Raw genomic sequence first — 223,947 nt, 5'->3', positions numbered from 1 at the left:
CGCCGAATGCATCCGCACCACCGTGTTCCACGACGGCCCCTACCGGACCATCGCAGACGTCGAGTTCGCGACCGCCGGCTGGGTCGACTGGTAAAACACTCGTAGGCTTCACTCGAGCCTCGGCAACGCCACACCCGCCGAGTTCGAGCACACCCACTACGCGACCCTCAACCGAGAGCCGCAACCCGCATAGGAGCGGCCGAAAACCTGGGATGCTTCTATGTCCTGTCAAGCCCGTTCTGCTGGGTGAGGCGTCGGTAGAGCTGGCGGGCGATGTATCGCTTGAGAGAGCGTCGGATCTCTTTGGTTGTGCGTCCTTCCGCGCGTCGTCGTTCGACGTAAGCACGAGTTGGCGGATGGTGGGACATCCGCGTCAATGTGATCGATGACAGCGCCCGATTCAGGCGCCGGTCCCCTCCGCGATTGAGTCGATGCCGGGTGGTGTTCCCGCTCGATGCTGGCACGGGACTCACGCCAGCGAGCGCCGCGAACGCCGCTTCGGAGCGCACCCGCCCGAGGTGCGACCAGGCTGCGATGATCACGGCTGCGTTGATTGCGCCGATGCCTGGCTCGTCGTGCAGGGCGGCACCGTCGCTTGCGGCGACCAGCGCGGTGATCTCGCTGCGGTTGGCGGTGAGGTCTTCGTCGCAGGCAGTCACGCGTTTGGCCAATCGGATCGCTTCACGGCGGGCTGTCGCTGTCGCGAGATCTTCCTGTCGTGTCCGCCAGGCTCCGATCACTGCGAACTGCTTCTTGGTCAGCGAGGTCCGTGTATCAATGCCCAGATCGACCGTCCGTAGCAGCGCCGTCAGTGCGTTGATCGACCGAGTGCGTTCTAGGTTGACGAGGTCGCGGGCACTGATCAGCACTCGCAGTGCGGCGCGGATTCCCGTGTCTTGCCGTGGATCGCGGAGCTGTTCGATGTCGATGCTGAGGACGGATCGGGCGATGAGTTCCGCGTCGATCTCGTCGCTCTTGCCCCGACCGCGCCGTTCCCGGGCCGGTGTCGGGAACGACTCCACGACCCGGTAGCCTGCGTCCTGACAACAGCGTGCGAGCCCGGCACCGTACGATCCGATCCCTTCGATTGCGATGAGCACGTCGGCCAACCCGCTCGTTTGCCGTCCAATCCAGACGACCGCACGAGATAGTCCCGCGGGCGTCGTCGGGAACGCCTGGGTATCAATCCTCGCGCCGGTACGCGCTTCGAGCACGGCGAGCGTGTGTGTTCTTGCATGCGTATCCGCGCCGATGACATACGTGAATGTGTTTGCAACGATGGTCATGTGACTGTGATCCTTTCCACGGGGTTGACGTCACTGCTGGCGTCGACCCGGGGAAGGTCACTTCGAGGCAGGCCTGTAATGGCCGCGACCGCCGCTAACGGTCGGGCAAGCTTCTAATCAAGCCATCGGAGTGGACAGGGTCGGCGCCGGCACCCACCAGCCGGACAGATCCCAGGAAAGGCACTCTGCTCGGGAGCAGAAGGCCAGGCGATTCACGAGTCACGACCAAGCGGAGCACCAGCACCTACCCTGCCAGCCGACACCAGGTCAGCCACTACGAGACTTACAGGCGCGGTGCCACCGAGGGCCGCGCTTGTCGGCGTTCTCGCCGGCGGTGATCAGCAACTGCGCGGCCGTGACAGTGCCCTTGACGTAGGGTGAGTGGCTCGAAAAGCTGCGTAGGCGATCGCACGTCAACTATGCCTTTGGGCTGAGCAGTTCGCCAAACTGGCGCGTCGCGTCATCTTCGGCGCTCCAAGAAAGAGGCCGCCGATAGGAGACGTCGTCCGCGTCCCAACTCCCGCGCGCATAGCGAGCGAGCGTACCCTTTGTATCTTTTCCTTCGGCCGCCTCAGCAGTCCAATCGACGACAACGACGCGCTCCACGATGCGCCACTGGCCGCTCCGCCGCTCCAGTCGATCAACGTAGCGGCCGCCGCTGATATCGACGAGTGCCTCGTTGCGCCGCCACAGCGTGAAGAGAACGTAGGTCTCGGAATGTGCGGTGTCGCCGTCGACGTCTATCGTTGAGTTCGAAAGGAAGTGCGAGTGCAGACGCGTGTGCGTTGCATGCAACTCGTTTGCCCATTCCGCAAGTTCCTCACGGCCGCGGGTGTCGCCGCCGCGATGGTCCGTACTGCCGGGGTGGAAAGCGCTCTCGATAATTTCGACGTCATGCCGGTCGATGCCGCGGGCGTACCGCGTGACGCACTTGAGAATCTCCCGCTCGTCGAGGAGAAGCCGAAGGTCGGATTGGTCAATTGTCATTTAGCCTACTCTGTGGTTGGACTAGATACGCGACGAGCGCTACGGCTCGTCGGCAGGGGGATGCTTCCCCATCCGCCAGCAATAATGATTGTCAGTCTGGCTGAGAATCATAGTCTTGTCAACACAAGCCGAGACGCCCCGGCTGTACCGGCGGCCGTTTCGTGGTCGCATGACACGACTCAGGCAAGCGGCTGACGCACGGTGGATCGCTTGACATTAGTATCAGGGTGACTTACAACCACGCATTGTCAGTCAGGCTGAAGATCCTGACTGACGTCCGCCCGAAGTGACTTCTCGACGACGAACCCAAATCAATGCATCAACGGCAGCTGCCCATGACACTGAGTACGAAGCGGATCGCAGGGCGCTGGTGGTGCGCCGCGTCCCTGACCTGAACCCGAAGCAGGTCGCGCAGCCGACGCTGTTCGACGTCTATCGGCACCACGCGTTCTTCACCAGCACCGCCAAGACGTGATGGACACCGTCGAGGCCGACAAGACTCACCGCGGGCATGCGAACATCGAGCAGGTCCACGCCGACCTCAAGGCAGGGCCGCTCGCGCACCTGCCCTCCGGGGTGTTCGCTGCGAACAGCGCCTGGCTCGTCCTCGCCGTGATCGCGTTCAACCTCACCCGCGCCGCTGGGATCATCGCCGACCACACCGGACGACTCACCACAGCCACGACCTCGACGATCCGCCGCACCCTCGTCAACGTTCCGGCACGGCTGGCGCGCTCCGCGCGCCGGATCACGCTGCACCTGCCCGACGCCTGGCCATGGCAGAACGCGTTTACACGCCTCTTCACGCACACGCACGCACCGCCAGCCGCCGTCGCCTGACTACCGCCGCGACACGGCACGACGCAGTGCTCGCGTACACCGGATTGCGTTGGGGAAAAGCGACGGTGCTACGGGTGCGGAGCGTCAACCGGCCCCGCGGGCGGTTCAACGTCGAGGAGAATGCGGTGCTCGTGGATGGCGGATCTACGTCGGCACGCCCAAGACGCACGAGAAGCGCTCGGTCCCTTACCCCGCGCGTCTCGCGCCACTCATCGGCGCCGCCTGCGCGAGCAAGGGTCCCGACGGTCTGCTGTTCGGCAACGGGCGTGACGCACATGAAGGACGAGGCCGACGATCGCGGCTGGTTTGCCACCCCCGTGCGACGTGCCCAGAAGATCGATCCGCTGATGCCGCGCGTCACCTCCACGATCTGCGCCACACGGCAGCGTCGCTGGCGATCAGCTCCGGCGCGAACGTGAAGGCGGTGGAGAGGATGCTGGGGCACGCCTCGGCCGCGATGACGCTCGACACGTACGCCGATCTCTTCGACGATGAGCTGGATGCGGTGGCGTCGAAACTCAACGAAGCGATTATCGACATCGCATGGCCCGTGAAGCTAACCCCGACCCTTTATCCGAGAGCAGATTGCTCCGGCGACCAAGCGTTAACGCTCGAATCTGCAGGTCTAGGCCTTCGCGGAGCTCAAAAGCAGCCCTCTGGAGGGCATCAAGATTCCCGCTTCTTTAGCCCTACATCAAATTTGGGTGGTCAAAATGTTGGCAAAAACGCCGAGAAGACGACCGGGCTGAGACAAAATCCCTGATCAGCGGGCATAAAAAAGAAGTGCCCCTGGAGGGATTCGAACCCCCAACCGTTTCTTGGAAGCCCAAGCCGCTAAACCGCACCAGTTTGGAGGCTAATATGCCGATTGACCAGCATTTTAAGCACGACGGAACGTTCCGCTCTTGCACCTTGCTGCATATTGAGCCACGTCGATCCACCCCAATTGTGTGAGTAAAGAGTATTTCCAACCGCTGACTCACCGGAGCGCGACTACCTGCTTCAAGTGACCGGGACCCGAGACTGATTTACAGAGCGATTCACTTCATCCCTTCACGTCCTTGGAGTGTAGTCCAGCCCGGAATCTCGGTCTAGAAACGGGAAGTCAGATGCCCTTTAGCCCTCCTCGCCCGCCCCGTCATCTGCGGTTTGCACACTAATACTTCGCGGCACTAGAAGCCGTCCAGCGAGCCTGTGCTGCCGAAGATGTCGAAATCGGCATCGGGACTTGGAGCTAGTTAGTAGCACCGACCGGAAGGAACACCCGTGGCCTGGAGCATGTACTACAACGCTGAGCCTGTGATGGGCGACGTTGATCTCGAAAAGATGGACCGCGTCTCCAACGACGTCCTCGAAATCCTGAGGAGCGGCGAACCGGTCTGGTACGACCTACACGACGGCATTGGCACGCATCGGATCCTGATCACCCCAGGCGTTGCCGTTAGCTTCCACGAAGAGAACCCGCCAGACGAGCACCCCGCGGCACATGGGCTCTCGGCCGGCAGGCTCGATGAGTCGCTAAAGCTGGAGCGACCAGATGCTGGCGGCCGCTCCCGAAACCAACCCCATCCCGACAAGAGCCGTGTCCCAGATTGCGGCATTTCGGTGTTCACGCGGCACGCGAGTGATGTCCTGCCATTTTGCGTCATGGTCGCCGACTGTTCCAACAGCAGTGCCGCGCTCTCGCGTTAGCGCCAGCGTGTCCCTAAGCGCCCGCTGTGACCGGAAGAGTAATCGGCCGAATCCCCAAATCGGAAGCGCCGCTGCGACAACGTACAAAGCGCTGATGACCCATCTCGGCTCCATGCCCGCACTCTATCGGCGGGCCACCGCCCAGCAACAGGGATCAACGACCACGAGTGCGCCTACGGAGCAGAATGCCACTGCTTGATGTTCTCGATCCCGTCCGACACTCCCTCGCTGAGCAGTGCCTGGCCCTGCTCGACAACAATTGCCTTCGCTCCTGCTGGGTTGTCTACCCACTGAGTCGCCAAATCGTCCAAGCGAACCCACTTCGCCCAGCCGACCCGTTCACGGGAGAATGAGCGAAGTTTTGTGGCCCGGCCAGTATCGATGTACCCGGCGTATTCAGCGAGCTCCGGGGTTCCGCTCCAACCGTGCATCTGTCCCAAGGAGCGCAAGTTGCGGTATCGAGCCATTGCGGTTCGCAAGACTGACTCGTCAGAGGATGCGGCAAGCTCATCGGTGATTCGCCCGAGCTCGATGACCTTAGTGGCGAAGTCGACACGGCGCTCGCGAACCGCATCGTTGCCGGCGCGTTTTCCTAGGACGTAGGTGTACCACATCCCGATACCACCGACTAAGGCGGTCGCAGCAATGCCAATGATTAGATCCATGGTCCGAATGCTATCGGCGAGTCAGAGAGGCACCACGGCAGCCGCTGGAAGAGTTGGGCACAACCCCACGGCGGTGACCTCATGCCCAAGACCGAGCCCATCAGCCCCGAACTGCGCCAACGCATCGGCGACGGCATCGCCGTCGGCCACGGCAGCCGCAACGAGACCGCCAAACGCTACGGAGTCTCCCCCGGACTGGTATCCAAGATCGCCAGGGAACGCGGCCTCGGCTTCCGCAACGCATGGATGGTCGGCGACGCCGTACACGCCCGCCAGATCGACCACTGGACAGCCAGGAGCCAGCGGTAAAGCGAGCTCCTCGATCAATACATGGCGCTCCCCACGACCATGAATCGAGACGGCAAACGCACCAAGGCGGAGAAGCGCCTCTCCTCCGCCCTCTACAACGTCAACCGGCACCACAACGGGATGTACCGGTAGCTTCGACCACTTGTCCCACATGGACCACCGATTCGACCGGTCGACGTCGCATTCGCATGCCCGAATCCCCGGAAACACTGGGAAGTAGCCGCCCCCAAAGCACTCGGAAACGTCAACCAGTCACGCGTACGCGCGCACTGTGTACCCGCGTACAGCAATGGGATCCGTTGTGCAACGTTTCATCGCAACGCGCGCAGCGCGTTTACGGCAAGCATTGGACAGGGTCAGAGCTTCGCCCCATCCATCGTCATTTCCTTGCCCGTAGGCCAGTCGTTCACAAATATCGACGAGACTGTTCCCTCACTGATCACAATCCGAAAGGGTCGCAGTTCGGCCACCGTAGTTTCCCCCCGGTGCCAACTGAGGAGTATCCGGCCGGCGAATCCAAACCCCCATGTTCGAATCCGAGTGTCCGTAGAAATGGCACCATAGACCCCGAGCCCGTGGAGCCAGTCGTCGACTGCTCGCTCCCCGGGAAGCAGGCGGCTTGTCAGTTCGGCGAGAGCACGGTTCGCGCGGATCGCTCTCGCCTTGGTTTCTTCGTCTGCCTCAACAACGTGGTTGGCAAGCGATACCTGTGCGTCGACATATTCGACAATCGCAGCACGCCTGCTCTCCAAGTGCGCGGCCCTCTCCGACGATGTCCGGTCCGATCGCCTCAACCACCAGGGCCCGAGTACGGCCGCGATGGCCCCAACCAGCGCGCCGAAGAAGCCCGCGCCTGCTGCAATCAAGGATTGGATCACTGTTTCACTCATGCCCGGCATACTATTGCTCGCCCGACCGAGCCGATCGTGTCAGCGCTGGCTTGATCGGGATGAGGGACAATGAACTTCTTGAAGCGCACTTTGCCGCGGCGCGGTGGTTCTCGCCATTCGATGCGAACCCGGGGGTTCTGCGGCCATTCGGTAGTTCTGCGGTCGACGGGGTCGATACTGCCTTCGTCCAGCGTTATCGCTCCAGTGGAGGCGATCCGCAATCCCGTCTTGAACGATCCACCAGGCTCAACCTTTGTTTCGGGAGTCGGGTGTTCGCGGCCGGGGGTGGCTGCGACTCCAGAGAACGAAGCGGAGACATGGAATGCCGGGCCATCCCGATGTTCGATACCGTGACGATGACGTAGCGCCATGTCGATTCGCCCAGCGAGATCGTGGGTGAGCACTCAGAGTGAATTACGCCGCGGTCCGTGAGGGCTAGTCAGTTATGCGCGGGGCGCAGTAGGGTCAGGCCATGAAGAGGATCCTGGCCATCACCGCGGCAGCCCTCATGCTTGCCGGCTGCTCGAGCCAGGCTGACTCACTCACCGACGAACACTACTTCTCAATGGTCGGAGAGCTGGCGAGCTTCAAGGGAATGCCCGAAGCCAATCTCGCAGACCTCGGGAGCGGTTTCTGCGACGTTCGCGAAACAGCAGAAGACTCCGGATTTTCACAAATGGACGCCGGGCTACAGCATCTCAAAATGGCAACTGATCAAGGCATGAGCGCCGGAGATATTGGAAGCTTCATGGTCTTTGCAACCGCCAGATACTGCCCCCAGTTTCTCGGTGAAGACGGCTTAGCCTCGTTGCTGGACTAGCCCCCTATGGACGAACTGGACACCCCGAATTGCCCGGATTGCCTAACCAGGTGCGAGCCGCACGGTGACGACATTACGGCGTGGTGGTGTCCGTCGTGCGGGATAGTGCTCATCTGACGCGACGCCCGACACGAAGTTTGTGCCGTGCGCGTCCGACGCTTCACATCCCTGCGGACATCTATGCTCATTATTCGAGGGGACCTTCAGCATGAAGAGCAACTCCGGCAATCTTCGAAAGGGGCTAGGTGGACGTATTCCTGAAGAGCCTCGCAGAACTTGAAGTCTGGCAACTTGGGCTTGCGGTCTTGGTCGTCGTCGCGGGATCGAGCGCCACGAGTGCGTGGATTACGAGCTCCTTCCAGGCCAGAACCGCGAGCAAGGCCTTCCGGCGTGAAGTTCGAAGGGAAGCCCTCAAGGCGGTCGGCCGTAGCTATGCGCTCTACCTCCAGTATGGAAGTGCCGCCGCATTGGTGGTCACTGATCCGAAGCGAGATCAAGCATTAGCTGAAGCCGCGGCAAGCATGCATGCGGCCGTCGCGGGCCTCGGGAAGAAGTCCCCTTTGTCCGCGAGCAGGATGTTCGCCCTCATGGGCGAAATGTATGCCGCCCAAAACGAGGACACAAGCATCTCAGAGCTTGATGAAAGCTTCACGAGTCTCATCAGCACCGTATCCAACGGCATCCCCGCGAAGTAGTGCTATGCGAAGGCTTTCGTTGCCGACGTTGTCACCACTGCGATGCCGCCTCTAGTTTGCGCAGAGCGTCGAAGCTTCGCTAGTAGGTCTTCCGAACCACCCACAACATTTATTACCGTCACGCCCTTGCTTCGAAGTGCTCCCACAAATGCGTCGACGAAAGATGGTGCGGCACTCAAAACGGCGCGTGCGTAGATGATCGCCTCATTGTCGTTCGGGCCATCTAGCGCAGCATCATTGACCATCTTCTCGGCGATGCTTCTGGTGCCCACAAGACGGGGCAGAGTGATCGAGTACATAGAGAGCGCCCTTTCCTCCGATGCCTCGAATGCTAGCACGTTTGCATTAACGGGAGCGTAGTGGTATTAGCGAAATCGTCGCCTTGTATCGATTTGGCCGGAGACCAGAGATCCCACTATTCGCCCGGCGAACGGCCGAACCTGGCCATTGGGTACGGCCGGGCTGAAGGTCTGAAAAGCCTCATCGGCAGCAAGGCCCAACTGACCTCCCAGGTTAGTTACGTGCTCACGTATTGCCGCGATCCCGATGCCGCGAGTGGAGTCACCCGTCGAAGACACTCCACGAGTGGCTGCGAGTTCGATCGCGTGATGAGCGGAAGTGGCGCCCGCCGCTTTGAGACTTTCATAGAATCCTTTGCCGCTGTCGCCCAAGGCGAACTCAAACGTACCCATCCCAGGAAAGTACTGAGCCATGAGATATCCATGATCCATTCCGGAGTGGAAGCCAACGTTCTCGCCGGCCTCGCACACAGCGGTGTGAAGCGCCGACGCAATTTCTTGACTGTAAGTTGAGGCGAAGCTGTGCACACTGTCGGCGAGACTCGACACCGAATCAGCATCACTAAAAGGTGCAAGTTCCACGAGCGAATACCCCTGTGCCCGTTCATTTACAGTGCCGAAGTTGTGTCGGGCGCCGATCATATTCAATGTCGCAGGAAGACGAGTTCGGCATAAGTAATTGGAGACATCACTTGATTGCGGTGCAATCACGTAGACGTCGGCGCCGGCGGCAACTAAATGCTCCGCCTTCGTGCAGAGGGCAACGACAGCAGCTGGTCTCGCAAAGGTGATGTACGAAAGATCTAGCGAAACGTCCCCCGAGGACCCGTCGACGCGCGCGAACTCCCACGGCTGTAGCGCTGCCAAACCTACCTCCGGGGTGATGGACGACCTCTGTGAGTCTACCGTCGGCATATGCACAACCTGCGGTGTCCGTCGTTCGAGCGATCACATTCGGTCACGACGTGTCTTGTCCTCATGAGCTGAACCATCGAGGGAACGAGTCGGGCGCCCCAGGTCCGGCATCAGCGACTTCGCAGCCAGGTCTATTGCAGACGCGCTTATAGTCTCCTCGCTATGCTCTGGACATGTCGGATACTCAACTACTGCGAGACATCGTCTCTGAGCTGAAGAAGATCAATAAGAAGCTGGATGACTTGAACACCGCGACGGCTGCTGTGGAGGGTGCCGTTTGGGATACAGCTCCGAGCTGAGGTTTTCGGCGGGTGGGACATCATGTCCCACCCGAGTTCCGGACCGCTCCAAGTACGGCGCCGTCCTCTTCGCGACAGGAGCTGCGGCGGAACGCTCCTACTTGTTGACTACGGAAGAGCCAGGCTGAGTGCCACCGGTAACAGCCCTCCACGCATACGCCAACTCGAGAAGCGCCTTCGGAACATCCGCCTCGTGGAAGTTGTTCTTTACGTTCTCTGCTGACTCCTGAATTGCCGCGTAGAGCGCGTTACCGGACGAATGCACATCTGCCATGGTGAATCCCTTTCTTCCGCTCAACCGACTGCTGAGGCATCCCCAACGGTACCCGCGAGCGCCGACAACCCCGAGGCCTGAGGCGACGCGCGTCTACCGTCATCGGCACCGCCGCAAGGGATAATTGGCGAGGCCAAACAGGCGGTGAACCCATACCCAAGACCCAGCCAATCAGCCCCGAACTGCGCCAACGCATCAGTGACCGGTCAAAGCCCCGTACGCGCATGCGCGCGCCGCGCCTGTAGGCGAACCGGAGATATGGCGAACGTTCGACAAGGGTCATGCGCGCGTGCGCGTCGCGCGTGTAGGCGAATCCCAACGTCGACCAGTCGATGCCCGTCACGCGCGCGCACATGACGCGCGTGTAGGCGAATTGGTGTTCGACACAGGTCGACTGCGGGGACTGCCGCTCAATCAAAGAACCTCAATACCCCACCCGTTCAGCTTCTTGCCGCCCTCGCCATAGTGAAGCGTATTGTTCGGGTTCAGCGCAGAAATCTCTTGGGCGATTGACAACAACGCCGCAACCCCTGCCACCTTGATCCGCTGATCACCGGTCAAGTGCTCCATCTCGCTGATTGACCCAGACGACTTCCCCTCGGCCGCACCGATCGCATCCGCGAGCGCGTCCCACGCCGCCGCATAGTCATTCGACATATCTGCCACACCTCTCACCGCCCCAGCCAGCGCTGAGGATGCCCCCACCGTAGAAGCCAGAAGCTTCATGCTCAAGGACCGGTTACATACGCCCCCGAAACTGGGACGTGCCCTTTTTGGCGAAAGAATGTCACTATCAGCCATGGGTGATGCCGCAGAACAGCGTGACGGGACGATGTCGCGACGAACCATGGTGTCCGGTAGCGCCGGCATAACTGCATTGATGGCCCTCGGACTATCCCTTGCCGACGCACGCGCCGCGATAGGCGCCCCAGCGGGATTCAACTATCCATTCGTCGCTCCTATGCGAGACATTACAAGCTCGTATGGCAACCGTCGCCATCCGGTCACTGGCGTCTGGACCTTCCACGAAGGAACGGACTTCGGCATGTCCAGCAACGATTCGATTCGCTCGATCGGTGCTGGCACGGTGGCGTTCAACGGCTGGTCGAACGGCGGTGGAAACATCCTCCGAATCAACCACGCTGGTGGCGTCCAGAGCACCTACATGCACATGGCCACACCCAGCCCCATCGGAAACGGTAAGGCGGTAGCCGCGGGCCAGCACGTCGGGCCCGTGGGGTCTACAGGTGCCTACACGACGGGCGCCCACCTTCATTTAGAGATTCGTATTAATGGAGCAACTACCGACCCAGCCGCATGGCTGAACGGCTGTCCTTTCGCCGGACAGTCGGCAATCGCAATGCCAGCCGGGCTACTGAATAGGGAAGAGGAAAATATGCTGTTGATCTACTGCGGAGACGGCCAGGGGCGATACGGGCCGATCGGCGCGACGTACTACTCAATCGTGTCGGATACTTGGCGACTGCCTATCCCGACGATGTCTGTTGCGACCGAATTAATTCCTGCTCTCGGACGAAAGAAAGCAGATGGCACCTCTTCCGGCTGGGCATACAACTGCACCTATGCCGAGTGGGAGGCGTTTCTCGGACTGCCAGAGCTCAAGAAACCAGGGACGATTCCGCCACAAACGCCGACCACGTAGCCTCGAAGACAACACGAACGACCTCGGCCGGCTTTCACGAGCCGGCCGACCTTCGCGCACTGGACACGATATTTCGAGGCCGCCGCCAGCCTCGAAGGTGTTCGCCGGGGTCTTAGTTAGCCCCCTCACCACCTCTCGCTCAGCCAACCAAGTGTGGAATCGGAACCGTCGACTGGCACCACCACCGCGTCGGATGACGGAGACGGAGCCCACTTCGTTTCAAGCAGAACGAGGGACGTCGCCCGCTGCGGATGAAATCCCTGGCCTCTGGAGAGTTTGGTCAGTCCAAGGATCCGCACCAGTATTAGGGCCTCCGCTTCGAACTACGCTGTGTACGCGTGTGCTTCAGCACCCGCTAGCCTTCTGTCCTATCGCCATGACTTCACCGCCGATAGAGTGCGGGCATGACGATTCCCGAGTTCGACAATCCGCTCGAAGGTGCACTTGCCGACTTCCAGCAGGCGCTTGACGACGAGAGTTTTCACGATAGGGCTCGGGCGAATCTCGTCAATGGACTCCGGAAACTTGTGGAATACATCCGTGACCTTGAGGCTCGCGTCGAAAGGCTCGAGAGCAATTAGCGAGGTCATGCCATCGTCGCTCGTCGAAAACAAACGATGTCGTCCTTTCACTGATTCCAAATCAGACGCCTTGCCACTTTGTCGACCAGCGGCTTCAAGCATCCAACTATCAAACAGTGCCAACGGGTGTGCACTTGTGAGTGCACAGATCGCGAAAAGCGCTCCCCAACGGGGCGCGAAGAACTTCATCAAGTCGCCAGGATCCGAGGAAGGCCGAGTGCTCCGCAGCTAGAGCGCGACTCGATTCGCGAGGTCCTCCTGCTTCCAAAGCACTGGGTTTCTGGTCTCGCTATGCTTCCACAGCGACCTATCAATGATCTCGACCGTCAAGCGGTCGTGCTGGGGCAACCGGTGCCGCGCACCTTTATAGATCGATGCCAGCGTCAAAACGATGTCGTTGCGCAAGCGGATGTCGATAACTCGATGGACGCGGTCCAACATTGCGCTGTGATGATGATGGATCGGAGCGCTCAGGAATACGACTTCCTCGATCCGGGCTCCCGTATTAGCAGCACGCGCGGCGATCTCTGCGCCGTAGCTGTGGGCAAAGACCGTTTTCAACCCATTAGGTCCACCGACCTCATCCGCCCAGTCCCTGAATCGGTCACCGGCAATTCGTCTCTGCGTATCGCTGAGTGATCCGGACCACCCGAATGCAAGACCACCGCTATACAAGCCTGGGCGGTGCTGGCTCTTGATGAAGTCATGGAAGTCCCCATTGCGATACCACCAGGCTTTCTTCCACCCAATCGTTCCGTGGATGATCGTGGAGATCGTGCCCTTCGCTCTTGCAGGTGGCTCGGATCTGTCGGGTTCGCCGTTGTTGTCAGTGGGCGGCGTGAAGAGGGCGGCCGCGGCGAGTTCACGCGTGACGGCGTCAGGGGAGCGTCGGCCGGCTTCGACCCGCCAGCGAGCCATCAGAGCAACGATCGCCAGTAGTTCGCCCTCCCCTCGAAACGAGGCTTCCTCGAGCCAGAACTGGCTGTATTGCGACCAATGGGAGCCTTCCCACAGGAGCGACTCATTCTCATCCTCCTGCACCTCCGTGGGCAGCGTGCCCACCCAGTCCCACATCCATGGAACTCCGAACCCCAGAAACCAAGGGGAGACCATCCATCTCGACGTGCGCACCCCGAACGGTAAGGGAGCATTGCGATGAATGGATGTGCTGTTCAGTATCGCCACGGCCGCTGTCACGGACTCTCGTTCGAGAGGGCTTACGAGACCACTCGCAAGGAACGCGAGGCGCGCCGAGAGCTCGGCCTGTTCGTTAAGGTCTTCCCACGCACGTCGGCGCAGCGAGTACACAGAGCCCGGCTCGCGAAACACCTGCGAAAGGTAGCGAAGCTCGTCCCCGATCGACTCGGTTCGGTCGGGGAGAGCCAGATCCGCGTTAAATCCGAATCTCTCGAGATTCTCCCGCGGGATTACCCATGCTTTCGGTAGGGACTCAGAGTCAGATCCCAACGTGCCAGCGATAGCGAATCGCGACGAATTGGATCCTTCATACTCAGTTTCTGGAGCCAGAGATTTCTCATCGGCGTGCTCATTGAACTCTTCGAGCTCTTCATCCACTGGGTCCCCCTCCATTTGGCCTCGACGTGGTCGTCACCGTATCACCGAGATTCGGCGTCCTGGCGTCGCAGCGTGTCGATCGGAACCGGTCGCCACATACTCCAACTTCCGACTTCTCCGTGGCATGCACGAAAAGGCGTCCCGCGGGTCGAGTTCGCTCGATCCGGCGGCCGGGAGCTTGTTAAAGCCACAAGCCAAGCGGTCCGGCATCTCGACAGTCGAGACTCAATCCTGGGCGGCGTGCCGCGAGAGCCGCATTGCTGAGCCGCAGGTCAGGGAGCGATCAGGTCACGCTCTCGCAGGAGGATCCCTTTCCTCAGAAAGATCTCCGGTGTGCGGGCACGAATGTATTCGGTGTATTCAACGGATGCTCCACAGTCATCTCCCCACAACCACTCCTGGGACAGCGCCGGCAGCGAGACCATCCAAGGTAGAGGCTCGACTCCGCGTTTCATTAGGGCGAAAGCAAAACTGGTGGCAAGCAGAACGTCGTACTTTCTATCGCCAGTCGTTGTCGGTTCCTCGGTCACTGCTGCTGGGATCTCCCCGTGCGACATTATCAGTCGACTGATCGCCTCCGTGATGACGCGGTCAGCCGACGCGACCCGCCCCGCTGGGAGGGCGTCTGCCACCCAGGATGCTGTAGTTCGTGCAGAGAGGTAGGCCCCCTCAGCCGTTCGAATCACGATGCGGCCTTCCGCGTCCGCTTCTGCCCAGGGTCGGCCAGATTCGATGAGTGCAGCCTCGAGGTTCAGATCTGCGATTCTCGCCTTGATCTGCTCGTCCCAGTTCGCACGAACGGAGGCTTGCTCTTCGTCGGAAAGACCGTCGTAGTAGTGCACCAGGTTCCTTAGGTCTTCAGGGGTGACGGTTCGACCACCCAGCTCGGCACGAATCTGATCTCGAGAGGTCTGCAGCCCTCCGACGGCGATGCAGGCCAGCCTGCAATTTTCCTACCGAACATCAAGTCCCCGCAGGACAACCTCACGCCGCAATGCTCGCATGAGAGACGTGCCTTCCAGCCAAGTCTGCGGGTCGGATGAGACGGGTACCTCCGGAAACTGTTTGCGATAGTTCTCATAGGTCGTCGGGGCGTCATCGACTTGCCAGCTGATGAGTCCGCAGAGGTAGTCGTCTGGCATTTCGGAACGGTCACTAATTCGACGCGGCGTTCGGAAAATGTCCCACCAGATCTCAGCTGGCTCGTGGTGATAAACGCGGCCGTCTAGGGTGCCCGGCGGAAGCGCCTCATCCACTCCGAACGGCAACTCCGTAACACCCGCGCTCTTGAGCTTTGCGTCGAACTCCAGGGCCCTGTTGACCCCCTCCATTATGAGTTCTGGCGAATAGCCCTGATCCAAGGCATGGCCGATCAGATCATCGGCGCTCCCGCCCAACGAATTCACCACTCTTCGGACTTCATCCCACTCCGTCAATGTCCTTACCTCTCTTTCCTCTACGTGCGCTCTCAATTCCCAAGCAAGCGGCCGCCTGGCTCGTCATTCCACAGCGTATCGTAAGTGAATTGTTCTCAGATTGTGAACAATTGTAGTTGTAGCTCGAAATTCATGAACGCTGCGCACCGAGCCCACTCGCAGACCGTGGGCATATTTGCTGACAGGGCAAGCACCTGTTTACCTAATTGCGGCCGTCCAACAGCCTTTACGTGTGCCGGGGCAACGCTGGGGCCCAGTCCTGAGCGAAACCCCTTAGCGATCAGTCGAGCTACCACGCCGTGGCCCGGCCTGGCCTGGCCTGGCCTGGGCGGACCTATCTGATGATCGTCAACTGGTCCACCGCTTGTGCAACCTGCGGGCGGCGACGATGGCCCCCGCACATACACTCCGTCTCACACCATCGTGTGCGCGGGATAGTGAACGGCCGTTAGAGCCGGAGGCGCGCAGTGCCATCGACCCGAAATGGGGGCGTGGTCTTCGCCCGTTTCGCATTCATGTCGTTACCGGTCAGCCAGTATGGAACCTGAGGCACTGCCATCATTTGGTACGGACAGTGTGTCGCTCACCACCGATCGATGCTTTGAGGGGGATCGCATGACTAAGAACGCTGCTGCCACCCTCATCGCCGCAGCCCTCACCGTGAGCCTTGCTGCCTGCTCTACGGAGCAGATGTTCCCGGAGTTATTAGCTGAGCCAGCATCGACCCCGACTCAGGAGCCAGCACCGGACCCGCTGGACCTTGACGGCAACGGTTCCGTTTCCGAGTTCGAGAAGCAGATGGCTGCACAGAACGCACCGCGTGAGTTCATCATGCCGGACGGCTCTGTTGTCATCATCGACCCTCGTGAGCCGATGCCTCCAGCCGTGAAAGAGGTCATAGCCCAGCAAGCGATCCCGGTGGTCGCGCCTGCCAAGTCGAACCGGGACTTCAGCCCCGAATCGGTGGAGGGGCTTATCAGCGAGGTGCGAGACTATGCAACCGCCCAGGCGGAGGCCACCGGAATCTCCATCGTGATCGTGTTTTCGAAGCCGAATGGATCCGGGCAGATGGGGTGGGGAAGCGTCGCATCCAGTAGGCAGTCCACCGGGGTTGTTGGTGGCCTCAATCGCGATGAAGTGGTCAGCAGAGTTCAATCGTGGGCCGACCAGACCGACCACGAACTGATTGTCATCGACTAGGAATCCGAACCATGAACAAGACGAACTTCGCAGCCCTTGCCCTCGCCGCGGCACTCACGGTAGGCCTGGCTGCTTGCACGCCGGCTCCCAAGGAGGTGCTGGACACTGCGACCGAGGTGCCAACCGTGGACCCACTGGACCTCGACGGCAACGGCTCCGTTTCCGAGTTCGAGAAGCAGGTCGGCGCGAAGAACGCTGTTCGTGACTACACGCTGCCTGATGGCACCGTTGTCAAGGTTGACCCGACGCAGCCGTTCCCCGAGGCGGTCCACGCTGCCGTCAAGGCAGAGACGGTCGCCCCGATTGCCGCTACCCGGAGTGGCAACGCCAGGGCTCAGGCTGAGGTTGCGCTCATCGGCGACCTTGATCTCAAGGCTGCTGAGTTAGGCCGTGGCATTGCGGTTGTGTATCAGACGCCGTCATCTGGCGAAGGTCCCATCTGGGTGATTTTGGCCAGCGGTCAGAAGCAGGCTCCGTTCTTCGGTTCGGCTGACAAGGCTTCGGTTGTTGCTCAGGCTGAGGCTTGGACTGCGGCCCGCAACTACGAGCTCATCGTTCACTAGGTGCCACGACCATGACGAAGACGATCCTCGCCAGCCTCACCCTCGCTGCGGTTCTGACCATTGGCCTCGGAGCTTGCGCGCCAACCACTGCAACCGCGCCGGTCGACACGAAGACTGCCGCTCCGGCAGCACCGGACCCGCTTGACCTTGATGGCAACGGTTCCGTCTCCGAGTTCGAGAAGCAGATGGCTGCACAGAACGCGCAGCGTGAGTTCATCATGCCCGACGGCAGCACCGCCAAGCTCGACCCTCGAGAGCCCACACCTGCCGCGGTCATTGAGGTCCTCGCCCAGCAGGCTCAGCCGATCGGCGATCAGTACAAACGAAACACTGACTTCTCCCCTGAGTCGATTGGTGCTCTGCATCAGAAATTGCTTTCCATGGCGGAGTCTCAGGCGGAGGCAATCGGTAGACCGGTTGTGATCTTGTTCTCCAGCCCCGATGGTGCCGGAGGAACGCAGTGGATTGCGATGCCCTCCAGTGGTAAATCAACAGGGATCAGGGCGGAGCCCAATAGAGACTCGATGCTTACCAAGGTTCAGTCCTGGGCCAACAGCAGGGGCTACGAGGTTGTAGTCCTCAACTAGGCCCCCGTCGTTCCTGACCGCCTCCTCCGTTTCTGAAGCGGGCTGCTGTTCGAATCACCCGAATCAGAACTGTTGGTCCGTGAACCGATCATGGTGGACTCACGGCTCAGTCGCAGGGCACCGCGATCATGCCGCCCATGCCGTTGCTGTCCCAGCAGAAACCGATGGGACCACCGCAGCCGGGTCCAACCCGACCGCCTCAGCTTGGAACGCCAGTGGAACCGCGAGGGCCGCTGGAGCTGCCCCCACCGCCAGCGTTCTTGGAGGCTGCTGCACGTTGAGGTTCAACTTCCGCTGCGGCCGCAGCTTCAGCAGCAACACGAGCCGCTTCAGCCTCGGCCGCAATTCGGGCAGCTTCGATCTCAGCGGCGATCCGCGCAGTCTCCTCGGTCTGGAACGCGGCGAAGTCATCGAGCAGCGTCGTGACGTTCGTGTCGAGCGCCCTGGTTGCGGTCTTGACTTCGACAGTGAGGGCGGTGATGGCTGCAGCCTCTTCCCGCTCGGTGCAGGTGGTCGGAAACTCCAGCTTGGTAAGCTCACCGTGGGCAAAGCTGACGCTGGCGATATGCTCGGCACCGCTCGCGCGGGCGGGGACAGCCTCGACAGCGGCAACCGACTCGACACCTTCGGTGGCTTCAACAGCTGAAACCGCTGCTGATGGCTTCAGCGCCGGCACGGGCTGCATACTCTGTGCTCATCCACGCTTCGTCGCCTGGCAGGGTGACGCTCTCGACGGTTTCGAGTGTCTGGTCGGCCGTCGCGATAGCTGCCGTGCTTGCCCGTGCTCCGGTGGTGCTGCCCTTAAGCGCAGCAGCGCACTGGCGCGCCGTCTCCTCCGCAGCGGCGTTCGCTGTGTTTACCGAGAAGACCGTGATGCCGCCGGCGAGCACCAGGACGCCCGCGATCAGGATGGTGACGAGCTTCATGCCCCATTTTCGTGACTTGGTGCGCGGGTCCGTGTTCTCGGCATTGATCTCAGTGCTGGTCTTGTCACTCATTGTCATCATCTGTTTCAGGGGATGGTTGGGCCGGTTGCGTCGCTGTGCGGCGTAGTGCCGATCGGGCCTATCTTTGGCTACGATCGGCCCCTGCAAGAGTTTGGGCAGTTGTTAGGAACCGAATCCGGCGTTATGCACACGGGCGGCCCGCTCCAGATGCTTCAACGTTGTCGGTCATGCCCGGGCGAGAGTTCACACTCTGGTCGTGATTGACCCGAAATGGGGCCAGATCCAACGCCCGCAGAGTGTTCCTGGCACGCCAGTATGGAGACAAGCGTTTACTGACGCCCGGACCATACGGGGCAGGCCCGTCGGCAATTAGCCGCGCGGTGGCTTGACCCATGCGCTCACAATTTACGCGCTGCTCACAGCCCAGCATCATCCGCACCGCTTACAGCTACCCGGAGACCTCATGAAGAACACTCTCACCATCGCCAGCATCATCGGAGTCCTCTCCCTCACACTGGTTGGCTGTTCCGGCGGCGATCAGAGCGAGCCGATCGATGACCCGAAAAAGACGGCGCCTGCGGAGGTCGTCGAAGAGTCAACCGAGCCAGACGGCTCCCGTGCGAAACCATACCTGGCCGGCACGAAATCACTCCTTGCTGAGGGGTCCATCTGGACTGTTGGATTCCAGCCGAGCAACTTGGACTCTGCAGCGATCGTGATGGCTGAGAACCAGTTCAACGAGCTCCTCCCCGGACACTCCGCCGTCATGGCACCTATCACCATCGATGTCCTCGAGTCCGGCGGGCAGGACATCTCCGATGGGGTTGACCCGTTCTATAGCCTCACGTTCGAGTTCGTCTCAGACGCGGGTCGCTCCTACGGTGAAGGGGCAACAAGCTGCGGTGTCATCCCAAGTGACTTCTACGACATCGGGAACCTGTTCTCGGGGGCGACAGCAAGCGCGAACGTATGCGCGCAGGTTCCAGCAGATGAAGTTGAGGGCGGCCTCTGGTCCGTCACGAACATGCAGGGCGACAAGCTCTTCTTCACGCTCACCTAACGCGGGCCAGCCCGGGCAAAGCCTGAGCCGTTACGATGAGTCGACGAACGCGGCATCAAGCGTCAGCTGATAGCGCCAACGAACCTCCTAGCTGGCGGAGGACGCGCGCAGCGATGCTCTGCTCGCGCAGCCTCAGTACGGTGACTTCGCGAGGTTCTTCACGCCTCATGTCCGCATACATTGTGCGAATCTGGTCAAAGGCTTGCTGGGCAGTTTTATGGCCCCGCTCCACGCCACTCTTGAGCGTGAGGTTGAGCTTCGTATGCAATTCAGAGCTCAGGAGAGAACTGTCAAAAGAGGTGACAAGAAGCATCCCGGCGAACCTGAGGGTCTTCGCGTCAATGAGGTCTTGAGGCATGTTGGCTTGCTGGTCAACCCATTCTTTGAGGTGATCGCCATGGAACTTGCTCAACGCGAATACTCCCTCCGCGGCTCTTTGCAGGAGGTGGTCTGATCCAGGTGTTGCATCGCATTGCCAGCCCTCCGATATTGCCTCCTCGAGGTCCGTATAGTGCGCTCCGAGTTCTGACCCGGTTATGAAGGAAAGGAACGAGGTTCGTTTCTGGATCTCGCCAAATGCTGCGTCAGCCTCGGCAAACTTCTTGAACTCAATGATGGTGCGGAATTCACGGACCAAGAGCGCGAGTTCGGACTCCACATGAGAGAAGAGAGCTTCTTCATCGGGAGCAAGGGACACAACGCGAGCGAACTCCGCATAAAGTTCCAAATCTGCTTCTAACGCGGAGGCAGCGAACCGGTATCGAACGGCTTGGAGTTCCTCCATCTGCTGTTTGCGCTCGTGGACATGTTCCGGCTCTCCTAGAACCTCTGCGAGCTCCGATGCCGGTTCGCAGCTTCCGTATGGGTCCATTTGAAATAGTGCGACGCCGGCTTCGGTTGCATACTCGACTGCTTCTTTTGTGTAGCCACCCGTCGAATAGAACAGCGCAAGACGGTACTCATGGGCAGCTCCTCGCAGCCGCTGGATGTCAGGGCGGCCAATGGGGTTTGCATAGAATTTCACCTGCGCAGCAGCCTCGGTGCTCAGCGCGTCAATGCCGCCATCCGTTCCGGGTCCCGTGGCCTGCGCATCGATAAATCTCAGCGTTCTCATGTGGCTTACGGCAGCGGTCTCGGCCGCTTGCCAGTCGAGGAGAAAACCGGGGCTAAGTGCTATTTCGCTCATAGGGGGACCCTATTGCACCGCTGACAGGCCCATGTCATTAGGCCGATTCAGCATCCGCCCGTACAGCCTGGCTCATCGCACCCGCAGGGAACATCCGCTCGAGCGAGTCGCTCGTAGGTGCCTTCCGGGATCTCAGCCCCGGTGCGCAGCCGCCACATTCGCCCCTCATCGAAAGGTTCATCGTTGACGATTCTGGTCGCGCGGGCCGCCCAAGCCGGTACCGTCTTCAGAAAGAATTCGTCACGGTGGACTCCGTATGCCTTGCGGCGGAGCAGCCCCCACCGGATGGCGTCCTCCGCGATTTCGAAGCAGTCTTCCGTGCGTTCCCATGTCGCCCTGCCGGCGCTCAATTCCACCAGGTAGTCGCGGGCGTCCTCCCAGGAACGGGAAGCGTGGAAGAAGAACTCTACGGACTCAGCAGAGAGCGGCTCCGCCATCGGGGCGAGGCAAGTGTCCCGTCCGATGTCCGCATTGCTTGCCGGCATCAGATCGACCGCGTTCTGCCACAAGCCGAACGCTGCTACTTCAGGGAGACGGATGACACCGGTGTCGTCCCGGTACAAATTGAGGAACGGGTCGGCGGTCGGGAGAGTGAAGAGTATGTCGTAGAGGGTCCCGGATACCACGGTTCCGTGATGCTCCGGCAATCGCCTCGCAAACGCACGCATTTCGCTACGGATCTGGTTTTGCATTCGCACCGAATAAAGCGGCGTGGTGAGGCTGACTGTCCAGCGGGCGATCCAATCCTGCGGACCGTACAGATCGGTTGAAGGGAAGTTGTTTGTCGTCATACCTTCACTGTCACCGGGTGCCGGTCGAGAGTGTGTCGCTCGTTTGGAACGGCCGTCAAACAAGAACTCTCACAAGAGCTAGAGGGTCGGAGGCATGTCGGTTTTGCCGGGCAAGGAACAGCAGAACTGAGTTCAATGAACCCATCGTGCGGGGTGCGGAGTCGGCTGCTTGCGTGGAAACCCCGGACCCTGGGTTACGCGCTGTTTTTCACCGGGAGGAAATATGCGGGACAGCCGCATAGCCCAGGAAGCGCGGTCTAACACCTGCATCGTCTTCTATCGGTGAGGGAGGGTGGAGGTGTGTGCGCGCTGCAGGAGCGTTCTGAGTCGTGTCTTTCCCGCGACCCAAGAAAGCTTGAGGATCAGGGCGCCAGTATGGCGTTTTGACTGGGCTCGCACCTCAAGCCACGAGTTCCAGCGGCTGCCGGTTGAGCTTTTTCATCGCGGCACGAATGTTCTTCCGACCTGTGTCGATGGGCTGGCCCTTTGCGTGGAGGTAGAGGACTCCGTGGTCGCCGGCTCGGTTGGTGAGCAGGAGGGACCCGAGCGCTGAAAGCTCACTCTTCGTCACTTGGAGTGTTATCGCCAAAGCATCGTCCCGTCCGATCCGATCGACAGCGCGGCGAAGTCTGGCATCGTGTCCGACTTCTTCGCCGGTCCCTGCGTCCGCGTACATCACTGCTGCGTCCAAGACGCCCAGCACTGCGGTCTCAGCGTCCTCCCGGCTCCATCCGACCGCAATGAGGAGCCCCGTGATGATAGCGGTCATGGTGGGCTCGGCGCCGCCCTGATTTGGTGCGTCGCTGTCCACGGCTCCGGCGTTCATGGCGGTCACTGCGCCCCATGTGTCGGCGCCTTCCACCACCCCCTTCTCTTCGAGTATCCGCCAATCCTCCGGTGCCATGTGGATTACGTTCGCGGCCGGGTCGAGGGGCGTACCCGCCACACGTGCGCGGTCTACGGCCGCGGTTGAGATGCAGAGCTTTCCCGCCACTCTCTCCGCTCGGAGATAGTCTCTGACGCTGATCACGGTGAGCGCCCAGGAGTTGTCTGCGATGGCGAACCTGTCTGGATTCGCCTTCCAGCCACGGTAGGCGTATGAGAGGGCTTCGTCCACGTGTGCGCCTTGATGTCGCGCTACCCGTTGCAGTTCCGTCCTGGCGGCCTTCGCGACATGGAGGAACTCGCGGTCGTTGAATGAGGCGTCATCGGTGGCAACCCTCCTTAGGAAGTCCGCGAGGTTTTCGGGCTGGTGATAGTCGATTCGGGCGTGGTTCATCGTTGCTCGCTCTGCTTGGCTGGGTTGGCCGAGCGCAGGGGCTTCGATGGGAGTTCGCTGCTGAGCAAGCGAAGATGTGGCTAGCGATAAGGTGACCTGGCCCGGGTGGGGGTGTTACCGAGCACCATGCGTAGGAACCGTGGGCGGCCGGCCGTTTCGAAACGGAGCAAACGCAGACGAAAAAGGGGCGGTCGCCGCATTGGCTCCGCCCCTCACAACTTCGTCGCTACTTCCTCCAGGCCCGCCCGAGCACTTCGGGTTCACCGCGCATCGGCACCCCCAGGAACGGCGCCGTGATCACCTCGGACAGGATGCGCATTGCTTCGTCGCCCCGATCGGGAGTCACCTCTACGACCAGCTCGTCATGCAACGCCAGCCACAAGCTGGCGGGTCCGAGCCGCCTCGCGACCTCGACTGCACGTACCGTAATCAGATCGGCGAACTCGGCCTGCGCGCAAGTGTTCAAGGCCCTATAGCCGGCATCCTTCGGGAGAATCGCCAGCGGCCGCCGGAGCGTCTGCGTGTAGAGCTGCGTACCTACTGACCTTTGAAGGCGTGTCCTGTATTCCATGAGCTGCGGGTAGGCGCCCCAGAACGTGTTGAGCAGGTTCCTTGCTTCAGCTGGAGTCCGGCTGAGCTTCCGTGCGAGGGCGCGCACGCCCATCCCGTAGAGCACTCCCAGAGTGAGTGATTTCGCAGCATTGCGCTGGTCGAGGTCGACAGTGGAGATCTGAAAGAGCTGCTTGGCCATGCCCTCATATACGTCCCCGGACTCGAGGTCACGAAGCAGGGCAGGGTCGCCGCTAAGCGCGGCAGCGACGCGCAGTTCTGCTTGAGCTACGTCGATGCTCACCAGGACATGCCCCGGCGACGCGCGCAGCAGATTACGGCGTGGACCGTGGAGACCCTGCAAGTTCCCCTGCCGCATCGAAGTGCGCCCGGTGCTGGCGGAGAAGAGTCGCAGTTCCGAGTGGACGTGACCAAGCGACAAGCCGCGGTCCAGGCCGAAGAGTGTCGCCTGGGTGCTGGTGAGGTGTTTCGTGTCGCGGAATAGCCTCCACCTGTTCCACGCTTCTGTACCGATCGGCGGTTCCGGCACCAGGTTGAAGGCGTCCCGTGATGTTGATGGTTTTCCATCCTCTGTCGGGTGCATATCTGCCTGGGCAAGCCAGCGGATAACTCGCGCCTTCTGCTCGTCACTGCTGGTCGCTGTGAGATCGAAGCCAGCCGCCCGGAATATACGGGACCGCTCGCCCTCAGAGTCATCCAGCGCCTCTTCCAGCCGATCCGAATCGACATTCCATCCATGGACAACTCGGTGCCGCCACGCCTGATCAAGCTCCACAGCAGTGAGGGCCAACCGGCGAAGTGCAGGATCAAGTACGGAGAGCCGGGCGGCCGTCTCTGCTGCGATGAGTGACGCAGCACGCGCGTCGTGGCGGGCAACCCCGACACCGCGTTCCCCGGCCAAACGGTGCTCGGGGTCCGCCCAGATGATCGCTTCTGCGGTAGTCGCGTTGCGGAGGCGGTGAGCGTCGAAGGCCGGGACCAGTTTGAGCAGTCCCCGCGCGGTACGGTGCATCGGCTCCACCGTCCACAGTGCTCGGGCCGACTCGGACAGAAGCTTGACCAGTGAGCGTGCACTCGCGGCGTCCCTGTTACCTGCAGTGGTTGCACGCCAGGTAACACCGGAAGCGAACGCGACGGCGACGTGGCTGCGGTCTACCGCCACACCGATAGGGCTTCGGTCTGCGTCGAGTGCCTGAAGAACTTGAGTGGCGTGCCTGTGCTGGTAGCTGCTCACTGGATTCCTTCCTGCCCTGGCGCTTCCACCTGCTGGTTGGCAGCGATTGGTCCTCCACGCGGGTCGCTGGCAGCACGCAGTGCCTTCAGCGCGTTCGCGTCGTACTCGCCGTTTTGGCGCCCCAGGAGGGTGACCCCGAAGACGTAGTATTTGCCCCTGATCGGCCGTGAGTCGGTCGCGAGCCCGCGCTCGCGCATCGCGGTGACAAAGGTGTTGGTCGTCCACGGACGCGCGTATTCCGCCTCGCAGTGGTTTCGCCACGCGAAAGCGAGATCCGGTCTCGCGACGCGCTCGCTGGGATCGATGAGCAGGTGCTCGTCCGCGAAACGCTTCAGCAGGTCGCCGCCCTCATGCCACTCGGCAGTGGCTTGGTCTACCGAGGCGCACTGCGGCAGGTGGTACTCGCTCGCGTGGATGACTCCGGCGCCACGAATCGCCCAAGCAAGTATCTGGCCTAGCTCTGCAGCGAGCTTCTGCTTGAGCAGCGGATCGATTCGGGCTGGGACGTTGTTGAACGGGACGGCGATTGCCCGGCGCTTCACACCCGCGTCACCGTCGATTGCGGGAAGGTCGTTGACGGTCAGGAACAGTGAATGTGTGGGAACCCAGGATTGCGTGGCCTGGTTCAACTGACGCCCGCTGAGCAAGTTGTGTGAGCAGATTCTCTTGAAGAACCCGCCGTTGATTCGAGCACCCGGAGCCAGCTCCTCCATGATCGCCACCCGTGCCCCTTTGAGGTCGGCGATCTGGTTCTCTGCTCCTCCTTTTCCCACGATCATGGGTGCCGCAGCTGCGACGGCGAGTTCCCGGCCGAGGGCGTCGACCAGAAGGCTCATCAGCGTGCTCTTGCCCGAGTTGGATTTGCCATAGAAGAAGAATGCGAATTCGCGCTGCACCTTCCCGTGGAGGGCCATCCCCCAGGCCTGCTGGACGTATTTGGCCAAGGCTTGGTCACCGTTGGTGACGAACTGAAGAAAACTGTCGAACACCGGGGAAGGGCCAGTCGCCGGGGCGACCGCCGTCATTTTGGTGAGGAGGTCCTCGGGACGACTCAGCCGGGTGGTGCCGGTGAGCAGGTTAGAGGTTGTGCCGTCTGGATGAGCGAGCAGTTCTGGTCGCGCGTCCCATTCGGTGTATGCAGCGGTCAGCTCCGGCTTCTGGGCTTGCGCCATGGTGATGGCAGCGTTGATCGCCTTCAGGCTGGAGGCGTTTCGCGTGTCCTCTTTGTTCCACTTGGCAAGCTGAGCGGCGACAGCGCGGATCTGGAGGGAAGCGTCATCGCGCCAAATACCAGCGCGAGCATCCCAGATTGAGTCATACCGCTTCCAGGGAGTAAACCGGTATGTGTTCTCTAAGTGGAGGTGGTCGGCCAGTCGCTGACCTCGCCCGGCGTCATCGCTGCTGTAGGGGCGGCAGCGGATCTCCTCGGCCTGCGAGGACTTGGTAGTGAGGGCGTCGATAGGGTCGATAGTTCCGATGCGGTGGCCCGGTGTTTCGTCGTCGTTCATTGGCTGTTCCTTGAGCTAGGCCTGCGTTACTGAGGCGTAGAGCAATTGCCCTATATAAGACCTGCCTGGAGGACTTTCCACACTTTTGAAATACAGCCCCTAGTCGACAGAGAATGTCGCTTGCACCACGCATGCACCCTGTTACACCCACCAGGAGGCCGGCGACTCGAGACCGGGTGCAGAGGGGTGTCTGCCGAATGCCTGGTTGCACCCCTTGTTGCACCCTGCCCATCCCAGCGAAGCAGGGGAGGTCCACCTTCGGGGTGCAAGGGGTGTAAGTGATTTGAAGAAGTGAAGTAGAAAGTGCGGAGCAAAGGAAAGCGCGGTATCGGTACTGAAATCTCGCTATTTTCGGGTGTGCAAGCCGTAGTACGAAACCTGTGCACCACTTGCACCCGAGCACGCCGAGACTAGCCCGGCTGGTTAGATCCCGAAAGTGCGGAAAACGCTCCAGGCGTCCGCGGTAGGGGTGCCAACGCCGCCGGCACGATGGGCGCTGCATTTCTCGATTTGAGGGCAAGCCCCCAAGCCAAAGCGGGCAGCTTGGTAGTCAGTATCCGGGTCTCTGCGCATGGCCCGAGCGCGCTCGTGGAGTGTGGTTGCCGTTTCGCCGCTTCTGAACAGCACATCTCGCCATACACCGACATCGCGCCGCCGAATGGTGCTGGCCCAAGAGCCGATCTATGTCTCACACCTGAGGAGAATCAGGGTTTGACCTCTCGCATAGAACGCTACGCAGCTCTCCCGGCGCCACGTCCTCGCTGTCGCCAAGGAAGCTCCAATCAGTCGTTGGAGGCTCTGGCTCCTCGCCTGCTTCAGCCAATCTCAACATAGGCAAAGGGTAGCGAGCATGAACATGCGTCGGCCGAGGTTATCCACAGGCCGTCGAAATTGTGCCCCTCGCCGTTTGGGGCACAGTCATTGGATCAGTCGACGAGCGTGATCCCGAAATGATCCAGCAACGGATCAAGCGAAGTGGCCGGACCTGCAGCGGTGCGCTCACGCACCAATGCTGCGATCTCAATGTCTTCCAAAATCGATTCGAGCCGGTCAGCCTCCATGTTGGTCAGCCTATGCGTGGAGTATCTCGAGTGGTCCGAACGGGCGATGAGGGTCTGAGTCGTCGACTCCGCGCCATAGGGGCGCCGCCCATCTGTCGCGTCAATTGCGCTTGTTTCCCGGAACGTCATCACGGTACTCCCGTCAAGCGACCCGCTTTCGATGCCCGCTAACGCCAGATCTCCAGCGCGCTCGGGTCGCGCATCTCCATTTGCGCAACGCCGTTGTAGAGATAGATTTCGCCGCCCCCGCAGACTGTAGCGCCGGGCTCAATAGGCTCGAGATAGACGTCCCAGAAAATGAACGTAAAACGATCCGCGGACGGGTAGTCCTGGCCGACGTTTACAAAAGTACCGTCGGCGGTATCCCGGGCGCTCATGAGTGGGCCACACACGCGTTGAACCGTCCCCGAATGTTCCCGTGCCTTGTCCCATCCGATGCCACCCTCAGGCCACTCTGGGCCGACGTCGATATTGCTTTCGCCGAAACTGCACCGTCCGTCTTGCTCAAGCAGCGTCACCGATTCGGCCCTGACGCCATAGCCAAGCAGTTCGTCGCAAGAGTCGATGCTGAACGCGCCGTCGGTGGAGTTCGACAGATAGTCGACGGCGATCTCATACTCATCCGAACAGTTGTTACTCAGCGCTTGCATGGTGGAGTCGATGTCGACTGCGCCCGATCGCACGTGGGAAACAGCCGATGCAAGTAGCTGCGAGCAACTGGGCGCCGAGTATGCGGAATTAGAGCCCGAACCGCCAGTGCAGGCTGTCGTCGAAGCGACAAGTACCAACGCGATGACGGAACCGACTACGGTCCATACGGCCTTCATAGTGGCCCCCTCATGGCATCCGTTCGGCGATCCCGCGCAACAACGAGGATCGCCTATGACTGATACTCGCATCTTAGGACGGCCACGGGCACGACCGAAGGGAGGTGACCTTCTTGAAACTCAAGAAGCACTGCTCGCAAAGCGACGTTGGTTGCCGTCGAGTAGAGCGGAATGGACTAGACAGCAAACGCGAAGCGATGAAGGACTGTCTGTTGCTCGGCGGTCAACTTCAACGCTGGGTTGTTTGCGCGAGGAAACACCTCCGCTTCAGACCAGTCAGCATTACGGACACTCGACGCGGTGCCGACCTTTATTCCGCGTTCGACCATCGCCGCATTTAGCCCACGGGCATCAAAGAGGTAGACGGCGTCGATGCGCCAGGGCCGTTCCACCGCCGACGAGGAACCCCGGGTGCTGATTGGCCCACTGAGTACGAGGTAGTAGTCAGGAAGAGCCGAAGGCGTCATGTCGAGGATGCCTTCGCGCTTGAGGTACCACTTCAGATTTACTGTTTGACCGGCAAGGGGACCACTGCGGAATCGCCCATCGATACCTTTGGCGTTGGCTGCCTTCTCCAACTCGATGTCGAACACGCGGGAGGCGACCCACTCTCCGAGGTGACCCGAGGTCATTGGACGACCAATGACACTGGCGATCTGCGCATCGATGGCGTTGCGACGGCTCAACAGCTCGGCCATCGCAGAAAGTTTCTCTTGATCCATCAGATCTTGCCCAAGTTAAGCCAACCACCCATGAGACGCTCCTTCCAGGTTTCGCCCACTAGCGGGCCGCGAGCATATCAGCACGCCACCCGGGATTACTTCTCGTCGTGGCCGTCGCGGACGGACGCCTCCGCCAGCGCGAGAACCGCTGGGGCACTCATACCTGACGCATGGCAGATGCCGACGAACTGCTCCACGTTCATGTGTCTCTCCGCAGTAAGGAGCCGCGTCAACTGCCGGAGAGATATACCCGTCATGTCGGCCAGCATCGCCTTGGTGATTTGTTGCCGAGCCATTCGTTCGCGAATGCTGGCCGCGATCTCAATTGAAAGAGCGGCTGGCTCGGATTTCGGCTTCCCTGACATGGTCACATACTGCCAGACCCCCTGCGGCGCTTCAGGATGCCGGCGCAAACACGAGCCACGGAAGCTGAACGGTAGATCGCATTTTGGACACATCACCCGCAGGCACGTCGTAAAGCCCCGAACGAACCTCTGCATGTCGCCGCGGCGCACCGCTGACTATCACCTTGGAGTTTGGCCAAAGCTCGGCGTACAATTCGAACACATCTTCGAATGTACTTATAGGATTGGAGCTAACCATGACCCGCGTTGCCGAGGCCGCCGTCGCGATCGATCTGACCCGGGCGGGTGTCCCCCGGTCACTCGGATGGCAAGGAAGGTTGTATCTAGTAACAGACACGCCGACCCGATTGGAGATCACAACCGCCGCGCACGATGCACTGACTCACCCGCCAGCACACAGTACGGGATGGAGATTCCAGGGCCGGGATGCTGAAGGCGACACCTTGGTCTTCGACGTCGTACTTGACCGGGATGATCGCTGGGTCCTCCTCGACGCGTATCGCTGACCAACAGAACATGGGCCAAAACAGTCGCTATCCGGGACACGGCATCGACCGGGCGATAGAAGCTGTCACGGTGCGAGCCAAGCCGATCAGCCTCAGCGACGCCGAACTCGACCTGGAACACCATCCACCCCGCCGCGCCGCGCAGCCGATTCCGGTTCGCGCTTGGGTTCGGTTTCCGGAGAACGCGATACAGCCGGATGCTGAGGCGATCGCCTGGACAGACAAGGCGGTGCAGGTTCGGTGGACGGGTCACGCAAACGAGGTGTATACCGCTTGGGTGTGGGCCAGTGCGGTCGAGCGTAGGGAGCCACGAACGAGGTAGCTAAGCTCGCACTTATGCCCTCCAGGTTCATCACCCGCGAAGCGACCCAGCGGTTGACCTGAACTTCTGATCGAATCCTGGCAGACTCGAGCCGGCTCTCCGCGGTGCCTACGCCTCTTCGAGGTCGTCCCGTGTCATTGCTGGTTTGCACGCTCAATCGCTGCGAGCCGTTCCTCTTGGCTAAGCGCTCCGGCGAACGGAGAGTTCTGCCGTAGTTCTCGTCCTTCTGTTGTGTCGGCGAGCATCCCGGCAATAAGGGTTTCGGGTGGACTGTCGATCAGCTCGGCCCAACGGTTCACCCATAACTGGCCGATCGGCGAGGTGAGGCGTTCACGGAGGCGGTCAAGGTTTGCCGGCACGACGTCGAGCACGAATTGCGGGTCCTCGCGGAGCTTTCTCGCGAGCTCACGGTGCAGCTCCATCGTCACCCGGTCCTCGCGGCGGTTGTTTACCACTTCGATGCGGGGGCTTCGTCCCATCACGTTCAGCGCGCGCTGGAGGGTTCCGAGCTGGATACGGCCGTCTCGTTCGGATTGCTCCATGCGGGTGACGGTGCTGGGGGCAACACCTAGAGTCTCTGCGAGCTCGCGCACTGTCCAGCCGACTGCGCGGCGGGTGTCTGCGATCGTGGTCGTCATCTCAGCCTCTCATTTGTTGCATTGTAGTGCAACAGAACGCCATCAAACCGCTGGCGGTGCCTCTTGATCGTTGTGGCGGTCAGCCGTAGCAGCAGCGGCACGAGCGAACACGTCCACAGCGTCGCAACCGAGTGAGCTGCAGATCGCATCGAACTGTTCAACGTCGGCGTGCTTACGTGCGGAAAGGATCGCGGAAAGCTGAGGTGCTGAGATACCAGTCGCCGTGGACACGTCCACCTGCCTGGTCCGGGTCCTGGCTAAACGCTCGCGCAGGATAGCTGCGATCTCAATCGAGAGCGCACCAGGTTCAGACTTCGCTCCCCATGGCATGCTCACATACTTGCAGACTCGACCGACTCTCCACGATGCCAGCGAGGACACCAACCGCGGAGAACGAACGGCCTCTCGCATTTTGGGCAAACCACCCGGCGTACAGTCAGTCCTTGTACTCCGCTGGTGGTCCACCTTGAGCCCTGCCCGAAGGACCCATCTGCCCCTTCCACCCAGCCAGACTCTCCCAAAGTAAAGCTGAACCCTCTCTGCATCTCTGCTCGTCCTGGCCAATCAAACGACGACTCCCCGGAGCCGTCTCCTCGCCATCGACGAGCCATGGGCCTTCGCCACCGGTTGCTGTCATCGGTGATCCGGATGACGGACTCCCCCGCGGTTCGGATTGTGATGATTCCCTGCACGCTCGTGCCGGCGTGGATCTCGACCACAGGTTCCGCAGGGCCGAGGCGGATCTGGAACAGCACGCCGGCATACGCGCTGCGTACTCCGTCGAGACCATCCCGAGCGAGCTCCATCAAGTCGTAACGGTTCAATGAGTCCTCCTGCACCAACCGCAGAGCAATGGTTTCTCACACCGGGCGCAGTGCGTTCTCTTCAGCTCCAGGGACAACACAGTCGATGTCGTAAAAGTGCCAGGGCCGTACAGATACGAACTACGAGTTTCCATGAACGTTGCGGGCTCCCCAACCCGAATCTGCGCCGAGTTCATCATCATCGCCCGTTTGGGGTAATCAAAGTCCGACGGCTCTGAGCCAGGTGCCGGCCAGCGTCGCAGAAGCGGCCGGGGCGCACGCCACCGGTCCAGAGTGAAGCGGAGCACAGTGCCGTCCTCAGTCCGGAGGGTGTACTCACCGGCGCGCCACGTCAGATCTTCGACACGTTCCGGGCGGCCGTGACGGATGGAAGCGAGCGGGTAGGACAGGAGATGCTTAGCCCAGTTGGCCCATCTGCGCAGCGTTCTTCGCAAGTCGTATCGGTAGCGCTGGATCCGGTTCATACCTGGATCATCCCACTTGCCGCCGACCCTGGAAGCGCCTTCTGACCAGCGACTTTGCCGGTGCTATGTTGCAATGCTGCAAGCTTGCAAGCCGGAAATATTGCAACACTGAAAGCCAGACGTATTGCAATACTGCAAGCCATCGCCCCGGCTCCGCCCGGCTCAGAGGCTATCCGGAGACGTCGCTAGGCTCTCCCCATGACTGAGGCCAGCAAGAAAGAGTTTGAGGAGAGTCTGCGACGAACTGCCGCCGCCCTGGCGCCACTCGACAGCGTGACGCTCCAGGAGCTCCAAAATGCACTGGAGAGACCCCCGATCGTGCAGGCTCTCATTCAGACGGAACTCTTCGTCCGGGACATCGACCTCGAGTTCGGTATGCTCACCGCTGAAGAGGCGCCTGATTCGGCCAAGCACGGTTTGGTGCTCGATCGCGCCGGCACAGTCCGATACCCGGGATTTCAGTTCGACGGCAAGGAGATCAAGCCGGTCATCACGCGGCTCATGGAGGTCGCAGAACGCCACGAGGTGGATCACACATCCGTCATCTACTGGCTCTGCGGGCACACCACCTATATTCGGGATCCGAGCATCAGGCCAATTGATCTGGTCGAGACGGATCCGGACGAGGTGCTTCGAATCGCAGACGAAGCGTGGGGAGTCGTGTGGTGACGGGCCGATCATGCCAATGGCGGATCCGAGACACTCACCCCGTCAGCACGAGCAGCACTCAGGAGTGCACGCGTCGGAGTGCGCATGCGGCCAGCTTGGGTGGTGATAGCCGTGAGGGCAGGTCGGGTACTCGCCATCGAGGATGTCTGGCGCGCCTGCGTCTTGCGTCTCCCGGGCGAGCATGCGTGGGGTGCTGTCCCCGAGTTCTCCCATAGCTCCCAGTCACCCGTTGGTGGTGAAGTGCCTCGCAGCGGCAATTGCCCCTCACCGCTCGCAATGCGCGCCACCGTGCGTTGCTGCCACCAGAGTCGGGTAGCGATCCAGTCGAGTACATTTTCGTAAACGGTCGCTCTGTCTCGTTCTATCGGGGGCTGTCGTTGTTGGAACGGCCTCGCTTGTTGCGCTGAGATCCACACGCAGAAGTTAGGGCTTCACAGAAGCGTTCTCAGCCAGCTTCAGGGCGCTGGTGGCCTCTTTGACTAGTCCAGGCAGTTCATCGGTCTTGATCTCCCCAGCGTGCTTCGCAGCATCACGATGGGAGAACCGAGAAAGCACGTTCTTTACGAGTACCGCGTCCCCTAGCTGAACGCGCGCGGTCAGCCGGACGCCATCTCCGGAATTGGCGTAGAACGGTGCGAGCGCCCTAAGCGCGAGAGCTACATCTTCTGCGGTATCCGCCTCGCGGAAATGTCTGCCGGCCTCCCGAAGGAGCAGAGCGCCGAACGCGCCGATGACGACAGCGATCGACGCACGGAGGATTCCACCGCCGACAGAGATGTCGAAGTTCTTGATGATGGCTTCGTTGACGATGTAGAAGCCGACGGCCCCGGCGAAGATGAAGGCTGCCCAAGCGCCGAAGCGGATCCAACGGGCAGCAATGCGCTCACGCTTGGCACGGCCGTACCAGTCGGCAGCGCTGAGGTCGCCGGCAGCGTGCTCGGCAAGCGCCTCACCTGCCTTGGTCGTCGCAGCTAGCGTTGCGATGCTCGCGAGCGCTTGCGTGTCGTGCTCCAGGTCGGTGGCCTCGCGATTTTTGCCCCAGGCTTCAAGCACTTCGTTCCAGGAATCACGCATTTCGGACTCGGCAGACTTGCTGACAGCCGCGATCGCCTCGCGTTCGGTCTGAATCTCTGTATGCAAGGTCCGGACTTCGGTCGAGACCTTCTCTAGCTCGGCAAGTCGCAGTCCCAAGGATTTCTCAGACTCCGAGATCCGCTGCTCCAACTCGCCGAGCCGTTCATTCCGGGCGTTGACTTCCTGATCGAGGAGCTCGACGTAGGACGCTTTCAAATCCCGAGGCGCAGGTAGCGGCAAGGATCGAAGTGCCTGTTCCAGCTGCTTGAACGCATGACCGTCGCGTTGACGGTACTCGATGAACTGCTGAAAGCTTGCGGTATCTACCGGGAGCTCGTTGAGTGCCGCGCTGAGAGCGTCCAGCGTGCTGAGGTAGAGCGCAGGCTGGCGGGCTGCACGCGTCTTGAGTGCCTCGTCGAGCCACTCGACGATGTCTTCGCGCCATTGCTCGGACTCTGCGTTGTCAAACCGGGCCGCGTTGAGTGACTCCCTCTTGAGTCGCAGGGACTCCCAGACTGCGTGCCTGCTGTACCGCTCGTAGCCAGTAACCATCGTCGCAGCCCGCCTACCTGTTGCCTTTGGCACGGTTGTGCGGGACGCAGAGCATCTCCAAATTATTGAGCTCCGTGGACCCACCCTTCGACCAGGCGGTCACATGGTCTGCATCCATCTCGCTGAGGTTGTAGATGCGCGTTTTGTTCGTGTTGTTGCCCACTGCGCACAGCGGACAGTTCGAGAGTCCTTCGGCCTGGGCTTTGTCGGTCTGCTGCCTATACACATGAGCCTTGGTCTTGTCGTCGAATAGGCGCAGGGCGAGCAGTTGGGATTCGGTCTCGCCGCTGAGCACAAATTCGTAAACGCCCTTGCGGTTATGGACGAACGGGTCGCTGAGCAGCTCGTCGAGCCGGGCGTCGATCTTTGAGGCGTCGTATGAGGTCGAGTGGTAAAGCTCGTAAAGCCGACCCCATTCGAGGCCCTGCATGTGCTTGTCCGGCGGACGAGTGAAGACTCCAGCGACCCAGTCGATCACCGAAGTGAAGTAGGTCTTGAGATCGGCAGTGCCGGCTTCGTTGCGGTGCTGCGAAAGGTAGCCGTCGATAGTGTTGCCCTGGGAGGACGCCACCCAATCCAGCGCGATGGCCAGGATCTCCTGGCGTTTCGGATTGCCCTTGACGTAGGCCTGCCACTTTTGCATGTGTGCGTTGTTGGAGTTGCTGTACTCCTTCTTCGCCGCGGTGATGAATGGGCCAGAGTAAATCGCGTTGAGCAGCTCTTGCTTATTTAGCGGAAGGCCGACGATGTTGATCGTCTCGAACCATTGCTTGATCTCATCCTCGGAGCCTTCGCACTCGTAGATGTCGAGCTTCGCACCCATGATCTTCTGCTGCTGGCCCTTGGAGAGCGAGGAGAAGGTCTGCTGATTTTCGTCGACTTTGATGGCGAACTTGCCGGTAACGAACCGACCAATGCTGGTGATGCGCTGCTGCCCATCGAGCACCTCCAGGATGTCATCGTTGACGTTGAAGTAGATCAGCCCGAGCGGGTAGCCCTTTAGCAGTGACTCAATGACCGCGGCGTCGCGTTTGCCATCGCCGTAGATGTAGTGACGCTGGTACTCCGGCTGGATGACGAGCTTTCCTGAAAGGCCGTAGAGCCCCTTGCCCTCGAACTCGTTGAAGACAAAGCCATTGATGACGTCTTCGACGGTGTAGTGCTTGAGCTCGGTCTTCATGAGGCTGCACCCCTCCTACGGATGATGATGCGCTTGAATGGCACACGAGGCTTGGGGCGGTATAGGAATAGCTTCCTTCGCCCCTTGCTATTGCTGGCCGTGCCGCCGGCAGCGTAGTAGTCGTCGACGCGCTTCTGGCCGAGGGGCTCGACTCCAAATTCTTCGGTCTTCTCCATGTCCTCCGCGTTGAAGAGGATCTCGAACTGGTCGGGATTGTACTTGTCAAGGAATGTGATCGGCACGCCCATCATGCCGTCGAAGTCGCTCGGGATCGCATCCGTATACGGCACCTCAATGGCGTCGAAAGTGTCGTACTTCTGGTAATCGGAGCCACGCACATCCGCGTGCTTGCTGAAGCGTTGGTTGTCCGCCATCGTCATGAGTTGAAGCGGCTCGTGGCGGCGGCCGTGGTCGATGTTTGTGAACCAGCGCACGCCCTTGACCCGCACGTACTTCTTGCCGTTCTCGTCGACCCTGGTGCCGACCGCCGTCAGAGGGTAATCGTCGGGGATGCCGAACTCACGGTCTCCGCTGTTGATGCTTGAGCCGTACCACATCTGGTTTGCTTGAACGAGGGGGAAGACCTGGTTGTAGGTGATCGCGTTCATGTTCCCGATCACGGAGAACTTAACGCCTCCGGCGCTGAGCCAACCTATGAACTCGCGGAAGAGGCTGAAAGGCGGGTTGGTGATCACGATGTCCGCCTCGTCGCGCAGAGCCGTCACCTCGGCGCTGCGGAAGTCACCGTCGCCCTCGAGATATTCCCACTGCAGATCGTCGATATTCACCACACCGTCGCCATTGATGTCTTTGGGCTCGAGGACGAACTTCTTACCGTTGGTGTGGGTCTTGGTCTCGTCGAATTGTGGGTCGTTGAGTTCAAACGGCGTCGGCTCGTATGTGAACGCAGCCGGGTTGCTGTCCGGTGCGTAGGAGGTCGAGATTAGCTTCCTGAGGCCGTAATCCACGAAGTGCAGCGCGAAGAACTTGGCGAAGTTAGACCACTCCGGGTCGTCGCACGGCAGCAGGATCACCTTGCCGCGGAAGACGTCGGGGTCGTACTCAAGGTACGCGTTCATCTCGCGCTCGATGTCGGCCCACTGAGTGTAGAACTCGTCGTTCTTGGCGGCCTTCGCCGCATTCAGGTCTGAGGTTCTGCTACCGACCGTCGTCATGCTTGTGTACCCCATTCACCCGGCAATATCGCGCCGCCGGTGTGCGGGGGCGCGTCGTCTGTGGTCATCCTATCGACGGCGTAGGACAGTGCTGGGCACCGTCGCTGGTTCGCGTGCCCCTCGAAATGGGCGCGTGCCATCAAGCGTGAGTCGCCGCTTGGGACTCATGTGCAAAGTCGTGGACGGCTCAGCACCCGCAGGGACACAAAGCCCCGTCGAGGCTCTTTAACTCTTGGCTGAATTAGTAACCGCAAAACGGAACTCGACCACGTCGCCATCCTGCATGACGCGGCACAACCGTGGACTTTGATCCCGCATTCGGATGTCGTCGGTTACTGAAAGGCTGGCTCTTGTCGAAACGAGCCGGCTCTCGGCGGGGGATGCATAGACACAGAGGGACCGGTTCAAACAAGGACCGGGCGGCACGGATGCCGTTGGACAAAACGTAACCGCAGGGCCGCGGTGGAGCACCACACATGACCAACAACAACAACAACGGGATCGCGGAATCCAATCATGGACCGTTCCTCACGCCCGAAGCTTTCGCAGAAATGCTGGACGTTTCAACGAGCACGCTCTCAAGCTGGCGGTACAAAGGCACGGGGCCGGCGTACCTCAAAATCACTGGGGGCCTCGTCCGGTACGACCGCGAAACCGTCCTTGCCTGGGCACGGTCCGCTGAAGTGGCTGCCTGATGGCGCGCCCCGCCCTGGAGATCGGAACCTACGGCAAGATCACGACCAGGATCGATGAAGTCACGGGAAGGCACATCGCACGAGCGAAGTTCTGCGATCAGGACGGCGTAGTTCGGCAGGTCACACGATCTGGCGAATCCAAGGGGGCTGCAGAACGGGCCTTGAAGGGGGCGCTGGTTGCCCGGAAGGACCTCGGCACCACCGGTGAACTCACCCGGGAAGATCGGTTGAGCAAACTACTGACGATGTGGTGGGAGTGGAAGCTCAACCACACGGGCCGCCAGCTCGCATCTTCAACCATCAGCGACTACGAGGACGTCATCACGAAGACTATCCTTCCCGGCATCGGTCAGCTAAAGATCCGAGAGCTCACGGTCGGTCGGCTGGATCAATTCCTGATCGCAACTCGCGAGCGCAGTACCAACGCAGCCGATCTCGCGAAAACAATACTGAAGCAGTCGCTGGACAGGGCTGCGCAGCTGGACGTGATCGAGACCAACCCTGCGGTATCAGTAACCAAACCATGGAAGGCTCCGCCTGACCCGGAAGTGTTGACAACGGAAGAACTCGCGCTGATGAGGAGCGCACTCCGCAACATGCGACAGAAGAACACCTATCTCCCGATGATGTTCGAGCTACAACTAGCCTTCTCACTGCGCATCGGAGAGGCCCTGGCCATCGACTGGGCTGACGTCCACCTAGACTCAGACCCGCCGACAGTGAAAATCCACGCGACTCTAGCGAGAGCTCGCAACACCGTGTTCCGTCAGCCTCATACAAAATCAGGGCCGGACGGCGCCCGCACGCTCATCGCTCCGGCCTGGGTGGTTGAAATGCTCCGTGAGCACAAGTCCAAGTCCTCCGGTGAGGGGCTAGTACTGCGCGCACGTGGCGGCGGGATGGTAATGCCCTCGAACGCACGCGAATCTTGGCGGAACATCCGCGAACGTGTAGGCCTGGGTTGGGTCACACCTCACCACATGCGGAAGACTTCGCTCACAAGAATCGAAGCGGTTTACAGCGACACCGAGGCTGCGTCGTTCGCTGGGCAAAAAGGGACAGCCGTCCTGCACCTGCACTACATCCCGCGGGACCGGGAAGGCCTGCGCCCCGACGTACGCCTCGCCCTCGACGCCCTTGCTCCGCAAGGAACCAGAGGTACTGCCCTCGACGGAGGCGACGCCTTGTCCTGAAGCACCCCAATGATGGAAAATACCCCGGCCCCTCATGAGGAGGCGACGGGGTATTCTCTATCTGAATTCCATGAATCCACGATCGGGCAAAGGGCGCGATTGCGCCAATTGTGTGAGTAAAGGGTATTTAGGCGCTACGAGACGGTCCTCAATTGACATCGATCCCAATGATTACGGTGCCCCTGGAGGGATTCGAACCCCCAACCGTTTCCTTAGGACGGAACTGCTCTTCCGTTGAGCTACAGAGGCTGGTGGGATGAGTTTAGCGGAGAGGGCGGGAGGGTCTCGGCAGGCTCGAGTGGTCTCGACGAGCTCGACCCGCCACACGGCAGTCTCGACGGGCTTGACCCCCTTTACCGGGCTGGGGTCTCGACAAGCTCGACCAGCGGATGGGGGCTAGGCAGCGGCGGGGGTTAGGAACTCTTCCCACTGGGGCTGGGCGCGCTCTACTCCTCGCACCAGCCAGGACGTACCGTGCGGCGGTTGCGGACGGAACAACAACTTCCACCCCATCTCGCCCGGGGTGCGGTTGCCCTTCGCATTGTTGCAGCGCAGGCAGCAGGCGACCAGGTTCTCCCAGCTGTCCACCCCGCCCCGCGACCGCGGCAGCACGTGATCGATCGTGGTCGCGGCCCCACCGCAGTAACCACAGCGCTGGTCGTCGCGCCGCAGCACCCCGCGCCGGCTCACCGGCAACAGTCGCGAATTCGGGATGCGCACGTACCTGGTCAGCAGGATCACCGACGGCCGCTCATACGACGCCGACAAACCCCAGACCGGGTGCTCGGCGTCGTGGGCGAGCACGGTCGCCTTCTGATTCATCACCAGCACCAGTGCTCGCTTGAATGAAACTACGGCCAGGGGCTCAAACCCGGCGTTCAGCACCAGTGTGCGCATACTGTTCCCATCGATTTCGCCCTGGACGGCTTCCAGGGGTCCGATAATTCCTGTGGAACTCCGAGGTGGTCGCGCGCGGCACCGGACATGAAAAAAGGCACTGCCGACATGGCAGTGCCTGGTGTCCGGACGCACAGAACAGTGCGCCGCGACGTCCGCTGGGGCGTATGAGACTGTCGTGCAGCAGCAGCACCGGCTGCCTGCGCACGGCAGGGCGGCGGGCATCCAAGGCGTGGATGGCGCGGCCCTCACTCATGTTTCTCTCCCGACTGGCTGACGAAGAATCACAGGGTTCCACATTAACGCACCCAGCCGAGCGGATGTGACGCAGCCACGCCAGCGTTACGAACCCTTAACGAGGCGTCAGATCCCGACGTAAACGTGCTGCGCCACCTCGATGGGCAGCTCGATGCCCTCGGGGATACCCTCCACCTCGACTCGAAAGGTGCGGCCGGAACCGGTGAAGCTCGCCACCGCACCCGGAACCACCCCGGCCGTTCGCAACTGGTCGAGCAGCTCGGACTCGTACTGCACCGGCTCCCCCAGCCGGCGGATAGTACCGGTGATCGGCCCCACCGCGCCCAGGGTGTAGTTGACGACGTTGACCACGCCATCAGAGAACTTCGAGGTCGTACGGTCGCCGATCTCATCCAGCCCCGGGATCGGGTTGCCGTACGGGGAATGCGTCGGGTGCTCCAGCAGCTCCAGGATGCGCCGCTCCACCTGCTCGCTCATCACATGCTCCCAGCGGCACGCCTCCTCATGGACGAGCGCCCAGTCGAGGCCGATGACATCGGCGAGCAGGCGCTCAGCCAGGCGGTGCTTACGCATCACACCCACGGCTTTCGAACGCCCGGCAGTCGTGAGCGCAAGATGCCGGTCATCCTCAACCCGTACCAGGCCGTCACGTTCCATACGGCCAATGGTCTGCGAAACCGTCGGCCCGGAGTGGCCGAGCCTCTCAGAGATACGTGCCCTCAGCGGGATGATGTTCTCTTCTTCGAGCTCGTAGATCGTGCGGAGATACATCTCTGTGGTGTCAATGAGATCAGCCATCATCGCCCTTCACCGTCTCGAACGTCATAGGCAAGCCTAACCTCTGGCACCCCCATAAGATTTCTCTATGCCGCAGCTCACAATCCCCTCAGCCCTTCTGCCCGCCGACGGACGGTTCGGGTGCGGACCCTCCAAGGTCCGCGCCGAGCAACTCGCGTACCTCTCTACTGCGGGGGCCGAACTGCTCGGCACCTCCCACCGGCAGGCTCCGGTGAAGAACCTGGTGAAGCGGGTTCAGGACGGCCTCGGCCAGCTCTTCAGCATCCCCGACGGCTACGAAGTGGTGCTCGGCAACGGCGGCTCCACCGCGTTCTGGGACGCCGCCGCGTTCTCCCTCATCGAGCAGCGCAGCCAGAACCTGGTGTTCGGCGAGTTCAGCAGCAAGTTCGCGAAGGCGGCGACAACTCCCTGGCTGGATGCGCCATCCGTCATCAGCGCCGACCCGGGATCCCGCAGCGAGCCAGTCATCACCGACGGTGTGGACGTCTACGCCTGGCCGCACAACGAAACCTCGACCGGCGTGATGGCCCCGGTCACCCGGGTTCAGGCGGATGCGCTCACCGTCATCGACGCCACCAGCGCGGCCGGCGGCATCGACTTCGACGCGTCGCAGGCGGATGTCTACTACTTCGCCCCGCAGAAGAACCTCGCCTCCGACGGCGGGCTGTGGCTCGCCCTCTTCTCCCCTCGGGCGATCGAACGGGTCGAACGCATCGCGGCCAGCGGGCGCTACATCCCCGAGTTCCTCAGCCTGAAGAACGCGATCGACAACTCGCGACAGGGCCAGACCCTCAACACCCCGGCTCTCAGCACGCTGCTGCTGCTCGAAAACCAGGTGCAGTGGATCAATGACCAGGGTGGGCTGGCGTGGGCGGATGCCCGCACCCGGGAGTCCTCGACGGCGCTCTATGAGTGGGCGGAGTCGGTGTCGTACGCGACCCCGTTCGTCGCCAACCCGGACCACCGGTCGCAGGTCGTCGTAACAATCGACTTCGATGACCAGATCGACGCCTCCGCCATCGCGAAGACGTTGCGCGCCAACGGGATCCTCGACACCGACCCGTACCGCAAGCTCGGACGCAACCAGCTGCGGGTGGCGACGTTCACCGCGGTCGAGCCCAGCGACATCCGCCAGCTGATCGCGTCGATCGAGTACGTCGTCGAGAACCTCTGACGAATCGGTACCTTTAACCCATGCGGCTGTGGCTGAAAGACTCCGAGCGACGACCCGACCCGGTGCCGCCGAAAACGGATGACCGCAAACCGATCCTCATCGGGATCGGGCTGTGGCTGGTGGCGCTGGTCGCCGTACTACTTCTTGGTCCGCTGCTTGCCCCGGCCGACCGCTGGTGGGTTTGGGCCTGCGTCGCCGGACTCGTCCTGGGCGTCATCGGCCTGATCTACATCCACCGCAGGCGCTGACTCGTCGAAGTCGTCCGACTCGTCGTCGTCATCGTCTTCGTGGTCGTCGTCATGGTCATCGTCGTCTTCGTCGTCGAGTGAATCGATGTCGACCCCGTCGAGGTCACCGCTGTGCAGCAACGCCTCGTCATCGTCGTTGACGTCCTCATCATCAAAGTCATCGTCATCATCGTCGTCGTCGTCGTCGCTGTCGTCGTCGTCCAGCTCCTCCGCCGCCTGCCCGGCCTGGCCGGCCTTGTAGTCGGCGAGGCGATCGGCCCACGGCACCCAGGCCGGGGACAACAACGCCGTCTCCCCCGGGGTCAGCTCGGTCTCGAGAACGGTCGGGTCGCCCCCCTCGATGTGGGCGATGCTGACCGTCCAGCGCCAGCCCTTGTAACCGGGCATGGTGGTGTCGAAGTAGAGGGTGACTACCCCATCGCCCTCATCGATCGAGCCTGCGGGCTCGCCGATGGTGGACGCCGGGGTCATGTCGAGCAGTGCCGCACGAGCCAGCTCGAAGTCGGCGGGCGTTGCCAGGGTCTCAGGCATCCAGTTCGTCCGCGACCTTGCGCAGCATCGCCGCGATCTTGTGGCTGTGGCCGGATTCCGGGTAGCGTCCGCGCTTCAGGTTGGTGCCGATGCCGTCAAGCATCTTCACCAGGTCTTCCACGATGATCGCCATGTCGTCGGCCGGCTTGCGGCTCATCTTCGAGAGGCTGGGCGGAGCATCCAGAATGCGCGCGGACAGCGCCTGCGCGCCCCGCTTGCCGTCGGCGATTCCGAACTCGAGACGGGTACCCGCCTTCACCGCGGTGGTACCGGATGGCAGGGCGGAGGCGTGAAGGAAGACCTCCTGGCCGTCATCAGAGCTGATGAAGCCGAAGCCCTTCTCTTCGTCGTAAAACTTAACCTTGCCGGTAGGCATGGCGTACCTCTTTCTCATGCACGAGTCGTAACTCGTAAGCTTACGGGCACCCGATGGACGTATTGTTGTGGGTGTGACAAATGGCGCTCCCGGTACCGTTAATCGTAGCCAACGGATCATGGCCTACCTGATCGTTGTTCTCGTGCTGGCCTCACTCGCATCCTTCATCGCCGTCATCGTCGGCACCGCCGTGGGTGCGAACACCGAGATCGGATCCGGTCAAGGCGTCTGGCCGATCGTTCTCATGTTGCCGCTTTTCGCCCTGCCTTCGGCCATGCTGCTGACGATCGCGCTCCTGATCATCAGCAACGTCAGCCGCCGAGCCGGGAATAGGACAAGCTAGGAAGGTCGGCACCGACGCCGACCCAGTTGCACACGACAATCGGCGGGGGGACGAATGAACGACATCCTGTCACTCGCCACGCGCCTGCGCTTGATCGACGACACCGCGCTGGTCAGCGCACTGCAGGAACGCACCTTCCCAGCCGGCGGTATCAAGGACTTCTTCGACCTCGCCGAAGCGTTGCTCGAGAGCACCTCGGTGCAGCAGGCGCTCAGCCGGCTCGACCGCGGCACCCTCGCACTGCTGGCGACCGCCGGCGAGCTGGCCACCGCGGAAACCCCGTCGACGATCGCGCAGGTCGCCACCGCTCTCGGCTGGGAGCAGGCGGATGTCACGCGGCGCCTCGAGAGGCCGGCGCGGTTCCTGCTCGCCGAGACCACCGACGATCGCGCCCAGGTCTACGACGTCGTCGTCGAGCAACTGCGGTCCTGGCCGGTCTTCGGACTGCCGTCCCGGGAAGAACTCGCCGCAGACCCGGTGGGGCATCCGCCCGCCCCGGTCGCCGAAACGGAACGTCACGCCATCGACCGCCTCGCCGCGGAGAGGGCGTTCAGCGCCATCACCGTGGTGACCGCGTTGCTGCTCGAGCTGGAGCGGGAGCCGGCACGCGAGCTGGCCAAGGGCGGCATCGCCCTGCCAGACAAGAAACGACTGGCGAACGCCATCGCAACCGATCTGGACTCGGTTGCGGCGTACCTGTCCGTCGCCGACCAGGCCGGCCTCACCACCCGCGAGGCCGGCGCCTGGCTGGTCACCGAACGCGGAAACGACTGGCTGCTGGAGCCCACCCTCGCGCGGTGGCTGGTGCTGGCCGACGGCTGGGTCAGCGGGGTGCTGCCCGAAGTGCGGCGGGTGCTCCGCCGGTACTCGCAGGCGAAATGGGGCGACGGGCTTCGAGCCCATCTGGCCTGGCTCTACCCGGCCGGCGGCGAGTGGATGCAGCAGCGCATCGCGACCTTCACCCAGAGTGCCGAGCTTCTCGGCATCACCGGAGGGGAGGCGCCGAGCAGTCAGGGCGCCCTGCTGCTGGACGGCAAGCCGGCTGAGGCCGAGGAGGCGTTGCGACCCCTCCTCCCCACCGAGGTCGAGAAGGTCTACCTGCAGCACGACCTGTCGGTGGTCGCGCCCGGCCCGCTCACTCCTGCGGTGGATGCGCGGCTGCGGGTGATCGCGGACGCCGAGAACCGCGCACTGGCCGCCACCTACCGGATGTCGGCGTCCAGTGTAAACCGAGCGCTCGCATCCGGTGAGACCGCCAGCACGATCCTCGAATACCTGGAGTCGATCTCACTGACCGGCATCCCGCAGCCCCTGTCCTACCTGATCGCGGAGAGCGCCGCCCGGTACGGCCTGGTTCGCATCGGCGAGCTCACTGGCGGGGTCGACCCGGAGAACGCGGAGTACGGCGCGCGAAGCTATCTGCGCTCCGACGACACCAACCTGCTCGGCACCATCGTCGTCGACCAGAGCCTGAGCGGGCTCGGACTGACCCGCACCGGAACGCACCGGGTGGTGAGCCGGTTCCCGCTCGACCTGGTCTTCTGGACGCTCAGCGACGCGCGCTACCCGGTGGCGGCGGAGAACTCGCAAGGCGAGATCGTCGTGCTGCAGCGCCGCCGTACCGCAAAAGTGGCGCACCACGCGACGAGCGACCCGGCCGCCGAGCTCGTCGCACGACTGCGCGTCGGCGGGGAACCGGACGCCGGCGAGAACGACCACGCCTGGCTGATCAAGCAACTGGATGCGGCCGTTCGCGGCAAACTCGCCCTCACCGTGAGCGTCACCATGCCGAACGGTTCGACCACCGAACTTCAACTGGAGCCGGCGAGCATCGTCGGCGGCCGCCTGCGGGCGCGCGACCGCAACTCCGACATCGAGCGCACCCTGCCGCTGTCGAGTATCGCCGGGGTGTCCCCCGCCCACTGACCTTAAGCGGGACGGGCGTAGACTAGAACGTTATGACTAATGGGCCGCTCATCGTGCAAAGCGACCGCACTGTGCTGCTGGAGGTCGCGCATCCGGATGCCGCGGACGCCCGCCACGACCTCGCCGTCTTCGCCGAGCTGGAGCGTGCCCCCGAGCACATCCACACCTACCGCATCACGCGTCTCGGCCTCTGGAACGCCCGCGCGGCCGGCCACACGGCCGAAGACATGCTGGCCACGCTGGAGAAGTACAGCAAGTTCGCCATCCCCCAGTCGGTCGCGGTCGACATGGTCGAGACCGTGTCCCGCTACGGCCGGCTGGTGATCGAGCGCGACGACGAAGGCGTGCTGACCCTGACGGCGACGGATGCTGCGGTGCTGTCCGAGATCTCCCGCGCCAGGAAGGTGGCTGAGCTGCTCTTCGAGAAGCGCGGGCCGAACACGTTCGTCATGCAGCCGTGGGCCCGCGGGCAGCTCAAGCAGGAGCTGCTGAAACTCGGCTGGCCGGCTGAGGACCTCGCCGGATACACGCCGGGGACCCCGCACGAGATCTCCCTCGACAACGCCAACTGGTCGCTGCGCCCGTACCAGGAGCATGCGATCAGCAACTTCATCGAGCACGGCTCCGGCGTGGTCGTGCTCCCCTGCGGCGCCGGCAAGACCCTGGTCGGCGCCGGGGCGATGGCGACCACCAAGACGAACACGCTCATCCTGGTCACCAACACCGTCTCGGCCCGCCAATGGCGGTCGGAGCTGCTGCGCCGCACCACCCTCACCGAGGAGGAGATCGGCGAATACTCCGGCCAGGTGAAAGAAGTGAAACCGGTGACCATTGCGACGTACCAGATTCTCACGGCCAAGCGGAAAGGCCAGTACGCCCACCTCGAACTGCTCAATGCGCTCGACTGGGGCCTGGTCATCTACGACGAGGTGCACCTGCTGCCGGCACCCGTTTTCAAGCTCACCGCCGAGTTGCAGGCCCGCCGCCGGCTCGGCCTGACCGCGACCCTGGTAAGGGAGGACGGTCGCGAGGGCGACGTGTTCAGCCTCATCGGCCCCAAGCGGTTCGACGCCCCGTGGAAGGAGATCGAGGCCCAGGGCTTCATCTCCCCCGCCTCCTGCTACGAGGTGCGCATCGACCTCCCCCAGGACGAACGGCTCGTGTACGCGGCATCCGCCGACGACGAACGATACCGGCTCGCCGCAACCGCCCCGGCGAAGCTGGAGGTCGTCAAGGACCTCGTCGCCAAGCACGCCGGCGAGCGCATCCTGGTGATCGGCCAGTACCTCGACCAGATCGACGAATTGGCGGATGCGCTGGACGCCCCCAAGCTCACGGGGGCGACGCCGGTCGACGAACGGGAGCGGCTGTACCAGGCGTTCCGTGAAGGCTCGATCACTGTGCTCGTGGTGTCGAAGGTCGCCAACTTCTCGGTCGACCTGCCCGAGGCGACCGTAGCCATCCAGGTGTCCGGGTCGTTCGGTTCCCGTCAGGAAGAGGCCCAGCGGCTGGGACGCCTACTGCGCCCGAAGGAGAGCGGGCTGCCCGCCAACTTCTACACGCTCGTCGCACGGGACACCGTCGACCAGGAGTTCGCGCAGAACCGGCAGCGGTTCCTCGCCGAGCAGGGCTACAGCTACGAGATCCTCGACGCGCACAGCCTGACCGCCGCCTAGGGACTCGCCGGTAAGTGGGTCGAGCTTGTCGAGACCCATCGAGCCTGTCGAGATTCGTTGCAGGGCTTCGACAAGCTCGACCAACCTTCGATCAGAAGCGGGCGGCCAGGTAGTCGCGGATGCGCTCCAGACCTTCGACCAGTGCATCATCATCCAGGGCATAGGAGAACCGCAGGTGCCCGGGAGCCCCGAATGCCTCGCCCGGAACGACCGCGACATCGATCTCCTCCAGTAGAAGTTGCGACAGTTCGAAGCTGGTCGTGACCGGTGACCCGTTCAGCTCGAGCGTTCCGTCCAGGAGCCCTCGAACATCCGGGAACACGTAGAAAGCGCCCAGCGGATTCGCCACCCTGACGTTCTTGAACGTCTGAATCAATTCGTACGCGATGCGCCTGCGCCGATCGAAGACGAGCCGCATCTGCTCCGGAAAGTCCTGCCCGTGACGGATGGCCGCCAGCGCAGCCTGCTGGGAGATGTTGGAAACGTTGCCGGTGGTGTGCGACTGGAAGTTCTTGACGGCATCGATGATCGACGGGGTAGACACGATCCAGCCGAGGCGCCAGCCGGTCAGCACGTGGCTCTTGGCCAGTCCGTTGACGATAATGAGCTGCTCCCTCGGCACGAACCGGGAGATCGAGTTGAACTCGGCGCCGTCGTAGACGAAGTCGTGGTAAATCTCGTCGGAGAGCACCCAGATCCCGTGCTCTGTCACCCACTCACCGATCAGGCGGATCTCGTCCTCGGTGTACACCGAACCGGTCGGGTTCGACGGTGAGGTGAGGATCAGCACCTTGGTGCGATCGGTGCGCGCCCTTTCCAGGTCGGCGACCGTCGTCTTGTACTCGCTGTCGACATCCGTCGCCACCGGCACCGTGATGCCACCGGCGAGCTTGACCTGCTCCGGGTAACTCGTCCAGTAGGGGGCGGGCAGGATGACCTCGTCACCCGGGTTCAGGATCGCCGACAGGGTGTTGTAGATCGCCTGCTTGCCGCCGTTCGCGATGGCCACCTCGCCCGCAGTGAACGGGGTGCCGGTGTAGGCAGTGGTGTACTCGGCCACCGCCTGGCGCAGTTCCGGCAGCCCGGACGGACCGCTGTAATGGTGGTTCTTCGGGTCGTCGATGGCGGCCTTGGCCGCTTCGGTGATGAACGACGGGGTGTCGAAGTCCGGTTCCCCGGCACCGAACGCGATCACCGGGCGACCCTCACTGCGGTACTTCTTGGCGAGGGCGTCGATCGCCTGCGGCGCGGACTCCGTCACCGAGGCGAGGAGACGGGAAACGGTCAGGTCACTCATATTGCGGGATCTCCTGGTTGGACTTTCTTCCGGAATTCGACCACTTCTCCACCTTCACGGCGATGAAGGAGAGCAGCAGGCAGAGTCCGATGTAGATGGACCCCATGACGATGGCGGCCGGGATGATCGGGCTGCCGTACTGGAACTGGGTTCCGTAGAACTTGGCCAGGTAGAGCAGTTCCGGGTAGGTGACCATGAACCCGAGCGCGGTGTCCTTGAGCGCGACCACGAGCTGGGAGATGATCGTCGGCAGCATGTTCCGTATCGCCTGCGGCGCCAGGATCACCCGGAGCACCTGACCCCGGGTCAGCCCGATCGCGTACCCGGCCTCGCTCTGGCCCTTGGGCAGCGACTGGATGCCGGCGCGGAAGATCTCGGCGAAGACGGAGCCGTTGTAGATCATCAGGCCGCCGACGACCGCAACGAACGGCGTCACGAACGTGGCACCGAGCACCGGCAGTCCGTAATACATCAGCATCATCAGGATGAGCAGCGGGATGGCACGGAACGTCTCGGTCAGCCAGCTGAAGGCGACGGTCACCAACTTGATCTGCGACAGCCGGCCGAGGAGCAGCAGCACGCCGAGCACGAGGGCGAACACCGCACCGGCCAGGAACGCGTTCATGGTGGAGACGGTGGTCTTGAGGATCTCCTGCTGCACCATCGGGAAGGTGAACAGCTGCCACTTCTGCGCCTCGAACTGCCCGGAACGGTACAGCTGGAAGGCGATGAAGCCGAGGAAGGCCACCACGACAGCGATGGTGATGAATCCGGCGATGTTGCTCCGCCGGCGCCCCTTCGGTCCCGGGACGTCGAAAAGTTCCTGAGTGGCGTAGCTCATGATTGCGCCCACTTTCGTTCGAGCTTCCGTTGCACAGCGGCCAACCCCATCACCAGGATGAAGAAGAACAGCGCGACCCACAGCAGCGTGACCAGCAGGTTCTCGCCGCGCTCAGACATGTTGGCGGAGATGGCACCGGCCTGCATGACTGAGAAACCGCTCGCGACGGTGGTGTTCTTCAGCGCGGCGATGAAGACGCTCACCAGCGGCGGGACGACGTTGCGGAAGGCCTGTGGCAGCAGCACAACGCGCATGACCTGGCCGAAGGTGAGCCCGAGCGCACGCGCCGCCTCAGTCTGCCCCTTGTCGATCGAGTTGATGCCGGACCGGAAGACCTCAGCGACGTAGCTTGCGGTGTACAGCACGAGGGCGATGATCGCGAGCGTCATGTAGTCGAGGGGCGGCAACCCGAGCTTGGGGTATCCCAGTGCGAAGAACATCATCAGCAACGCGAGAGGCGTGTTCCGCAGGGTGTTCACGTACACGGTGCCGACGGCGCGCATCGGTGCCGACGGCGCGATCCTCAGGATGCCGATGATGCATCCGAGAACCAGGGAGAACACCGCGGAGATCACGAACATGATCACCGTGTTGGTGAACCCGAGCACGAACAGGTCGAGGTTGTCTAAGAGAACCTGCATGGGTGACTTTCCGATCTATGCGCTGTAGTTGAGACCGGGGAGAGGGCCGGAATCGGCCCCCTCCCCAGTTCGCGCGGATTGACTCTTAGTAGTTGTCGACCTCAGCGGTTTGGAACTTGACACCCGAGGAGCCCAGGTTGTCGTCGTAGATCTGCTGCAGGACATCCGACTTTCCGGTGAGCAGTTCGTTCACGAACTTCCGCAGTTCGTCATCGGCCTTGGTCACGCCGATGCCGAAGCCTTCGGTGGTGAACGGCTTTCCGACGACCTTGAGCTCGTCCGGTGCGAGGGTGCTGTACCCGATGAGGAGGGCCTCATCCGTGGTCACGGCGTCGACTTGGCCGCTGGTCAATGCTTCGACGCACTGGGCCATGTTGTCGAACTCGACGGTCTCGACGTCAGGGTGGTTCGCCTTGACGTACTGGATCGGGGTCGAACCGGTGATCGAGCACACCTTGTGCCCGGCCATGTCGGCCTCGCCCTTGATGTCGGTGTTGTCCGCGCGCACCAGAAGACTCTGGCCGTTGGTCATGTACGGTCCCGCGAAGCCGATGAGTTCCTTGCGCTTGTCCGAGATCGTGTACATGCCGATGATCAGGTCCGCGTCACCGTTGGTCAGGGCCTGCTCGCGGCTCTGGCTGGGAATGGTGACGAACTCGATCTTGTCTGCGCCGAAGCCGAGCTCAGCGGCAACCCAGGTGGCCAGGTCGATATCGAAGCCGGAGCGCTCTCCGGTGGCCGAGTCGCGCATGCCGAAGCCGGGCTGGTCCTCCTTGACGCCGAGAACGATCTTGCCGCGCTCCTGCATGGCCTCAAGCGTGGGGCTGCCTTCCAGCTCGACGCTGGAATTGACCGGGAACTTCGCCGCATCAGCGGGAGCATCCGCATCGGTGGCCGGGCCTGCAGTCGCGCAAGCGCTGAGCGCGAGCGTGATCGCTGCCGCAGCAGCGACCGCCAGGGTCATTCTTTTCTTTGACATATTTCTCCTCATTGTGATTGTCAGGTTGGACTTCGGCGGTGAAGTTAACGGGCCAGGATCTTCTGCAGGAAGTCCCGGGCGCGGGTGGTCTTGGGGTTGGCGAAGAACTCGGTCGGTGGTGCCTCTTCGACGACCTGGCCATCGGCCATGAAGATGATCCGGTCGGCGGCCTCGCGGGCGAATCCCATCTCGTGCGTGACGACGACCATGGTCATGCCGGTCTTGGCGAGTGCCAGCATCACGTCCAGCACCTCACTGACCATCTCCGGATCGAGGGCGCTGGTCGGCTCGTCGAAGAGCATGATCTTGGGCTTCATGGCCAGGGCCCGCGCGATCGCCACCCGCTGTTGCTGCCCGCCGGAGAGTTGCGCAGGTAGCTTGCCGGCCTGGTTGGCAACGCCTACCCGGTCCAGGTGTTCCATGGCCAGCTTGTGGGCATCCGCCTTCTTGGCCTTCCGCACCAGCATCGGGCCGAGGGCGACGTTCTCGAGCACCGTCTTGTGGGCGAACAGGTTGAACGACTGGAACACCATACCCACGTCCGCGCGCAGCGTGGCCAGCTCGCGGCCCTCCTCAGGCAGTGCAACTCCGTCGATGTAGATCTCACCGGACGTGATCGTCTCAAGGCGGTTGATCGCCCGGCACAGCGTCGACTTGCCGGCTCCCGACGGGCCGATCAGCGCGACGATCTCCCCACGGTTCACCACCGTGTTGATGTCGCGAAGCACGTGATTGTCGCCGTAGAACTTGTTGACCTGCTTGAGGATCACCAGGGCGTCGTCGGAGGATACCGACGGTATCGAGACTGTGTTGTGAAGATCCATGGAGGCTTCCTGCTCTTGGTTGGGTGCGGGCGAACCGGCACTGGGGCAGCGGACAGCGCAGAGCTGCCCCAGTGCACGCGTCAGCGCGTGGGGTGCGTGGTTACTGGACTCGGGCGATCAGCTCGCGGAGCATCTCGTTCTCGTCACCGGTGAGATCGGTGAGAGGAGCGCGCACACTACCGATCGGGCGTCCCGTCACGTTCAGGCCTGCCTTGACGATGGACACCGCGTAGCCCTGCTTGCGGTCCCGGATTTCCAGGTACGGCAGAACGAAGTCGCGAAGACCGGCGAAGACGAACTCGTGATCCTTGGCGCGGACGGCCGCATAGAAACGAAGAGCAAACTCGGGAACGAAGTTGAACATGGCTGACGAGTATGTTGTCACACCAAGCTCCAAGTACGGCAGCGCATAGGTTTCGGCGGTGGGAAGGCCACCAATGTAGATCAGGCGGTCGCTGAGCTTCGTGTAGATCTTGGTCATCTGGTCGAGGCTGCCGACGCCATCCTTGAACCCGATCAGGTTCGCATTGCGGTCGGCGACCCGGGCAACGGTGTCGGCATCCAGGGCCATGTTGGCGCGGCTGTATACGATGACGCCGAGCGAGGTGGCTTTGCACACTGCCTCGATGTAGGCGGCGAGCCCATCCTGCGATGCCTCGGTCAGGTAGGGCGGGAAGAGGAGGATGCCTGCGGCGCCTGCTGCTTGTGCGATGCCCGCCTGCTCAATGGCGTTGGCAACGGAACCGCCGGCCGGAGCCAGCACGGGGAGCTTGCCGTTGACTTCCTGCACGGCCGCGGAGACGACCCGGGAGATCTCGGGGTTAGTGAGGGAGAAGAACTCACCGGTTCCGCCGGCGGCGAAAAGGCCTGCGACGTCGTAGCTGCTCATGTACGCGAGGTGCTCACGGTAGCGGGCCTCGTCGAAGCTGAGGTCCGCGGCGAATGCCGTCACGGGGAAGGAGAGAAGTCCGCTGCCGACCTTGGTGGCGAGGTCTTGCGGGCTATAAGCATTCACAGTCGATGTTCCTTTGTTCAGGTGGCTTCTCCGCCGAGGGAGGCTGGGCTTCCTCGACGTTCGTCTCAGCGTAGGGACGCTTGAATACCTGATCAACTGCTCTTTTGTATCTATCAATACCTTTCGTGCATGGTTATGCGAGGCCTGCGTTCAACTCCGTCAGCACCGCGTGGGCCGACTTGAACACCGGATTCGAGTTGTCCGACCGCCAGACGGCGTGCAGTTTCACCTTCGGATCCGGATGCTCGGCGATGGGCCGGAAGACGATGCCGGACATCCCGAGTTTGGCCGCCGACTTGGGAACCAGCGCGATGCCCTTGTTGGCGGCGACCAGCGACAGCATGCTGTGCACCTGGGTGATCTCCTGGCTGGGGAGTGTGGGAACTGCCGCGAGCACGGTCTCCACCAGCGCCCGGAAGTAATGCGCCTGGTTCGGTGAATAGGTGAGCACCCGCTCGCCCTCCAGCTCCGCAATCCGAATCGCCCTGCTGGTCACCGCCAGTCGGTGACGGCTGCTGATGGCGGTGATCAGCGGCTCCTGCCGCACCAGCAGTGCTTCCAACTCAGCCGACCGCGGCACCTCTCTCACGAAGCCGATGTCGATTGCCCCGCTCAGGACCGCCGAGATCTGGTCTTGCGACACCATCTCCTGGATGTCCACGGTCAGCTCGGGAGCGTGCTCATCCAGTCGCGCGAGGATCTCCCCCAGCAGTTCCATGATCCCGGTGGCGGTGATTCCGATCTTGATCTCCCCGGCCGCCCCTTCGGCGATCCGCTTCGCCATGCTGCGGGAGGCGTCAGCGATGCTGAGGATCTTCTGCGCCTCCCCGTGGAAGGCGCGGCCGGCTGCGGTGAGGCTCACCGCCCGCTTGGTGCGGTCGAACAGGGCGAACTCGAGTTCCGCCTCGAGTTTCTGGATCTGCCGGCTGAGCGGCGGCTGCGTCATATTCAGTTGTTCAGCGGCTCTGCCGAAATGCAGTTCCTCGGCCAGGACGACGAAGCTCTTGAGTTGGTCGAACGTGAACATCGGCCCTCCCGGCCTCTCAGGTGCGCTGCCCGCAATCAATACCTTAGACGCATCACCGGATGCGTTTCGGGGCTTGGACTGGCATCATGCTCGCAACTTAGGCTTGCCAGCGACGCCCGACACCGACATCCGGCTGTCGCGGCTCGCACAAGCGCAAGAGGACATGATGACGAACCAGACCCCCGCCGAAGCCATCGAGCAGATCGCAACCCGAGCCGCGTTGGCGTCCGACCAGTGGGCGGCCACCAGCACCGACGAGCGGGGTAGCGCCCTCGTCGCCGTCGCGGATGCGCTCGACGCCGCCGCCGACCGCCTGGTCCCGATCGCTATCGCCGAGACCCACCTCGCCGAGGGCCGCCTGCGCGGCGAACTGACCCGCACCACCTTCCAGCTCCGCCTGTTCGCGGAGGTGCTCAGCGACGGCAGCTTCCTGGGCGCCCGCATCGACGAAGCCGACAGCACCTGGCCGATGGGCGTTCCGCGCCCGGACCTCCGGCGCATCCTGACCTCCGTCGGGCCGGTCGTCGTCTTCGCCGCCAGCAACTTCCCGTTCGCCTTCTCCGTGGCCGGCGGCGACACCGCCTCAGCGCTGGCCGCCGGATCCGCCGTGATCCTCAAGGCCCACTCCGGCCACCCCGAGCTGTCACGGGCCACCGCGGCCATCATCGTCGATGCGCTCGCCGCGGCCAGTGCCCCCGACGGCCTGTTCACGCTGATCACCGGAACCGAGGCTGGGCGCCTGGCGCTGCAGCACCCGGAGGTGAAGGCCGGCGCGTTCACCGGATCGATCGGCGGCGGTCGCGCCCTGTTCACCATCGCCCAGTCCCGCCCGGAGCCGATCCCGTTCTACGGCGAGCTCGGCAGCGTCAACCCCGTCTTCGTCAGCCAGGCGGCCGCAACCGTCCGCGGCGCCAGCATCGCGCAGGAGTTCGTCGCATCCTTCACCATGGGAGCCGGCCAGTTCTGCACCAAGCCGGGCGTGCTGTTCGTGCCCAGGTCGTCAACCATGGTCGACGAACTCGTCCAGATCCCGTTGCCGCCGGCCGCGCGACTGCTCAACACGCGCATCCAGCAGGGCTACGTCGATTCACTCACCACCATTCAGGACCGGGCGGATGTTCGCGTGCTGGTCTCCTCGGATGGCGCCCTGGCTGACCCGCCCGCCCCGACCGTCCTGCTCACCGATGTCGAGGCGGTGCTCCGTGACCCGCTCGCCCTCGTGACCGAGGTGTTCGGCCCGACGGCGCTCGTCGTAGAGTACGACGACGAGGCGCAGCTGCTGGACGTCGCCCGGGCGATCGACGGCCAGCTAACCGCCACCATCGTCGGCGAGGACGACGACGAGATCGCCCCGGAGTTGATCCGCCTTCTGTCGAAGCGTGCCGGCCGGGTGCTCTGGAACCAATGGCCCACCGGGGTGTCGGTGACCTACGCCCAGCAGCACGGCGGCCCGTACCCGGCGAGCACCGCGTCGTCATCCACCTCCGTCGGCACCGCGGCGATCGAGCGCTTCCTGCGGCCGGTCGCCTACCAGGGCCTGCCGCAGCACCTGCTCCCGGCCGCCCTGCGCGACGACAACCCGCTGGAAGTGCCGCGGCGCGTGAATGGCGCGACCGTCGCCTAGAAGCGGGGCCCGCCCGTGTACCGCAGCAGCAGGGTTCCGTCGGCTGCGGTCAGCACGTGGGCGAGCTGCATGGCACGAGGGGCGGCCGGATGCCCGTCGGTGATGCGCCGCGCAACGCCGCCCTCCAGCCGCGGGCTCAGGGTGAGGCACAACTCGTCGAGGGTGCCCTCCTCGGTCATGGCGCCGAGCATATGGGGGCCGCCCTCGCTGTGCACCTGGGTGAGGCCGCGTTCGGCCAGCACGCGCAGCATCCGCCTGGTGTCCACCCGATCTTCACCGCAGTCGACCAAGTCCGCCACCCCGGCGAGCGCCGCTCGGCGGTCAGCGGGCGCGTCCGGCACGGTCAGCACCAGCGGTCGCACCGGGTTGTCGGCGAAGATCGCCGGGTCGAGGTCCAGGCTGGCCGACACCACGGCGAACACCGGCTGCGCCGCCAGCCCGCTGCGCAGCCGCCAGTCGGCGGAGGCGTCATCGACGCTCAGTCCCCCGTAGCCTTCGGCGCGTACCGTTCCGGCACCGACGACGATGACGTCGGCGAGACGGCGCAACAGGTCGAACACCCGCCGATCGGCCGGCGACCCGAGCCCGGCGGAGAGCCCATTGTGCGTGGCCGCCCCGTCCAGGCTGGAGACGAAATTCGCCCGCAACCACGTGCGTTCGCGGTCGCCCGCGGCATACAGGTCGAGCAGTTCGTCGTCGCTGAGGGCATCCGCCGCCCCGGCCCGCCGGATCTCGTCAGCCGACATCCGGCTCCCTCACGTTGAACTCCATGGTGTTGTGCTTCAGGTACGCCGGTTCACGCAGCCCCAGGATCGCCTCCGTCATCCGCACCGCCGCCACCGTCTGCGCCACCTCGTGCACCCGCACGATCCGGGCGCCCTGCAGGATGCAGGCGACCGCCGCCGCCAGCGAACCCTCCAGTCGCTCCCGTTTCGGCACGTCGAGCGTCTCCCCGATGAAGTCCTTGTTCGAGAGGGCGACCATGGTCGGCAGTCCCAGCTCGGTGACCACCCGCAGCCGCCTGGTCAACTCCAGCGTGTGCAGCGTGTTCTTGTTCAGGTCGTGGCCGGGGTCGACGATGATCCGCTCCTCCGGAACCCCGAGGCTCACCGCCAGCTCTACCCGGCGACGCAGGAAGTCGGAGACCTCGGCAGCGACATCCGCGTACTGCGGATGCGGGTATTGCGTTCGCGGGGTGGCCAGCGAGTGCACGATCACCAGCGAAGCCTCGCTGTCTGCGACCACCCGCACCAGGTCGTGGTCGCTGAGCCCGGTGGTGTCGTTGACGACGGTCGCACCGGCCTCGATGCTGCGCCGCGCCACCTCCGCGTGGAATGTGTCGACCGAGATGACGACGTCGGATGCCCGGCGCAACTCCGCGATGACCGGCACCACCCGGGCGGCCTCCTCCTCGAGCGGGAGCGGGTCGCCCGGAGAGAACGGAACCCCGCCGATGTCGACCCAGTCGGCGCCGTTCTCCACCGCTTTGAGGGATGCAGCGACCGCCTTGTCCAGCTCGAAGTTGATGCCGGCGTCGTAGAAGGAGTCCGGCGTGCGATTGATGATCGCCATCACCGCCACGCGCCTGGAGAAGTCGAAGGTGCGCTCCCCGATGGTGCGCACCGGCGACGTCAGCGGCGGCAGTGCGAAGGTCATGCGGTCCATCGTCTCATCCGGCCGGGTAAGCGCGCGCGACCCGTCACACCTCGGCGAGCGGCACCGCCGGGTCGGCGAGCTTGGCGGCATCCACCTGCCGGCCCGAACGGATGAGGTCCTGCACCTGGTCGTTGACGTCCCAGATGTTGACGTTCATGCCCGCGACCACGCGGCCGTCGTTCACCCAGAACGCGACGAACTCGCGCCCGGCCTTGTCGCCGCGGATGACGACATCGGCGTCCCGTGTGTACGGCGGGTAGCCGGAGTATTCCATCCCGAGGTCGAATTGGTCGGTGTAGAAGTATGGGATGTCGTCGAGCGCGGCATCCTGGCCGAGCATCGACTTCGCCGCCACCTTGCCACTGGCGATCGCGTTCGCCCAGTGCTCGTTGCGCATCCGCTGTCCCACCACTGGGTGGAAGGAGTTGGCCACGTCGCCGGCCGCGAACACGTCGTCGGCGCTGGCGCGCAGTCCAGCGTCGACCACGATTCCGTTCTCCACCGTCAGCCCGGCCTTCTCGGCCAGCTCGATGTTCGGGATCGCCCCGACCCCCACCACGACGAGGTCGGCCGGCAGGGTCTCCGAGTCGGTGACGACTCCAGTCACCCGGCCGCCGTCCACCGTGAACGAGACCAGGTCCGACGGCAGCCGGAACACGACCCCGTTCGACTCGTGGAGCTCCTGGAACACCGCGCCCAGCTCGTCGCCGAGCGGCCCCTGCAGCGGAATCGTCTCCCGCCCGATCATGGTGACGCTGTTGCCGTAGCCACGGGCAGCGGATGCCACCTCCAGCCCGATCCACCCGGCGCCGACGACCACCATGGTGTGGCCGCCTTCGGCGAGCGCCTTGTGCAGCCGCTCGCTGTCCTCGACCGTGCGGAGGTAGTGGATGCCGTCGGCGTCGGACCCTGGAACGCTCACCGTGCGCGGTGTCGCCCCCGTTGCCAGCAGGAGCTTGTCGTAGGCCAGGCTGCGATCATCCGCCAGCGTCACCTGGTGCAGGGCTGGGTTGATGGAGACGACCTTCGCCCCAGCCTCGACATCGATGTCGTTCTCGGCGTACCAGGCAGCCGGGTGCACGAAGATGCTGTCGCGTTCGGCCTTGCCGGTGAAGTATTCCTTGGACAGCGGCGGCCGGGAGTATGGCAGGTGCCCCTCAGCTCCCAGGATGCGGATGCTCCCGGTGAAGCCCTCGTCGCGCAGAGTTTCCGCTGCTGTTGCGCCGGCCAGGCCACCGCCGACGATCAGGATACTCTCGTTCGTTGCCATGTCTATCTGTCCAATCCGAATTGTGCCCGAAGCGGGCCGGCGTGCTCGAGCTCGCCGCTGAAGGTCGATGTCACGGTGGTCGAGCCCGCCGACTGCACCCCGCGGAGCGACATGCAGAGGTGCTCGGCTTCGAGCACCACCCCGACGCCGCGTGGTGAGAGTTCCCTGGCGAACCAGTCCGCCACCTGCTTGGTCAGCCGCTCCTGCACCTGCAGGTCGCGGCTGAAGTATTCGAGTACCCGGGCGATCTTCGACAGGCCGAGCAGGCGTTCCCCCGGCAGGTAGCCGATGGTGGCCACGCCGCGGAACGGCAGCAGGTGGTGCTCGCAGAGTGAGTGGAACGGGATGTGCCTGACCAGCACGAGGTCGCGGTAGCCTTCCGTGTTCGGGAAGGTTGTCGGGGCGAACTCCTGCGGTGTCAGCAGCTCGAGCATGGAGTCGACAACCCGGCGGGGCGTCTCCTTGAGACCGTCGTCGGTCAGGTCGCGACCGAGCGCGGTGAGCAAGTCGGCTACCGCCGCCTCGGCGCGCGCCCGGTTGCCGTCGCGGCCACCGTCGATGACGGTGAGACGCGGGGCGTGCTCGCGCTCTACCGGAAGGTCAGTCATCTGAGCGCCTGAACGGCAGCTTCGGCGCGTGCACCACCGACAGCCTCCAGAGCGCGAGGGCCCCGACCAGCAGCCCGAAGTCACGCAACGCTACGTCGTAGAAGCCGCCCATTACCAGGAGGTTGACGATGATGCCGGCGAGCCAGACGGCGACCAGCAGCGACCCATAGCGGGGAACAACGAGCACGCAGATTCCGGCGATGATCTCGATGACCCCGACGACGTACATGAACTGCTGGTCGGTGATGGCGAGCGTATCCGTGACCTCGGGCGTGAGGTACACCGGCCAATCGACCAGCAGGTTGAAGAACTTGTCGAGCCCGAAGACGATCGGGGCAATGGTGAACACCGTTCGCAGCAGCGCGAATGCCTGCCATGACGGGTCACGCTTGAGAACGGATGCTTGCGGGCTAGTCGCCACGTCGCGCTTTACCTGGGTCATGTTCTTCCTTCGTTGAAAGGGTGAAGGCTTCCAAAAGCCTGTGGTCTTGACTTTAGAGCCTCCCGAATTCTTTTGTCAAGAAATCCCGTTTTAGAGTTAGGATGAATGCGTGGCAAACGAAGAACAGAATTCGCGACTGACGGCAGTGGCCTCGATCCACGATCCCCTGCGACGCGCGCTCTTCGATTTCATCTCCGCGTCAGGCACTGCGGTCGGGCGGGACGAAGCGGCGGGCGCGCTCGGCATGGCCCGCGGAACGGCGGCGTTCCACCTCGACCGCCTCGTCGACGACGGCGTTCTCACGGTCGAGTTCAAGCGGTTGAGCGGCAAGACCGGGCCAGGATCCGGGCGCCCGGCGAAACTGTACCGGCGCGCAGCCGAGGAGTTGCTCGTCTCCATCCCGGAGCGCCACTACGACCTCGCCGGCAGCGTGCTCGCTTCATCGATTGAAGAGTCCGACCGCACCGGGGAGCCGGCCAGGCAAGCACTTTCGCGGGTGGCAACCGAGCGCGGACGAGAACTCGGCCAGCGCGCCGGCACCCTGCGGAACGCACTCGAGATCGGCGGGTACGAACCCCGGCAGGCCGAGAATGGTGACACGATCCTGGCCAATTGCCCGTTCCACAGCCTGGCTATGAGCCACACCGATGTCGTCTGCGATGCCAACCTCAACCTGCTGCGAGGGGTCGCCGAAGGCGCCGGTGACACCGAGCACAATGTCGTTTTCGATCCGTGTGACGGTCAGTGCTGCGTGCGGATCACCGCGCGTCATGGCGAAACCGACACCACCACCTGACTCCCAGACAACGTTCAGGCAACACGCAGATACTGGCACCATGAGTGGTGGACCCAGAGTACTGATCGTCGATGACGAACCGAACATCCGAGACCTGCTGACAACCAGCCTTCGCTTCGCTGGCTTCGCCGTGCGTGCGGTGGGCAACGGAGCGCAGGCCATCTCGGCGGTGCTGGAAGAAGAGCCAGACCTGATCATCCTCGACGTCATGCTGCCCGACATGAACGGATTCGGCGTGACCAAGCGGCTGCGGGCATCCGGCTACACCGCACCGATCCTCTTCCTGACGGCCAAAGACGACACCGAGGACAAGATCACCGGTCTCACCGTCGGCGGTGACGACTACGTGACCAAGCCGTTCAGCCTGGACGAGATCGTGGCACGCATCAAGGCCATCCTGCGCCGCACCATGCAGGAAGAGGAAGACGCGATCATCCGCGCCGGCGAACTCACCATGGACCAGGACACGCACGAAGTCACCATCGGTGGTGAGCAGATCGAGCTCAGCCCGACCGAGTTCAAACTGCTGCGCTACCTGATGCTCAACCCCAACCGGGTGCTCAGCAAGGCGCAGATCCTCGACCACGTCTGGGAGTACGACTTCAACGGCGATGCCGGAATCGTCGAGTCCTACGTGTCCTACCTGCGGCGCAAGCTCGACCAGTACTCCGAGGAGCCGGTCATCCAGACCAAGCGCGGCTTCGGATACATGCTCAAGGCGACCAAGGCCTGACTTGCGCGCATGCCGGCCCGCACGACGTAGCCTTGAGGCCTGATGCACGAACAACCGACGGACTGGTGGAGCGGGGTCTCCCTCAGGTCCAAGATCACCGGCGTCACGGTGTTCATTGTGACGATGGGACTCCTCGTCGCCGGGGTTGGCACCATGACCGTGCTGCGCACCTACCTGCTCGACAAGCTGGATGACCAGATCCGCGCATCCGCCAGCCTGCTGCCGGCACGTATCGACCTGGATGCGCTGTCGGCCAATCGCGACGGCCTCCCGTCTCCCTTCTACCGGGCGGCCATCGACCACGAGGGCAACCTGCTGAGGGACAACCTCGGCAACGGGCAGGACGAACTGCGACCGGTACTCGACCAACTCACCATCAGGTATGTGTTGAGCAATGAGGGGCCGTTCACGGTGCAGAATGAGGCCCGCACCTCGCAGATGCGGGTGATCGCGTTCCCGGTCGAGGTGCTCGACAGCGGTGAAATCGTCACCCAGGTGGTCGGACTCAGCCTCAACGACACGAACGCCACCATCGCCCGGTACACGGCCATCTTCCTCGGGTTCTCGCTCTCGGTCATCCTGCTCAGTGCTGCCCTCACCCGGGTGCTGGTCACCTCCACTTTCCGTCCGCTGCGAGAGGTGGAGGCGACCGCCGCCGCCATCGCCGACGGTGACTTCAGCCAGCGCCTGCCCGGCGCCACCCCCAACACCGAAGTCGGGCGGCTCAACCGCTCGCTGAACCTGATGCTCGGGCGAATCGACCGCGCGTTCGCCGACCGGGCAAGGACCATCGACCAGATGCGCCACTTCGTCGGTGACGCCAGCCACGAACTGCGCACACCACTGGTATCGGTGCGCGGCTACGCCGAGCTCTACCGTATGGGGGCTCTGCAGAACGAGGAAGACGTCTCCCAGGCGATGGAACGCATCGAGAAAGAGGCGATCCGGATGGGCGAGCTGGTCGAAGACCTCCTCGAGCTGGCCCGCGCCGACGAGGCCAAACCGCTTCGCCTCACTCCCGTCGACCTGCTGCCGATCGCCCAGGATGCCGCCCTCGACGCGATGGCCTCGCAGCCCGAGCGAACGGTGAAAGTCATCGTCGCCGAACCAGAACTCTCCCAGTCCCACAACCTGGACGCCGAACCAGAGCCGACCACCAAGCCACTGACCACGGCAACCGGCCCGATCGCGTTCGCCGGCGCCCAACTGGCCCGCCTCCGCTCGATGCGATCCCGCCAGCTCAAGCAGGAGATCCAGCGGCTGACCGTCAACCCCGAGCCGATAAGGCTGGTGGTCCCCGCCGTGGTGCTCGGCGAGGAGAACAAGCTGCGCCAGGTCGTCACCAACCTGATGGGCAACGCCATGCGGTTCACCCCGCCCGGGAGCCCGATCGAGCTCGGCGTGCGGGTCGACCGTCACCGGCGGGTGGCCATGCTCGACATCATCGACCACGGTGAAGGGGTACCGCCCCAGATCCGGCAGAAGATCTTCCAGCGGTTCTGGCGTGCGGACTCCTCACGCACCAGGGAGACCGGTGGAAGCGGGCTGGGCCTTGCCATCGTCTCGGCGATCGTCGCGCAACACAAGGGGTCGGTCGACGTGCTCGACACCCCCGGCGGCGGCGCAACGTTCCGGATCGTGCTTCCCCTCCTCCCCCAGGACTATGTCGCACCCAGTTCAACAGGATCGAACGGCTGGCAGCAGCAGGACCGGCCCTCCTCCTAGCGTTGGCTGCACCCCAGGCGCCCGGTCTGGGCACATACACGGGAGCAGTCATGACGCGATACCAGGTCGACAGCGAGGCGGTGCTCGGCGCCACCGCCGCGGTGCGAGGCTCGATGAACCGCATCCAGGGAGAGTTCAGCGGGCTGTCCGCCCAATTGGTGAACTTGCAGGGCTCCTGGTCCGGGCAGGCGGCGACATCGTTCCAGTCGGTGTTCGAGGAGTGGAAGGCCACTCAGCAGCGCGTCGAAGAGAACCTGGCCTCGCTGAACCAGGCACTCACCCAGGCCGCCCAGCAGTATGCCGACATCGAGCAGAGCAACGCGCGGCTGTTCGCCCGCTAGCCATTCTGTGGGTTGAATAGTCCGTCTTCTGTGGGTTGAGTAGGCCCTCCAGGGCCGTATCGAAACCCGGACAGGCTAGCGCAGCAGCTCGGTCACTCCGTCCCCGGGAACATGGTCGAATACGAGGTTGGTCTCAGTGTGCGCAATGGCCGGATGCCCGGCCAGGTGTTCGAGCACGAAGTCGCGCAATTCGGCGGCATTGCGGGCGGCCACATGCAGCAGGAAGTCGTCCACGCCGGCCATGTGGAACAGTGCAAGAACTCCCGGCCAGTGCGGGGCCTCCTGGCGGAACCGGTCCACCTCCTCGCGAACGATGGACACCAACCGCACCGAGATCAGCGCCTGAACGGTGACGCCAAGCGTCGTGACATCGATGTCCGCCCGATACCCACGCAGGTATCCCGCCGAGTGCAGGCGTTTCAGCCGAAGCGACACGGTCGACTCCGCAACGCCGGCCGTCGCCGAGAGGGCAGCGCCCGAAACCCGGGCGTTGCTCGCCAGGGCGCGAAGCAGGGCCCGGTCGATCTCGTCGAGTTGTTCTGGCCCGGCCGCACCAGCGTCGTTGCGCCGTTCGATTTTCTTCGATTGAGTCAAGGGTTCCTCCGAGGATTCTGCACGATCTGCGATGAACGAGCCTGCCGTCCCATCATCTTCGGCAGAGCTTGCATTCCGCGACAGATTCTGTTTCTGTCAGACTATGCTGCCATCTGACTCACGACTGGAAACTCGCGCCGTACACGCCGGAATGGGCGGACTCAACGAAGCCGGTGTCCACGTCCCCCCGATCGACCTGTCCACCACCAACCCCCTGCCGAACGTCGAACTCGGCGGCGACTCCTACGAACAGCTTGCCACCGGTGGCCCGCTGCTCGACGGCCAGTCCGCCGTGTACCAGCGGCTGTGGCAGCCGGGCGTTGCCCGCTTCGAAGAGAGCCTCGCCGCCCTGGAGGGCGCCGAGACGGCCGTCGCCTACTCGACGGGTATGGCAGCGCTGTCCGCCTGCCTGCTCGCCGCGGCCAGCGCCGGCAAGCCCCACGTGGTGGCCCTTCGCCCGCTCTACGGCGGCACCGACCACGTTCTGGATGCCGGCCTGCTCGGCACCACGGTGACCTGGGCGGAGGCCGGCAGCGTCGCATCCGCGATTCGTGAGGACACCGGCCTGGTGATCATCGAGTCGCCGGCCAACCCCACCCTCGAACTGGTCGACATCGCGGCCATTGTGCGTGAGGCGGGCAGTGTTCCGGTGCTGGTGGACAACACCTTCGCGACGCCGGTGCTGCAGCGCCCGATCGAGCACGGTGCCACCCTGGTGCTGCACAGCGCCACCAAGTACCTGGGCGGTCACGGCGACGTCATGGGTGGCGTGATCGCCACCACCGAGGGGTGGGCGACTCGCCTGCGCCACATCCGCGCGCTGACCGGCGGCCTGTTGCACCCGTTCGCCGCCTACCTGCTGCACCGGGGGCTGCGCACGCTGCCGATCCGCGTGCGCGCTGCGCAGGAGACCGCCGGCGAACTGGCCACCAGGCTGCAGGGGCACCCCGCGCTTGCCCGGGTCATGTACCCGGCGCTGCCCGGCGGCGACCCCTTGGGGCTCATCGGCACTCAGGCGGATGGCGCCGGCTGCATCGTCTCGGTCGACCTGGCCGGTGGCTACGACTCGGCAGCCCGGTTCATCGAATCGCTGCGGCTCATCACCCACGCGGTCTCGCTCGGCGGTGTCGACTCGCTCGCCCAGCACCCGGCATCCCTCACCCACCGTCCGGTCGCCGCTGCGGCGAAGCCGGGGGGAGGCATCGTGCGGATCTCGATCGGTCTCGAGCACGTCGACGACCTCTGGGCGGACCTCGCCCAGGCGCTCGAAGCGGCGGATGCGAGCACCTCCGCCGCCTAACCCCAAACACGCAACAAGGGCGGCTCCGCGAGGAGCCGCCCTTGTTGTTGTTGTTAGTCAGACCCTGGAAGTTCCGCCGTCAACAGGTTGCTTTCGGCAGCACCCCGCTCAGCCGCGCCGCGCCACCGGCGTGCCGCAAATTCCATCCTGTTGACAGAGGGGCGGATGCCACGGAAGGGGCCTTGGCCCTACGGGATCGGGCCGGGCGGGTGTTGCATGGTCTCGGGTGGGCCGGGCTTCTATGGGCGGAGACCATGCAACACCCGCCCGGACGCCTCACACGACACCAAGCCGAGCACGCAAAAGGGGCGGCTCCCGAAGGAACCGCCCCTGTTTGTAGCTAGACCTAGGGTCTCGATACGATCGGCCGGAAGGGCCGATCACTCGACCTTGATGGCCTCAGACGCTGGCGCGTCTGCGGCTATCAAAAGTCCATTCCGCCTGACGGGTCACCCATCGGAGCCGGGTTCTTCTCCGGCTTCTCAGCGATGACAACCTCGGTGGTGAGGAACAGTCCGGCGATCGACGCGGCGTTGAGCAGCGCGGAACGCGTCACCTTCACCGGGTCGTTGATACCGGCAGCGAGCATGTCAACGTACTCACCAGTTGCGGCGTTGAGGCCGTGACCGGTCGGCAGGTTGCGCACCTTCTCGGCGACAACACCGGGCTCGAGGCCCGCGTTGGCGGCGATCTGCTTGAGCGGCGAGTCGATGGCGACGCGAACGATGTTCGCACCGGTCGCTTCGTCACCCTCGAGACCGGTCAGCGCAGCGCTGGCGAAAGCGACCTCGCCGGCCTGGATGAGTGCAACGCCACCACCGGCGACGATGCCCTCTTCGACGGCAGCCTTCGCGTTGCGGACGGCGTCCTCGATGCGGTGCTTGCGCTCCTTGAGCTCAACCTCGGTTGCCGCTCCGGCCTTGATGACTGCAACGCCACCGGCCAGCTTGGCCAGGCGCTCCTGCAGCTTCTCGCGGTCGTAGTCGGAGTCGGTGTTGGCGATCTCGGAACGGATCTGCGCGACGCGACCGGCGATGGCGTCGGACTCGCCGCCACCCTCAACGATCGTGGTCTCGTCCTTGGTGATGACGACCTTGCGTGCACGACCGAGCAGGTCGAGGGTGGCGTTCTCGAGCTTGAGTCCGACCTCCTCGGAGATGACCTGTCCACCGGTGAGGGTGGCGATGTCCTGCAGCTGCGCCTTGCGGCGGTCGCCGAAGCCCGGAGCCTTGACGGCAACCGACTTGAAGATGCCGCGGATCTTGTTCACGACCAGGGTCGCGAGGGCTTCGCCGTCGACATCCTCGGCAATGATGAGCAGCTGCTTGCCGCTCTGGATGACCTTGTCGACGATCGGCAGGAGGTCCTTGATCTGCGAGATCTTGCCGTTGACAATCAGGATGTACGCGTCTTCGAAGACGGCTTCCTGGCGCTCCGGGTCGGTCACGAAGTATGCCGACAGGTAACCCTTGTCGAAGCGCATACCTTCGGTCAGCTCCAGCTCGGTGCCGAACGTGTTCGACTCCTCGACGGTGACGACGCCTTCCTTGCCGACCTTGTCGATCGCCTCGGCGATCAGTGCGCCGATCTCCGGGTCGCCGGCCGAGATGGAGGCCGTGGCCGCGATCTCTTCCTTCGTCTCGATGGGCTTCGCCTGGTTGACGAGGGCTTCGGTGACGGATGCGACGGCCTTCTCGATTCCGCGCTTCAGGCTGATCGGGTCGGCGCCGGCTGCGACGTTGCGCAGGCCTTCGCGTACCAGTGCCTGGGCGAGGACGGTTGCGGTGGTCGTTCCGTCGCCGGCGACGTCATCCGTCTTCTTGGCGACTTCCTTGACCAGCTCTGCGCCGATCTTCTCGTAGGGGTCGTCGAGTTCGATTTCCTTGGCGATCGACACACCATCGTTTGTGATGGTGGGCGCGCCCCACTTCTTCTCGAGTACGACGTTGCGGCCGCGCGGGCCAAGCGTCACCTTGACTGCGTCTGCCAGGGTGTTCAGTCCACGCTCAAGGCCGCGACGGGCCTCTTCGTTGAAAGCAATGATCTTTGCCATGTGTGTTTCTCGTCCCTCCCGGACGTCGTGAAAGTTGCAACAGCTTTGGCACTCGCAATAAGAGAGTGCTAAATGATTCTGGCACTCTGACCCTGCGAGTGCAAGCTGCGGTCGACCGCGGGAGGAGCATCGGTCCGTTAACAACTGACGCCGCCCGGTGAACCGGGCGGCGCAGTCTGGGATTGTCTGCCAGTGGTGGCGACGAAGCTTCGCTACTCCGCCGGCCGAACCGACTCGGCTTGGGGTCCCTTGTTTCCGGTGCCAACTTCGAAGACGACCTTCTGGCCTTCTTCAAGAACCTTGTATCCACCCATCTCGATGGCGGAGTAGTGGACGAAAACGTCTTGCTCCCCTCCATCGACGGTGATGAAGCCGTAGCCCTTTTCAGCGTTGAACCATTTGACGGTTCCGTTCGCCATTGATAACTCCCTGCTGTGGTTCGAACGGCGAGCCGGATGGTGCATCCGGGTGCGCCGCAACGCGGGGGGTAATCCCGCGTTCCCAGATAGTAACGGGCATCCGCTCGCTTTGGGGAGGGGCAATCTGCCCTTCTTGGGCAAAAGTCATGAATTTTACGCGATTTTATGCGACATCGCCGGGATGGCGGCCGAATCAGCCCGCCGGAAGCACATAATCGCTGCCGATGAGTACCGCCAGCGGGGATGCCGGGTAGGTGTTGGCCAGCACCAGCTCCCCCACTCCCAGCGTCTCGAGCATGGCCCGGGCAGCGGCCTCATTGTCCGGGTTGTTGTAGATCACCTGGGTGATCTCCACATCGGAGGCGGATGCGCTGACGCGGGCGCCGACACCGAATGCCGCACCCTCCCAGCCCTGCGAGACGAGGTAGTCGCCGACCGTGTTGGACAGGCCGGGGGTTCCTGTTCCGTTGAGCACCGTGATGACGATCGCCGGGTCGAGCTTCGGCTCGACCGCTTCGGGACTGTCCGCTGGCGGGGCATCGCCCGGCTCTTCCTCGGCGGCGTTCATGAACGGGAGTCCGAACTGGAAGTCGCTGTTGATCTGGGAGAGCCCCCAGAGCCCACCGATCGAGAGAACGAGGATCGCCCCGACAACCCAGGCGAGGTTCGCCCAGCCCTGGCCCCAATGGGCTTTGGCGCGGTGCGCGCCCACCCGATGGAGGTCATCCGGTACCGCGTCGAACCGGTCACGGACGGGCCGTTGTGTGACGGGCCGTTGTGTGGTTGGGGCAGCCATGGCTCTCTTTCGGTGGCTCTGCGTTCTCAGACGACGTTCTTGATACGACCGTGTGGATACGACCGTGGGTCTAGCGTTCGGCGCCGGCCTGGGTTCGGCCCGCTCTCATGCGCCGCAAGCGGCTCACCAACAAGGGATCGTACCGAGCAGCGGCTGGGGAGTCGATGAGTGCGTTCAGCAATTGATAGTACCGGGCGGCCGAGATTCCGAGCTCCACTCGGATCGCCTGCTCCTTGGTGCCGGGGTTGCGCCACCCCCGGCTCTCGAATGCGAGCAGTCCCGCGTCGCCTTCGGAGAGCTCGGTGTGCTGCTGGCCTGTTGCTGCGTCCACTGCTTCCTCCGCTGCAATCCTAGGGTCGGTCGAGTGCCTCGCCGCGGAGGCTCTGGGCAGGTCGCACAACCCATCCGTACAGCTGATCAGCCAGGCTAGTTAGGATTACCTAAGTATGCCCGTCGCCTCCCTCCCCCGCATCGCCGTCTCGGCGCTGGTTCTGGCAACCCTCCTGGCCGGATGTGCCAGCGGGGTGCCGCAGCCGACCGTCGAGCCGCAGGCATCCGGCCCCCTGGTTCCACTGGCCGAACTGCACCTGCTGGATGACCCGAAGTCGTGGGTGGGCGAGACCACGGCCGTGCTGAGGGAGACCTCGATCACGCCGGTGACGGATGACCCTGCCCAGTCTTTGCCGGCCACGGTGACCTCGCGCGACCTCGCCGGTGACGTGGAGGTGACGGTCACCGACACGTCGCGCATCCTGGGCCTCGACCTGGCGGGCTCGATTTCGGCGACCATCGCCGGGCTGGGTTTCAGTGACAACCTGGTCGGGCGCGACTCGTCCTCCACCTTCCCCGGTGTTGTCGGCCTGCCGGTGGTGACGACCGGTGGGCACACCATCAACACCGAGTCGGTGATCGCCCTGCGCCCGACACTGATCATCACCGACGGCACGATCGGGCCGATCGACGTGATGCTGCAGCTGCGCGATGTCGGCATCCCGATCGTCTTCGTCGACGCCGGCACCGGGTTTGACGGCGTCTACGAGCTGACCGAGCAGGTCGCGCACGCGCTCGGCGCCGACGAGGCCGGCCGGCAACTCTCGGAGCGTCTCCGCACGGAGATCTCGGCCAAGGTCGCGGAGGTCGCGGCAATCGCACCGAGCGAACCGACCGACCGACTGCGGATGCTGTTCCTCTACCTTCGCGGGGACTCCGGCATCTACTACCTGTTCGGCGCGGAGTCCGGCGTCAACGACCTGATCGACGCGGTCGGCGGCGTCGACGTGGCGACCGAGATCGGCTGGACCGGCATGAAGCCGATGACCGACGAGGCGATCATCGCCGCTGCACCCGACCTGATTCTCGTGATGAGTTCCGGGCTTCAGAGCGCCGGCGGCGTGGACGGCCTGCTGCAGACAAAAGCCGCGATCGGGATCACCCCGGCCGGCCAGAACCGGCGCTTCGTCACGATGGCGGATGGCGAGATCCTGAGTTTCGGCCCCCGCACGGCCGACGTCATCGACGCGGTCGCCCGCGCCGTGTACGCGCCGACCGGTTAGCCCTCCGAGTAGCGACGGACCCGGTACCAGACGAGCGCCGCGACGAGCGCGGCAGCTGCTCCGAGCGCGAGCCCGCCGACCAGCCACCAGTTCGTCTCCGCGGGGGCCTCGCATTCGCCGTCGAACGTGAGCTCGATGGTGACCGGGTCGAACGGTTCACCGGCCTGGTAGGTGCCAAATGCCTCAGCGCCGGCATCCGTCAGCGTCGCCGGAACGTCTCTGATGGTCAGTCGATCATCCGTGCGCTCGACGAGTTCGCCCGCATCCAGCGCCAGGGTGACGAATTCGACCATTCGCGCATCGACCTCTGCGCCGTCCTGGGTGGTGCCGTTGACGTCGAAGTAGAGGGCGCCGCTGTCGTCCCGGAATTCGATGACCGGTTTCTCGATGGTGGTGTTCAGGATGCCTCCGTGCCCGGTGAAGGTTACGGCTCCGGGGAACTCGACGCTGCCGACCCCCGCGCTGCGGTCGAGCAGGCCGCTGCCGCCGCCGAACCGGAAGTCGGGGGTCTCGTATTCGGCCCCACCCGACACCGCCCACTGCCCGTTCGCGATGGCACCGCTGATGTAGGAGCGGAATGACTCCTTGAACCCCCAGGTGATGGTCGCGTCGTCGACGGCGCAGGATGCGGCGGTCGGCACAGGGGCGTCAGCGGCGGTTGCGGTGATGGTCGGGCCGAGGACGAGCGCGGGCGCGGCGAGCGCCACGAGCACCAAGCGCCAACCGGATCTCACAGGCACTCCAATGACAGGGGGAACTTAGGTAAACCTTACCGAAATCGGCACCCTCGCCGTTTGCTGACGCGATCGGGATCAGAACCTGTCAGGCAGGGGTTTTAGTATGGGCAGAGATGATCAGCGAAAGGCTGGACTATGACATACCAGATGAACAAGAGCGAACAAGAGTGGCGCGAGGAGCTCGGTACCGAGCGATACTCGGTACTGCGTGAGGCGGCGACCGAACGCCCCTGGACGGGCGAACTGCTCGACGAGAAGCGCTCCGGCGTCTTCACCTGTGCGGCCTGTAACGCCGAACTGTTCAAAAGCGGCACCAAATTCGATTCCGGATGCGGCTGGCCAAGCTTCTACGAGTCGGTGCGCCCAGAGGCGGTCCAGCTCCTGGAGGACAACACCTTGGGCATGACCCGCACGGAGGTGCGCTGCGCCAACTGCGGCTCGCACCTCGGCCACGTCTTCCCCGACGGTTTCGGCACCCCCACCGGCGACCGCTACTGCATGAATTCGCTGTCCCTGGACTTCAAGGCCGGGGAGAACTGATCGCTGACGCTCCCGTGCTGACGGCGGTGGCGCGCCGGCGCTCGGCGCCGAAGGTTGGCGCGGGCGCTCCGACGCACGACCAGCTGGTCCCGCTGGTCCGTGCCGCGGCGAATGTTGCCGACCATGGTGCGCTTCGGCCGTGGCGGCTCATCGAGTTGCGCGAAGGTGCCCGTGATCAGCTGGGGCGGGCAATGGCATCCGCCGCCGGTAAGCATGGAAAAGACGGCGACAAGCCTGCCGCGAAGCCGCTCCGGGCCGACCTGCTGATCGCCGTAGTGGCGTGCAGGAAACCCAGTCACAAGGTGGAGATCTGGGAGCAGGATGCCGCGGCATCCGGTGTCGCGCACATCCTCAGCCTGCTGCTCACCGAGGCCGGCTGGGGCGTCATGTGGCGAACCGGGCCGTTCACCCGTTCAGCGGCGGTGCGGGAAGTGCACCGCCTCGACGACAATGAGCAGCTGCTCGGCTGGCTGTACGTTGGCACCCCGAAAGAGGCCGGGCCTGAACGAAAGTCGAGCTTCGACGTGGAGCAGCACCTGACCCAGCTGTGATCGGATGTCCGCGAACTTCCCGTTAGCATAGGGAGGTCAATTCGCCTCCATAGCTCAGTTGGCCAGAGCACCGCTCTTGTAAAGCGGGGGTCGTCGGTTCGAATCCGACTGGGGGCTCCATCGGTTCATTCCTCTTTTCGCGGCGCGCCGTCCGCACTCCCCGGATGCTTGTAGCAGTCCAGTGATACATAGGTGTATCGTCTGGATGACACAAAGGTGAGGGGCTGTAGCGATGGGTTGGTATTACCTCATGGTGTGGGGGTCCGTTCTCGCGGGCGTCGCCCTCGCCTTGGTGTGGTGGCTGATCTCGGGACGAAAGACTCGCTTTCCGGGCGGCAGCGTGGCCGCATTCTCTCTGGCCGCCGGGCTCCTTCTCGTGCTCGGCGCGATCGCGCCGCGCACACTGGGTTTGCCTTTGCTGCCGCTGGAGCTACCACTCGAGTTCTGGCTCTGGTACACGGACTACCGGTTCATTTTCCCGCTGGTGCTCGCGGTTCTCGGCACGGTGCTCCTCGCCGTCCCGGTTCGAGCCCGAAAGGGGCGGGGTGTTGCAGAGTTGACGCCTCGAACGCCGCTGAGTTTCGCGCGCGGGTGGTGGTTCGTCGTCCCAGCCGTGGTTCTTGCGATCATCCTGGCGCTCACCATCGCAGCCGGCGCGGCCTCACAGCCCGACCCAGAGACCGGCCACTACACGATGTACGTCGTCGACCTCGGCGGCGAGCGAAGCATGGGCACCAGCATTTACGGGTGGTTCAGCTCCGTTCCGGCCCTGATTCTCACCGCGGTCATGATTATGGTCGCCGCCTTCACCCTGTTCCTCATCGCACGACCTCCGCTCGACCATCATCAGGAGCGGGACGTGCACATCCGAACCCTCCGCACCCGCAATGTTGTTGCGGTCGGGACAGGCGCGCTATTGGTGCACCTCGGGACCATCCTCGGTTCACTGGCGGGAACCGCCTCGCTTCGAGGCGCATTCTCCACTTCTGAGGGCAGCATGATGTCCTGGACTGCTTTCGCTGCGCTTGAGCCGACACTCCGGGTCGCATCCTATGTTGCTGCGTCCCTCGGAATCGCATTCTGGGTCGCCGTGGCCCTGTCGGCGATACCGAACCGGCGACGCGCCTCGACCTCGAGCACGTGATGATCATCTCGTTGTCAGGCTCCGCCGCACCGACCGAGCAGATTCGCGATCAGATCCGCGGACTGATCGCCTCCGGTCAGCTCGCAGCGGACGAACGGCTGCCGTCGGTTCGCCAGTTGGCGAATGACCTGGGCGTCGCGCCCGGCACCGTCGCCAAGGCGTACAAGGCGCTCGAGTCCGAGGGCTACCTCACCGCTCGAACCGGAGGCGGAACGCGGGTCAGCCGAAGCGCCGCCACCACACCGCGACCGGTGCTGGAAGCTGCTCGCAAACTCGCCGACACGAGCAGCCGCGCCGGCACTGACCTCGATGACGCCATCCGCATCCTGCGGGCGGTGTGGCCGGCAAAGTAGAGCGGCCTGAGAAGACCGCTATCCCGCAGGAACCGGCGTGGGGGTCGGCGTCGGCGTCTCCATGGTCGACTTCTCGGTGAAGGCGTTCCCGGCCGAGGTGCTGACGAAAGTCGCGAACGACTCAGCGTCGTCGAGGGGCCCGTTGTACTGCACACCGTTGACGATGACCGTCGGTGTGGCGGCAACCCGTTCGACCGTGCTGTTCGGAATCGGCCCGGCGATGGCGCGTGCGGTCGACGCGTTGACCCAGGTCTTGTAGTTCTGGTCGTTCACACACTTCTCGATGAGCTCGGTACTGATGACATCCGCCCTCTTGGCCAGCACGATGATCTGCTCGTTGGTGAGCCCCTCGGTGCCCTCCTCCGGCTGGTTGGCGAACATCAGTGAGTTGAAGTCGAAGAACGCGTCCGGGGAGTAGTTGGCGACACAGGCCGCAGCGTTGGCGGCACGCGTCGAGAACTTGGTGCCCAGCGAGTGGCGGTCGAAGAGTGCGATCGGGTGGAACTCGACGGTCGCCGCCCCGGTCTCGACCCAGGTGGCCAATTGCGCGTGGTTGGTCTCCTCGAAATCTCGGCACCCTGGGCACTGGTAATCGAGGTAGACGCGGATGTCGATGACCTCAGACCCCGCAGTGACCTCCGACGGTACCGGCGCATCACCGGGCTTCAGCCCAGGCGTCGTCTCGGCGACGAAGCCCTCACCGATCTTGATGCCGTCACTGAGCATGTTGACGGGACCGGTGCGCGCGGAAGGGATCTGCGACCAGATGGTCACGGCGACGACGGCGACCACCATGATGGCAGCGAGGATGATGCCACCCTGCAGCAAGCGCCGATTCCGGACATCCTTCTTGCGCTGCTCGATGCGGAGCTCGCGTGCCTTCTGGCGTGCAACGGCGCGTTTTCCGGCCCGCGATTCTGCTCCCGTGGGAGGCCGCGTGCTCGCGCCGTCGTTCGTCATCTACCCTCGCTTTTGCCTCAACTGGTGTCCGTCGGGATCAGCCGAGGCACGCATGCTACCCAACGATGCTAGTCAGCCAATCTGGGAGCCCACCAAACGGTTGCAGAAACAGCCTAGCCAGTGGAATCAGCAGTCGGTTACCCGCAAATGGGGCGCGATGACATAATGGCAGGGATGCCGCCCCGGGTTCGGGACGGCATTCCCATCCATTCACTACGGATCGTCCGGCACGTACCTGCCGGTGAAGGAGAACGTTCGTCATGGCATCAGTCACATTCAAGAAGGCCACCCGCCTCTACCCGGGTTCCACCGTTCCCGCCGTCAGCGATTTCGACCTTGACGTTGCAGACGGCGAATTCCTGGTGCTGGTCGGCCCGTCCGGTAGTGGAAAGTCAACGGCGCTGCGGATGCTCGCCGGCCTTGAAGAGGTCAACGACGGTCACATTTTCATCGGCGATCGCGACGTCACCGACGTTCCGCCGAAGGATCGTGACATTGCCATGGTGTTCCAGAACTATGCGCTCTACCCGCACATGACGGTGGCCGAGAACATGGGCTTCGCCCTGAAGATCGCCGGCGTCAACAAGGAGGAGCGCGCCACCCGCGTCCTCGAGGCCGCCAAGCTGCTCGACCTTGAGCCATACCTGGCGCGCAAGCCGAAGGCCCTCTCCGGTGGCCAGCGGCAGCGTGTTGCAATGGGCCGCGCGATCGTGCGCCAGCCGCAGGTGTTCCTCATGGACGAGCCGCTGTCGAACCTCGATGCCAAGCTGCGCGTGCAGACCCGCACGCAGATCGCATCCCTGCAGCGGCGCCTCGGTGTCACCACCGTCTACGTCACCCACGACCAGACTGAGGCGCTCACCATGGGCGACCGCATCGCCGTGCTGAAAGACGGCGTGCTGCAGCAGGTTGGCACCCCGCGCGACCTGTACGAGCAGCCGGTCAACCTGTTTGTCGCCGGATTCATCGGCTCGCCGGCCATGAACCTGTTCCCGGCAGATGTCGTGGACGGCGGCCTGAGGTTCGGTACCGCCACGGCCGCAGTCGGTCGTGATGTCCTGGGCCAGACCGCGTCGAAGAACGTCACCATCGGGGTTCGCCCGGAAGACGTCGAAGTGTCGACCACCGGCGAGGGCCTCGCAGTCGACGTCGACGTCATCGAAGAACTGGGTGCTGACGGCTACCTGTACGGGCACACCGACATCGACGGTTCGCGTGTCGACATCGTCGCCAGGGTGGACGGGCGCAACCACCCGAACGCCGGCGACAAGGTGTTCATCCTCCCGGAGCCGAACCACATCCACGTGTTCGACAGCGAGTCCGGCCTGCGCCTGAACGCGCCGGTCACCGTCTAACGCAATCGTCGCCGATCGAGCTTGCCGGGGCCTCCTCGTACTGCGAACGAGGTCTCGACAAGCTCGACCAGCGGAACCCGGGTTAGGCACACCATGAGCGGATCCCTCAGCATCATCTCGGCTACCGTCGACTCTGCGCTGCTCGACCTGCCCTGGCACCTGCCGCTTGAGGTGTGGCCGGATGAGACGATCGCGGCCCTGCCGAAGGGCATCTCGCGCCACCTGGTGAGGTTCGCGCACCTGAGCGGCTACGTGGTCGCCATCAAGGAGACCTCTCCGGAACTCGCCAAGGGCGAGTACGAGATGCTGCGCACCCTGCAGCGACTCGACATCCCCTGCGTTGAACCGGTCGCCGTGATCACCAACCGGGCGGATGCCGACGGCGAACCCCTCGACGCCTGCCTGGTCACCCGGCACCTCAAGTTCTCCCTCCCCTACCGGGCGCTGTACTCGCAGACGCTGCGACCGGAGACCGCGACCAGGCTGGTGCACGCGCTCGCCGTGCTGTTGGTGCGCGTGCACATCATTGGCTTCTTCTGGGGCGACGTCTCGCTCTCCAACACGCTCTTCCGGCGCGACGCCGGATCATTCGCGGCCTACCTGGTGGACGCTGAGACCGGCAAGCTCTACAACGGCCTCTCCAACGGGCAGCGTGAGAACGACCTGGAGATCGCCCGGGTGAATATCGCCGGCGAGCTGCTCGACCTGGCGGCCGGCGGCCGGCTCGACGAGAACGTGGACCCGGTGGAGGTCAGCAACGGCATCGTGGCGGCCTACCGCAGCCTGTGGCAGGAGCTGACCGGGGCGGAGTCCTTCGCCTCATCGGAGCGTTGGCGCATCACCGAACGTGTCGAACGCCTGCACGAGCTCGGTTTCGACATTGAAGAGCTGGCCATCAGGACGGATGAGACGGGCACCCAGGTGCGCATCCAGCCGAAGGTGGTGGATGCCGGGCATCACCAGCGCCGGCTGCTGCGCCTGACCGGGCTGGACGCGCAGGAGAACCAGGCACGGCGGCTGCTCAACGACCTGGACTCGTACACCGCCGCGTACGGCACCCGAGACATGGACGAGGAGATGGTCGCCCACGAGTGGCTGGCCACCGTGTTCGAACCGGTGGTGCGGGCGATCCCCCGTGACTTGCGGGGAAAGCTGGAGCCCGCCGAGGTGTTCCACCAGATGCTCGACCACCGCTGGTTCCTGTCCCAGAACGAGCGGAGGGACGTTCCGCTGGCTGAGGCGGTGACCTCCTACATCGACACTGTGCTGCGGCACCGCCGCGACGAGGCAACGGTGATCGCCCCGACGACGGGCGCGGTGACGCTGCCGATCGACGTCATCCGCGACGGCGAGCCCGACTGGCGCGACCGGGTCTAGACGCGCGCCGGCGGCTGGGTGTGGATGGGTTGCGGGGTGCCGAGTTTTGAGCAATTGGGGCGGACACGCTTTTCGTCCGCCCCAATCGCTCAATGTCTGAGCTGAGGAGCAAGCCGTCCATTCCCAGACGCGACCCGGGGCAACTAGATGAGGATGCTCACCGGGTTCTCGATGCGAGCGACGAAGGCTGCCAGCCACTCGGCGGCGAGCGCGCCGTCGAGCACTCGATGATCGGCCGACAGGGTCACCGTCATCACGTTCGCGACCGTGAGCTCGCCATCCGCCCCCACCACCGGGCGCGGCGACGCAGCCCCCACGGCGAGGATCCCGGCTTGCGGTGGGTTGATGATGGCCGAGAACTCCCGCGTTCCGTACATCCCGAGGTTGGAGACCGCGAACGATCCGCCCTCCAGCTCGTGCTGCTTGAGCCTGCCGTCGCGTCCACGTCCGGCCAGGTCGCGGATGCTCGCCGCCAGTTCGGTCAGCGTCAGCCGGTTCACGGCGCGCACCACCGGTGTCACCAGGCCGCCGGGGATGGCGACCGCGATTGCGATATCGACATCCTCGAACCGCCGGATCGCGTCATCCGTCCAGATGGCGTTGGCGTCCGGGACATCCGCGAACGCCGCCGCGGCAGCCTTCACCACGAAGTCGTTCACCGACACCTTGTCGCTGGCCGCGTCGTTGACCCGCTTGCGCAGCTGCAGCAGTTCGTCGACCCGGCAGTCCGCGGTCAGGTAGAAGTGCGGGATGGTGCCCTTACTCTCGGTAAGGCGGCGGGCAATGGCCCGACGCATCCCGGTGTGCGGAACATCGGTGAACCCGCCGGCGCTCACTGGCGCTGCCTTCGGTTCCGGCTTGGTGCCGGCTTCCAGTCCCTCGATATCACGGCGGACAATACGTCCACCAGGGCCGGTGCCTTTCACCGCGCTCAGGTCAAGACCCTGCTCGCGGGCCATTCGGCGCACCAGCGGGCTGGCGAAGAGCCGCTCGCCGTCAGCGCGGGGGGCGGGCACCGCAGCATCCGGTTCGGTCTGAGCCTGCGGCTCGACATCGAGGTTTTCCGGGTCGGTGGAGGCAGTCGTCACCCCATCGACCGCAATCGTCTCCGGTGCAGCCACTTCGGTATCGTCGTCGGGCGCGGCACCGGTGTCGACGGCGGCGAGCGCCTCCTCCGCCGTCTCGCCCGGCCCGGCCAGCACCGCGATGGGGGTGCCGACCGAGACCTGCACGCCGACCTCGATGAGGAGCCCGGCGAGCGTCCCAGCCTGCTCCGCCTCGTATTCGACCGTCGCCTTCTCGGTCTCCACTTCGGCCAGCGGTTGCCCGACGGTGATCTCGTCGCCTGGAGAGACCAGCCAGCTTTGCAGGGCCGCCTCGGTGGCGCCGGTCAGCACCTCCGGCATCCGGATGAGGATGGCCATCACTTGCCTCCCATTCCGGCTCGGATCCGCTCGAGGCCGGCGACGACCTCGTCGGTACGGGCGATCGCCGCACGCTCCAGCACCTTGGAGATGCTGGGGCTTGCCTCACCGCCGGTGACGCGTTCGATGGGCTGGTCCAGCCAGTCGAAGAAGCGGCGCTGGAGCTCGTCGGCGAGCCAGGCGCCATAGGAGGTTCCCCTCGCGCCCTGTTCGACGATCAGCACGCTGTTGGTCTTGCGGATGCTCTCACCGAGAGTGTCCCAGTCGATGGACGCGCGGTCCAGCCAGCGCAGGTCGATGACCTCCGCGTCCATGCCAGCCTGTTCGACGGCTTCCAGGCAGTGCTGAACCATGGACAGGTAGCTGATGACCGTCACGTCGTTGCCTGCGCGGCGGATGCCGGCTTTGCCGAAAGGCAGGAGGTAGTCGAGGTCGCCAGCCGGGACCTCCTGCTTCTGGCCGTAGAGGTCGACATGCTCGATGACGAGCACGGGATCCTGCAATTGCAGGGCGGCATTCATGAGTCCGATGTAGTCAGCGGCGGTCGACGGGGCGACGATGCGCCATCCGGGGCTGGTGGCGAAGATGCCGGCCGGGTCCATCAGGTGCTGGGAACCGTAGCCGGAGCCCATGGCGACCTTGGTGCGGAGCACGAGCGGCACCGGGTTCTCGCCCCCGAACATGTGACGCGCCTTGCCGATCTGGTTGAAGACCTGGTCGGCGGCCACCCACATGAAGTCCGGGTACATGAACTCGACCACCGGGCGGAAGCGTCCGTCCAGCGCCATTCCTCCGCCGAGCCCGGCGAAGGCGTTCTCGCTGATCGGTGTGCCCAGCACGCGGCCGGGGTACGCGGCTGAGAGTCCCTTGGTTGCCCCGTTGGTTCCACCGGCGAGTCGGTGAACGTCCTCTCCGAGCACGATGATGCGCTCGTCCTCGTGCATGCGGCGGCCCATCACTTCGGCGACGGCGTCGACGAATCGCTTCTCCTCGGTGTCACCGGTGTAGTCGAGCGGGTCGAGGGTGCGCGCGTCGGCCAGCTCGCTGGCATCCCCGCGCAACCCGACATCGACGAAGGAGGCGTCTGGCCACAGGGTGGCGATGATGCGACGCTTGCCCGCGGCATCCGGGTCCGCCTCCAGCAGTTCACCTGCCGCGGCGCGCATGGCGGCCTGGGCCTGCTCGCGTACGCCGGCGACGATCTCCTCGGTGATGAGCCCGAGCTTGATCATCTCGCTGGCGACCCGGGTGAGCGGGTCGCGGTAACGCCAGGCAGCCTCTTCTTCCTTGGTGCGGTAGCCGAAGGCACTTCCCGGGTATGGGCCGTTCTGGTGGAAGAACCGGTATACCTCGGCCTCGATGATGGCCGGGCCCCCGCCGGACCGCATCACTTCTTCAGCCTGCTGGGTTGCGAGGTAGACGGCGAGCGGGTCCATCCCGTCCACCTGCCAGGATGGAATGCCGAATCCGAGCCCGCGCGCCGACAGCCGCGGCTCACCGGTTGCCTCGTTGACGTGGGTGGAGACCGCGTACAGGTTGTTCTCGATGAAGAAGCCGAGTGGCAGTTTCCAGGCGGATGTCAGGTTCATCGACTCGAGGACGGAGCCGATGTTCGTGGCGCCGTCACCGAAGTAGCTCATCGTGAAGTCGGTGGTTCCGGCGTTCTTCTGCGCCCAGGCGTGCCCGGCGCCGAGCGGCACTCCCCCGCCGACGATGGCGTTGGTGCCGAGCGCTCCCGCCTCGAACCACTGCAGGTGCATCGACCCGCCTCGGCCACGGCAGAAGCCCTGGGCAAGCCCGAGGATCTCGGCCAGGGTGCGCTGCAGTACCGATTGGAGGTCGCTGGTGACCAGGGCGTCGAGGTCGAGCTTGCCCTGCGAGACGTAGGTGATCGCCTTGGCCAGGAATTGGTGATGGCCGCGGTGCGAGCCGTTGATGGCATCCGTCGCCCGCATGCCGACGATGGAGCCGACGGCGCCGCCCTCCTGGCCGATGCTCGAATGGGCCGGGCCGTGCACCAGGCCTTCGGCAGCGAGCTCGAGAACGGTCTCCTCGAAGGCGCGGATGAGGTGGAGTTCGCCGAGCATGGTGGTCAGCAGTTGCGGGTCGGCTGCTTTCCAGTCATCCGCCGTCGTCGACAGGCGCACCCACGGCTGGGCCGGGTCCAGGCGTTGCACTTCGGGCATGACTACCTCTCTCCGTTGACAGGCCTCCGTTGGCAGGACGTGCGGCCCCAGGGGCGTGCGAGCAGAGTTCCTTCAGGCCAGCATACGTCCGTATTGAATCCAATGGCAAGAGACTTTAGGGAATTGTGCCATGCTTTGCTGCGCAATCGTGCTCCAATGAATACAATCGCAGTATCCGCCATGATTGAGGTGAGCAGAGAGGCTACCGCGATGGGACTACCAGGACTACGGGGAACCGAACATGTGGGCTTCACCGTTCCCGACCTCGACGAGGCCGACGACTTCTTCGTCAACGTCATCGGATGCGAGCGGGTGTACTCGCTCGGCCCCTTCCAATCCGACGACGACTGGATGCTGGAGCACCTGAACGTGCACCCCCGCACCGTCATGAGGCAGCTGAACTTCTACCGGTGCGAGTTCGGCCCCAACTTCGAGGTCTTCCAGTTCGAGGCGGCGGATGCCCAGCGCGAGCAGCCGAGGAACAGTGACCTCGGCGGTCATCACCTCGCCTTCTACGTCGACGACCTCGATGCTGCCGTTGCCCACCTGCGCGCCCACGGCATCCGGATCCTGGGTGAACCGACGGCAAGCAGGAATGCCAGCGAGGGCCAGCGCTGGGTCTACTTCCTGTCGCCGTGGGGCATGCAGTTCGAGTTGGTGAGCTTCCCGAACGGCAAGGCCTACGAGAAGACCGCCCGCGTCAAGCTGTGGAATCCAGCACGATCGGCGGAGTAGCCGTGAGCCTGGTCAAGTCCGAGCACGGCGCATCCGCGCACCGTATCGCCGACGGTCTGCGAGAATCCATCCTCGACGGGGAGATCGGTCCGGGCGAGCGCGTGCGCCAGGAGATGGTCGCGGCCCGGTATGGTGCCAGCCGCGTTCCGGTGCGCGAAGCCCTGAGGATCCTGGAGGCCGAGGGCCTGGTCACCCTGGTCGCCAACACCGGTGCCTGGGTGTCCCGCCTCAGCCTGGCCGAGTGCGAGGAGCTGTACCAGATTCGGGAACGCATCGAGCCGCTGCTGCTTCGATTCAGCGTGCCCAACCTGACCGGGGAGAACGTGGCCGAGCTTCACCGGTTGGCGGATGCGATGGAGAAGGGCGACGACGTCGAGGCGTTCCTGCGCCTGGACCGGGCCTTCCACTGGCTCAGCTACAGCGCCGCAGACACCAATGTGCTGGGCGAGACGGTGCAGCGGCTCTGGAACGCGACCCAGCACTACCGCCGGGCGTTCACCCGGCTGTTCACGGTGGAGGCCGACAAGACGGTACATCACGAGCACCACCTGATCGCCCACGCCATTGAGCGGCGCGACGTGGATGACGCAGAACGGATGCTGTACGGCCACATCAGGCGCACGCGCCTCGAACTGGCCAGGCACCCTGGCCTCTTCGAGCACTCCGGTACCGACTAGGAGCATCGGTACCGGAACGCCGGATCAGGTGACGCGCCAGCCCCGGTCGACGTAGATGCTCGTGCCCGAGATCCCGCGGTTGCGCAAGAGGAACTGCACGGCGTCCACCACATCCGCCATGGTCGCCAGCTGTCCACCTGGCGTTCGCGCCTGGTAACCGTCGAGCACGCCGTCCGGCTTCGTCTTCCAGAACGGGCTGTCCCCGATGATGCCGGGGTGGATGGCGTTGATGCGGATGGGCGCCAACTCGAGGGCGAGCGTCGTGACCATTCCCTCGACACCGCCGTTGATCGTCGACACCGTCGTCGACCCCGGATACGGGAGGTCCTTGGCGCGACCACCGAACAGCACGATCCCGGTGTCGACGGATGCCGCCATCCGGTCGGTGAGGGCGTGGATGGTTTCGGTGTAACCGACCAGCTTGAGCGTCACCAGGCGGATCGCCCGCGCGATGTCGTAGTCGCGGACGGTATTCGCGTCACGCTCGATGGCGGCCAGCACCAGGCCGTTCACCTCCCCGACCTCGGTCAGCCCGGCCGCGATCGACTCCGGCTCGGAGAGGTCGATTGCAACCCCGGTTGCGCCTTCACCGAGGGACGCGGCAATCTCCCTGGCCTTGCCGAGGTCCCGACCGGACAACACAACTTTGTCGCCTCGGGCGAGGGTGTCCCTGGCAAGCTCCAGTCCGATTCCGGACGTACCGCCAATGATGACGATCGTGCGTTTGCTCATTTCTCCTCCTTCAATTGCTCCGCGAGGTAGTTCCAGTCGCGGGCGAAACGGTATGCGTGACGTGGGGGCATCTGAGGGGATTGGGTCTCCAGCCAGCGCACCGGTGCGCCGACCGCCGAAAAGGAGTGAACGCATCCGACGGCGGCCCAGGCGATGTCACCTGGACGAAGCCGGAACTGCTCACCGTCGAAGGTGGCATCCACGTCGCCATCGACGATGAGGTACGCCTCCTCGAGCGGATGATCGTGGGGACCGGCCACCCCGTCCGGTTCGTACTGCACCATGAACATCGTCGAGAGGACGGCGCCGAGGTCGGAGTCGACCATCATTTTCAGCGAGATCCCGCTGTAGACGAGTAATGCGGTGCGCATGCTGGCAGACATCGCCAGGTTCGCCTGCGATTGCCGGCCGGGGTCCATCTGTTCTGGGGTGATCGCACCGAACGACCGGGTGCGCGGGTCCCGGGGGTCTACGCGCACCGGCGCCGCATCCGCGAGTTCGGGCACCCGGAAGGTGTCGTAGCCGTGACGCTCGCGCGGCGCTGGGCTGAACACGTCGGACCAGACGGCTACGGCGTCGCCGGTCGCACGCCAGGCGTGGGGCACGCCGATCGGGATGACGCCGTAGTCGCCGGCCACCAGTTCGACGGTGGCCTCCGGGGTGGCGAGGATGACCGAGCCTTCAAGCAGGTGGAAGCTCTCCTCGAACGAGTGAACGTGTGTGGGGGTGAACCCGCCGGGCGCAAGCCTGCTGATGCCGAAGTCGGTGTGCACTGCCCCCTGGTGCTCCCCCACCGGGTTCCATCGGGTGAGCCCCTCGGCTCCAGGGGCGAGTGCGCCGATCGGCGCATAGTGGGCGTCGTCGCCCCGGCCCACCACGAATCGAGCGGTCATGCGATCCCCTGTTCAGCTGTCAGTCCGTCGCCGACGGCGACTCCTTCGGGTTCGAGTTCCAGTCCGGCGCCGCGGGCCACGGTGAGCAGGAGCGTTGCGAAGTCCAATTCGGTGTTGCCGCTTCCGACCTCCTGCGCGACGATCTGCCTGGTTGCCGAGGCTATCGGCATCGGCACGGCCAGACGGTGTGCAGCGTCGAGGCCCAGGTCGAAGTCCTTCTGCAACAGAACGTTCGTGAAGGTGGGCGTGAAGTCGAGGTTGACCAGCGCCGGGGTCTTGTACCGGGTGAAGACCGAGCCCATCACCGAGTCGTTGAGGAAGGTGAGGAAGTCCGAGCGCTTGACCCCGCCCCTCTCGGCCAGCACGGTGACCTCGGCCAGGGTCTGGGTGACTACGCCGAGCAGGATGTTGTGGGCGATCTTGACCAGTCGCGCCACCTCCCCTTCGCCCACCCAGGTCACCCGCTGGCCGAAATGCTGCAGCACCGGTTCGGCCTCCTCGAAGGCCCGGCGTGGGCCGGACACCGCCACCGTCAGCTTGCCGGCCGCGATGACGGCTGGGTTCCCGCTCACCGGCGTGGCGAGGAAGGCGCTTCCGCGGGCCTCGATCTCGGTGCGCAGAATGGCACTCGTCTCGATCGAGACCGTGGACGAGTCCGCGATGATGCGCGGGATCAGGTCACCGCTCAGCAGCCCGTCGGGCCCGAGCATGACCTGCTCGAGGTCCTTCGAGGCTGCCACCATGCTGAACACCACATCGCGATCGGCCAGGTCGGCCGGCCGGGCCACCAGGGTTGCCCCACGGTCGATCAGGGGTTGCACCTTCGCCTGGGTGCGGTTGTACACCGCGACGTCGTAACCGGCATCGATCAGGCGGGTGGCAAGCTGGACGCCCATCCGCCCGGCCCCGATCCAGCCGATCCTCATGGAAGCGGTCATGTTGTCGCCCTCACAGTCCGAGATGCTTGTGGATCGGCGACGAGTCGACCAGCAGGTCGGCGGATGCTCCCGACCAGCTGAGGCGGCCATGTTCGCCGAGGATGAAGACCCGGTCGCTCAGCGAGAGGGCCAGGTCGACGTTCTGTTCCGCCACCAGCACGGCCAGCCCGGTCTGCCGCAACTCCTGCAGCCGGTCTTCGATGATCCGCAGCACGGCAGGCGCCAGGCCTTCAGACGGTTCGTCCATGATGAGCAGTCGCGGGTTGGTCATCAACGCCCGCCCGATGGCGAGCATCTGCTGCTCGCCGCCGGAAAGCGTTCGCGCCTGGGACCCCGACCGTTCCTTCAACCGGGGAAAGAACTCGTAGACCCGAGTCGTCGTCCAGCTGCCCTCAGCCGGTCGGCGCTTGCCGACGACGGCCAGGTTCTCTTCGACGGAGAGACTGCCGAAAATCCGCCGCCCCTGCGGAACCAGCCCGACGCCCGCCCTGGCAATGCGCTGCGGTGGGGCACCAACCATGTTCTTGCCGTCCAGGCGGATGCTGCCGGAGACGACCGTCGGCGGCGTGAGCCCGCACAAGGCCCGTACCAGGGTGGTCTTGCCCATTCCGTTGCGACCGAGCAGGGCCACCGTCTCGCCCTCGGCGACCGACAGGGAAACGCCGTCGAGCACCTGGGCTGTGGCGTACGAGACCTTGAGGTCGGTGACTTCGAGCACGGTCACTTCCTCCGGCCGAGGTAGACGGACTGGACCGTGTCGTTGGCGCGGATCTCGTCGGGCGTTCCGTAGGCGAGCGTCGTTCCGTTGTCGAGGCACAGCACTCGCTCCACCAATTCGAGCGCGAGCGACATGTCGTGCTCGATCAGCAGGAAGGTCACGTCCTTCGGCAGCTCTTCCAGCATGGCGCGAAGCACCGCCCGCTCCGCTGCGGAAAGTCCGGCGGCCGGCTCATCGAGCAGGATCAGGCGCGGCCGGGTCACGAGCGCCATGGCGATTTCGACCTGGCGCTGCTCACCGTGGGAGAGCAACGAGACGGTCTCCTTCGCGCGGGACTGCAAGCCGACCCGGTCGACAGCCTCAGCCACCCGGTCGGCGAAATCGTCGGACTTCCGCAGCGGGGCCCAGAATCGGCGGCTGGCAGGCGTCCCGACCATGGCGGCGATGCGGATGTTCTGCTCGACGGTGCAAGTGGGAAACAGGTTGGAAACCTGGAAGGTGCGGGACAATCCCCGGCGGGCCCTCGCCCGCTCACTGAGCTGCGACACGTTCTCGCCGAACAGGGTGACGGTTCCGCTGGTCGGTTTCATCTCACCGGCGATGGTGCGGAACAGTGTCGTCTTGCCTGCACCGTTCGGGCCGATGACGGCGAGTCTGCCGCCGGCCGGGAGCACGACGCTCACGTCGTTCACCGCGGTCAGGCCGCCGAACTTCTTGGTGACACCCCTCAGGACCAGCGCCGCGGCATCCGGGTCGACGAGATCGGCTCCTGGCAGCGCGCCGACCGAAAGCACTGCTGGCGACTGTGAGCTCGGCGTCATTGTCGTGCCTTCCGTTTCTGTGCTGCTGCGCCGGTGTTCCGGGAGGCGATTGCCGCCCGGAACACCGGTTCCAGCGGTGGGTGTTACTGGTTGGTGAAGCTCTGGCTGAATGTCGGGTTCGCCAGCCACTCCTCCGGGTCGAAGGTCCAGAACTGGCTGACATCCTCGTAGGTCTTGTCGACCGCGTTCCAGAGTTTCCCGTCGTCGCGCTTCTCAACCGTGTTCACGTAGAGCGGTGCAACGATTCCGTTGTACTCATCGAACGAGACGTCGCCCCAGACCAGGTCGTCGGACTCAGGCGCCGCCGTCTTGATCGCATCGATCAGGTCGGTGCCGGTCAGCTTCTCGCTGCCTGCGTTCGACAGCGCCTTATCGAGCAACTGCGCGGTCAGGTACGCGCCGGAGGCGTAGACGGATGGAACAACGCCGTAAGCCGCCTCGTACGCCTCACGGAACTCCACATTCACCGGTTCGTCGGAGTCCTCGGCGTAGTAGGTGACCGAGTGCACGCCGATGGCGATGTCACCCACCTGCTCCAGCGGCGCGGCACTCGTGGTCGCAGCACCCGTGATGATCGGCGTGCTGTCGAGCACTCCAAAGTCATTGGCCGCCTGAAGGAAGCCGATGGCATCCGTTCCACCGGTTGTACCGGTGAAGATGACGTCGACGTCAGCGCTGGCCAGCTGAGTCATGTAGGTGCTGAGGTCCGCGGTTCCCGGCGGGTACCAGAGACGCTCGGTGATCTCTCCACCGGCGGCCAGGTATGCACTGGAGAATCCGCCACAGTTGTCCCACCCGAATGCGTAGTCCGGGCAGATCGTCGCTGCGGTCTCGTAGCCCTCATCCGCGGCCCACTGTCCGGCTGCGAAGGTGATCTGGCTGCCGGCGAACGCACCCGTGCGCAGGACGTACGGGCTTGACTGACGTTGGGTGAGGTCGTCAGCGGACGTCTGGGTGAGATCCGCCACCTCGGCCTGGTTGGCGTAGTCGGCCACCGCGAGGGAGTTGTTCGCCAGGATCGGCCCGACCAGGAGGTCGACGTTCACCTCTTCAACCAGGCGGGTGGCCTTGTTGAGCGCCGTCTCGGCGTCGCTCGCGTCGTCCTCGTAGATGGACTCGATGGTGAACTCGCCGGAGGTGTTGTCGTGCTGCTCCCAGTACAGGTCCCAGCCCCTCTTCATGTCGGCACCGAATGCCGCGGCGAATCCGGTCTCCGACGCGATCAGGCCGACCTTGACCGCGCCCGCCGTTCCGGTGTCTTCCTCCTCGTTCTCAGCACCGGGGGGCGCGCACGATGCGAGTGCCAGCGTGGTGGCGACCGCCGCCACCACGGCCATGCTTCGGATGGGAATGCGACTGTGCATTTGTCTAACCCTTCACTCTTGCTTACTTGGGAATTTCGCTGCTTCGCGTTCACGGGAACGCTTTTTCTCCATCCGCTCACCGGTCCAGGAGACGAGTGAGTGGAAACCTCCGACCAGGCCCTTGGGCGCCAGGATCACGGATGCGATGAACAGCAGCCCGAGCACGGTTTCCCACCGGTCGAAGTAGCTGCTGAGCACCTGCTGGATGAGGATCACCAGGGCGGCCCCGACCAGAGGGCCGCTCAGCGTTCCGAGGCCACCCAGCACGACCATGATCAGGGCGAGCGCTGAGGCGATGAAGTCGCCGATCGGCGGGCTGACGAACTCCGCCCGCCAGACCAGCAGTACGCCGGCGGTGCCTGCGAACAGCCCGGAGAGCATCATCGCGCCGAACTTGTAGGCGGCGATCGAGTAGCCGATGCTGCGCATGCGACTCTCACTGTCGCGAATACCGCGCAGCACCAGCCCGAATGGCGATCGGGAGATGACCCAGAGGAGCGCCGTGACGACGACGAAGACGGCCAGAACCGCGAAGTAGAAGGTCCAGTAGTCGCTGATGGTTTCCGGGCGGCGGATGCCGGACAGCCCGTTGTCTCCTCCGGTCACCGCCGACCAGCGGTAGGCGATGCCGTAGCAGATCATGCCGGCCGCCAGGGTGACCATGAGGAAGAACACGCCGTGGGTGCGCATTGATACAAGGCCGAACATGGCACTCACCAGCAGGGTCATAGCGAGCGCGATGAGCAATTGCATCCAGATCTCATGGCCCTGCTTTGACGACCACGCCAACCCGTAACCGGCAGCCGCGGCGATGCCGGCATGCCCGAGCGAGACCAGCCCGCCGTCGCCGGCGAGCAGGTTGATGCTTGCCGCGAAGATCGCGGAGGCGAGGATCAGCGATGCCAGGTTCACGTAGTAGCCGGTGACGATGTACGGGAGCGCGACGGCGAACGCCAGCAGCACGCCACTGGCAATCCAACGCGTGGCGCCTCCCCGGCGCGGCCGCTGGTCGATGAACCTCTCGGTGAGCGCGCTCATGAGACCTTCCCAAACAGTCCCTGTGGCCGCAGGACCAGCACGATTGCCATCGGCGCGAAGATGGTGAAGTACGACAGTTCGGGGATGAAGGCTTTTGCGAAGGCGTCGATGAGTCCGATCAGCACTGCGCCGGCGGCCGCCCCTCCGACGCTCCCGAGTCCGCCGATGATGACGACGACCATGGCGTAGAGCAGGATCTCGGTTCCCGAGTACGGGGTGAAACTCACCAGCCCGGAGCCGATCACGCCGGCGGCTCCGGCCAGGAGCGCACCGAAGGCGAACACCCCGGTGAACACCTTGTCGATGCCGATGCCCATGGCAGCGGCCATCTCGCGGTCGTCGACGCCGGCGCGGACGATGGCTCCAAGTCGGGTCTTGCGCTGCAGCACGAACAGCAGGACGCCGATCACCACGGTGACCGCGATGACGAACAGCCGGTACTGCGGGTAGGCGAAGTCCCCGAGGATGAAGGCTCCGGATGGCGCGCCCCCGCTCGACGAGCTCACGGTCTTCGCGTCGCCCCCGAATAAGGCGAGCACCACGTCGGTGAGCACGAACAGCACTCCGACCGTGACCAGAACCTCAGGCATCTCCTTGTTGCGCACCCGGCGGAGCAGGCCGAGCTCAACGATGAGCCCGATGACGGCCGCGACGACGGCACCGCAGAGCAGGGCAAGCCAGAAGTTGTGCGTTGCCGTGACGACGACCATCGCCACGTACGCGCCGATCACATAGAAGGCGCCGTGAGCGAGGTTGGAGATCCGCATGAGACCGAAGATGAGCGTGAACCCGCTCGCGACCAGGAACAGCAGCGCGCCGAAGCTCAGCCCGTTCAGGGCCAGTTGAATCACCAGTACTGCGTCCACGCAACTCCCTCGTCGCGTCGAGCCCGGGTAGGACTCTCCGTTCAGTAGAGATTACCCTATGTTCAGTACAGCTTACCAACGTTCTTTGACGCGGCCCGGGTTTCTGCGGTCGCCAAAGGCGCCACAAGGTGTGGCTCTTGACACCGTTGGGAGGCCTTCCGGCTTGCGACTACTTCCCGGAAGCGCGCTGCCTGGAAATCTCGTACAGGGTGACGCTGGCGGCGATTCCCGCGTTGAGCGACTCCGTCGATGCGCTGATCGGAATCGAGACCACCGCATCGCAGGTCTCGGTCACCAGGCGGGACAAGCCCTTGCCCTCGCTGCCGACGACAACGACAACGGGCTCCTTCGACCAGGTCAGCCCGGGAAGCGACACGTCGCCTCCCCCGTCGAGGCCCAACACGAACACGCCGCGCTCCTTCAACGCCTTGAGCGTCTGGGTCAGGTTGCTGGCCATGGCCACCGGTGTGCGGGCAGCCGCACCGGCCGAGGTCTTCCAAGCCGATGCGGTCACACCGACAGAACGACGCTGCGGCACGATCACGCCCTGCCCGCCGAAAGCTGCAGTCGAGCGGATGATCGCGCCCAGGTTGCGCGGGTCGGTGATGCCGTCGAGGGCGACGAACAGGGGAACCTGCCCGCGGGAGATCACCTTGTCGAGCAACTCGATCGGGTGCGCGTATTGGTACGGCGGAACCTTCAACGCCAGCCCCTGGTGAACCGAGTCGAACCCGGCCAGCCGGTCGAGCTCCGGCCGCATGACCTCCAGGATGGGCAGGCCGCGCTTGGTGGCGATCGACATGACCTCCTTGACGCGGTCGTCGTACTCGATGCGGGTCGCCACATACAGCGCGGTGGCCGGGATCTTCGCGCGGAGTGCCTCGAGCACCGAGTTGCGGCCGGTAACCACCTCGATGTCTTCTGACTGCTTGGGGCGTGACTGGCGCTGGGGCCGCTGGCCGGCATCCGCTGGTTTACGCCCACCGCGTTTCTCGGCCAGGCGATCCTGGGCGACCTTGCGCTTGCCGGCCGGGTGGTACGGGCGGTCCTCCGCCTTCGGGGTGGGCTTCTTGCCTTCGAGCGCCTGGCGTCCCTGCCCGCCGGAGCCGACCTGGGGGCCGCGGCGCGTTTTGCGCACGGCACCCGCCCGGGGCTTGTTTCCGCTGCTCTTCATGATTCTCAATTCCTGATTTGGCTGCTGCAGGCATTCTGCATTGTCAGTCTGTGCCGAGGCTCCAATGGGAACCACCCGGGGTGTCCTCGATCTGGATGCCGGCCGCCGTCAACTCGTCGCGGATGCGATCGGCAGACGCGAAGTCCTTCGCCTTGCGGGCGGCATCGCGGTCTTCGAGCAACTTCTCGACCAGCGCAGACAGTGCACCGGCGGTCGGCTCGTTGGTGGCAGTCTGCCACTCTACGGCCAGTGGGTTGATTCCGAGAACTTCTGCCATGGCGAGCACCTCGCCGGACAATGTGGCGACCGCGCCCAGGTCTTCCGCGTCGAGGGCAGCATTGCCGGCACGGACGTGCTCGTGCAGCACTGCCATCGCCTGTGGAATGGCGAGATCGTCATCCATTGCCTCGGCGAACTCCTCCGGTACCTGCTGCAGGGCCTTGCCGGCGAAACGGGTATCGGCCAGCCTGCGCTCTGCACGGTCCAGGAATACCTCGATGCGCTCGAGGGCGGCCTCCGCCTCCACCAATGCGCCGTCGTGGTAGTCGATCGTCGAGCGGTAGTGCGCCGACCCCAGGTAGTAGCGGACGACCAGCGGGCGGGCCAGCTCGAGGAACTCGGCGGCGTAGATCGAGTTGCCGAGCGACTTGCTCATCTTCTGCCCGCCGATGTTCACCAGCCCGTTGTGAACCCAATAGGTGGCGAACCGGTCGCCGGCCGCAGTCGACTGCGCCAGCTCGTTCTCGTGATGCGGGAAGCGCAGGTCGAGCCCGCCGCCGTGAATGTCGAACCGGTCGCCGAGGTAACGCGCCGCCATAGCGGAGCACTCAATGTGCCAGCCCGGCCGTCCCCTGCCCCACGGCGAAGGCCAGGCGGCGGATGCCGGCTCGGTCGGCTTGTGGCCCTTCCAGAGGGCGAAATCACGCGGGTCCTTCTTGCCACGCGGGTCCGCATCCGCTGCCGGTGCCATGTCGGCCGGCTTCTGCCGGGTGAGCGTGCCGTACTGCGGCCAACTGGCGGTATCGAAGTAAACGTCACCAGAGCCATCCGCTGCCGGGTAGGCGTTGCCGCCATCGATCAGGCGCTGGATCAGCTCCTGCATTTGACCGACGCTCGCGGTCGCGCGCGGCTCATAGGTTGGGGGAAGGATGCCCAGCCGGTTGTACCCGGCGGTGAACTCCAGCTCGTAGCGGTAGGCGAGGGCCCACCACTCCTCACCGTCGTCAGCTGCGTCGAGGATCTTGTCGTCGATGTCGGTCACGTTGCGCACCAGCGTTACGCGGTAGCCGCGATAGCTCAGCCACCGGCGCCACTGGTCGTAGACGAGCGCCGACCGCAGGTGGCCGATGTGCGGCGATGACTGCACCGTGGGACCGCAGACGTAGATTCCAACCTGCCCAGGGACGAGGGGAACCAGGTCGGTCAGCTCCTGGGATTTGGAGTCATAGAGGCGCACGGTCATGCCCTAAGCCTATTTGGTGCGCCCAAGCATCCCGAGACCGCAGTTCCGGCTCGAAAACGCAGGAAGGTTGGGCCGAAACTGCGGTCTCGCGGAAGGAAGAGGAAGGAGGAGGTCAGGGAGTGCGGTTGAGGAGGGCGGTGGCGATCACAAGGATGCCCTCGCTGCGGCCGGTGAAGCCGAGGCCGTCCGCCGTCGTCGCGGCGATGCTGACGGATGCTCCCACCAGGCCGCTGAGGTACGTTTCCAACTCGGTGCGGCGAGACGCGAGCTTCGGCCGGTTGCCCAGCACCTGCACGGCGACGTTGCCGATCGTGAACCCGGAACCGGTGACCAGCCGCACGGTCTCGCTCACGAACACATCGCCGTGGGCACCCTTCACCCGCTCCTCTGTCGTGCCGAAGCGTCCGCCGATGTCACCCAGCCCGGCAGCCGAGAGCAGGGCGTCGCAGATGGCGTGGCAGAGGGCATCGCCGTCGCTGTGCCCGGCCAGTCCGGGCTCATCCGGCCAGTAGAGCCCGCCCAGCCACAGCGGGCGGTCATCGTCGAACGCGTGGATGTCCATGCCGACGCCGGTGCTGACCGATGGCGCACCACCGGTCAGGGTTTCCGCCCGGCGCAGGTCCCACGCCGTGGTGATCTTGAAAGCGAGGGGATCGCCGTCCACGACCGTCACGTCGTGCCCAGCCGCGGAGAACAGGGCGGCGTCGTCGGTGAACTCCTGGTCTGCATCCGCATAGGCGGCGGCGAGTGCTGCGCGGGGAAACCCCTGCGGGGTCTGCACCGCAACCAGGCTGGACCGGTCGAGGGTGCGCTGCACCGTACCGATGGCGTCCTTCTGCTTGATGGTGTCGCTGACCGGGAGGCCGGGAACAACGCCGGCACCAAACTCGCGAACGCGCGCGATCACCGCATTGAACAGCGCGGGAGGGGTGAAAGCGCGAGCGGCGTCGTGGACGAGAACGGTCTCGGCGTCCGGGTGCAGCGCCGCGAGCCCGCTGGCAACCGAGTCCTGCCTGGTTGTCCCGCCGGCGACCGTCGTCAGGTAGACGGCGGCGGGCCCGGCGACGGCCTTGCCGATGCGCCTCGCGTCATCGAGGTGGGATTCCGGCGCGACCACGACCACCTGCACAGGCTCGGCGATCCCGAAAATCGATTCGAGGGCGTGCGCCAGGATGCTGTGGCCGCCCACCGTGACGAACGCTTTCGGTTCCGGGCGCTCCAGTCGGGAGCCCGAGCCGGCAGCGACAACAATGACGGCAACCCGCGGCGCATTACTCATGCGTCGAGGTTAGCGCGACCAATGCTGGTCGAGTTCGTCGAGACCTCGCCTGGAAGAACCTCGATGAGGTCTCGACAAGCTCGACCAGCGTTAGCTAGGAGGCCAGCACCTCGTCGAGAACGCTGGACGCCTTCTCTTCGTCGGTCTTCTCGGCCAGTGCCAGCTCGGAGATCAGGATCTGGCGTGCCTTGGCCAGCATCCGCTTCTCGCCGGCGGAAAGACCGCGGTCCTGGTCGCGGCGCCACAGGTCGCGAACGACCTCGGAGACCTTGATGACGTCGCCGGATGCCAGCTTCTCCAGGTTCGCCTTGTAACGGCGGGACCAGTTGGTGGGTTCCTCGGTGAACGGCGCGCGCAGCACCTCGAACACCTGGTCAAGGCCGTCCTGGCCGATGACATCGCGAACGCCGACCAGGTCGACGTTCTCGGCGGGAACCTCGATGGTCAAGTCACCCTGGGTGACATTGAGCTTCAGGTAGAGTTTTTCCTCGCCCTTGATGGTTCTTTTTTTGACCTCGGTGATTGTTGCGGCACCGTGGTGGGGGTAAACGACGGTTTCGCCGACCTCGAAAAGCATGGGTAAAGCTCCGTTCATTGACTACTAGAATACCACAGCGCCGGGGTCTCCCGCCGGGCCGGACGCCGGTCGCACCGCGACCTGGCCCCCGTTGGCCGGTAAGCTAAACTCTGTTCTGGCTTGCGCGGACAGCTCCGCAGCGGACCACCTGATCCGGTGGCCTGAAAAGCCCGTGACTACCCCCTGGAGGGCACTGTGAGAAGGCGCGCTGTCGCATCCGTTGCCGTGGCGGCCCTGGTGCTGCTCGGAACTTCTGCCTGCAACTTCGTCGCACCGCAGGCGACGCTCGACGTGTACGCGGCGAGCGACGGCACGGCAGCCACCATCGGCGATGTCAAGGTGCTCAACGCGATGCTGTTCACCGAGACCGGGGAAGAAGCGAACCTGGTCGCCAGTGTGGTCAACTCGTCGACCTCGCGGGTGCAGCTGAAACTGCAGTACGAGTCAGGCAGCGAGAAGATCGACAAGAAGTTCACCATCGGGGCGGGCGAAGTGCAGAACCTTGGTGGCAGCGGGCTTGACCTGGTGCTTGAAAACATCGATGCGAAGCCGGGCGACCTGTTCCCGATCTACCTGCAGTACGGCGACGCGGAGGGCAAGCAGCTGCTGGTTCCGGTGCTCGCCGGCGGGATGGACCACTACGCCGACCTGCTTCCGTAGGTTCCTGCTTCCGTAGGTTCGGCGCAGAACTCGCGGGTCAGGCCTCGAAACGGTAGCCGAGCCCTCGCACCGTGACGAGCAGTTGCGGCTCTGACGGCGACTCCTCGATGCGGGAGCGGATGCGCTTGATGTGCACGTCCAGCGTCTTGGTGTCGCCAAAGTAGTTCTCTCCCCAGACGCGGTCGATCAGCTGCCCGCGGGTCAGTACCCGGCCGGCGTTGCGCATGAGCACCTCGAGCAGGTCATATTCCTTCAACGGGATGGCGATGTCCTCGCCGGCGACCGCGACCGTGTGGCGCTCGAGGTCCATCCGCACCGGGCCGATCTCGATGACGGTGTCCCCGTCGTCGTCGCCGTCGTCGACGCGACGCCGCATCACCGCGCGGATGCGTGCCAGCAGTTCCCGGGTCGAGTACGGCTTGGTCACGTAGTCGTCCGCCCCCAGCTCCAGCCCGACCACGATGTCGACCTCGCTGTCTTTGGCGGTCAGCATGATGATCGGAACCTGGGACTGCATCCGCACCCGCCTGCACACCTCGGTGCCGGAGATCCCGGGCAGCATCAGGTCGAGGAGGATGAGGTCGGCGCCGTTCGCCTCGAACTCTGCCACCGCCTTCAACCCGTCGTCGGCCACCACCGTTTCGTAGCCCTCACGTTCCAGCAGGTAGGCCAGCGGTTCGCTGAGGGAACGCTCGTCCTCGACGATCAGGATGCGGGTCAAGAAATCTCCTTAAGCTCAGTTGCCCCGGCGTCGCTCGCCTCGGGAAGTCGGATGGTGAACGTCGATCCGCTGCCCAGCTGCGACCACAGCCGCAGGTCGCCGCCGTGGTTCTGCACCACGTGCTTCACGATGCTGAGGCCCAGTCCGGTGCCGCCGGTGTGCCGGGACCGCGCATCGTCGATGCGGTAGAACCGCTCGAACACGCGGTCGCGTTCCGCCTCGGGGATGCCGGGGCCCTGGTCGGTGACGGCGATCTCCACGACACCGTTCGTCGCGCTCACCCCGACGCCCACCCGCGACCGCTTCTGCGAATACTGCACCGCGTTCGAGATGAGGTTGTCGAGTGCGACCACCAGCAGTGCCTCATCGCCGTACACCTGCGCCCCGGCGTCGCCGCCGCTGGCGATGGTGACGTGGTTCGAGTCGGCGTGGACCCGGTTCTGGTCGATCGCCTGGGCGACCACGTTGTCGATGTCGACGACCGAGGGGGCGCCGAGCGCATCCGCCGCCTGCAGCCTCGACAGCTCGATGATCTCCTGCGTGATCCGGCCCAGCCGCTCCGACTCCTTGGTGAGCCGCTTGGCGAACTTGCGCACCTGCTCCGGGTCGTCGGATGCCGCCTGGAGTGCTTCGGCGAGCAGGCTCACCGCCCCGATCGGGGTCTTCAGCTCGTGGCTGATGTTGGCGATGAAGTCGCGCCGCACCTCCTCGAGCCGGTACGACTCGGTGCGGTCCTGGGCGAGCAGCAACACGTAGCGGGTGCCGAGCCTGGCCGCCCGGATGTGCAGGTGGATGTTCGCCTCACCGAACGGCCCGCGGGCGAGCTCGACGTCGTCGGTCTGCGGCTCGCCGCTGCGCCTCGCCTCGTCGACCAGCGCCACCAGCTCGGGGTGGATCAGGGACTGCCCCCACACGAGGCCGAGCGCGTGCGCCCCCGGGGACGTCTTCACCACGTTGTTCGACGGGTCGAGCACGACGCCGGCCGATTCGAGGGCGTCGAGAACCTGCCCGACACCGTCCGGAACCGCCCCGCTGACCACCTGAACGGCACGGTAACCGCGGCGCGCGGCGAAGTGCATCAGGGCGACCAGCCCGGCACCCACGGCAAGGCCGAAGACCAGCGACAGGGCCACCAGCAGGCTGGGATCCATGAGCACTAGACTAGTTACATCTCCGGCACGCCCACGCCGCCCAGATAGATCGGCACACGATTTCGGCGGTTGTTCACCAGGCAATCACCGAACGTTAACCTCCACCGGGCAGCATGGCGGAGATGGTGCGCGGGAACGTGCCCGCCCCAGAAGACGGCCCCGGGAGGGATCCATGCGCGCAGTATTCCAACAGGAGCTCGAAGAAGTACAGGAGCGCCTCGTCGAGATCGCGACGCTGGTTGCCGTTTCCATAGAGAACGCCACCCGCGCCTTCAACGAGTCGAACGTCACACTGGCCGAGCAGGTCATCGCCGACGACGACAAGATCGACGAGCTCACCGTCAACCTCGACGAGCTGGCCATCAACATCCTGGCCCGCCAGCAGCCGGTCGCCCGCGACCTGCGGATCGTCGTCAGCGCACTGCGCATCTCGGCATCACTCGAGCGGATGGGCGACATGAGCGAGCACATCGCCCAGCTGGCCCGGTACCGCTTCCCCGAGAAGGTCGTTCCGAAAACCCTGCGCGGCACGTTCGCCGAAATGGGGCAGCTCGATGTGACGATGGCCCGCAAGCTCACCGAGCTGCTCCGCACAGAAGACGTCCGCATCGCCGAAGAGATTCGCAACGAAGACGACAAGATCGACGCGCTGCACCTGAGCGTGTTTGACAAGGTGCTGGGCGAATCCTGGAAGGGCGGCGCTGAGGACACCGTTGACGCCACCCTGGCTTCGCGCTACCACGAGCGTTTCGCCGACCATGCGGTGTCGATCGCCAAGAAGGTGCAGTACCTCGCGACCGGCGATTGGGTCGCGGGCGACTACTAGGCACAGTCTCTGCCACTCACGCCTGAACCGCCGCCCGAGCACTGTGGTCACCTACAGTGCGGTCACCTACAGTGCGCGAGTCGGGTCAATGTGCGGGTGCGCGCCGAATGGCACCCACAGAACGACCCGATTCGGCAGCACCTCCGCGGTGCGGACGGGTTACTTCTTGCCCTGCGACGCCACCGCGGCCGCGCCAGCGGCTGCCGCCTCCGGGTCGAGGTACTCTGCCGCCTTCGTGGGGAGGAAGTCGTCACCCAGGTCGTAGACCAGCGGGATGCCGGTCGGGATGTTGAGCCCGACGATCTCGGAGTCCGAGACGTTGTCGAGGTGCTTGACCAGCCCGCGTAGCGAGTTGCCGTGCGCCGTCACCAGCACGGTCTTGCCGGTGGCCAGCTCGGGTTTGATGTCCGACTCCCAGTAGGGCAGCATCCGCTCGATGACGTCTTTGAGGCATTCGGTGCGCGGCAGGTCGTCGCCGAGTCCGGCGTACCGCAGGTCGTGCGCCTGCGAGAACTCGCTGTCGTCGTCGAGCGGTGGCGGCGGGGTGTCGAACGACCGGCGCCAGGCCATGAACTGCTCTTCACCGTACTTCTCGAGGGTCTCCGCCTTGTCGAGGCCCTGGAGGGCGCCGTAGTGACGCTCGTTGAGCCGCCAGCTGCGCTTGACGTCGATCCAGTCGCGATCGGCAGTCTCCAGCGCGAGGTTCGCTGTGTGGATGGCCCGCTTCAGCAGGCTGGTGAACTGGATGTCCGGCAGCAGGCCGGACTCGTCCAGAAGCTCACCGGCACGCCGGCCCTCCTCGCGACCGAGATCGGTCAGCGGAACATCCATCCAGCCGGTGAACTGGTTGCTCTTGTTCCAGGTGGACTGCCCGTGGCGGAGGAGAATGAGCTTGTAGGTCATGCACCAAGGGTAGCGAACCGGGTCTCGACACGCGTCCTCGCTTCGCTCGGGCGCTACTCGACCCGCGGACTATTCGCGGGGTCGACGCACCTGTCCGAGACGAGGGAGCCGGGGCACGTCGGCTGTTGCACCGGCATCCGGCGGGACGATGACCTCCTGGGAGGCGGCGATGCTGGTGCCGTCCGAGACCACCGTGAGCACGGCATCCGGATCGGTGTTGCGCTTGATGACGGCGAGCGCGATCAGTCCGTACTCGTGGTGGCGTGCCGCAGAAGTCACCGCGCCGACCACCTTCTCCCCCAGCTGCACCGGGTCGCCGTGCGCGGGCAGCACCGACTCCGAACCGTCGAGGTGCAGCATCACCAGACGGCGCGGCGGATGCCCGAGGTTGTGCACCTTGGCGACCGTCTCCTGCCCGCGGTAGCAGCCCTTGTTCAGGTGTACGGCCGAGCGCAGCAGGTCCAGTTCGTGCGGGATCGACTTCTCGTCGACCTCGGTGGAGAAGCGCGGGCGCCACGCCGCGATCCTCAGCGCCTCCAGCGCCTGCATGCCGGCCACCGGGAGCGCGGTGACCGCGAGCTGGTCGTCACGGTCGATGATGATCTCGCGGTAGCTGAACTCGGCACCGGGATGGATGCTCGCCGCGTATTGGTGCCCACCGGCCCGAACCACCGGCCAGGAGTCCTCCCACACCAGCGGGACACCGTTCGGGGCGGCGACCGGCAACTCAGGTGTGCCGAGTGTTCCCACGGTCTTGAACTGGTCTGAGCGGTCGGCGACCTCGACCTGCATCATGAACTTCATGCGGTTCAGCCAGGCGACCAGGGCGTCCACCTCCGCCCGCTCGAGAAGGATCCACAGCGCTACGCCGTCGTCGATGAGCCGCAGCACGTGCTCGATGCGGCCGTTCGGGTCGAGGATGAGCGTCTCGCTCGACTCCCCGGGCTTCAGGCCCTTCAGCGCCTGGCTGGAGATCGAGTCGAGCCAGGTGAGCCGGTCCGGCCCGGTCAGCGAGAGGACGGCCCGGTGCGAGAGGTCGACGATGGCATCACCGGATGCCAGCGCCCGCTGCTCGAGGGACGGGTTGCCATAGTGCGCGGGAACCCCCGCATCGAGACCGGTGCCATCAACGGCACCGGGCAGGTTCAGGAAGTTGGTGGTCATCTCACTCGACTTTCGCGAGCCTGGCCGACGCGTGCGAGGTCAGGTTCTGGCCGAGGGCGGCGATGTCCCAGGCCCACAGCAGGTGGTTCTCGACCAGCCCGTAGAGCCTGGTCGAGGCGGAATGCTCCTTCGCGGTCGCGGAGCGCATGATCGCATCAGTCCCCAGGTCGATGCGCGGCCCCTTCACCTGGCCGAGGTACAGCTCGCTGACGCCACCCGGGTGCAGCAGCGCAACCTCGATGTCGAAACCGCCGGTCTCATTGCGAAGCTCCTCGACGGCATCCGCGTTGCCGAAGCGGGTCTCGCCGACACCGGGGAGCATTCCCGGCCCGGGGTCGCTGTCGGTGAGTTCACGGCTCAGCCGCCAGTACCCGGTTTCGGATGCCAGCGGATGGTGGTGCTCGAGTTCTTCCTCGCCGACCCAGGTGTAGGAGTTGTAGTTGAGGTAGGGGAAGCCGTCGTGGCTGAAGCTGATGCGCTGGCCGAACTCCACGTTACGGGTCTCGTCACCGACGGGGTAGTTCACCACCCCGCTGCCTTCCCACACGCCGATCAGCCAGGACAAGGGCACCAGCTCAGGCGGGAGGGACGCGTCGAGTTCGATCATGGCGCTGCCCCAATCAGCGCGGGCGCGCGACTAGCGCTGGCCGCGAAACAAGTTGTAGAGAACTACGACCGAGATGCCGCCGATGGCCAGCGTGGCCAGAACGAGGAGGCCGACGAAGAAGAGTTCCAGGGCGAGCAAGGAGGTCATACGGGCAATTCTACTCCGAGACCGGCTGGCGCCGGCCAACCGGCCCGATTTGAGCTCAGCAGCGCAGCGAGCTTCAGCCGAGCAGCGCGCTCACACCGGTGGCGATCGCCAGCACGACGATGGATCCGCCGAGACTCGCCATGACCCGGTTCACCAGGCCCTCCTTGCGGTCGAGCCCCAGCTGGATGCAGAACGTCAGGATGATCCCGGTCGCCAGCGAGACCGAGAACCAGAGGAGGTGGGCGTCGGCGTGCGCGAACAGGAGGATGAACCCGGCGGCGAGCGCCAGCAGCACCCACACCGGGGTCACGGTGTAGAGCGACAGCTTCTCGATGGGCACGATGCAATCTTGCCCCAGAAACTTGGGGCACGGAGGCCCCGGGCGACGGATGTCTGGATCCCGGTGTCATCATCCCGGCGACTCGGTAGACTGGCGCTCTTCGAAAAGGAGGCCCGTTGGCGCAGCTGCTGGTACTCACGCCCGCGCCCGCCAGCGAGGTGCTGCCAGCACTCGGACTCCTCGGGCACACCGTACGCCAGGTGCCGGCCAGCCCCGAATACCTGGTGAATCCGCCCAGCTGCGACCTGGTGCTCATCGACGCCCGCACCGAACTCTCGAATGCGCGAGCGCTCAGCCGACTGCTGTCATCCACCGGGCTCGACCTCCCCCTGCTGCTGGTCGTCACCGAGGGCGGGCTCGCCGCGGTGAACGCCGAGTGGGGAGTGGACGATGTGGTGCTCGCAAGTGCTGGACCTGGCGAGGTGGATGCTCGCATCCGCTTGGCAACCGGTCGGCACCGATCTGAGGAGACGAGCCACACCATCCGGGCATCCGGCCTCGTCATCGATGAAGGCAGCTACTCGGCGAAAGCCAACGGGCGTGCGCTCGACCTCACCTACAAGGAGTTCGAGTTGCTGCGCTTCCTGGCCGGGCACCGGTCACGGGTCTTCACCAGGGAGCAGTTGCTCAGCGAGGTGTGGGGTTACGACTACTTCGGCGGCACGCGCACGGTCGACGTGCATGTTCGGCGGCTACGGGCGAAGCTGGGAGATCTTGAGGCATTGATCGGCACGGTGCGCAACGTCGGGTACCGCTTCACGCCGAACGACAAGGAGTCTGAAGAAGGGGACGACAACGATGAGTGACTTCCTGCGGGACCTGATTGCAGCTGCCACCGCAGCGGATGGGCAGCCGCCGTTCTCCGACCAGAGCCTCGTCGACCACGCCGCCGGGACGCGACAATTGTTGACGGTGGGCAGTGAGGCGCTCGAGGGCGAAGCGCTGGGTGCCGCGTTGATGGCAGCCGATGACGGTGGCGCGGAGGCAGAACTGGTGGTGCATCCGGATGCTCGCCGCCGGGGGTTCGGTGAGCGCCTGCTGCGCGACGTGATCGACGGAGCCGACGGGACGCTGCTGATCTGGGCACACGGGGACCACCCCGGGGCGCGGGCACTCGCCGCGAAGTACGGCTTCGAGCCGGTGCGGGAGTTGCTGCAGTTGCGGGCCGCGGTGCCGGAGCCGGCCCCGGTCGCGGATGCGCACCGAGGTGTACGTGCATTCCAGCCGGGCGTCGACGACGCCGCGTGGCTCGCCCTGAACGCGCGGGCGTTCGCCGGGCATCCGGAACAGGGCAAGCTCGCGCAACCTGACCTGGACGCGCGGATGGCCGAGCGCTGGTTCGACGCCGACGACTTCCTGCTGCTGTGGGACGGCGAAGAACTGACCGGCTTCTGCTGGCTGAAGGTCGCCGGAGACCTCGGCGAATTCTACGCGGTCGGGGTCTCGCCCGACCGGCAGGGCGAGGGTATCGGCCGCACGCTCGTCGAGGCGGGGCTGAACCGGCTGGCCGAGCGCGGCATCCGCGAATCCAACCTCTACGTCGAGGCGGATAACGAGCCCGCCGTTCGGCTGTACCGCTCGTACGGCTTCACCAACTACACCGTCGACATCCAGTACCGCTCGGAAACCCCCGCGCATTAGTGCCCGTTCCGGAGAGATGTGCCCGGCGAAACGGGTGCATCTCTCCGGAACGGCCACTATCGAGTTCACCGGCGCGTAAGGCGTGAGTGCAATGATGTTGCGATGGACGAGACCTTCCTCGACGACACCGGTCTGGCCACCGACAGCCTGGACGACGACTACGACTCGCCCTGGGTCGACGACGGAACGCTCCCAGCCGACCGCTACCTCGACCGCGAGCTGAGCTGGCTCGCGTTCAATACCCGCGTGCTCGAGTTGGCGGAGGACGACAATGTTCCGCTGCTTGAACGCTGCAACTTCCTCGCCATCTTCGCCAGCAACCTCGACGAGTTCTTCATGGTCCGCGTCGCCGGACTGAAGCGTCGCATCCTCACCGGCCTGGCCGTGCCGACCAACACCGGCCGCGCGCCCCAGGACGTGCTGCAGGACGTGAGCGACAAGGCGCACGAACTGCAGGAACGGCATGCGGCAGTGTTCCGGGACCTGGTGAAACCGGCGCTCGACGATGCCGGTATCCACGTCGAGTCCTGGATCGACCTCGACGACGCCGACCGGCAGCGCATCGACGAGATATTCTCTGCCCAGATCTTCCCGGTGCTGACCCCGCTGGCAGTCGACCCGGCGCATCCGTTCCCGTACATCTCCGGGCTGTCGCTGAATCTGTCGGTGCGCGTGCGCAACCCGAAATCAGGCAAGGTGCAATTCGCCAGAGTGAAGGTGCCGACCAACCTGCCGAGGCTGGTGCAGCTGCCGGATGATGAACGCGGCCTGCTGCGCTTCATCCCTCTCGAAGACCTCATCTCCAACCACCTGGGCGAACTGTTCCCCGGAATGGACATCCTGGAGCATCACGAGTTCCGGGTGACCCGGAACGAAGACGTCGAGATCGAGGAGGACGAGTCGGAGAACCTGGTGCAGAGCCTCGAACGCGAGCTGCTGCGCCGCAAGTTCGGTCCACCGATCAGGCTCGAGATCACCGACGACATGGACGAGGTGACCCTCGGCCTGCTGGTTCGTGAGCTCGGCATCACCGAGCAGGAGGTCTACCGGCTGCCCGCGCCCCTCGACCTCGGCGGACTGTACGAGGTGTTCCGCATCGACCGGCCGGCCCTGAAGTACCCGAAGCACCCCCGCACGACCAACGCCGACCTGCGCAGCGCCGACCCGGCAGTCGCCCCAGACGTGTTCGCATCGATCCTCCGGCAGGACATCCTGCTGCACCACCCCTACGAGTCTTTCAGCACCAGCGTTCAGGCATTCCTCGAGCAGGCGGCAACCGACCCGAACGTGCTCGCCATCAAGCAGACGCTGTACCGCACCTCCGGCGACAGTCCCATCATCGACGCCCTCATCGCCGCAGCGGAGGCGGGCAAGGCGGTGCTTGCGCTGGTGGAGATCAAGGCGCGATTCGATGAGACCGCCAACATCTCCTGGGCGCGCAAGCTGGAGAAGGCGGGAGTGCACGTCGTCTACGGGCTGGTGGGGCTGAAGACGCACTGCAAGCTGGCGCTGGTCGTTCGGCAGGAGAAGGACGGAACGCTCATCCACTACAGCCACATCGGAACCGGCAACTACAACCCGAAGACCAGCCGCGTCTACGAAGACCTGGGGCTGCTGAGCGCCGACCCGGTCGTCGGCAAAGACCTCAGCCGGCTGTTCAACGAGCTGAGCGGCTACGCCGTCGAGAAGAAGTTCAAACGGCTCCTGGTGGCACCGCGGCACCTGCGGAAGGGCCTGCTGAAACGCATCAAGGCGGAGGCGGTCAATGCGGATGCCGGACTGCCGGCCGGCATCCGGATCAAGGTGAACTCGATCGTCGACGAGCAGGTGATCGACGCGCTCTACCGGGCCAGCCAGGCCGGCGTTCCGATCGACCTGGTCGTCCGCGGCATCTGCGGGCTGACGCCTGGCGTCCCGGGTCTCAGCGAGAACATCCGGGTGCGCTCGATTGTCGGCCGCTACCTCGAGCACTCGCGCATCTTCTCCTTCGTTGCCGGCGGCGACACCCAGGTGTACATCGGGAGCGCCGACCTGATGCACCGCAACCTCGACCGCCGCGTCGAGGCGCTCGTGCGACTGGTGGACCCCGCGCACCTCGAACACGTCGAAGCGATTTTCGACCTCTCCATGTCGCCCGAGATCGCCTCGTGGTCACTCGAATCGAACGGCGAGTGGGTCCGCAATTACCGCAATGATGACGGAACCTTGCGGCTGGACCTGCAGAATGTGATCATGCAGCGGATCTCCGACCGACCCGTCACGACCAGGATCCACGCCGGGATGCGCCGGTGAGCCGCGCACCGGTCTTCGCCGCCGGTGCCGTGTGCTGGCGAGTGGTCGATGGCAAGCTCAAGGTGCTTCTCGTGCACCGAGACCGGCACGACGATGTCTCCTTCCCGAAGGGCAAGGTGGACCCGGGCGAGAGCCTGCCGCAGACCGCGGCGAGGGAACTCCACGAGGAGACCGGCCTTCGCCTGCACCTCGGCGCACCGCTCGGCACTACGGAGTATGAGCTGCCCGGCGGCCGCGACAAGGTCGTCTATTACTGGGCCGCGGAGGTCGACGACGACACGCACGCCTCGTCGACGTTCGCGCCCAACGACGAGATCACCAGGCTCGAATGGCTCTCGTTGCGCAAAGCGCGCGAGGCCCTGAGCTACCCACATGACCGCGATGTGCTCGACCGCTTCCAGGCGCGGGTCGACAACGACACCTACCGCACTTTCGCGATCATCGCGCTGCGCCACGGCAAGGCCGTTTCTCCCACCAGCTGGGAGGGAGCGGATGCGACCCGGCCGCTCCAGGAACGCGGCGAGAGGCAGGCGGTGAGTGCGGCATCCGGTATTGCCGCCTACAGCCCTTCGCGGTTGGTCAGCAGCACCGCTGCCAGGTGCCGGGCGACCCTCCAGCCGCTGGCCGACCTGATGCGCCTGGACGTCAAGGAGGACGCCAGAATCAGCCAGGACGCTTGGGAGAACGGCGAAGCGGACGTCGCGGACGTCGTCGCCAAGCGCCTCGCCAAGGGCAAGACCGCCGTGATCTGCAGCCACGGCCCGGTGATTCCTGAACTCATCAGGCAGCTGGCCTACCAGACCAATACGCCGCTCGATGCGCCGCTTCGCAGCTCGGCCGACCTGGCGACCGGCGACTACACAATCGTGCACCTGGCCCGGCAGGGGCCGGAGCGCGGGATCATCGCGGTCGAGACACACGGGCCCGTGCTCTAGATCTCTTCGTTGCCCATTCTTGAGGATTGAGCGTTATATTGATAGGACGCCCTCGTTGGGACAGCGCGACTAGGAAAGGCCGCACATGCCCACCACAAGGGATTCCCACCTTCATGCCCACGTCGCACGAGCTGCCCGTGCGGCAGTCGTCCTCCTGGCAGGGCTCCTGATGGCGGTCGCAACCGTCCTCACGGCGCCACCCGCCTTCGCCGCAACAGTCACCGAGGGCGGGATGACCTTCGTGACGGACGATGCCGCCCGCACCGCGACCGTCACCGACTTCGACGACTCCGTGACCGTCCTGGTCATCCCCGACACCATTACCCACGCGGGATCGGATTACGTCGTCACCGCCATCGGAGACCGCGCGTTCATCCATGCACCCCTCACCTCCGTGACGATCCCCGACTCGGTTTCAACCATCGGAGGCAATGCATTCTCCTACACAGCCCTCACCTCCGTCACGATCGGCAGCTCCGTCACCACCATCGGCCACCACTCGTTCTTCGACACATACCTCAACTCGGTCACGATCCCCGACTCCGTCACCACCATCGGAGACTTCGCGTTCTCCGGCACAGCCCTCACCACCGCCACCATCGGCAACTCCGTCACCACCATCGGCAGGTATGCGTTCGCAAACGCACGGTTCGCCTCCATCGTGATCCCGGACTCCGTCACCTCTGTCGGAGACTTCGCGTTCTCCAACACATCCCTCACCTCGGTCTCCATCCCAGACTCCATCACCACCATCGGAGACTTCGCGTTCTCCGGCACATCCCTCACCACCGTCACCATCCCGAACTCCATCACCACCATCGGCCACTATGTGTTCTCCAACACATCGCTCACCACCGTCACCATCCCGAACTCCATCACCAGCATCGGAGACGGCGCGTTCTCCAGCACACCACTCACCACCGTCACCATCCCGAACTCGGTCACCACCATCGGATACCGTGCGTTCGCGGGTACACGCCTCACCACGGTCACGATCCCAGGTTCCGTAACCTCCATCGGCGCGGAGGCCTTCTACCTGAGCTCGCTGACATCCCCGGTATTTCAGGGAGCGCCGCCGTCAACGCTCACGGCCAACGGGGTGAACGGCTCGCTGGGGACCAACCCGGCGCTGGTCGTGTATTACCCGAGCCGGTTCGCTGCCGGCTACGCACCCGGCGGCGCGATCACCTGGCAGGGTTACACCACCGCCCCCGGGGCGACGCTCGGCTTCGACACGGGCGGACACGGCGACCCGATCGACAGTGTGACAATCGTCCCGGCAACCACTGCTGCGCCGCCAACCGCACCGACCAGAATCGGATACACCTTCACCGGATGGTTCACCACCAGCACCGGAGCCACCCCGTTCGATTTCACCGCCCCTCTCGCCGCCGACGCCACCGCGTTCGCCGGCTGGGCTGCCCTCCCGGCCTCCCCCACCACACCCGCGGCCACCCTGCCTCCGACCGGGGCCGACTTCACACCTGTCGTACTGGCCGGCACCTTGCTCCTCTTGCTCGGAACTCTGCTGATGGTCGGCCGTCGCGCCATCGCGCCCAGGAACGAATCAGAATAGGCCGAGCCACGCTGTTAGCCTGAGTGCGTGAAGTTCCAGCGTGGTGGCCGCCTGACCGTGGCGTGTGTGGCGGCAACCCTGCTGCTGACATCCTGCGCCGTCAACGAACTGAATCTTCCCCCCGGATCAGACCTCAGCGGCACTGTTGTGGGCGGCGGGGCGTCGTCACAACAGGCCGCCCAGGAGGCCTGGGTTGCCGGGTTCCAGTCATTGCACCCGAACGCGACGGTCGAGTACGACCCCGCCGGTTCAGGTGCCGGTCGCGACATGTTCATCGCCGGCGGCGCATCCTTCGCAGGCTCCGACCGGGCCTTCACCGATGAGGAGCTGGCCGAGAAGGAGTTCAGGGCCTGCGCGACCGGAAGCAGCATCATCGAGCTGCCGACCTATATCGCGCCCATCGTCATCGTCTTCCAAATCGACGGGGTCGACGAGTTGAAGCTCGACCCGGAGACGATCGCCAGGATCTTCTCCGGCGACATCGACCGCTGGAACGACGACACCATCGCTGAGCAGAACCGGAACACGGAGCTCCCGGACATGGCGATCACCCCCGTGCACCGCTCCGACGAGTCGGGCACCACGGAGAACTTCACCGACTACCTGGCCGCGGCAGCACCGGATGCCTGGGGCTACGAACCGCACGGAACCTGGCCGTTCGAGGGCGGCGAGGCCGCGCAGGGCACCTCCGGTGTTGTCGACACCGTGCGCAACGGCTCGGGCACTGTCGCCTACGTCGACGCATCACGCGCGGGCGACCTCGGTGTCGTCTCGGTGAAGGTCGGCGGCGAGTACGTTCCATACTCGGCGGAGGCGGCATCCGCCATCGTCGATGCCTCACCGATTTCCGAGGGCCGCGCCCCCGGCGACCTGGCGATCGAGATCGACCGCACCACCACACAGGCCGGCGTCTACCCGATCGTGCTGATCAGCTACCTGATCGGTTGCGCGGAGTACGCCGACCCTACCCAGGCGGAACTGGTCAGCGAGTACTTCACGTACGTCATCAGCGACGACGCGCAGGCCCTGGCGGCCGAGTACGCGGGTTCGGCCCCGATCAGCGCCACCCTGCAGCAGAAAGCCGAAGAGGCCGTAGCCCTCATCAAATAGCAAAGACCCTAGTAACCGTCCTCGACCAGCTAACGCTGCTCGTGGGGGTTTCGACAGGCTCAACCAGCGGAGCTTGAGCGCTTCGCCAGTCGCGAGCCGCGCTGCCTGCCCCTCCGGCAAACCCGAGCCGGCGGCTGGGTGTGGGTGGTTTGCGGGGTGTCGAGTTTTGAACGATTGGGGCGGACACGCTTTTCGTCCGCCCCAATCGTTCAATGTTTGAGCTGAGGAGCAAGCGGCCCATTCCCAGACGCAACACCCGCTGAGGGTTGGCCACTCGTTAACCTGCCGTTCACCCACCGGGTCGAGTGTTGTTAACCGCGGTTCCTACGGTGTCCCCATGGGGCTGCACCAGCCCCATGACCACAATCACATTCCCTCGAAAGGAACCCTGTGAAGATCACCACCAAGCGTTGGGGCGCCATCGCTGCGATTGCCGTTGTCGGCACGCTGGCTCTCTCCTCCTGTGCAGCCAATGAGGGGACCGCCTCGGCGGACGACTCCACCAGCACGCTTTCCGGCACGCTGGTCGGCGGCGGCGCATCGTCGATGGCCACGGCCCAGGAGGCCTGGGTTGCCGCTTTCCAGACCGCGAACCCGGACGTGACCGTCGAGTACGACCCCACCGGCTCCGGCACGGGCCGCGACAACTTCATTGCCGGGGCGAACGTGTTCACCGGCACCGACCGTGCGTTCAACGATGAGGAGCTGGCGGAGGACAACTTCGCCGGTTGCGTTCCGGGCTCACCGATCGTGCAGATCCCGGCCTACATCTCCCCGATCGCGGTCATCTTCAACCTGGAGGGCGTCTCCGAGCTGAACCTGGATGCGGCCACCATCGCCGGAATCTTCAAGGGTGACATCACCACCTGGAGCGACGAGGCGATCGTCGCCCAGAACGAGGCGGTTGAACTGCCGGATGCCGCGATCACCGCTGTTCACCGCGCCGACGAGTCGGGCACCACGGAGAACTTCGTCGAGTACCTGAGCGCCGCGGCCCCCGAAGTCTGGGACGCCGAGGTCAGTGGTGACTGGGCTTACGAGGGTGGGGAGGCCGCTCAGGGCACCTCCGGTGTTGTTGACGCCGTCACCGGTGGAACCGGCACCATCGGCTACGCGGATGCTTCTCGCGCCGGCGACCTCGGAGTCGTCTCCGTGAAGGTCGGCGACGAGTACGTGCCGTACTCGTCAGAGGCCGCTGCGGCAATCGTCGACGCGTCCCCGATGGTCGAGGGACGCGACGCGGTTGACCTCACCATCGAGCTGGACCGCACCTCAGAGGCCGAGGGTGTCTACCCGATCGTCCTGATCAGCTACCTGGTCGCATGCTCCGAGTACGCCGACGCTGAGGCCGCCGAACTGACCAAGGCATACTTCGACTACGTGATCAGCGACGAGGGCCAGGCCACCGCTGCTGACGCAGCTGGTATCGCACCGATCTCCGCCTCGCTGTTCGAGAAGGCGAAGGCTGCGGTCGACAGCATCAAGTAACATCGCTCACGGCCTGCCCGGTGCCCCCTCGTGTTGTGCGTGGGTGTAGCACCGGGCAGACTGGGGTTGTGACAGTGTTCGCAGCCCGCACCCTGAGTTTCTCCGCACCATCCACACCCCAGGGGACCACGAACTGATGACCACGCCGGCCACGGCCCCGCGCATCCGGGCGAAGCAGCGCCTCGGTGACCGGATCTTCTCCAGCACCGCGCTGACTGCCGGCGGGCTGATCCTCGCCATCCTGGCTGCTGTCGCCGCTTTCCTGCTGGTGGAGAGCATCCCGGCCATCACAGCAGACCCGAACGATGTCAACATCCTCGACGGGGAACCGTTCTGGTCGTATGTCGCGCCGCTCGTGTTCGGCACCTTGTGGGCATCCGCCCTCGCCCTGCTGATGGCCGTTCCGGTGTCTATCGGCATTGCCCTGTTCATCTCGCACTACGCACCCAGGCGCCTCGCGCAGGGACTCGGATACATCATCGACCTGCTCGCCGCCGTTCCGTCAGTGGTTTTCGGCCTCTGGGGCGGCAACGTGCTGGCGCCGGCCGTGCAGCCGGCCTACACCTGGCTGACCGAGAACCTGGGCTGGATCCCGTTCTTCGCCCCGCCGGCATCCGGAACCGGCCGCACCATCCTCACCGCCGCCATCGTGCTCGCCGTCATGGTCCTGCCGATCATCACCGCCCTCAGCCGGGAAGTGTTCCTCCAGACGCCGGTGCTGCACGAGGAGGCCGCGCTGGCACTCGGCGCCACGCGCTGGGAGATGATCCGAACTGCCGTACTGCCGTTCGGTCGTCCGGGGATCGTCTCCGCCTCGATGCTGGGCCTCGGCCGTGCGCTCGGGGAGACGATGGCCGTCGCCATGGTGCTCTCCGCATCCGGCGGCATCACCTTCGCTGTGCTCACCTCCTCCAACCCGGGCACCATCGCAGCCAACATCGCCCTGCGCTTCCCAGAGGCGTTCGGGCTGAACATCAACCTGCTGATCGCGACCGGCCTCATCCTGTTCGCCATCACACTCATCGTCAACATGATCGCGCGCTGGATCCTGGCCCGCCGCAAAGAATTCTCGGGAGCCAACTGATGACGAGAATCACGGCAACCGATTCGCCGGAGACCACGGACTTCCCGAACCCGTACTCCGCCGGGCTCCTGGGCAGGCACACACCGCTCTACGTTCTCCTCAGCGCCCTCGCCGTCTCGGCCATCGTCTTTTGGTTGTTCCAGCAGGCGGAAGCTTCCGACTTCAACGTCTTCGGGATGCTGCTGGTGGCGGCCATCCTGTACACGGTCATCATCTACTTCTACTCACTGCTGATCGAAGGCTCACGCAGGGCGAAGGACCGGCTGGTCACCGCCCTGGTCGGCGGCGCGTTCATGCTCGCCCTCCTGCCACTGGTCTCCCTGCTCATCACGGTGGTCACCAACGGTCTCGCCCGTTTCGACCTCGAGTTCTTCACCTACTCGATGCGCAACATCGTCGGCGATGGCGGCGGCATCGTCCACGCAATGGTCGGCACCCTGCTGATGACGCTGACGGCCACCCTCATCTCGGTGCCGATCGGGTTGATGACCGCGATCTACCTGGTCGAGTACGGCCGTGGTCCGCTCGCCCGCTCGATCACCTTCTTCGTCGACGTGATGACCGGCATCCCGTCGATCGTCGCCGGCCTGTTCGCCTACTCGGTGTTCGCGCTGTTCTTCGGGCCGGGGGTCAAGCTGGGAATCGCGGGCGCCATCTCGCTCTCGGTGCTGATGATCCCGATCGTGGTTCGCTCCTGCGAGGACATGCTCAAGCTGGTGCCCAACGAGCTGCGCGAGGCGGCTTACGCGCTGGGCGTCCCGAAGTGGCTGACCGTTCTCAAGGTGGTGCTGCCGACATCCATCGCCGGAATCATGACCGGTGTCACGCTCGCCATCGCCCGCGTCATCGGCGAGACCGCCCCCCTGCTGGTCGCGGCCGGGTTCACCAACAACCTCAACTACAACCTGTTCGAGGGCCGGATGCAGAGCCTGCCCGTCCTGGTCTACAACCAGTACGTCAGCCAGGGCGCCGTGCCGCAGGACTACCTGAACCGAGCCTGGGCGGGCGCGCTCACGCTCATCCTGATCGTCATGGCGCTCAACCTCGCCGCCCGCCTCATCGCCCGGTACTTCTCGCCCAAACTGGGCCGTTAGCTAAGGAAACCCGTGTCAAAACGTATCGAAGTGCGCGACCTCGACGTCTACTACAGCAAGTTCAAGGCGGTCGAAGGCATCACGCTGAACATCGAGCCGCGCAGTGTGACGGCGTTCATCGGGCCGTCCGGTTGCGGCAAGTCGACCTTCATCCGCACCCTGAACCGGATGCACGAAGTCATTCCCGGCGCCTACGTGGACGGCGAAGTTCTCATCGACGGCAGCGACCTGTACGCTCCAGGCGTCGACCCGGTGCTGGTGCGACGTCAGGTCGGCATGGTGTTCCAGCGGCCGAACCCGTTCCCCACCATGTCGATCCGCGAGAACGTGCTGGCCGGCGTGAAGCTCAACAACCGGAAAATCTCCAGGAGCGACGCGGATGACCTGGTCGAGAAATCGCTGCAGGGCGCCAACCTCTGGAACGAGGTCAAGGACCGCCTCGACCGGCCCGGATCGGGGCTGTCCGGCGGGCAGCAGCAGCGTCTCTGCATCGCGCGAGCCATCGCTGTGTCCCCTCAGGTGATTCTGATGGACGAGCCGTGCTCAGCGCTCGACCCGATCTCCACCCTCGCCATCGAGGACCTCATCGAGGAGCTCAAGACCGAGTACACGATCGTCATCGTCACCCACAACATGCAGCAGGCGTCGCGGGTGTCCGACCGAACCGCGTTCTTCAACATCGCGGGTACCGGCAAACCGGGCAAGCTCATCGAGTACGACGACACCAACAAGATCTTCTCGAACCCGTCAGTGCAGGCCACGGAGGATTACGTCTCGGGCAAGTTCGGGTAGTTCCGCCGCCGTCGGCAGCCTCGAGCGACCGCCGCTTGCGCTGATGCGTGGAGTCCGGGGATTGGGAGACGGTTGTGTGCCGGGTCGCGGAACGCCTCTCGGCGCGAGGCCGCTCGTAGCGGCGAATATTGGAGCCCGGGGTTACCGCGACCCGACCTGACCAACCTTAACCTACGCATCCTGAGTCGCGAGCCCGGTTCGCCAGTAGCGCACGGATGCGCGGTCGAGCGTGTCGGGACGGATCAGTCGAGCGAGCCGGCCCGCCAGAGCTTCGCGCAGGCAGCCAGCTCGCCGGCCATATGCGACAGGCGGAGTGCCTTCGTGGTCAGCGCCGTGGCTCGTTCCGGGGACGCGACTTCGACGTCATCGGCGACACTGGTTGCGCCCAGACTGGTCAGTCGGCAGAAGGCGGCGGCTCGTTCCAGAGCCACGGCGAAGTCGCCCTGGAACAGCCCGCGGAGGATCTCGTCGGCCAGCGCGGTGATCTCGGCGGGGCCCGTCGGCGACGTCGCACCGGCAACCACGGCGTCGATGTTGGACACAACCTCGGTGCCCCGCTGGTAGAGGAAGCTCGACTGCTCGGCGTCCTGCCGGGTCAGGGCGCGCAGGAGGTAGATGCTCCACAGTGCGCCCGGCAGGCTGTGCGGGCTCGCCCGCGACCACAGTTCCGCGATCGCATCGATGCCGTTCTCGTCGGTGTACGTCACCAGCCGCTCGACGATTTCGGCGTCGGGCTGCTCCCGCACACGTCCGAGCAACGCACCTGCCGTCTCGTGGGCAATGCGGCTGATGTGTGCGGGGTCTTCGCCGCCGATGATGCTCTCGAACATGGAGCCCGAGAACAGGGTCGGCTTGTGAAACTCGTCAGTCATCCGCTCAAGCCTAAGCCTGGCGCGTGGGGTCAGCGCATCCCGCGGGTTTGCGGGTAGAGATCGGCGATGAATGCTTCGAGCTCATCGAGGCAGTTCTGGATCAGTCCGGTGGCGTAGTGCCGTTCGTCCCAGACCCCGTACAGGGTGATGACCAGCTCGCCGGTCGGCGATGCGATGGGCACCGTGACCAGGTCGAAGCGGGAGTCGTCCGACAGCACGCAGATTCCTCGGCCGGCAGCGGCGAGAGCTTGCGCGAGTGACGGGGACTCGGTCTCGATGGATGCCGTGAAGGTCAGGCCGGCCCGGCTCGCGGCGGCATCGAACATCTGCCGCACCCCATGCGAGCGACTCATCATGATGAGTGGCTGCTCGACGAGTTCGGTGATCGGGATGCTCGCACGGCCGGCCCACGGGTGGTCTGCCCGCACCTGCGCCCAGAGGAAAGCGTGCCCGATCACGCGGCTGCCCAGCTCCGCCGGCGGGATGCGCGTGCCCACCGTGAAGTCAGCCTCACCAGTGTCGATGGTGTCGTAAACCTGTTCGGGGACCCGCTCTACGACGTTGCCGATGATCCCATCGGGACCGACGGATGCGACGAACGGCGAGATAATGTCGGCGACGGTTGTCGGGGCGGATGCGACGGTGAGGGATGCGACGGTGCCCCGAGCGAAGGCGCGGGCTGCCGAGCGGGCTCGGCCGGCACGCGCCAGCAGGTCCTCGGCGACGGGGAGGAATGCGCGGCCGGCTGGTGTGAGGGTGAGTCCGCGCGCCGATCGGTCGAATACCGGGAAGCCGAGGTCCTGCTCGAGCCGACGGATTTGCCTGCTGAGCGATGGTTGTGCGACGTGGACTCGAGCCGCCGTGGCGTGCAGTGAACCGGTCTCTGCGGCCACCTGGAAGTACTGCAGAAGTCGTAAGTCCATGTGATACCTCCGAGGCATCGGTTTAGCCAATATTGGGTATTAGCATGTTATTACCAACCGCGGATAGTCTTGCCGGAATTCGCCGCTCCGGCGACTCATGATGGAGGCAAACATGGCACTGACACAAGCGCGCAGACGTGGCGCTCTGACTTTCACGGGCGCCGCTGTAGCCGGTGTGATCGCTCTATCCGGCTGTACCGCATCCGGACCCGCCGCAACCGACACCTCAGTTCTCACTGTCGCAGCATCGGCTGCCGTGACGACGTGGGATCCGGTTCGCTCATTCTCGACGGAAGCCCTGTACCTGGGCAACGTCTACGAACCGCTGCTCTGGAAGAACGCGGAAGGCTCAGAAGAAGAGTTCACCCCCGGCATCGCCGAATCCTGGTCCGTCAGCGAAGACGGCCTCACCTGGACCTTCGATATCCGTGAAGGCGTCACCTTCCACGATGGCGAGATGGTCGACGCTGAGGCGGTCAAGGCGAGCATCGAAGCAGCCCAGGCCAACGGCGGCGCATCGTTCATCTGGGTGCCGCTGGAGAGCGTTGAGGCTCCTGACGAGACCACTGTCATCATGCACCTGAGCTACGCCGCTCCGGCAGACCTGATCGCATCATCGACCTACGGCGCCTGGATCGTCTCGCCGAAGGCACTCGAGTCCGTCGCTGCAGATGAGAGCTACTTCGAGCAGGGCATCTCCGCCGGCACCGGGCCGTACACGATCAAGTCCTACACCCCGGGCGAGAAGGTCGTGCTCGAGGCATTCGACGACTACTGGAACGAGGATGCCCGGCCCGCCTACGACATCGTCGACGTCGCCATCACGGCCGATGCCGTGACCGCCCAGCAGATGTTCACCGCCGGTGAGGTCGACTTCGCCACGAACATCCCGATCGAGAACGTGACCTCGGTCGCCGACCAGGTGGGCGCGGAGGTGCGGGAGTACAACTCGCCATTCAACTTCGTCGCGCTGTTCAATACCGTGCGGCCACCCCTCGACGACCCAAAGGTTCGGCAGGCGCTGAGTTACGCCGTTCCGTACGAGGACATCATCGACGTCGGCGGCCAGGGCTACGCCAGCCAGTCGTACGCCGGGGTTCCCCGCGGAATCTTCCCGTACTCCGAAGATGTTCCGCAGTACAGCCAGGACCTCGACAAGGCAGCCGAACTGCTCGCTGAAGCCGGGCATCCGGACGGTGGATTCTCGCTCACCCTCACCTACGCATCCGAGAACGCGGCCGAAGCCCGCTTCGTGCCGCTGATCAAGGACGCATTCGCCCAGATCGGCGTCGAGGTCGAGGTTCGCGCCGAGCTGTTCAACCAGCAGTGGGAGAACGCCAAGGCCGACCCGGCCACCGCGCAGGACATGTTCGTGCTGTACTACTGGCCGACCTACTCCGACGCGGGGTCAGACAACCTGTACTCACTGTTCCACTCCAGCGATGCACCGTTCTTCAACCTCAGCTACTGGAACAATGCCGAGTACGACGCATTGATCGACGAGGCAGCGACCTACACGGCGAGCGATCGCGACCGCGCGCAGGAACTCTATGAGGAGGCGATGACGTTGCTGGTCGACCAGGCCCCCGGCGTCTTCCTCTACGACGTGCGCCTGCCATCCGTGGTACCCAGCCATCTGGAGGTGGGAGCGTACAACGAGAATTATCCGTTCACCACGTTCTTCTCGAAGATCTCGCCCGCAGAATAATCGGGTCGGGGCGGGCTGCGAAAAGCCCGCCCCATCCCCCCGAACCAACTACTAGGAGACGCAGTGCTGCGCTTCATCGCCAAGAGGGCCGGGACGGCGGTGCTCGTCATCCTCGTCCTCACGATCATCGTGTTCATCCTGACTCGCGTGATCCCCGGCGACCCCGCCGTCGTGTACGTCGGCCCCAAGGCCCCGCCTGAGGAACTCGCGCGCATCCGCGAGAAGCTCGGCTTCAACGACCCGCTCATCATCCAGTACTTCACCTATCTTCTCGGACTGGTCACCGGAGATTGGGGCAACTCTCTGGCCAGCAAGCGTCCGGTGCTGGATGAGCTGGCGACCCGGCTGCCCGCCACCCTCGAGTTGCTGTTCGTCGCGATGCTCGTCGCGGTCGTGCTGGGCATCGCCCTCGGGGTGCTGGCCGCCCGGCGCCCCGGCAAGGCACTGGATGCGAGCATCCGCTTCCTCTCGATCGGAGGTGTCTCGATCCCGGCGTTCTGGCTCGGCCTGCTGCTGCAAGTGCTGTTCGTCGGCCAGCTCGGGATCCTACCGGCCACCGGGCAGTTCAGCACCGCAATCGCCTACGCGAGCCCCATCGCCGACGTGACCGGCTTCGCCCTGTTCGACAGCCTGATCACCGGCAACTGGGTCGCGTTCCAGGACGGCCTCGCCCACCTCATCCTCCCGGCCGTCACCCTGGCCGCCTACCCGCTCGGTCTCGTCGCCCGGATGACCCGCGCCTCGATGCTCGAAGTGATGGGACAGGACTACGTGTTCACCGCATCCGCCTACGGCATCCGGGACGGGCTCATCCGCTGGAAGTTCGCACTCAAGAACGCGCTGCCGCCGACCATGACCATCATCGGCCTGGCAACCGCCTACTCGCTCACCGGCACCTTCTTCGTCGAGGTCGTCTTCAACTGGCCGGGAATCGGGCAGTTCGCCACCGCAGCGATGGTGGCCGTGGACTATCCGGCAATCATGGCCATCGCCATCCTCGGCGCCACCGGCTACCTCATCGCGAACCTGGCGGTCGACATCGTCCAGGCCCGCCTCGACCCGCGCGTGAGGATCTCATGACTGCCGCAATTACCACCCCCGCAGGCGAGTACACGCCGGCCGGGCAGGGCTTCTTCTCGCGTGCCGTGCGGGTCATGCGCGCCGACCGTCTTGCCATGCTCGGGCTGGCGCTCATCGTGCTGGTCGTCGTGCTCGCCGCGTTCGGCGACTGGATCGCACCATTTCCGGAGCAGGGTCATGGGACAACGAACGTGGATGCCCGCCTGCTGGCGCCCAGTGCGGCACACTGGTTCGGCACCGACCAACTGGGCCGCGACATCCTGAGCCGGGTCATCATCGGTGCCCAACCGGCCTTGGTGGTCTCCATCTTCGTGGTGGCCATCGCCGCGGCGATCGGCATCCCCCTGGGGGCCATCGCCGGTTACCGGGGCGGATGGCTGGACGACCTGCTCATGCGCGTGACTGAAGTGTTCCAGTCGTTCCCACCGCTGCTGCTGGCCATGATCACGGTTGCGATCCTCGGCCCCAGCCTCCTCAACGCCGGCATCGCCCTCGCCATCAGCTGGTGGCCCTGGTACGCACGGCTCGTGCGCGCCGAGGCGCGCTCGCTCCGGGACCGGCCATTCGTCGAGGCGGCGCGGGCCACGGGCGTGCCGACCTTGCTCATCCTGCCCCGTCACATCCTGCGCAACTGCATGACCCCGATCCTGGTGCAGGGCACCGTCGACATCGGCGCGGTCGTGCTCGCGGTCGGCTCACTCGCGTTCCTCGGCCTCGGTGCCCAACCGCCGGACCCGGACTGGGGCCTCATGGTCGCCGAGGGTCGGGGCCAGATCTTCACCGCCTGGTGGATCTCCACCTTCCCCGGCCTCGCGATCTTCTTCGCCGTACTCGGGTTCAACCTCGTGGGCGATGCGCTCCGCGACCTCCTCGACCCCCGGCAGGTGAAGCGATGAACGACCTTCTCGTCATCGACGATCTCGAAGTCGAGTTCGTCGAACGCGGCCGGACCACAAACCGTCCGCTGCGCGGCATCTCGCTCGCGCTCGCACCGGGCGAAGTGCTCGGCATTGTCGGCGAGACCGGCTGCGGCAAGAGCCTCACCGGGCTCGCGGTGCTCGGCCTGCTGCCGAAGGGCGCTGTGCGCACCGGACGGATCATCATCGACGGCACGGAGCAGCACCCGGATCGCCCCGAAGCGGCACGCGGTGACGTCATCTCGATCGTGTTCCAAAATCCCGGAACAGCGTTCAACCCGGTGTTCACCCTCGGTCAGCAGATGGAGGCCGTCGTCGCCCGGCACCGCGCCATGACGGGCAGGAAAGCGCGCGAACACATTCTCGGCTACCTCGAGCAGGTGGGTCTGCCCGATGCCCAGCGCGTGTTCCGCAGCTATCCCCACGAGCTGTCCGGCGGGATGCTGCAGCGGGCGATGATCGCGATGGCGCTGCTCTGCGAACCGCGGCTGCTCATCCTCGACGAGCCGACCACCGCGCTCGACGTGACGGTCGCCAAGCAGATCCTGGAACTCATCCTGTCGCTCCGCAACCGGTTCGGCTTCGGCGTGCTTCTCATCACGCACAACCTCGGGGTCGTCAGCCAAACCTGTGACAGCGTGGCCGTCATGTACGCCGGTCGCATCATCGAGTCCGGGCCGGTCGACTCCGTGCTGAACCACCCCACACACCCGTACACGATCGGTCTGCTCGGCGCCCTGCCCGCCCGGCACCGTCCCGGCAGCCGGCTGGAGGCCATCTCGGGCGTGGTGCCCGGCAACCTGATGGCGGTGAGCGGATGCGCATTCGCCGACCGCTGCCCGCTCGTCATCGACGCCTGCCGCACCATCGATCCACAACTCATGCCGATCGCACCGCTGCATGAGGTGGCGTGCATCAGGGCGGAGGAGGAATCGTGACCGGCATTCTGGAGCTCACCGACATCGTCAAGGTATACCGCTCTCACGGGAGCGAGGTGCGGGCGGTCGACGGCGTCTCGTTCTCGGTCGAGGAGGGAACCACCTTCGGCCTCGTCGGGGAGTCGGGGTCGGGCAAGAGCACCATCGCCCGGTGTGCCCTCCGGCTGATCGAACCGACGTCGGGCACGAGCGTCGTGGACGGTGAGTCGATTCTCGAGCTGCGAGGCTCCCGCCTCCGCCGGCTGCGCGGGCGCACCGGCATGGTGTTCCAGAATCCCGTCGCCGCGCTCAACCCGCGCGTCTCGGTCGCCGACTCGATCGCCGAGCCGCTGCGCACCCACACCGCCCTCCGCGGCCGAGCGCTCCAGGCACGCGTGCACGAACTGTTCGACCAGGTCGGCCTGGGTCGCGCACACGCTGATCGGCTGCCCCACCAGCTCTCCGGCGGCCAGTGCCAGCGCGTCGGCATCGCCCGGGCGATTGCGACGAACCCGCGACTGCTCGTGCTCGATGAGCCGACGAGCGCCCTGGACGTATCGGTGCAGGCACAGGTGCTCAACCTGCTGCAGGAACTGCGGCGCGAGTATCGACTCACCTACCTGCTGATCTCCCACGACCTCGACGTCGTGCGCCACATGAGTGATACCGCCGGGGTGATGCGCTCGGGTCGCCTCGTCGAGATCGGCCCGGCAACCGAGGTGCTCGTCTCGCCCCAGCACGAGTACACGAAACGCCTGCTCGAATCCATGCCGCCCACACCCGGCGCGATCATCCAGGAATTGTCCCTACCATCCCGTCCGAACGAAGAAAGTATTCACTCGTGACCCAGTCCCTCACCCCTCTCACCGACACCGGCTCCCGGGCAACCCTGGGCCTCGAGAACTGGCAGGATGCCCCGCATAACCGCTGGACGTATTCTCGCGTCAGCGAGTTCGTGCCGGCCGCGAGAATTTCCCGCCATCCGCAGGTGGCGACGGATGAGCGAGCCCGGCTCCCGCGGAAGCTGGCGGATGCCCTGCCCGACCTGGACGCCCGCCTCGCCGAGAGCTACACGGACGCGTTCCTCGTGGTCACCGACGGGAAGGTCGTCGATGAGCGGTATGCAGAAGGTTTCCAGCCGCACGACCAGCACCTGCTGATGTCGGTGTCGAAGTCGATCTGCGGGCTGGTCGTCGGCACCCTGGTCGACGAGGGCGCGCTCGACGTGAACGCGCGGGTCGAGCAGTACGTGCCGGAGCTCGCCGGAACCGGCTACGGGGACGCCACGGTGCAGCAGGTGCTCGACATGACCGTGGACGTCGAGTACGACGAGGACTACACCAACCAGAACTCGCACGTGCAGGCCCAGGACCGGGTGGCCGGGTGGCGGCCAAGCCTGCCCGGCGACCCGGCAGATACCTACGAGTTCCTCACCAGTCTCCGTTCCGGAGCTGGTGACCATGGTCGTCGTTTCCTGTACTGCTCAGCCGGCACCGATGTGCTCGCCTGGATCATCGAGAACGTGACCGGTCTGCGGTACGCCGAAGCGGTGTCGCGGCGACTCTGGTCGCGCCTCGATTGCCAGGACGAGGCATCCATCACCGTGGATGCCGGTGGTTTCGCCTTCGCGAACGGCGGCATCAGCTGCACCGCGCGCGACCTCGCCCTGGTGGGCAGGCTCATGCTGGACGGCGGCGTCGCAGGTGATCGACGCGTGGTGTCCGAGGAGTGGGTGCGCAGCAGCTGCACAGGCGGGGACTCGGCGGCGGCAGAGGGATCCGCCTACCAGCAGGTGCATGCGGACGGCGCCTACTCGAACCAGTGGTGGGTGACCAACAACGAGCGCGGCAACTTCTATGCGAGCGGAATCCACGGCCAGTTCATTTGGGCGGATCCGCAGACCAACACCGTGGTCGTGAAGTTCTCATCATGTCCTGAGCCGGTGACCGTCGCGTGGAACAAGCTGCACTCCGAGCTCTTCATGGATGTGTGCCAGGCAGTCGAGGGACTGCGTTAGGCCAGCCGCGCCCGATTCTGCAGACGCTGGAAATCACGCTAGATTTAACGCCGCGGGCCTCTAGCTCAGTTGGTAGAGCATCGGACTTTTAATCCGCGGGTCGCCGGTTCGAGCCCGGCGGGGCCCACCGTGTCGTTGTGTTTTCCTGCTGATCCCGTTAGCGGTACTCGACCGGGCCCCACCCGGCCACCTGCAGTCGAAGCCAGGGGCTGAACGCGAACGGGGCCGCCAGGACGGCGGCCGCCAGCTGGACAGGCTCCACCCAGGCATAGTCGACCACTTCGCTGTCGCGAGGGTTGAGTTCACCGCTGATCTCGGCCCTGTACACCGGGCAGATCTCGTTCTCGACGACCCCGGACGCGTCCACGGCGCGGTAACGAAAATCAGGAAGCACGGGGACAACATCCTGAACTGTGGCACCCAGCTCATACAGCGCCCGACGGGAGATGGCCTCCTCTAACGATTCATCGGGTGCCGGATGCCCGCAGAAACTGTTCGTCCAGACGCCCGGCCAGGTGCGCTTGCTCAATGCGCGTCGAGTGACCAGCACCTCGCCGTTGTCCCTGAACAGATGACAGGAGAACGCCAGGTGCAGCGGCGTGTCAGCCGTGTGAACCTCCGCCTTGGCAGCGGTACCCAGGCGCAGCCCGTCCTCGGAGAGCAGCACGACCAGTTCAGGCTCATCCATAGCAGCCAGTGTGGCGCATCCGGATGACAAAACGCCCCTGAGACTAGCGGAGGACCACCTTCAGCGACTCCTCGAGGATGTCCACGCCGGCATGCAACTCCGCCTCGCTGATGGTGAGCGGTGGCGCGATGCGGAAAATGCCGCCCATGCCAGGCAATTGCACGATGTTCAGGTGGAGGCCCCTCTCGAGGCAGGCCGACGTGACAGCCTGGCCCATCGCATCCGCCGGCTCCTTGCTCACCTTGTCCTTCACCAGTTCGATGCCCTGGAGGAGGCCGCGACCGCGCACATCCCCGATCACCTCGTAACGATCGCGGAGGCCGTGCAGGCGCTCGGTGAGCTCGGCGCCCAGTCGCGCTGCCCGCTCGACAAGCGCCTCGCGTTCGATGACGCGCAGCACGGTGAGGGCGACAGACGCGGCCAGCGGGTCTGAGACGTGCGTCGTGTAGAAGAGGAAACCGCGGTCGTGGCAGGTCTGCTCGATCTCGGCACTCGTGACGACAGCCGCAACCGGCAGTCCGGCCCCCAGCGTCTTCGACAGGGTCAGGATGTCCGGGGTGACGCCGTCGCGCTGGAAGGCGTACATGGTTCCGGTGCGGGCGAGCCCGGTCTGCGCCTCATCGAGGATGAGCAGCATCCCGCGCTGCTCGCACAGCTCCTTGAGCCGGCGGAGGTAGCCGGTCGGCAACTCGATGATTCCGCCGGAGGAGAGGATCGGTTCGATGATGCAGGCGGCCAGGCTGCCGGAGGACTGCTGGTCGACGAGGGCGAAACCGTAGTCGAGCTCCGCCGCCCAGTCGTATGAGCCATCTGCCGTGCGGAACGGCGACCGATAGGCGTTCGGCGTCGGCAGGGCGAGGTTGCCGGGGGCCGGCGGGCCGTACCCGCGCCGGCCGGCCGAGAAGGTGGCGGATGCCGCGCCCTGCGTCATGCCGTGCCACGAGCGGTCGAAGGAGACCACCTCATAGCGGCCGGTGGCCAGCTTGGCCATCTTGATCGCGGCCTCGTTGGCCTCGGCGCCCGTGGTGAGCAGCAGCGTCTTATTCAACGGTGCAGGCACCGTGTCCGAAAGCTTCTCGGCCAGTTCGATCACCGGAGCGCTGAGCATTCCACTGTAGAGGTGGTCGAGCGACGCGATCGCCGACGAGACCGTCGCCACGATCTCCGGATGCGAGTGGCCGAGGATGGCGCTCATCTGCCCCGAGGTGAAGTCGAGGATCGGCCGATCCTGGCTGTCGAAGACGTACGACCCGGCGGCGCGCGTGATGATGCGCGGGCTGAATTCGGCCCCGTAGCGAATCAGGTGAGCCTCCGCCTTGCCCCACAACTCTGCGTCCACTGCCGCCCCTTCCCTCTGGTCCATTCTCGGGTGGACGGAAGCGATGCCACAAGCAAACAAAAGCCAATGACCGTTCGCAATTGCCGTACGGTGGATGGATGCTCAACCCACGGCGCCTCGAGATCCTCCGCGCGGTAGTCGCAGCCGGGTCGATCAACAAGGCGGCGCGAAACCTCAGCTACTCCCCCGCGACGATCAGCCAGCACATGACCGCGCTGGCGAAAGAAACCGGACTGGTGCTGTTCGAGAAGCAGGGCCGCGGCATCGTCGCCACCGACGCAGCCAGGCACCTGGCGGACCAGGCGCACTCGCTGCTCGCCGACTTCGGGCGCCTCGAGCGAGTCGTCGCCGACCTCCGCGGCGGCCAGGAACAGCACCTGGCGATCGCCTGCTTCGCCTCGGCTGCCGAACAGTGGATACCGGGACTGGTCCAGGCGGTCCGGCTGCTCCAGCCGAACCTCACCGTCGAGGTCAGCCTCAACGAACCCGTGGATGGGCGTGGTCGCCGCCAGCCCGACCTGGACATCCGCACCGAACCGGTGGGAAGCATCGAAGTGCAGCTCGACGGTTACCAACGGCATGAGCTGCTGGTCGAAGAACTCGTCGCAGTTCTCCCAGCCACCCACCCGCTCGCACAGGGAAGCGAGATCGCCCTGCTGGATCTCGAGCACGAGCCGTGGGTGGACCACGACATCTACGACAGCCCGATCGGGCAAATCGTGCTGGGCGCCTGCCGGGCGGCCGGATTCACTCCGCGTTATGCCGCCCGGCTGGATGACCACCGGACGGCCCTTCGACTGGTGGCGGCGGGAATCGGAGTCACCGTCCTCCCCCGGCTGGCGTCAGTCGACCTCCCCGCCGGGCTGGTCGCAAAGCCGGTGAGCGGCCCGCGGGTGCTGCGGCGCATCGTCGTACACGCCCGCCAGGGGCAACGCCACAGCGACCTCATCGACTACGCGGTGGCGCAACTCCGCCACCGCGTCATCGTGCCGAGTCAGACGCCGACGGCGCCGAGCGTCAGGCCGAGCAGGTAGGTGACGGCCGCCGCGCCGTAGCCGATCGCGAGCTGGCGCAGCGCCCGGCGGAGCGGCGGTCCACCCGACAGCAGCCCGACCACGGCGCCGGTGGAGAGCAGCGCAACGCCGACAATCAACGCCGAGACGACCACAGCCGCAAGCCCTTGCAGCCCGAACAGGTACGGCAGCACGGGGAGCAGGGCACCGGATGCGAAGAAGCAGAAGCTGGACGCGGCGGCACCCAGGGCAGACCCGATCTCCTCGTGCTGGTTGATCGCCGACAACTCCCCGGTCGGGTCGGCCTGGAGGTTGCCGATGGTCCGCCGGGCCTTGGCCTCGGCATCCGCCTCCGACATCCCGCGAGCGCGGTAGACGAGGGCCAGCTCGTTGGCGTTCACGTCGAGGTTCGGCAGCGCGGCATCCGCTCCCGGGTTCGGGTTCGACGCCTCGAGAAGCTCACGCTGCGAGCGCACCGACACGAACTCCCCCGCCGCCATCGACAGGGCGCCGGCCAACAGGCCGGCAATACCGGTGGCGAGGATGACCGGGGTGGCCACACCGGTCGCCCCGATTCCCATCACCAGGGCGAGGTTCGACACCAGGCCGTCATTGGCGCCGAAGACGGCGGCGCGGAAGGTTCCGGAGAGTCGGGCGCGGCCGCGGGCGGCCAACCCGCGCACCACCTCCTCGTGGATCTGCTCGTCGGCGGCCATCTGCCTGGTGGCGTCCTCATCCGCCTCATACGGCGAGCGGGCCTCGGCGCGCTGCGCGAGCGCGAGCACGAAGACGGAACCGAACCGGCGGGCCAGCCATCCGAGCATCCGGGTGCGGATGTCACCGCGCCTCGGCTTGCCGACCTGGTCACCGAGCAGGGCGATCCAGTGGTCCTCGTGGCGGCGCTCCGCCTCGGCGAGCGCCAACAGGATCTCCCGCTCCTCACCGGTGCGCCGGCTCGCCAGGTCGCGGTACACCGCTGCCTCAGCGCGCTCATCGGCCAGGTACTGGCGCCAGCGCCGTACCTGTTTCGCGTCAGGCACGCCGGCCGCCAGTGCGGATGCCCCACGACAGCGTCCACGTCTCGTCCGGCTCCAGCCAGCGCAGCCCGTCCCCGGAGTTCAACGCGTTCGGCGGCGCGGTCATCGGCTCAATCGCCACCGCCAGGCCCTTGCCTTCTTCGCGCTCGAACGCGGTCGCGGTGAACACCTGTGCATACCCGAAGGCGGCCTCCTGCCAGAGCTCCACCCAGCGTCCGCCAGGCGCGGTCAGTCGGTGCCGTGCCACACCGTCGGTCATGCGCACGTCGCCGAACGCGGTGTCGAGGGTGAGGTCGCCGACGCGTCGCCCACCGCTCAGGTCGTAGTCGGTTCCGGCAACCGGATGCTGTGCGACCGGGTTCTGCCTGGCATCCGTCTCGAACCAGGTAGCAGCCTGCACCGCGATGGTGAGGTCTTCGATCGGGGCGTCGCCGACCCGCAGGAAAGGGTGCGCTCCGACCGCGACCGGAGCCACAGCATCCGACCGGTTGCGGATGCTGTGGGTCACCAGCAGGCCGTCAGCCTGCACCTCGTAGCGCACGCTGGTCTCGAGCAGGAACGGGTAACCGTGCTGCGGGAACACGGTGGCGGCAAGGGTCACGGAGGCGTCGCTGCGCTCGGCGACCCGGTAGGAGGTGTTGCGCAGCAGGCCGTGAATGGCGTTGCCCAGTTTCGGCTCGGTCACGTCGAGCTGCTGTTCTTCCCCGTTCAGCCGCCAGAGGCCGTCGCGCACCCGATTCGGCCACGGAACCAGCACGATGCCGTTGCCGAACGACGGCTTCGCCCTCTCGGGGAACGGCTCGGTCAGGTGCATGCCGTCCACCGTGAGGGTGCGGATGCCCGCGGCCAGCTCGGTGACGATCGCCGTCGTCGTGGTGGCTTCCCAGGTTCCGGCCAGTTGGAACTGCTCCCCGGTTGGCGCATGCATGACCCCAGCTTAAGCGGTCCGGTCGGGCGGTACGGTTAGGTGAGCGCCGACCAGACCTGAAGGACCCATGCCCGCGATAACCAAGCACGTGACGAAACTCGCCGACGGCCGGGATCTCATCTACTTCGACGACGCGGACACCACCCTCCCGCGGGAGCGTGCGGCGGATGCCCGGACGCTCGACGCCCGCCCCGAAACGGCGACCATGCGGCAGGACGTGCTCACCGGCGAGTGGGTCTCGATCGCCTCCGCGAGGCAGAACCGCGCCTTCCTCCCGCCGGCCGACCAGGATCCGCTGGCGCCGGCGACACCCACCAACCCGTCGGAGATACCTGACAACTACGATGTCGCCGTGTTCGAGAATCGGTCCCCCTCCTTCGGGCCGGGGCTCGGCGAAGCGGATGTCTCCGGTATCGGATTCGAGCGCACCGCCCCGGCGAACGGACGCTGCGAGGTGGTCTGCTTCAGCCCGGAACACGAAGGCTCGTTCGGCACCCAGACGCCGTCACGCGCCCGCACGGTGATCGAGGCCTGGGCCGACCGCACCGCCGAACTGTCCGCGATGCCGGGCATCCGCCAGGTGTTCCCGTTCGAGAATCGGGGGGAAGAGATCGGGGTGACGCTCCGGCATCCGCACGGCCAGATCTACGCCTACCCCTATGTGACGCCGCGTACGCAGCGGCTGATCGCGTCGATCGACACCCTCGGCTCGGACCTCTTCCAGCGGATTCTGGACACCGAGCGGGCGTCCGAACGCGTTGTGCTCAGCGGCGAACACTGGACCGCGTTCGTGCCGTTCGCGGCCCGCTGGCCGATCGAAGTGCACATGCTCCCGCACCGGCAGCTGCCCGATTTCGCGGCGACCAGCGACGCCGAGCGCGACGAGCTGGCCACCCTCTACCTGACGCTGCTTCGCGGAATCGACAACATCTACGACACCCCGACGCCGTACATCGCCGCCTGGCACCAGGCGCCGGTGGCCCACCCGTCTACGGCGCCGGCTCGCGACGACATCCGCCTGATGCTGCAGCTGACCTCTCCCCGGCGGGCGGCCAACAAGCTGAAATTCCTGGCCGGGTCGGAGGCGGCCATGGGGGCGTGGATCGGCGACGTGCCACCGGAGCACTCGGCTGAGTTGGTACGAGACGGGATTGCCAGGCTGTGAGAGACATCCGCGACGACGCTCGCGACGGCTTCGCCGACACGTTCGGTCACGCGCCGGCCGGGCTGTGGTCTGCCCCGGGCCGCGTCAACCTGATCGGCGAGCACACCGACTACAACGACGGCTTCGTGCTGCCGTTCGCCATCAACCGCCGCACCGTGGTCGCGTTGGGTGCACGCGACGACCGGATGTTGCGGGTCGCCAGCTCCTACGCCGACGAGGTTGCCGAGATCGACCTGTCCGCCCTTGAGCCGAACGCCCTCGGCGGCTGGTCCGCCTACCCGCTGGGCGTGGCCTGGGCACTCGGCGAGTTCGGCGCCGACCTCGCGGCCGTGCCGGGGCTTGACCTCTTCATAGAGTCTGATGTCCCGGTGGGAGCCGGCCTGTCATCATCCGCCGCCATCGAAAGTGCGGTTGCCCTGGCGCTGAACGACGTCTGGCAGCTCGGCCTGGCCCGCGAGACGCTGGCGCGGGTCGGCCAGCGTGCCGAGAACGTCGCCGTCGGCGCCCCCACCGGCATCATGGACCAGTCGGCGTCGCTGCTCGGCCGTGCGGGTTCGGCGGTGTTCCTCGACTGCCGAAACCTCGACGCGGAACTCGTCGAACTCGGGCTCGACCAGGCCGGCCTGGTCGTGCTCATCATGGACACCGGCGTCAGCCACTCGCACTCCACCGGCGGCTACACGTCACGTCGCGAATCCTGTGAGAAGGGGGCGCGGATGCTCGGGGTCGCGTCGCTCCGGGACGTGTCCGTCGACGACCTGCCGCGCGCGCGAGAACTGCTCGACGATGAGACCTTCCGTCGAGTGCGGCACGTGGTCACCGAGAACCAGCGGGTGCTCGACACCGTGCGGACGCTTCGCCTGGAAGGGCCCGGCGCCATCGGGCGCCTCCTCGACGAGTCGCACCGGTCGATGCGCGACGACTTCGAGATCTCGGTCGCCGAACTGGACCTGGCCGTGGAGGTAGCCCTGGCGAATGGCGCGATCGGCGCGCGGATGACCGGTGGGGGCTTCGGGGGCGCCGCGATCGCGTTGGTGCCACGGGCATTTGTCTCCCTGGTTCAGGTTGCCCTCGACGGTGCGTTCTCGGAGCACGGCTACAGCCCGCCGGACACCTTCGTGGTGACGGCCTCGGACGGTGCGACCCGCGAGCCCTGACCCCCGGTTTTCGGCTGACTTCACAAGGAGAACAGATGGAACTAGTGCGGCACAGCGACGGCAGTGCCGGTGATGCGGACTACGGGGTGATCGCCACCGACTACAGCCGATACCGGCAACCCGACTCCCGATTGGCTCAAGCGATTGAGGATGCCCTCGACGACGCGGTGAGCATCGTGAATATCGGTGCCGGCGCCGGCTCCTACGAGCCGACCGATCGGGCGGTCACTGCTGTCGAGCCGAGCGCATCGATGCGAGCACAGCGATCAGCCAACCTCAGCATTGCTGTGGACGCTGTCGCCGAGAACCTCCCGTTCGCCGATGACCAGTTCGACGGAGCACTTGCCAGCTTCACGGTGCACCAGTGGAGCGACCTTGGCGCTGGGCTGCGTGAGCTGCGACGCGTCACGTCTGGGCCGGTCGTCATCCTCACCTGCGACCCCGCCGCATTGAACAAGTTCTGGCTTGGCGAGTATGCGCCCGAGGTCATCAAGACCGAGGCCGGCCGGTACCCGGCACCGGCCGACTTAGCGCGGATGCTCGGCGGGCAGGTCGAGACACTCCATCTGCCGATCCCACTCGACTGCACTGACGGCTTCGGCGAGGCGTACTACGGGCGGCCGGAGGCGCTTCTCGACCCGGCGGCGCGGCTGGCGAACTCCGCATGGAGCTTCGTCGACAAGGCCGTCTCGCAGCGGTTCGAACGCACGCTCAAGGCCGACCTCGCATCCGGAGCCTGGGACGAGAAGTACGGCCATCTGCGCACCCAGCCCGTCTTCGACGGCTCGCTGCGCATTATCATCGCGCGTCCCTGACCAGTCGCCGATGACGATGACGGCCATTGTCGACGATGACGCCGCTACAAACACCCGCATCGACGATAAAGACCGTCATCGTCGGATGCTGGGAGCGGGCTAGAGGCGCTCGGCGGCCTTCACCACGTTGGCGAGCAGCATGGCGCGGGTCATCGGGCCGACGCCGCGGGGGTTCGGTGAGAGGAACCCGGCAACCTCTGCGCAGGCCGGGTCGACGTCGCCCAGCAGCTGCGCCTTTCCGGTCGCCTCGTTCTCCACACGGGTGATGCCGACATCGAGCACCGCGGCACCCGGCTTCAGCCACTCCGGCTTGACCAGGTGCGGAACGCCGACCGCCGCAACCACGATGTCGGCTCGCTCCACCTCGGAGACCAGGTCCCTGGTGCGGGAGTGCGTCAGCGTGACAGTCGCGTCGAGTCCCTTGCGGGTCAGCAACAGCCCGAGTGGGCGGCCGACAGTCAGACCGCGGCCGATGACGGTCACCCGCTGCCCGGCAATCGGCACCTCGTAGCGCTGGAGCAACTCAACGATGCCGGCCGGCGTGCAGGGCAGCGGGGAGTCGAGCTCGCCCATCACGCCAAGCACCAGCCGCCCGAGGTTCGTCGGGTGCAGCCCGTCGGCGTCCTTCAGCGGGTCGATGAGCTCCAGCATGGCGTTCTCATCGAGGCCGCCCGGCAGCGGCAGCTGCACGATGTAGCCGGTCACCTCTGGGGCCGCATTGAGGTCCGCGATGGCGGCACGAACATCCGCAGCGGATGCTGACGCCGGCAGGTCGACACGGATCGAACGGATGCCCACCTCAGCACAGTCGCGGTGCTTGCCCGCCACGTACGAGCGTGACCCCGGATCGTCGCCGACCAGCAGTGTGCCGAGTCCCGGCGTGACCCCGTTCTCCTTCAACTTCTCGATGCGCGCGGCAAGCTCTCCCTTAACGGCGGATGCCGTGGCGACGCCGTCCAGGGTAATCGCCGTCACGCCTGTCCCCCGCCCGCGAGACCGCACTTGCGGCTGAAACACCGTGCTCGGAAGGGCCGCAACTGCGGTTTCGCAAGAAGATACATGGGTCAGGCCCAGGTTCCCGGGGACGTGAGGCCGGGGTACAGGGGGAACTGGTCGGCGAGCTTCTTCACGCGGGCGCGCAGCGCTTCGACGTCGGGGTTCGGCATCAGCGCCGTCGCGATCACGTCGGAGACCTCGGCGAACTCCTCGTCGCCGAAGCCACGCGTTGCGAGCGCCGGCGTCCCGATCCGCACGCCGGAGGGGGTCAACGGCGGGCGCGGGTCGTTCGGCACCGAGTTGCGGTTTACGGTGATGCCCACCGAGTGCAGGATGTCTTCGGCATCCTTGCCGTGGATCGCGGAGTTGCGCAGGTCGACCAGCACCAGGTGAACATCCGTTCCGCCGGTGAGGAGGTCGATGCCCGCAGCGCGCGCGTCATCCGCCATCAGCCGCTCGGCCAGGATCTTCGCGCCGCTGACGGTGCGCTCCTGGCGGTCCTTGAACTCGTCCTCCGCAGCCAGCTTGAACGCGGTCGCCTTGGCGGCGATGACGTGCATGAGCGGCCCACCCTGCTGCCCGGGAAACACCGCCGAGTTGATCTTCTTGTGCATCTCGAGGTCGTTGGTCAGGATGAAGCCGGAGCGGGGCCCGGCCAGCGTCTTGTGCACGGTGGAGGAGACGACATCCGCGTAGGGAACCGGGTTCGGATGCAGGCCGGTGGCGACGAGTCCGGCGAAGTGGGCCATGTCGACCCAGAGCTTCGCACCGACCTCGTCGGCGATCTCGCGGAAGGCGGCGAAGTCGAGTTGGCGCGGGTAGGCCGACCAGCCGGCGATGAGCACGGTCGGGCGCACAGCGAGTGCCCGTTCGCGCACGATGTTCATGTCGACACGTGCCGTCTCGGGGTCGACCCCGTAGGCGTTCGCGTTGTACAGCTTGCCGGAGAAGTTCAGCTTCATCCCGTGGGTGAGGTGGCCGCCGTGAGCGAGTTCCAGGCCCAGGATGTTGTCACCCGGGTTCGCGAGCGCCATCAGCACCGCGGCATTCGCCTGGGCACCGGAGTGCGGCTGCACGTTCGCGTAGGCGGCGCCGAACAGCGACTTGGCGCGGTCGCGGGCGAGGTCTTCCGCGACGTCGACGTACTCGCATCCGCCGTAGTAGCGGCGACCGGGGTAGCCCTCCGCGTACTTGTTGGTGAGCACGGAGCCCTGCGCCTCGAGCACCGCGCGCGAGACGAAGTTCTCGCTGGCGATCATCTCGAGGGTGTCGCGCTGGCGTCCGAGCTCCTGGGCGAGCACGGCGGCGATCTCAGGGTCGACGCTGGCGAGCGGGTCGGTGAAGGAAGACGGAAGTTTGTCGTTCAAGGCTGGCTCCTTACGGCTGACATACATTCGGACGGGCGACGAGCTAACGGCGGGGCACTCGCGCCTACTGTGTCACCCGGCCCAGGCGTACGGCCGAATCTGGGGACCCAACCGCCGTCCGATACGGTCCGTCAGGATCGGTCGGTCGTACCGGTAGGGATCAGTCGCTCCCCGATGGTTGCCCATCTCAACGCCAGTCGCGACCGGCCAAGTCTATCGGCACTGTTCCCGTTCCGGAGGATAGTGGCCCGCGGAACAGGCACTATCCGCCGGAACGGGCACTTTTAGTGGGTGCTCGAGAGGCGGCGCCGTTCCGGACGAGGACTGGCGGTGGAGGTGTTCTCGTCCGGAACGGGGTCTGGCGCTGGGCGCGGCGGCGATCCGGCTACTTGATCCCGGTGAACGCGAGGCCGTCAATCACGCGCCGCTGGAGCACGATGAACAGGATGAGGATCGGCGCCATGGTCAGCACGCTCGCCGCCATCAGGACCGGATAATTGATCGTCGGCACCCCGGCGAGCGTTGCCAGCCCGACGGCCAGCGGGGCGGCCTCCGCATTGGTGGACACCACCAGTGGCCAGAGCAGTTCGTTCCAGGAGAACAGGACGACCAGGATGGCCAGTGCGCTGACGGCGGGGCCGATGAGCGGCAGCATGATGCTCCAGAATGTCTGGAACGGGTTTGCCCCGTCCAGCCGGGCCGCCTCCTCGAGCTCCTTGGGGATGCTCAGGAAGAACTGCCGCATCAGGAACGTTCCGAACGCACTGAACAGGCCGGGGGCCACGATGCCGAGCACGGTGTCCAGCAGCCCGAAGCTCTGGATCAGCTGGTATTGCGACAACAGGTACACCTGGCCGGGCACCAGCAGGATGGACAGGACGACCGCGAACAGGACGGCCTTGCCCCGGAAGCGCATGCGGGCGAAGGCGTAGCCGGCCAGGGTGCACAGCACGATCTGCACCACCACCCGGATGACGGTGATCCAGATCGATACGCCCAGCTGGTCGAAGAACGGCATGGAGTCGAACACCGCGAGGTAGTTGTCGAACCGCAGTACCTCCGGGAAGAACGTCGGCGGCACGCTGGTCACCTCGCGGTTCGAGGAGAGCGACATGACGAGCTGCCACAGGAACGGCGCGGCCATGATGAACCCGCCGATGCTGAGGATGACGTGGGCGTGCAGGTGCGAGCCCTGGCGCCGCCGGCGCGCCTGCTTGAGCCTGGCCTGGTTGGCCCGGGCCGATATGGCTGCCGCATCACTCATAGTTGACCCACTTCTTCTGAATGCGGAATTGGAGCAGGGTCACCAGGCCGACGATCACCATGATGGCGAGTGCGATGGCGGCCGCGAATCCCTTGTTGTTGTCGATGAATCCGGTCGTATAGAAGTAGAAGACCAGTGATTGGGTCTCCGGCAGCACCGGGTTCCTCGGCCCGAGCATGGCGTAGAGGCTGTCGAAAAGCTGGAAGCTCCCGATGACCGTGACGATGGTCACGAAGAAGATGCTGGGTGACAGCAGCGGGACGGTGACGGAGATGAACTGCCGCCACGGCGAAGCCCCGTCGAGCTCGGCAGCCTCGTACAGGTCCACCGGAATGTTCTTGAGCCCGGCGCCCAGGATGATGATCGCGAAGCCCAGCGATCCCCACAGGCCGAAGATCGCGATGGAGACCAGCGCGAGTCCCTCGGTCGACAGCCAATAGGGCCCATCGATCCCGAGCAGCGACAAGCCGTAGTTGATGATTCCGAAGTCGCCGTTGTACATCGCCTTCCAGATGAGGGAGACCGCAACCGGCAGCGAGATGAAGGGGAGGAAGAAGAGCGCGCGGTAGAGCGAAGCGAAGCGAAGTCCTGGCCGGTTGATGAGGCTGGCCATGTAGATGCCGATCGGGATGCCGAGCACGACGATCGCGGTGTAGATCACGGTGTTCCGGATGGCGAGATAGAACTCGGGATCCTGCACTAGCCGGATGTAATTGTCCAGCCCGGTCCAGGTGGCTCCGCCGAAGACGCCGAACTCGGTGAAGGAGAAGTACAGCGTCTGGAGGATGGGCCAGATGTAGAACATGCCGATGCCGAGGAGCAGCGGCGCGATGAACAACCACGGCCACCACCCATCCGGCCGCTTGATGACGCCGGACCGCCGGCGGTCAGTGGTGCTGACCGCCGGCGAGCCGTGTTGCGCTGTGGTGTGGGGCAAGGTCACTCCGCGTCCAGGAGTTCTTGAACTCGCGTGCCGAGCTCCTCGTTGACCTCCTTGATGGACCGCTTACCAGCGAAGCCATCCATCAAGATCTCGGCTTCGAGAGCTGCCCAGGCCGAAGTGTTCTCGGAGACCGGGTACGGGTAGGAGTAGTCGATCGCGTCGAGGAAGATCTGGAGGTTGTACTCCGGGATCGAGTCAACGAACGCCTGCTGGGTTCCGTTGAAGGCCGGGATCACAGCTCCCAGTTCGCCCTGCTGTCGCTGGGCCTCCTCGCCAGCGAGGTAGACCTGCAGTGCGTGCGCGGCCTGCTTGTTCCCGCTGGTCGCACTCACAACATTGGCCACACCGTGGATTATGGTGGCCTGGCGTTCGCCGGTCGGCATCTCGATCGCGGTCGCGTCTGCCGAGATTTCCGAGTCCACGATCGCGTTGCGCGTCCAGCTTCCGTGCTGGTACAGCGCGACCTTGCCCGAAGTGAACCAGGTCAGTCCGTAGGTGTCGGTGAGCTGCTGCACGTTCGGCGACGAACCTTCCGCGATCAGGTCAGCCCAGTATTGGAGACCCGCTTCGGCCTCCGGAGTGCCGAACCCGGTGGTCTTGCCATCCGCTGAGATGACCTCACCCCCGGCCTGGAGGATGGTGTTGTAGTAGCCGGCCTGGCCTTCGACGGTTGCGGCGGTGCCGTAGATCCCCTCACTGCCCAGGGCCGCGGTGATCGCGGCAGCCTTCTCGTGGAAGTCCTCCCAGGTCCATCCGGGCTGCGGCTCCTCTACTCCTGCCCTCTCGAAGATCGCCTTGTTATACCAGACTCCGATGGTGTCGAAGTCCTTCGGCACCGCATAGTTGACGCCGTCGTAGGTGTAGAGGTCGACGAGCGCCTCCGGATAGTTGGCCGGGTCGATGTGACCGCCCTCGATCACCGAGGTGATCGGGTCGAATAAGCCGCTGGAGGCGTAGAGCTGGAAGTTCGGGCCGTTCATCCAGAACAGGTCGGGCAGGGTCGTGCTCGACCCCTGGGTCTGGAGCTTGGTCCAGTAGTCGCCCCACGGGGTGACGTTGACATTGACCTTGATGTTCGGGTACTCCTCATTGAAGCCTTCGATGTTGGCCTCGATCGCCTCCTTCTGGGTCTCATCCCAGATGCCGTAGGTGATCTCCGCCTCGAAGTCCGCAGCGGGAGGGGTGTACGCCCCGGAGTCGCCCGGTGCGGCGTCGCCGCCACCGGAGCACCCGGCGACCATGGCTGCGACGCTGACGATGGCTGCGCCGATGACGAGCCGTCGTCGGGTCCGAGAGAACTGTGCGAATGGATTGCGTTTCATGGGACTTGCCTTTCTGTGGGGGACGGTGAAGGGGTGGAACTCTGAAGGATTTCGATGAGGCGAGAATCCAATTGAGGTACGTCGAGCGGGATGGACCCGTTGCGGAGGGATTGGGTGGCCAGGTCCCCGGCCGCGACGGCATTGCGTGCGGCGACCAGCGACACCTCGGTGGGAGAGCCCGTTGCCAGGTGGTGGATGAACTCGAAGACGGCAAGCTTGTCGGCGTCCATGTGCCCGCTCGCCACGCCTTCGATCGGATACTCGGCGTCGCCGTTCGGCGCGTACTCATGCCGCCGGTTCCAGACTCTGACGACGCCACCTGCCGTGTCGCCGAAGTTCTCCAGTCGGCCTTCCGTGCCGATCACGGTGTAGTTACGCCAGTAGTCCGGTGTGAAGTGGCATTGCTGGTAGCTCGCCATCACTCCGTTGTCGAGTTCCATTAGCATCATCGAGATGTCTTCCACGTCGACCACCGGATTGAGTCCCCGTTGCGCCAGCGGTGGCCAGTTCTCGAAGGAGAACCAGTCCTGCATCCGCTGTCCGGACCTGTCCATCCGATCCTGGAGGGAACCGTAGAGGGCGAGTTCGCCCATGGCCACGACTCGGCGGGAGTACCCGCCGGCCAGGTAGTGGATGACGTCGATGTCGTGGCTGCCTTTTTGCAGCAGGAGGGAGTTGGTCTTCGACCTGTCCGCGTGCCAATCCTTGAAGTAGTAGTCACCGCCGTTGCCGACGAAATGTCGGACCCAGACCGCTTTCACCTCGCCAATCTCGCCCCGCTCGATGATCGAACGCATGAGCCGGACGACACCGGCATGACGGAAGTTGTGCCCGACATACAGAACGGTGCCGGTGTCTGCGGCCGTGGCGAGAACCTCATCGCATTCGGCGACGGTGAGGGCCAGGGGTTTTTCCAGGTACACGGCGATTCCGGCTCGCAGCAGGTCGATCGCAATCCGTGCATGTGTCGAATCCGGCGTGGTGACGAATGCGCCATCGACACCACCCGCCGCGATGAGTTCAGTGTGCGATTCGTAGAGGGCGATTCCGGGGCCGAAGCGCTCGGCGACGCGGCCCCGGCTCAGGGCCGAGTTATCGGCGACCGCAACGATCCTGGCGGCATCCGTGTCGAAGGCGGCATGGCCCGCGATCTCTGCCCGCTCGCCTGCTCCGATAATCGCCAGGCGCAGCGGGAGCGCTGCCTGCGGGATGGAATGGGAACCAGTCATCAAAGCCAACATCCTTGTTTGCGTGATCTTGAGTGATTATGACACATATCGATCATTATTTGGCAAGAACGATCATATTGCCTGCGCCGATTTCGCTCTATCGTCTGTCCGACACGTGACCAATCTGCAACCTGTACGCCGAATCGACGCACTCCATTACGGGGGACACCCCGCTCAGCGAGGGTCGGCGCTCAAAAGCGGCACGGGACCGCTGGCATGGCCGGGGCCGAGCGGAGGGGTCAGGCGGCGACGATGACGTCGACGCCGGCTTTGTCCATAGCGTCACGCATGGCACCGGTCACGGCAGAATCAGTGACCAGCACGTCAATCTTGTCCAGCGGGCAGATGCGCGCGAAAGTGGTCTTCCCCAGCTTGGATGAATCCGCCACCACCATGACGCGCTTCGCCACGCTCGCCAGCTGCCGGCTCACTTCGGCCTCCCCCTCGTGGACGGTCGTCGCGCCGAACTCGGCGCTGAGACCGTCGACCCCGAGGATCGCCAGGTCGAGCGTCAACTCGTTGATCGTGTCGCCGACCAGGGGGCCGACCAGCTCATAGGACTGCCGGCGGGCGACGCCTCCGGTGACCACGATCTTCACGTGGCGGCGGATCGAGAGTTCGAACGCGATGTTCAGGGCGTTGGTCACGATTGTCACGCCCGCCTCGTCACCCGGGCCGATCAGGTGCTCACTGCGGCCGATGACCCGGGAGACCTCGCTGGTCGTCGTGCCGCCGTTGAGCCCGATGACATCACCGAAGTTGACCTGCTCGGCCACGGCTCTGGCGATCGCGAGCTTGGCATCCGCGTGCCGCGGGATCTTGTACTGCAAGGGCAACTCATAGCCGGAGCCGAGAGCCATCCCGCCACCATGCGTCCTGGTCACCAGGCGTTGGTCCGCGAGGCTGTTGAGGTCGCGCCTGGCGGTCGCCGCGGAGACGTTCAACTCGTCGACGATCTCCTGGATCGACACCGTCCCCCGGCCGATAATGAGCTCCAGCAGAGCGTTCAGTCTGTGTTGCTGAGCCATCACTCCCACCTTCAGCTGGTCCACTGGATCGGGAATGGGCAATCCCCGCATAATCAAAGCACAGCGCGCGTTCTATCCCTCATCTTGATCGAAATTGTTCATTTGGCGTATAATCAATCAAAAGTGTCAGCGATGCTGGCGCCAGCGAAGCGAACAAGGACGAAAGAGACCCATGACGCAGACACATGTCGCAACGGAGATCGCCTCCCAACCAGAAAGCTGGCGCAAGGCCGCTGCCCTGAGCGGCACGTTCGTGGATGCCCTCCCGGCCAAGGGCGAGCGGGTGGCGGTGGTGGGTTGCGGCACATCCTGGTTCATCGCCATGAGCTACGCCGTCCTGCGGGAGCAGGCGGGCCACGGCCTGACGGACGCGTTCGCCGGTTCCGAATTTCCCTCGACCCGGACGTATGACCGGATCATCGCCATCTCCCGGTCGGGCACCACCACCGAGATCATCAGCCTGCTCAAGCAGGTGACCAAGACGCGCACCACCGTGATCACGGCCGTTCCCGGCTCCCCCGCCACGACCCATTCGACCGACGTCATCCCGCTGGCATTCGCCGATGAGAAGTCGGTGGTGCAGACTCGATTCGCCACCTCCGTGCTGGCGCTGCTGCGTGCGCACCTCGACCAGGACATCGAACCGGCCGCCCGGGATGCCGAGATCGCCCTCCAGACTCCGATCGACAGTCTGCTCAAAGCAGACCAGGTGACCTTCGTCGGACAGGGCTGGACCATCGGCCTGGCTCATGAGGCCGCCCTCAAGACCCGGGAAGCCGCACAGTTCTGGGCAGAGGCCTACCCGGCGATGGACTATCGCCACGGTCCGATCTCCATCGCCCAACCCGGCCGCCTGGTCTGGTCCTTCGGCCCCGCACCGGAAGGCCTCCAGCAGGCGGTCGAGGACACCGGGGCCACCATGGTCGAGTTCGACCTCGACCCGCAGGCCGTGCTGGTCATCGCCCAGCGCTTCGCGGTCGCCGTCGCCGAAAGCCGGGGCCTCGACCCCGATCACCCCCGCAACCTCACCCGTTCGGTTATCCTGACCCTCGGATGACCTCCACACTGTCGCTGGGAATTGACGTCGGCGGCACGAGCATCAAGGCCGCGGCGGTCGATGCCGAGGGTCGGCTCCACGCGGAGCAACGGGTGCAAACCCCCTCAGGCGATTCCAGCGGGGACAAGGCCGCCGAGATCATCTCCGGTCTCATCGACCAGTTCTGCGCGAGCCATCGGGTGACATCCGTGGGCGTGGCGGTTCCCGGCATCGTCAACGAGGAATCCGGCGTCGTGGTCAGCGCGGTGAACCTCGGCTGGGAAGGGCTGCCCCTTCGACAGATGATCACCGCGCTCACCCCGCTGCCGCTCTTCTTCGGGCAGGATGTTCGCGCCGGCGCCTACGCCGAGACTGCGCTGGGAGCGGCCCGCGACCGGAACGGCGTCGTGGCGTTCGTCCCGATCGGCACCGGTATCGCGGCAGGCATCATGGTGGACGGCAGTCCGCTCACCGCTGGAGGCTGGGCGGGAGAGATCGGGCAGATGGCGGTGGCAGCAACGGCCCCACGGGCCGGGACCGCGCAGTCACTGGAGTCCGTGGCATCCGCTTCGGCGATCGCCAGGCGGATCGGCAGCGCTGATGCCAAAGCCGCGGTCGAACTGGTCAGCGGTGGTGACGCATCCGCCATCCTGATCTGGAATGACGCAGTCGACGCCCTCGCCGAATCGCTCGCCTGGATGACGGCGATCGTCGGGGCCGAGACCATCATCATCGGTGGCGGTCTGGCCGAGTCCGGTTCCGTGCTCATGGACCCGCTCGAACGTGCCCTCGCGGTGCGGCTGGGCGCGCTTCGACGACCGGCCCTGCTGACCGCGGCTTTCGGAGACCAGGCCGCCATCGTCGGTGCTGGGCTGCTCGCGCATCGGCTCGAGGCCGACCGGACATGATCATCACCATCACCCCCAATCCCGCGCTCGACCTGACCTACACCGTCGACCGGGTCGAGCATGGCGAAAGCCAGCGCGTGAAGGCCGCGGCTGTTCGAGCGGGCGGCAAGGGCCTGAACGTGGCTCGGGTCGCACACCAACTCGGGGCGGACGTCACCGCGATCGCCTCGGTCGGAGGCGACACCGGACATTCGTTCGAAGCCGAACTGACGGCCAGTGGTCTCCCCCATCGGCTGCACGAATCCGACTCCCCGACGCGCAGGACCATCACCATCGTCGATCGGAGCCGCGGAGAAACCACGGTGCTGAACGAGACCGGCAGCCCATTCTCGTCGGTCGAGTGGGCCCATACCGCCGACGCCGTGGTGTCCCTCGGTGCCGAAGCGGAGTGCCTCACCGGATCGGGAAGCCTGCCTCCGGGGAGTCCTGACACCCTTTATGCGGGCCTGGTCGAGCTCGCAACCGGACTGGGGATCCCCAGTGTCATCGACGCCAGCGGACCCGCCCTCCTGAGCGCCGCCCGGGCAGGCGCGACCGTGCTCAAGCCCAACCGTCGTGAACTCGCCGAGTCGCTGGACAGCGCCGACCCGGTCGCCGGAGCCAAACACCTCCTGTCCCTCGGGGCGTGCCTGGTCTTCGTCTCGCTCGGAGAGGACGGCATGATCGCCGTCTCCGCCGATTCGCCCGGAGTGGTGTGGAGTGCCCGCCTGCCCCAGCCGATGCGAGGCAACCCGACCGGAGCCGGCGATGCCGCCGTGGCAGCCATCGCGTTCGCCCTCGCCGACCAACTCAGTGATCCTGCCGACATCCTCCGCCGGGCTGCCGCCTGCGGGGCGGCCGCGGTGCTCATGCCCCAGGCCGGCGAAATCGCGGCCGGGTTTCGCGACCTCGAAGCCCAGCTCATCGTCGAGCGCAACTGATTCCGACCTGTGACAGTGAAGGAGACCTCCTGGTGCCATTGGTAAGAACGGCAGAGGTAATCAGCGAGGCGGTCGCCGAGCACCGCGGGATCGGTGCCTTCAACGTCATCCATCTGGAGACCGCGGAGGCGCTGGCCGATGCGGCCGAACGAGCCGGCCTGCCGGTCATCCTGCAGATCTCCCAGAACTGCGTGCAATTCCACGGAGGCCTCGCCCCGATCGGCCTGGCCGCGCTCGCCATCGCCCGGTCATCGACAGCATCCGTCGCGGTGCACCTCGACCACGCCGAAGACGAGACGCTCGTGCGCGAAGCCATCGACCTCGGCTTCGGCTCCGTCATGTTCGATGGTGCAGCGCTCGACTACGGCGCGAACGTGGCGGCAACAGCCCGCGTGGTCGAGTACGCCCGCGAGCGCGGAGCCTACGTCGAAGCCGAGCTGGGCGAAATCGGCGGAAAGGATGGAGCACACGCCCCCGGGGTGCGGACCGACCCGGACGAGGCGGCCGCCTTCGTCGAGGCCACGGACGTGGACGCCCTGGCCGTGGCGGTCGGTTCCTCCCACGCCATGACCGAGCGAAGCGCCGCACTCGACCTCAAGCTGATCGCGCATCTGTACCGCGCCGTCCCGGTGCCCCTGGTGCTGCATGGCTCATCCGGGGTCTCTGATGAACAGTTGGTCGCGGCGATTCACGCCGGCATGACCAAGATCAATGTGTCGACCCATCTGAACGGCGTCTTCACCGCCGAACTCCGCTCGTTCCTCGCCGCGAATCCCACGGTGGTGGACTCCCGGAAGTACTTCCGCGGCGCCCGCGAGGCTCTTGCCGCGGAGGCGGCTCGGCTCATCCGGTTGTTCGCGCTCACCGGATCATGAGCGCCGCCACCCGAACCGTCATCCACTCTGCCCGGCTGGTCACCGGCGGAGAAGTCGTCACCGACGGCTGGATGGCCTTCGACCGGGACACCATCACGGCGACCGGCGCCGGACCCGTCGACCTCACTCTGATGTCCGGTGCATCGGTGATCGACGCCGGCGGCGCCTGGCTCTCCCCCGGCTTCATCGACATCCACTGCCACGGCGGTGGCGGGTCGTCGTTCGACGACGGGGCGGATGCCATCGGCACAGCCCTGGCCATGCACCGCTCCCACGGGACGACCCGCTCGGTGTTGTCCCTGGTGACAGCATCCCTCGACGACCTGGAACGCCGACTCGGCGACGTGGCCGATCTCGCGGACCAGTATCCGCTCATCCTCGGCGCCCACCTGGAGGGCCCGTTCCTCGATGCTGCCCACAAGGGTGCCCACGATCCGGCCCTCCTCCAGCAGGCGGATGCCGCCACCATCGATCGGCTCCTGGCCGCCGGCCGGGGATGGCTGAGGCAGGTCACCCTCGCACCGGAGCTTCCGCAGGGGATGGATGCCCTGCACCGCTTCGTCGCTGCCGGCGTCGCGGTCGCGGTCGGCCACACCGGTGCCGACTACGCCCAGGCCAGGGCGGCGTTCGATGCCGGTGCGAGCATCCTGACCCACGCCTTCAACGCCATGCCGGGGCTGCACCACCGTGAGCCCGGGCCGGTTGCTGCAGCGATTGGCTCCGCCGGCGTGGTGCTGGAGATCATCAATGACGGCGTCCACGTGCACCCGGACATCGTGCGCCTGGCGTTCGCCGGCGCCCCCGGGCGGCTGGCCATGGTGACGGATGCGATGGCGGCTGCCGGTGCCGGAGACGGCGAATACCGGCTCGGCTCCCAGCAGGTCACGGTCGACGCCGGGGTGGCGAGGCTCGCCCATGGCGACTCGATCGCCGGGTCGACGCTCACCCAGGACGAAGCGCTGCGACAGGCGGTGCGCGTGGTCGGGCTGCCGGTCGAGGCGGCGGTTCAAGCGCTCACCGAGACGCCCGCCAGGGCGATCGGCCGAGCACACGACCTCGGCCGGTTGGCTCAGGGCTACGCCGCGGACGCCGTGCTGATGGACGCCGAGCTCCGCGTCACCGCCGTCTGGGCGGCCGGAGTGCGGCTCCGCTGAAGGTCAGTGCCCCCGCAATAGTGACCGTTCCGGATGATAGTGCCCGTTCCGCGAGGCACTTCTGTCCGGAACGGGCACAATCACGGGGTCAGTGCCCGACGACGCGACGCGGTGGGCGACCGCGGAGGATCGCATCCGTCACCACCACCAGCACGATCGCGAGGGCCAGCAGCCCGAGGTAGATGTTCGGCAGCGATCCGAGCCCGAACCGTTCCAGCGCGAGGGCGCCGACCAGGGCACCTCCGCCGATGCCGATGTTGAAGGCCGTCGTGTAGAAAGCGCTCGAGGTGTCCCGGATGCGCGCGGGCGCCGCATGCAGCACGCGGGTCTGCAGCAGCGGCGGCAGCATACCCATCGACACTCCCCAGAACAGGAAGGCCGTGAGGGCGACGGGCAGCACCGCCGGCCATGCACCGAGGACGGCAACGGATGCTGCAAGCACCACCAGCGCGACCATCAGCCCGGTTCGCGGCCGGGCCCCGAACCACACCGCCACGATCACCAGGGCCAACGTTCCGGCCGCGCCGTAGCCGAACAGCGCCGGGCCGACCGCGAAGCTGGCGATCCCCATCTCCCGGGTGAGGAACGGCTCCACGTAGGTGTAGAAGGTGTACTGCCCGATCATGGTCACCGCCGTGATGATGCAGACGAACACCACGGCAAGAACCGACTGTTCCTTGCGCGGGGCGGCTGAAGCATCCGTCAACGCGACCAGGCTGCCGGTCGCCGTACTCACCGTCGGCACGGATGCTGTCAGGTGGTGCATGCTGACCTTCGGCAGCAGCTTCCAGACGAAGAAGGTGCCGATCAGGGTCAGCGCCGCGAGCACCCCGAAGGCTGCCCGCCATCCGACCGCCTGGCCGAGTGCGGTTCCCAGCGGAACCCCGAGCACGAAGGCCAGCGAGCCGCCGCCGAGCGAGATTGAGACCGCACGGCCGATCTGTTCCTTCGGTACCAGGTAGGCGGAGTATGCGCCGATGACGGTCCAGAAGATCCCGTGGGCGACACCGCCGATGATGCGCGAAATGACCAGGATCGTGTAGTTGGGCGAGAAAGCGGTGAGAACAGTGCTGACCACCAGGATGAGCAGCACGATGATCACCAGGCGGTGGCGGTCGACCCGGCGGGTCAGGTGCGCCAGCGGGGCGCTGGTGAAAACCACGGTGAACGCGAACACGCTCACCGTGAGGCCGATCAGCGACTCGGTCACCCCGAGCTCCGAACTCATGTACGACAGCAGGCCGGTCGGGAGCATTTCGATGGTGACGCTGAGGAAGATGGCCAACGCCACCGTGAACAGGGCGAGGTAGGGAAAAGGTTTGGTGTCGGGCGCGGTCATCGCGACAAGGTCCATCCGGGGTGAGGCGTGACGCCGCCAGCGGGAAGCCGCGGAACGCGCGGCGACTGTGACAGTTTACAGACGAGCTTGGTGGCTGCGAATGTCGGATGCTGTCCCTACGATTGGCATAGTGACCAACCTCCCAACACCACCGGAAACCGGCTCCATTCCCCTTCCGGATGGGCCGATGGAGACGAACCCGCGCCAGTCCAGGTGGCAGCGGCTCGCCGCGGGGGTCGCCGACCCGGTGTTGCGTATCCTCATCGTCTCCGGCCTCGTTCTGACCCTCGGCCGCGGCGTCTTCCTCGCCCTCACCGTGCTCTACTTCACGCTCATCGTCGGGCTGAGCGCGGTGGAGGTCGCCGTGATCCTCACTGTGTCCAGTGCAGCCGGTGCCGTGGCATCCGTCGTCGCCGGCCACCTGGCCGACCGGTTCAGCGCCCGCCGCCTCATGGTCGCGTTCGAGTTCATCGCCGGAAGCGCGCTGATCTTCTACGTGGTCGCCGACACCTTCAGCGTCGCCCTGGCCATCGCGTGCGTGTACAGCGCCTTCCATCAGGCGGCCAGTTCGGTGCGGTCGGCGATCATCGCCCGCGCTTTCGACGGCGCTGGGCGGGTGAACGCGCGCGCGGTGCTGCATACCGTGACCAACATCGGCATCGCGATCGGTAGCGCGGCGGCTGCCGGCGCCCTGCTCGCGGGAACCGCCGAGGCATTCCACGCCACCATGGTCGTCGCCGGTGCGGTGATCGTCGCCAGTGTCATCCCGCTGCTGCGCCTGCCCCAGCGGGTCAACGCCCCGGTGCGCACGGCGCCGGTCGACGGCATCGAAGAAGACCGCGGCATTTCGCCGTACCGCGACCGACGCTACCTCTCGCTGACCGTGCTCACCGGCATCTTCTGCCTCCACTTCGGGCTGGCCGAGATCGGCCTGCCGCTGTGGATCCTGCACTCGACGGATGCGCCGATCGCCATGGTCTCGGTCGTGCTCATCCTGAACACCGTGATCGTGATCGGCTTCCAGATCCCGCTCAGTCGCGGCACCAACGACGTGCGGCACGCCGGCAAGGTCATCGCCCTTTCCGGGATCCTGATGGCGGCGGCCTGCTTCGTGTATGCGGCATCCGGGCTGGTGTCGATCTGGTTCGCGATCGCGTTCCTGGTGATCGCCACCCTCGCCCACACCTTCGCCGAGGTGCTGTCATCGGCGGGGGTCTGGGGGCTCAGCTTCGAGTTGGCCGACCAGCGACGGGCGGGCGCCTACCAGGGCGTCTTCGGCTTGAGCTGGTCGATCTCCGCCATGGTGTCGCCGCTCGTGATCACGCTGGCCGTGACCAACGGAATGCTGGGCTGGGCCGGCCTCGCGGTGGTCTTCCTGCTGTCGGCGTTCGGCGTGTGGTGGATCGCGCTGCGAGCATCCGCCCCCTCTAGCCTGGTCAGGTGACTTTCGAGCATTCGCCCGACCCGGGCCCCACCCACTGGGTGCTGACCCTTGTCTGCGCGGATGCGCCCGGCGTCGTTCACGCGATCACCGGCGCGATCGTGCCGGCGGGAAGGGAGGAGAAATCAGCCATCGTCCGCGAAATCCTCCTCCCTTTCGCGCGGATGTCCGGAAAGGTCCCTCAATTGCGCAAGGGGAAGGGGGCCATCGCTAGGGTTGGCACATGACGACCGTGTTCACTGGCGCCCGCAAGCTCGATGTCGACGGGCCAGTCGACGACTTCTGGATGCTCGTCGATGGCGACACGATCGCGGCGACCGGCGTCGGTGCACCGCCCGAGGCGGACGAGCGGATTGACACCGCCGGAGGCTGGCTGGTCCCCGGGTTCATCGACCTCCATTGCCACGGCGGCGGCGGGCACGCGTTCGATGACGGTGACGACGAGATCACGGCCGCCCTGGCCACCCACCGCGCGCACGGCACGACGCGCGCGGTGATCAGCCTGGTCGCGGGCCCGGTCGCGCAGCTGCGGGAGAGCCTCGAGGTGATCGCTGACCTGGTCGAGGACGACCCGCTCGTGCTCGGCTCGCACCTTGAAGGCCCCTACCTCGCCCAGGAGCGCCGCGGCGCCCACAACCACGAGTACCTGAAGACGCCCGACCTGTACGAGATCGACGGCTTGCTCGCCTCGAGCCGCGGCACCCTCCGCCAGCTCACGATCGCCCCGGAGCTCCCGGGCGCGATGGATGCCGTCGACCACCTCGTGCAGCATGGCGTCGCCGTGGGCGTCGGCCACACTGAGGCCACCATCGACGTCGCTCGCGAGGCGTTCGGCCGTGGCGCGACCATCCTCACCCACGCGTTCAACGCCATGCCGGGCATCCACCACCGCGCCCCGGGCCCGATCATTGCAGCCTTCGAGGACGACCGGGTGACGATCGAGCTGATCCTCGACGGCCTGCACGTGCATCCGCACGTCGCCGGGATGACCTTCCGGGCGGCGCCGGGGCGGATCGCATTGGTGACGGATGCCATGGCCGCAGCCGGATCCGATGACGGCGACTACCGGCTCGGTTCGCTGAACGTGTCGGTGCGCGAAGGCCTCGCCGTACTGCGCGGCACCAACACGATCGCCGGCTCGACGCTGACCCAGGATCGCGCACTGCGTTGCGCGATCACCCAGGCCCGTGTTGCGCCGGCGGATGCGGTGGCCGCGATCACCTCGACTCCCGCGCGGGCCCTCGGATACGGCGACCGGCTCGGCCGGCTCGCACCCGGCTTCGCCGCCGACGCCGTGCTGCTGGACGACGACTGGCAGGTTCTGCGCGTCTGGGGGAACGGCAGCTCTGTGGGTTAGGCCGCATCCGTTCGCGAGTGTCAGATCGGGGTGGGGGTTCCGGCCATGCCGACCAGGGCGGCACCCACGGCAGCGGATGGGTAGTCGCCCGGCGCGAGCCGCACCCGCGACGCGAGCTCGAGGGAGGCGAGGAACGGCGATGCGGCAGACCACTCCTCCAGCACGCCGCCGACCGCGGCACGCAGCTGCTCCCCCAGCGAGCTGATCCCCCCACCGAGCACGACGATGTCAACGTCGATGGTGAGCACGAGAATGCGAACGGCTGCGGCGATGTTGTTCACCAGCCCGTGCTTCACCTCGATCGCGTTGGCATCGCCGCGCCCGGCAGCTTCGAAGAGTCCCTGCACCGGCCGGGCATCCGCCGCCGGCCATTGCCTGGCGACGGCGGAACCGGAGGCCAGCACCTCAATGCACCCTCGTTGCCCACAGGGGCAGGGCGGGCCATTCGGGTCGATCGGGATGTGCCCGATCTCACCGGCCGCACCGCGCGATCCGCGCCAGAGCCGACCGTCGAGCACCAGTCCGGCGGCCAGTCCGGTTCCCAAATTGAGGTAGGCCATGGAGTGGGTCGACTCCCCGGCCAGCAGTTGGTATACGCCGAGCGCGGCGGCATTCACGTCGTTCTCGACCGCCACCAGCAGCCCGAGGCGGGCGCTCAATTCGGTGCCGAACTCGAGGTCTTCGACCGCAAGGTTCACGGCGTGGGTCACGCGGCCGGTCTCCGGCTCGACCTGACCCGGGATGCCGACGCCGATCGACGTGAACTCCCCCGGCTCGATACCGATCCGCTCGGCAAGCTCGGTGACCGCCGCGGCCGCAGTATCGACAACACCACGCGCGCCACGCACCGTCGGCAGTCGCAGCTTCTGCACGATTTCGCCGGTCGGCGTCAGGGCGACCGCCGCCGTCTTCGTGCCGCCGATGTCGACTCCGACCCTCATTCCCGTGCCCCGCCTTCGGTCTTGCCCATCGTGCTTCCTGTCGTCGAACCTGATTCGTCCAGCCATGCCAGTAGTGCTTCACCGACGTGGGCGGATGCCCCGAACGTCGCCACGTCCGCGTAGGCGCGGTCGTCGCCCGGCCAGCCCATGTCGACGACGATGACGCGCGGATGGTCGCGCCTGGCCTGGTCAATCAGCTCGCGCACCCACGCGTGCCGGTGGTTGTCCCGGCCGATGAGCACCAGCTGGCGGTCATCCGGAACCCGGCCGAGCGTCGTCTCCGCGCCGATCCGCCGGTCTGCCCAGGCCGCCCAGGGAGCCAGCCCGACGGCCATGTTCGCGAGGGTCTCGAGCACGACGTGGTGCCGGCTGGGCGCCACGGACACGATGGCGCTCACGTCGAATGCGCTCGCCGTCCGACCGAGCTCGAAGGCGGGAACCGGCACTTCGACCGAGCTCTCCGCTGCCCGGCGGGCGGCGTAGTCAACGGCCAGGGCGCGCGTGCGAGCTGCTGCGTCGGCGAGCCGGTCATCGCCTAGTCGTCCATCCGCGATGGCGGCGATGATCGCGTTCTCGATCTCGGTGAGCTGGGCGTCAGAGTTGTCAGTGCCGATGCACAGGAGGTCGCACCCGGCTGCGATGGCACGCACCGCGGCTTCCGGAATGCCGATGGTGCCGCTCGCGCCGGCCATGTCCAGCGCGTCGGAGACGATGACTCCCTGGTATCCGAGCTCCTGCCGCAGCAGCCCCTGAAGGATCCGCGCGGAGAGGGTGGCCGGGAAGTCGGGGTCGAGCTGCGGCAACAGGATGTGCGAGGTCATGATGCTCGCAGCATCCGCCTCGATGACCGCGCGGAACGGTGTGAGCTCGCGTTCTCTCAGCACGTCGAGCGACACGTCGACGACGGGTAGGGCGAGGTGGGAATCCTGCGCGGTGTCGCCGTGGCCGGGGAAGTGCTTGGCGCTGGCCGCGATACCGGTCGACTGCAGTCCGCGCACCCAGGCGGCACCGTGACGTGCGACCAGACCTGCGTCGGCGCCGAAGCTACGGACCCCGATCACCGGGTTGTCGGGGTTCGAGTTGATGTCGACGTCGGGCGCGAAGGTCATCGTGCACCCGGCCCGGCGAAGCTGCCGCCCGACGTCGAGCGCAACGCGAGCGGTATATGCCGGATCGTCCATACGTCCGAGCACGGCGTTCCCCGGGTACGGGGAACCCACATCGTAGAAGAGCCTGGTGACGTCGCCGCCCTCCTCATCGATGGCGATGACCGCGTGCGGGTTCGCGTCGAGGATGGCCGCGGTGAGGCTCTTCACCTGGGCGAACGACTCGATGTTGTCGCCGAACAGGCAGACGCCGGCGAGGCCGCGGCGCAGGCGATCGGCGACCCAATCGGGCAGCGTCGTCCCGGTGAAGCCCGGCAGGAGCACCCCTGCTGGCAAGGTGCTCATCCCTTCACCGCCCCACTGACGAGACCGGAGGTGAGGCGGCCCTGCACGATGAGGAAGAAGATGATGACCGGCACGGCGACCAGGGTGGATGCCGCCATCACCTGCCCCCAATCGGTCGCCCGGGTGGCGCTGGCCTGTACGAACCCGCGCAACCACAGCGGGAGGGTCTGCGCCGACTCCGCCGGCAGCAGCACGAGCGCCACAGTGAACTCGTTCCAGGCCTGCAGGAACGCATAGACACCGGATGCCACGAGGCCGGGGGCGAGAAGCGGGAACGTGATGCGCAGGAACGCCTGCGTGCGGCTGAGCCCGTCCACCATGGCGGCCTCCTCCAGGTCGGCCGGGATGCCGGCGACGAAACCGCGGAGCATCCAGATGGTGAATGGTACGACCGCGGCGATGTAGATGACGCTCACGCCGACCACCGAGTTGAGCAGCCCGACGCTGGAGATCATCTTGTACTGCGCGATGAAGAGGCCCTCGGCCGGCAGCATCTGCACCAACAGCACCGCGATGATGAAGCTCTTGCGGCCGCGGAAGCGGAACCGGCTGATCGCCACGGCGGCGAGGAACGCGAAGAGCAGGCAGAAAAGTACCGCGATGGCAGTGATGGCCACACTCATGCCGAGCGCGGTATAGAAGTCGCCATCCGCCAGCGCAGCGAAGAAGTTGTCGAATGATCCGCCGAGCGGCAGGAATGTCGGCGTGAAGGATTCCAGCTTCGACGTCGGAAGCATGGACGAGTTCACCATCCAGTAGACCGGGAAGGTCCACACCAGCGCAATGACGACGGCGAGCCCGGCGAGCAGCCCGCGCTTGACTCTGGCGTTCATCAGGCGTCCTCGTCTTTCAGCAGGATCCGGATGTAGAACCAGCTCAGTGCGATCGTCATCGCCAGCACCAGGATGGAGACCGCGGATGCCATGCCGAAGTCCTGCGCGAGCGTCCCCTGCTTGTAGATGTAGGTGCCGAGCAGGTCGAAGTCGCCCGCTTTGGAGCCGGCATCCTGCAGCATCGTGATCTGGGTGAAGACCCTCAGGTCCCAGATCAGCTGCAGCAGGAAGACGATCAGGATGATCGGCTTGATCATCGGCAGGATGATGTCGCGCACCCGTTGCCAGGGGCTCGCCCCGTCGAGTTGGGCGGCCTCCATGATCTCGTCGGACACTTGCGTGAGGCCGGCGTAGGCCGAGAAGGCCACGAACGGGACGGACATCCAGATCACGATGATGCTGGCAACGATGAAGAACGTGGTGGGCGATTCCAGCCAGTTGAAGCGGTTCATCTCCACGCCGGGAAGTGCGTCGAGCAGGTAGTTGACGACCCCGCGGCGGCGGTCGAACAGCCAGATCCAGACGGTCATCGCCGCGACGACGGGCATGGCCCAGGCCAGCAGCATCGCGATCTGGAGGATCAGCCTGGTCACTTTGCCGATGGCGCTCATCAGCAGGGCGAACAGCATCCCGATCACCAGCGTGATCACGGCGGTCACGATGCAGAAGACGATCGAGCGGATGACGACGCCCCACAGGCCGGGATCGGTCGCGAGACGTGCATAGTTGTCGAAGCCGACGAACTCGGCCGGCTGGCCGAACTGCTGGGCGAGGCCGAACTCCTGCAGGGAGGTGACCAGCTGCCAGGCGAGCGGGTAGCCCATGCCGATCAGGAGGATGGCGACCGCCGGGAAGATCAGCCAGCGTGCGGTTCGGGCGTGCGTGCGGTTCATCGGCGGTCACCTCCTTCAGGTGTTGTCTCGTGGGTTGATCAAATTTTGTGGGTTGAGTAGGTCGCTCAGCGACCTACTCAACCCACAGGGGTGGGGCGAACTCAGTTGAGCAGTTCGCTGATCTTGGCGTCGTACTCTTCGGCGAGTGCCTCGATGTCGCCACCGGCGGCCACCTTGCCGAAGAACTCCTCCAGCAGGCCGGAGCCCTCGACCGAGGCCCAGCCGGGTGCGGCCGGGGTCAGCTTCGAGTTGGCTGCGGAGTCGACCAGGGCCTGCGCGAAGATGTCGTCACCGAGAGCGGATGCGTAGTCCAGATTGGCCGGGCCGAGGCCGTTCTGGCCGAGCAGCGTCTGGTACTCCTCCGAGAAGATGATCCTCAGCAGGTCTTTCGACGCTTCCTGGTTCTCGCTTGCCGCTGAGATCGCGATGTTGGAGCCGCCGGCGAAGACCGGAGCAGCACCCCCATCGGCACCCGGGAGCGGGAAGACGCCGAAGACGTCGTCGTTCCAGGTGGCGATCGTCTTGGTGTCATCCGCGGGGTCCGGAGCCAGGTCACCGATCGACCAGTGGGCCCATCCGGGAGCGATGATGGTTGCCGCCTCAGGAGCACCCGTCGCGTCGTTGTTGTTGATGTTCACCCATGGCGTGCTGTCCGCCTCGGTCACCGGGGCGTTCGAGGCGCTCGTGTAGAGCTCCTGAAGCTGCTCGAGTCCCTTGATCGTGTTCGGGTCGGAGAGCGATGACACCCACTTGTCGCCGTCCTTCACCGCGAGTTCACCGTCGTTCGCGAAGATCCACGAGACGCCGTTGCGCCAGTCCTGGCCGCCGAGGTAGAAGCCGGACTGGCCATCCGTCCTCAGCTCTGCCGCGGTCTGGTTGAACTCCTCGAGCGTGGCCGGGACGTCCTTGCCGGCAGCCTCCCAGATGTCCTTCCGGTAGAAGACGTAGCGCGAGCCGAAGTAGTACGGCAGCGCCATCTTGGCTCCGTCGACCTCGCCGACCTCGACGAACGACGGCAGCAGCTTGTCGCCGCCGAGTTCCTCGTAGATGTCGCTGAGGTCGGAGAACGCGCCGACACCGGTGAAGGTGGGCGACCAGGTGTTCCCGATCTCGACGACGTCGGGGGTATTCTCTGAATCAGGCAGCGAGGTGGTCAGCTTTGCCAACGCATCGCCCCACGCCTGCTCCTCGATAGTGAGGGTGCCCCCGGTTGCGTCTGCGTACTCTGTCTTAAGGTAGTCGCGCAGCTCATCCGGGGTGTCACCGCCCATCAGCCACATCGTGATGTCAGTTCCGCCTTCAGCTGCCGGTTCAGTGGTGGAGCATCCGACAAGGATGAGAGCGGCGGCGGTTGCTATGGCAACCGTGCCGAGCTTCTTATTCATTGTGTTGTCCTTCTCTTGGTGCCGGGTGTACGACCGGATGGCCGCACCAGTGGTGGGTCAGGAGACCCCGAGCTGCCCGGAGAGCACCATCACGGCAGCGCCGCGCATGACTATGTCCTCCCCGAGCGTCGTCATCCGTACCGCGAGATCGCCGTGGAACTCTGCCATCGTTCGGTTGCGGAGTGTCTCGATGGTGGCCGTGGTGAGCGCCCCATCAAGCAGTTCGGCCGGTCCGCTCAGCACGACTTCTGCCAGGTTGAGCGCTCCGACCACGGGTGCCAGTGCGAGCCCCAGGTGCAGGCCGGCCTCCCGAAGAATGTGGTGGCGAGCGGATGCGTCCGCCCCATCCAGCTGGGCGTCGAGTCGCGGGGCGGCCAGCCAGGTTTCCAGGCATCCGCTCTTTCCGCACACACAGGGTGTTCCGTCGCCGGTGCCGACCACGACGTGGCCGATCTCGCCTGCGGCGAAGCGGCTCCCGTAGAGGAGGGACCCGCCGAGCAGCAGCGCGCTTCCGACGCCGTGACCAACCTTGATCAGCATCAGGTCCTGGTCTGCTCCGCCGAAGCTGTGCTCGGCCAGTACGGCGGCGTTCGCGTCGTTGGCGACGAGCACCGGGAGGGAGAACCTGTCGTTCAGCGTGGACTGAAGCCGTTCGTCGTTCCAGCCGAGGTTGGGCGCCCGGAGCACGACACCGTCGCGGTCGACGACGCCGGGCGAACCGACGCCAACCCCGAGGATCCGCCCGGTGGCCTGGCCGATCAGGGTCTCGACGAGCGTGACAACCTTGGCCGTGGCATCCGCACCGGTGCTTCCCGCGAGTGGGATGTCGGCCCGACTGAGGATGTTGCCACCGAGGTCGAGCACGGCACCGCGGAACAGCGCGTAGTCGCTGAGGTCGATTCCGATGATCTGGTAAGCCGAGAGGTTCATCGCCAGCAACGTTGACGGTTTGCCTGGGCGGATGTTCGCACTCTGCCCGGTTTCAATGACCAGGCCTTCGCCCATGAGTTCGGCGACCAGGTCGGAGATGGTGACCCGGGTGAGCCCGGTGCCCCGCGCTATGTCGGCCCGGCTCTGCTCGCCAGACCGGTACAACGTCTGCAGGACGAGGGACCGGTTGTGCCCGCGGGCATGCTCGGGAAGGATCTTGGCGCTCGGGCGCAGCACGCGTCCGGGGGAGTATCCCCCGGCCCGGCCTGTCGCCGGAATCGTGCCACGCCTCGTTGCGGTCATGTTTGTTAGTAAACCTTACGAACTAATTAATTGCAAGAGATCTCCGGACCGAATATTCTTGGCGCTCTCCCGATTAGAGTGCTAACATTTTTCTGTAGTTGAGTCGACTTGACTCAACTCTTGTAAACCTCAAATTGCACCGCCCCTCCGGGGCCCGATGTGAAGGAGTTGACTGAAATGGCCATGTACTTCGACCCATTCCGTGAACTGGATCGCCTCGCGGCGAACCTGCTCGACTCGCAGCAGGGACCTCGTTTCATGCCAATCGACCTGCACCGTCAGGGCGATCACTACATCCTGAACGCCGATCTCCCGGGCATCGACCCCGGCTCGGTCGACGTCGATGTGGATGGACAGTTGCTGACCATCCGCGCTGAGCGCACTGCGCGCAGTGACGAGGGTGTGAAGTGGCTGGCACACGAGCGCCCGAGCGGATCGTTCCTCCGCCAGCTCAACCTCGGCGACGGCATCGACACCGAGAACATCAGCGCGCACTACGACAACGGTGTGCTCAGCGTCATGATCCCGGTGAGCGAGAAGGCGAAGCCCCGCAAGGTCGAGATCATGTCGGCCGCGAAGGAACCGCAGTCCGAAGTCACCGCGTAACTCCACGCCTCTCACCGGAATGACGAAGGCCTCCGCCCAAATGGGTGGAGGCCTTCGTAGTTCGTGCAGCGGCTTACGCCATACGCGCCTGGAGGTTGGCGTCCAGCGTCGCGAGGAACTCCTCGGTGGTCTGGTACGCCTGATCCGGCCCGACGAGGAGCGCGAGGTCCTTGGTCATGTGGCCGGCCTCGACCGTCTTGATGACGACATCCTCGAGTGCGAGGCTGAAGTCGATCAGCGCCTGGTTGCCGTCCAGCTTGCCGCGGTGGGCGAGGCCCCGGGTCCACGCGTAGATGGACGCGATCGGGTTGGTCGACGTCGGCTTGCCGGCCTGGTGCTGGCGGTAGTGCCTGGTCACGGTTCCGTGGGCGGCCTCGGCCTCGACGACCTTGCCGTCCGGCGTCGCCAGAACGGAGGTCATGAGCCCGAGCGAACCGAAGCCCTGCGCAACGGTGTCGGACTGCACGTCGCCGTCATAGTTCTTGCAGGCCCAGACGTAGCCGCCCTCCCATTTCATGGCGGATGCCACCATGTCGTCGATCAAGCGGTGCTCGTAGGTGAGTCCGGCAGCTTCGAATTGCTGCTTGAACTCGGACTGGTAGATCTCCTCGAAGATGTCCTTGAAGCGACCGTCGTAGGCCTTGAGGATGGTGTTCTTCGTCGACAGGTACACCGGGTAGTTGCGGCTGAGCCCGTAGTTGAGGGAAGCACGGGCGAAGTCGCGAATCGACGCATCCAGGTTGTACTGCACCTGGGCGATGCCGTCGCCCGGCGACTGGAACACTTCGAACTCCTGCGCGGCCGAGCCGTCTTTCGGGGTGAAGCTGACCTTGAGCGTGCCCTCGCCGGCGAACCGGAAGTCCGTGGCACGGTACTGGTCGCCGAAGGCGTGGCGGCCGATGATGATCGGCTTGTTCCAGCCGGGGACCAGTCGCGGAATGTTCGAGATGATGATCGGCTCGCGGAAGATCACGCCGCCGAGGATGTTGCGGATGGTGCCGTTCGGCGACTTCCACATCTTCTTCAGGCCGAACTCCTCGACCCGCGCCTCATCCGGCGTGATGGTTGCGCACTTGACGCCGACGCCGTGCTTCTGGATGGCGTGGGCCGCGTCGATGGTGATCTGGTCATCCGTCTCGTCACGCTTCTCGATGCCGAGGTCGTAATACTCGAGGTTGATGTCGAGGTACGGGTGGATGAGAGTGTCCTTGATCTTCTGCCAGATGATGCGGGTCATCTCATCGCCGTCGAGCTCGACGACTGTTCCTTCAACCTTGATTTTCGACACCGGTACTCCTCAGTTCGTGGGGGGCCTTGTTAGGGATGGGCGGCCGCGAAACGTGCCGCAAAGTCTGCGCTTTAATTCGCTCAGGACAGCTTACCTGCTCCAACAAGTATCTCGACATCAAGATAGTTCTGCACACGACGCATCCGGGCCCTACCCGGAACCGGTCTTGGACGATAGCCTGAAACCATGGATGAGTTGAGACTGGAAGAGCTGTCTGCCAAAAACGTTGTTGCGGCGAACAGCCTCACCATGAAGCCCGGGCAGGAGCAGTACATCGCTCCTGTGTCGTACGCCATGGCCGGGCCATTCCTCGACCCGAGCACCAGCTGGTCGCGTGTCGTCGTTGACGGCGAAGGCGAGGTGCTCGCATTCATCATGGCCAATTTCGACGCCGACGCTCACGAAGAGGAGTTCCGGAGCTGCATTTGGCGGATGAACGTTTCCGCCGAGGCCCAGGGCAAGGGCGTCGGCAAGTTCGTGGTCAAGGAGACAGCGGACGAGGCGCGCAAGCGCGGGTTCTCGCGGCTCACCGTGATCTGGGAGCCGGGCGAGGACAGCCCGGAAGAGTTCTTCAAGCGAGTCGGCTTCGTTGTGGTGGATGAGACCCAGTACGGCGAAAAGGTCGGCGCCATCGAGTTGTGACCACCGCGTCCGGACCGTCCGCTCCCGCTGACGACTTTTTCGAGCGGGTGCTCGGTGTCGTCGAGTCGATCCCGCCCGGGCAGGTCATGACCTACGGCGACATTGCCGCTGCCATCGGGTCGCGGGCGCCGCGGGCGGTGGGCAAGGTCATGGCTTACGGGGGCAGCGACGTGCCGTGGTGGCGCGTGATCAGGGCCAGCGGGCATCCACCCCAATGCCATGAAGGTCAGGCGCTCGAGTTCTACCGGGCGGAGGCCACTCCCCTGCTCTGGAACGCATCCGGCACCTACCGCATCAACCTGCGCGCGGCCCGGTACGAGCCCTAGCCGCAGTGAGCTGTGTAGTGCCGAACGCGACCCCCGAACTACACCAGCGAGTCGCGCCAGGCGGCGTGCATCTCGGAGAACTTGCCGGTGCCGCTGATCAGCTCGTTCGGGGACCCGTCTTCGATGATGCGTCCGTGCTCCATCACCAGCACCCGGTCGGCGATCGCGACGGTGGACAGGCGATGGGCGATGATGATCGCGGTTCGGTCGGCGAGCAGCGTCTGCAGCCCGTTCTGCACGAGACGCTCGCTCGGAATGTCGAGCGACGCTGTCGCCTCATCGAGAATCAGCACGACCGGGTTCGCGAGGAATGCCCGGGCGAAGGAGACCAGCTGCCGCTGGCCGGCACTGACTCGACCCCCGCGCTTGTTGACGTCCGTGTCGTAGCCGTTCGGCAGGCCCTCGATGAATTCGTGGGCGCCGACCGCCTGGGCGGCCTGCACGATTTCCTCGCGCGACGCATCCGGTTTTCCGAGCGCGATGTTGTCGGCGACCGTGCCGGAGAAGAGGTAGGCCTCCTGCGTGACCATGACGATGGCGCGGCGCAGGTCCTTCGGGTGCAGGCGTTTCAGGTCGACGCCGTCGAGGGTGACCCGGCCGCTGGTCGGGTCGTAGAAGCGCGAGATCAGCTTGGCGAGCGTCGACTTGCCAGCGCCCGTCGAACCAACCAGTGCAACGGTCTGACCGGCCGGCAGGGTGAGGTCGAATTCCGGCAGCACGACGCGGTCGGCCGTGTAGGCGAATTCGGCCTCCTCGAAACTGACCGTGCCCTTCGCCTGCCACAGGTCGATCGGCGTCGTCGGGTCGGGAACACTCGGTTCCTCCTCGAGCACGCCGGAGATCTTCTCCAGGGCGGCGGCCGCCGATTGGTAGGAGTTGTAGAACATCGCCATCTCTTCGGCCGGGCCGAAGAACTGCCGGGTGTACAGCAGTACGGCGAACAGCGCACCGATCGCGAGCTGGCCGTCTGCCACCCGCAGCCCCCCGACCAGGAGGACCGCCCCCAGGGCGAGGTTGCCGATCAGCACGAGCCCAGGGTAGAAGATGCCGAACAGCATGATGACGTTGCTGTTGGCCTGGCGGTACTCCTCGACGTGGTCGCCGAACACGGCCTCGTTCCGCTTCTCCTTACGGAACGCCTTCACCGCGCGGATACCGGTCATCGTCTCGACGAAGTGGACGATGACCTTGGCGGATGCGACGCGCGTGCGACGGAATCCGGCCTGCGAGCGAACCTGGAACCAGCGGAACAGGAATCCGAGCGGGATGAGGAAGCCGAACAGCACGACTCCGCTCACCCAGTCCACCCAGAACATGGCCCCGGCGATGAACACCATGTAGAGGCTGCCCTGCACCAGCTGGTTGATGCCGGAGTCGAGCAGCTCCCTGATGGAGTCCAGGTCGCTGGTCTGGCGTGCGATGATCCGCCCGGAGGTGTAGTTCTCGTGGAATTCGAGGCTCAGCTTCTGGGTGTGCCGGAAGACCCGCTTGCGCAGGTCGATGAGTACGGCCTGGCTGACCCTGGCCACCAGCACGGTGTACCAGGAGATCAGCACAGCGCCGACGATCGCGGCCGTCAGGTACACGGCGACGATGAAGAGGAGCGGGGCCCAGTCGCCGTCCACCAGGGAGGGGAGCCCGCGGTCGATGCCCAGCGCGATGAGCGCCGGGCCGGCAACCTGGGCGACGGTGCTGACCACGACGACGACCATGGTCAGGATGATGCGTCCCCAGAGCGGTCGAACCAGCACACCCAGCAGGCGCACCGAGCGGTCGCGGATGGCGCGGCTCTCGATCCGGGTGAAGTCGTCGCGCTCCTCCCCCTCGACGCCGAACACGCTCATCGCTTCGCCTCCCGGTCGCGCTTGAGTTCGTCTTCCAGGCTCGAGATGACGAACCGGTAGTGCTCGCTGGTCGCGAGCAACTCCGAGTGGGTGCCCACGGCCGTGACCCGGCCGCGCTGCAGCAGGGCGACGCGGTCGGCGAGCATGACCGTCGACGGACGGTGCGCGACGATCAGGGCCGTCGTCGAGGCGAGGACTTCGCGAAGTGCCGCCTCGACGAGCGCCTCGGTGTCCACGTCGAGCGCCGAAAGCGGGTCATCGAGCACCAGCACCGACGGCTTCGCCGCCACCGCCCGGGCGAGGGCGAGTCGCTGCCGCTGCCCTCCGGACAGGCTCATCCCTTCCTCGCCGATCATGGTGTCGAGGCCCTTCGGCAGGTCGTAGACGAACTCGGCCTGCGCGATCGCGAGCGCTTCCTCGAGTTCTTCGTCGGAGCCATCCGGAGCGCCCAGCAGCACGTTGTCCCGCACGGTGGCGGAGAACAGGATGGCGTCTTCGAACGCCATCGCGATGTGCCCGCGAAGTTCGGACAGGGTGAGGTCGCGGATGTCCACACCGTCCAGGCGGATGGTGCCGCCGGTCGCGTCGTAGAGCCTGGTGGTGAGCGCGGTCAGTGTGGACTTGCCTGAGCCGGTCAGCCCGACCAGCGCCATCGTCTCGCCCGGGAGCAGCTCGAGGTCGACGCCGTCGAGAAGGTCCCGCGCGGCATCCGGCGCATCCTGGTACCGGAAATGGAGGTCATCGAACACCAGCCTGCCGACCGGTTCGCCGATCGTCTGGGGCTGGTCGGAGTCGGTGATCGTGTTGACGGAGTCCATTACCTCGAAGTAACGGTCGACCGCGGTGCGGGTGTCGAAGGTCATCGACAGCAGGAAGCCGATCGACTCGACCGGGAACCGCAGCACGGTGGCGGTGGCGAAGAACGCCACCAATTCGCCGACGCTGAGCTCACCGGATGCCGCCAGCCAGACCCCGCCCAGCAGCCCGAGTGCAAAAGTGACGTCGGGAACCAGCAGCAGCCACAACCAGATGCCGGCCACCGCCTTCGCTTTCTCGATCTCGGTGGTACGCAGACCTTCGGCCTGGTTTCCGAAGTTCCTGAGCGCGTCCTTGCCTCGCCCGAACGCTTTCAGGACGCGGATGCCATGCACCGCCTCCTCGACAGACGTCGCCAGGTCACCGGTCTGGTCCTGGCTGCGGCGCGCCACCGTCGAATACTTGCTCTCGAACACGTAGCCATAGATCCACAAGGGTATGGAGCACACCAGGAACAGCACCCCGAGCATCCAGTTGATGCCGACCAGGAAGGCGAACCCGATCGCGATGGTGATGGTGTTGACGATCAGCAGCACCAGGCCGAACGAGATCCAGCGGCGGATCAGGTTCAGGTCGCTCACCGCCCGCGACAGCAGCTGCCCGCTCGGCCAGCGGTCGTGGAAGTTCACCGGCAGGTTCTGCAACTGGCGGTAGAAGCTGTTCCGCATATCGGCCTCGATGTGGGTGCCCGGCTCGAGCACCAGCCACCGTCGGAACCAGATCATCACGGCTTCGAGAATGCCGAGCCCGAGGACCAGGAGCACCGGGCCGAGCAGTTCGCTGCTATCGCCATCCTTCAGCGGCCCGTCGATGATCACCCGCAGCACCTGCGGGATGAGGAGTGCCACCACCCCGGCGATGAGCGCGGCGAGCATGCCCAGGTAGATGCGCGGCATCGCCGGTCGAGCGTACGGATAGATACGGCGGATCGACCGGAAGGTGTCGCCCCTTTTTGGGGCGCGCTGTTCTGGGGATGATGCGTGTGGCAAGGGAGTCCTGTTGTCGTTTCGGCAGCCTTCCAGCCTAGGTGTCGCAAGCCCGGACGACAACTGACACACCGGCGCTACGCGGCGTTAACCCCTCGTAATGGTGCTTAACATGTGCCCGACAGTCTGCGAAAGTGAATCAACGTCGATGGGTCCAGGGGGAGAACTATGAGACAACGCGTGCTGACGGGCATTGCTACTGTCGCGGTCGTGTCACTCGGGTTGAGCGGATGCGCCGGCCTTTTCACCGATCCCGGCACCAGCGGCCTCGACGATGTGACCATCGCCGTGGAGCCCCTGATCGGCTCGGCAGCGGTCTATCTCGGCGTGCAGGAGGGCTTCTTCGCCGACGAGGGCATCGCCCTCACGATCAACTCGTTGCCGCCCGACAGCAAAGCCGTGGTCGAGATGGTTGCCGCCGGGAACGCCCACTTCGGCCTCAGCGACACCCTCACGCTCCTGGTCGAGCACGGGGAGGGCACCCCGATCAAGGTGCTCAGCGGAGCCTACTCATCGACCAGCGACCCCAATTCCGATTTTGCTGCCCTCGTGGTGACGCAGGATTCGCCGATCACGACGATGACCGACATCCAGGGCAAGAACGTTTCAACGGCCGCCCCCCGCAGCCTGGATGAGACCGTTGTCCAGGGCATGATCTCCGATGACGGCGGGAACCCTGCCGGAGTCCACTTCGTCAAGGTGCTTCCGGGCGCAGCCATCGGCGCGCTGGAAAGCGGCGAGACCGATGTCGCCTTCCTGGTCGAGCCGTACCTCAGCTGGGCCGTCGAGGCCGGGCACCGGGTGCTGAGCTACCCGTACGTCGAGTACGTGAACTACCTCAATGTGGCGGCGTTCTTCACCTCCACCGAAACGATGGAGAAGGATCCCGAGCTGGCCGAGCGCTTCAACGCGGCGGTCAAGAAGTCGCTGACATTCGCCCAGAACAACCCGCAGGCCGCGCGTGACATCTTCGCCACCTACACGACGACAGCGGAGGCCACCAGGACCACCCTGATCATGCCGCGCTTCACCCAGACGATCGAGCGTCCTGCCCTGGAGAAGCTCGGGGCCACGGCGATGCAGCACGGCATCATCTTCGCCGAACCCGACCTGGACTCCCTGCTGCCGTAGGCTACCGAACTCGAACCGACAGGCAGGTCACGCAGCCCTCGAGCTTCTCGAACTCACTGATGTCGACCGTGGTGACGTTGTAGCCGAGGTCCTCGATCATCGCCGCGGTCTTCGGGGCGGCGGATGACATCAGCACGCTGTCGTGGTCGAGCACGACCACCGCGGTGCCTTCAGCCTCCGGTACGGCGAGGAACCGTTCGAAGATGCTGGTGTCCTCGAGCAGCGACGGCAAGCCGATGACCGTTCCGTCGGGCAACGCCGTCGCCGCGGTCTTCAGGTGCAATGCCTTCGTCATCGGCACGGCGACCACCGAGTACCCGAGCGGGCCGACGATCGCCCGCAGTTGGCGGATGCCCTCGGCGTTGGTGCGTCCGCCGCGGCCGACGTAGACGGTGCGTCCAACCTTCAGCACGTCGCCGCCGTCCAGTGTTCCGGGGGTCTGGATCCGCTCGATGCGCTGGCCGAGCCGGCGTGCCTCCGCCTCAACGGCCTCGGTCTCACCGATGCGCGACTCGGAGCCCGGACTCCCGACTACCGCGGTCGACCCGAACATGACGATGGTGTCCTCGACGAAGACGGAGTCGGCGTGGGTGTCTGCAGCGGCGACCTCCACGGTCTCCCAGCCGGCAGCATCCAGAGCCTGTACGTAGTTCTCCCACTGCTGGTCGGCCAGCTCGGTGTCGACCGTAGTGCGCTCAATGTGGGTGACCTGGCCTTCGGCAAGGTTGCTGGCCGGCAGCCGCACCAGAGCGATGCGGCGTTCCGATGCGTTGCCGGTGCGGGCGCCGCGGGCGGTCAGCAGGTTCCAGACTCTCCTGCCGAGGGTGGCCGTGATGATGGTGGTGGCGATGATGTAGACGAGGTGCGGGCCGGTGACGCTCTGGAGCAGGAAGGTCCAGGCCTCGGCGTCGAGCGCCGAACCGCTGCCGACCACCACGAGCGCATAGCCGGCAATCGCCGCGACGACCGCGGCGATGAGTCCGACCGCGATCGAGGTGTACCAGAAACGGTAGGCCTCAAGCGAGGCCGCCACGGCCAGCAGGATGAACGCGAGCAGGCTGCTCGGCAGGAAGACGTCGCTGACGCCCTGGAAGATCGCCGGGTCTGAGCCGCCGACAATGAAGAAGACGAGCACTGTCACCAGATGCGCGACGACGACCACCGCGAGAGCGGATGCGAGGGAGGCGGCAATACGGCGCAGCATGGTCAGGGGCGGGTTCTGGGTCATGCAAAGAGCCTATTAGCCGTCAGACGGATGCCCGACCACTGCTCCTGTGGGTCAGTGGAAGAAGTGGCGCTCATCGGTGAAGTACATGGTGACCCCGACCAGCTTCGCGGCGGCGATGACCTCCTCGTCGCGCACCGAACCACCGGGCTGCACGACGGCGCGAACGCCGGCATCGAGCAGCACCTGGAGACCATCGGCGAATGGGAAGAACGCGTCCGATGCCGCAACACTGCCGGCGGCCCGCTCCCCTGCCCGCGTCACCGCAAGGTGGCAGGAGTCGACCCGATTGACCTGACCCATTCCGACGCCGACGGATGCCCCGTCATGGGCGAGCAGGATCGCGTTCGACTTCACGGCGCGCACCGCCCGCCAGGCGAACTCGAGGTCCTCCATGGTGTCTGCATCCGCCGGTGAGCCGGCGGCGAGGGTCCAGCCGGCCGAACTGAACCCGGCGTAACTGTCGACCGACTGCACGAGGAGCCCCCCGGAGATCTGCCTGACCTCGGTTGCCCCGCGCGCAAAGCCCTCCGGAAGTTTCAGCAGGCGGAGGTTCTTCTTCGCGGTCAGCAGGCGGAGCGCATCCGGCTCGAAGTCGGGCGCGACGATGACCTCGGTGAACACGTCCTTGATCGACTCGGCCGCCGCCAGCGTGATCGGCCGGTTGGCCGCGATCACCCCTCCGAACGCCGAAACCGGGTCACAAGCGTGGGCCCGCGCGTGGGCGGATGCGATCGAGTCGCCCGGCCCATGCCCGACGGCGATGCCGCACGGGTTCGCGTGCTTGATGATCGCCACCGCCGGCTCATCGAAGTCGTACGCGGCCCGCAGGGCGGCATCCGCGTCGACGAAGTTGTTGTACGACATGTCCTTGCCGTGGAGTTGGGTGGCCTGGGCGATGCCGCGCCCGTTCTGCTCGACGTACAGGGCGGCCGACTGGTGCGAGTTCTCGCCATAGCGCAGGGCCTGCTTCAGGTTGGCAGTGAGGCTGAACGTGTCGGCCGTCTCGCTCGACCCGCTTTCCTGCGCGACCAGTTCGTCCGGGGACACCACGCGAGCGTCGTGCTCTGCGCGCAAGCCGACGTTGCCGGCGAACCACTCCGCGACGGCGGAGTCATAGGCGGCGGTGTGCGCGAACGCCTCACCGGCCAGCCGCTGGCGCTGGGCAAGTGTGGTGCCACCGAGCGTTGCCGCCTTGATGACCTGCTGGTAGCTGTCCGGCGAGACGACGATCGCGACATTGGCGTGGTTCTTTGCCGCCGACCGCACCATTGCCGGACCACCGATGTCGATGTTCTCGATCACATCGGCCGCGGGGGCACCGGAGGCGACCGTCTGCACGAACGGGTACAGGTTCACGACAATCAGCTCGAACGGGGCGATGCCGAGATTCTCGAGTTGAACCCGGTGCGACTCGCGCCGCAGGTCCGCCAGGATGCCGGCGTGGATCGCCGGGTGCAGCGTCTTCACGCGACCGTCCAGGGACTCGGGGAATCCGGTCACGCTGGCAACCTCGGTGACCGGATGTCCGGCATCCGCTATCGCCTTCGCCGTCGACCCGGTCGAAACCAGCTCGACGCCGGCGCCCGCCAGTGCTGCGGCCAGCTCGAGGAGGCCCGTCTTGTCGCTCACCGAGATCAGCGCCCGGCGGATCGGGATGACTCCGCGCTCGAGCATTTCGGTTTCGTCGTGTGCCGCGCCGCTCATGCGGTCAACTCCTTGAGGTCGATTCTTCCATTGGCGATGTCGAGCACGGCCTGCACCAGCAGCCGGCGCTCGACGATCTTGATGCGGTCGTGCAGGGTGGACTCCGTGTCGTTCGGGTGGATGGCCACCCGCTCCTGGGCGATGACCGGCCCGCTGTCGACACCGTTGTCGACGGCGATGACGCTGGCGCCGGTTTCGGTGACGCCGGCGGCGATCGCATCCCTCACGCCGTGCGCGCCCGGGAACTCGGGCAGGTAGGCCGGATGCGTGTTGATCAGGTTGGGTTCGAGCGCCGCCACCACGGACGGCGGCAGCAGGCGCATCAGGCCGCTCAGCACGACCAGGTCGGGCTCCCATTGCTGGATCTGCTCAAGCAGTGCGGCGCCCCACGACTCGCGGTCGGGGTAGCTGGAGTAGGCGACCGTGAAGGTCGGGATGCCGAAATCCTCGGCGTGCGCGAGGCCGTCAGCGTCACGGTCGGCACCGATCGCGACGACCCTGGCCGGGAACTCCGCGTCTTCGGCGGCTTCAAGCAGAGACCGGAGGTTCGACCCGGCGCCAGAGATCAGGACCACCAGTTTCAGCACCGGTCAAGCTTATCGCCGGACGGCGGGTTCCTCAGTCGCGGTTGCGCACGCTGAGCAGCCCGAGCGCAGCCGCCCCACCCACCTCGAGCGTGGCGAACAACGCCACCAGCCACGGAGACGGACCCACCTCGACCAATCGTCCCGGCCCGGCCGCCCCAGCCGAGAACCAGGCGAGCAGCCCGAGGATGATGCCGGCCACCACGCCGATGCACAGCCCCGCCAGAAGCATCCGCCCGACCGAGACCGGCATGCGGATGCTCCGCACCAGCGTGCTGCGGACCAGCAACCCGGCGAAGAAGCCGGCGAGCACCGGAACCAACAGCCCGAGGAACCCCCAGGCCAGGTCGCCGGTGGGCAATGCGCCCAGGAAGGGGACGGCCGGCACGGGTCCCAGGCTGGTGCCGAGCGGGCCGATCGATGAGCCGGCGCCTATCGCGAAGCCGGGCCCGACAAACCAGGAAACCGCCCAAACGACCAGGTTCGGCAGGAACGCCAATTGGGCGATGGTCAGTGCGACGCCGCCCAGCACCCCGACGTGCCCGCTCTCATACAGGGCGATGACCTCGGCATAGTTGACCAGCAGCAGCAGAGCGACGGCGACTGACGCGGCAGCGACAATGGCGGCAACCGCCGCGACTCCCCCGGTTACGGATGCCCGGATGAGCGCCGCCGTCTCGCCCGGGATATCGGAGATGCGCGTCGCGATGGCGCCGACCGTGGCATCCGTTCTCATCGTTCCCGCGCGCTGAAGCGCGGTCAGGCGGCGGATGGCGATGCCGCCGCCCAGCGCCAGCCCGAGCGCGAAGACCAGCGTGGGAAGCAGCGCCCCCTGCCAGATGGACGGCCGCGCGAACTCGTGGAGCGCAGTCAGCACGACGGTCAGCGACAGCGCCCCGAAGGAAGCGAGGGCGACCGCCAATCCGAGGATGAAATGCGGCGTTTCGGCGATGCGGCGCCCAGCGCGGTATGCGAGCAGCAGGGTGAGGAGCGCGAAACCGAGGGGTGCGATGGTGAGCACGAACGGGGTGGAGGCGTCGGGGAATCCGATGCTGGTCGCCGTCAGCGGGTCGAGAGTCAAGGCGATATCGACACCGTGGCCGAGCATCCAGGTGTCGGCAGCGGCACGCCAGAACACAATCCAGTCGATTTGCAAGCCGTACTGGAAGGCCCACATCACGCTGAGCGGCACGAGCGCGATGCCGATGCCGATGCCGGCAACGAGCAGGGCTTCGAGCGCGGCGAAGACGACGGTGAGGGGACGGTTCATACCGGTTCGACCCTACCGGCGACGATGCCCAACCCCCGTTCGCCTTCCCGCAAAAGGAGGAGGTTGTCGCCTCCAGAGGAAAATACTTCCCTCATTCCGCGTCGAAGTCCGAAAAGCTCTCTCATTTGCGCGGAGGGAAGAGGTTAACCACGAACGGCCCGACCCCGCGAAGGGTCGGGCCGCCAGACGAGGTGCTTACAGGGAGGCGAGAATCTCGCGCATCAGGGTGGCAGCCTCGGACGGCGTCTTGCCGACCTTGACTCCGGCGGCCTCGAGGGCCTCCTTCTTCGCCTGCGCGGTGCCGGCCGAGCCGGACACGATGGCGCCGGCGTGGCCCATGGTCTTGCCCTCCGGAGCGGTGAAGCCTGCGACGTAGCCGACGACCGGCTTGGTCACGTTGGCCTTGATGAAGTCGGCCGCGCGCTCTTCGGCGTCGCCGCCGATCTCACCGATCATGACGATCGCCTTGGTCTCGGGGTCCGCCTCGAACGCGGCCAGCGCGTCGATGTGGGTGGTGCCGATGATCGGGTCGCCGCCGATGCCGATCGCGGTCGAGAAGCCGAGGTCACGCAGTTCGTACATCATCTGGTAGGTCAGGGTGCCCGACTTCGACACGAGGCCGATCGGCCCCTTGCCGGTGATGTTCGCCGGGGTGATTCCGACGAGCGCCTCACCCGGGGTGATGATGCCGGGGCAGTTCGGGCCGATGATGCGGGTCTTGTTGCCCTTCTCCTGGGCGTAGGCCCAGAACTCGGCAGAGTCGCCGACCGGCACGCCCTCGGTGATGATGACCAGCAGCGGGATCTCGGCGTCGATCGCCTCGACGACCGCGTCCTTGGTGAAAGCCGGCGGGACGAAGGCGATCGAAACATCCGCCCCCGTCTTCTCCATGGCCTCGGCGACGGTTGCGTACACGGGCAGCTCGACATCGCCGCCATCCTTGTCGCGGTACAGCACGGTGGTTCCGGCCTTGCGGGCGTTGACGCCGCCGACCACCTGGGTGCCGGCCGCCAGCATCAGGGCGGTGTGCTTGGTGCCCTCGCCGCCGGTGATGCCCTGAACGATGACCTTGGAGTCCTTGTTGAGGAAGATTGACATTTATTGTTCCCTATTCGTTCTAGCGAGCGGCGTTGGCGAGCTCGGCGGCCTTGGCGGCGCCCTCGTCCATGGTGGCTGCCAGGGTGACCAGCGGGTGGTTCGCCTCGGCGAGGATGCGGCGGCCCTCTTCGACCTTGTTGCCGTCCAGGCGCACGACGAGCGGCTTGTTCGCCGCGCTGCCCAGTTCGGCCAGCGCGCCGACGATGCCCTTGGCGACGGCGTCACACGCGGTGATGCCACCGAAGACGTTGACGAAGACGCTCTTGACCTGCGGGTCGTTGAGGATGACGTCGAGGCCCGCTGCCATGATCTCGGCGGATGCTCCGCCACCGATGTCGAGGAAGTTGGCCGGCTTCACGCCGCCGAAGTCCTCGCCAGCGTAGGCGACGACGTCCAGGGTCGACATGACCAGGCCGGCACCGTTTCCGATGACACCGACTTCACCGTCGAGCTTGACGTAGTTGAGGTCGTTCTCCTTGGCCTTCGCCTCGAGCGGGTCGGCGGCGGACGCATCCTCGAACTTGGCGTGCTTCGGGTGGCGGAAGCTGGCGTTCTCGTCGAGCGAGACCTTGCCGTCGAGGGCGATGATCTCGCCGTCTTCGGTCAGCACGAGTGGGTTGACCTCGACGAGCGTCGCGTCCTCACCCTTGTAGACCTCGTACAACTTCACGAAGACGGGGGCCACCTTGGAGACCAGCTCTTCTGGGAAGCCGCCGGCGCGGGCGATCTCCTCTGCCTTGGCCAGGTCGAGTCCGTGGCGGGGGTTGACCTCGATCTTGGCGAGGGCCTCTGGGCGCTCCACCGCGAGTTCTTCGATCTCCATGCCGCCCTCGACGCTGCACAGCGACAGGTAGGAGCGGTTGGCGCGGTCGAGGAGCACCGAGAAGTAGAACTCCTTGTCGATGCGTGCGCCCTGGGCGATCATGACGCGTTTGACGACATGACCCTTGATGTCGAGGCCGAGGATCTGCTCGGCTGCGGTGTAGGCGTCGTCGGCATTGTGCACGACCTTGACGCCGCCGGCCTTGCCGCGACCACCGGTCTTGACCTGGGCCTTAACGACAACGGTGCCACCGATTTTCTCGGCGGCAGCCTTGGCTTCTTCTGGGGTGTCGGCAATCAGGCCGGCAAGTACTGGCACTCCGTAGGACTCAAAAAGGTCCCTGGCCTGGTACTCAAATAGATCCACGCTGCTCATTCCAATCCGCGCGTAATGGGTGTGTGAGAGAGGGCGACCGGCACTGGTGCCGATGTGAATCGACCGTTAAAAGGCGCCTGCCAACGTTAAACTCTACCCGCTCACTTCCGGGGCTTCCCCCCGTGAGCGGCTCGGGGCCCGCGAAAGATCTACGGTTCTTGCCCTGACGGCGGTCCGAACCTCGCCCGTCAGTTGCGGACAGGCTCGTACACGCACCGCATGCGGGCGGGTCCGCAACTGACGGTTCAGCGGATGCTGTCAGCGGCTCCCAGCGGACGGCGCGAGCGCGGCGGCGGGCTTCCAGCGCAGGTGCTGCACGCCGTCCTCCGCTTCGTGCCGCACCAGCTCGAGGCGCGGCCGCACGGCCTCGGTGCGTGACGTCGGTGGCTTGCGGCGACCGGGCTGGAACTGCACCGGCCAGTCGGCCGCCGGGCCAACATAGTCTTGCTCGGCTGCGGCGTGCAGCGTCCACTGCGGGTCGTAGAGGTGCGAGCGGCCGAGCGCGCAGAGGTCGGCCCGACCGGCGAGCAGGATGGCGTTCATGTCGTCGTACGAGGAGATCGCCCCCACCGCGATGACCGCCGCGCCGTGCCTCACCGCCACCTCGTTGCGGATGCGGTCGGCGTACGGCGTCTGGTAGCTGCGCCCGAACGACGGCTTCTCTTCCTTGGTGACCTGCCCGGTGGAGACGTCCACCGCCGCGGCGCCGTGCAGGATGAATGCCTCGGCGATCGCGCAGGCGTCATCGTCGGTCAGCCCGCCGTCGACCCAGTCGGTGGCGGAGATACGCACCGACATCGGCTTGTCGGCTGGCCACACCTCGCGCACGGCGTCGAACACTTCGAGCGGGAAGCGGAGCCGGTTCTCGAGAGACCCGCCGTAGGCATCCGTTCGCCGGTTCGACACCGGCGACAGGAACGACGACAGCAGGTAGCCGTGGGCGGCGTGGAGTTCGAGCAGGTCGAAGCCGGCGTCGGATGCCCGGACGGCCGCACTTACGAAGTCATCGCGAATCTGGTCGAGCTCGCGCATGGTGAGCTCGCGCGGCACCTGGTTGTCCGGTCCGTAGGGGATCGCGGATGGCCCGACCGCCTCCCAGCCGCCGGCCGGCAGCGGCACGTCGAGGCCCTCCCACATCAGCTTGGTCGACCCCTTGCGACCGGAGTGCCCGAGCTGCACGCCGATCTTCGCCGTCGACCGCTCGTGCACGAAGTCGACGACCTGACGCCACTTCTCCGCCTGCGCATGGGTGTACAGGCCGGTGCAGCCCAGGGTGATCCTGGCCTCGGGCGAAGTGCACACCATCTCGGTCATCACCAGGCCGGCGCCGCCCAGCGCCTTCGAGCCCAGGTGCACCAGGTGAAAGTCGTTCGGCATACCATCAGTCGCCGAATACATGTCCATCGAGGAGACCACGACCCGGTTCTTCAGCTGCAGCCCGCCCAGGTTGTACGGCTGGAACATGGCGGGCACGACATCCGCACTCCCCTGCTGCTCGGCGAAGAAGGCGTCCAGGCGTTCGGTGAAGTCCGGGTCGCGCAGTTTCAGGTTGTCGTAGGTGATGCGCCGGCTGCGGGTGAGCAGGTTGAAAGTGAACTGGATCGGGTGCTGGTGCGTGTACTGCCCGAGGTTCTCGAACCATTCCAGGCTCGCCTGCGCGGCGCGCTGGGTTGAGGCGACGACGGGGCGGCGCTCGGTTTCGTACGCTTCGACGGCTTCGTCCAGCGACGGATGTTCGTGCAGGCAGGCCGCGAGCGCGAGGGCATCCTCCATGGCCAGCTTGGTTCCGGAGCCGATCGAGAAGTGGGCGGTGTGGGCGGCGTCGCCGAGCAGCACGACGTTGTCGTGCCGCCAGGAGCCGTTCTTCACGGTGGTGAAGTTCAGCCACTTCGAGTTGTTCGCCAGCACCTGGTAGCCGCCGAGCTCGTCCTGGAAGATCTCCTTGATCCTGGCGATCGCCGACTCGTCGCTGGCGCCGGGCGGGAACGTCATGTCTGCTGTCTGGTCGAAGCCTGCACGCGCCCAGACATCCGGATGCATCTCGACGATGAAGGTGCTGCCCTGGTCGGAGTACGGGTAACCGTGGATCTGCATCACGCCGTGCGGGGTGTCCTTGATCACGAACGTGAACGCCTCGAATACCCGGTCGGTGCCGAGCCACATGAACTTGGAGGCCCGCTGCTCGAGGTGCGGACCGAAGCTGTCGGCGTACCGGTTGCGAATGGCGGAGTTCACCCCGTCTGCCGCCAGCACCAGGTCGTAGTCGCGGCTGAGCTCATCGACATCCGGCGCCATCGTCGAGAAGCGCACGTCGACGCCGAGGTCGATGCAGCGCCGCTGCAGCAGGCGCAGCAACTCTTTGCGGCTCATCGCGGCGAACCCTTGCCCGCCGACCGTGAGCACCTCACCGCCGTAGTGCACGTCGATGTCGTTCCATCGGGCGAATTGCGACGCCATCTGGGAGGCGATCACGGTGTCCGCGTTCTCGATGCCGCCCAGGGTCTCATCGCTGAACACCACGCCGAACCCGAAGGTGTCGTCGGCGGCATTGCGCTCCCACACGGTCACGTCGTGGCCGGAGTGCAGTTGCTTCATCAGCGCAGCGAAGTACAGGCCGCCCGGGCCTCCCCCGACGACGGCAATGCGCATCAGGAGCCGCTCACAGCTGTGGACTGGCCGCTGGGCTGTTCGAGCAGGCGGAACCGCTGCAGCTTGCCGCTCGGGTTGCGCGGCAGCGAGTCGACGAAGGTGACCTCCCGCGGGTACTTGTACGGCGCGATGGTCTGCTTCACGAAGTCCTGCAGTTCCTTGCGCTTCGCGTCGTCGCCGACGACGCCCTCCTTCAGCACTACATACGCGGCAATGATGGTGCCGCGTTCCTTGTCCGGCTTGCCGACGACCGCGCTCTCGACGACGTCGTCGTGCAGGTCGATGGCGCCCTCCACGCTCGGCGCGCCCACGTTGTAGCCGGAGGTGACGATCATGCTGTCCGACCGCGCCTCATACCAGAAGTAGCCGTCGGCATCGCGGTGGAAGGTGTCGCCGGTCAGGTTCCAGCCGTGCGCAACATAGTTGTCCTGGCGGATGCCACGGAAGTAGCGGCATCCGGTCGGCCCGATAACCGCCAGGCGACCGAGAACATCCGGTCCGACCTCGTTGCCGTCGTCGTCGAGGATGGCCGCGCGGTAACCGGGAACGGCCACGCCCGTAGACCCGGGGCGGATGGCGTCGCCGTGCGACGAGATGAACACGTGCAGCATCTCGGTCGAACCGATACCGTCGACCAGCTTCAGTCCGGTCTTCTCATGCACCTCCTCCCACACCGCCGCCGGCAGGTTCTCACCGGCCGACACCCCGACCCGCAGGCTCTTCAGCAGTTCGGCATGCCCGTTCTTCAGGATTGCCCGGTAGGCGGTCGGAGCAGTGAACAGCATGGTGACGTGGTGGTCGGCACAAAGCCGGGCTAGCTCATCGGGGGTCGCTTTCTCGATCAGCAGGGTGGATGCTCCCACGCGCAGCGGGAACACCAGCAGCCCGCCGAGGCCGAACGTGAACGCCAGTGGCGGTGTTCCGGCGAACAGGTCGTCCGGCCGGGGCTGAAGCACGTGCCTGGAGAAGGTGTCGGCGATGGCCAGGATGTCGCGGTGGAAGTGCATGGTGATCTTCGGCATGCCGGTGGTGCCCGAGGTCGGCCCGAGCAGGGCGACATCGTCCGCCGCCGTCTCGACGTTGGTGAAGACCCCGGACTTCGACGCGCAGCGGGCGATCAGGTCACCCGCTCCGTCACCGCCGTAGGAGAGCACGGTCATACGACCGGCGGATGCCTCGTCGAGGTCGGCGAGAAAACGATGGTCGGCGAGCCCGACGACGGGGCTCAGCTCTTCGATCAGTGGGGCGATCTCCCTGGCGCGAAGGGCGTGCATGGTGGTGAGAACCACACCGCCGGCCTTCAGCACCCCCAGCCAGCAGGCCGCGATCCACGGATTGTTGGGACCTCGCAGCAGCACCCGGTTTCCGGGAACCATTCCCAGGTCTTCCACCAGCACCTGCGCAACCTGGTTGGCCCGCTTCAGCAGCTCACCGTAAGTCCAGAGTTCACCGGCCGGCGTCCGCAGGCAGGGAGCGTCGCTTCCGCGCTGCGCCACCTGGTCGTCGATCAGCGCGGTGGCGGCGTTCAGCCGGTCGGGGTACTGCACGTCCGGGATGGTGAACTCGAGCGTCGGCCACTGGTCGGCCGGGGGCAGGTTGTCCCGGGTGAAGGTGTCGACGTGCGCGGATGGGCTGAGCTTCATTGCTGCTCCTTGGGTCCCGCCACCGGCGCCATTGCCGATTCCTGACGGTCGTAACAAAAGCTACATGAGATCGCGACGATTGAAAAGGTCACCGCCCGCTGCGGATCATGCCCTCCTGTGCGACGGTCGCCAAGAGCGTGCCGTCGCGAGTGTAGAACCGGCCGAGGGCGAGGCCTCGACTGCGCTGGCTGGAGACGGCCTCCTGGGCGTACAGCACCCAGTCATCCATGCGTCCGTCCCGATGGAACCAGATCGCGTGGTCGAGGCTCGCGGTGACCAGTCCGGCATCCGCCCACGCCAACGACTGCGACCGGAGCAGCGGCTCGAGGATGGTGTAGTCGCACACGTAGGCCAACGCCATCCGGTGAAGCTCCGGGTCGTCGGGGAGGGCATCGAACGACTTGATCCAGACGGCCTGATGCGGCACGGCGTCGCCGTCGACTTCCAGGTAGACCGGACCTGGGACGTGGCGCATGTCGAAACTGCGCCCGGACGACCAGTACTCGGCCGCCGGCCCGTCGACACCGGAGAGCACGTCGGCTGAGGAGGGCAGGCCCTCGGGTTCTGGAACGCCGCCTGGGGCTGCCATGGCGTATTCCTCGCCATCCTCTTCCGCGTGGAACGACACCAGAGTGACGAAGATCACCTTGCCGTCCTGGTAGCCGCGCACCTGCCGGGTCGAATAACCCCGGCCATCCCGAAGCCGCTCCACCTCGTAGCGCACGGGCTCGCCGATGTTGGCCGGCCGCATGAAGTAGCTGTGCATCGAGTTCATGACCTTGCCGTCGGTCACCGAGCGGATGGCGGCAGCAGCCGCCTGGGCCACCAGGTCTCCGCCGTACGCTTTCGGCCACGGGACGTATTGGGTGACCGCCGTGTAGGCCTCATCGAAGTGCTCGGGAGTCGCCGGCGTGAGTTCAACCGCGGCAAGGAAGGTCTGCGAGGTCGCAGTCATGCCCGCCGGTACCCCTCGAGGGTCGCATCGTCGACTTCGGGCAGGTTGACCACGATGTTCTCAGGGGTGCGGGTGGTCAGCCAGACGAGTTCCTCCGTCGTGCTCATGTTCGCCTCGACGTGCGGCATGAACGGCGGGACGAACACCCAGTCACCCTCTGTCATGTCCAGCCATTCTGAGTAGTTCTCCCCGAAGTAGATGCGGGCCGTGCCAGTGAGCACGTAACCGCCGGTCTCGGCCTCGCCGTGGTGGTGCGGTAGCGAACGGAAGCCCGGCTCGTTGCTGACTTTGCCGAACCAGATGCGGGTGGCCGGCGTGTGCTGGATGCTCACGCCGGAGACACGGTGGGCACCGCCGGACTGCCCGGTGTCCTCGTATTCCTGGCCGGCCTTGGTCACGACCGGCACAACTCTGGTTGCCGCGGCATCGCTCATGGCAGTGTCCTTCCCTCGGTGACTATGCTCGCAAGTTACCACTTTCTCCCGCTATCTGGAATCATTGGCTCATCATCCCGCCATGCGGGAACTATCGGAGGGGCGGATGTGACGCAGACGCTGAAGTCCGTGAGCCAGGCGCTCCGGATCCTCGAGCTGCTCCAGCGGCACGACCAACTCGGCGTCTCCGAGATCGCCACCAGGCTGGGCATCGGGTCGTCCACAACGCATCGCATCCTGGCCACCCTGCAGGAGGCCGGGTTCGCCCGGCAGAGCGAGCGCGGCCGCCGGTATGAGCTGGGGCCACGCATGGAGGCAACGCGGCACGCATCCGTCGTCGACCGCGTGATCGAGTCGAGCACACCCCACATGATCGCCCTGAGGGACGCCACCGGTGAGACGGTGCACCTCGCTGCGCTCGCCGGAACCGACACGAGATTCCTCGCGGCCTACGAGTCGCCGAACATCATGCGGGTCACCAGCCGGGTCGGCACGGTACTGCCGGCGCACACCACGGCGGCGGGCAAAGTGCTGCTCGCGCACCTCCCCGATGACCAGCTCACCAGCCTCTACCCGCCGGGAACCCTCACCCAGGAGACACCGGAGAGCATCACCAGCCTGGATGCACTGCGTGAGGAGTTGCGCATCGTGCGCGAGCGCGGCTACGGCCACAACCTCGCCGAATCCGAACTCGGGGTAGCGGCGCTGGCCGTCCCCTTGACCGACCCCGACCGCCAGCTAACGCTCGCCCTGACCCTCAGTGGCCCGGACTTCCGCTTCAACCCCGAGCGCACGCACGGCCTGTCAACCAGGGAAGAACACCTGCTTGCCTTGCTGCGCGACGCCGTGCACCGCATCCAGAACCACATTCCTGCCCCAATTGAAGGAGAAAGATGACCCGCCAGATCGTCAACCCACCGCATTTGGCTGTACCGATCGGATTCGCGCACGGAGTCAAGGTCGCCCGCACCGTGCACCTGGGCGGGCAGACCGCCATGGACGCCGAGGGGAAGATCGTCCCCGGCGGTGTCGTCGAACAGTTCAAGCGCTCGTTCCAGAACGTGCTCGACACCCTCACTGAGGCCGGCGGCAAGCCGTCGGACCTGGTGTCGGTGACTATCTACCTGACCGATGTCGACGACTACCAGAAGAACGGGCGGGAGATCGGCCGGCTCTGGCGAGAAATGGCAGGCACGGAGTACCCGGCAATGACCGGCGTCGGCGTGACCCGGCTCTGGCAGAAGGAGGCCCTGATCGAGATCTCCGCGATCGCGGAGATCAGCGACTGACGCTGTTGACGAGCGCAGTGGCGTGGTCGTGCGCCAGCGGGCCGAGCAGTGCGTGCAACCGGGCGAACAACTGCTCCGCGACCTGGCCATTCCAGCAGTCGGGCAGCAATTCGAGCGGGATGCCCGGATCGAGGAACGGGAAGTGCCGCCAGCGGGTGAACATCGGGATGTACTGCGCGAACGCCTCCCGCCGGCGGTCATCCGTCACCACAGTCATGGCCTCCAGGTCTCGCGACCACTCGGACAGCATGTCGTCGTGCTGCGCGATGAAGTCGGCGTAAAGCTTCCCCAGCGAGTCGAGGTCCCACCATTCGGCCACCTTCTGGCGAAGCTCGCCGGGCTCGGTATAGGTCGAGCTGAAGAAGGTCACGTAGCCGCGGAGCCCCAGGCGGTGAAGGCTGTGCTCGGCCTGCTCGCGCACCCTGCCGGGAGCGATCCACACACCCGAGGTAACGGAGCCGAAGCCGAGACGCACCAACTCGGTGCGCAGGATGTGCCGCCTGGCCCGCTCGGACTCCGGCACGGAGAAGATGGCGAGCAGCCACGGGTCGTCCAGTCGGGCTCGCGTCGGGTGGTAGATGCGGGCGTCGCCGTCCGCGAAGATCTGCAGGCTCTGCGCCGAAATCGCATAGCGGGCAACGCCGTCCTGCTGCCGGCTCTCCAGCACGCCGCGACTCTTCAGCCTGGACACCGACGAACGCACCCCGGTCTGGTCGATGCCGAGCTCCCCGAGCATCCGCACAATGGCGGCCACCGGCAGGGCGTCGCCGGCCTCGCGCGCGTACAGGCCGAAGATGGTGAGCAGCAACTGCTGGCTGCGTGGCCCGTTCGAAGTTTCCGTCATGGGGCCACTCTGGCAAAGCTCACGGTGCCGCTGGGGATATCCGCCTCGACCAGCTGGGCGCGGATGCGCTCACCCGGCTGGAATCGGCCGGTGCAGCGTGCTGAAACGGCTGGGTTCTCCAACTGGATGACCCCGCCATCCTCCCCGGCGGAGATCACGGTGGCGTCGAACTCCCGGCCCACGTGCTGGCTCAGCACGGCAGCCTCCACCGCGGCGACCGAGCCGTTCTCAAGTCGCGACGCGACCGACCCGGACGCTGCCATGATCGCCGGCAGGGTGGGCAGCGCATCCGTGACCCAGTCAGGCACAGGGGCGTTGTTCGCGAGCGCTTCGCACACGACCAGCGCGAAGCGGTCGACCAGCCTGCGGAGCGGCGCAGTGACGTGCGTGTATGGAGCACCGAGTGCCGACTGGATTGGCACCTCGGCGGCATCGTCGGCGACGACCGTGTACCCCGCCCCGCGGAACAGTTTGGATGCGGCGTAGATCGCCGACAACTGGTTCGGCTCCTTCGGGTCGAGGGTTTTCAGGTACTCCCCGTACTGCATCGACTCTGGCCACGGACACCCGAGGGCCTCAGTCTGCCGCCGATAGGCGGCGATGGTTTCGGCGTCCGGGGCCGGCATGGTGCGGAGGATGCCGAGGCCCCCACCAACCATGAGCTGGGCTGCCGCCATGCCGGTCATCAGGGACAGCTGGGCGTTCCAGTCCTCTACCGGCAGGCCGCTTCGGCGTTCCAGGAGATAGTGGCCGTCGCGCTGCCTGACCTCCTGGCTTGGCCGGTTGAGGCTGGCACCGCCGCGCTCACGCTCCAGCTCGATGCGCTTCAGGCCGAACTCCTTGAGCAGCATCAGCAGCTCGGATGCCGTCCCCGCCTCGATCTCGGCCTGAACCTCTTCGTAGGTCGCCTGGCGCACACTGCGGACTCGGGCTCGCGTCAGACTGACCGACACGACCCGGGCATCGACGTCCAGCCGGAACTCCCAGACGTAGGCGCCACGCAAACCGCCTGGCAGCAGGGAGGCGGCGCCCTCGCTGATCACGCGCGGGTGCAGCGGCACGCGCCTGTCGGGTGCGTACATGGTCTGACCGCGTCGACGGGACTCCGCGTCGATCGCCCCGTCGGCTCGCACGTAGGCGGGAAGATCGGCAATCGCGTATCGCACCAGATAGCCCGCGCTGTCGTCTGGGTTGTAGAGGCGCTGCAGGTGCATGGCCTGGTCCAGGTCGGTTGCACCCTCCGGATCGATGGTGATGAACGGGATGGCGGTGAGGTCTGCGGCGGGAAGCCCGGCATCCGCCACCGCGAGTTGGGCCTCGGCCTCGGCCAGTTCCGGGAACTCCTCGACGAGCCCAAGCTCCTCTCGCAACGCCGCGAATGCGTCGGCCAGCTCGCCCGCGACCGTGGTGCGCAGCTGAACCGGCGGGCGGGTCATAGCTTCTCAATGGGAGCGATCTTGACGAGGAGGCGCTTGCGTCCGGCCGTCTCGAATTGCACCTCGGCGACCGACTTGGGGCCGTTGTCGGTCACCGCGCTGACCCGCCCGTCACCGAAGTCGACGTGACGGATGCGATCGCCGACCGCCAGCTTCAGGTCGCCGTTGTCGCGCACGGTCGCCGTGACCTTGTTCGCCCACTCCGTCTTCGGTTTGTCGGCGTTCCTCGCCGCTCGCGCCAGGGCGGTCGCGCTCGGACCGCGGTCGCTGAACCCGTAGCCGGAGCCCCCGCTGGAAAAGCTCGGCCGCGATCCGCCGCCGGTACCCGAGTCGCGTCTGGCGTTGAGCGCCCGGGGCTGTGTGCCGCCGCGGCTGTTCGCCATGCCGGGAGACTGCCGCCAGTCGATCAGCTCCGGCGGGATCTCCTGCAGGTACCGGCTGGGCATGGCCACGTTGACGTCACCGAACTGTGCGCGGGTCATTGCGAGTGAGAGATACAGCCTCCGGCGAGCGCGGGTGATGCCGACGTAGAACAGCCGCCGTTCCTCGGCCGGACCGCCCGGCTCGCCCGCTGACATCTGGTGCGGAAGGAGCCCCTCCTCTATTCCGGTGAGGAAGACGGCCTCGTACTCCAGCCCCTTCGCGGTGTGGAGAGTCATCAACGAGACGGTTCCGCTCGAGTCGTCCAGTTCATCCGCCGCCGCGACCAGTGTGACCTCGGTGAGGAAGTCGAGCAGCGTGCCCTCAGGGCTGCGGGTGTTGAACTCCTTGGTCTGCGCGACCAGTTCCTCGACGTTCTCGGCGCGGGCCTCATCCTGCGGGTCGCGGCTCGCCCGCAGCGCCTCCACGTACTTGGTGCGCTTCAGGATGGCGATCAGGATGTCTGCAACCTTCGCCGTCTCAACGGATTTGCCTACATCATCCAGGATCTCGGCCAGGTCGAGGATCGCCTTGGTCACCTTCGGGCCGAGCCCCAGTTCATCCGCCTGCCTCAACGAGTCACGAAGTGTCTGCTCGCGGTGGTCTGCGTGGTTCTGCAGGGCGGCCTCCGTGGCCGGGCCGATACCGCGCTTGGGCACGTTCATGATGCGGCGCAGCGCCATCGGGTCTGCCGGGTTGGCGACAGCGGTCAGGTACGCCATCACGTCCTTGATCTCGGCGCGCTCGTAGAACTTGGTGCCGCCGAGCACCCGGTAGGGGATGGCGGAGCGGATGAAGATCTCCTCCAGCGCACGCGTCTGGGCGTTGGTGCGGTAGAAGACGGCAATGTCCTTGTAGTCGAGGCCGGCCTCGTGGAGGGTGCTGATCTCATCCGCTATGAACTGGGCCTCATCGTGCTGGCTGTAGCCGGTGAAGCCGACGATCTTCTCGCCATCGCCAATGGTGGTGAACAACTTCTTGTCCTTGCGGTCGAAGTTGTTGGCGATGACCGAGTTCGCCGCGCTGAGGATGTTCTGGGTTGAGCGGTAGTTCTGCTCGAGCAGGATGACTTTCGAGTTGGGGAAGTCACGTTCGAACTCGACGATGTTGCGGATGTCTGCGCCACGGAAGGCGTAGATGGACTGGTCGGAGTCACCGACCACGGTCAACGAAGCGCCCTCGATGGCGCCGTGGTCGCCACGGTCGTCGTGGATGAGAACGTTGGTGTCGCCAGGTCCGAGCACGCCGGGTGCCGGCGGGCGGGTCAGCTCGCGGATGAGCGAGTACTGCGCGTGGTTGGTGTCCTGGTACTCGTCGACCAGGATGTGCCGGAACCGGCGCTGGTAGATCGACGCCACCTGCGGGAAGGCACGGAACAGGTAGACGGTCTGCCCGATCAGGTCGTCGAAGTCGAAGGCGTTCGCGCGGGCAAGATCGCGAGTGTAGGTGCGGAAGATCTCGGCGAACACACGCTCGGCCGGGTCGTTGAAGTTCGCGTTGCGTGCGTACGTCTCGACATCCTGCAGCTCGTTCTTCAGCTTGGAGATCTTGGCCGTCACGGATGAGACGGTGAACCCGTACGCATCGGCATCCAGTTCCTTGATGATCCGCTTGATCAGGGCACGCGAGTCTGCGGAGTCGTAGATGGTGAAGTTCCTGGTGAAGCCGAAGTGCTCGGCCTCGCGGCGGAGGATGCGCACGCAGGCGGAGTGGAAGGTCGAGATCCACATGCCACGTGCCGCTTCCCCGACGATCGCCTCGACCCGCTCCCGCATCTCGGAGGCCGCCTTGTTGGTGAAGGTGATGGCGAGAATCTGGCTCGGCCATGCCTCCCGGCTCTGCAGCAGACCGGCGACACGACGGGTGAGCACGCTCGTCTTTCCCGAGCCGGCGCCCGCGACGATGAGCAGCGACTGGCCGCGGTACTTCACGGCCTCGAGCTGCTGCGGGTTGAGCCCGTCGAAGAGGGGGTTCGATTCGCTGGCGGCGGCGGGGTCAAGGATGAACGTCATGTCCTCCCAATTCTAGGCTGCGCGGTGGAGCTCAGAGTGGTCGCGCCAGCGACCACGCGACCCCAGCGCCGACTGAGCCTGCGAAGTCGGACTGACTATGCTGTGAGCGGCGGTCACGAGCCGGACTCATCCGGGCTCGGGCTATTGACCCACCGGACGCCTCACAACTGCGGGCACTCGCGATCTTGGAGAGGAAGACCGGAAATGAGCGAACTGCAACGAGTCGAGTTCTCGTACGAGGTCGATTCAGACGTCTGGATTCCGCTTCCGACGCGTTGGCCCGACGCCACCTTCGGCACGAAGCAGGACTGGATCGAGTACGCATCCAGAATCTGCACAGCGCACACCAGCTGGTGGAATCCCATCGGCCGCAAGCAATGGCGCTCAATCGTCAGCACGGCTGTGCGCGACCGGAACGACGACGGCCTGGACATCGATTTCCTCCACGTGCCGGGCAAACGCGGCAGGATTATCGTCGCGACGCTGTCGTTCTCGCGGTCCGACATCGAGGAGTCCGCGGGCAGTCGGGAAGAGCATGCACTGAAAGAGCTGCCAGCGCCGCTCGCCGCCCCTCAGACCACCCCGTTCCTCTCCCCATCGATCGGGGAGGGAATCAAGCTGGTGAGCACGCACCAACACAAGAACAATGGTCGAAATTCCCCCTTGCGAGTGATCAACTACGTGTGGGAATACAACAACGTCTTCGCGCATGTCTATGCAGAACACCACGATCTCGCGCGCCTCGATGAGTTCGAGCCCGACCTCGACGAACTGGCCCGCAGCTTCCGCATCCACAACCCGTAGCCCTGCAGCGCTGCCCAACCCTGAAGCGATACGAGGAGCGACATGGCCGACGAACTGAAGATCGATACCACCGTCTTTCGGGACGCTGCCGCGGCCCTCCGCACGATCCGGGACGAGTTCACGACCGCCGAGAACAACAGCGCCGCCACCGCCGCGGTCGTCGAGCACGCGAAGCTTGGTGAGAAGATCACGGACTTCGCCTCGAACTGGGACTCAAAACGCGTGGAGTACGCCGAGTCGATCGAGATTCTCCTCGCAGATGCCGAAAAGATTGCCGACACATTTGAGACTGCCGAGGAAGACATTCGGGCTCAGGCTCAAAGCCTCGGGGAGGAACGATAGTGACTCTCTCGTTACCCCGTATGCACCAGACGCCAGGAGACAGCCGATGAGCCACCCTTCCGTTCCCGGCATACCGTCAGACATTCGGATGAGAGCTGCCGAGTATCAGGGCGTGGCCGAAGCGATCCATACCGCTGTCAGCCAGCTGACTGCGGTGCGTGAGATGCACTCGCAGACATCGCAGGCAGCGGAAGCCTTCGACGAGAAGGCGGCAGGGCTCGCCGAGAGCATTGCGCTGGCCCAGCCCCGCTACTGGGGAGTGTCGGACGCGCTCTACTATTTCGCCGCAGAACTGGAGGCGGCGCAGACCGAGGCGCGGGCTGCCCAGTCTGCCGTCGATGACGCAGTGGCCGACCGGGATGCTGCCCACCGCGCGTGGACCCGGCATCAGGGACTGGCATACTCCGCCACTGATCCCGGAGCACAATCCGTTCATGAGGCCGCCGCCCAGAACTACCAGGTGGCCTATTGGGACGCCGAGACTCAGGTCACCAGCGCCTCAACGTTCCTGGACGCCGCTATCAGTCGACGAGAGACGGCCGCTCAACAGGCGATCGCGATGATCGACGACTCCCAGGCCGGTGACGGCTTGACAGACACCTGGTGGGACGACTGGGGCGCCGGATTCACCGAGGTGATGGGCTGGATTGCCCTCACCTTGATCGTCATCGCAGCGATCGCTCTCGTTGTGGTGCTCATCATCGGGACTGGCGGGGCAGCCGCCGTGCTCCTGCTGGGGATCGTCAGCGTCATCGGCACGATCGGCACGGCGATCACCGCTCTCAACGTTGTGCTGAAGGGGATCGCCGCCGCTGGTGGGCAGACGAGCTGGGCATCCGTTGGAATAGAGGCACTCGGGCTGATCCCGTTCGGAAAGCTGGCGTCCAAATCGATCTTCCGATCGTTCGAGAAAGCCGGCGCTGCCGGAGGGGGCAGGGTTGGCGCGACGCTGGCCGGAGACCTGGCGACGACATCGCGACGCCCGATCAGCTCCGCAACCGACGACGCCATGGACGCCGCCCAGCAGGCGTTCCTGGCCAACAACATCGACCTCAAGACCGGGTTGGTGCTCGCCGGCGTGGGCAACGCAATTCCGGAACCGACCGTCGCGGGCATCCCGGTCGAGAGCTTTACGGCAGGAAACATCCCCGCCACCGCCGCTGACGGCACGACACCGCTCGGCCAGGCGCGCGAGTTCGACGCCAGCGCGACCCCGCCCCCGCTCGGCCCTGGGGGCGTACAGCAGCCGTTCAGTTTCACCTACGAATACCAGGACGGCACCGTCTCCTATGGTGGCATTCCACCGGTGGCCGCCCGATGAACCTCGATGGCCCGGGGCTGCGGGTGAGCCGCGCGACCTCTGCGACGATTCTCACCGTGTTGATCACCGGCTGGGTGCTTGTACTTGGCGGATGCGTGGTGCCATTCTTCGCGCATCCGCCTCTCACCCCGCAACCCTGGTATTTCGTGGCCTGGGCCGTATTCCTGCTCGGGCACAATGTGCTGGTCTGGTGGGGAACCAACGGCCGATTCAGGCTCTTCGGCACGGCGATCACGATGATGTGCCTGGTCGGCGCGCTGATCGCGTTCCGAACGGACGCCGCGCACCCGCTCTCGCCGACCTGGCCTCACGACGTCACGCCTGTTGCCCTGCCGGGGTTCATCGCCGCCGGGGTTCTCACCTGGGTGATCGTTGCCGTACGGGCACGCCGCACGTCGAAGGAGACGGTCGAGTGACGACGGTCGGCTACCGCCTGCTGCTGCCCGAAGGTTGGGTGCGGCTCACCGTGAGGGACGGCCTCGAGGCGAACCTGGCGCGGGTGGACGGTGCACTCGATAAGGCGGGGGCGGCCGGCCTCGACGACCAGGCACGGGAACTGGTCAGCACGACCATGCGCAGTTGGGTGGCGGAGGCGCTGGCTGCCGCGGCCAGACAGAGCATCGTGCAGCTCTTTGTCCCCATCGCGACCCGCCATGAGGCGATCCTTCCGCTGAGCATCTCCATCGCGACGATTCCGGAGAAGGCAGCGGAACCGTTGGGGCGGGGAGAGTACCCGCAACGGTGGTCCGGGCATCCGTCAGAGTCTCTCGAGGTGGGTTCCGGGTGGGCAACACGGTTCGAGACGGAGGAGCACACAGGCAGCGGTGAACGAGAGCTTCGACTTCGACGCCTCGACTATTTCGTCAGCGTCGGCGACGACGCCAACCCGCGAATACTGATGACCGGCACGGCATCGACAACGCTGGGCGAGGTCACATTTCCCCCGGAAGCCGTCGACGTCTTCCTCGACCTGCTCGACGCGATCATGGCGACGTTCCGCTGGGTGGCGGCCGACCCGCTCGACCTAGAGGCGGGCGCGCGCCTCGACCGCTAGGTCGGGGTGGTCGGCGAAGACACCGTCAATGCCGGATGCCATGATCAGCTGGTACTCCCCCAGCCAGTCCCCGAGGGCGCCCGGCCCGTCGCCGCGCCGCAGGTTCTTGCCGAGAAAGTGGTTCTCGGCGCGCAGCGTCCAGCAGAAGACACTGAGCCCCGCGGCATGCGCGCGGTCGACGATCGTCGTAATGCCGACGGTGTTCCCCTTGTCGGAGTGCAGCAGCAGCCGCTTGTCGATGCTGATGCCGTCGACCCGCTCCGCGAGTTCGGCGAGTCCGGCATCCGTCAGCTGCGATTCGTAGGTGCGCGCGTGCTGCCCGACCAGGTCGGCTGGGGAACCGGATGCCTCAAGCAGGTAGACGAGATCACCGACCACTCCCCTGGCGCGCAACTTGTGCAGCACGCTCTCCTCGAACGCTTCCAGGGTGAGGCGCCCGTTGTCCAGCCATTCGGCCTCGCGCGCCTCGGCCGCGAACAACTCATCCAGGGGAAGGCCGATCGACTCGAAGTATGTGGCGTGCTTGAACTCGGCCACCATGCCGACCGGGCCATCAGCGAGCAGCGCGAACAGGTCGCGCAGGCGCATGATCCCGTCCAAGCCGTCGAAGGTGGTGTTCGACACGCGGATCTTCGGCAGCCGTTCGCGCGAGCGCAGCTGCGCGAGCTCGTGCCAGGTGAAGTCCTCGGTGAACCAGCCGGTGAGTCTCTTGCCGTCGATCGTCTTCGTCGTCTTGCGGTCCGCGAATTCAGCACGGGAGGCGACATCCGTCGTCCCGGAGATCTCGTTCTCATGGCGCAGCACCAGCACGCCGTCTTTGGTGGGCACGATGTCGGGTTCGACGGCATCCGCTCCCATCGCGATCGCCAGCTCGTAGGCCGACCGCGTGTGCTCCGGTCGATAGCCGCTCGCACCTCGGTGGGCAATGACCAGGGGGCGAGTAATGCGGACGGATGTCACGCGACAACGCTACGCGCCCGGCAGGTTCGTTGGTAATCTGCCACCATGCCCACCTGCCTGAGCTGCGGCGCGAACCTCGCCCCGGAGTGGAAGTACTGCATCTATTGCGGTGCGGTCGCGGCGACGGTCTCGCCACGACGGCGCGGAGGGCGCGACGAGTACGGTTTGACGATTCCGCCGGCGATCCGGCCGGAGAGCCTGACCGCGCCGCCCAAAACGAAGCTCGACGTGCCGCTGCTGATCGGCATCGTGCTGGGTCTTGCCGGCACCGTGCTGATCGTCTACATGGCGATCCTGCTGTTCGGTCCGAAGTAGCCGAACTCGCAGTTTTCCGGGGAACATCTTCTATACGATTGTGGTTGATACCTGAAACACGTTTGGGCATCGAAGGAGAAGACCACTCATGGCCAACCCCGCATTCAATTCGGCCTCCTACGCCGGCGCGATCAAGACCGCCCGCCAGAGCCAGCTGAGCGGCTCGGAGCTGAACAAGCTGTACAACAGCCCGACCACCGCCAGCGCATCCGAGCTCGATGAAATGTACAGCCGCCCGTCGGCGACGCCAGTCGAGACCGACCGGATGACCTACGAAGACACCATCGTCAAGACGGTCATCGCGTTCGCAGTGCTGCTCGCAACCGCCGTCGTCGGTTGGTTCGTTCCGCTGCTGATGATTCCCGGTGCTATCGCCGGTTTCGTTCTTGCACTCGTCAACATCTTCAAGAAGAAGCCGTCGCGGGGGCTGATCCTCGCTTATGCCGCCGCGCAGGGGCTGTTCATCGGTGGTATCTCGATGTTCTTCAGCGACATGTGGGAGGGCATCGTCACTCAGGCCGTCTTCGGCACGCTGGGTGTTGTCGGCGTCACACTGGCGCTCTTCCTGAGCGGCAAGGTGCGCGCCACCCCCAAGATGACCAGGATCTTCCTGGTCGCGATGGTCGGGTACGCCGCGTTCTCGCTGGTCAACTTCGGACTGATGGCGTTCGGCGCGACCGACGGCATGTTCGGTGCACGTGAATGGGAGCCGATCCCCGGCGTACCGCTCGGAGCCATTCTCGGCGTCCTCGTGGTGCTGCTCGCGGCCTACTCGCTGGTGATGGACTTCGAGTCCATCAAGGCCGGCGTCGAGGCCGGCGCTCCCCGCGTCTACGGCTGGCAGGGTGCCTTCGGCATCATGGTGACGGTCGTCTGGCTGTACCTGGAGATCCTCCGCCTCCTCGCAATCCTCCGCGAGTAGCCCTCCCCGCGCTGGAAATTGACTCGCCGCTCCAGAAGTTTCTGGGGCGGCGAGTCAATTTCCAGAGCGGCGACACCTCTTCGGCGGGCCGCTTCTCGTTAGTTCAGTGATTGCTGTATAGTCAGTGCATGCTGACCATTGCTACACGCATTGATGTGATGAATCGTCTTGGTCGCGCCATGGCCGATCCGTCCCGCTCCCGACTACTTATGTCACTCCTCGACGGTCCGAGCTACCCTGCAGTGCTGTCGCGAGAGCTCGGCCTCACGCGCTCCAATGTCTCGAACCACCTCACCTGCTTGCGTGACTGCGGCATCGTCGTTGCTGAACCCGAAGGCCGGCAGACTCGCTATGAGATCGCCGATCCGCACCTGACGAGGGCGCTCACTGCCTTGGTCGATGTCACCCTCGCTGTGGACGAGAACGCGCCATGCCTCGACTCGTCATGCACCGTCCCCGGATGCTGCGAATGACCACGGTGCGGACCGTCCCGCCTGAGCGCCGCGCGGTGCTCCATCGCCGGGTGCGCTGGATCGTCGGCTTCACCATCACATACAACGTGGTGGAGGCGGTCGTGGCCATCAGTGCGGGCGCCGTAGCCTCATCCGCCGCCCTGATCGGGTTCGGCCTGGACTCCGTCATCGAGGTGCTGTCTGCCGTCGCCGTCGCCTGGCAGTTCACCCGGGAAGATCCCGAGCGCTGGGAGAAGGTGACCGTGCGAGCGATCGCGATCGCCTTCTTCGCACTCGCGGCCTACGTGACCCTCGACGCGGTGCTGTCGCTTACCGGCGTTCAGGCTGTCGAGCACAGCCCTCTCGGCATCGCCATTGCGGCACTGAGCCTCGTTGTCATGCCGGCCCTTGCCTGGTTCGAGCGGCGCACCGGCGATGAACTCGGCTCCGCCAGCGTGATTGCCGACTCCAGGCAGCTTCTGCTCTGCACCTATTTGTCCGGCTCGGTGCTCGTTGGACTTGTGGCCAACTCCCTGTTCGGCTGGGATTGGGCAGATTCGGTCGCCGCGTTGGTCATTGCGGCCCTTGCCGTCCGTGAAGGAATCGAAGCGTGGAAGGGCGACATCGAGTCTCCCTTAGAACTCCTCTCCGACAACGACGATGGGGAGGTGAACACCAATGCCTGAATGTTGTGACCCTGCGGTCTGCACCCCCGATGGATGCGACCCGAGCTGCACCTGCTGCTGACCTGACGCCGAAGCCCTCATTCCACCCTGTCAAGGCGAGTGAGGCTTCGCCTTCAGCCCCTCGTTAGCCCCAGTGATTCGCGGCAGTACCATCGAGGCACAATGGTGCTTATGGACATCCAAGTGCTCCACATCGACGATTGCCCCAATTGGCAGGAGACCGGGGCGCGCTTGACTGCGGCTCTCAAGTCACTCGGGCGCGACGACGTTGAAGTGAGCTATCAACGTATTGACGACTCGGATGCTGCGGACCGAACTGGGTTCGCGGGTTCACCGACGATCATGGTCAACGGAGCCGACCTCTTTCCTTCCGAAGGTCGCACGAGCGATCTTGCATGCCGGATCTATTTCACTCCGCAGGGCCTGGCCGGAGCCCCCACTCAGGCACAAATCCTTGACTCCCTGGCTGCGGCGCTGTGACAGAAAGCCTGTTTCAGTGCGCCTGCTGCGGTCGTGCCCTCAAGCGACGTAAGTTGCACGCACTGGGCGAAGCCTTCATCTGTCGTCGATGTGGTTGGTACGTGGCACTGCGATGGCGCAAGGATGGCGCTGACGAATGGCCCACGGCATAGAGTGACGAAACTGCGCTGTCTCGATTAGGCAGCGCAGTTCACTTGGTCGTGGATGCAGGATCGGGCGAGGCCACACCAGCGGCGCGTGACACGGGGTGGAAGTAGCGCACCAGCAGCAGGCCGACCGCCCCGCCGATCAGTTCGGCGGCGATGAAGCCGAGCGACGACGATGGTGCGATGCCTGCGAAGCTGTCGCTGAACATCCGCCCGATGGTGATGGCGGGGTTCGCGAAACTGGTCGAGCTGGTGAAGAAGTAGGCAGCGCCGATGTAGGCGCCGACGGCTGCGGGGATGACGGATGCCCGGCCGGTGCGTGCGAGCGCGAAGATCACGAGGACGAGCCCGGCCGTGGCGACGACCTCGGCGAGGAAGGTACCTGCCGTCAGGCGCTCCTTCGTGCTCCAGGAGACGGCCGCGGCGCCGAACATGAGGTTGGCGAGAACAGCCCCACCGATGCAGCCGACGATCTGGGTCGGGATGTATACGGCGGTGTCGCGCCACGATCGCAGGCCGATCGCCGAGTCAACGAGCGACACCACCGGGTTGAAATGGGCGCCACTGATGTGGATGAAGAGGAGGATGAGCACCGGCAGCGCGAGAGCTGTCGCAAGGGCATTCTCCAGAAGCTGAAGGCCGACATCGCTCGGTGAGAGACGCTCCGCAGCAATCCCGGACCCGACCACGACGGCGGCCAGGAGGGCACTGCCGAGGAACTCGGCCACGACCCGGCGAAGGACCGCGGAGTTCAGCAGTCTCACGCGGTGACGAGCAGGCGGGAGATCGAGTCAAGCGCTCCCGGCACCAGCCGGTAGTAGGCCCACGTTCCGCGCTTGGACCGGGTGAGGAATCCCGCATCCATCAGGATCTTGAGGTGGTGCGAGACCGTGGACTGCCCGAGCCCCACCGGCTCAATCAGGTCGCAGACGCAGGCTTCCTGACCTTCGGATGCCGCCACGATCGAGATCAGCCGCAGCCGCGCGGGGTCGGCGAGGGCCTTCAGCGAGCGAGCGAGGTCGTCGGCCTGGTCCGCGGTGAGTGTCTCGCGGGTCAGCGGCGCACAGCACGCTGCTGCTTCCATGACGGGCGTGAGGGTGAGGGTGGTCATGGCAACATCGTAGCGCTATATTGACAACCATCGATGAATGGCTGCATAATCCTTCTATATCGATCATCATCGATGCATCCAGACTCGAAGGGCCCCACCCATGACACTCGCCGACCTGGCCATGCCGACACTGCGCGACTCCCGACTCGACGGCCTGCCCGTCGCCATCATCGGCGCGGGTCCCATCGGCCTGGCCGCCGCAGCGCAGCTTCACGAGCGCGGCATCGACTTCGTCATCTACGAGGCCGGCGGCGTGGCAAGCAGTATGGCGTCGTGGGGCCACATCAAGCTGTTCTCCCCGTGGGAGCTCCTCGTCGATCCGGCCGCCCGGCGCATCCTGGCACCCACCGCCTGGCAGGAGCCGGATGCCGCACGCCTGCCTTCCGGCGCGGAGCTGGTCGAGCAGTATCTGCTGCCCCTTGCAGCATCCGATGCCATCGCCCCCCACATCGTCACCGGGGTGACAGTGGAGGCGGTCAGCCGGCAGGGCATGGACCGCACCCGCTCGAACGGCCGGGAGTCGACCCCGTTCGTGCTGCGGATGCTGCACAGCGGCGGCACCAGGGTCGAGGCCCTCGCGCGCGCCGTCATCGACGCATCCGGAACCTATGCAACCCCGAACAGCCTCGGCTCAAGCGGCCTCGACCCGCTCGGACTCCCTGAGGTGGCCGACCGCATCAGCCACGCCCTCCCCGACGTCCTGGGTTCCGAGCGCGCACGGTTCGCGGGCAGGCACACCACCGTGGTGGGGGCCGGGCACTCGGCCGCCAACACCCTCCTGAACCTGGCCGAACTGGCCCGTCAGGAGCCCGGTACGCAGATCACCTGGGCCATCCGCAACCGCTCCGCCGTCCGGGTACTCGGCTCAGCCGACGACGAACTGCAGGCTCGGGCATCGCTGGGTGCCAGGGTTCAACAGCTGGTCGAATCCGGCGACATCACGGTCATCGACCGGTTCGAGATCACCGAACTGCGGCCGGCGGATGGCGGCATCCGGGTCATCGGCAGGCGCGGCGATGACACCGAGCACTTCGACACCGACCTGATTGTCAACGCCACCGGGTTCCGGCCCAACCTCGACCTGCTCCGGGAAGTCCGACTGGACCTCGATGAGATCGTCGAGGCACCGCGCACCCTCGCCCCGTTGATCGACCCGAACGTCCACAGCTGTGGCACCGTCGAACCTCACGGCTTCGCCGAACTACGGCAACCGGAGCCGAACTTCTTCATCGCCGGAATGAAGAGCTACGGGCGCGCGCCCACCTTCCTGCTGGCCACCGGCTATGAGCAGGTGCGCTCGATCGCCGCTTGGCTGGCTGGCGATGTGGAGTCGGCTCGCGCCGTGCAACTCACCCTGCCGTCCACGGGCGTCTGCTCGACCGGCGACTCCGGCGGATGCTGCTGAGGTGAACATTCGGTGAACGGGCACCGCCCAGGTTGCCTGCCTGGTCGCGTGATTGGATACTGATTACATCGATGCGTGTCGATGCTCCACCTGGAAGAAAGTAGAGCCATGTCAGAGAAGCCGTCCGTCCTCTTCGTCTGCGTGCACAACGCGGGCCGCTCGCAGATGGCCGCCGGTTACCTGGCCGCCCTGGCCGGCGATCGGGTGAGCGTGCTCTCCGCCGGCTCCGAACCGAAGGACGAGATCAATCCGGTCGCGATCCAGGCGATGGCCGAAGAGGGCATCGACATCGCGAACAACACCCCCAAGATCCTGACGACGGATGCCGTGAAGGACTCCGACGTCGTCATCACCATGGGCTGCGGCGACGCCTGCCCGATCTTCCCCGGCAAGCGGTACGAGGACTGGGAGCTCGACGACCCGGCCGGGCAGGGCATCGATGCGGTGCGCCCCATCCGCGATGACATCAAGCGGCGCATCGAGGGGCTCTTGAGCGAGCTCCTCCCGGCGAAGGCCCAGGCACCAAACGACTCATTGACGTGATTCCCGTCGGGGCGTAACCTGCGCAACAAATCAGTCTCACAAGGGATGAGGTAGCACCATGCCAGAGTTCATGGACGTTCACCACAACATGGTCGGGATAACCGCGGACGAGTTGAAGGCCGCGCACGAAGCCGACCTCGCCATTCAGGGCGAGGAGGGTGTGGTCTTCAAGCAGGCCTGGGCCAACCCGGAGGACGGCGTCGTCTACTGCCTGTCCGAGTCCCCGTCCGCCGAGGCGATCCGGCGCATTCACGAGCGCACCGGCCACCCCGCTGACGAGGTCCACGCGGTACCGCTGGCCGTCTAACGCCGGCTTGAGATCCGGAAAATGGGGGTTCCGGATGCTCGGAACAGCCATTCTACGGATCTCAAAGTCTCGACGCTCGTCTCGATACGCGTGCTCCTGCGTCGCGCGCTACTCAACCCACAGCTTCATCGCGCGCGGGGGCCTCGGCAAGCTCGGCAGGTTTCGACAAGCTCAACCCGCTTAACCTCTTGACCCGACCACGGCTGGGGCGGAGGGGTGCCGATCGACGAGCTCTACCAGCCTTATCCCGTCCCCGCGGGCAGAGTGCGGATGCTTCGCGGGGTGCGAGTTTTGAGTTCTGTGGATGGCCACGCTTTTCGGCCGTCCACAGGGCTCAATGTTTGAGTTGAGGAGCGAAGTATTCGCTCCCTGACCCAGTCACTCCCACTCAATCGTCCCCGGCGGCTTCGACGTGACGTCGAGTACGACCCGGTTGACGCCGGCGACCTCGTTGGTGATGCGGTTGGAGATTCGGGCGAGCACGTCGTAGGGCAGGCGGGTCCAGTCGGCGGTCATGGCGTCTTCCGATGACACCGGCCGCAGCACGATCGGGTGCCCGTAGGTGCGGCCGTCGCCCTGCACCCCGACGGAGCGAACATCCGCCAGCAGCACGACCGGGCACTGCCAGATCTCGTTGTCGAGGCCGGCGAGTGTCAGCTCGGCGCGGGCGATGGCATCCGCCTGGCGCAGCAGGTCGAGGCGCTCCTTGGTGACCTCACCCACGATGCGGATGCCGAGGCCCGGTCCAGGGAACGGCTGGCGTCCGACGATGACTTCGGGCAGGCCGAGCTCGCGGCCGATGGCCCGTACCTCGTCCTTGAACAGGGCGCGCAGCGGCTCCACCAGCTCGAACTGCAGGTCTTCTGGCAGGCCGCCGACGTTGTGGTGGCTCTTGATGTTGGCGGTGCCGGTTCCGCCACCGGACTCGACGACATCCGGGTACAGCGTGCCCTGCACCAGGAATCGCACCGGATCGCCTTCGTGCTCGAACTCCTTGACCAGGTCGACCTGCGCCGCCTCGAAGGTGCGGATGAACTCCCGGCCGATGATCTTGCGCTTGGTCTCCGGGTCGCTGACCCCGGCGAGGGCGTCGAGGAACTGCTTCTCCGCGTCGATGGTGATCAGGCGGATGCCGGTGGCGACGACGTAGTCCTCCTCCACCTGGCGGCGCTCATCCTGGCGCAGCAGGCCGTGGTCGACGAAGACGCAGGTGAGCTGGTCGCCGACCGCTTCGTGTACGAGCGCGGCGGCGACGGCGGAATCCACGCCACCAGATAGGCCGCAGATGACCCGGCCGGTGCCGATCTGGGCGCGGATGCGAGCGACCTGCTCGGCGATGACACTGCCCGGGTTCCAGTCGGCCGGGATGCCGGCGGCCCGGTGCAGGAAGTTCTCCAGCACGCGTTGTCCGAACTCGGAGTGCTTGACCTCGGGGTGCCACTGCACGCCGTAGAGCTTGCGCTCATCGCTGCCGAACGCCGCGACCGGGGTGGAGGCGCTGGAAGCGAGCACGTCGAATCCGTCTGGCGCCTTCGACACGGAGTCGCCGTGGCTCATCCAGGTGGTCTGCTGCGGGTTCGACCCGGCGAGCAGTGTTCCCCCGTCACCGGTGAGGGCGACCGGCGTCGAACCGTACTCCCGCTGGCCGGTCTGGGAAACCTCGCCGCCGAGTTGCTTGGCCATCACCTGGAATCCGTAGCAGATACCGAGAACCGGAACACCGAGCTTCAGGATGCCCGTGTCCAGCGACGGGGACCCGGGCTCGTACACGCTCGATGGCCCGCCGCTGAGGACGATCCCCACCGGGTTCATGGCGGCGACCTCATCCGCCGTGATGGTGTGCGGAACGATCTCGGAATAGACGCTCGCCTCGCGCACGCGGCGCGCGATCAGCTGGGCATATTGGGCGCCGAAGTCGACGACGAGTACCGGGCGCTGCTGTGTTTCTTTCAAACGCTCAGTCTCGCTCATGCGCTGACCTCGACCGGCTGTTCGAGCTTCGCCAGCTCGGCCTCGACCGATCGCGGGACGGTGCGCTCGAAGAAGTAGGAGAGCAGCGGGATGATGCCTCCAAGCGCCACGAACAGGAAGCGTCCGAATGACCAGCGCATCAGGCGCCAGAGCACGAAGTCGACCGCGACATAAAGAACGTAGAACCAGCCGTGCACCATGAGCAGGATGGTGGAGAAGTTGATGCCGGTGATGTCTTCCTTGGGCGTAAGGCCGAGGAAGCCGGACGTACCGCCAAGCTCGATGTCGACGCTGAAGCCGTACCGGAAGACCATCATCATGCAGAGCAGGAGCAGGAAGGTTCCGGTGAGAACCGAGGACACCTTATAGACGGCAAGTGCCTTGCGGATGCGTGGAACGTCAGAGAGCTGGGGACCGAGGGGCATGCCCTCAGTTTACTTGCGCTCTCTGGTGTTCTTCCCTCTCCCAGGCGTCCTTCACCAGGCGGTACCAGAGGAACACGGCGAAGCCCGCGAAAATGACCCATTCCGCCGCGTAGAAGATGTTCAGCCAGTTGACCTCGACCTCGGTGGATGGCGCCGGAGAGTAGATCTCCTCCAGCCCGTCCGCCGGTTCATGGGCGACGACGTAGCCCCCGTAGACTCCGGCGTCGTCGACGGTTCCCCACAGGTTCACCAGTGCGGCAGTGGACATCGCACTGAACTCCCCGCTCTCGAAGTCGCCCTGCTGCGGCGCCTCGCTGGGCAGGTAGCGGCCGGTGACAGATGCCGGGAACGGGGCATCCGCTTCGAGGCGCGCCTGCGCATCCTCCGCCTGCTGCTCCGTCTCGGCCCAGCCGAGCGCGACCGCCAGCCCGGCTCCATCGTCGGTGACGAGGTGCCCGATCACCCAGTAGCCCTCGTCGCCGTCGTTGATGCGCTTCTCGATCACCATGAAGTCGCCGGCCAGCAACTCTCCGTCGACGGTGACCAGCTGGCCGGTCGACGCCTCCGTTACCGGCTTCTGCGGTTCGGCAATGGACTCGAGCGGCACGGTCGTCTCGCTGGTGCGGTCGACGGCCTCACCGTTGGCGATGCTGCGCTCGAGTTGCCACTGGCCGAGGGCGGCGAACGCTGCAGCGACGGCAAGCGCGAGGATCAGCGCCGCGATCCAGCGCGGGCGCACGGCGACTCTCCACAGGCTCACGGCTCCAGCCTAACTTCGGCCGGCTGGGCGTCCGACCGCGCGCCTACGAGTGAGGCAGCGCCGCGGTGTCCGGGGCTTCGAGCCGGGCCCGGTCGGCGGACTCGTCGTCCGGCTGCTCCTGGCTGGCCCGCTCGGCTGCCACTCGTCGCAGGTAGTGGTTGACCTCGCTGGTGATGCGCACGTCGTCCCAGCCCAGCACATCCGCCATCAACCGCGCGGCGACCGGCGCGGCCGAGACACCGCGGTCCCAGGCCTCGATCGAGATGCGGGTGCGGCGCGCGAGAACGTCCTCCAGGTGCAGTGCACCCTCGTGGGACGCCGCGTAGACCACCTCGGCCTCGATGTAGTCGTCGGCTCCGGGCAGCGGATTGTTCAGCGACGGCTTGGCACGGATGATGTCGAGGAGTTCATCCGTCATCGTCCCGTAGCGGTTCAGCAGGTGCTCGATGCGGAACTTGTGCACCCCGAAGGCTCGCGCGATCTTGGCGCGCTTGTTCCACGCCGCCTGGTACCCCTCGGCGCCGAGCAGCGAGATGTTCTCGGTCGTTGAGACCGGCACCTTGCCGTCAAGGGCAGCGGATGCCTCGTCGATGGCGTCCTTCGCCATCACCCGGTAGGTCGTCCACTTGCCGCCGGCGACCACGACCAGCCCGGGCACGGTGTGGGCGACGACGTGCTCCCGCGACAGCTTCGACGTCTCATCGGACTCCCCGGCCAGCAACGGTCGCAGTCCGGCGTAGACACCCTCGACGTCTTCGCGCGTCAGCGGGACATTGAGCACCTGGTTGACGTGCTCGAGCAGGTAGTCGATGTCGGCGGCGGTCGCGGCCGGGTGCGCCTTGTCGAGATCCCACTTGGTGTCCGTGGTGCCGATCAGCCAATGGCGGCCCCATGGGATGACGAACAGCACGCTCTTCTCGGTGCGCAGAAGCAGGCCGAGCTTCGACTGGAAACGGTCACGGGGCACGACCAGGTGGATGCCCTTGGATGCCCGAACCTTGAACTGGCCGCGCTCCCCCACCATCGCCTGCGTGTCATCCGTCCACACGCCGGTCGCGTTGACGACCTGTTTGGCGCGGATGTCGAACCGTTCACCGGTCAGCAGGTCGTGCGCCTTCACGCCGACCACCCGCTGCCCGACCTTGAGGAACCCCTCGACCCGAATCCGGCTGGCGACCCTGGCGCCGTAGAACGAGGCCGTCCTGGCCAGGCTGGACACGTAGCGCGCGTCGTCGACCTGCGCGTCGTAGTAGGTGATTCCGCCGATCAGCGCGTCGTCGCGCAGGCTCGGGATGGCGCGCTGCACCTGCCGCTTGGTCAGGTGCCGGTGGTGCGGAACCCCGGGGGGCCGCCCCCCGCTGTAGCTGAAGATGTCGTAGAGCAGCATTCCGGCGCCGATGTACAGTCGCTCGATCAGCCGGGTCTTCAGCGGGTACAGGAACCGAACCGGCTTCACCAGGTGCGGTGCCAAGCGCTGCAGCAGCAGTCCACGCTCGATGAGCGCTTCCCGCACCAGGCGGAAGTCGAGCTGTTCCAGATAGCGGATGCCACCGTGCACCAGCTTCGAGGACCGGCTCGACGTGCCTGAACCCCAGTCCCGAGCCTCCACCATGCCGACGCTCAGGCCGCGGGTGACCGCGTCGAGCGCGCAGCCGGTTCCGACAATGCCTCCGCCGATGACCAGGATGTCGAGTTCTTTCGACTTCAGGCCCTCGATCGCCTCAGCGCGCTCCTCCATTCCCAGCTTCGAAGAGTGGGAGGCGGTTTTGCGCTTGATCATCGGATGCCTGACGTCACCTGGACACGTAGGGGGCGACAACCACATCGACCCGCTGGAACTCTTTCAGGTCGGAGTAGCCGGTGGTCGCCATGGACCGGCGGAGTGCGCCGACCAGGTTCGAGGTGCCGTCCGCGCTGGACGACGGTCCGAACAGGATCTGCTCGAGGGGCGCAACCGACTCCACGGCAACCCGGTTGCCCCGGGGCAGCTCGGGGTGGTGCGCCTCGGCACCCCAGTGGTAGCCGCCGCCAGGAACATCCGTCGCCCGCGCCAGCGTGGAGCCGAGCATGACGGCATCCGCGCCCATCGCGATCGCCTTGACGATGTCGCCGGAGGTGCCCAGACCGCCGTCGGCGATGACGTGCACGTAGCGTCCACCGGACTCGTCCATGTAGTCGCGGCGGGCGCCGGCGACATCCGCCACCGCTGTCGCCATCGGCGCGTGGATGCCCAGGCTCGCCCTGGTGGTGGAGGCCGCGCCTCCGCCGAAACCGACCAGCACGCCGGCCGCACCGGTGCGCATCAGGTGCAGCGCCGGGGTGTAGCCGGCCGCGCCGCCGACGATCACCGGAACGTCGAGCTCGTAGATGAACTTCTTCAGGTTGAGGGGCTCACTCGTCTTCGAGACGTGCTCGGCGCTGACCGTCGTGCCGCGGATGACGAACAGGTCGACACCCGCCTCGACCACCGTCTTGTAGAGCTCCTGGGTGCGGTGCGGCGACAACGCCCCGGCAACGGTGACCCCGCCGGCACGGATCTCCGCGAGGCGCTGGGTGACCAACTCGGGCTTGATGGGCTCGGAGTAGATCGCCTGCATGCGGCGGATCGCCTCCTCTGCCGGGAGGCTGCGGATCTCGGCGAGGAGCGGCTCCGGGTCTTCGTAGCGGGTCCAGACGCCCTCGAGGTCGAGAACGCCGAGGCCACCGAGCTGGCCGATGCGGATGGCTGTGGCCGGCGAGACGACCGAATCCATGGGCGCCGCGATGATCGGCGTTTCGAATTGGAAGGCGTCGATCGACCAGGCGACGGACACGTCCTCAGGGTCGCGGGTGCGACGGTTCGGGACGATGGCGATGTCGTCGAACGCGTAGACGCGACGACCCCGCTTGGCGCGACCGATCTCTTCTTCATTCACGGGGACAAGCCTACCCGCGACCCTCCGGCTTCGCCCCGAGCACCGCCCGCGCTGGCTGCTCATCTCCGTTACGGCAGCGACCGTCTATCCCATCCGTGTATCCGATCCGTCAGCAGGTCCAATTCGGCGGCGCGCCCGTGAGTCCGCGCATCCAACCGCGTGTCGCCGAATTCATCCTGTTGACGGCGCGGTGGTAGGAGTGCCAGCCGCACCGCGATGCCAGACTGGCGGCATGATCGTCAACGCCGATTCCCTCGAGACTCTCCGCACCCGCACCAGCATGAAGTGGGCCGGGTTCCCGACGGATGTCCTCCCCCTCCCGGTCGCCGAGATGGACTTCCCGCTCGCCGAGCCGATCGCATCCGTGCTGGTGGATGCCATCCGCCGCTCCGACACCGGCTACGCGCCGCCCACCTCAGACCTGCCGACCGCGTTCGCCGGGTTCGCCGAGTCGCGCTGGGGCTGGGCTGTCGACCCCGCCCAGGTGTTCACCACGACGGATGTCGGGGTCGCCATCGTCGAGACCCTCCGGCGGGTCACCAGGCCGGGCGACGGCGTCATCGTCAACTCCCCCGTCTACTTCCCGTTCTTCGACCTGCTCGCGGAGGCTGGAGTGGAGGTGGTGGACGTTCCGCTGGCCGGCGGCCTAGACGACGGCTGGTCCCTCGACCTGGACGGCATCGAGCGGGCCTTCCAGTCAGGCGCCACCGCCTACCTGCTCTGCAACCCGCACAACCCGGTCGGCCTGGTGCACTCCGCCGAGCAGCTGCGGTCTGTTGCCGAGCTGGCCCGCAAGTACGGCGCGACGGTGGTCAGCGACGAGATCCACGGTCCGCTGGTTTACCCGGGCGTCGACTACACCCCGTTCCTGAAGGTGTCGGATGATGCCCGCGAGGTTGGCGTGTGCGTCACCGCGGCCAGCAAGGGCTGGAACCTGGCCGGGCTCAAGTGCGCGCTCATGGTGACGGCCGGTGGGCGGGCGGCCCCGATCGTTGCCGGCATGCCCGATGAGGTCTACTGGCGAACGAGCATCCTCGGCATTCATGCCGGCATTGCCGCCTACCGCGACAGCGTCGAGTGGCTTGACGGCGTGATCGCCTCCCTCGACTCGAACCGACGCCTGCTCGGTGAACTCCTGGCCGAACACCTCCCCGAGGTCGGCTACCGGATGCCCGACGCGACGTTCCTCGCCTGGCTGGACTTCAGCCGGCTCGGGTGGGGCGACGATCCGGCGGTGCGCGCGCTGGAGCTCGCGAAGGTGGCGCTCAGCAACGGACCGCCGTTCGGGCCGGCCGGCCGCGGCTTCGCCCGCCTCAACCTGGCCTGCTCGCCGGAGGTGCTGACCGAGGCGGTCACCAGGCTGGCCGCAGCCCGCTGAGCTGCAGGCTGAGCTACAGCAGGTCGCGCCGGCTGACTTCCGCGATGGCCGCCCAGTCGTAACCGGCCAGCTCGGTGTCCGCGAGTGCTCGCTCGAAGACCGCGGTGAGCGCCGGCATGCTCGCCAACCTGACTCCACCGGCATCCGCCACTTCCTCGGCCAGCTTCAGGTCCTTGTGCCCCAGCGCCATCCGGAAGCCCGGCGGTGTGTAGTCACGGCGCACAATCTGGTTGCCGTAGCCGGTGTAGACGACTCCGCCGAAGAGGGTGCTGGTCAACAGGTCGATGAACAGCTCGGGTTCGACCCCCTGCCGCTCGACCATGGCCACCGTCTCGCCGATCGCCTGCAGCGCGTGGATGATGTTGTAGTTGACCGCGATCTTCACGCCGTTCGCCATGCTGGGCCGGGTGCCGAGGTTCCAAACCCTGGAGCCGAGCACCGACAGGTACGGCAGGGCCGCGTCAACGGTGGCGGGGTCACCGGCGGCCAAGATGTTCAGCTTGCCCTCGGCCGCGACGGTGGGTCGACCCAGAACCGGGGCCGCAACATAGCGCGCCCCGGCCGAGGTGAAGTGCGCCTCCAGGCGGTCGGCGGCCGCCTGGCTGATCGAGGCCATGTTGACGTGGATGTTCCCGGCAGCCGCGCTGACCGCGTCGCCGCCCAGCACCGCCTCCGCCGCCTCGTCGTTGGCCAGCATGCTGAACGACACCTCGGCCCTGAGCGCCTCCTCCGGCGTCGCGGCTGCGACGGCCCCGGCCTCCACCAGGGCGGCAACCGGCTCCGGCGAACGGTTCCACACCACGACGGTGTGGCCTGAGTCGATGAGCCGGCGGGCCATCCCCGACCCCATGGAGCCGAGCCCCAGGAAGCCGACGGTCATGCCTCGCCTCGGCCCCACGTCGTGTTCTTGTGGGACTGGGAGTCGCGCTCAAGGTTCAGGGGGCCGTCGATCGTGTAGTAGCGGCGCCCGGCCACGATGAGCTCCTCGGCCGGGAACTTGGTGATGACCTCGCATCCGTCTGCCGTGACGACGACCTCCTCCTCGATGCGCGCGGCGCCCCAGCCGTCGGACGACGGCCAGTACGTCTCGAGGGCGAACACCATGCCCTCCTGCAGTTCTTCCGGATGGTCGAACGAGGTCAGGCGGGAGAAGATGGGTTTCTCCCAGATGGAGAGCCCCACACCGTGGCCGTATTGCAGGGCGAAGGCGGCCTCCTCGTCCGGGAAGCCGAACTCCTCGGCCTTCGGCCACACCGCGACGATGTCGGCCGTCGTCGCGCCGGGCTTCACCAGGGCGATCGCGCGGTCCATGTACTCCCTGGCGCGTGTGTAGGCGTCCCGCTGGGCGGAGCTCGCCGACCCGACAGCGAAGGTGCGGTAGTAGCAGGTGCGGTAGCCGTTGAAGCTGTGCAGGATGTCGAAGAACGCCGGGTCACCGGGGCGGATGAGCCGGTCGGAGAAGACGTGCGGGTGCGGGGAGCAGCGCTCGCCCGAGATCGCGTTGACCCCTTCGACGTACTCCGAGCCGAGGTCGTAGAGCGTCTTGGCTACCAGCCCGACTGCCTCGTTCTCGCGGACGCCCGGGCGCAGGAAGCGGTACAGCTCCTCATAGGCGGCATCGACCATCGACGCGGCCTGGGTGAGCAGGCGGATCTCGTCGCCGGTCTTGATCCGGCGCGCCTCCATGAAGAGCTGCTGGCCGTCGACCACCGTGATGCCCTCCTGCTGCAGTGCGAAGAGGACCGGCAGTTCGATGACGTCGACGCCGAGCGGCTGGTCGGCAACCCCGAACTTCTCGAGTTCGCGCTTGATCTTCCTGGCCAGGCCTTCCGCGATTCCGGCGTCCGGTGGGAATGCTCCGCGAAGCGTTGAGATGCCGGCCCGGGCACCGCTCTCCAGGCGCGGCCGCTTGGCCCCCTCGTGCGGCGCATTCGGGTCGGCATCCATCTCTGCCGTCGTCGTGTCCAGCCAGGGGTTGTAGAGCTTGTGGTGTTTGGCCGCCGAACCGAAGTCCCAGGAGATCGGGTCGGAGCTTCGGGTGAGCAGGCTGAACCTGATGAGCTTGTCTATCGCCCAGGTCCCGATGTGCGTCGCTGTCATGTAGCGGATGTTGCTGAAGTCGAACGCGAGGACGGCTCCCAGTTCCGATCGGTCGAGTTCCGCCTTCAATCGGGCGAGTCGCTCGTTACGCAAGCGTTCGAAATCTACGCGTTCTTCCCAGTCGACGGCGTTGGTGCCTGTCGTCCCTGTGCTCTTCATCGAGTCCTCCTGCATCTGGCCGCCGTGAGTTACGTGTCGGCGCATGTCGTACAGTCCAGCTTAACGCTCAAACAGTGTATTCTCACCTTTAGTAACGTGCCGTTTGTTGATTCCGCGCACCTGAACCCAGAAATTCAGGCGCGGTCACAGTTCGTCAGGAGTGAACATGCCCGCAGACAGTGTCGGCGCCCGTCTGCGTGAAGCCAGGACGAACCACAAGCTGAGCCTGCGCAGCGTCGCCCAGGCCCTCGGCGTTTCTGCGAGTCTCATCTCCCAGGTCGAGACCGGCAAGACCCAGCCATCGGTCTCGACCCTGTTCGCGATGGCCAACCATCTCGGCCTCTCCCTCGATGAGCTTCTCGACGTCACGCCATCCGCCGATCGCTCCGGCCAGGCGACCGGCCAGGCCGAGCCGAACCTGCCGACGGTTCAGCGCGGGTCCGACAACCCGGTGCTCGAGATGGAGAACGGGGTTCGCTGGGAGCGCCTGGCCGCACCGCTCGGCAGCCCGGCCGAAGCGCTGCTGGTGACATACGACCCGGGGGCGAGCAGCTCTATCGAGGGCAAGCTGATGCGCCACTCCGGCATCGAGTACGCCTACATCCTCGAGGGGCACCTGACGCTGCAGCTTGAGTTCGACCTGCACGAACTGGGTCCAGGCGACTCGCTGCAATTCGACTCCGTCCGGCCCCACCTCTACTCGAACCAGGGCAAGACTCCTGCCAGGGGCATCTGGTTCGTGGTCGGTCGTCATCAGCAGAACCAGACCATGCCTTCGGCGCCTGGAGCCCCGTCGCGCCCCCTCGGGTCGCCGCTGTCGTCGGCTGTCGACGTGCTGCGTGCCATGGAAGGCCTGTAGAGCTGAGGCGAACCCCGCTGCTGAACGTCACGCCGCTGAACGTCAGCCTGCGTGCGACGCGGGTCGCGGCTGATCGATCCAGGGGTCGATCAGGGTCTTGATCTGCTTGGCCGTTCCGTCGATCAGCGGTTGCAGGCCTTCGGTGAGCACGCGGTCGAGCGGCAGCACCTCGGAGGCGATGTCCGACCAGTCCGGGCGGGTGCCGAGAAGCCGCACGGCTTCAGGGAGGTCGTCCTTGATGACGTGGGCAACCGTTCCGATGATCGTGTATTCCCGCAGCGTCCATGAGCCGAGCGGCAGCGCTGGTTCACCGCGCTGGATGCCCACCGGCACCAGCGTTGCCCCTGGCTTCGCCGCCTCGAGGATCGATGCCAGCCCGGGGGCCGACCCGCTCACCTCGAACAGCACGTCCGGGTCCATGCCGAGTTCCTCCAGCCGGTCGACGAGCGAGCCCGTGCCCGCTTTCAGCGTGGCGAACGCGCCCAGTGCCGACGCCAGCTCCAGTCGCTCCTCGTTCAGGTCGACGACCAGCACCCGAGCGCCGACAGAGACCGCTGCGTACGTGATGAACGCGCCGATGCCGCCGACACCGACGATGACGGCATCCTGATCCGGCTGCAGTCCGCTTCTCCGCACGGCGTGCACGGCGATCGACATCGGCTGGCTCAGGCCCAGGGTGTCCAGCGAGAGTCCGGTGTCGCTGACGTCGAGGAGGGTTTCCGCGGGCACGCTCACGAAACCAGCCAACCCGCCGTCGTGCTGGAGGCCCACAGTCGTGTAGTTGCGGCAGAGGTTCGTTCGGCCTTGCCTGCAGGGCTTGCACTGGCCGCAGGACACGCCCGCCCCACAGACGACGGTTGCGCCGACGGGTGGGTTGGTGACTCCTGGGCCGACGGCTGCCACCGTGCCCACGAACTCGTGCCCGAGGGTGACCGGCATCACGGTCAGGACCGGTCCGCGTGTGTACTCGGTTGCGTCGCTCCCGCAGACTCCGCAGACCGCGACGCGCACCAGCACCTCGCCGGGGCCGGGTTCCGGTACGTTCTTGTCCTCCACCCGCAGGTCGTTCACCGCGTGCAGGACTGCGGCTCGCATGGTGGTCATGTGAGCACGCCGCCCGTGAGTGGGAGTTGCGCGGCAGAGCGTCCGTCGATCATGCGGCCGAGGTGGCTCTCGTAGACAGCACGGTGGGCGGGAGAGTCCAGGTAGGCGGCGAGCGCATCCGCATCGTCGACGATCGCGGCGACCGCATAGTCGGCCCCCGGGCGCACGCGGAGGTTCTCACCGCACACGTAGGAGCGAAGCTCCGGGATCTTCGCGGCCATGGCGACGAGCGCTTCAGTGAGGGCGGTCACGTCGCCGGGCGTGACATCGGCCTTCCAGGTGAAGGATGCGATATGAAGGATCATGAGTGTCTTCTTCCCAGTCGACGACGTTCAGTGTTGGTTTACAAACAGCGACGCCATGGCCTAAATTAGCAGAACAGCATCCGCTCTTGTACATCTCTGCTGTAATCTCTTCGCCTCGCACAAAGGAGTCGCCATGGTAGACCCACGAATCGCAGTGCTCGGCGCCGGCGCCAACGGCGCGTCCATCGGCGCAGACCTCACCGCTGCGGGCGCCGATGTCGTGCTGATCGAGCAATGGCCGGCCCACGTCGAGCGGATGCGCGCAGACGGCCTGCACATCATCTCACCCGAGGGAACGCTGACCGTGAACCCGCGCACGATGCACCTCTGCGAGGTCGCCACCCTGCGCGAGCGGTTCGACGTGGTGCTCATGCTGATGAAGGCCTACGACTCGCGGTGGGCGGCTCAGCTCATCGCGCCGCACCTGGCGGAGGACGGTTTGATCGCGGGCGTGCAGAACGGAATGACCACCGGCATCATCGCCGAAGTGGTCGGTGCCCATCGGACCATGGGGACCGTCATCGAGGTGTCGTCCACCATGAGCGAGCCGGCAGTCGTGCACCGGCACACCGGGGTCGCCAAGTCGTGGTTCGCCGTCGGCGCCCTGGAGAACGGCCCCCGCGGACGCGAGAACGAGGTCGCATCCTTGCTGCGCCATTCCGGCACGGTGGAAGTGGTCGACACCATCGAGGCGACCAAGTGGATGAAGCTGGTGAGCAATTGCACCCTGCTCGTACCCTCGGCCATCCTCGGCCTTCCCATGCTGGATGCGCTTCACACGCCCGGTATGCGCGAGGTCATGCTGCAGGCCGGGCAGGAGGCTCTCGCGGTCGGCCTGGCCAGCGGGCATCCGGTGCTGCCGATCTTCGGCCTCACGCCAGAGGAGGTCATCGACACCGACCGGGTCGTTGAGATCATGCTCGACAAGCTGTTTGCCGGGTTCGTGGTTCCGGGTGCCACCACCACGGTGCTTCAGGATTGGGACAAGTCGCGCAAGAGCGAAGCGGACGACCTGAACGGCCATGTCGTCGCTGAAGGCGCTCGACTCGGAGTGAGCACCCCGATGAATTCGGCTGTGCTCGAACTCGCCCACCGCATCGAACGCGGTGACCTCGCTCCCCACCCGGACAACATCGCACTGATGACCACTGGGGCCTGAGCATCCGTCGAGGTGAGAGAAGCTGCCCCACCATGCCGGCCGGCGGATGGGGCCACTACTCTCAGCTCAAAGTCACCTGATTCTTCGCTCAGTGCACCGGAGGCGTCGCGGTGTCGCGACGGTACTGGTAGGGATTGGTGAGGATCTCGACTTCAGGAATCTCCGGGTTCATGCCGGTCTTCCAGGTCTCATCGCCGAGGTTGGACCGCAGGTACTCCACGGTGTTCTCCAGCTTGCTGCGCACGCCCGGGAGGTCACCGGCGACCAGCTTGCCGTTGTACTTCACCAGTTCTCCGCCCACCAGCACGGTGTGAACGTCACCGCGACTGGCCTGGTAGACCACGTGGCCGTAGGGGTTGATGATCGGCGTCATGGTCGGCGAGTCGTCGTTCTTGATCAGCACGACGTCTCCGAGCTTGCCTGCCTCGAGGCTGCCGATCTGGTCGAACTTGCCCAGCGCCTTGGCCCCACCGCGGGTCGCCCAGTCGACGACCTCTTCCACCCGCAGTGTCGCGTGGGTGACGGTGTCGCCCTTCTCGTGGGCCTTCATGTGCTCGAACGAGCGGTCCGCACCAATGGTCGCGCGCATGGCCGCGAACATGTCGGCGCTCTGCCAGACGCTGGTGTCCATGGACAGCGACGCCTGGATGCCGTGCTTGCGAACGGCGTGGGCCGGCGGGTAGCCCTGGCCGCAGGTCTGCTCGCTCTCCGTCGCCAGGGAAACCGAGCCACCGGTGGCTGCGATCATCTGGTAGGACTCATCGCTGAGCGTGGCCGCGTGGACGTAGACATAGCCCGGCTGCATCGCCTTGTTCTCGTACATCAGGCGGATGCCATTGTCGTTGGTCGCTCCCCACACTCCAGCGTGGGTGGTCACGCTGATGCCGAGCTCGCGCGCGAACTCGAAGGCGGGAGCCTCCGGGAAGCTCGGGTCGCCGGGAACGTCGAAGGCGAGCTGGGCGCCGAACAGGGCTGAGTCGTCCCTGGCCCGCTCGATCACCTTGCGAACGGCCGGGTCCTGCGACCACTCCCATGGGGCGCCGGCCAGGTTGCCGTATGCCAGCACGAAGCGGCCAGGGGATGTCGCGAGCGCCTCGTAGGCGGCCTCGCCGTGGTCGGGGGTTCGCAGGCCGTGGGACCAGTCGACGCTGGTGGTTACCCCCGATTCGACGGCGTCGAGCGCGGAGATCGCGTTGCCGGCCGCCACATCCTCTGGACGGAATTTCATTCCGTGCTCGAGGTAGTACCAGACGAAGTACTGGGTCAGCGTCCAGTCGGCGCCGTAGGCGCGCATGGCCGACTGCCACATGTGCCGGTGCGTGTCGACCATGCCCGGCATGAGGATGCCGTTCTTCGCGTCGATCTCGAAGGTTCCTTCTGGAGCGTTGATCGACACACCGACTTCGGCGATCTTTCCGTCGATGACCAGGACGTCGCCCTTCGGGAGGACGGTGTGGGCATCATCCATCGTCAGGACGATTCCGTTGCGGAACACGATGGGTTGCCCCACCTGAGGGGCCAGAGTGGTCGTCATTTGCGCTCATCTTCCTTCATCAGCCTCCGGCGCGCTCCATCGCGCACCGTCGCCGGCCAGGGAAGCGAGCACCCGTAGCGAGTCGTGACTTTCCAGACCAGTCAGCTTGATTGTGATTTAAGCATTACTGCACACAGATGTCCAGTGTTGCTTTTGTTTCATCCGAGCAATCAAGTGGCCTAAGCGTCGAGCGGTGTCAGCTTCTTCACCGGCCGGCCCATGATGGCGGATGCGAGTGCCTCCACCGGTTCACGAGCAGCGGTTGGGTTGTCCACGAGCGCGAAATCGACATCGCCGAGCGGCGGGAGCCCGAACGCCGACGGAATCTGCACCAGGTCTGACGGGATCAGCGACTGAGGGAACACGGCGACGCCGATCCCGGCACGGACCGCGGCGAGCACCCCGTTCACCTCCCTCACATTGCAGGTGATCCGCCAGGTGTGTCCGACCTCCTCGAGCGCCCGGATCGCGACGGTGCGACTGAGGCTCGGCGCCTGGTACACGATGAGCGGCAGTGGGGCATCCGGATCCAGTTGCACGCTCTTGTGGCTCACCCAGACCATGCGGTCGCGGCGCACCAGCCGCCCGAGCTGGTCGCCGGACTCCTGCTTGATGAACACCAGGTCGAGCTGACCGGCGGCCAGGCGTCGCAGGAGCGCGCCGCTCTGGTTCACGGTGAGCTCGAGGTTGATCTGAGGATACAGTTGGCGGAAATCGCGCAGCACCTGAGGCAACTGGGTGAGGGCCAGGTCGTCGGCCGAACCGAACCGGAGCCGGCCGCGCATGGCGGATCCGGTGAAGTAGCTGGCGGCGTCGTCATGGGCGGCGAGGATCGTGCGGGCGAAGCCGAGCAGCGCGTCGCCGTTGTCGGTCAGCCGAACGTCGCGGGTGTCTCGCGTGACCAGGTGCCGTGCGGCGACCGTCTCCAACTTGCGGATGTGCTGACTGACGGTGGGCTGGCTCAAACCGAGCTGCTGGGCGGCTCGCGTGAAGCTCAACGTCTCGGCGACCGTGACGAATGTCTTGAGCAGCACCGGGTCGAACATCCGCCTCCATAGGCAACCGTAATGGAACTTATAGGCTCGATAATAGCAATCAATGACCGCCGGCACCCTAGCCTGAATCAGTGGCTACCGAATTTTTCCTCGACGACGCCGCGACAGCGCCCATCCCGGTGCACATGCAGAAGCCCCGATGGCGCGACACCTTCAGTTCGCTCCGGGTGCACAACTACCGTCTCTACGTCATCTCCCAATTCATCTCGAACACTTCCGCCTGGGCGATGCGCATCGCCATCGACTGGCTGGTCTTCGAACTCACCGACAGCATCACCGCCGTCGGCATCACCGTTGCCCTGCAGTTCGGTCCCATGCTCCTGCTCGGCCCGCTCGGCGGCGTCATCACCGACCGGTACCCGAAACGCAGGCTGCTGGTCGGAACGCAGTCGGTCACCGCCGTGCTCTGTGCGGCGCTCGCCGTGCTCACCCTGACCGGCGTCGTGCAGGTGTGGCACGTCTACCTGACCGCGTTGCTGCTCGGATGCGTCGCCGTCGTCGAGTCACCGGCACGAGCCGTCTTCGTCAACGAGATGGTCGGACATGAGCGGCTCGGCAACGCCATCAGCATCAACGCCGCGATCTTCCACCTCGGCGGGCTGCTCGGCCCCGCGGTGAGCGGCGTTCTCATCGCGCTGATCGGTGCCGGCTGGGCAATCGGCGCCAACGCGGTCGCGGCCAGCATCGTGATGGTGACGCTTCTGAGCATGCGGGCAGCCGAGTTGCTCCCATCGCTGGTCGCCCAGCGCTCCAAAGGGCAGATCCGTGAAGGCCTGCGCTACGTGCGCTCCAAGCCGACCATCTTCTGGCCCATCGTCATGCTCGCGTTCGTCGCCACCTTCGGCATGAACCTTCCGGTGCTGCTGGTGTCATTCGCCGACCACGTGTTCGACACCGGCGCCGCGGGTTATGGTCTCTACAGTTCGGCCGCAGCATTCGGTGCCCTGGCCGGGGCGCTGGTCTCGACCAGGCGCAGCCGGTACCGGCTTCGCTCCATCATGCTGGCTGCCGGAATCTTCGGGTTGGCGCTCATCGCATCCGGCCTCTCACCTGTGGCGTTCGTCTTCATGGCCTGCCTCGCCGCCGTCGGCTTCTGCCGCCTGCAATTCGCGATGACGGCGGAGTCCATCGTGCAGATGTCGTCGAACCGCATCATCCGCGGCCGGGTGATGGCCGTTTACGCGATGGTGGTGCTCGGCGGCCAGGCGATCGGCGGGCCGATGATGGGCTGGATCGCCGAGGAGTGGGGAGTGCGCACCGCGATGAGCATCTCCGGTGCCGTGCCTGCGATCGCGGCAATCGTCATCGCGGTGCTGCTGGCCCGCAGCGGACGGCTTTCACTGCGCTTCCGGATGCGCTGGTGGGCTCTCCCGGTCACCATCGAGTCGAGCCGGCAAGCCATCTAAGGCATCCACCGATCGGGGGATGCCGGATTCAGCCGGTACACGGCTACCGGTGACGGCGCCCGAACGGGAACCTTGGTACATGACGTCAACTGACCCCGCCGTGAGCGTTCGCGACCTGCGCAAGAATTACGGCCACTTCACCGCCCTCGATTCAGTGAGCTTCGAGATCCACTACGGCGAGACCTTCGCGCTGCTCGGCCCGAATGGCGCAGGCAAGTCGACCACCATCGAGATTCTTGAGGGTTACCGCAACCGCACCTCCGGTGACGCTCGGGTCTTGGGCCACGACCCGCAGAAGAACAGCCTCGACTGGAAGGCTCGGCTCGGGATCGTGCTGCAGAGCACCGGCGAGTCCGCCCATGTGACAGTGCGCGAACAACTTTCCCACTTCGCCGGCCTCTACCCGAACCCCCGCGGTGTCGATGAGGTGATTGCCGCCGTCGGCCTGGAGGACAAGCAGAAGACACTCATCCGCAAGCTCTCCGGCGGGCAGCGCCGCCGAGTCGACGTCGCGCTCGGGATCATCGGACGGCCGGAGCTGCTGTTCCTGGACGAGCCGACCACCGGGTTCGACCCGGAAGCGCGCCACCAGTTCTGGGACCTCATCCGGCAGTTGAAGGCAGAGGGCACCACCATCCTGCTGACAACCCACTACCTCGATGAGGCGGCGCAGCTCGGCGACCGCGCCGGGATCATCGCCGGCGGACGGCTGGTCGAGGTGGGCCGCATCGACGAAATCGGCGGGGCGGATGCGCGAGTGCCGATCGTGCACTGGGTCGAGGGCGGCGAGCGCCGGTCACAGCGCACACCAGAGCCGGGTGCGTTGGTGGCCACGCTGATTCGCGACGGAGAGCCGGAAGGCCTGGAAGTCATCCGCCCCAGCCTGGAAGACGTGTACCTGCAGCTCGTCTCCCAACATTCGACGACCGCCGATATTGCACCACACCACACCGCAGAACAGGAAGTGACAGCATGAGCACCGCATCCGTCGGTCTCGACAACCCGGTAACGCGAACCCTGCGCCTCGGCTTCTCCCGAATCGGCTACGAGGTGCGTGCGTACTTCCGCCAGGGCGACGCCGTCTTCTTCACCTTCCTGTTCCCGGTGATGATGCTGGCCATCTTCTCGGTCGCGTTCAGCGAGACCAGCTTCGGAACGGATGCGGACGGCAACACCGTGAGCGCCGCCGCCTTCTACCTGCCCGCCATGCTCGCCGCCGGAGTACTGCTCAGCGGGCTGCAGAACATGTCGCTGGATATCGCGGTCGAGAAGAGTGACGGAACCCTGAAGCGGCTGGCCGGCACACCGCTGCCGGTGGTCAGCTACTTCGTCGGCAAGATCGGCCAGGTCTTCGTGACCGGCGTTCTGCAGGCCGCCCTCATCATCGGGGTTGCCGCCCTCGCCTTCGGTGTAGCCCTTCCCCCCTCCCCTGAGCGCTGGTTCACCTTCGCCTGGGTGTTCGTGCTGGGGGTGGCGACATCCGCTGTGCTCGGAATCGCGCTCAGCGGCTTGCCCCGCAGCGGTAAGAGCGCGAGTGCCGTGATCATGCCGATCACGCTCGTGCTGCAGTTCATTTCCGGCGTCTACCTGCCGTTCACCCAGCTGCCGGAGTGGTTGCAGAACGTGGCCAGCGTGTTCCCTCTGAAGTGGATGGCCCAGGGCATGCGCGGAGCCTTCCTGCCTGACACGTTCGAGGCAGTGGAACAGGGCGGCAGCTGGGACCTCGCCGGGGTGGCCTTGTTCACTGCGGTCTGGCTCATCGTCGGGCTGGTCGTCTGCCGCTACACCTTCCGCTGGATCCGCAAAGATAGCTAGATGACGTTCAACCGTTGGTGGCACGCGGCCGCGCTGTTTCTCTCAGTGGTACTGGCCGGCGTGCTACTGATGTCAGAGCTGGCGCCGTGGCGGCTGGCGCTCGGGCTCGGGGCGCTTGCTGCCTTCCTTCTCGCGTGGGCAGTGCTGACCCCGGCGGCCGAGGACGGCAACCGCCCAGCAGTCGCCCTGACCGTGATCGCGATCATCACGGCAGGTGTCGGCACCGCCGCACAACCCAGCTTCGCTACCATCCAGTGCCTCGCGTTCCCGCTGGTCTGGGTGTTGGCGGCCGACGTGCGCCGGGCGCTGGTGGCCAACGTGTCGCTGGCGCTGTCGGTCGGTGTCGGCTTTCTCTTCAGCCGCGGCACCGGGCCGACCGACCTGGTCGAAACCGCCCTGACCGTCCTGGTTTCGCTGCTGATCAGCCTCGCCCTGGGGTTCTGGATCACCAGCATCGTCGACCACAGTCTGGAACGGCAGGCCCTCGTCGATGAGCTTCGGGCGGCCCAGGAGCAGCTTGCTGCCGTCAGTCGCGACGCCGGCGCGACCTCCGAGCGGGAGCGGTTGGCCCGCGAGATCCACGACACCATCGCGCAGGACCTCACCGGCATGGTGATGCTCGCCCAGCGTGCCCGCCAGGAGACGGATGCCACGGCGCGGGCGACCCAGCTGACCCAACTTGAGGAGACGGCCAGGGAGGCGTTGACCGAAACCCGCGCTCTGGTTGCCGACGGCGCACCGGCCTCGCTCGACGCCGGACTCGTCGCGGCGCTCGAACGGCTCACCGCGCGGTTCGCCCAGGAAACCGGCATCGCAGTCAGCCTGACCACCGGCGACGACGGTCTCGACCGAGCGATGGAGGTCGTGGTGCTGCGCTGCACGCAGGAGTCGCTGTCGAACGTGCGCAAGCATTCCGGTGCTACCACTGCCACCGTGACCCTTGACGGCGGGACCTTGACCATCAGCGACAACGGCCACGGCTTCGACCCCGATGCACCCCCAACCGGCTACGGGCTCAGCGGGATGCGCGACCGGCTCGCCCTGGTCGGTGGCAGTCTCGCCGTGATGAGCGGAGCATCCGGAACCACGCTGACGATCGGCCTGGCGCGGGTGACCGCATGATCCGGGTACTGGTCGCCGACGACCACCCGATCGTGCGCGGCGGCATCGTCGCGTTGCTGGAGGCGGCAGCGGATGTCGTGGTCGTCGGGCAGGCCAGCACCGGTGTCGAGGCGGTCGCCCTCGCCCTCGAACTCTCGCCCGACGTCGTGCTGATGGACCTGCGGATGCCCGGCCTCGACGGCGACCAGGCGACGGCACAGATTCTCGGGGAGCGACCGCAGGTCAAGGTCATCATCCTCACCACCTATGAGAGCGACGACAGCATCCTCAGCGCGATCGAGGCCGGGGCCAGCGGCTACCTGCTGAAGGCGGCGCCCGAGGAGGAGATCCTGGCGGGCATCCGCTCGGTGGCGCGTGGTGAGGTGGCCCTGGCGCCGTCCATTGCCGCCCTCCTGGTCAAACGGGTCGCGGCACCGCCGACGCCGACGCTGACCCCGCGCGAGACCGAGGTGCTGACGCTGGTCGCGCAGGGGCTTAGCAACCCGGGCATCGCAACCCGGTTGTTCGTCGGTGAGGCGACCGTGAAAACCCACCTGCTGCACGTGTTCGAGAAGCTCGGCGTCAACGACCGCACCCGGGCGGTCACCCGGGCGATGGAGCTGGGGTTGCTGTGACGCGCGCCACCGTGACGCGGGCTGATCGACGGAACGCGCACGGATCGGAGGTACGCGCTCCCCGGCGCGCATGGATCGGAGCAACGCGCGCGCATATGCGGCAGCTCCGCTCAGATCCATGCGCGCGGGGAGTGTGGAGGGGTGCGGGCGGAGTTGCTGCTTCCTAAAGCTGCACGCCGACCAGCACCGGTTCCGGCTGCAGCAATACGCCGAACCGGTTGAACACCATGCTCTGCACATAGCGCGCCAGCTCGGCAACCTGCTCGGCGGTTGCCCCGCCGGTGTTGACCAGCGCCAGGGTGTGCTTGCTCGAGACGGCGGCGCGCGAACCGGGCAGGGAGAACCCGCGACGGATTCCCGACTGCTCGATCAGCCACGCGGCGCTCAACTTCACCTGCCTCTCACCGGCAGCCCGCGGCTGCAAGGAGTGAGCATCGAAGGAGTCCAGCGGGATCACCGCCGGAGCCGGCTCCGCCTCCAGCGGCCAGCGCGGAGCATCCGCCGGCAACTCACTGGCGAAGCGTGCGCCGACGATCGGGTTGGTGAAGAACGAACCGGAGCTGACGGAGTCAGGGTCGTCCGGCGACAGCACCATCCCCTTCGACGCGCGGAGGCGCAACACCGCATCGCGCACCTGGGCGGTCGGCACGCGGTCACCCAGCTGCACACCGAGGGCGGATGCGAGCTGAGAGTAGGCGATCGGCTCGCTGAGTTCGCCCTGCGCGAGGTCGAGTTCGACGGCGAGCACCAACCCGTGACGGCCCTGCTTGATTGCCGAGGTGCGGTAGCCGAGCTTCAATTCCTGCGCAGGAACCCGCGACACCTCCCCGGTCAGGTAGTCGAGGAAGTCGATGGCGACCAGGCTGTCGGAGAGTTCCTGCCCGTAGGCGCCGATGTTCTGGATCGGTGCAGCGCCAACCGACCCCGGGATGCCGGAGAGTGCCTCCAGCCCGACCAGGCCGCGTTCGATGGTGGTGGCCACGAAGGCATCCCAGGGCTCACCGGCCTGGGTGCGGAGACGCGTCTTCGTTGCCGGCGCTTCTTCGATCCCCTTCGTCACAACCCGGATGACCGTGCCGTCAAACCCGTCGTCCGCGACGACCAGGTTGGATCCGCCGCCGAGAATCAGCCACGGCTCGCCGCTCCCCCACGCCTCGAGCGTCGCATCGACCAGCCGGCCGGCATCCGCGGGCTCGACAAGCCGCAGCGCAGGACCGCCGACGCGCATGGTGGTCAGCTCGGACAGTGCCGTCACAGGGTGACTCTCACCTGCGCCTTGCCCAGCACGGTCTTCTCATCGAAGGTCACCGTGAGGTCGATGCGCGCGACGCCGTCCTCGACGGCGCCGACCATGGCGACCACGTCGATGACTGCGCCATCCGCTGCATCCACCGGAACCGGCCGGGTGAAGCGCACCTGGTAGTCGATGATGCGGCCGGGGTCTCCCGCCCAGTCGACGACCGGCTGCACGGCGACGCCCATGGTCAGCATGCCGTGGGCCAGAATTCCGGGCAGCCCGACGGACTGCGCGACATCATCGCGGTAGTGGATCGGGTTGAAGTCACCGGATGCCCCGGCGTACTTCACCAGGTTGTCGCGGGTGAACAGGTAGCTGGTGGCGGCGATCGTGTCTCCGATGTGCGCACCTTCGGAGAGCTCGGAGGGGGTCGGGGGCGTGTTCACGAGTCTTCCCCCCTCACGACGAGGGTGGACACCGCGGTCACGACGTGGGCTCCGGATGCGTCGGTAATGTTCGACTCGGCCGTCACCATCGAGTTGCCACCGAGCGTTTTCACGTTGGTCACGGTGAGGGTCGCGGTCAACTCGTCGCCGGCCACCACCGGGCGGGTGTAGGTGAAGCGCTGGTCGCCGTGAACGACGCGCGAGAAGTCGATGCCGGCATCCGGTTCGTTCAGGAGCTGGGCGAGCGTCGCCTCCTGCACCACGACCGGGAAGGTCGGCGGGGCGACCACGTCGGAGTAGCCGGCCGCCTGCGCGGCCTCGACGTCGTGGTTGATCGGGCTGGTGGCGAAGACGGCCCGCGAGAACTCGCGCACCTTCTCGCGTCCGACCAGGTAGGGGGCAGTGGGAGGGAAGACGCGTCCCTGCAGTTCGGCGTTCACAGTCACGGCTCAATCCTATGGGCGCGCGTCTCGCGCTCCCCAAAGCCTGCCACGAGCACACTGCTGCGCGCCGTGTCGATAGTGCCCGTTCCGGCGGATTGTGCCTGTTGCGCGGGGCACTATCCGCCGGAAAGGTAACTATTGCGAGAGGCCCGTTCGCTCGGGGCGCCCGCGGAACGCAAGAACCCCGGGGACCGATGTGGTCTCCGGGGTTCGAGGGCGAACCTTGTGTGCGTTTACTGCCTTACTGGCAGCTGTCGCACTGCAGAAGGTCCATCGGGTCGACGGGAACTGCGTAACCGCCAACAGAGTCGTTGTCGTTGTCCATGTTGACCTCCTCAAGTCTCAATAAATCCGGTGTGCGGCGCCATTTGGTTACTCCGGCGCTGCGTGGTTACCCACTATATAACGCGAATCACACGATTGTCATTCCCCATATGTAGTGTTTTCGGCGTGTCGCGCGGATTTTCTTCAAGCGTAGACGGAACCACTGACATTCCGGGACTCGATCCGCCCGCGCGGCCAACAATGACGCCCTTTCTCGTCGATGACGCCGCACCGAACAGGCGCATCGAAGAGAAAGGGCGTCATCGTCGCCGCCCGAACCGCTCGCCGCAGGCTCGCCGGAATAGTGGTTCGATAGTGTTCGGGCGCCCGACGAGGGGCGCCGAGAGGAAATCAACGATGAAAGCTCTCTACAAATCGGCTGCGGGGCCGGGTCTCACCATGACCGAGCTCCCGGAGCCGACACCCGGGCCAGGTGACGTGAAGATCCGCGTCCTCCGTACCGGGATCTGCGGCACCGACCTGCACATCGAAAGCTGGGACGACTGGGCGGCCGGTGCGGTCAACGCGCCCCTGATCCCGGGTCACGAGTTCTCCGGGCACGTGGTCGAGATCGGCGAGAACGTGACTTCGGTCGCGGTTGGCGCGTTCGTCTCCGGCGAGGGCCACATCGTTTGCGGGCACTGCCGCAACTGCCGGGCCGGGCGCCGACACCTGTGCAAGTTCACCTCCAGCGTAGGAGTGAACCGCGATGGGGCGTTCGCCGAGTACGTCGTCATTCCGCAGGGCAATGTGTGGCAGCATCCGGACACCATCGACCCCGACCTGGCCGCCATCTTCGACCCGCTGGGCAACGCCGTGCACACCACCCTCTCGTTCCCGATGGTGGGCGAGGATGTGCTCATCACCGGGGCCGGGCCGATCGGCCTGATGGCCGCGAAAGTGGCCAGGCACATCGGTGCCCGCTTCGTCGTCATCACCGACGTCAATGAGGAGCGGCTGTCCCTCGCCCGGCGCATGGGCGTGGATATCGCCGTCAACGTCGCGAAGGAGCGCGTCGCATCCGCCCAGCGCACCCTCGGCATGACGGAAGGATTCGACATCGGCCTGGAGATGAGCGGCCATGCGACGGCCCTCCCGGAGATGCTCGAGAACATGACCCACGGTGGCCGCATCGCCATGCTCGGCCTGCCGAGCGCGCCCATCTCGATCGACTGGGCGAAGGTGGTCAGCCACATGATCACCATCAAGGGCATCTACGGCCGCGAGATGTTCGAGACCTGGTACGCGATGAATGCGATGGTCCAGACCGGGCTGGACGTGGCGGATGTCATCACCGACCGGCTCCCGGCCGATCGCTGGGAAGAAGCGTTCGCTATCGCCCGCGGAGGCAACGGCGGCAAAGTCGTCATCGACTGGTCATAAGGAGAAGCACATGTACGGAACGGTTCGCGAGCAGCTCACCCAGACTCTCGACGAGATTCGGGAGGCCGGCCTCTACAAGTCGGAGCGCCAGCTGGAGACCGCGCAGTCCTCCCACGTGGAGGCCGGCGGGAAACCGGTGCTGAACTTCTGCGCCAACAACTACCTGGGGCTGGCCAACCACCCGCGCTTGATCGCGGCGGCGAAGTCCGCGCTCGACGAGTGGGGTTTCGGCATGGCGAGCGTGCGCTTCATCTGCGGCACCCAGACCCAGCACGTCGAGCTGGAGGACCGCATCTCCGGCCTGCTCGGCACCGAGGCGACCATCCTGTTCCCGTCCTGCTTCGACGCGAATGGTGGCGTCTTCGAGGTGCTGCTGGGCGCTGAGGATGCCGTCATCTCGGACGAACTCAACCACGCGTCGATCATCGACGGCGTGCGGTTGTCGAAGGCGCAGCGTTACCGCTACAAGAACCGGGACATGGCCGATCTGGAGACCCAGCTGAAGGCGGCCGCGGATGCCCGGCGCAGGCTGATCGTCACCGACGGCGTCTTCTCGATGGACGGCTACCTGGCCCCGCTGGATGAGATCTGCGACCTCGCTGAGAAGTACGACGCCATGGTGATGGTGGACGACTCGCACGCGGTCGGCTTCGTTGGCCCCACCGGCGCTGGCACGCCGGAGCTGTTCGGCGTCACCGACCGGGTCGACGTGGTCTCCGGCACCCTCGGAAAGGCGCTCGGCGGGGCATCCGGCGGCTACATCAGCGGTCACCGGGAGATCGTCGAACTGCTGCGCCAGCGCGCCAGGCCCTACCTGTTCTCCAACGCGGTCGCGCCATCTGTCGTCGCCGGGTCGATCGAGGCACTCAACCTGGTCGCCGAAGGAGCCGAGCTGCGGACGAAGTTGGCTGAGAACGCCGAACTGTTCCGCAAGCGGATGGCCGCGGCCGGGTTCACGCTGCTGCCGGGTGAGCACCCGATCATCCCGGTCATGTTCGCCGACGAGCACGAGGCGGTCGCGATGGCGGATGCCCTGCTCGAGGAGGGCGTCTACGTGATCGCGTTCTCCTACCCGGTGGTGCCGCTCGGCAAGGCGCGCATCCGCGTGCAGCTGTCTGCCGCGCACTCCACGGCCGACATTATCGCCTGCACGGATGCGTTCGTCGCGGCCCGCGAGGCGGTGGCGGCCGGCGCGCTGTCCGACGGCCCGTAGCGCGCGGCAACCGTAGGCTGGAGCCATGCTGACTCTTGATTCCGTTCGCGACGCCGCCCGGCAGCTGGAGGGGGTCGCCCACCGCACCCCGGTGCTCACTTCGCGCACCCTCGACGAGCTGTGCGGAGCATCCGTTTTCCTGAAGGCCGAGAACTTCCAGCGGGTGGGCGCGTTCAAGTTCCGTGGGGCGTACAACGCGATCTCTCGGCTGAGCGAAGAGCAACTGAAGCGTGGCGTGACCGCTTGGTCGTCGGGCAATCACGCGCAGGCCGTCTCGCTGGCCGCCGCGATGATGGGCGGCACCGCGACGATCATCATGCCGTCGGACGCCCCGGAGTCGAAGATCGCCGCCACCCGCGGCTACGGCGCAGCGGTCGAGTTCTACGACCGCTTCACCGGCGACCGCGAGGCGCTCGGCCGTGACCTCGCCGAGAAGCACGGGATGACCATCATTCCGCCGTACGAGCATTACGCCGTGATGGCCGGCCAGGGCACGGCGGCCCTCGAACTGCTCGATGAGGTGGGCGAACTCGACGAGCTGCGGGTGCCGATCGGCGGCGGCGGCCTCATGGCGGGCAGCGCCACGGCGGCGAAGGGCCTGCACCCGGGCATCCGGATGATCGGGGTCGAGCCGGAGGCCGGAGACGACACCAAACGCTCGCTCGAGGCGGGCAAGCGCGTACAGATCGAGGTGCCGAACACCATCGCGGATGGGCAGGGCGCTGAGATCCCGGGAGAGCTCACGTTCGAGGTCAACCGCCGACTGGTCGACGGCGTCGACCTGGTCACCGACGACCAGCTGCGCGAGGCGCTGGCGTTCGCGTTCGACCGGCTGAAGATCGTGCTGGAGCCCTCCGGGGCGACCGGGCTGGCATCGCTCATGTTCGGGACGCGGCCGGCAGCGGATGCTCGGATCGGCGTCATCCTGTCGGGCGGCAATGTCGGCCTGAAGCGGTTCCGCGAGTTGACGGCGGCACTCGGATGACCCTGCGCGTCTCCCTCCTGGGATATGGGGCGATCGGGCAACCGGTCGCGGATGCGCTCAGTGCTGGCGAGGTTGCCGGCGTCGAGCTGGCCGGCGTCATCACGCGCACGCCCGGGCGGGCCGCCGCCCGCGGGCATCGCGAGCTGAGCTTCGACGAAGCACTCGAACTGAGCGACCTGGTCGTGGAGTGCGCTGGAATCGCGGCGGCGACCGAGCACGGCCCGCGGGTGATCGCATCCGGTACCGACCTGTTCATCGTGTCGGTCGGCGTGCTCGCCGACCCCGCAGTGCGCCGAGCACTTCTGCACGATGGCCCAGGACGCAGCTATCTCACCGCCGGAGCGATCGGGGGTCTCGACCTTCTTGCTGCGGTGTCCGCTCGGGGCGGGCTGGCATCCGCCACCCTGACCACGACGAAGACGGCGACGAGCCTGATCCAGCCCTGGATGAACCCGGCGACGGTGGCCCGGCTGAACGAGGGAACGGATGCCGCCACCGTCTTCGAGGGGACGGTTGCCGAGGCCATCGAGCGGTTCCCATCCTCGCTGAACGTCGCCGTCGCGCTGGCGGCCGCCACCGGGCTGTGGAAGCAGACGCGGGTGCGGCTGGTGGCCGATCCGCGGGCGACCATGACCACCCATCGCATCGAGGCGGCGGGCAGTGCGGGCGAGTACGAGTTCACCATTCGCAACCACCCGCTGGAGTCGAACCCTCGAACGAGCGGTGCCGTGCCGGCAGCGGTGCTGCACGGATTGCGGACGCTGACGCGGCCGTCGGGCACCATCCTGTGATCAGCGCTGCCCTATTCGGCGCTGCCCTGTGATCGGCACCTCCCGGTGACACGTATATCGACGTGGCTTCCCGGTGTCGTCGCGGCCGTCGTCGCCGCTCTCGTCTCCTGGGGCATTCACGCGCTCGTCCCCGCAATCCCGCTGCTGACGGCGGCGGTCGTGCTCGGGATCGCCGTCGCGCAGGTTCCGCAGCTGCGCGCTGTTCTCGAAGGCGCGTGGGCGCCCGGCCTCTCCGTCGCAGCAAAGCGCTTCATGCGGCTCGGCATCGTGCTGCTCGGGTTGAAGCTCAGCGTCGTGGACATCGCTGCGCTCGGCTGGCTGACGATCGCATCCGTGGTCGCCATCGTGCTGGTCACCTTCGGCGGCACCTGGTGGATGGGGCGGATGCTCCACCTCCCCGACCATCAGCCGCTGCTGATCGCCACCGGTTTCGCCATCTGCGGCGCATCCGCCATCGGAGCGATGAGTGGCGTGGTGAAGGCGAAGGACCGGGAGACGGCGACCCCGGTCGCGCTGGTGACGCTGTGCGGGACGCTCGCCATCGCGGTATTGCCGGCATTGTGGCATCCGCTCGGACTGTCGGCGCAGGGCTTCGGGCACTGGGTGGGTGCGAGCGTGCACGATGTCGGGCAGGTGGTGGCGACCGCGCAGATCGCGGGGACCACCGCGCTGGCGGTCGCCGTCGTGATCAAGCTCACCCGGGTGCTGATGCTGGCGCCGATGGTGTCGGTCGCGGCGGTGGTGGTGCGACGGCGGGCGGGGGCGGATGCTCGGCTGTCGAAGCGCCCACCTATCCTGCCGCTGTTCGTCGCCGGATTCCTGGCCGCCGTGATCATCCGTACGCTGGTCGACGTGCCGGAGCCGGTGCTGGCATCCGCCGACGTGGTGCAGACGGCGTTGCTCGCGATGGCGCTGTTCGGGCTCGGAACCGCCGTGCGGCTGCGCGAGTTGGTGCAGACCGGCTGGCGTGCGCTGATCGTGGGGCTGCTGTCGTGGTTGCTCATCGCCGTGCTGGCGCTCGGAGCCGTCGCGATCAGCTGAGCGGGGTCACGCGCTCTCGCACACCCGCTTCAGGTCGAGCAGGTCTTTGTGCATTTCCTTCTTGGCGGCGCCGACAAAGAGCGCGCCGATGATTCCGGTCAGACGGGCGCCGAAGGTGAGGGGCACCCCTTCGAACGTCAGGTCGACGCGGGTGCCGCTCCCCTCCGGGGTGAATGTGTACTCGCTGCGATAGTGGTTGCCGCGCGACTCCGCCTCAACCGCGTACGAAACATCCTTCTCGTATGCCACAACCCACATCTCCTCGGTCGCCTCCTGCCCGAACATCTTGCGGGTCTCCCGCCATCTGGTGTCCAGGTTCAACTGGGCTGGTCCCGCCAGCACTTCGAGCTTCGTGATGCCGCCAATGTTGGCCGGGGCATTGTCGAGGTCGCAGAAGATGTTGAACACCCGCGCTCGGTCGGCGTTGATGCTGATGGTGTTCTGGATTTTCATACCTTCTCCTGGATAAGTTCTGGTGAGACTGTGCCCACCGTAGCGGCAACGGAGGATGCCGAGGCGATCGCAGACCCGATCGTCTTAGGCTGGCTCGATGACTGCGAACAACTCCGACAAAGTTGTCCTCTCGCTGCCGTTCACCGGTCTCTGGCTGGCCAGGAACAGTCCGGAGCGGCACCGTCGTTGAGGCTCACGACGGAGAGCCCGATCACGCGGGCAGGCGGTCGCAACTGGCGTTGGTGCCGTACATGCTCGGACAGGGCGGGCGGATACGCGAGGGGGTCAGTGCGATCGCCGGCAACTACGTCACCATCGCGATCGACAGCGGCTTCGTGACGTTGGTGCACCTGAAGGCGGGTTCGCTCAGGGTCACCGTCGGCGATGCGGTGACGACCGGGGAGGCGATCGCGGAGTGCGGCAACTCTGGCAATTCGACTCAACCCCACGTGCACCTTCAGGTTGCCGACAGTCGGGACCTATCCGTCGCGCAGAGCGTGCCGATGGAGTTCCGGGACTTCCGCGAGCGGCGAGCCGGGGCAATGGTCTTCGCGAACCGCACGACCGGCATCCCGGGTGAGGGATCGCTGGTTACTCCGATCGCGGTCCGCTGAAAGCGGCGCTACCCGGACGACTCCGCGTCCGTACCGTGGACCCCATCCGTTGGACCCCAGTCGGGGAGCGCATCGTTCTGCTCGACTTCCGGTTCCTGCTCGGGCTGGCTGCTGACCTGATCCATGGGAGCTTCCCCCGCAGTACCGTCTTCCGGTGTCCGATCTTCTGCTTCGTGTTCTGGATTTTTCATCCCGCCACCGTAGGCATGCACCGCTCGAAACGACAGGGGCGGCGAGTTCATCAGCCGAAGATTATCGACCACGCTTCGACGGAGTATTCGAACGCGCTGGGTACCGCCAGTCCGGACCCGCGAGCCCCCACCAGGTAGATCATCCACGGGAGCAGGAACAGGAGGAGCACATTGAAACCGAGCATGACGCCGTTCAGGCCGAGCGACACGATGGTCGTGCGCTCGACCGCGCCGCGCCGTCGGGAGCGGGCCCAGTCCACGAGGGCCAGCACCAGTCCGATCAGTGGCGAAAGCGCGGCAAAGATGAGCGACACGATCGTGAGGGTGCGCGTGCCACGTTGGGTGTTCGGGGCAGACAGGTCGGACATGGTGCTCCCTTGATGTGCGCGGTTGGGGTTTGGGAGGAATCCTCTCACGTGCCGGGTGCGCCGGCGCCATGGGGATCCACAAGTGGAGCGTCGGTGGACTCCGGCATACTGTTCCCGTGCCGACCCTGGATGACGTGAGCCGTGTTGCTGCCCAGCTACCGGGGAGCGAAGAGCGCACGATGACCGGCGGTCTCGCCTGGTTCGTGCGCAACAAGCTGTACGCCTGGGAGTGCTACCCGTGGCCGAGCGAGAGCCCCGCCCTTCGTGAGCTCATCGCCGCCGAGCCGGTGGTCGGCGTCAAGGTGGCCGATTCGGATGAGCAGCGGGCGTTCCTGCAGGGCTGGCCGGATGCCTTCCGGGCATCCGAAGTCTCCTGGGGTGGGCCCAAGGTGCTGTTCCGGCTCGGGAAGATCGACCCGGACCTGCTCGCCGAAGTCGTGACCGAGGCGTGGCGGAGCCAGGCGCCGAAGTACCTGCGCAGGGAGTTCGACGACCGGTTCGAAAGCAGCAGCTGAGCCGACTTCGCCGGGCCCCGCAGCGCGTATTGCAGGCGGATGCTCGGCACGGTCGCGAGCGGAAGCGCCAGCGACGAGGCCACCCAGTCTGGCCGCGTGCCGCCCAGCAGGTGGCTGCACGCACCCTTCCCACCGCCTGGGAAGGCGTGCGCATCCGGGCCGCCGGGCTCGCCCAGGACCGCCTCCTCATCGGTGCGGCCGAGATCGCCTTCGGCGAGGTGCTTCGCGACCCGCTAGTGTACGCGCCACGTGATCAATAAGACTTGACTTATATAAGCCATGATGCAAGTATGGGCCCATGCACGCACTCGATGTTCTCGGCGATCCGGTCCGCCGGCGCATCCTCGAGCTGCTCGCTGACGGCGAGGAGTCCGCGGGAGACCTCGGCAAAGTAATTCAGCGTGAGTTCGGCATTTCCCAACCTGCGGTCTCGCAGCACCTGAGGGTGCTCCGCAACTCCGGATTCGCCACGGTTCGTTCTCAGGGCACCCGGCGGATATACGCGGTCGACCCCGCTCCACTTGCCCAAGCGGATGCGTGGTTCGACACGTTCCGCGGTTTCTGGCAGCCCAAACTCGACGCGCTGGGTACCGAACTCGCGCGCGAGCGCCTCGCGCAGAAGAAGGCCAGCACGTCGCCGCGCTCGACCGCTTCCACCGACGACGAACCCGACCCCCTTTCAACCTGACCAAACCAAGAAGGAGCACCGACATGGTGAATGTGAATGCCCAGATCGACGCCGTCGAGCGTGGCCTCGAGACCAAGAACGTCGACGGCGTGAGCTCGTACGTGCAGACGCTGAGCCAGACCTACCCGTCCCCCATCGAAGATGTGTGGGACGCAATGACCTCGGTCGAGCGCGTCCCGCGCTGGTTCCTGCCGATAACCGGCGACCTGCGCTTGGGCGGTACATACCAGCTTGAGGGGAACGCGGGCGGCGAGATCCGCAGCTGCGTCCCGCCCAGCGGTGGCTCGGCCGCATACTCGATCACCTGGGGCATGGGCCAGGGCGAGCCGGCTATGGTGCACATCCGGCTGACGGCGGTGGATGCGACATCCACCCGCGTGGAGCTTGAGAACGTCGCGGCCGTCGACAGCCTGCCCGACGGCATGTGGGAGCAGTTCGGACCATCCGCAACTGGGATGGGCTGGGACTCCGGACTACTGGGCCTCGCGCAGTACTACTCCGGTGGAGAGGATGGCGTCACGCCAGAGATGGCAGCGGAGTGGGTTGCCAGCCCAGAGGGCAAGGCGTTCATGCGTGCCTCGGCGGATGCCTGGGCCGCCGTCCATGAGCGTGCCGGAGCCGACCCCGCAGTCGCGAAGGCTGCGGCGGACACCACCTACGGCATGTACACCGGCGAGATCGCACCGCCTGAGATGTAGCCACGCAGCGGCGCCAGTTCAGCAGGACACCGCTAGCGAATGTCTGCCGATTCCAATAGTGTCCGGGCATGAAGACTTCTCAGAAACTGACAGCCGGCATCGGCACGGTGATCCTCGCGGTGGCAGCCACGCTCAGCGTGGGAGCGATTGCGAACCCGGCAGCGCAGGAGCCGAAGTCGGAGTTCACGAACATCCTGTACCCGTTGGACGGAACCGGCGCTGTCTACCTCGGGCCCCCAGAGCAGGTCACGACAGAACCCAAGCCGACTCCATCTCGATGATCCCTATGTTCGGTCTTGGTGTTCATAGGAAGCGGTGACGAATTGCTTGATGCACAAGCCTCGGCGGCGTGGAACCAGACGGTAATCAGAGGACTCGGCGCCGTGATCTTCACCGCAGCGTGGGCTGCAATTCTCTATGCCCAATTCATGGTGAGCGCCCACCCGGCAATGTATGCCGGCGACTGTTCCTTTTCGTTCACCACCACAGCCACGGCGGAGAACGCCAACATGGCGGCGGCAGCAATCGTCATGGCTGGCATCAGTGGGTATCTACTGTGCAACCCGCGAACGACCTGGGGCAAGAGCGCGTGGATCAGTTCGCTCGTGGTGTGCTCCGTCTTCACTGTCCTGGTCGCGCTGTGGTCCTTCCTTTGGGTTCTAATATTGCTCGACCGGCCAGACGCATGGGAGGGCGCGCGGTCTGGCGCACTTACCGGAATCACCCAGGCCCTGACGGTTGTTCCGGGACTGGCCGCAGTCAGCACCCTCGTCGTCTGTTGGGTGCTGCGTCATTCGAATATCAGTCGTGTGGCGGCCACTTTGATCGCCAGCCTTTTGCCAGCCCTGTGGTACGCACTGGCCGTCGGGATATTCGTAGTCGCCGCCGCGATGTTCTGCGCATAGCGGCGCGGACGGCAACTCTAGCGTGCGGCTTTCCTGCCGAACGGCCCGCTTTTCTGGATGGAGAGCGTCACGGCTTATGTGAAAAATGCTTGTAATATCCGCCTCGCGGGTTGAGAATGCAACTCAAAGAGGGAGATGGAATTTCATGAATTCCCTAACGAAGCTTGCCTCTGTCGGGGTGCTTTGTCTGGCGTTGGCCGGAGGATATGCTGCCGCTGCGGGAACCGAATTGCCCACGAACATGTCGGGGCCCTCCGATCAGCAGCTAACTGAGATGTCGGACGGCGAGATCACGTCGGATGAATACCGAGCCGCATTCGAGCGCTTTCGGTCCTGCCTCGCAGACGGAGGCTACGAGGTCCTCATGCAGGGTGAGCACAACGCCACAGTGGACTATTCAATCCCGAGCGCTGCAGTCGATAGCGGCGTAGATGCCGAATGCTACGACCGGGAATTCCAACAGGTCGACACGACGTGGCAGGTCGCGCGCGAAGACACTTCGAGATCCGCGCAGCATATTCGCGACTGCCTGGAAGCCAATGGCATCGCCCCAGATGAAACACTTACAAGAATGGTCAAGCAAGTCCGCGAAGCGGGTATCAGTACGGCTTCGTGCAGCCGGTAACGGTCGGGCAAACGGTAGCTGAGGCGGGATTCGAACCCGCGACCTCACGATTATGAGACGTGTACCCGTTGTAGCCGCTCGCTATGCAAGCCGACACTACTACCCCCGAGTCTGGTGCAGCAGAGGTAATCGCGCGCGGTTGTGTGCGCCCCATCAAGACGTCTACGGGCATCTGGGTGCGCTGTGGTTCGCGCATCAAGAGTCGTTGCGAGTCCTGCGCTGAACTGTATCGGGGTGACTGGGCGGCAATTGCCCGGTCTGGGATCTTTGACGGCCCGGTAGAGAACTATCGGTTCTACCTGCTGACCCTGACAGCACCCTCGTTCGGAGCCGTGCACCGGGTTCCCCGCGCTGCTGGCAAAAGCGTGCCGGTGTGCGGGTGCGGAGTACAGCACTCCGCGAATGATGCCGGGCTACGCGGGGTGCCGCTGGTTCCCTCGAGCTATGACTACGCCGGCCAGGTGGCGTGGAACCGTGACGCGGGCCTGTTGTGGGATCGCACGCGGCGCCGGCTGCGGGATCGGTGGGTCTCGACGGAGTACTTCATCGTGCGGGAGTGGCAAGACCGTGGAGTGCTCCATGTGCACGTCTTGGTGCGTATGGAACGGGCAGAGGCTCCCGCGGCTGAGCTGCTGCGCGACGCTGCGCGCTCAGCTGTCGCCTTCTCGAGGATTGACGGGGCGTTGGTGGAGTGGGGAGCCCAAGCGCGCTGCGATGCGTTCCGCGCTGACGGGGACGGCGCAAAGACGATTTGGTATCTCTCTAAGGCGTTGAACTACGTGATGAAAGACGTGGTTCACCAGGGCGAAACCGTGCACCCTCGCGTCTGGTCGCACCTGCTGACGCTTGAGCGTGCAGCACGGGCAATCCGGTGCGCGCCGGACTGTGACCCAGTGTCCTGTCTGGGGCGAGTGCATGACCGGTATGGCGCACGCTCGCAGGTCGTGAGTGCTGTGCTGTGACGGGACATCGTTGACTGTTGTGGTCAGGACA

Annotated in this window: 230 protein-coding genes, 3 tRNA genes, 2 pseudogenes and 1 riboswitch (1 of these 236 only partly in view); of the genes and pseudogenes, 110 read left to right on the top strand and 125 right to left on the bottom strand. The window is 65.5% G+C overall.

Annotated elements, in window-relative coordinates; all coding sequences use genetic code 11:
- Positions 1-193 (top strand): annotated as a pseudogene (locus tag ACX3PH_RS13360) (IS3 family transposase) (it extends 1,096 nt beyond the left edge of the window).
- Between the two features lie 25 nt (positions 194-218).
- Here the strand turns inward: ACX3PH_RS13360 and ACX3PH_RS13355 are convergent.
- Positions 219-1,286 carry an IS110 family RNA-guided transposase gene (locus tag ACX3PH_RS13355; protein ID WP_459093177.1) on the bottom strand — a complete coding sequence of 356 codons (1,068 nt, stop codon included), beginning with the start codon at positions 1,284-1,286 and terminating at the stop codon, positions 219-221.
- Positions 1,287-1,703: 417 nt separating this feature from the next.
- Positions 1,704-2,273 (bottom strand): nuclear transport factor 2 family protein, encoded by a 570-nt coding sequence (locus ACX3PH_RS13350; protein ID WP_459093176.1) that lies wholly within the window; start codon positions 2,271-2,273, stop codon positions 1,704-1,706.
- Positions 2,274-2,640: 367 nt separating this feature from the next.
- On the opposite strand from ACX3PH_RS13350, the pseudogene ACX3PH_RS13345 reads away from it, so the two are divergent.
- The 3 genes and pseudogenes from ACX3PH_RS13345 to ACX3PH_RS13335 form a co-directional block, all read left to right on the top strand.
- Positions 2,641-3,113, top strand: a pseudogene (locus ACX3PH_RS13345) (transposase); the annotation flags it as partial.
- A 49-nt stretch (positions 3,114-3,162) separates the two neighbouring features.
- The gene (locus ACX3PH_RS13340) at positions 3,163-3,876 is read left to right on the top strand and encodes a tyrosine-type recombinase/integrase (RefSeq protein WP_459093175.1); all 714 of its coding nucleotides are present in this window, start codon (positions 3,163-3,165) and stop codon (positions 3,874-3,876) included.
- 503 nt (positions 3,877-4,379) lie between these two features.
- Positions 4,380-4,805 (top strand): hypothetical protein, encoded by a 426-nt coding sequence (locus tag ACX3PH_RS13335; RefSeq protein ID WP_459093174.1) that lies wholly within the window; start codon positions 4,380-4,382, stop codon positions 4,803-4,805.
- A gap of 173 nt (positions 4,806-4,978) precedes the next feature.
- Here ACX3PH_RS13335 and ACX3PH_RS13330 read toward each other — a convergent pair whose 3' ends face one another.
- Positions 4,979-5,470 carry a hypothetical protein gene (locus ACX3PH_RS13330; RefSeq protein ID WP_459093173.1) on the bottom strand — a complete coding sequence of 164 codons (492 nt, stop codon included), beginning with the start codon at positions 5,468-5,470 and terminating at the stop codon, positions 4,979-4,981.
- An 81-nt stretch (positions 5,471-5,551) separates the two neighbouring features.
- On the opposite strand from ACX3PH_RS13330, the gene ACX3PH_RS13325 reads away from it, so the two are divergent.
- The gene (locus ACX3PH_RS13325; RefSeq protein ID WP_459093172.1) at positions 5,552-5,779 is read left to right on the top strand and encodes a hypothetical protein; all 228 of its coding nucleotides are present in this window, start codon (positions 5,552-5,554) and stop codon (positions 5,777-5,779) included.
- Positions 5,780-6,135: 356 nt separating this feature from the next.
- Here the strand turns inward: ACX3PH_RS13325 and ACX3PH_RS13320 are convergent, their stop codons facing one another.
- Positions 6,136-6,669 carry a hypothetical protein gene (locus tag ACX3PH_RS13320; protein WP_459093171.1) on the bottom strand — a complete coding sequence of 178 codons (534 nt, stop codon included), beginning with the start codon at positions 6,667-6,669 and terminating at the stop codon, positions 6,136-6,138.
- A 472-nt stretch (positions 6,670-7,141) separates the two neighbouring features.
- Between ACX3PH_RS13320 and ACX3PH_RS13315 the strand changes: the two genes are divergently transcribed.
- Positions 7,142-7,489, top strand: a complete 348-nt coding sequence (locus ACX3PH_RS13315) for a lipoprotein (RefSeq protein WP_459093170.1) — start codon at positions 7,142-7,144, stop codon at positions 7,487-7,489.
- Positions 7,490-7,734: 245 nt separating this feature from the next.
- A complete protein-coding gene (locus ACX3PH_RS13310) occupies positions 7,735-8,184 on the top strand; it encodes a hypothetical protein (RefSeq protein WP_459093169.1) in 450 nt (149 codons plus the stop codon).
- Positions 8,185-8,549: 365 nt separating this feature from the next.
- Here ACX3PH_RS13310 and ACX3PH_RS13305 read toward each other — a convergent pair whose 3' ends face one another.
- On the bottom strand, positions 8,550-9,398 hold the full coding sequence (locus tag ACX3PH_RS13305; protein WP_459093168.1) for an ATP-binding protein: 849 nt from the start codon (positions 9,396-9,398) through the stop codon (positions 8,550-8,552).
- A 173-nt stretch (positions 9,399-9,571) separates the two neighbouring features.
- Between ACX3PH_RS13305 and ACX3PH_RS13300 the strand changes: the two genes are divergently transcribed.
- Positions 9,572-9,697, top strand: coding sequence for a hypothetical protein (locus ACX3PH_RS13300; protein WP_459093167.1), 126 nt, complete (start codon positions 9,572-9,574; stop codon positions 9,695-9,697).
- A gap of 688 nt (positions 9,698-10,385) precedes the next feature.
- Here the strand turns inward: ACX3PH_RS13300 and ACX3PH_RS13295 are convergent.
- Complete coding sequence (locus tag ACX3PH_RS13295; RefSeq protein WP_459093166.1) at positions 10,386-10,637, bottom strand: hypothetical protein; 252 nt, start codon at positions 10,635-10,637, stop codon at positions 10,386-10,388.
- Positions 10,638-10,695: 58 nt separating this feature from the next.
- Here ACX3PH_RS13295 and ACX3PH_RS13290 point away from each other — a divergent pair, with 58 nt between their 5' ends.
- Positions 10,696-11,634, top strand: a complete 939-nt coding sequence (locus ACX3PH_RS13290) for a M23 family metallopeptidase (protein WP_459093165.1) — start codon at positions 10,696-10,698, stop codon at positions 11,632-11,634.
- A 368-nt stretch (positions 11,635-12,002) separates the two neighbouring features.
- On the opposite strand, the gene ACX3PH_RS13285 is transcribed toward ACX3PH_RS13290, so the two are convergent.
- The 4 genes from ACX3PH_RS13285 to ACX3PH_RS13270 form a co-directional block, all read right to left on the bottom strand.
- Positions 12,003-12,407, bottom strand: a complete 405-nt coding sequence (locus ACX3PH_RS13285; RefSeq protein ID WP_459093164.1) for a hypothetical protein — start codon at positions 12,405-12,407, stop codon at positions 12,003-12,005.
- Between the two features lie 36 nt (positions 12,408-12,443).
- Complete coding sequence (locus ACX3PH_RS13280; RefSeq protein ID WP_459093163.1) at positions 12,444-13,790, bottom strand: alpha/beta hydrolase; 1,347 nt, start codon at positions 13,788-13,790, stop codon at positions 12,444-12,446.
- 272 nt (positions 13,791-14,062) lie between these two features.
- A complete protein-coding gene (locus tag ACX3PH_RS13275) occupies positions 14,063-14,632 on the bottom strand; it encodes a hypothetical protein (RefSeq protein ID WP_459093162.1) in 570 nt (189 codons plus the stop codon).
- 111 nt (positions 14,633-14,743) lie between these two features.
- Positions 14,744-15,226 carry a hypothetical protein gene (locus tag ACX3PH_RS13270; protein ID WP_459093161.1) on the bottom strand — a complete coding sequence of 161 codons (483 nt, stop codon included), beginning with the start codon at positions 15,224-15,226 and terminating at the stop codon, positions 14,744-14,746.
- Between the two features lie 615 nt (positions 15,227-15,841).
- Here ACX3PH_RS13270 and ACX3PH_RS13265 point away from each other — a divergent pair.
- Genes ACX3PH_RS13265 through ACX3PH_RS13255 form a run of 3 tightly spaced genes read left to right on the top strand, consistent with a single transcriptional unit; the run spans position 15,842 to position 17,576 of the window.
- Positions 15,842-16,426 carry a hypothetical protein gene (locus ACX3PH_RS13265; protein WP_459093160.1) on the top strand — a complete coding sequence of 195 codons (585 nt, stop codon included), beginning with the start codon at positions 15,842-15,844 and terminating at the stop codon, positions 16,424-16,426.
- A gap of 11 nt (positions 16,427-16,437) precedes the next feature.
- Positions 16,438-16,989, top strand: a complete 552-nt coding sequence (locus ACX3PH_RS13260) for a hypothetical protein (RefSeq protein WP_459093159.1) — start codon at positions 16,438-16,440, stop codon at positions 16,987-16,989.
- A gap of 11 nt (positions 16,990-17,000) precedes the next feature.
- A complete protein-coding gene (locus tag ACX3PH_RS13255) occupies positions 17,001-17,576 on the top strand; it encodes a hypothetical protein (protein WP_459093158.1) in 576 nt (191 codons plus the stop codon).
- Between the two features lie 199 nt (positions 17,577-17,775).
- Here the strand turns inward: ACX3PH_RS13255 and ACX3PH_RS13250 are convergent, their stop codons facing one another.
- Both ACX3PH_RS13250 and ACX3PH_RS13245 read right to left on the bottom strand, forming a co-directional pair.
- A complete protein-coding gene (locus tag ACX3PH_RS13250) occupies positions 17,776-18,252 on the bottom strand; it encodes a hypothetical protein (RefSeq protein WP_459093157.1) in 477 nt (158 codons plus the stop codon).
- A complete protein-coding gene (locus tag ACX3PH_RS13245) occupies positions 18,212-18,574 on the bottom strand; it encodes a hypothetical protein (protein ID WP_459093156.1) in 363 nt (120 codons plus the stop codon). The genes ACX3PH_RS13250 and ACX3PH_RS13245 overlap by 41 nt, the downstream gene beginning before the upstream one ends.
- A gap of 412 nt (positions 18,575-18,986) precedes the next feature.
- On the opposite strand from ACX3PH_RS13245, the gene ACX3PH_RS13240 reads away from it, so the two are divergent.
- On the top strand, positions 18,987-19,583 hold the full coding sequence (locus ACX3PH_RS13240) for a hypothetical protein (RefSeq protein WP_459093155.1): 597 nt from the start codon (positions 18,987-18,989) through the stop codon (positions 19,581-19,583).
- Between the two features lie 55 nt (positions 19,584-19,638).
- Here ACX3PH_RS13240 and ACX3PH_RS13235 read toward each other — a convergent pair whose 3' ends face one another.
- The 9 genes from ACX3PH_RS13235 to ACX3PH_RS13195 form a co-directional block, all read right to left on the bottom strand.
- Positions 19,639-20,769, bottom strand: coding sequence for a restriction endonuclease (locus ACX3PH_RS13235; RefSeq protein WP_459093154.1), 1,131 nt, complete (start codon positions 20,767-20,769; stop codon positions 19,639-19,641).
- Positions 20,770-20,816: 47 nt separating this feature from the next.
- Positions 20,817-21,395, bottom strand: a complete 579-nt coding sequence (locus ACX3PH_RS13230; protein WP_459093153.1) for a hypothetical protein — start codon at positions 21,393-21,395, stop codon at positions 20,817-20,819.
- 565 nt (positions 21,396-21,960) lie between these two features.
- Positions 21,961-22,839: a hypothetical protein gene (locus ACX3PH_RS13225; protein ID WP_459093152.1), complete on the bottom strand. Its 879-nt coding sequence runs from the start codon at positions 22,837-22,839 to the stop codon at positions 21,961-21,963.
- Between the two features lie 226 nt (positions 22,840-23,065).
- Positions 23,066-24,643, bottom strand: a complete 1,578-nt coding sequence (locus ACX3PH_RS13220) for a DNA polymerase (protein WP_459093151.1) — start codon at positions 24,641-24,643, stop codon at positions 23,066-23,068.
- Positions 24,640-26,151 (bottom strand): DNA primase family protein, encoded by a 1,512-nt coding sequence (locus ACX3PH_RS13215; protein ID WP_459093150.1) that lies wholly within the window; start codon positions 26,149-26,151, stop codon positions 24,640-24,642. Before ACX3PH_RS13215 ends, ACX3PH_RS13220 begins: the two co-directional genes overlap by 4 nt.
- A gap of 926 nt (positions 26,152-27,077) precedes the next feature.
- On the bottom strand, positions 27,078-27,212 hold the full coding sequence (locus ACX3PH_RS13210; protein ID WP_459093149.1) for a hypothetical protein: 135 nt from the start codon (positions 27,210-27,212) through the stop codon (positions 27,078-27,080).
- 167 nt (positions 27,213-27,379) lie between these two features.
- On the bottom strand, positions 27,380-28,039 hold the full coding sequence (locus ACX3PH_RS13205; RefSeq protein ID WP_459093148.1) for a hypothetical protein: 660 nt from the start codon (positions 28,037-28,039) through the stop codon (positions 27,380-27,382).
- A 176-nt stretch (positions 28,040-28,215) separates the two neighbouring features.
- A complete protein-coding gene (locus tag ACX3PH_RS13200) occupies positions 28,216-28,737 on the bottom strand; it encodes a hypothetical protein (protein WP_459093147.1) in 522 nt (173 codons plus the stop codon).
- A gap of 119 nt (positions 28,738-28,856) precedes the next feature.
- Positions 28,857-29,126: a helix-turn-helix domain-containing protein gene (locus ACX3PH_RS13195; RefSeq protein WP_459093146.1), complete on the bottom strand. Its 270-nt coding sequence runs from the start codon at positions 29,124-29,126 to the stop codon at positions 28,857-28,859.
- Between the two features lie 516 nt (positions 29,127-29,642).
- Here ACX3PH_RS13195 and ACX3PH_RS13190 point away from each other — a divergent pair.
- Positions 29,643-29,954, top strand: a complete 312-nt coding sequence (locus ACX3PH_RS13190; RefSeq protein WP_459093145.1) for a hypothetical protein — start codon at positions 29,643-29,645, stop codon at positions 29,952-29,954.
- A 134-nt stretch (positions 29,955-30,088) separates the two neighbouring features.
- On the opposite strand, the gene ACX3PH_RS13185 is transcribed toward ACX3PH_RS13190, so the two are convergent.
- A complete protein-coding gene (locus ACX3PH_RS13185; protein ID WP_459093144.1) occupies positions 30,089-30,592 on the bottom strand; it encodes a helix-turn-helix domain-containing protein in 504 nt (167 codons plus the stop codon).
- A 1,486-nt stretch (positions 30,593-32,078) separates the two neighbouring features.
- Here ACX3PH_RS13185 and ACX3PH_RS13180 point away from each other — a divergent pair.
- Positions 32,079-32,549, top strand: a complete 471-nt coding sequence (locus ACX3PH_RS13180) for a hypothetical protein (protein WP_459093143.1) — start codon at positions 32,079-32,081, stop codon at positions 32,547-32,549.
- A gap of 423 nt (positions 32,550-32,972) precedes the next feature.
- On the opposite strand, the gene ACX3PH_RS13175 is transcribed toward ACX3PH_RS13180, so the two are convergent.
- Genes ACX3PH_RS13175 through ACX3PH_RS13165 form a run of 3 tightly spaced genes read right to left on the bottom strand, consistent with a single transcriptional unit; the run spans position 32,973 to position 36,530 of the window.
- The gene (locus ACX3PH_RS13175; RefSeq protein ID WP_459093142.1) at positions 32,973-34,175 is read right to left on the bottom strand and encodes an AAA family ATPase; all 1,203 of its coding nucleotides are present in this window, start codon (positions 34,173-34,175) and stop codon (positions 32,973-32,975) included.
- Positions 34,176-34,188: 13 nt separating this feature from the next.
- Positions 34,189-35,355, bottom strand: a complete 1,167-nt coding sequence (locus ACX3PH_RS13170; protein WP_459093141.1) for an HNH endonuclease family protein — start codon at positions 35,353-35,355, stop codon at positions 34,189-34,191.
- Positions 35,352-36,530 (bottom strand): adenine-specific methyltransferase EcoRI family protein, encoded by a 1,179-nt coding sequence (locus ACX3PH_RS13165; RefSeq protein ID WP_459093140.1) that lies wholly within the window; start codon positions 36,528-36,530, stop codon positions 35,352-35,354. The genes ACX3PH_RS13170 and ACX3PH_RS13165 overlap by 4 nt, the downstream gene beginning before the upstream one ends.
- 476 nt (positions 36,531-37,006) lie before the next feature.
- Here ACX3PH_RS13165 and ACX3PH_RS13160 point away from each other — a divergent pair, with 476 nt between their 5' ends.
- A complete protein-coding gene (locus ACX3PH_RS13160; RefSeq protein ID WP_459093139.1) occupies positions 37,007-37,225 on the top strand; it encodes a helix-turn-helix transcriptional regulator in 219 nt (72 codons plus the stop codon).
- Entirely contained in the window at positions 37,225-38,418 is a 1,194-nt protein-coding gene (locus ACX3PH_RS13155) for a tyrosine-type recombinase/integrase (RefSeq protein WP_459093138.1), read from the top strand. Before ACX3PH_RS13160 ends, ACX3PH_RS13155 begins: the two co-directional genes overlap by 1 nt.
- A 177-nt stretch (positions 38,419-38,595) precedes the next feature.
- On the opposite strand, the gene ACX3PH_RS13150 is transcribed toward ACX3PH_RS13155, so the two are convergent.
- The 3 genes from ACX3PH_RS13150 to ACX3PH_RS13140 all read right to left on the bottom strand — a co-directional run bounded on the left by ACX3PH_RS13150 (position 38,596) and on the right by ACX3PH_RS13140 (position 40,371).
- Positions 38,596-38,667 (bottom strand) — tRNA-Arg (locus ACX3PH_RS13150).
- A gap of 147 nt (positions 38,668-38,814) precedes the next feature.
- The gene (locus tag ACX3PH_RS13145; RefSeq protein WP_459093137.1) at positions 38,815-39,315 is read right to left on the bottom strand and encodes an HNH endonuclease; all 501 of its coding nucleotides are present in this window, start codon (positions 39,313-39,315) and stop codon (positions 38,815-38,817) included.
- A 363-nt stretch (positions 39,316-39,678) separates the two neighbouring features.
- Positions 39,679-40,371 carry a metal-dependent transcriptional regulator gene (locus ACX3PH_RS13140; protein WP_459093136.1) on the bottom strand — a complete coding sequence of 231 codons (693 nt, stop codon included), beginning with the start codon at positions 40,369-40,371 and terminating at the stop codon, positions 39,679-39,681.
- A gap of 67 nt (positions 40,372-40,438) precedes the next feature.
- On the opposite strand from ACX3PH_RS13140, the gene serC reads away from it, so the two are divergent.
- Together serC and ACX3PH_RS13130 are read left to right on the top strand one after the other, a co-directional pair.
- Entirely contained in the window at positions 40,439-41,545 is a 1,107-nt protein-coding gene (gene serC, locus ACX3PH_RS13135; RefSeq protein WP_459093135.1) for a phosphoserine transaminase, read from the top strand.
- A 20-nt stretch (positions 41,546-41,565) separates the two neighbouring features.
- Positions 41,566-41,793, top strand: coding sequence for a DUF2530 domain-containing protein (locus ACX3PH_RS13130; protein ID WP_459093134.1), 228 nt, complete (start codon positions 41,566-41,568; stop codon positions 41,791-41,793).
- Here ACX3PH_RS13130 and ACX3PH_RS13125 read toward each other — a convergent pair.
- Together ACX3PH_RS13125 and ACX3PH_RS13120 are read right to left on the bottom strand one after the other, a co-directional pair.
- The gene (locus tag ACX3PH_RS13125; RefSeq protein WP_459093133.1) at positions 41,683-42,324 is read right to left on the bottom strand and encodes a DUF3027 domain-containing protein; all 642 of its coding nucleotides are present in this window, start codon (positions 42,322-42,324) and stop codon (positions 41,683-41,685) included. The two genes, ACX3PH_RS13130 and ACX3PH_RS13125, sit on opposite strands and share 111 nt — an antisense overlap.
- A complete protein-coding gene (locus tag ACX3PH_RS13120) occupies positions 42,317-42,700 on the bottom strand; it encodes a cold-shock protein (protein WP_459093132.1) in 384 nt (127 codons plus the stop codon). Before ACX3PH_RS13120 ends, ACX3PH_RS13125 begins: the two co-directional genes overlap by 8 nt.
- Positions 42,701-42,818: 118 nt before the next feature.
- Between ACX3PH_RS13120 and ACX3PH_RS13115 the strand changes: the two genes are divergently transcribed.
- From ACX3PH_RS13115 to ACX3PH_RS13105, 3 genes are read left to right on the top strand one after another with little or no spacing between them, the layout of a single operon-like run.
- Entirely contained in the window at positions 42,819-43,043 is a 225-nt protein-coding gene (locus ACX3PH_RS13115; RefSeq protein WP_459093131.1) for a hypothetical protein, read from the top strand.
- Positions 43,044-43,097: 54 nt separating this feature from the next.
- Positions 43,098-44,969: a helicase-associated domain-containing protein gene (locus ACX3PH_RS13110; RefSeq protein ID WP_459093130.1), complete on the top strand. Its 1,872-nt coding sequence runs from the start codon at positions 43,098-43,100 to the stop codon at positions 44,967-44,969.
- Positions 44,970-45,001: 32 nt separating this feature from the next.
- Complete coding sequence (locus tag ACX3PH_RS13105; protein WP_459093129.1) at positions 45,002-46,645, top strand: DNA repair helicase XPB; 1,644 nt, start codon at positions 45,002-45,004, stop codon at positions 46,643-46,645.
- Between the two features lie 91 nt (positions 46,646-46,736).
- Here the strand turns inward: ACX3PH_RS13105 and ACX3PH_RS13100 are convergent, their stop codons facing one another.
- From ACX3PH_RS13100 to ACX3PH_RS13070, 7 genes are all read right to left on the bottom strand, one after another.
- Positions 46,737-47,942, bottom strand: a complete 1,206-nt coding sequence (locus ACX3PH_RS13100; protein WP_459093128.1) for a pyridoxal phosphate-dependent aminotransferase — start codon at positions 47,940-47,942, stop codon at positions 46,737-46,739.
- Positions 47,935-48,783, bottom strand: a complete 849-nt coding sequence (locus ACX3PH_RS13095; protein WP_459093127.1) for an amino acid ABC transporter permease — start codon at positions 48,781-48,783, stop codon at positions 47,935-47,937. Before ACX3PH_RS13095 ends, ACX3PH_RS13100 begins: the two co-directional genes overlap by 8 nt.
- Positions 48,780-49,424, bottom strand: coding sequence for an amino acid ABC transporter permease (locus tag ACX3PH_RS13090; protein ID WP_459093126.1), 645 nt, complete (start codon positions 49,422-49,424; stop codon positions 48,780-48,782). Before ACX3PH_RS13090 ends, ACX3PH_RS13095 begins: the two co-directional genes overlap by 4 nt.
- Positions 49,425-49,509: 85 nt before the next feature.
- Entirely contained in the window at positions 49,510-50,403 is an 894-nt protein-coding gene (locus ACX3PH_RS13085; RefSeq protein ID WP_459093125.1) for a glutamate ABC transporter substrate-binding protein, read from the bottom strand.
- 44 nt (positions 50,404-50,447) lie between these two features.
- Positions 50,448-51,227, bottom strand: coding sequence for an amino acid ABC transporter ATP-binding protein (locus tag ACX3PH_RS13080; protein WP_459093124.1), 780 nt, complete (start codon positions 51,225-51,227; stop codon positions 50,448-50,450).
- 100 nt (positions 51,228-51,327) lie between these two features.
- Entirely contained in the window at positions 51,328-52,242 is a 915-nt protein-coding gene (kdgD, locus tag ACX3PH_RS13075) for a 5-dehydro-4-deoxyglucarate dehydratase (RefSeq protein ID WP_459093123.1), read from the bottom strand.
- 133 nt (positions 52,243-52,375) lie between these two features.
- Positions 52,376-53,269, bottom strand: a complete 894-nt coding sequence (locus ACX3PH_RS13070; protein WP_459093122.1) for a LysR family transcriptional regulator — start codon at positions 53,267-53,269, stop codon at positions 52,376-52,378.
- 166 nt (positions 53,270-53,435) lie between these two features.
- Between ACX3PH_RS13070 and ACX3PH_RS13065 the strand changes: the two genes are divergently transcribed.
- The gene (locus ACX3PH_RS13065) at positions 53,436-54,893 is read left to right on the top strand and encodes an aldehyde dehydrogenase (NADP(+)) (RefSeq protein ID WP_459093121.1); all 1,458 of its coding nucleotides are present in this window, start codon (positions 53,436-53,438) and stop codon (positions 54,891-54,893) included.
- On the opposite strand, the gene ACX3PH_RS13060 is transcribed toward ACX3PH_RS13065, so the two are convergent.
- Genes ACX3PH_RS13060 through ACX3PH_RS13040 form a run of 5 tightly spaced genes read right to left on the bottom strand, consistent with a single transcriptional unit; the run spans position 54,890 to position 58,869 of the window.
- The gene (locus ACX3PH_RS13060) at positions 54,890-55,639 is read right to left on the bottom strand and encodes a pyrimidine reductase family protein (RefSeq protein WP_459093120.1); all 750 of its coding nucleotides are present in this window, start codon (positions 55,637-55,639) and stop codon (positions 54,890-54,892) included. The two genes, ACX3PH_RS13065 and ACX3PH_RS13060, sit on opposite strands and share 4 nt — an antisense overlap.
- Positions 55,629-56,549 (bottom strand): dihydropteroate synthase, encoded by a 921-nt coding sequence (gene folP, locus ACX3PH_RS13055; RefSeq protein WP_459093119.1) that lies wholly within the window; start codon positions 56,547-56,549, stop codon positions 55,629-55,631. Before folP ends, ACX3PH_RS13060 begins: the two co-directional genes overlap by 11 nt.
- A gap of 43 nt (positions 56,550-56,592) precedes the next feature.
- Entirely contained in the window at positions 56,593-57,819 is a 1,227-nt protein-coding gene (locus tag ACX3PH_RS13050; RefSeq protein WP_459093118.1) for an NAD(P)/FAD-dependent oxidoreductase, read from the bottom strand.
- A gap of 2 nt (positions 57,820-57,821) precedes the next feature.
- Positions 57,822-58,427 carry a GTP cyclohydrolase I gene (folE, locus tag ACX3PH_RS13045; protein WP_459093117.1) on the bottom strand — a complete coding sequence of 202 codons (606 nt, stop codon included), beginning with the start codon at positions 58,425-58,427 and terminating at the stop codon, positions 57,822-57,824.
- Positions 58,420-58,869 carry a hypothetical protein gene (locus tag ACX3PH_RS13040; RefSeq protein WP_459093116.1) on the bottom strand — a complete coding sequence of 150 codons (450 nt, stop codon included), beginning with the start codon at positions 58,867-58,869 and terminating at the stop codon, positions 58,420-58,422. The genes folE and ACX3PH_RS13040 overlap by 8 nt, the downstream gene beginning before the upstream one ends.
- A gap of 109 nt (positions 58,870-58,978) precedes the next feature.
- On the opposite strand from ACX3PH_RS13040, the gene ACX3PH_RS13035 reads away from it, so the two are divergent.
- The 4 genes from ACX3PH_RS13035 to ACX3PH_RS13020 are packed head-to-tail and all read left to right on the top strand — an operon-like array spanning position 58,979 to position 62,464.
- Positions 58,979-59,665, top strand: coding sequence for a helix-turn-helix transcriptional regulator (locus tag ACX3PH_RS13035; RefSeq protein WP_459093115.1), 687 nt, complete (start codon positions 58,979-58,981; stop codon positions 59,663-59,665).
- A 40-nt stretch (positions 59,666-59,705) separates the two neighbouring features.
- Positions 59,706-60,398, top strand: a complete 693-nt coding sequence (locus ACX3PH_RS13030) for a response regulator transcription factor (RefSeq protein WP_459093114.1) — start codon at positions 59,706-59,708, stop codon at positions 60,396-60,398.
- Positions 60,399-60,440: 42 nt separating this feature from the next.
- Positions 60,441-62,123, top strand: coding sequence for a sensor histidine kinase (locus tag ACX3PH_RS13025; RefSeq protein WP_459093113.1), 1,683 nt, complete (start codon positions 60,441-60,443; stop codon positions 62,121-62,123).
- 50 nt (positions 62,124-62,173) lie between these two features.
- Positions 62,174-62,464, top strand: coding sequence for a WXG100 family type VII secretion target (locus ACX3PH_RS13020; protein WP_459093112.1), 291 nt, complete (start codon positions 62,174-62,176; stop codon positions 62,462-62,464).
- A gap of 75 nt (positions 62,465-62,539) precedes the next feature.
- Here ACX3PH_RS13020 and ACX3PH_RS13015 read toward each other — a convergent pair whose 3' ends face one another.
- Positions 62,540-63,058, bottom strand: a complete 519-nt coding sequence (locus tag ACX3PH_RS13015) for an Lrp/AsnC family transcriptional regulator (RefSeq protein WP_459093111.1) — start codon at positions 63,056-63,058, stop codon at positions 62,540-62,542.
- 103 nt (positions 63,059-63,161) lie between these two features.
- Here ACX3PH_RS13015 and ACX3PH_RS13010 point away from each other — a divergent pair, with 103 nt between their 5' ends.
- The gene (locus tag ACX3PH_RS13010; RefSeq protein WP_459093110.1) at positions 63,162-64,358 is read left to right on the top strand and encodes a trans-sulfuration enzyme family protein; all 1,197 of its coding nucleotides are present in this window, start codon (positions 63,162-63,164) and stop codon (positions 64,356-64,358) included.
- 424 nt (positions 64,359-64,782) lie between these two features.
- Here the strand turns inward: ACX3PH_RS13010 and groL are convergent, their stop codons facing one another.
- From groL to ACX3PH_RS12990, 4 genes are all read right to left on the bottom strand, one after another.
- Positions 64,783-66,411: a chaperonin GroEL gene (gene groL / locus ACX3PH_RS13005; RefSeq protein ID WP_459093109.1), complete on the bottom strand. Its 1,629-nt coding sequence runs from the start codon at positions 66,409-66,411 to the stop codon at positions 64,783-64,785.
- Between the two features lie 212 nt (positions 66,412-66,623).
- Positions 66,624-66,830, bottom strand: coding sequence for a cold-shock protein (locus ACX3PH_RS13000; protein WP_459093108.1), 207 nt, complete (start codon positions 66,828-66,830; stop codon positions 66,624-66,626).
- 193 nt (positions 66,831-67,023) lie between these two features.
- Positions 67,024-67,626, bottom strand: a complete 603-nt coding sequence (locus ACX3PH_RS12995; RefSeq protein ID WP_459093107.1) for a LytR C-terminal domain-containing protein — start codon at positions 67,624-67,626, stop codon at positions 67,024-67,026.
- Positions 67,627-67,696: 70 nt separating this feature from the next.
- On the bottom strand, positions 67,697-67,957 hold the full coding sequence (locus ACX3PH_RS12990) for a DUF3263 domain-containing protein (protein WP_459093106.1): 261 nt from the start codon (positions 67,955-67,957) through the stop codon (positions 67,697-67,699).
- Positions 67,958-68,072: 115 nt separating this feature from the next.
- On the opposite strand from ACX3PH_RS12990, the gene ACX3PH_RS12985 reads away from it, so the two are divergent.
- The gene (locus ACX3PH_RS12985) at positions 68,073-69,179 is read left to right on the top strand and encodes a heme/hemin ABC transporter substrate-binding protein (protein ID WP_459093105.1); all 1,107 of its coding nucleotides are present in this window, start codon (positions 68,073-68,075) and stop codon (positions 69,177-69,179) included.
- Here ACX3PH_RS12985 and ACX3PH_RS12980 read toward each other — a convergent pair.
- Positions 69,176-69,913, bottom strand: a complete 738-nt coding sequence (locus ACX3PH_RS12980; RefSeq protein WP_459093104.1) for an HtaA domain-containing protein — start codon at positions 69,911-69,913, stop codon at positions 69,176-69,178. The genes ACX3PH_RS12985 and ACX3PH_RS12980 overlap by 4 nt on opposite strands.
- Before the next feature lie 138 nt (positions 69,914-70,051).
- On the opposite strand from ACX3PH_RS12980, the gene msrB reads away from it, so the two are divergent.
- The 5 genes from msrB (at position 70,052) to ACX3PH_RS12955 (ending at position 72,504) form a co-directional block, all read left to right on the top strand.
- Positions 70,052-70,456: a peptide-methionine (R)-S-oxide reductase MsrB gene (gene msrB / locus ACX3PH_RS12975; protein WP_459093103.1), complete on the top strand. Its 405-nt coding sequence runs from the start codon at positions 70,052-70,054 to the stop codon at positions 70,454-70,456.
- A 14-nt stretch (positions 70,457-70,470) separates the two neighbouring features.
- Positions 70,471-71,007: a nitroreductase family protein gene (locus ACX3PH_RS12970; RefSeq protein ID WP_459093102.1), complete on the top strand. Its 537-nt coding sequence runs from the start codon at positions 70,471-70,473 to the stop codon at positions 71,005-71,007.
- A 43-nt stretch (positions 71,008-71,050) separates the two neighbouring features.
- Positions 71,051-71,127: transfer RNA gene (locus ACX3PH_RS12965), tRNA-Thr, on the top strand.
- A 112-nt stretch (positions 71,128-71,239) separates the two neighbouring features.
- Positions 71,240-72,151, top strand: coding sequence for a hypothetical protein (locus ACX3PH_RS12960; RefSeq protein ID WP_459093101.1), 912 nt, complete (start codon positions 71,240-71,242; stop codon positions 72,149-72,151).
- Complete coding sequence (locus ACX3PH_RS12955) at positions 72,151-72,504, top strand: GntR family transcriptional regulator (RefSeq protein ID WP_459093100.1); 354 nt, start codon at positions 72,151-72,153, stop codon at positions 72,502-72,504. Before ACX3PH_RS12960 ends, ACX3PH_RS12955 begins: the two co-directional genes overlap by 1 nt.
- A gap of 18 nt (positions 72,505-72,522) precedes the next feature.
- On the opposite strand, the gene ACX3PH_RS12950 is transcribed toward ACX3PH_RS12955, so the two are convergent.
- Positions 72,523-73,464 (bottom strand): DsbA family protein, encoded by a 942-nt coding sequence (locus ACX3PH_RS12950; protein WP_459093099.1) that lies wholly within the window; start codon positions 73,462-73,464, stop codon positions 72,523-72,525.
- Positions 73,465-73,724: 260 nt separating this feature from the next.
- Between ACX3PH_RS12950 and ACX3PH_RS12945 the strand changes: the two genes are divergently transcribed.
- A complete protein-coding gene (locus ACX3PH_RS12945) occupies positions 73,725-74,819 on the top strand; it encodes an ABC transporter ATP-binding protein (protein ID WP_459093098.1) in 1,095 nt (364 codons plus the stop codon).
- Between the two features lie 93 nt (positions 74,820-74,912).
- Positions 74,913-76,196 carry a DUF4032 domain-containing protein gene (locus ACX3PH_RS12940; RefSeq protein ID WP_459093097.1) on the top strand — a complete coding sequence of 428 codons (1,284 nt, stop codon included), beginning with the start codon at positions 74,913-74,915 and terminating at the stop codon, positions 76,194-76,196.
- 143 nt (positions 76,197-76,339) lie between these two features.
- Here ACX3PH_RS12940 and ACX3PH_RS12935 read toward each other — a convergent pair whose 3' ends face one another.
- Both ACX3PH_RS12935 and ACX3PH_RS12930 read right to left on the bottom strand, forming a co-directional pair.
- Positions 76,340-77,620 (bottom strand): dihydrolipoamide acetyltransferase family protein, encoded by a 1,281-nt coding sequence (locus ACX3PH_RS12935; protein ID WP_459093096.1) that lies wholly within the window; start codon positions 77,618-77,620, stop codon positions 76,340-76,342.
- Positions 77,620-79,806: an alpha-ketoacid dehydrogenase subunit alpha/beta gene (locus ACX3PH_RS12930; RefSeq protein ID WP_459093095.1), complete on the bottom strand. Its 2,187-nt coding sequence runs from the start codon at positions 79,804-79,806 to the stop codon at positions 77,620-77,622. Before ACX3PH_RS12930 ends, ACX3PH_RS12935 begins: the two co-directional genes overlap by 1 nt.
- Before the next feature lie 156 nt (positions 79,807-79,962).
- Between ACX3PH_RS12930 and ACX3PH_RS12925 the strand changes: the two genes are divergently transcribed.
- Positions 79,963-80,541: a VOC family protein gene (locus ACX3PH_RS12925; RefSeq protein WP_459093094.1), complete on the top strand. Its 579-nt coding sequence runs from the start codon at positions 79,963-79,965 to the stop codon at positions 80,539-80,541.
- Complete coding sequence (locus tag ACX3PH_RS12920; RefSeq protein WP_459093093.1) at positions 80,514-81,218, top strand: GntR family transcriptional regulator; 705 nt, start codon at positions 80,514-80,516, stop codon at positions 81,216-81,218. Before ACX3PH_RS12925 ends, ACX3PH_RS12920 begins: the two co-directional genes overlap by 28 nt.
- Before the next feature lie 24 nt (positions 81,219-81,242).
- On the opposite strand, the gene ACX3PH_RS12915 is transcribed toward ACX3PH_RS12920, so the two are convergent.
- The 12 genes from ACX3PH_RS12915 to ACX3PH_RS12860 form a co-directional block, all read right to left on the bottom strand.
- The gene (locus tag ACX3PH_RS12915) at positions 81,243-81,950 is read right to left on the bottom strand and encodes an SDR family oxidoreductase (protein ID WP_459093092.1); all 708 of its coding nucleotides are present in this window, start codon (positions 81,948-81,950) and stop codon (positions 81,243-81,245) included.
- A complete protein-coding gene (locus tag ACX3PH_RS12910) occupies positions 81,947-82,843 on the bottom strand; it encodes a cupin domain-containing protein (protein WP_459093091.1) in 897 nt (298 codons plus the stop codon). Before ACX3PH_RS12910 ends, ACX3PH_RS12915 begins: the two co-directional genes overlap by 4 nt.
- Positions 82,840-83,781 carry an NAD(P)-dependent oxidoreductase gene (locus ACX3PH_RS12905; protein ID WP_459093090.1) on the bottom strand — a complete coding sequence of 314 codons (942 nt, stop codon included), beginning with the start codon at positions 83,779-83,781 and terminating at the stop codon, positions 82,840-82,842. The genes ACX3PH_RS12910 and ACX3PH_RS12905 overlap by 4 nt, the downstream gene beginning before the upstream one ends.
- Before the next feature lie 10 nt (positions 83,782-83,791).
- Positions 83,792-84,499: an ABC transporter ATP-binding protein gene (locus ACX3PH_RS12900; RefSeq protein WP_459093089.1), complete on the bottom strand. Its 708-nt coding sequence runs from the start codon at positions 84,497-84,499 to the stop codon at positions 83,792-83,794.
- A gap of 2 nt (positions 84,500-84,501) precedes the next feature.
- Positions 84,502-85,320: an ABC transporter ATP-binding protein gene (locus ACX3PH_RS12895; protein WP_459093088.1), complete on the bottom strand. Its 819-nt coding sequence runs from the start codon at positions 85,318-85,320 to the stop codon at positions 84,502-84,504.
- 83 nt (positions 85,321-85,403) lie between these two features.
- Entirely contained in the window at positions 85,404-86,684 is a 1,281-nt protein-coding gene (locus tag ACX3PH_RS12890) for an ABC transporter substrate-binding protein (RefSeq protein WP_459093087.1), read from the bottom strand.
- Positions 86,685-86,696: 12 nt separating this feature from the next.
- A complete protein-coding gene (locus ACX3PH_RS12885; protein WP_459093086.1) occupies positions 86,697-87,722 on the bottom strand; it encodes a branched-chain amino acid ABC transporter permease in 1,026 nt (341 codons plus the stop codon).
- Positions 87,719-88,588: a branched-chain amino acid ABC transporter permease gene (locus ACX3PH_RS12880; protein WP_459093085.1), complete on the bottom strand. Its 870-nt coding sequence runs from the start codon at positions 88,586-88,588 to the stop codon at positions 87,719-87,721. The genes ACX3PH_RS12885 and ACX3PH_RS12880 overlap by 4 nt, the downstream gene beginning before the upstream one ends.
- A gap of 169 nt (positions 88,589-88,757) precedes the next feature.
- Positions 88,758-89,762: a 23S rRNA (guanosine(2251)-2'-O)-methyltransferase RlmB gene (gene rlmB / locus ACX3PH_RS12875; RefSeq protein WP_459093084.1), complete on the bottom strand. Its 1,005-nt coding sequence runs from the start codon at positions 89,760-89,762 to the stop codon at positions 88,758-88,760.
- 43 nt (positions 89,763-89,805) lie between these two features.
- Positions 89,806-91,224 carry a cysteine--tRNA ligase gene (gene cysS, locus ACX3PH_RS12870; RefSeq protein ID WP_459093083.1) on the bottom strand — a complete coding sequence of 473 codons (1,419 nt, stop codon included), beginning with the start codon at positions 91,222-91,224 and terminating at the stop codon, positions 89,806-89,808.
- A 112-nt stretch (positions 91,225-91,336) separates the two neighbouring features.
- Positions 91,337-92,503, bottom strand: coding sequence for a 2-C-methyl-D-erythritol 4-phosphate cytidylyltransferase (ispD, locus tag ACX3PH_RS12865; RefSeq protein ID WP_459093082.1), 1,167 nt, complete (start codon positions 92,501-92,503; stop codon positions 91,337-91,339).
- Between the two features lie 94 nt (positions 92,504-92,597).
- Positions 92,598-93,080 carry a CarD family transcriptional regulator gene (locus tag ACX3PH_RS12860; protein WP_459093081.1) on the bottom strand — a complete coding sequence of 161 codons (483 nt, stop codon included), beginning with the start codon at positions 93,078-93,080 and terminating at the stop codon, positions 92,598-92,600.
- Between the two features lie 195 nt (positions 93,081-93,275).
- Here ACX3PH_RS12860 and ACX3PH_RS12855 point away from each other — a divergent pair, with 195 nt between their 5' ends.
- Positions 93,276-93,740 (top strand): hypothetical protein, encoded by a 465-nt coding sequence (locus tag ACX3PH_RS12855; RefSeq protein ID WP_459093080.1) that lies wholly within the window; start codon positions 93,276-93,278, stop codon positions 93,738-93,740.
- 37 nt (positions 93,741-93,777) lie between these two features.
- Here ACX3PH_RS12855 and ACX3PH_RS12850 read toward each other — a convergent pair whose 3' ends face one another.
- Both ACX3PH_RS12850 and ACX3PH_RS12845 read right to left on the bottom strand, forming a co-directional pair.
- On the bottom strand, positions 93,778-94,461 hold the full coding sequence (locus tag ACX3PH_RS12850; protein ID WP_459093079.1) for a response regulator: 684 nt from the start codon (positions 94,459-94,461) through the stop codon (positions 93,778-93,780).
- The gene (locus ACX3PH_RS12845; protein WP_459093078.1) at positions 94,458-95,612 is read right to left on the bottom strand and encodes a sensor histidine kinase; all 1,155 of its coding nucleotides are present in this window, start codon (positions 95,610-95,612) and stop codon (positions 94,458-94,460) included. Before ACX3PH_RS12845 ends, ACX3PH_RS12850 begins: the two co-directional genes overlap by 4 nt.
- Before the next feature lie 172 nt (positions 95,613-95,784).
- On the opposite strand from ACX3PH_RS12845, the gene phoU reads away from it, so the two are divergent.
- Positions 95,785-96,438: a phosphate signaling complex protein PhoU gene (gene phoU / locus ACX3PH_RS12840; protein WP_459093077.1), complete on the top strand. Its 654-nt coding sequence runs from the start codon at positions 95,785-95,787 to the stop codon at positions 96,436-96,438.
- Between the two features lie 159 nt (positions 96,439-96,597).
- Here the strand turns inward: phoU and ACX3PH_RS12835 are convergent, their stop codons facing one another.
- The 4 genes from ACX3PH_RS12835 to ACX3PH_RS12820 all read right to left on the bottom strand — a co-directional run bounded on the left by ACX3PH_RS12835 (position 96,598) and on the right by ACX3PH_RS12820 (position 99,599).
- A complete protein-coding gene (locus ACX3PH_RS12835) occupies positions 96,598-97,341 on the bottom strand; it encodes a phosphoglyceromutase (RefSeq protein WP_459093076.1) in 744 nt (247 codons plus the stop codon).
- Between the two features lie 69 nt (positions 97,342-97,410).
- On the bottom strand, positions 97,411-98,505 hold the full coding sequence (ygfZ, locus tag ACX3PH_RS12830; protein ID WP_459093075.1) for a CAF17-like 4Fe-4S cluster assembly/insertion protein YgfZ: 1,095 nt from the start codon (positions 98,503-98,505) through the stop codon (positions 97,411-97,413).
- 1 nt (position 98,506) lies between these two features.
- The gene (locus ACX3PH_RS12825) at positions 98,507-99,112 is read right to left on the bottom strand and encodes a heme-binding beta-barrel domain-containing protein (RefSeq protein ID WP_459093074.1); all 606 of its coding nucleotides are present in this window, start codon (positions 99,110-99,112) and stop codon (positions 98,507-98,509) included.
- 220 nt (positions 99,113-99,332) lie between these two features.
- Positions 99,333-99,599 carry a hypothetical protein gene (locus ACX3PH_RS12820; RefSeq protein ID WP_459093073.1) on the bottom strand — a complete coding sequence of 89 codons (267 nt, stop codon included), beginning with the start codon at positions 99,597-99,599 and terminating at the stop codon, positions 99,333-99,335.
- A 116-nt stretch (positions 99,600-99,715) separates the two neighbouring features.
- Here ACX3PH_RS12820 and ACX3PH_RS12815 point away from each other — a divergent pair, with 116 nt between their 5' ends.
- The 10 genes from ACX3PH_RS12815 to pstB all read left to right on the top strand — a co-directional run bounded on the left by ACX3PH_RS12815 (position 99,716) and on the right by pstB (position 111,611).
- Positions 99,716-100,405, top strand: a complete 690-nt coding sequence (locus ACX3PH_RS12815) for a response regulator transcription factor (protein WP_459093072.1) — start codon at positions 99,716-99,718, stop codon at positions 100,403-100,405.
- On the top strand, positions 100,398-101,240 hold the full coding sequence (gene mshD / locus ACX3PH_RS12810; protein WP_459093071.1) for a mycothiol synthase: 843 nt from the start codon (positions 100,398-100,400) through the stop codon (positions 101,238-101,240). Before ACX3PH_RS12815 ends, mshD begins: the two co-directional genes overlap by 8 nt.
- 102 nt (positions 101,241-101,342) lie before the next feature.
- A complete protein-coding gene (locus ACX3PH_RS12805) occupies positions 101,343-103,532 on the top strand; it encodes an RNA degradosome polyphosphate kinase (RefSeq protein WP_459093070.1) in 2,190 nt (729 codons plus the stop codon).
- Positions 103,529-104,467: an NUDIX hydrolase gene (locus ACX3PH_RS12800; protein WP_459093069.1), complete on the top strand. Its 939-nt coding sequence runs from the start codon at positions 103,529-103,531 to the stop codon at positions 104,465-104,467. Before ACX3PH_RS12805 ends, ACX3PH_RS12800 begins: the two co-directional genes overlap by 4 nt.
- An 85-nt stretch (positions 104,468-104,552) precedes the next feature.
- Positions 104,553-106,043: a leucine-rich repeat protein gene (locus ACX3PH_RS12795; RefSeq protein ID WP_459093068.1), complete on the top strand. Its 1,491-nt coding sequence runs from the start codon at positions 104,553-104,555 to the stop codon at positions 106,041-106,043.
- A gap of 27 nt (positions 106,044-106,070) precedes the next feature.
- Positions 106,071-107,153 (top strand): phosphate ABC transporter substrate-binding protein PstS, encoded by a 1,083-nt coding sequence (locus ACX3PH_RS12790; RefSeq protein ID WP_459093067.1) that lies wholly within the window; start codon positions 106,071-106,073, stop codon positions 107,151-107,153.
- 396 nt (positions 107,154-107,549) lie between these two features.
- Entirely contained in the window at positions 107,550-108,641 is a 1,092-nt protein-coding gene (locus tag ACX3PH_RS12785; protein WP_459093189.1) for a phosphate ABC transporter substrate-binding protein PstS, read from the top strand.
- A gap of 136 nt (positions 108,642-108,777) precedes the next feature.
- The gene (gene pstC / locus ACX3PH_RS12780; protein ID WP_459093066.1) at positions 108,778-109,725 is read left to right on the top strand and encodes a phosphate ABC transporter permease subunit PstC; all 948 of its coding nucleotides are present in this window, start codon (positions 108,778-108,780) and stop codon (positions 109,723-109,725) included.
- Positions 109,725-110,819, top strand: a complete 1,095-nt coding sequence (gene pstA, locus ACX3PH_RS12775; protein ID WP_459093065.1) for a phosphate ABC transporter permease PstA — start codon at positions 109,725-109,727, stop codon at positions 110,817-110,819. Before pstC ends, pstA begins: the two co-directional genes overlap by 1 nt.
- A gap of 12 nt (positions 110,820-110,831) precedes the next feature.
- On the top strand, positions 110,832-111,611 hold the full coding sequence (gene pstB, locus ACX3PH_RS12770) for a phosphate ABC transporter ATP-binding protein PstB (RefSeq protein WP_459093064.1): 780 nt from the start codon (positions 110,832-110,834) through the stop codon (positions 111,609-111,611).
- A gap of 242 nt (positions 111,612-111,853) precedes the next feature.
- Here the strand turns inward: pstB and ACX3PH_RS12765 are convergent, their stop codons facing one another.
- Both ACX3PH_RS12765 and ACX3PH_RS12760 read right to left on the bottom strand, forming a co-directional pair.
- Positions 111,854-112,483, bottom strand: coding sequence for a DNA-directed RNA polymerase subunit beta (locus tag ACX3PH_RS12765; RefSeq protein ID WP_459093063.1), 630 nt, complete (start codon positions 112,481-112,483; stop codon positions 111,854-111,856).
- A gap of 29 nt (positions 112,484-112,512) precedes the next feature.
- Positions 112,513-113,406 carry a LysR family transcriptional regulator gene (locus ACX3PH_RS12760; RefSeq protein ID WP_459093062.1) on the bottom strand — a complete coding sequence of 298 codons (894 nt, stop codon included), beginning with the start codon at positions 113,404-113,406 and terminating at the stop codon, positions 112,513-112,515.
- A gap of 112 nt (positions 113,407-113,518) precedes the next feature.
- On the opposite strand from ACX3PH_RS12760, the gene ACX3PH_RS12755 reads away from it, so the two are divergent.
- The 7 genes from ACX3PH_RS12755 to ACX3PH_RS12725 all read left to right on the top strand — a co-directional run bounded on the left by ACX3PH_RS12755 (position 113,519) and on the right by ACX3PH_RS12725 (position 120,172).
- Positions 113,519-115,114 carry an ABC transporter substrate-binding protein gene (locus ACX3PH_RS12755; RefSeq protein ID WP_459093061.1) on the top strand — a complete coding sequence of 532 codons (1,596 nt, stop codon included), beginning with the start codon at positions 113,519-113,521 and terminating at the stop codon, positions 115,112-115,114.
- Positions 115,115-115,177: 63 nt separating this feature from the next.
- Positions 115,178-116,194 carry an ABC transporter permease gene (locus ACX3PH_RS12750; protein ID WP_459093060.1) on the top strand — a complete coding sequence of 339 codons (1,017 nt, stop codon included), beginning with the start codon at positions 115,178-115,180 and terminating at the stop codon, positions 116,192-116,194.
- The gene (locus ACX3PH_RS12745) at positions 116,191-117,090 is read left to right on the top strand and encodes an ABC transporter permease (protein WP_459093059.1); all 900 of its coding nucleotides are present in this window, start codon (positions 116,191-116,193) and stop codon (positions 117,088-117,090) included. Before ACX3PH_RS12750 ends, ACX3PH_RS12745 begins: the two co-directional genes overlap by 4 nt.
- A complete protein-coding gene (locus ACX3PH_RS12740) occupies positions 117,087-118,049 on the top strand; it encodes an ABC transporter ATP-binding protein (protein WP_459093058.1) in 963 nt (320 codons plus the stop codon). The genes ACX3PH_RS12745 and ACX3PH_RS12740 overlap by 4 nt, the downstream gene beginning before the upstream one ends.
- Positions 118,046-118,873, top strand: coding sequence for an ATP-binding cassette domain-containing protein (locus ACX3PH_RS12735; RefSeq protein ID WP_459093057.1), 828 nt, complete (start codon positions 118,046-118,048; stop codon positions 118,871-118,873). The genes ACX3PH_RS12740 and ACX3PH_RS12735 overlap by 4 nt, the downstream gene beginning before the upstream one ends.
- On the top strand, positions 118,870-120,045 hold the full coding sequence (locus ACX3PH_RS12730; RefSeq protein ID WP_459093056.1) for a serine hydrolase domain-containing protein: 1,176 nt from the start codon (positions 118,870-118,872) through the stop codon (positions 120,043-120,045). The genes ACX3PH_RS12735 and ACX3PH_RS12730 overlap by 4 nt, the downstream gene beginning before the upstream one ends.
- Positions 120,046-120,099: 54 nt before the next feature.
- Positions 120,100-120,172, top strand: a tRNA-Lys gene (locus ACX3PH_RS12725).
- A gap of 30 nt (positions 120,173-120,202) precedes the next feature.
- On the opposite strand, the gene idi is transcribed toward ACX3PH_RS12725, so the two are convergent.
- Positions 120,203-120,733, bottom strand: a complete 531-nt coding sequence (idi, locus tag ACX3PH_RS12720; RefSeq protein ID WP_459093055.1) for an isopentenyl-diphosphate Delta-isomerase — start codon at positions 120,731-120,733, stop codon at positions 120,203-120,205.
- Between the two features lie 43 nt (positions 120,734-120,776).
- On the bottom strand, positions 120,777-122,072 hold the full coding sequence (locus ACX3PH_RS12715) for an aspartate aminotransferase family protein (RefSeq protein WP_459093054.1): 1,296 nt from the start codon (positions 122,070-122,072) through the stop codon (positions 120,777-120,779).
- Positions 122,073-122,170: 98 nt separating this feature from the next.
- Here ACX3PH_RS12715 and ACX3PH_RS12710 point away from each other — a divergent pair, with 98 nt between their 5' ends.
- Entirely contained in the window at positions 122,171-123,106 is a 936-nt protein-coding gene (locus tag ACX3PH_RS12710; RefSeq protein WP_459093053.1) for a LysR family transcriptional regulator, read from the top strand.
- Here ACX3PH_RS12710 and ACX3PH_RS12705 read toward each other — a convergent pair.
- A complete protein-coding gene (locus tag ACX3PH_RS12705; protein ID WP_459093052.1) occupies positions 123,067-124,125 on the bottom strand; it encodes a VIT1/CCC1 transporter family protein in 1,059 nt (352 codons plus the stop codon). The two genes, ACX3PH_RS12710 and ACX3PH_RS12705, sit on opposite strands and share 40 nt — an antisense overlap.
- Positions 124,118-125,050 carry an aldose 1-epimerase family protein gene (locus ACX3PH_RS12700; RefSeq protein WP_459093051.1) on the bottom strand — a complete coding sequence of 311 codons (933 nt, stop codon included), beginning with the start codon at positions 125,048-125,050 and terminating at the stop codon, positions 124,118-124,120. Before ACX3PH_RS12700 ends, ACX3PH_RS12705 begins: the two co-directional genes overlap by 8 nt.
- 67 nt (positions 125,051-125,117) lie before the next feature.
- Here ACX3PH_RS12700 and galT point away from each other — a divergent pair, with 67 nt between their 5' ends.
- From galT to ACX3PH_RS12685, 3 genes are read left to right on the top strand one after another with little or no spacing between them, the layout of a single operon-like run.
- The gene (galT, locus tag ACX3PH_RS12695) at positions 125,118-126,215 is read left to right on the top strand and encodes a galactose-1-phosphate uridylyltransferase (protein WP_459093050.1); all 1,098 of its coding nucleotides are present in this window, start codon (positions 125,118-125,120) and stop codon (positions 126,213-126,215) included.
- Entirely contained in the window at positions 126,212-127,372 is a 1,161-nt protein-coding gene (gene galK / locus ACX3PH_RS12690; protein ID WP_459093049.1) for a galactokinase, read from the top strand. Before galT ends, galK begins: the two co-directional genes overlap by 4 nt.
- A 35-nt stretch (positions 127,373-127,407) precedes the next feature.
- Positions 127,408-128,187 (top strand): class I SAM-dependent methyltransferase, encoded by a 780-nt coding sequence (locus tag ACX3PH_RS12685; RefSeq protein WP_459093048.1) that lies wholly within the window; start codon positions 127,408-127,410, stop codon positions 128,185-128,187.
- A gap of 99 nt (positions 128,188-128,286) precedes the next feature.
- On the opposite strand, the gene ACX3PH_RS12680 is transcribed toward ACX3PH_RS12685, so the two are convergent.
- The 7 genes from ACX3PH_RS12680 to ACX3PH_RS12650 form a co-directional block, all read right to left on the bottom strand.
- A complete protein-coding gene (locus ACX3PH_RS12680; RefSeq protein WP_459093047.1) occupies positions 128,287-129,162 on the bottom strand; it encodes a bifunctional methylenetetrahydrofolate dehydrogenase/methenyltetrahydrofolate cyclohydrolase in 876 nt (291 codons plus the stop codon).
- A gap of 89 nt (positions 129,163-129,251) precedes the next feature.
- Positions 129,252-130,550 (bottom strand): serine hydroxymethyltransferase, encoded by a 1,299-nt coding sequence (glyA, locus tag ACX3PH_RS12675; protein WP_459093046.1) that lies wholly within the window; start codon positions 130,548-130,550, stop codon positions 129,252-129,254.
- Between the two features lie 72 nt (positions 130,551-130,622).
- Positions 130,623-130,761, bottom strand: a riboswitch (ZMP/ZTP riboswitch).
- Between the two features lie 174 nt (positions 130,762-130,935).
- The gene (locus ACX3PH_RS12670) at positions 130,936-131,814 is read right to left on the bottom strand and encodes a carbohydrate ABC transporter permease (protein WP_459093045.1); all 879 of its coding nucleotides are present in this window, start codon (positions 131,812-131,814) and stop codon (positions 130,936-130,938) included.
- The gene (locus tag ACX3PH_RS12665; RefSeq protein ID WP_459093044.1) at positions 131,807-132,757 is read right to left on the bottom strand and encodes a carbohydrate ABC transporter permease; all 951 of its coding nucleotides are present in this window, start codon (positions 132,755-132,757) and stop codon (positions 131,807-131,809) included. The genes ACX3PH_RS12670 and ACX3PH_RS12665 overlap by 8 nt, the downstream gene beginning before the upstream one ends.
- Positions 132,754-134,079, bottom strand: coding sequence for an ABC transporter substrate-binding protein (locus ACX3PH_RS12660; RefSeq protein ID WP_459093043.1), 1,326 nt, complete (start codon positions 134,077-134,079; stop codon positions 132,754-132,756). Before ACX3PH_RS12660 ends, ACX3PH_RS12665 begins: the two co-directional genes overlap by 4 nt.
- The gene (locus ACX3PH_RS12655) at positions 134,076-135,308 is read right to left on the bottom strand and encodes a Gfo/Idh/MocA family protein (protein WP_459093042.1); all 1,233 of its coding nucleotides are present in this window, start codon (positions 135,306-135,308) and stop codon (positions 134,076-134,078) included. Before ACX3PH_RS12655 ends, ACX3PH_RS12660 begins: the two co-directional genes overlap by 4 nt.
- A gap of 239 nt (positions 135,309-135,547) precedes the next feature.
- Positions 135,548-136,336: a DeoR/GlpR family DNA-binding transcription regulator gene (locus ACX3PH_RS12650; RefSeq protein ID WP_459093041.1), complete on the bottom strand. Its 789-nt coding sequence runs from the start codon at positions 136,334-136,336 to the stop codon at positions 135,548-135,550.
- Positions 136,337-136,508: 172 nt separating this feature from the next.
- On the opposite strand from ACX3PH_RS12650, the gene ACX3PH_RS12645 reads away from it, so the two are divergent.
- Genes ACX3PH_RS12645 through nagA (ACX3PH_RS12625) form a run of 5 tightly spaced genes read left to right on the top strand, consistent with a single transcriptional unit; the run spans position 136,509 to position 141,229 of the window.
- Positions 136,509-137,393, top strand: coding sequence for an SIS domain-containing protein (locus ACX3PH_RS12645; protein ID WP_459093040.1), 885 nt, complete (start codon positions 136,509-136,511; stop codon positions 137,391-137,393).
- Positions 137,390-138,280, top strand: coding sequence for an ROK family protein (locus tag ACX3PH_RS12640; RefSeq protein ID WP_459093039.1), 891 nt, complete (start codon positions 137,390-137,392; stop codon positions 138,278-138,280). The genes ACX3PH_RS12645 and ACX3PH_RS12640 overlap by 4 nt, the downstream gene beginning before the upstream one ends.
- On the top strand, positions 138,277-139,200 hold the full coding sequence (locus ACX3PH_RS12635) for a 1-phosphofructokinase family hexose kinase (protein WP_459093038.1): 924 nt from the start codon (positions 138,277-138,279) through the stop codon (positions 139,198-139,200). Before ACX3PH_RS12640 ends, ACX3PH_RS12635 begins: the two co-directional genes overlap by 4 nt.
- 32 nt (positions 139,201-139,232) lie before the next feature.
- Complete coding sequence (locus ACX3PH_RS12630; protein WP_459093037.1) at positions 139,233-140,075, top strand: class II fructose-bisphosphate aldolase; 843 nt, start codon at positions 139,233-139,235, stop codon at positions 140,073-140,075.
- Positions 140,072-141,229 carry an N-acetylglucosamine-6-phosphate deacetylase gene (gene nagA / locus ACX3PH_RS12625; RefSeq protein WP_459093036.1) on the top strand — a complete coding sequence of 386 codons (1,158 nt, stop codon included), beginning with the start codon at positions 140,072-140,074 and terminating at the stop codon, positions 141,227-141,229. The genes ACX3PH_RS12630 and nagA (ACX3PH_RS12625) overlap by 4 nt, the downstream gene beginning before the upstream one ends.
- 88 nt (positions 141,230-141,317) lie before the next feature.
- Here the strand turns inward: nagA (ACX3PH_RS12625) and ACX3PH_RS12620 are convergent, their stop codons facing one another.
- Positions 141,318-142,568: an MFS transporter gene (locus tag ACX3PH_RS12620; RefSeq protein ID WP_459093035.1), complete on the bottom strand. Its 1,251-nt coding sequence runs from the start codon at positions 142,566-142,568 to the stop codon at positions 141,318-141,320.
- A gap of 130 nt (positions 142,569-142,698) precedes the next feature.
- Between ACX3PH_RS12620 and ACX3PH_RS12615 the strand changes: the two genes are divergently transcribed.
- The 3 genes from ACX3PH_RS12615 to nagA (ACX3PH_RS12605) are packed head-to-tail and all read left to right on the top strand — an operon-like array spanning position 142,699 to position 145,366.
- A complete protein-coding gene (locus ACX3PH_RS12615) occupies positions 142,699-144,012 on the top strand; it encodes an MFS transporter (protein WP_459093034.1) in 1,314 nt (437 codons plus the stop codon).
- Positions 144,009-144,236, top strand: coding sequence for a hypothetical protein (locus tag ACX3PH_RS12610; protein WP_459093033.1), 228 nt, complete (start codon positions 144,009-144,011; stop codon positions 144,234-144,236). The genes ACX3PH_RS12615 and ACX3PH_RS12610 overlap by 4 nt, the downstream gene beginning before the upstream one ends.
- Positions 144,233-145,366, top strand: coding sequence for an N-acetylglucosamine-6-phosphate deacetylase (gene nagA, locus ACX3PH_RS12605; RefSeq protein WP_459093032.1), 1,134 nt, complete (start codon positions 144,233-144,235; stop codon positions 145,364-145,366). Before ACX3PH_RS12610 ends, nagA (ACX3PH_RS12605) begins: the two co-directional genes overlap by 4 nt.
- 20 nt (positions 145,367-145,386) lie before the next feature.
- On the opposite strand, the gene ACX3PH_RS12600 is transcribed toward nagA (ACX3PH_RS12605), so the two are convergent.
- The 6 genes from ACX3PH_RS12600 to ACX3PH_RS12575 form a co-directional block, all read right to left on the bottom strand.
- Complete coding sequence (locus tag ACX3PH_RS12600) at positions 145,387-146,307, bottom strand: ROK family protein (protein ID WP_459093031.1); 921 nt, start codon at positions 146,305-146,307, stop codon at positions 145,387-145,389.
- Complete coding sequence (locus ACX3PH_RS12595; protein WP_459093030.1) at positions 146,304-147,758, bottom strand: glycoside hydrolase family 3 protein; 1,455 nt, start codon at positions 147,756-147,758, stop codon at positions 146,304-146,306. Before ACX3PH_RS12595 ends, ACX3PH_RS12600 begins: the two co-directional genes overlap by 4 nt.
- Positions 147,755-148,591, bottom strand: a complete 837-nt coding sequence (locus ACX3PH_RS12590; RefSeq protein WP_459093029.1) for a carbohydrate ABC transporter permease — start codon at positions 148,589-148,591, stop codon at positions 147,755-147,757. The genes ACX3PH_RS12595 and ACX3PH_RS12590 overlap by 4 nt, the downstream gene beginning before the upstream one ends.
- Entirely contained in the window at positions 148,591-149,484 is an 894-nt protein-coding gene (locus ACX3PH_RS12585; RefSeq protein WP_459093028.1) for a carbohydrate ABC transporter permease, read from the bottom strand. Before ACX3PH_RS12585 ends, ACX3PH_RS12590 begins: the two co-directional genes overlap by 1 nt.
- A 101-nt stretch (positions 149,485-149,585) precedes the next feature.
- Positions 149,586-150,869, bottom strand: a complete 1,284-nt coding sequence (locus tag ACX3PH_RS12580) for an extracellular solute-binding protein (protein ID WP_459093027.1) — start codon at positions 150,867-150,869, stop codon at positions 149,586-149,588.
- 57 nt (positions 150,870-150,926) lie between these two features.
- A complete protein-coding gene (locus tag ACX3PH_RS12575) occupies positions 150,927-152,102 on the bottom strand; it encodes an ROK family protein (protein WP_459093026.1) in 1,176 nt (391 codons plus the stop codon).
- A gap of 177 nt (positions 152,103-152,279) precedes the next feature.
- Here ACX3PH_RS12575 and ACX3PH_RS12570 point away from each other — a divergent pair, with 177 nt between their 5' ends.
- The gene (locus ACX3PH_RS12570) at positions 152,280-152,708 is read left to right on the top strand and encodes an Hsp20/alpha crystallin family protein (protein ID WP_459093025.1); all 429 of its coding nucleotides are present in this window, start codon (positions 152,280-152,282) and stop codon (positions 152,706-152,708) included.
- Positions 152,709-152,781: 73 nt separating this feature from the next.
- Here the strand turns inward: ACX3PH_RS12570 and ACX3PH_RS12565 are convergent, their stop codons facing one another.
- Complete coding sequence (locus tag ACX3PH_RS12565; protein WP_459093024.1) at positions 152,782-153,996, bottom strand: NADP-dependent isocitrate dehydrogenase; 1,215 nt, start codon at positions 153,994-153,996, stop codon at positions 152,782-152,784.
- 186 nt (positions 153,997-154,182) lie between these two features.
- On the opposite strand from ACX3PH_RS12565, the gene ACX3PH_RS12560 reads away from it, so the two are divergent.
- Positions 154,183-154,638, top strand: coding sequence for a GNAT family N-acetyltransferase (locus ACX3PH_RS12560; protein WP_459093023.1), 456 nt, complete (start codon positions 154,183-154,185; stop codon positions 154,636-154,638).
- On the top strand, positions 154,635-154,964 hold the full coding sequence (locus tag ACX3PH_RS12555; protein WP_459093022.1) for an MGMT family protein: 330 nt from the start codon (positions 154,635-154,637) through the stop codon (positions 154,962-154,964). The genes ACX3PH_RS12560 and ACX3PH_RS12555 overlap by 4 nt, the downstream gene beginning before the upstream one ends.
- Before the next feature lie 38 nt (positions 154,965-155,002).
- Here ACX3PH_RS12555 and ACX3PH_RS12550 read toward each other — a convergent pair whose 3' ends face one another.
- Positions 155,003-156,808: an ABC transporter ATP-binding protein gene (locus ACX3PH_RS12550; RefSeq protein WP_459093021.1), complete on the bottom strand. Its 1,806-nt coding sequence runs from the start codon at positions 156,806-156,808 to the stop codon at positions 155,003-155,005.
- On the bottom strand, positions 156,805-158,520 hold the full coding sequence (locus ACX3PH_RS12545) for an ABC transporter ATP-binding protein (protein WP_459093020.1): 1,716 nt from the start codon (positions 158,518-158,520) through the stop codon (positions 156,805-156,807). Before ACX3PH_RS12545 ends, ACX3PH_RS12550 begins: the two co-directional genes overlap by 4 nt.
- A gap of 258 nt (positions 158,521-158,778) precedes the next feature.
- Here ACX3PH_RS12545 and ACX3PH_RS12540 point away from each other — a divergent pair, with 258 nt between their 5' ends.
- On the top strand, positions 158,779-159,741 hold the full coding sequence (locus ACX3PH_RS12540; protein WP_459093019.1) for an ABC transporter substrate-binding protein: 963 nt from the start codon (positions 158,779-158,781) through the stop codon (positions 159,739-159,741).
- Position 159,742: 1 nt separating this feature from the next.
- On the opposite strand, the gene ddaH is transcribed toward ACX3PH_RS12540, so the two are convergent.
- From ddaH to ACX3PH_RS12490, 10 genes are all read right to left on the bottom strand, one after another.
- Positions 159,743-160,969, bottom strand: coding sequence for a dimethylargininase (gene ddaH / locus ACX3PH_RS12535; protein ID WP_459093018.1), 1,227 nt, complete (start codon positions 160,967-160,969; stop codon positions 159,743-159,745).
- A 51-nt stretch (positions 160,970-161,020) separates the two neighbouring features.
- Positions 161,021-162,673, bottom strand: a complete 1,653-nt coding sequence (gene purH / locus ACX3PH_RS12530) for a bifunctional phosphoribosylaminoimidazolecarboxamide formyltransferase/IMP cyclohydrolase (protein WP_459093017.1) — start codon at positions 162,671-162,673, stop codon at positions 161,021-161,023.
- Positions 162,670-163,260, bottom strand: a complete 591-nt coding sequence (gene purN / locus ACX3PH_RS12525; protein WP_459093016.1) for a phosphoribosylglycinamide formyltransferase — start codon at positions 163,258-163,260, stop codon at positions 162,670-162,672. The genes purH and purN overlap by 4 nt, the downstream gene beginning before the upstream one ends.
- 31 nt (positions 163,261-163,291) lie before the next feature.
- Positions 163,292-164,527 carry a cell division protein PerM gene (locus tag ACX3PH_RS12520; RefSeq protein WP_459093015.1) on the bottom strand — a complete coding sequence of 412 codons (1,236 nt, stop codon included), beginning with the start codon at positions 164,525-164,527 and terminating at the stop codon, positions 163,292-163,294.
- Between the two features lie 195 nt (positions 164,528-164,722).
- On the bottom strand, positions 164,723-165,625 hold the full coding sequence (gene sucD, locus ACX3PH_RS12515; protein WP_459093014.1) for a succinate--CoA ligase subunit alpha: 903 nt from the start codon (positions 165,623-165,625) through the stop codon (positions 164,723-164,725).
- 19 nt (positions 165,626-165,644) lie between these two features.
- A complete protein-coding gene (sucC, locus tag ACX3PH_RS12510) occupies positions 165,645-166,814 on the bottom strand; it encodes an ADP-forming succinate--CoA ligase subunit beta (RefSeq protein ID WP_459093013.1) in 1,170 nt (389 codons plus the stop codon).
- A 267-nt stretch (positions 166,815-167,081) separates the two neighbouring features.
- Positions 167,082-169,472, bottom strand: a complete 2,391-nt coding sequence (locus ACX3PH_RS12505) for a bifunctional salicylyl-CoA 5-hydroxylase/oxidoreductase (RefSeq protein ID WP_459093012.1) — start codon at positions 169,470-169,472, stop codon at positions 167,082-167,084.
- On the bottom strand, positions 169,472-171,115 hold the full coding sequence (locus tag ACX3PH_RS12500) for an AMP-binding protein (RefSeq protein ID WP_459093011.1): 1,644 nt from the start codon (positions 171,113-171,115) through the stop codon (positions 169,472-169,474). The genes ACX3PH_RS12505 and ACX3PH_RS12500 overlap by 1 nt, the downstream gene beginning before the upstream one ends.
- An 88-nt stretch (positions 171,116-171,203) precedes the next feature.
- Complete coding sequence (locus tag ACX3PH_RS12495) at positions 171,204-172,070, bottom strand: acyl-CoA thioesterase (protein ID WP_459093010.1); 867 nt, start codon at positions 172,068-172,070, stop codon at positions 171,204-171,206.
- Positions 172,067-172,504, bottom strand: a complete 438-nt coding sequence (locus ACX3PH_RS12490) for a cupin domain-containing protein (protein WP_459093009.1) — start codon at positions 172,502-172,504, stop codon at positions 172,067-172,069. Before ACX3PH_RS12490 ends, ACX3PH_RS12495 begins: the two co-directional genes overlap by 4 nt.
- 108 nt (positions 172,505-172,612) lie before the next feature.
- Between ACX3PH_RS12490 and ACX3PH_RS12485 the strand changes: the two genes are divergently transcribed.
- Together ACX3PH_RS12485 and ACX3PH_RS12480 are read left to right on the top strand one after the other, a co-directional pair.
- The gene (locus ACX3PH_RS12485) at positions 172,613-173,401 is read left to right on the top strand and encodes an IclR family transcriptional regulator (protein ID WP_459093008.1); all 789 of its coding nucleotides are present in this window, start codon (positions 172,613-172,615) and stop codon (positions 173,399-173,401) included.
- Positions 173,398-173,793: a RidA family protein gene (locus ACX3PH_RS12480; RefSeq protein ID WP_459093007.1), complete on the top strand. Its 396-nt coding sequence runs from the start codon at positions 173,398-173,400 to the stop codon at positions 173,791-173,793. The genes ACX3PH_RS12485 and ACX3PH_RS12480 overlap by 4 nt, the downstream gene beginning before the upstream one ends.
- Here the strand turns inward: ACX3PH_RS12480 and ACX3PH_RS12475 are convergent.
- Genes ACX3PH_RS12475 through ACX3PH_RS12465 form a run of 3 tightly spaced genes read right to left on the bottom strand, consistent with a single transcriptional unit; the run spans position 173,783 to position 178,505 of the window.
- On the bottom strand, positions 173,783-174,637 hold the full coding sequence (locus ACX3PH_RS12475; protein ID WP_459093006.1) for a PaaX family transcriptional regulator: 855 nt from the start codon (positions 174,635-174,637) through the stop codon (positions 173,783-173,785). The two genes, ACX3PH_RS12480 and ACX3PH_RS12475, sit on opposite strands and share 11 nt — an antisense overlap.
- Complete coding sequence (locus ACX3PH_RS12470; RefSeq protein WP_459093005.1) at positions 174,634-176,073, bottom strand: RNB domain-containing ribonuclease; 1,440 nt, start codon at positions 176,071-176,073, stop codon at positions 174,634-174,636. Before ACX3PH_RS12470 ends, ACX3PH_RS12475 begins: the two co-directional genes overlap by 4 nt.
- Complete coding sequence (locus ACX3PH_RS12465; RefSeq protein ID WP_459093003.1) at positions 176,070-178,505, bottom strand: ATP-dependent helicase; 2,436 nt, start codon at positions 178,503-178,505, stop codon at positions 176,070-176,072. Before ACX3PH_RS12465 ends, ACX3PH_RS12470 begins: the two co-directional genes overlap by 4 nt.
- Positions 178,506-178,709: 204 nt before the next feature.
- Here ACX3PH_RS12465 and ACX3PH_RS12460 point away from each other — a divergent pair, with 204 nt between their 5' ends.
- From ACX3PH_RS12460 to ACX3PH_RS12440, 5 genes are all read left to right on the top strand, one after another.
- The gene (locus ACX3PH_RS12460; RefSeq protein WP_459093001.1) at positions 178,710-179,309 is read left to right on the top strand and encodes a hypothetical protein; all 600 of its coding nucleotides are present in this window, start codon (positions 178,710-178,712) and stop codon (positions 179,307-179,309) included.
- 42 nt (positions 179,310-179,351) lie between these two features.
- Positions 179,352-179,651: a hypothetical protein gene (locus tag ACX3PH_RS12455; RefSeq protein ID WP_459092999.1), complete on the top strand. Its 300-nt coding sequence runs from the start codon at positions 179,352-179,354 to the stop codon at positions 179,649-179,651.
- A 112-nt stretch (positions 179,652-179,763) separates the two neighbouring features.
- A complete protein-coding gene (locus tag ACX3PH_RS12450; RefSeq protein ID WP_459092997.1) occupies positions 179,764-180,972 on the top strand; it encodes a hypothetical protein in 1,209 nt (402 codons plus the stop codon).
- Positions 180,969-181,388, top strand: a complete 420-nt coding sequence (locus tag ACX3PH_RS12445) for a hypothetical protein (protein ID WP_459092995.1) — start codon at positions 180,969-180,971, stop codon at positions 181,386-181,388. Before ACX3PH_RS12450 ends, ACX3PH_RS12445 begins: the two co-directional genes overlap by 4 nt.
- Entirely contained in the window at positions 181,385-182,026 is a 642-nt protein-coding gene (locus ACX3PH_RS12440; RefSeq protein WP_459092993.1) for a hypothetical protein, read from the top strand. The genes ACX3PH_RS12445 and ACX3PH_RS12440 overlap by 4 nt, the downstream gene beginning before the upstream one ends.
- Here the strand turns inward: ACX3PH_RS12440 and ACX3PH_RS12435 are convergent.
- The gene (locus ACX3PH_RS12435) at positions 181,997-182,986 is read right to left on the bottom strand and encodes a glycerophosphodiester phosphodiesterase family protein (RefSeq protein ID WP_459092991.1); all 990 of its coding nucleotides are present in this window, start codon (positions 182,984-182,986) and stop codon (positions 181,997-181,999) included. The two genes, ACX3PH_RS12440 and ACX3PH_RS12435, sit on opposite strands and share 30 nt — an antisense overlap.
- Before the next feature lie 45 nt (positions 182,987-183,031).
- Here ACX3PH_RS12435 and ACX3PH_RS12430 point away from each other — a divergent pair, with 45 nt between their 5' ends.
- From ACX3PH_RS12430 to ACX3PH_RS12410, 5 genes are all read left to right on the top strand, one after another.
- A complete protein-coding gene (locus tag ACX3PH_RS12430; RefSeq protein WP_459092989.1) occupies positions 183,032-183,301 on the top strand; it encodes a hypothetical protein in 270 nt (89 codons plus the stop codon).
- A gap of 88 nt (positions 183,302-183,389) precedes the next feature.
- Positions 183,390-184,223: a Bax inhibitor-1/YccA family protein gene (locus ACX3PH_RS12425; RefSeq protein ID WP_459092987.1), complete on the top strand. Its 834-nt coding sequence runs from the start codon at positions 183,390-183,392 to the stop codon at positions 184,221-184,223.
- Between the two features lie 128 nt (positions 184,224-184,351).
- On the top strand, positions 184,352-184,696 hold the full coding sequence (gene cmtR, locus ACX3PH_RS12420; protein WP_459092985.1) for a Cd(II)/Pb(II)-sensing metalloregulatory transcriptional regulator CmtR: 345 nt from the start codon (positions 184,352-184,354) through the stop codon (positions 184,694-184,696).
- Complete coding sequence (locus ACX3PH_RS12415; RefSeq protein ID WP_459092983.1) at positions 184,684-185,361, top strand: cation transporter; 678 nt, start codon at positions 184,684-184,686, stop codon at positions 185,359-185,361. The genes cmtR and ACX3PH_RS12415 overlap by 13 nt, the downstream gene beginning before the upstream one ends.
- A gap of 171 nt (positions 185,362-185,532) precedes the next feature.
- Positions 185,533-185,841 carry a hypothetical protein gene (locus tag ACX3PH_RS12410; protein WP_459092981.1) on the top strand — a complete coding sequence of 103 codons (309 nt, stop codon included), beginning with the start codon at positions 185,533-185,535 and terminating at the stop codon, positions 185,839-185,841.
- 190 nt (positions 185,842-186,031) lie between these two features.
- On the opposite strand, the gene ACX3PH_RS12405 is transcribed toward ACX3PH_RS12410, so the two are convergent.
- Positions 186,032-186,751 carry an aquaporin gene (locus ACX3PH_RS12405; protein ID WP_459092979.1) on the bottom strand — a complete coding sequence of 240 codons (720 nt, stop codon included), beginning with the start codon at positions 186,749-186,751 and terminating at the stop codon, positions 186,032-186,034.
- On the bottom strand, positions 186,748-187,098 hold the full coding sequence (locus tag ACX3PH_RS12400) for a metalloregulator ArsR/SmtB family transcription factor (RefSeq protein ID WP_459092977.1): 351 nt from the start codon (positions 187,096-187,098) through the stop codon (positions 186,748-186,750). The genes ACX3PH_RS12405 and ACX3PH_RS12400 overlap by 4 nt, the downstream gene beginning before the upstream one ends.
- A gap of 100 nt (positions 187,099-187,198) precedes the next feature.
- Between ACX3PH_RS12400 and ACX3PH_RS12395 the strand changes: the two genes are divergently transcribed.
- The 3 genes from ACX3PH_RS12395 to ACX3PH_RS12385 all read left to right on the top strand — a co-directional run bounded on the left by ACX3PH_RS12395 (position 187,199) and on the right by ACX3PH_RS12385 (position 189,353).
- Positions 187,199-188,503: an FAD-dependent oxidoreductase gene (locus ACX3PH_RS12395; protein ID WP_459092975.1), complete on the top strand. Its 1,305-nt coding sequence runs from the start codon at positions 187,199-187,201 to the stop codon at positions 188,501-188,503.
- 108 nt (positions 188,504-188,611) lie between these two features.
- Positions 188,612-189,046: an arsenate reductase ArsC gene (locus ACX3PH_RS12390; RefSeq protein ID WP_459092973.1), complete on the top strand. Its 435-nt coding sequence runs from the start codon at positions 188,612-188,614 to the stop codon at positions 189,044-189,046.
- Between the two features lie 58 nt (positions 189,047-189,104).
- A complete protein-coding gene (locus ACX3PH_RS12385; RefSeq protein WP_459092971.1) occupies positions 189,105-189,353 on the top strand; it encodes an SCO4226 family nickel-binding protein in 249 nt (82 codons plus the stop codon).
- 378 nt (positions 189,354-189,731) lie between these two features.
- On the opposite strand, the gene guaA is transcribed toward ACX3PH_RS12385, so the two are convergent.
- Genes guaA through ACX3PH_RS12360 form a run of 5 tightly spaced genes read right to left on the bottom strand, consistent with a single transcriptional unit; the run spans position 189,732 to position 195,424 of the window.
- Positions 189,732-191,324 (bottom strand): glutamine-hydrolyzing GMP synthase, encoded by a 1,593-nt coding sequence (guaA, locus tag ACX3PH_RS12380; RefSeq protein WP_459092969.1) that lies wholly within the window; start codon positions 191,322-191,324, stop codon positions 189,732-189,734.
- Positions 191,321-191,749 carry a DUF3817 domain-containing protein gene (locus ACX3PH_RS12375; RefSeq protein WP_459092967.1) on the bottom strand — a complete coding sequence of 143 codons (429 nt, stop codon included), beginning with the start codon at positions 191,747-191,749 and terminating at the stop codon, positions 191,321-191,323. The genes guaA and ACX3PH_RS12375 overlap by 4 nt, the downstream gene beginning before the upstream one ends.
- A 4-nt stretch (positions 191,750-191,753) precedes the next feature.
- Positions 191,754-192,509 (bottom strand): SURF1 family protein, encoded by a 756-nt coding sequence (locus ACX3PH_RS12370; protein ID WP_459092965.1) that lies wholly within the window; start codon positions 192,507-192,509, stop codon positions 191,754-191,756.
- Positions 192,510-192,552: 43 nt separating this feature from the next.
- Positions 192,553-194,289: a glycerol-3-phosphate dehydrogenase/oxidase gene (locus tag ACX3PH_RS12365; RefSeq protein WP_459092963.1), complete on the bottom strand. Its 1,737-nt coding sequence runs from the start codon at positions 194,287-194,289 to the stop codon at positions 192,553-192,555.
- A gap of 13 nt (positions 194,290-194,302) precedes the next feature.
- Positions 194,303-195,424 carry a GuaB3 family IMP dehydrogenase-related protein gene (locus ACX3PH_RS12360; protein ID WP_459092961.1) on the bottom strand — a complete coding sequence of 374 codons (1,122 nt, stop codon included), beginning with the start codon at positions 195,422-195,424 and terminating at the stop codon, positions 194,303-194,305.
- A gap of 232 nt (positions 195,425-195,656) precedes the next feature.
- Between ACX3PH_RS12360 and ACX3PH_RS12355 the strand changes: the two genes are divergently transcribed.
- Complete coding sequence (locus ACX3PH_RS12355; protein ID WP_459092959.1) at positions 195,657-196,802, top strand: MalY/PatB family protein; 1,146 nt, start codon at positions 195,657-195,659, stop codon at positions 196,800-196,802.
- A gap of 13 nt (positions 196,803-196,815) precedes the next feature.
- Here the strand turns inward: ACX3PH_RS12355 and ACX3PH_RS12350 are convergent, their stop codons facing one another.
- Both ACX3PH_RS12350 and ACX3PH_RS12345 read right to left on the bottom strand, forming a co-directional pair.
- Positions 196,816-197,682, bottom strand: a complete 867-nt coding sequence (locus tag ACX3PH_RS12350) for an NAD(P)-dependent oxidoreductase (RefSeq protein ID WP_459092957.1) — start codon at positions 197,680-197,682, stop codon at positions 196,816-196,818.
- Positions 197,679-199,061, bottom strand: a complete 1,383-nt coding sequence (locus ACX3PH_RS12345) for a M24 family metallopeptidase (protein ID WP_459092955.1) — start codon at positions 199,059-199,061, stop codon at positions 197,679-197,681. Before ACX3PH_RS12345 ends, ACX3PH_RS12350 begins: the two co-directional genes overlap by 4 nt.
- 166 nt (positions 199,062-199,227) lie before the next feature.
- Between ACX3PH_RS12345 and ACX3PH_RS12340 the strand changes: the two genes are divergently transcribed.
- On the top strand, positions 199,228-199,920 hold the full coding sequence (locus tag ACX3PH_RS12340; RefSeq protein ID WP_459092953.1) for a helix-turn-helix domain-containing protein: 693 nt from the start codon (positions 199,228-199,230) through the stop codon (positions 199,918-199,920).
- Between the two features lie 42 nt (positions 199,921-199,962).
- Here the strand turns inward: ACX3PH_RS12340 and ACX3PH_RS12335 are convergent, their stop codons facing one another.
- Together ACX3PH_RS12335 and ACX3PH_RS12330 are read right to left on the bottom strand one after the other, a co-directional pair.
- Positions 199,963-201,024 carry a zinc-dependent alcohol dehydrogenase gene (locus tag ACX3PH_RS12335; RefSeq protein WP_459092951.1) on the bottom strand — a complete coding sequence of 354 codons (1,062 nt, stop codon included), beginning with the start codon at positions 201,022-201,024 and terminating at the stop codon, positions 199,963-199,965.
- Entirely contained in the window at positions 201,021-201,329 is a 309-nt protein-coding gene (locus ACX3PH_RS12330) for a Dabb family protein (RefSeq protein WP_459092949.1), read from the bottom strand. The genes ACX3PH_RS12335 and ACX3PH_RS12330 overlap by 4 nt, the downstream gene beginning before the upstream one ends.
- 133 nt (positions 201,330-201,462) lie before the next feature.
- Between ACX3PH_RS12330 and ACX3PH_RS12325 the strand changes: the two genes are divergently transcribed.
- Positions 201,463-202,488 (top strand): ketopantoate reductase family protein, encoded by a 1,026-nt coding sequence (locus tag ACX3PH_RS12325; RefSeq protein WP_459092947.1) that lies wholly within the window; start codon positions 201,463-201,465, stop codon positions 202,486-202,488.
- 88 nt (positions 202,489-202,576) lie between these two features.
- Here the strand turns inward: ACX3PH_RS12325 and ACX3PH_RS12320 are convergent, their stop codons facing one another.
- Entirely contained in the window at positions 202,577-204,022 is a 1,446-nt protein-coding gene (locus tag ACX3PH_RS12320) for an amidohydrolase family protein (RefSeq protein WP_459092945.1), read from the bottom strand.
- A 179-nt stretch (positions 204,023-204,201) separates the two neighbouring features.
- Entirely contained in the window at positions 204,202-205,068 is an 867-nt protein-coding gene (locus ACX3PH_RS12315; protein WP_459092943.1) for a LysR substrate-binding domain-containing protein, read from the bottom strand.
- 80 nt (positions 205,069-205,148) lie between these two features.
- Here ACX3PH_RS12315 and ACX3PH_RS12310 point away from each other — a divergent pair, with 80 nt between their 5' ends.
- From ACX3PH_RS12310 to ACX3PH_RS12290, 5 genes are all read left to right on the top strand, one after another.
- Positions 205,149-206,483 carry an MFS transporter gene (locus tag ACX3PH_RS12310; protein WP_459092941.1) on the top strand — a complete coding sequence of 445 codons (1,335 nt, stop codon included), beginning with the start codon at positions 205,149-205,151 and terminating at the stop codon, positions 206,481-206,483.
- A gap of 79 nt (positions 206,484-206,562) precedes the next feature.
- Complete coding sequence (locus ACX3PH_RS12305; RefSeq protein WP_459092939.1) at positions 206,563-207,459, top strand: ABC transporter ATP-binding protein; 897 nt, start codon at positions 206,563-206,565, stop codon at positions 207,457-207,459.
- On the top strand, positions 207,456-208,298 hold the full coding sequence (locus ACX3PH_RS12300) for an ABC transporter permease (protein ID WP_459092937.1): 843 nt from the start codon (positions 207,456-207,458) through the stop codon (positions 208,296-208,298). Before ACX3PH_RS12305 ends, ACX3PH_RS12300 begins: the two co-directional genes overlap by 4 nt.
- Entirely contained in the window at positions 208,299-209,420 is a 1,122-nt protein-coding gene (locus ACX3PH_RS12295) for a sensor histidine kinase (protein WP_459092935.1), read from the top strand. It abuts the gene before it with no gap.
- Entirely contained in the window at positions 209,417-210,034 is a 618-nt protein-coding gene (locus ACX3PH_RS12290; protein ID WP_459092933.1) for a response regulator, read from the top strand. Before ACX3PH_RS12295 ends, ACX3PH_RS12290 begins: the two co-directional genes overlap by 4 nt.
- 163 nt (positions 210,035-210,197) lie before the next feature.
- On the opposite strand, the gene ACX3PH_RS12285 is transcribed toward ACX3PH_RS12290, so the two are convergent.
- The 3 genes from ACX3PH_RS12285 to ACX3PH_RS12275 are packed head-to-tail and all read right to left on the bottom strand — an operon-like array spanning position 210,198 to position 212,163.
- Positions 210,198-211,289: a UDP-N-acetylmuramate dehydrogenase gene (locus ACX3PH_RS12285; protein WP_459092931.1), complete on the bottom strand. Its 1,092-nt coding sequence runs from the start codon at positions 211,287-211,289 to the stop codon at positions 210,198-210,200.
- Entirely contained in the window at positions 211,286-211,672 is a 387-nt protein-coding gene (locus ACX3PH_RS12280) for a MaoC/PaaZ C-terminal domain-containing protein (protein ID WP_459093188.1), read from the bottom strand. Before ACX3PH_RS12280 ends, ACX3PH_RS12285 begins: the two co-directional genes overlap by 4 nt.
- Before the next feature lie 41 nt (positions 211,673-211,713).
- Positions 211,714-212,163, bottom strand: a complete 450-nt coding sequence (locus tag ACX3PH_RS12275; protein ID WP_459092929.1) for an FAS1-like dehydratase domain-containing protein — start codon at positions 212,161-212,163, stop codon at positions 211,714-211,716.
- 678 nt (positions 212,164-212,841) lie between these two features.
- Here ACX3PH_RS12275 and tdh point away from each other — a divergent pair.
- The 5 genes from tdh to ACX3PH_RS12250 are packed head-to-tail and all read left to right on the top strand — an operon-like array spanning position 212,842 to position 217,897.
- Positions 212,842-213,867 (top strand): L-threonine 3-dehydrogenase, encoded by a 1,026-nt coding sequence (gene tdh, locus ACX3PH_RS12270; RefSeq protein WP_459092925.1) that lies wholly within the window; start codon positions 212,842-212,844, stop codon positions 213,865-213,867.
- Positions 213,868-213,877: 10 nt separating this feature from the next.
- Positions 213,878-215,080, top strand: coding sequence for a glycine C-acetyltransferase (locus tag ACX3PH_RS12265; protein WP_459092923.1), 1,203 nt, complete (start codon positions 213,878-213,880; stop codon positions 215,078-215,080).
- Between the two features lie 25 nt (positions 215,081-215,105).
- Positions 215,106-216,065: a pyridoxal-phosphate dependent enzyme gene (locus ACX3PH_RS12260; protein ID WP_459092921.1), complete on the top strand. Its 960-nt coding sequence runs from the start codon at positions 215,106-215,108 to the stop codon at positions 216,063-216,065.
- Positions 216,062-216,856 carry an aspartate dehydrogenase domain-containing protein gene (locus tag ACX3PH_RS12255; RefSeq protein ID WP_459092919.1) on the top strand — a complete coding sequence of 265 codons (795 nt, stop codon included), beginning with the start codon at positions 216,062-216,064 and terminating at the stop codon, positions 216,854-216,856. Before ACX3PH_RS12260 ends, ACX3PH_RS12255 begins: the two co-directional genes overlap by 4 nt.
- Before the next feature lie 45 nt (positions 216,857-216,901).
- Entirely contained in the window at positions 216,902-217,897 is a 996-nt protein-coding gene (locus ACX3PH_RS12250) for a YeiH family protein (protein ID WP_459092917.1), read from the top strand.
- Positions 217,898-217,903: 6 nt separating this feature from the next.
- Here the strand turns inward: ACX3PH_RS12250 and ACX3PH_RS12245 are convergent, their stop codons facing one another.
- Complete coding sequence (locus tag ACX3PH_RS12245; protein ID WP_459092915.1) at positions 217,904-218,350, bottom strand: SRPBCC family protein; 447 nt, start codon at positions 218,348-218,350, stop codon at positions 217,904-217,906.
- A 251-nt stretch (positions 218,351-218,601) separates the two neighbouring features.
- Here ACX3PH_RS12245 and ACX3PH_RS12240 point away from each other — a divergent pair, with 251 nt between their 5' ends.
- Positions 218,602-218,964 (top strand): M23 family metallopeptidase, encoded by a 363-nt coding sequence (locus tag ACX3PH_RS12240; protein WP_459092913.1) that lies wholly within the window; start codon positions 218,602-218,604, stop codon positions 218,962-218,964.
- Positions 218,965-218,972: 8 nt separating this feature from the next.
- Here ACX3PH_RS12240 and ACX3PH_RS12235 read toward each other — a convergent pair whose 3' ends face one another.
- Together ACX3PH_RS12235 and ACX3PH_RS12230 are read right to left on the bottom strand one after the other, a co-directional pair.
- Positions 218,973-219,155 carry a hypothetical protein gene (locus ACX3PH_RS12235; RefSeq protein ID WP_459092911.1) on the bottom strand — a complete coding sequence of 61 codons (183 nt, stop codon included), beginning with the start codon at positions 219,153-219,155 and terminating at the stop codon, positions 218,973-218,975.
- Positions 219,156-219,205: 50 nt separating this feature from the next.
- Positions 219,206-219,523 (bottom strand): hypothetical protein, encoded by a 318-nt coding sequence (locus tag ACX3PH_RS12230; RefSeq protein ID WP_459092909.1) that lies wholly within the window; start codon positions 219,521-219,523, stop codon positions 219,206-219,208.
- Between the two features lie 116 nt (positions 219,524-219,639).
- On the opposite strand from ACX3PH_RS12230, the gene ACX3PH_RS12225 reads away from it, so the two are divergent.
- From ACX3PH_RS12225 to ACX3PH_RS12190, 8 genes are all read left to right on the top strand, one after another.
- A complete protein-coding gene (locus ACX3PH_RS12225) occupies positions 219,640-220,038 on the top strand; it encodes a hypothetical protein (protein ID WP_459092907.1) in 399 nt (132 codons plus the stop codon).
- A 110-nt stretch (positions 220,039-220,148) separates the two neighbouring features.
- Entirely contained in the window at positions 220,149-220,298 is a 150-nt protein-coding gene (locus ACX3PH_RS12220) for a hypothetical protein (protein WP_459092905.1), read from the top strand.
- Between the two features lie 38 nt (positions 220,299-220,336).
- Entirely contained in the window at positions 220,337-220,726 is a 390-nt protein-coding gene (locus ACX3PH_RS12215; RefSeq protein WP_459092903.1) for an ArsR/SmtB family transcription factor, read from the top strand.
- Between the two features lie 23 nt (positions 220,727-220,749).
- Entirely contained in the window at positions 220,750-221,424 is a 675-nt protein-coding gene (locus tag ACX3PH_RS12210; protein WP_459092901.1) for an SRPBCC domain-containing protein, read from the top strand.
- Between the two features lie 68 nt (positions 221,425-221,492).
- Positions 221,493-221,705: a hypothetical protein gene (locus ACX3PH_RS12205; RefSeq protein WP_459092899.1), complete on the top strand. Its 213-nt coding sequence runs from the start codon at positions 221,493-221,495 to the stop codon at positions 221,703-221,705.
- A gap of 15 nt (positions 221,706-221,720) precedes the next feature.
- Complete coding sequence (locus tag ACX3PH_RS12200) at positions 221,721-222,329, top strand: hypothetical protein (protein WP_459092897.1); 609 nt, start codon at positions 221,721-221,723, stop codon at positions 222,327-222,329.
- 145 nt (positions 222,330-222,474) lie between these two features.
- Entirely contained in the window at positions 222,475-222,954 is a 480-nt protein-coding gene (locus tag ACX3PH_RS12195; protein WP_459092895.1) for a hypothetical protein, read from the top strand.
- Between the two features lie 83 nt (positions 222,955-223,037).
- Positions 223,038-223,916 (top strand): replication initiator, encoded by an 879-nt coding sequence (locus tag ACX3PH_RS12190; RefSeq protein ID WP_459092893.1) that lies wholly within the window; start codon positions 223,038-223,040, stop codon positions 223,914-223,916.
- Positions 223,917-223,947: the final 31 nt, after the last annotated feature.

Source organism: Homoserinimonas sp. A520 (genome assembly GCF_054489245.1).
This window is presented reverse-complemented; position numbering and strand designations above follow the sequence as displayed.

Coding starts and splice junctions, on each gene's coding strand:
- ACX3PH_RS13130 (WP_459093134.1), top strand. CDS start 41,566: ATGCGGCTGTGGCTGAAAGACTCCGAGCGACGACCCGACCCGGTGCCG.
- ACX3PH_RS12460 (WP_459093001.1), top strand. CDS start 178,710: ATGAGCGAACTGCAACGAGTCGAGTTCTCGTACGAGGTCGATTCAGAC.
- ACX3PH_RS13235 (WP_459093154.1), bottom strand. CDS start 20,769: ATGAGCGAAATAGCACTTAGCCCCGGTTTTCTCCTCGACTGGCAAGCG.
- ACX3PH_RS12245 (WP_459092915.1), bottom strand. CDS start 218,350: ATGAAAATCCAGAACACCATCAGCATCAACGCCGACCGAGCGCGGGTG.
- ACX3PH_RS12945 (WP_459093098.1), top strand. CDS start 73,725: ATGGCATCAGTCACATTCAAGAAGGCCACCCGCCTCTACCCGGGTTCC.
- ACX3PH_RS13040 (WP_459093116.1), bottom strand. CDS start 58,869: ATGACCCAGGTAAAGCGCGACGTGGCGACTAGCCCGCAAGCATCCGTT.
- ACX3PH_RS12390 (WP_459092973.1), top strand. CDS start 188,612: ATGTCAGAGAAGCCGTCCGTCCTCTTCGTCTGCGTGCACAACGCGGGC.
- groL (WP_459093109.1), bottom strand. CDS start 66,411: ATGGCAAAGATCATTGCTTTCAACGAAGAGGCCCGTCGCGGCCTTGAG.
- ACX3PH_RS13225 (WP_459093152.1), bottom strand. CDS start 22,839: ATGAACCACGCCCGAATCGACTATCACCAGCCCGAAAACCTCGCGGAC.
- ACX3PH_RS13155 (WP_459093138.1), top strand. CDS start 37,225: ATGGCGCGCCCCGCCCTGGAGATCGGAACCTACGGCAAGATCACGACC.
- ACX3PH_RS13315 (WP_459093170.1), top strand. CDS start 7,142: ATGAAGAGGATCCTGGCCATCACCGCGGCAGCCCTCATGCTTGCCGGC.
- ispD (WP_459093082.1), bottom strand. CDS start 92,503: ATGAGTAATGCGCCGCGGGTTGCCGTCATTGTTGTCGCTGCCGGCTCG.
- ACX3PH_RS12320 (WP_459092945.1), bottom strand. CDS start 204,022: ATGACGACCACTCTGGCCCCTCAGGTGGGGCAACCCATCGTGTTCCGC.
- ACX3PH_RS12520 (WP_459093015.1), bottom strand. CDS start 164,527: ATGAACCGTCCCCTCACCGTCGTCTTCGCCGCGCTCGAAGCCCTGCTC.
- ACX3PH_RS12985 (WP_459093105.1), top strand. CDS start 68,073: ATGCCCGTCGCCTCCCTCCCCCGCATCGCCGTCTCGGCGCTGGTTCTG.
- ACX3PH_RS12195 (WP_459092895.1), top strand. CDS start 222,475: ATGAATTCCCTAACGAAGCTTGCCTCTGTCGGGGTGCTTTGTCTGGCG.
- ACX3PH_RS12540 (WP_459093019.1), top strand. CDS start 158,779: ATGAGACAACGCGTGCTGACGGGCATTGCTACTGTCGCGGTCGTGTCA.
- ACX3PH_RS12590 (WP_459093029.1), bottom strand. CDS start 148,591: ATGAACGCCAGAGTCAAGCGCGGGCTGCTCGCCGGGCTCGCCGTCGTC.
- idi (WP_459093055.1), bottom strand. CDS start 120,733: ATGGATGAGCCTGAACTGGTCGTGCTGCTCTCCGAGGACGGGCTGCGC.
- ACX3PH_RS12890 (WP_459093087.1), bottom strand. CDS start 86,684: ATGCACAGTCGCATTCCCATCCGAAGCATGGCCGTGGTGGCGGCGGTC.
- ACX3PH_RS13265 (WP_459093160.1), top strand. CDS start 15,842: ATGACTAAGAACGCTGCTGCCACCCTCATCGCCGCAGCCCTCACCGTG.
- ACX3PH_RS12925 (WP_459093094.1), top strand. CDS start 79,963: ATGAATACAATCGCAGTATCCGCCATGATTGAGGTGAGCAGAGAGGCT.
- ACX3PH_RS13120 (WP_459093132.1), bottom strand. CDS start 42,700: ATGCCTACCGGCAAGGTTAAGTTTTACGACGAAGAGAAGGGCTTCGGC.
- ACX3PH_RS12295 (WP_459092935.1), top strand. CDS start 208,299: ATGACGTTCAACCGTTGGTGGCACGCGGCCGCGCTGTTTCTCTCAGTG.
- nagA (WP_459093032.1), top strand. CDS start 144,233: ATGACGACCGTGTTCACTGGCGCCCGCAAGCTCGATGTCGACGGGCCA.
- ACX3PH_RS12365 (WP_459092963.1), bottom strand. CDS start 194,289: ATGATCAAGCGCAAAACCGCCTCCCACTCTTCGAAGCTGGGAATGGAG.
- ACX3PH_RS12215 (WP_459092903.1), top strand. CDS start 220,337: ATGCACGCACTCGATGTTCTCGGCGATCCGGTCCGCCGGCGCATCCTC.
- ACX3PH_RS12480 (WP_459093007.1), top strand. CDS start 173,398: ATGACCCGCCAGATCGTCAACCCACCGCATTTGGCTGTACCGATCGGA.
- ACX3PH_RS13100 (WP_459093128.1), bottom strand. CDS start 47,942: ATGAGTGACCTGACCGTTTCCCGTCTCCTCGCCTCGGTGACGGAGTCC.
- ACX3PH_RS12710 (WP_459093053.1), top strand. CDS start 122,171: ATGCTCAACCCACGGCGCCTCGAGATCCTCCGCGCGGTAGTCGCAGCC.
- ACX3PH_RS13185 (WP_459093144.1), bottom strand. CDS start 30,592: ATGACGACCACGATCGCAGACACCCGCCGCGCAGTCGGCTGGACAGTG.
- ACX3PH_RS12235 (WP_459092911.1), bottom strand. CDS start 219,155: ATGAAAAATCCAGAACACGAAGCAGAAGATCGGACACCGGAAGACGGT.
- ACX3PH_RS12255 (WP_459092919.1), top strand. CDS start 216,062: ATGACCCTGCGCGTCTCCCTCCTGGGATATGGGGCGATCGGGCAACCG.
- ACX3PH_RS13260 (WP_459093159.1), top strand. CDS start 16,438: ATGAACAAGACGAACTTCGCAGCCCTTGCCCTCGCCGCGGCACTCACG.
- ACX3PH_RS12825 (WP_459093074.1), bottom strand. CDS start 99,112: ATGATCGAACTCGACGCGTCCCTCCCGCCTGAGCTGGTGCCCTTGTCC.
- ACX3PH_RS13065 (WP_459093121.1), top strand. CDS start 53,436: ATGACGAACCAGACCCCCGCCGAAGCCATCGAGCAGATCGCAACCCGA.
- ACX3PH_RS12595 (WP_459093030.1), bottom strand. CDS start 147,758: ATGAGCACCTTGCCAGCAGGGGTGCTCCTGCCGGGCTTCACCGGGACG.
- ACX3PH_RS13195 (WP_459093146.1), bottom strand. CDS start 29,126: ATGTCAGGGAAGCCGAAATCCGAGCCAGCCGCTCTTTCAATTGAGATC.
- ACX3PH_RS13020 (WP_459093112.1), top strand. CDS start 62,174: ATGACGCGATACCAGGTCGACAGCGAGGCGGTGCTCGGCGCCACCGCC.
- ACX3PH_RS12740 (WP_459093058.1), top strand. CDS start 117,087: ATGAACGACCTTCTCGTCATCGACGATCTCGAAGTCGAGTTCGTCGAA.
- phoU (WP_459093077.1), top strand. CDS start 95,785: ATGCGCGCAGTATTCCAACAGGAGCTCGAAGAAGTACAGGAGCGCCTC.
- cysS (WP_459093083.1), bottom strand. CDS start 91,224: ATGACCGTGCGCCTCTATGACTCCAAATCCCAGGAGCTGACCGACCTG.
- ACX3PH_RS13000 (WP_459093108.1), bottom strand. CDS start 66,830: ATGGCGAACGGAACCGTCAAATGGTTCAACGCTGAAAAGGGCTACGGC.
- ACX3PH_RS12340 (WP_459092953.1), top strand. CDS start 199,228: ATGCCCGCAGACAGTGTCGGCGCCCGTCTGCGTGAAGCCAGGACGAAC.
- purH (WP_459093017.1), bottom strand. CDS start 162,673: ATGAGCGGCGCGGCACACGACGAAACCGAAATGCTCGAGCGCGGAGTC.
- ACX3PH_RS13165 (WP_459093140.1), bottom strand. CDS start 36,530: ATGACGACGGTCGGTAGCAGAACCTCAGACCTGAATGCGGCGAAGGCC.
- ACX3PH_RS13095 (WP_459093127.1), bottom strand. CDS start 48,783: ATGAGCTACGCCACTCAGGAACTTTTCGACGTCCCGGGACCGAAGGGG.
- ACX3PH_RS12205 (WP_459092899.1), top strand. CDS start 221,493: ATGAAGACTTCTCAGAAACTGACAGCCGGCATCGGCACGGTGATCCTC.
- ACX3PH_RS12860 (WP_459093081.1), bottom strand. CDS start 93,080: ATGCTTTTCGAGGTCGGCGAAACCGTCGTTTACCCCCACCACGGTGCC.
- ACX3PH_RS12960 (WP_459093101.1), top strand. CDS start 71,240: ATGGGTTGGTATTACCTCATGGTGTGGGGGTCCGTTCTCGCGGGCGTC.
- ACX3PH_RS12330 (WP_459092949.1), bottom strand. CDS start 201,329: ATGATCCTTCATATCGCATCCTTCACCTGGAAGGCCGATGTCACGCCC.
- ddaH (WP_459093018.1), bottom strand. CDS start 160,969: ATGACCCAGAACCCGCCCCTGACCATGCTGCGCCGTATTGCCGCCTCC.
- ACX3PH_RS12400 (WP_459092977.1), bottom strand. CDS start 187,098: ATGACCACCCTCACCCTCACGCCCGTCATGGAAGCAGCAGCGTGCTGT.
- ACX3PH_RS12505 (WP_459093012.1), bottom strand. CDS start 169,472: ATGCGCATTGCCGTCGTCGGGGGAGGCCCGGGCGGCCTGTACTTCGCT.
- galT (WP_459093050.1), top strand. CDS start 125,118: ATGCCCGCGATAACCAAGCACGTGACGAAACTCGCCGACGGCCGGGAT.
- ACX3PH_RS12315 (WP_459092943.1), bottom strand. CDS start 205,068: ATGTTCGACCCGGTGCTGCTCAAGACATTCGTCACGGTCGCCGAGACG.
- ACX3PH_RS12650 (WP_459093041.1), bottom strand. CDS start 136,336: ATGGCTCAGCAACACAGACTGAACGCTCTGCTGGAGCTCATTATCGGC.
- ACX3PH_RS13245 (WP_459093156.1), bottom strand. CDS start 18,574: ATGAGTGACAAGACCAGCACTGAGATCAATGCCGAGAACACGGACCCG.
- ACX3PH_RS12500 (WP_459093011.1), bottom strand. CDS start 171,115: ATGAAGCTCAGCCCATCCGCGCACGTCGACACCTTCACCCGGGACAAC.
- ACX3PH_RS12640 (WP_459093039.1), top strand. CDS start 137,390: ATGACCTCCACACTGTCGCTGGGAATTGACGTCGGCGGCACGAGCATC.
- ACX3PH_RS12335 (WP_459092951.1), bottom strand. CDS start 201,024: ATGACCACCATGCGAGCCGCAGTCCTGCACGCGGTGAACGACCTGCGG.
- ACX3PH_RS13330 (WP_459093173.1), bottom strand. CDS start 5,470: ATGGATCTAATCATTGGCATTGCTGCGACCGCCTTAGTCGGTGGTATC.
- ACX3PH_RS13170 (WP_459093141.1), bottom strand. CDS start 35,355: ATGAAGACCGAGCTCAAGCACTACACCGTCGAAGACGTCATCAATGGC.
- ACX3PH_RS12700 (WP_459093051.1), bottom strand. CDS start 125,050: ATGCATGCGCCAACCGGGGAGCAGTTCCAACTGGCCGGAACCTGGGAA.
- ACX3PH_RS13060 (WP_459093120.1), bottom strand. CDS start 55,639: ATGTCGGCTGACGAGATCCGGCGGGCCGGGGCGGCGGATGCCCTCAGC.
- ACX3PH_RS12755 (WP_459093061.1), top strand. CDS start 113,519: ATGGCACTGACACAAGCGCGCAGACGTGGCGCTCTGACTTTCACGGGC.
- ACX3PH_RS13215 (WP_459093150.1), bottom strand. CDS start 26,151: ATGAACGACGACGAAACACCGGGCCACCGCATCGGAACTATCGACCCT.
- ACX3PH_RS13070 (WP_459093122.1), bottom strand. CDS start 53,269: ATGTTCACGTTCGACCAACTCAAGAGCTTCGTCGTCCTGGCCGAGGAA.
- ACX3PH_RS12305 (WP_459092939.1), top strand. CDS start 206,563: ATGACGTCAACTGACCCCGCCGTGAGCGTTCGCGACCTGCGCAAGAAT.
- ACX3PH_RS12760 (WP_459093062.1), bottom strand. CDS start 113,406: ATGGACTTACGACTTCTGCAGTACTTCCAGGTGGCCGCAGAGACCGGT.
- ACX3PH_RS13205 (WP_459093148.1), bottom strand. CDS start 28,039: ATGAAGGCCGTATGGACCGTAGTCGGTTCCGTCATCGCGTTGGTACTT.
- ACX3PH_RS12645 (WP_459093040.1), top strand. CDS start 136,509: ATGACGCAGACACATGTCGCAACGGAGATCGCCTCCCAACCAGAAAGC.
- ACX3PH_RS13080 (WP_459093124.1), bottom strand. CDS start 51,227: ATGGATCTTCACAACACAGTCTCGATACCGTCGGTATCCTCCGACGAC.
- ACX3PH_RS12805 (WP_459093070.1), top strand. CDS start 101,343: ATGGACGAGACCTTCCTCGACGACACCGGTCTGGCCACCGACAGCCTG.
- ACX3PH_RS13110 (WP_459093130.1), top strand. CDS start 43,098: ATGAACGACATCCTGTCACTCGCCACGCGCCTGCGCTTGATCGACGAC.
- ACX3PH_RS13090 (WP_459093126.1), bottom strand. CDS start 49,424: ATGCAGGTTCTCTTAGACAACCTCGACCTGTTCGTGCTCGGGTTCACC.
- ACX3PH_RS12260 (WP_459092921.1), top strand. CDS start 215,106: ATGCTGACTCTTGATTCCGTTCGCGACGCCGCCCGGCAGCTGGAGGGG.
- guaA (WP_459092969.1), bottom strand. CDS start 191,324: ATGAGCGAGACTGAGCGTTTGAAAGAAACACAGCAGCGCCCGGTACTC.
- ACX3PH_RS13320 (WP_459093171.1), bottom strand. CDS start 6,669: ATGAGTGAAACAGTGATCCAATCCTTGATTGCAGCAGGCGCGGGCTTC.
- ACX3PH_RS13085 (WP_459093125.1), bottom strand. CDS start 50,403: ATGTCAAAGAAAAGAATGACCCTGGCGGTCGCTGCTGCGGCAGCGATC.
- ACX3PH_RS12765 (WP_459093063.1), bottom strand. CDS start 112,483: ATGACTGACGAGTTTCACAAGCCGACCCTGTTCTCGGGCTCCATGTTC.
- ACX3PH_RS13200 (WP_459093147.1), bottom strand. CDS start 28,737: ATGGCCGAGCTGTTGAGCCGTCGCAACGCCATCGATGCGCAGATCGCC.
- ACX3PH_RS12600 (WP_459093031.1), bottom strand. CDS start 146,307: ATGAGGGTCGGAGTCGACATCGGCGGCACGAAGACGGCGGCGGTCGCC.
- ACX3PH_RS12685 (WP_459093048.1), top strand. CDS start 127,408: ATGGAACTAGTGCGGCACAGCGACGGCAGTGCCGGTGATGCGGACTAC.
- ACX3PH_RS13355 (WP_459093177.1), bottom strand. CDS start 1,286: ATGACCATCGTTGCAAACACATTCACGTATGTCATCGGCGCGGATACG.
- ACX3PH_RS13210 (WP_459093149.1), bottom strand. CDS start 27,212: ATGGAGGCTGACCGGCTCGAATCGATTTTGGAAGACATTGAGATCGCA.
- ACX3PH_RS13305 (WP_459093168.1), bottom strand. CDS start 9,398: ATGCCGACGGTAGACTCACAGAGGTCGTCCATCACCCCGGAGGTAGGT.
- ACX3PH_RS12210 (WP_459092901.1), top strand. CDS start 220,750: ATGGTGAATGTGAATGCCCAGATCGACGCCGTCGAGCGTGGCCTCGAG.
- ACX3PH_RS12910 (WP_459093091.1), bottom strand. CDS start 82,843: ATGACCGCTCGATTCGTGGTGGGCCGGGGCGACGACGCCCACTATGCG.
- ACX3PH_RS12265 (WP_459092923.1), top strand. CDS start 213,878: ATGTACGGAACGGTTCGCGAGCAGCTCACCCAGACTCTCGACGAGATT.
- ACX3PH_RS12395 (WP_459092975.1), top strand. CDS start 187,199: ATGACACTCGCCGACCTGGCCATGCCGACACTGCGCGACTCCCGACTC.
- ACX3PH_RS13030 (WP_459093114.1), top strand. CDS start 59,706: ATGAGTGGTGGACCCAGAGTACTGATCGTCGATGACGAACCGAACATC.
- cmtR (WP_459092985.1), top strand. CDS start 184,352: ATGCTGACCATTGCTACACGCATTGATGTGATGAATCGTCTTGGTCGC.
- ACX3PH_RS12300 (WP_459092937.1), top strand. CDS start 207,456: ATGAGCACCGCATCCGTCGGTCTCGACAACCCGGTAACGCGAACCCTG.
- ACX3PH_RS12950 (WP_459093099.1), bottom strand. CDS start 73,464: ATGACGAACGACGGCGCGAGCACGCGGCCTCCCACGGGAGCAGAATCG.
- ACX3PH_RS12580 (WP_459093027.1), bottom strand. CDS start 150,869: ATGAATAAGAAGCTCGGCACGGTTGCCATAGCAACCGCCGCCGCTCTC.
- ACX3PH_RS12885 (WP_459093086.1), bottom strand. CDS start 87,722: ATGAGCGCGCTCACCGAGAGGTTCATCGACCAGCGGCCGCGCCGGGGA.
- ACX3PH_RS12240 (WP_459092913.1), top strand. CDS start 218,602: ATGCTCGGACAGGGCGGGCGGATACGCGAGGGGGTCAGTGCGATCGCC.
- ACX3PH_RS12385 (WP_459092971.1), top strand. CDS start 189,105: ATGCCAGAGTTCATGGACGTTCACCACAACATGGTCGGGATAACCGCG.
- ACX3PH_RS13190 (WP_459093145.1), top strand. CDS start 29,643: ATGGGCCAAAACAGTCGCTATCCGGGACACGGCATCGACCGGGCGATA.
- ACX3PH_RS12955 (WP_459093100.1), top strand. CDS start 72,151: ATGATCATCTCGTTGTCAGGCTCCGCCGCACCGACCGAGCAGATTCGC.
- ACX3PH_RS12570 (WP_459093025.1), top strand. CDS start 152,280: ATGGCCATGTACTTCGACCCATTCCGTGAACTGGATCGCCTCGCGGCG.
- ACX3PH_RS12190 (WP_459092893.1), top strand. CDS start 223,038: ATGCAAGCCGACACTACTACCCCCGAGTCTGGTGCAGCAGAGGTAATC.
- ACX3PH_RS13010 (WP_459093110.1), top strand. CDS start 63,162: ATGCTGCCATCTGACTCACGACTGGAAACTCGCGCCGTACACGCCGGA.
- mshD (WP_459093071.1), top strand. CDS start 100,398: ATGAGTGACTTCCTGCGGGACCTGATTGCAGCTGCCACCGCAGCGGAT.
- ACX3PH_RS12455 (WP_459092999.1), top strand. CDS start 179,352: ATGGCCGACGAACTGAAGATCGATACCACCGTCTTTCGGGACGCTGCC.
- ACX3PH_RS12670 (WP_459093045.1), bottom strand. CDS start 131,814: ATGAGTGATGCGGCAGCCATATCGGCCCGGGCCAACCAGGCCAGGCTC.
- ACX3PH_RS13160 (WP_459093139.1), top strand. CDS start 37,007: ATGACCAACAACAACAACAACGGGATCGCGGAATCCAATCATGGACCG.
- ACX3PH_RS13290 (WP_459093165.1), top strand. CDS start 10,696: ATGCTCAAGGACCGGTTACATACGCCCCCGAAACTGGGACGTGCCCTT.
- ACX3PH_RS12430 (WP_459092989.1), top strand. CDS start 183,032: ATGCCCACCTGCCTGAGCTGCGGCGCGAACCTCGCCCCGGAGTGGAAG.
- ACX3PH_RS12445 (WP_459092995.1), top strand. CDS start 180,969: ATGAACCTCGATGGCCCGGGGCTGCGGGTGAGCCGCGCGACCTCTGCG.
- ACX3PH_RS13025 (WP_459093113.1), top strand. CDS start 60,441: ATGCACGAACAACCGACGGACTGGTGGAGCGGGGTCTCCCTCAGGTCC.
- ACX3PH_RS12930 (WP_459093095.1), bottom strand. CDS start 79,806: ATGCCCGAAGTGCAACGCCTGGACCCGGCCCAGCCGTGGGTGCGCCTG.
- ACX3PH_RS12575 (WP_459093026.1), bottom strand. CDS start 152,102: ATGACCGCAACGAGGCGTGGCACGATTCCGGCGACAGGCCGGGCCGGG.
- serC (WP_459093135.1), top strand. CDS start 40,439: ATGCCGCAGCTCACAATCCCCTCAGCCCTTCTGCCCGCCGACGGACGG.
- ACX3PH_RS13240 (WP_459093155.1), top strand. CDS start 18,987: ATGAAGAACACTCTCACCATCGCCAGCATCATCGGAGTCCTCTCCCTC.
- ACX3PH_RS12550 (WP_459093021.1), bottom strand. CDS start 156,808: ATGAGCGTGTTCGGCGTCGAGGGGGAGGAGCGCGACGACTTCACCCGG.
- ACX3PH_RS12835 (WP_459093076.1), bottom strand. CDS start 97,341: ATGACCTACAAGCTCATTCTCCTCCGCCACGGGCAGTCCACCTGGAAC.
- ACX3PH_RS12905 (WP_459093090.1), bottom strand. CDS start 83,781: ATGACCGCTTCCATGAGGATCGGCTGGATCGGGGCCGGGCGGATGGGC.
- ACX3PH_RS12410 (WP_459092981.1), top strand. CDS start 185,533: ATGGACATCCAAGTGCTCCACATCGACGATTGCCCCAATTGGCAGGAG.
- msrB (WP_459093103.1), top strand. CDS start 70,052: ATGACATACCAGATGAACAAGAGCGAACAAGAGTGGCGCGAGGAGCTC.
- ACX3PH_RS13050 (WP_459093118.1), bottom strand. CDS start 57,819: ATGGCAACGAACGAGAGTATCCTGATCGTCGGCGGTGGCCTGGCCGGC.
- ACX3PH_RS12635 (WP_459093038.1), top strand. CDS start 138,277: ATGATCATCACCATCACCCCCAATCCCGCGCTCGACCTGACCTACACC.
- ACX3PH_RS12660 (WP_459093043.1), bottom strand. CDS start 134,079: ATGAAACGCAATCCATTCGCACAGTTCTCTCGGACCCGACGACGGCTC.
- ACX3PH_RS12995 (WP_459093107.1), bottom strand. CDS start 67,626: ATGGCTGCCCCAACCACACAACGGCCCGTCACACAACGGCCCGTCCGT.
- ACX3PH_RS12345 (WP_459092955.1), bottom strand. CDS start 199,061: ATGAAGAGCACAGGGACGACAGGCACCAACGCCGTCGACTGGGAAGAA.
- pstC (WP_459093066.1), top strand. CDS start 108,778: ATGACCACGCCGGCCACGGCCCCGCGCATCCGGGCGAAGCAGCGCCTC.
- ACX3PH_RS12915 (WP_459093092.1), bottom strand. CDS start 81,950: ATGAGCAAACGCACGATCGTCATCATTGGCGGTACGTCCGGAATCGGA.
- ACX3PH_RS12490 (WP_459093009.1), bottom strand. CDS start 172,504: ATGAGCGATGCCGCGGCAACCAGAGTTGTGCCGGTCGTGACCAAGGCC.
- ACX3PH_RS12745 (WP_459093059.1), top strand. CDS start 116,191: ATGACTGCCGCAATTACCACCCCCGCAGGCGAGTACACGCCGGCCGGG.
- ACX3PH_RS13325 (WP_459093172.1), top strand. CDS start 5,552: ATGCCCAAGACCGAGCCCATCAGCCCCGAACTGCGCCAACGCATCGGC.
- ACX3PH_RS13175 (WP_459093142.1), bottom strand. CDS start 34,175: ATGGTTACTGGCTACGAGCGGTACAGCAGGCACGCAGTCTGGGAGTCC.
- ACX3PH_RS13255 (WP_459093158.1), top strand. CDS start 17,001: ATGACGAAGACGATCCTCGCCAGCCTCACCCTCGCTGCGGTTCTGACC.
- ACX3PH_RS12475 (WP_459093006.1), bottom strand. CDS start 174,637: ATGACGGAAACTTCGAACGGGCCACGCAGCCAGCAGTTGCTGCTCACC.
- ACX3PH_RS12795 (WP_459093068.1), top strand. CDS start 104,553: ATGCCCACCACAAGGGATTCCCACCTTCATGCCCACGTCGCACGAGCT.
- ACX3PH_RS13350 (WP_459093176.1), bottom strand. CDS start 2,273: ATGACAATTGACCAATCCGACCTTCGGCTTCTCCTCGACGAGCGGGAG.
- ACX3PH_RS13180 (WP_459093143.1), top strand. CDS start 32,079: ATGACTGAGGCCAGCAAGAAAGAGTTTGAGGAGAGTCTGCGACGAACT.
- ACX3PH_RS12325 (WP_459092947.1), top strand. CDS start 201,463: ATGGTAGACCCACGAATCGCAGTGCTCGGCGCCGGCGCCAACGGCGCG.
- ACX3PH_RS12560 (WP_459093023.1), top strand. CDS start 154,183: ATGGATGAGTTGAGACTGGAAGAGCTGTCTGCCAAAAACGTTGTTGCG.
- ACX3PH_RS12470 (WP_459093005.1), bottom strand. CDS start 176,073: ATGACCCGCCCGCCGGTTCAGCTGCGCACCACGGTCGCGGGCGAGCTG.
- ACX3PH_RS12355 (WP_459092959.1), top strand. CDS start 195,657: ATGATCGTCAACGCCGATTCCCTCGAGACTCTCCGCACCCGCACCAGC.
- tdh (WP_459092925.1), top strand. CDS start 212,842: ATGAAAGCTCTCTACAAATCGGCTGCGGGGCCGGGTCTCACCATGACC.
- ACX3PH_RS12465 (WP_459093003.1), bottom strand. CDS start 178,505: ATGACGTTCATCCTTGACCCCGCCGCCGCCAGCGAATCGAACCCCCTC.
- ACX3PH_RS12290 (WP_459092933.1), top strand. CDS start 209,417: ATGATCCGGGTACTGGTCGCCGACGACCACCCGATCGTGCGCGGCGGC.
- ACX3PH_RS12620 (WP_459093035.1), bottom strand. CDS start 142,568: ATGACCGCGCCCGACACCAAACCTTTTCCCTACCTCGCCCTGTTCACG.
- folE (WP_459093117.1), bottom strand. CDS start 58,427: ATGACTGACCTTCCGGTAGAGCGCGAGCACGCCCCGCGTCTCACCGTC.
- ACX3PH_RS12895 (WP_459093088.1), bottom strand. CDS start 85,320: ATGACGCCGAGCTCACAGTCGCCAGCAGTGCTTTCGGTCGGCGCGCTG.
- folP (WP_459093119.1), bottom strand. CDS start 56,549: ATGACCTTCGCACTGCCGCCGCTGACGTCGCCGGTGCGCACCATCGGG.
- ACX3PH_RS12940 (WP_459093097.1), top strand. CDS start 74,913: ATGAGCGGATCCCTCAGCATCATCTCGGCTACCGTCGACTCTGCGCTG.
- ACX3PH_RS13125 (WP_459093133.1), bottom strand. CDS start 42,324: ATGCCTGAGACCCTGGCAACGCCCGCCGACTTCGAGCTGGCTCGTGCG.
- ACX3PH_RS12935 (WP_459093096.1), bottom strand. CDS start 77,620: ATGGCCATCCTCATCCGGATGCCGGAGGTGCTGACCGGCGCCACCGAG.
- ACX3PH_RS12230 (WP_459092909.1), bottom strand. CDS start 219,523: ATGTCCGACCTGTCTGCCCCGAACACCCAACGTGGCACGCGCACCCTC.
- ACX3PH_RS12655 (WP_459093042.1), bottom strand. CDS start 135,308: ATGACTGGTTCCCATTCCATCCCGCAGGCAGCGCTCCCGCTGCGCCTG.
- ACX3PH_RS13145 (WP_459093137.1), bottom strand. CDS start 39,315: ATGCGCACACTGGTGCTGAACGCCGGGTTTGAGCCCCTGGCCGTAGTT.
- ACX3PH_RS13300 (WP_459093167.1), top strand. CDS start 9,572: ATGTCGGATACTCAACTACTGCGAGACATCGTCTCTGAGCTGAAGAAG.
- ACX3PH_RS12375 (WP_459092967.1), bottom strand. CDS start 191,749: ATGCCCCTCGGTCCCCAGCTCTCTGACGTTCCACGCATCCGCAAGGCA.
- pstA (WP_459093065.1), top strand. CDS start 109,725: ATGACGAGAATCACGGCAACCGATTCGCCGGAGACCACGGACTTCCCG.
- ygfZ (WP_459093075.1), bottom strand. CDS start 98,505: ATGACCACCAACTTCCTGAACCTGCCCGGTGCCGTTGATGGCACCGGT.
- ACX3PH_RS12545 (WP_459093020.1), bottom strand. CDS start 158,520: ATGCCGCGCATCTACCTGGGCATGCTCGCCGCGCTCATCGCCGGGGTG.
- sucD (WP_459093014.1), bottom strand. CDS start 165,625: ATGTCAATCTTCCTCAACAAGGACTCCAAGGTCATCGTTCAGGGCATC.
- ACX3PH_RS12415 (WP_459092983.1), top strand. CDS start 184,684: ATGCTGCGAATGACCACGGTGCGGACCGTCCCGCCTGAGCGCCGCGCG.
- ACX3PH_RS12585 (WP_459093028.1), bottom strand. CDS start 149,484: ATGAACCGCACGCACGCCCGAACCGCACGCTGGCTGATCTTCCCGGCG.
- ACX3PH_RS13115 (WP_459093131.1), top strand. CDS start 42,819: ATGGCCTACCTGATCGTTGTTCTCGTGCTGGCCTCACTCGCATCCTTC.
- rlmB (WP_459093084.1), bottom strand. CDS start 89,762: ATGAAGAGCAGCGGAAACAAGCCCCGGGCGGGTGCCGTGCGCAAAACG.
- ACX3PH_RS13105 (WP_459093129.1), top strand. CDS start 45,002: ATGACTAATGGGCCGCTCATCGTGCAAAGCGACCGCACTGTGCTGCTG.
- ACX3PH_RS12495 (WP_459093010.1), bottom strand. CDS start 172,070: ATGACTGCGACCTCGCAGACCTTCCTTGCCGCGGTTGAACTCACGCCG.
- ACX3PH_RS12425 (WP_459092987.1), top strand. CDS start 183,390: ATGGCCAACCCCGCATTCAATTCGGCCTCCTACGCCGGCGCGATCAAG.
- ACX3PH_RS12350 (WP_459092957.1), bottom strand. CDS start 197,682: ATGACCGTCGGCTTCCTGGGGCTCGGCTCCATGGGGTCGGGGATGGCC.
- ACX3PH_RS12845 (WP_459093078.1), bottom strand. CDS start 95,612: ATGGATCCCAGCCTGCTGGTGGCCCTGTCGCTGGTCTTCGGCCTTGCC.
- ACX3PH_RS13140 (WP_459093136.1), bottom strand. CDS start 40,371: ATGGCTGATCTCATTGACACCACAGAGATGTATCTCCGCACGATCTAC.
- nagA (WP_459093036.1), top strand. CDS start 140,072: ATGAGCGCCGCCACCCGAACCGTCATCCACTCTGCCCGGCTGGTCACC.